Source organism: Pseudomonas fluorescens (assembly GCF_003732425.1).
Classification (GTDB): Bacteria; Pseudomonadota; Gammaproteobacteria; order Pseudomonadales; family Pseudomonadaceae; genus Aquipseudomonas; species Aquipseudomonas fluorescens_BE.
This window is the reverse complement of the sequence record NZ_MOBX01000002.1, coordinates 115343-309256: the sequence shown is the minus strand read 5'-3', so window position 1 is coordinate 309256 and position 193914 is coordinate 115343. Positions and strand designations below refer to the sequence as shown.

General features: G+C 60.4%; 159 protein-coding genes, 2 tRNA genes and 1 pseudogene (1 of these 162 running past the window's edge). 94 read left to right on the top strand and 68 right to left on the bottom strand.

Features of this window, described 5'->3' with window-relative positions:
- Positions 1-262: 262 nt before the first annotated feature.
- Positions 263-1756, bottom strand: coding sequence for a CoA-acylating methylmalonate-semialdehyde dehydrogenase (locus BK670_RS02835; protein ID WP_123448520.1), 1494 nt, complete (start codon positions 1754-1756; stop codon positions 263-265).
- Between the two features lie 76 nt (positions 1757-1832).
- A complete protein-coding gene (gene aptA / locus BK670_RS02830; RefSeq protein WP_123448519.1) occupies positions 1833-3182 on the bottom strand; it encodes an omega-aminotransferase AptA in 1350 nt (449 codons plus the stop codon).
- Between the two features lie 138 nt (positions 3183-3320).
- Between aptA and BK670_RS02825 the strand changes: the two genes are divergently transcribed.
- The 7 genes from BK670_RS02825 to BK670_RS02795 all read left to right on the top strand — a co-directional run bounded on the left by BK670_RS02825 (position 3321) and on the right by BK670_RS02795 (position 11280).
- Positions 3321-4241, top strand: coding sequence for a LysR family transcriptional regulator (locus BK670_RS02825; protein ID WP_007914725.1), 921 nt, complete (start codon positions 3321-3323; stop codon positions 4239-4241).
- A gap of 131 nt (positions 4242-4372) precedes the next feature.
- Positions 4373-5761 carry a uracil-xanthine permease family protein gene (locus BK670_RS02820; protein ID WP_123448518.1) on the top strand — a complete coding sequence of 463 codons (1389 nt, stop codon included), beginning with the start codon at positions 4373-4375 and terminating at the stop codon, positions 5759-5761.
- Between the two features lie 88 nt (positions 5762-5849).
- Complete coding sequence (locus BK670_RS02815) at positions 5850-6500, top strand: TetR/AcrR family transcriptional regulator (protein WP_123448517.1); 651 nt, start codon at positions 5850-5852, stop codon at positions 6498-6500.
- 7 nt (positions 6501-6507) lie between these two features.
- Positions 6508-7089, top strand: coding sequence for an IMPACT family protein (locus BK670_RS02810; RefSeq protein WP_123448516.1), 582 nt, complete (start codon positions 6508-6510; stop codon positions 7087-7089).
- A gap of 597 nt (positions 7090-7686) precedes the next feature.
- Complete coding sequence (locus tag BK670_RS02805; RefSeq protein ID WP_123448515.1) at positions 7687-9234, top strand: ABC transporter ATP-binding protein; 1548 nt, start codon at positions 7687-7689, stop codon at positions 9232-9234.
- A 13-nt stretch (positions 9235-9247) separates the two neighbouring features.
- Complete coding sequence (locus BK670_RS02800) at positions 9248-10354, top strand: ABC transporter permease (RefSeq protein WP_123448514.1); 1107 nt, start codon at positions 9248-9250, stop codon at positions 10352-10354.
- Positions 10354-11280, top strand: coding sequence for an ABC transporter permease (locus tag BK670_RS02795; RefSeq protein ID WP_099757921.1), 927 nt, complete (start codon positions 10354-10356; stop codon positions 11278-11280). The genes BK670_RS02800 and BK670_RS02795 overlap by 1 nt, the downstream gene beginning before the upstream one ends.
- A gap of 9 nt (positions 11281-11289) precedes the next feature.
- On the opposite strand, the gene BK670_RS02790 is transcribed toward BK670_RS02795, so the two are convergent.
- Positions 11290-11742 carry a hypothetical protein gene (locus tag BK670_RS02790; RefSeq protein ID WP_259697516.1) on the bottom strand — a complete coding sequence of 151 codons (453 nt, stop codon included), beginning with the start codon at positions 11740-11742 and terminating at the stop codon, positions 11290-11292.
- An 84-nt stretch (positions 11743-11826) separates the two neighbouring features.
- Here BK670_RS02790 and BK670_RS02785 point away from each other — a divergent pair, with 84 nt between their 5' ends.
- The 3 genes from BK670_RS02785 to BK670_RS02775 all read left to right on the top strand — a co-directional run bounded on the left by BK670_RS02785 (position 11827) and on the right by BK670_RS02775 (position 14497).
- Positions 11827-12177 (top strand): MerR family transcriptional regulator, encoded by a 351-nt coding sequence (locus BK670_RS02785; protein WP_123448513.1) that lies wholly within the window; start codon positions 11827-11829, stop codon positions 12175-12177.
- A gap of 22 nt (positions 12178-12199) precedes the next feature.
- A complete protein-coding gene (locus tag BK670_RS02780; RefSeq protein ID WP_123448512.1) occupies positions 12200-12886 on the top strand; it encodes an SDR family oxidoreductase in 687 nt (228 codons plus the stop codon).
- A gap of 252 nt (positions 12887-13138) precedes the next feature.
- Positions 13139-14497, top strand: a complete 1359-nt coding sequence (locus BK670_RS02775; protein ID WP_123448511.1) for an 8-oxoguanine deaminase — start codon at positions 13139-13141, stop codon at positions 14495-14497.
- 116 nt (positions 14498-14613) lie between these two features.
- Here the strand turns inward: BK670_RS02775 and BK670_RS02770 are convergent, their stop codons facing one another.
- Entirely contained in the window at positions 14614-15705 is a 1092-nt protein-coding gene (locus tag BK670_RS02770; protein WP_077570869.1) for a calcium:cation antiporter, read from the bottom strand.
- A 276-nt stretch (positions 15706-15981) separates the two neighbouring features.
- On the opposite strand from BK670_RS02770, the gene BK670_RS02765 reads away from it, so the two are divergent.
- The 3 genes from BK670_RS02765 to BK670_RS02755 all read left to right on the top strand — a co-directional run bounded on the left by BK670_RS02765 (position 15982) and on the right by BK670_RS02755 (position 19200).
- Positions 15982-17055: a BMP family ABC transporter substrate-binding protein gene (locus BK670_RS02765; RefSeq protein ID WP_123448510.1), complete on the top strand. Its 1074-nt coding sequence runs from the start codon at positions 15982-15984 to the stop codon at positions 17053-17055.
- Positions 17056-17200: 145 nt separating this feature from the next.
- Positions 17201-18166 carry a 2-oxoglutarate and iron-dependent oxygenase domain-containing protein gene (locus BK670_RS02760; protein ID WP_123448509.1) on the top strand — a complete coding sequence of 322 codons (966 nt, stop codon included), beginning with the start codon at positions 17201-17203 and terminating at the stop codon, positions 18164-18166.
- 80 nt (positions 18167-18246) lie between these two features.
- Positions 18247-19200 (top strand): adenosine deaminase, encoded by a 954-nt coding sequence (locus BK670_RS02755; RefSeq protein WP_095047396.1) that lies wholly within the window; start codon positions 18247-18249, stop codon positions 19198-19200.
- A gap of 121 nt (positions 19201-19321) precedes the next feature.
- Here the strand turns inward: BK670_RS02755 and BK670_RS02745 are convergent, their stop codons facing one another.
- The 3 genes from BK670_RS02745 to BK670_RS02735 form a co-directional block, all read right to left on the bottom strand.
- Complete coding sequence (locus tag BK670_RS02745) at positions 19322-20704, bottom strand: MFS transporter (protein ID WP_123448508.1); 1383 nt, start codon at positions 20702-20704, stop codon at positions 19322-19324.
- Between the two features lie 138 nt (positions 20705-20842).
- On the bottom strand, positions 20843-21574 hold the full coding sequence (locus BK670_RS02740) for an ArsR/SmtB family transcription factor (protein WP_123448507.1): 732 nt from the start codon (positions 21572-21574) through the stop codon (positions 20843-20845).
- A 316-nt stretch (positions 21575-21890) separates the two neighbouring features.
- Complete coding sequence (locus BK670_RS02735) at positions 21891-22820, bottom strand: LysR family transcriptional regulator (protein ID WP_123448506.1); 930 nt, start codon at positions 22818-22820, stop codon at positions 21891-21893.
- Positions 22821-22939: 119 nt separating this feature from the next.
- Here BK670_RS02735 and BK670_RS02730 point away from each other — a divergent pair, with 119 nt between their 5' ends.
- The 3 genes from BK670_RS02730 (at position 22940) to BK670_RS29540 (ending at position 24613) form a co-directional block, all read left to right on the top strand.
- Entirely contained in the window at positions 22940-23233 is a 294-nt protein-coding gene (locus BK670_RS02730; RefSeq protein WP_123448505.1) for a putative quinol monooxygenase, read from the top strand.
- Between the two features lie 32 nt (positions 23234-23265).
- The gene (locus BK670_RS02725) at positions 23266-24279 is read left to right on the top strand and encodes a zinc-binding alcohol dehydrogenase family protein (RefSeq protein ID WP_123448504.1); all 1014 of its coding nucleotides are present in this window, start codon (positions 23266-23268) and stop codon (positions 24277-24279) included.
- Between the two features lie 160 nt (positions 24280-24439).
- Positions 24440-24613: a hypothetical protein gene (locus tag BK670_RS29540; protein WP_007914687.1), complete on the top strand. Its 174-nt coding sequence runs from the start codon at positions 24440-24442 to the stop codon at positions 24611-24613.
- A gap of 6 nt (positions 24614-24619) precedes the next feature.
- Here the strand turns inward: BK670_RS29540 and BK670_RS02720 are convergent, their stop codons facing one another.
- Together BK670_RS02720 and BK670_RS02715 are read right to left on the bottom strand one after the other, a co-directional pair.
- On the bottom strand, positions 24620-25822 hold the full coding sequence (locus BK670_RS02720) for a multidrug effflux MFS transporter (RefSeq protein ID WP_123448503.1): 1203 nt from the start codon (positions 25820-25822) through the stop codon (positions 24620-24622).
- 210 nt (positions 25823-26032) lie between these two features.
- On the bottom strand, positions 26033-26230 hold the full coding sequence (locus BK670_RS02715; RefSeq protein ID WP_123448502.1) for a cation transporter: 198 nt from the start codon (positions 26228-26230) through the stop codon (positions 26033-26035).
- Positions 26231-26377: 147 nt separating this feature from the next.
- Here BK670_RS02715 and BK670_RS02710 point away from each other — a divergent pair, with 147 nt between their 5' ends.
- The 3 genes from BK670_RS02710 (at position 26378) to cueR (ending at position 29727) form a co-directional block, all read left to right on the top strand.
- Positions 26378-26761: a hypothetical protein gene (locus tag BK670_RS02710; RefSeq protein WP_123448501.1), complete on the top strand. Its 384-nt coding sequence runs from the start codon at positions 26378-26380 to the stop codon at positions 26759-26761.
- A 162-nt stretch (positions 26762-26923) separates the two neighbouring features.
- Positions 26924-29317 carry a heavy metal translocating P-type ATPase gene (locus tag BK670_RS02705; protein ID WP_123448500.1) on the top strand — a complete coding sequence of 798 codons (2394 nt, stop codon included), beginning with the start codon at positions 26924-26926 and terminating at the stop codon, positions 29315-29317.
- Positions 29314-29727: a Cu(I)-responsive transcriptional regulator gene (gene cueR / locus BK670_RS02700; RefSeq protein WP_123448499.1), complete on the top strand. Its 414-nt coding sequence runs from the start codon at positions 29314-29316 to the stop codon at positions 29725-29727. The genes BK670_RS02705 and cueR overlap by 4 nt, the downstream gene beginning before the upstream one ends.
- On the opposite strand, the gene BK670_RS02695 is transcribed toward cueR, so the two are convergent.
- Both BK670_RS02695 and BK670_RS02690 read right to left on the bottom strand, forming a co-directional pair.
- Positions 29681-30889, bottom strand: coding sequence for an MFS transporter (locus BK670_RS02695; protein ID WP_123448498.1), 1209 nt, complete (start codon positions 30887-30889; stop codon positions 29681-29683). The two genes, cueR and BK670_RS02695, sit on opposite strands and share 47 nt — an antisense overlap.
- A gap of 232 nt (positions 30890-31121) precedes the next feature.
- Positions 31122-32018, bottom strand: coding sequence for a PA4780 family RIO1-like protein kinase (locus BK670_RS02690; protein WP_090281144.1), 897 nt, complete (start codon positions 32016-32018; stop codon positions 31122-31124).
- Between the two features lie 447 nt (positions 32019-32465).
- On the opposite strand from BK670_RS02690, the pseudogene BK670_RS30135 reads away from it, so the two are divergent.
- Both BK670_RS30135 and BK670_RS30130 read left to right on the top strand, forming a co-directional pair.
- A pseudogene (locus BK670_RS30135) lies at positions 32466-33554 on the top strand (cache domain-containing protein); the annotation flags it as partial.
- Positions 33555-33644: 90 nt separating this feature from the next.
- Positions 33645-34412 (top strand): methyl-accepting chemotaxis protein, encoded by a 768-nt coding sequence (locus BK670_RS30130; RefSeq protein ID WP_404942464.1) that lies wholly within the window; start codon positions 33645-33647, stop codon positions 34410-34412.
- A 75-nt stretch (positions 34413-34487) separates the two neighbouring features.
- On the opposite strand, the gene BK670_RS02680 is transcribed toward BK670_RS30130, so the two are convergent.
- Positions 34488-35765 (bottom strand): acetyl-CoA C-acetyltransferase, encoded by a 1278-nt coding sequence (locus BK670_RS02680; protein WP_123448496.1) that lies wholly within the window; start codon positions 35763-35765, stop codon positions 34488-34490.
- Between the two features lie 283 nt (positions 35766-36048).
- Between BK670_RS02680 and BK670_RS02675 the strand changes: the two genes are divergently transcribed.
- The 4 genes from BK670_RS02675 (at position 36049) to BK670_RS02660 (ending at position 41910) form a co-directional block, all read left to right on the top strand.
- On the top strand, positions 36049-37401 hold the full coding sequence (locus BK670_RS02675; protein ID WP_123448495.1) for a 3-oxoacyl-ACP reductase: 1353 nt from the start codon (positions 36049-36051) through the stop codon (positions 37399-37401).
- Positions 37402-37403: 2 nt separating this feature from the next.
- Positions 37404-38258 carry a MaoC family dehydratase gene (locus BK670_RS02670; protein ID WP_123448494.1) on the top strand — a complete coding sequence of 285 codons (855 nt, stop codon included), beginning with the start codon at positions 37404-37406 and terminating at the stop codon, positions 38256-38258.
- 299 nt (positions 38259-38557) lie between these two features.
- A complete protein-coding gene (locus tag BK670_RS02665; protein ID WP_123448493.1) occupies positions 38558-40105 on the top strand; it encodes a collagen-like triple helix repeat-containing protein in 1548 nt (515 codons plus the stop codon).
- Between the two features lie 134 nt (positions 40106-40239).
- On the top strand, positions 40240-41910 hold the full coding sequence (locus BK670_RS02660; RefSeq protein ID WP_123448492.1) for a ShlB/FhaC/HecB family hemolysin secretion/activation protein: 1671 nt from the start codon (positions 40240-40242) through the stop codon (positions 41908-41910).
- A 767-nt stretch (positions 41911-42677) separates the two neighbouring features.
- On the opposite strand, the gene BK670_RS02655 is transcribed toward BK670_RS02660, so the two are convergent.
- The 3 genes from BK670_RS02655 to BK670_RS02645 all read right to left on the bottom strand — a co-directional run bounded on the left by BK670_RS02655 (position 42678) and on the right by BK670_RS02645 (position 43605).
- Complete coding sequence (locus BK670_RS02655) at positions 42678-43088, bottom strand: response regulator (protein ID WP_123448491.1); 411 nt, start codon at positions 43086-43088, stop codon at positions 42678-42680.
- Between the two features lie 73 nt (positions 43089-43161).
- A complete protein-coding gene (locus BK670_RS02650) occupies positions 43162-43377 on the bottom strand; it encodes a Flp family type IVb pilin (protein WP_123448490.1) in 216 nt (71 codons plus the stop codon).
- A gap of 18 nt (positions 43378-43395) precedes the next feature.
- Positions 43396-43605 (bottom strand): Flp family type IVb pilin, encoded by a 210-nt coding sequence (locus BK670_RS02645; RefSeq protein ID WP_259697515.1) that lies wholly within the window; start codon positions 43603-43605, stop codon positions 43396-43398.
- Positions 43606-43936: 331 nt separating this feature from the next.
- Here BK670_RS02645 and cpaB point away from each other — a divergent pair, with 331 nt between their 5' ends.
- From cpaB to BK670_RS02605, 8 genes are read left to right on the top strand one after another with little or no spacing between them, the layout of a single operon-like run.
- Positions 43937-44878 carry a Flp pilus assembly protein CpaB gene (gene cpaB / locus BK670_RS02640; protein ID WP_123448489.1) on the top strand — a complete coding sequence of 314 codons (942 nt, stop codon included), beginning with the start codon at positions 43937-43939 and terminating at the stop codon, positions 44876-44878.
- A gap of 20 nt (positions 44879-44898) precedes the next feature.
- Positions 44899-46116 carry a type II and III secretion system protein family protein gene (locus BK670_RS02635; RefSeq protein ID WP_123448488.1) on the top strand — a complete coding sequence of 406 codons (1218 nt, stop codon included), beginning with the start codon at positions 44899-44901 and terminating at the stop codon, positions 46114-46116.
- Complete coding sequence (locus BK670_RS02630; protein WP_123448487.1) at positions 46113-47303, top strand: CpaE/TadZ family protein; 1191 nt, start codon at positions 46113-46115, stop codon at positions 47301-47303. The genes BK670_RS02635 and BK670_RS02630 overlap by 4 nt, the downstream gene beginning before the upstream one ends.
- On the top strand, positions 47300-48568 hold the full coding sequence (locus tag BK670_RS02625) for a TadA family conjugal transfer-associated ATPase (RefSeq protein WP_123448486.1): 1269 nt from the start codon (positions 47300-47302) through the stop codon (positions 48566-48568). The genes BK670_RS02630 and BK670_RS02625 overlap by 4 nt, the downstream gene beginning before the upstream one ends.
- Before the next feature lie 18 nt (positions 48569-48586).
- Positions 48587-49471, top strand: a complete 885-nt coding sequence (locus BK670_RS02620) for a type II secretion system F family protein (RefSeq protein ID WP_123448485.1) — start codon at positions 48587-48589, stop codon at positions 49469-49471.
- 1 nt (position 49472) lies between these two features.
- Positions 49473-50357 (top strand): type II secretion system F family protein, encoded by an 885-nt coding sequence (locus tag BK670_RS02615; RefSeq protein ID WP_123448484.1) that lies wholly within the window; start codon positions 49473-49475, stop codon positions 50355-50357.
- Between the two features lie 22 nt (positions 50358-50379).
- Positions 50380-51102 carry a tetratricopeptide repeat protein gene (locus BK670_RS02610; RefSeq protein WP_123448483.1) on the top strand — a complete coding sequence of 241 codons (723 nt, stop codon included), beginning with the start codon at positions 50380-50382 and terminating at the stop codon, positions 51100-51102.
- Between the two features lie 10 nt (positions 51103-51112).
- Complete coding sequence (locus BK670_RS02605) at positions 51113-51385, top strand: DUF3613 domain-containing protein (protein WP_123448482.1); 273 nt, start codon at positions 51113-51115, stop codon at positions 51383-51385.
- Positions 51386-51502: 117 nt separating this feature from the next.
- Here BK670_RS02605 and BK670_RS02600 read toward each other — a convergent pair whose 3' ends face one another.
- From BK670_RS02600 to BK670_RS02590, 3 genes are all read right to left on the bottom strand, one after another.
- On the bottom strand, positions 51503-51865 hold the full coding sequence (locus BK670_RS02600; RefSeq protein WP_123448481.1) for a DUF6124 family protein: 363 nt from the start codon (positions 51863-51865) through the stop codon (positions 51503-51505).
- 988 nt (positions 51866-52853) lie between these two features.
- On the bottom strand, positions 52854-53642 hold the full coding sequence (locus BK670_RS02595) for a response regulator transcription factor (protein ID WP_123448480.1): 789 nt from the start codon (positions 53640-53642) through the stop codon (positions 52854-52856).
- A 126-nt stretch (positions 53643-53768) separates the two neighbouring features.
- Positions 53769-54239: an A24 family peptidase gene (locus tag BK670_RS02590; protein ID WP_185036717.1), complete on the bottom strand. Its 471-nt coding sequence runs from the start codon at positions 54237-54239 to the stop codon at positions 53769-53771.
- A 75-nt stretch (positions 54240-54314) separates the two neighbouring features.
- Here BK670_RS02590 and BK670_RS02585 point away from each other — a divergent pair, with 75 nt between their 5' ends.
- Together BK670_RS02585 and BK670_RS02580 are read left to right on the top strand one after the other, a co-directional pair.
- Positions 54315-54758, top strand: coding sequence for a TadE/TadG family type IV pilus assembly protein (locus tag BK670_RS02585; RefSeq protein ID WP_123448478.1), 444 nt, complete (start codon positions 54315-54317; stop codon positions 54756-54758).
- Positions 54755-57508 (top strand): PAS domain-containing sensor histidine kinase, encoded by a 2754-nt coding sequence (locus BK670_RS02580; RefSeq protein ID WP_123448477.1) that lies wholly within the window; start codon positions 54755-54757, stop codon positions 57506-57508. The genes BK670_RS02585 and BK670_RS02580 overlap by 4 nt, the downstream gene beginning before the upstream one ends.
- Here BK670_RS02580 and BK670_RS02575 read toward each other — a convergent pair.
- The 5 genes from BK670_RS02575 to BK670_RS02555 form a co-directional block, all read right to left on the bottom strand.
- Positions 57505-59502 carry a pilus assembly protein TadG-related protein gene (locus tag BK670_RS02575; protein WP_123448476.1) on the bottom strand — a complete coding sequence of 666 codons (1998 nt, stop codon included), beginning with the start codon at positions 59500-59502 and terminating at the stop codon, positions 57505-57507. The genes BK670_RS02580 and BK670_RS02575 overlap by 4 nt on opposite strands.
- A gap of 204 nt (positions 59503-59706) precedes the next feature.
- Positions 59707-60264 (bottom strand): DUF4136 domain-containing protein, encoded by a 558-nt coding sequence (locus BK670_RS02570; RefSeq protein ID WP_123448475.1) that lies wholly within the window; start codon positions 60262-60264, stop codon positions 59707-59709.
- Between the two features lie 54 nt (positions 60265-60318).
- A complete protein-coding gene (locus BK670_RS02565) occupies positions 60319-60933 on the bottom strand; it encodes a DUF4136 domain-containing protein (protein WP_123448474.1) in 615 nt (204 codons plus the stop codon).
- 12 nt (positions 60934-60945) lie between these two features.
- On the bottom strand, positions 60946-61695 hold the full coding sequence (locus BK670_RS02560) for a methyltransferase (protein WP_123448473.1): 750 nt from the start codon (positions 61693-61695) through the stop codon (positions 60946-60948).
- On the bottom strand, positions 61695-61997 hold the full coding sequence (locus tag BK670_RS02555) for a MazG-like family protein (protein WP_016771852.1): 303 nt from the start codon (positions 61995-61997) through the stop codon (positions 61695-61697). The genes BK670_RS02560 and BK670_RS02555 overlap by 1 nt, the downstream gene beginning before the upstream one ends.
- Positions 61998-62242: 245 nt before the next feature.
- Between BK670_RS02555 and BK670_RS02550 the strand changes: the two genes are divergently transcribed.
- Both BK670_RS02550 and BK670_RS02545 read left to right on the top strand, forming a co-directional pair.
- Complete coding sequence (locus tag BK670_RS02550) at positions 62243-62536, top strand: hypothetical protein (RefSeq protein WP_122599647.1); 294 nt, start codon at positions 62243-62245, stop codon at positions 62534-62536.
- 148 nt (positions 62537-62684) lie between these two features.
- Positions 62685-64034 (top strand): MATE family efflux transporter, encoded by a 1350-nt coding sequence (locus BK670_RS02545; protein ID WP_123448472.1) that lies wholly within the window; start codon positions 62685-62687, stop codon positions 64032-64034.
- Here BK670_RS02545 and BK670_RS02540 read toward each other — a convergent pair.
- The 7 genes from BK670_RS02540 to BK670_RS02510 all read right to left on the bottom strand — a co-directional run bounded on the left by BK670_RS02540 (position 64028) and on the right by BK670_RS02510 (position 71773).
- Entirely contained in the window at positions 64028-64903 is an 876-nt protein-coding gene (locus tag BK670_RS02540; protein ID WP_123448471.1) for an alpha/beta hydrolase, read from the bottom strand. The genes BK670_RS02545 and BK670_RS02540 overlap by 7 nt on opposite strands.
- A gap of 17 nt (positions 64904-64920) precedes the next feature.
- Positions 64921-65715 carry a DUF4123 domain-containing protein gene (locus tag BK670_RS02535; RefSeq protein WP_123448470.1) on the bottom strand — a complete coding sequence of 265 codons (795 nt, stop codon included), beginning with the start codon at positions 65713-65715 and terminating at the stop codon, positions 64921-64923.
- Positions 65712-67067: a type VI secretion system Vgr family protein gene (locus BK670_RS02530; protein ID WP_123448469.1), complete on the bottom strand. Its 1356-nt coding sequence runs from the start codon at positions 67065-67067 to the stop codon at positions 65712-65714. Before BK670_RS02530 ends, BK670_RS02535 begins: the two co-directional genes overlap by 4 nt.
- Before the next feature lie 234 nt (positions 67068-67301).
- Positions 67302-69215, bottom strand: coding sequence for an arginine decarboxylase (gene speA, locus BK670_RS02525; RefSeq protein ID WP_093430253.1), 1914 nt, complete (start codon positions 69213-69215; stop codon positions 67302-67304).
- 219 nt (positions 69216-69434) lie between these two features.
- Positions 69435-69806: a translation initiation factor Sui1 gene (locus BK670_RS02520; RefSeq protein ID WP_123448468.1), complete on the bottom strand. Its 372-nt coding sequence runs from the start codon at positions 69804-69806 to the stop codon at positions 69435-69437.
- A gap of 338 nt (positions 69807-70144) precedes the next feature.
- Positions 70145-70702 carry an NUDIX hydrolase gene (locus tag BK670_RS02515; protein ID WP_123448467.1) on the bottom strand — a complete coding sequence of 186 codons (558 nt, stop codon included), beginning with the start codon at positions 70700-70702 and terminating at the stop codon, positions 70145-70147.
- A 3-nt stretch (positions 70703-70705) separates the two neighbouring features.
- Entirely contained in the window at positions 70706-71773 is a 1068-nt protein-coding gene (locus tag BK670_RS02510) for a DUF2333 family protein (RefSeq protein WP_123448466.1), read from the bottom strand.
- Between the two features lie 425 nt (positions 71774-72198).
- On the opposite strand from BK670_RS02510, the gene gcbA reads away from it, so the two are divergent.
- The 13 genes from gcbA to BK670_RS02445 all read left to right on the top strand — a co-directional run bounded on the left by gcbA (position 72199) and on the right by BK670_RS02445 (position 89053).
- Positions 72199-73869 (top strand): diguanylate cyclase GcbA, encoded by a 1671-nt coding sequence (gcbA, locus tag BK670_RS02505; RefSeq protein ID WP_123448465.1) that lies wholly within the window; start codon positions 72199-72201, stop codon positions 73867-73869.
- Between the two features lie 51 nt (positions 73870-73920).
- The gene (locus BK670_RS02500) at positions 73921-75867 is read left to right on the top strand and encodes a methyl-accepting chemotaxis protein (RefSeq protein WP_123448464.1); all 1947 of its coding nucleotides are present in this window, start codon (positions 73921-73923) and stop codon (positions 75865-75867) included.
- Between the two features lie 241 nt (positions 75868-76108).
- Positions 76109-76561, top strand: coding sequence for a type II 3-dehydroquinate dehydratase (gene aroQ, locus BK670_RS02495; RefSeq protein ID WP_093430249.1), 453 nt, complete (start codon positions 76109-76111; stop codon positions 76559-76561).
- Positions 76562-76609: 48 nt separating this feature from the next.
- The gene (gene accB, locus BK670_RS02490) at positions 76610-77074 is read left to right on the top strand and encodes an acetyl-CoA carboxylase biotin carboxyl carrier protein (protein WP_096819740.1); all 465 of its coding nucleotides are present in this window, start codon (positions 76610-76612) and stop codon (positions 77072-77074) included.
- 17 nt (positions 77075-77091) lie between these two features.
- Positions 77092-78450 carry an acetyl-CoA carboxylase biotin carboxylase subunit gene (gene accC / locus BK670_RS02485; protein WP_100846379.1) on the top strand — a complete coding sequence of 453 codons (1359 nt, stop codon included), beginning with the start codon at positions 77092-77094 and terminating at the stop codon, positions 78448-78450.
- 237 nt (positions 78451-78687) lie between these two features.
- Entirely contained in the window at positions 78688-79566 is an 879-nt protein-coding gene (gene prmA / locus BK670_RS02480; protein WP_123448463.1) for a 50S ribosomal protein L11 methyltransferase, read from the top strand.
- A gap of 30 nt (positions 79567-79596) precedes the next feature.
- Complete coding sequence (locus tag BK670_RS02475) at positions 79597-80865, top strand: DUF3426 domain-containing protein (protein ID WP_123448462.1); 1269 nt, start codon at positions 79597-79599, stop codon at positions 80863-80865.
- Between the two features lie 185 nt (positions 80866-81050).
- Entirely contained in the window at positions 81051-82061 is a 1011-nt protein-coding gene (gene dusB / locus BK670_RS02470; protein WP_123448461.1) for a tRNA dihydrouridine synthase DusB, read from the top strand.
- A complete protein-coding gene (fis, locus tag BK670_RS02465) occupies positions 82058-82378 on the top strand; it encodes a DNA-binding transcriptional regulator Fis (RefSeq protein ID WP_002555375.1) in 321 nt (106 codons plus the stop codon). The genes dusB and fis overlap by 4 nt, the downstream gene beginning before the upstream one ends.
- A gap of 83 nt (positions 82379-82461) precedes the next feature.
- Entirely contained in the window at positions 82462-84069 is a 1608-nt protein-coding gene (gene purH, locus BK670_RS02460; RefSeq protein WP_123448460.1) for a bifunctional phosphoribosylaminoimidazolecarboxamide formyltransferase/IMP cyclohydrolase, read from the top strand.
- 149 nt (positions 84070-84218) lie between these two features.
- Positions 84219-85514 (top strand): phosphoribosylamine--glycine ligase, encoded by a 1296-nt coding sequence (purD, locus tag BK670_RS02455; protein ID WP_038360544.1) that lies wholly within the window; start codon positions 84219-84221, stop codon positions 85512-85514.
- Positions 85515-85613: 99 nt separating this feature from the next.
- Positions 85614-88391 carry a hybrid sensor histidine kinase/response regulator gene (locus BK670_RS02450; RefSeq protein WP_123448459.1) on the top strand — a complete coding sequence of 926 codons (2778 nt, stop codon included), beginning with the start codon at positions 85614-85616 and terminating at the stop codon, positions 88389-88391.
- Between the two features lie 65 nt (positions 88392-88456).
- On the top strand, positions 88457-89053 hold the full coding sequence (locus BK670_RS02445) for a MarC family protein (protein WP_123448458.1): 597 nt from the start codon (positions 88457-88459) through the stop codon (positions 89051-89053).
- 77 nt (positions 89054-89130) lie between these two features.
- On the opposite strand, the gene BK670_RS02440 is transcribed toward BK670_RS02445, so the two are convergent.
- From BK670_RS02440 to cobG, 6 genes are all read right to left on the bottom strand, one after another.
- Complete coding sequence (locus BK670_RS02440) at positions 89131-96195, bottom strand: TcdA/TcdB pore-forming domain-containing protein (RefSeq protein WP_123448457.1); 7065 nt, start codon at positions 96193-96195, stop codon at positions 89131-89133.
- A gap of 274 nt (positions 96196-96469) precedes the next feature.
- Positions 96470-103567 carry a TcdA/TcdB pore-forming domain-containing protein gene (locus BK670_RS02435; RefSeq protein ID WP_123448456.1) on the bottom strand — a complete coding sequence of 2366 codons (7098 nt, stop codon included), beginning with the start codon at positions 103565-103567 and terminating at the stop codon, positions 96470-96472.
- A gap of 306 nt (positions 103568-103873) precedes the next feature.
- On the bottom strand, positions 103874-105574 hold the full coding sequence (cobJ, locus tag BK670_RS02430; RefSeq protein WP_123448455.1) for a precorrin-3B C(17)-methyltransferase: 1701 nt from the start codon (positions 105572-105574) through the stop codon (positions 103874-103876).
- Positions 105574-106308, bottom strand: a complete 735-nt coding sequence (locus BK670_RS02425; RefSeq protein WP_404942462.1) for a precorrin-2 C(20)-methyltransferase — start codon at positions 106306-106308, stop codon at positions 105574-105576. The genes cobJ and BK670_RS02425 overlap by 1 nt, the downstream gene beginning before the upstream one ends.
- A complete protein-coding gene (locus BK670_RS02420; protein ID WP_123448454.1) occupies positions 106305-106931 on the bottom strand; it encodes a precorrin-8X methylmutase in 627 nt (208 codons plus the stop codon). The genes BK670_RS02425 and BK670_RS02420 overlap by 4 nt, the downstream gene beginning before the upstream one ends.
- Complete coding sequence (cobG, locus tag BK670_RS02415; RefSeq protein ID WP_311197013.1) at positions 106924-108219, bottom strand: precorrin-3B synthase; 1296 nt, start codon at positions 108217-108219, stop codon at positions 106924-106926. The genes BK670_RS02420 and cobG overlap by 8 nt, the downstream gene beginning before the upstream one ends.
- A gap of 132 nt (positions 108220-108351) precedes the next feature.
- On the opposite strand from cobG, the gene cbiE reads away from it, so the two are divergent.
- The 21 genes from cbiE (at position 108352) to ureC (ending at position 128247) form a co-directional block, all read left to right on the top strand.
- Positions 108352-109563 (top strand): precorrin-6y C5,15-methyltransferase (decarboxylating) subunit CbiE, encoded by a 1212-nt coding sequence (gene cbiE, locus BK670_RS02410; protein WP_123448452.1) that lies wholly within the window; start codon positions 108352-108354, stop codon positions 109561-109563.
- Entirely contained in the window at positions 109556-110653 is a 1098-nt protein-coding gene (locus BK670_RS02405) for a cobalt-precorrin-5B (C(1))-methyltransferase (protein WP_123448451.1), read from the top strand. The genes cbiE and BK670_RS02405 overlap by 8 nt, the downstream gene beginning before the upstream one ends.
- Complete coding sequence (locus BK670_RS02400; protein ID WP_123448450.1) at positions 110650-111378, top strand: cobalt-precorrin-6A reductase; 729 nt, start codon at positions 110650-110652, stop codon at positions 111376-111378. Before BK670_RS02405 ends, BK670_RS02400 begins: the two co-directional genes overlap by 4 nt.
- Before the next feature lie 340 nt (positions 111379-111718).
- Positions 111719-112009, top strand: coding sequence for an addiction module antidote protein (locus BK670_RS02395; protein ID WP_077570750.1), 291 nt, complete (start codon positions 111719-111721; stop codon positions 112007-112009).
- A 97-nt stretch (positions 112010-112106) separates the two neighbouring features.
- A complete protein-coding gene (locus BK670_RS02390) occupies positions 112107-112505 on the top strand; it encodes a DUF2946 domain-containing protein (RefSeq protein ID WP_123448449.1) in 399 nt (132 codons plus the stop codon).
- 48 nt (positions 112506-112553) lie between these two features.
- Positions 112554-113033 carry a copper chaperone PCu(A)C gene (locus BK670_RS02385; RefSeq protein WP_123448448.1) on the top strand — a complete coding sequence of 160 codons (480 nt, stop codon included), beginning with the start codon at positions 112554-112556 and terminating at the stop codon, positions 113031-113033.
- A 21-nt stretch (positions 113034-113054) separates the two neighbouring features.
- On the top strand, positions 113055-113501 hold the full coding sequence (locus BK670_RS02380) for a DUF2946 domain-containing protein (protein WP_123448447.1): 447 nt from the start codon (positions 113055-113057) through the stop codon (positions 113499-113501).
- 85 nt (positions 113502-113586) lie between these two features.
- Positions 113587-115707 (top strand): TonB-dependent copper receptor, encoded by a 2121-nt coding sequence (locus tag BK670_RS02375; protein WP_123448446.1) that lies wholly within the window; start codon positions 113587-113589, stop codon positions 115705-115707.
- Between the two features lie 195 nt (positions 115708-115902).
- Entirely contained in the window at positions 115903-117282 is a 1380-nt protein-coding gene (locus BK670_RS02370; RefSeq protein ID WP_123448445.1) for a PepSY-associated TM helix domain-containing protein, read from the top strand.
- Positions 117283-117371: 89 nt separating this feature from the next.
- Positions 117372-117671 (top strand): 7(1) septoil knot domain-containing protein, encoded by a 300-nt coding sequence (locus BK670_RS02365; protein WP_123448444.1) that lies wholly within the window; start codon positions 117372-117374, stop codon positions 117669-117671.
- A gap of 223 nt (positions 117672-117894) precedes the next feature.
- Positions 117895-119160 (top strand): urea ABC transporter substrate-binding protein, encoded by a 1266-nt coding sequence (gene urtA / locus BK670_RS02360; RefSeq protein WP_122842924.1) that lies wholly within the window; start codon positions 117895-117897, stop codon positions 119158-119160.
- 237 nt (positions 119161-119397) lie between these two features.
- Entirely contained in the window at positions 119398-120900 is a 1503-nt protein-coding gene (gene urtB / locus BK670_RS02355; RefSeq protein WP_123448443.1) for an urea ABC transporter permease subunit UrtB, read from the top strand.
- Positions 120900-121979 carry an urea ABC transporter permease subunit UrtC gene (gene urtC, locus BK670_RS02350; protein ID WP_123448442.1) on the top strand — a complete coding sequence of 360 codons (1080 nt, stop codon included), beginning with the start codon at positions 120900-120902 and terminating at the stop codon, positions 121977-121979. The genes urtB and urtC overlap by 1 nt, the downstream gene beginning before the upstream one ends.
- Positions 121976-122845, top strand: a complete 870-nt coding sequence (urtD, locus tag BK670_RS02345; RefSeq protein ID WP_095047336.1) for an urea ABC transporter ATP-binding protein UrtD — start codon at positions 121976-121978, stop codon at positions 122843-122845. The genes urtC and urtD overlap by 4 nt, the downstream gene beginning before the upstream one ends.
- A 121-nt stretch (positions 122846-122966) precedes the next feature.
- A complete protein-coding gene (gene urtE / locus BK670_RS02335) occupies positions 122967-123665 on the top strand; it encodes an urea ABC transporter ATP-binding subunit UrtE (protein ID WP_053116875.1) in 699 nt (232 codons plus the stop codon).
- Between the two features lie 43 nt (positions 123666-123708).
- The gene (locus BK670_RS02330) at positions 123709-124548 is read left to right on the top strand and encodes an urease accessory protein UreD (RefSeq protein WP_123448441.1); all 840 of its coding nucleotides are present in this window, start codon (positions 123709-123711) and stop codon (positions 124546-124548) included.
- 146 nt (positions 124549-124694) lie between these two features.
- Entirely contained in the window at positions 124695-124997 is a 303-nt protein-coding gene (gene ureA / locus BK670_RS02320; protein WP_007915951.1) for an urease subunit gamma, read from the top strand.
- 8 nt (positions 124998-125005) lie between these two features.
- Positions 125006-125539, top strand: coding sequence for a GNAT family N-acetyltransferase (locus BK670_RS02315; RefSeq protein ID WP_123448440.1), 534 nt, complete (start codon positions 125006-125008; stop codon positions 125537-125539).
- Positions 125540-125544: 5 nt separating this feature from the next.
- Positions 125545-126078 (top strand): GNAT family N-acetyltransferase, encoded by a 534-nt coding sequence (locus BK670_RS02310; RefSeq protein ID WP_123448439.1) that lies wholly within the window; start codon positions 125545-125547, stop codon positions 126076-126078.
- Positions 126078-126386, top strand: coding sequence for an urease subunit beta (locus BK670_RS02305; RefSeq protein ID WP_123448438.1), 309 nt, complete (start codon positions 126078-126080; stop codon positions 126384-126386). The genes BK670_RS02310 and BK670_RS02305 overlap by 1 nt, the downstream gene beginning before the upstream one ends.
- Before the next feature lie 160 nt (positions 126387-126546).
- Positions 126547-128247: an urease subunit alpha gene (gene ureC / locus BK670_RS02300; protein WP_123448437.1), complete on the top strand. Its 1701-nt coding sequence runs from the start codon at positions 126547-126549 to the stop codon at positions 128245-128247.
- A gap of 83 nt (positions 128248-128330) precedes the next feature.
- Here ureC and BK670_RS02295 read toward each other — a convergent pair whose 3' ends face one another.
- Entirely contained in the window at positions 128331-129752 is a 1422-nt protein-coding gene (locus tag BK670_RS02295; protein WP_185036716.1) for an SET domain-containing protein, read from the bottom strand.
- A 325-nt stretch (positions 129753-130077) separates the two neighbouring features.
- Here BK670_RS02295 and BK670_RS02285 point away from each other — a divergent pair, with 325 nt between their 5' ends.
- Positions 130078-131205: a sensor histidine kinase gene (locus BK670_RS02285; RefSeq protein WP_123448434.1), complete on the top strand. Its 1128-nt coding sequence runs from the start codon at positions 130078-130080 to the stop codon at positions 131203-131205.
- Between the two features lie 112 nt (positions 131206-131317).
- Here BK670_RS02285 and BK670_RS02280 read toward each other — a convergent pair whose 3' ends face one another.
- Entirely contained in the window at positions 131318-131623 is a 306-nt protein-coding gene (locus BK670_RS02280; protein ID WP_016984795.1) for a chaperone modulator CbpM, read from the bottom strand.
- Between the two features lie 23 nt (positions 131624-131646).
- Positions 131647-132597, bottom strand: coding sequence for a DnaJ C-terminal domain-containing protein (locus BK670_RS02275; protein ID WP_123448522.1), 951 nt, complete (start codon positions 132595-132597; stop codon positions 131647-131649).
- Positions 132598-132889: 292 nt separating this feature from the next.
- Between BK670_RS02275 and BK670_RS02270 the strand changes: the two genes are divergently transcribed.
- On the top strand, positions 132890-134164 hold the full coding sequence (locus BK670_RS02270) for an Hsp70 family protein (protein WP_123448433.1): 1275 nt from the start codon (positions 132890-132892) through the stop codon (positions 134162-134164).
- Between the two features lie 135 nt (positions 134165-134299).
- On the opposite strand, the gene BK670_RS02265 is transcribed toward BK670_RS02270, so the two are convergent.
- The 3 genes from BK670_RS02265 to BK670_RS02255 form a co-directional block, all read right to left on the bottom strand.
- Positions 134300-135313, bottom strand: coding sequence for an AI-2E family transporter (locus BK670_RS02265; protein WP_123448432.1), 1014 nt, complete (start codon positions 135311-135313; stop codon positions 134300-134302).
- 204 nt (positions 135314-135517) lie between these two features.
- Complete coding sequence (locus tag BK670_RS02260) at positions 135518-135823, bottom strand: PsiF family protein (RefSeq protein WP_123448431.1); 306 nt, start codon at positions 135821-135823, stop codon at positions 135518-135520.
- Positions 135824-135886: 63 nt separating this feature from the next.
- Entirely contained in the window at positions 135887-136681 is a 795-nt protein-coding gene (locus tag BK670_RS02255) for an AraC family transcriptional regulator (protein ID WP_093430359.1), read from the bottom strand.
- Between the two features lie 96 nt (positions 136682-136777).
- Here BK670_RS02255 and BK670_RS02250 point away from each other — a divergent pair, with 96 nt between their 5' ends.
- Complete coding sequence (locus tag BK670_RS02250) at positions 136778-137665, top strand: DMT family transporter (RefSeq protein ID WP_123448430.1); 888 nt, start codon at positions 136778-136780, stop codon at positions 137663-137665.
- Between the two features lie 117 nt (positions 137666-137782).
- Here BK670_RS02250 and BK670_RS02245 read toward each other — a convergent pair whose 3' ends face one another.
- The 3 genes from BK670_RS02245 to BK670_RS02235 all read right to left on the bottom strand — a co-directional run bounded on the left by BK670_RS02245 (position 137783) and on the right by BK670_RS02235 (position 139697).
- Positions 137783-138661, bottom strand: coding sequence for an esterase/lipase family protein (locus tag BK670_RS02245; protein ID WP_123448429.1), 879 nt, complete (start codon positions 138659-138661; stop codon positions 137783-137785).
- A 91-nt stretch (positions 138662-138752) separates the two neighbouring features.
- Positions 138753-139058 carry a DMT family transporter gene (locus BK670_RS02240; protein ID WP_123448428.1) on the bottom strand — a complete coding sequence of 102 codons (306 nt, stop codon included), beginning with the start codon at positions 139056-139058 and terminating at the stop codon, positions 138753-138755.
- Positions 139059-139697 (bottom strand): FMN-dependent NADH-azoreductase, encoded by a 639-nt coding sequence (locus tag BK670_RS02235; RefSeq protein WP_123448427.1) that lies wholly within the window; start codon positions 139695-139697, stop codon positions 139059-139061.
- 110 nt (positions 139698-139807) lie between these two features.
- On the opposite strand from BK670_RS02235, the gene BK670_RS02230 reads away from it, so the two are divergent.
- Together BK670_RS02230 and BK670_RS02225 are read left to right on the top strand one after the other, a co-directional pair.
- Positions 139808-140737, top strand: a complete 930-nt coding sequence (locus BK670_RS02230; RefSeq protein WP_185036715.1) for a LysR substrate-binding domain-containing protein — start codon at positions 139808-139810, stop codon at positions 140735-140737.
- A gap of 90 nt (positions 140738-140827) precedes the next feature.
- Entirely contained in the window at positions 140828-141361 is a 534-nt protein-coding gene (locus BK670_RS02225) for a ferritin-like domain-containing protein (protein ID WP_123448425.1), read from the top strand.
- A 117-nt stretch (positions 141362-141478) separates the two neighbouring features.
- On the opposite strand, the gene BK670_RS02220 is transcribed toward BK670_RS02225, so the two are convergent.
- A complete protein-coding gene (locus tag BK670_RS02220; RefSeq protein ID WP_123448424.1) occupies positions 141479-143554 on the bottom strand; it encodes an AsmA family protein in 2076 nt (691 codons plus the stop codon).
- Positions 143555-143939: 385 nt separating this feature from the next.
- Between BK670_RS02220 and BK670_RS02215 the strand changes: the two genes are divergently transcribed.
- From BK670_RS02215 to BK670_RS02185, 7 genes are all read left to right on the top strand, one after another.
- Complete coding sequence (locus BK670_RS02215; protein WP_123448423.1) at positions 143940-144362, top strand: hypothetical protein; 423 nt, start codon at positions 143940-143942, stop codon at positions 144360-144362.
- 171 nt (positions 144363-144533) lie between these two features.
- The gene (locus tag BK670_RS02210; RefSeq protein WP_123448422.1) at positions 144534-145166 is read left to right on the top strand and encodes a TetR family transcriptional regulator; all 633 of its coding nucleotides are present in this window, start codon (positions 144534-144536) and stop codon (positions 145164-145166) included.
- Positions 145167-145483: 317 nt separating this feature from the next.
- Positions 145484-145984: an urease accessory protein UreE gene (gene ureE / locus BK670_RS02205; protein WP_064117220.1), complete on the top strand. Its 501-nt coding sequence runs from the start codon at positions 145484-145486 to the stop codon at positions 145982-145984.
- Positions 145981-146655: an urease accessory protein UreF gene (locus BK670_RS02200; RefSeq protein ID WP_123448421.1), complete on the top strand. Its 675-nt coding sequence runs from the start codon at positions 145981-145983 to the stop codon at positions 146653-146655. Before ureE ends, BK670_RS02200 begins: the two co-directional genes overlap by 4 nt.
- A gap of 11 nt (positions 146656-146666) precedes the next feature.
- Positions 146667-147281, top strand: coding sequence for an urease accessory protein UreG (gene ureG, locus BK670_RS02195; RefSeq protein WP_123448420.1), 615 nt, complete (start codon positions 146667-146669; stop codon positions 147279-147281).
- A 27-nt stretch (positions 147282-147308) separates the two neighbouring features.
- Positions 147309-147881, top strand: coding sequence for a HupE/UreJ family protein (locus BK670_RS02190; protein ID WP_064379124.1), 573 nt, complete (start codon positions 147309-147311; stop codon positions 147879-147881).
- 182 nt (positions 147882-148063) lie between these two features.
- Entirely contained in the window at positions 148064-149200 is a 1137-nt protein-coding gene (locus BK670_RS02185) for an AGE family epimerase/isomerase (protein ID WP_123448419.1), read from the top strand.
- Positions 149201-149315: 115 nt separating this feature from the next.
- On the opposite strand, the gene BK670_RS02180 is transcribed toward BK670_RS02185, so the two are convergent.
- The 9 genes from BK670_RS02180 to amaB form a co-directional block, all read right to left on the bottom strand.
- Positions 149316-150221, bottom strand: a complete 906-nt coding sequence (locus BK670_RS02180; RefSeq protein WP_123448418.1) for a cation diffusion facilitator family transporter — start codon at positions 150219-150221, stop codon at positions 149316-149318.
- Positions 150222-150430: 209 nt separating this feature from the next.
- Positions 150431-151195: an SDR family oxidoreductase gene (locus tag BK670_RS02175; protein ID WP_123448417.1), complete on the bottom strand. Its 765-nt coding sequence runs from the start codon at positions 151193-151195 to the stop codon at positions 150431-150433.
- Positions 151196-152036: 841 nt separating this feature from the next.
- Positions 152037-152753 carry an ABC transporter ATP-binding protein gene (locus BK670_RS02165; RefSeq protein ID WP_007950655.1) on the bottom strand — a complete coding sequence of 239 codons (717 nt, stop codon included), beginning with the start codon at positions 152751-152753 and terminating at the stop codon, positions 152037-152039.
- On the bottom strand, positions 152750-153622 hold the full coding sequence (locus BK670_RS02160) for an ABC transporter ATP-binding protein (RefSeq protein ID WP_123448416.1): 873 nt from the start codon (positions 153620-153622) through the stop codon (positions 152750-152752). The genes BK670_RS02165 and BK670_RS02160 overlap by 4 nt, the downstream gene beginning before the upstream one ends.
- Complete coding sequence (livM, locus tag BK670_RS02155; protein WP_123448415.1) at positions 153619-154920, bottom strand: high-affinity branched-chain amino acid ABC transporter permease LivM; 1302 nt, start codon at positions 154918-154920, stop codon at positions 153619-153621. Before livM ends, BK670_RS02160 begins: the two co-directional genes overlap by 4 nt.
- Before the next feature lie 3 nt (positions 154921-154923).
- Complete coding sequence (locus BK670_RS02150) at positions 154924-155838, bottom strand: ABC transporter permease subunit (protein ID WP_034151619.1); 915 nt, start codon at positions 155836-155838, stop codon at positions 154924-154926.
- 240 nt (positions 155839-156078) lie between these two features.
- Positions 156079-157212, bottom strand: coding sequence for an ABC transporter substrate-binding protein (locus BK670_RS02145; RefSeq protein WP_123448414.1), 1134 nt, complete (start codon positions 157210-157212; stop codon positions 156079-156081).
- A gap of 368 nt (positions 157213-157580) precedes the next feature.
- Positions 157581-158864 carry an L-pipecolate oxidase gene (amaA, locus tag BK670_RS02140; RefSeq protein WP_123448413.1) on the bottom strand — a complete coding sequence of 428 codons (1284 nt, stop codon included), beginning with the start codon at positions 158862-158864 and terminating at the stop codon, positions 157581-157583.
- A gap of 146 nt (positions 158865-159010) precedes the next feature.
- Positions 159011-160501 (bottom strand): L-piperidine-6-carboxylate dehydrogenase, encoded by a 1491-nt coding sequence (amaB, locus tag BK670_RS02135; RefSeq protein WP_123448412.1) that lies wholly within the window; start codon positions 160499-160501, stop codon positions 159011-159013.
- A 163-nt stretch (positions 160502-160664) separates the two neighbouring features.
- On the opposite strand from amaB, the gene BK670_RS02130 reads away from it, so the two are divergent.
- The 3 genes from BK670_RS02130 (at position 160665) to nadE (ending at position 163836) form a co-directional block, all read left to right on the top strand.
- Positions 160665-161567, top strand: coding sequence for a LysR family transcriptional regulator (locus BK670_RS02130; RefSeq protein WP_123448411.1), 903 nt, complete (start codon positions 160665-160667; stop codon positions 161565-161567).
- 213 nt (positions 161568-161780) lie between these two features.
- Entirely contained in the window at positions 161781-163004 is a 1224-nt protein-coding gene (gene pncB, locus BK670_RS02120) for a nicotinate phosphoribosyltransferase (RefSeq protein WP_123448410.1), read from the top strand.
- 4 nt (positions 163005-163008) lie between these two features.
- Positions 163009-163836, top strand: coding sequence for an ammonia-dependent NAD(+) synthetase (gene nadE, locus BK670_RS02115; RefSeq protein ID WP_123448409.1), 828 nt, complete (start codon positions 163009-163011; stop codon positions 163834-163836).
- A 199-nt stretch (positions 163837-164035) separates the two neighbouring features.
- On the opposite strand, the gene azu is transcribed toward nadE, so the two are convergent.
- On the bottom strand, positions 164036-164482 hold the full coding sequence (azu, locus tag BK670_RS02110) for an azurin (RefSeq protein ID WP_123448408.1): 447 nt from the start codon (positions 164480-164482) through the stop codon (positions 164036-164038).
- Positions 164483-164822: 340 nt separating this feature from the next.
- Here azu and BK670_RS02105 point away from each other — a divergent pair, with 340 nt between their 5' ends.
- A complete protein-coding gene (locus tag BK670_RS02105; RefSeq protein ID WP_123448407.1) occupies positions 164823-165410 on the top strand; it encodes an LOG family protein in 588 nt (195 codons plus the stop codon).
- A gap of 68 nt (positions 165411-165478) precedes the next feature.
- A complete protein-coding gene (locus tag BK670_RS02100; protein ID WP_122606585.1) occupies positions 165479-165667 on the top strand; it encodes a hypothetical protein in 189 nt (62 codons plus the stop codon).
- Between the two features lie 148 nt (positions 165668-165815).
- Here BK670_RS02100 and BK670_RS02095 read toward each other — a convergent pair whose 3' ends face one another.
- The 4 genes from BK670_RS02095 to BK670_RS02080 form a co-directional block, all read right to left on the bottom strand.
- Complete coding sequence (locus tag BK670_RS02095) at positions 165816-166706, bottom strand: transglutaminase family protein (RefSeq protein ID WP_123448406.1); 891 nt, start codon at positions 166704-166706, stop codon at positions 165816-165818.
- On the bottom strand, positions 166706-169192 hold the full coding sequence (locus BK670_RS02090) for a circularly permuted type 2 ATP-grasp protein (RefSeq protein ID WP_123448405.1): 2487 nt from the start codon (positions 169190-169192) through the stop codon (positions 166706-166708). Before BK670_RS02090 ends, BK670_RS02095 begins: the two co-directional genes overlap by 1 nt.
- Positions 169193-169280: 88 nt before the next feature.
- Positions 169281-172556, bottom strand: a complete 3276-nt coding sequence (locus BK670_RS02085; RefSeq protein ID WP_123448404.1) for a transglutaminase family protein — start codon at positions 172554-172556, stop codon at positions 169281-169283.
- 299 nt (positions 172557-172855) lie between these two features.
- Positions 172856-175168 (bottom strand): YgiQ family radical SAM protein, encoded by a 2313-nt coding sequence (locus tag BK670_RS02080; RefSeq protein WP_123448403.1) that lies wholly within the window; start codon positions 175166-175168, stop codon positions 172856-172858.
- Between the two features lie 226 nt (positions 175169-175394).
- Here BK670_RS02080 and BK670_RS02075 point away from each other — a divergent pair, with 226 nt between their 5' ends.
- Complete coding sequence (locus tag BK670_RS02075) at positions 175395-178007, top strand: hypothetical protein (RefSeq protein ID WP_123448402.1); 2613 nt, start codon at positions 175395-175397, stop codon at positions 178005-178007.
- Positions 178008-178124: 117 nt separating this feature from the next.
- Positions 178125-182489: an NEL-type E3 ubiquitin ligase domain-containing protein gene (locus BK670_RS02070; protein ID WP_259697513.1), complete on the top strand. Its 4365-nt coding sequence runs from the start codon at positions 178125-178127 to the stop codon at positions 182487-182489.
- A 44-nt stretch (positions 182490-182533) separates the two neighbouring features.
- Here BK670_RS02070 and dnaB read toward each other — a convergent pair whose 3' ends face one another.
- The 7 genes from dnaB to rnr all read right to left on the bottom strand — a co-directional run bounded on the left by dnaB (position 182534) and on the right by rnr (position 189831).
- Positions 182534-183931: a replicative DNA helicase gene (dnaB, locus tag BK670_RS02065; protein WP_008016882.1), complete on the bottom strand. Its 1398-nt coding sequence runs from the start codon at positions 183929-183931 to the stop codon at positions 182534-182536.
- A gap of 121 nt (positions 183932-184052) precedes the next feature.
- Positions 184053-184499 carry a 50S ribosomal protein L9 gene (rplI, locus tag BK670_RS02060; protein WP_003221136.1) on the bottom strand — a complete coding sequence of 149 codons (447 nt, stop codon included), beginning with the start codon at positions 184497-184499 and terminating at the stop codon, positions 184053-184055.
- Positions 184500-184518: 19 nt separating this feature from the next.
- Positions 184519-185412 carry a hypothetical protein gene (locus BK670_RS02055; RefSeq protein ID WP_016983782.1) on the bottom strand — a complete coding sequence of 298 codons (894 nt, stop codon included), beginning with the start codon at positions 185410-185412 and terminating at the stop codon, positions 184519-184521.
- 36 nt (positions 185413-185448) lie between these two features.
- Positions 185449-185679, bottom strand: a complete 231-nt coding sequence (rpsR, locus tag BK670_RS02050; protein ID WP_002551829.1) for a 30S ribosomal protein S18 — start codon at positions 185677-185679, stop codon at positions 185449-185451.
- 28 nt (positions 185680-185707) lie between these two features.
- Entirely contained in the window at positions 185708-186130 is a 423-nt protein-coding gene (gene rpsF, locus BK670_RS02045; protein ID WP_025111846.1) for a 30S ribosomal protein S6, read from the bottom strand.
- 306 nt (positions 186131-186436) lie between these two features.
- Entirely contained in the window at positions 186437-187204 is a 768-nt protein-coding gene (gene rlmB, locus BK670_RS02040) for a 23S rRNA (guanosine(2251)-2'-O)-methyltransferase RlmB (RefSeq protein ID WP_095180954.1), read from the bottom strand.
- The gene (gene rnr / locus BK670_RS02035) at positions 187201-189831 is read right to left on the bottom strand and encodes a ribonuclease R (RefSeq protein WP_123448400.1); all 2631 of its coding nucleotides are present in this window, start codon (positions 189829-189831) and stop codon (positions 187201-187203) included. The genes rlmB and rnr overlap by 4 nt, the downstream gene beginning before the upstream one ends.
- 226 nt (positions 189832-190057) lie before the next feature.
- On the opposite strand from rnr, the gene BK670_RS02030 reads away from it, so the two are divergent.
- The 4 genes from BK670_RS02030 (at position 190058) to BK670_RS02015 (ending at position 193264) form a co-directional block, all read left to right on the top strand.
- Positions 190058-190144 (top strand) — tRNA-Leu (locus tag BK670_RS02030).
- 180 nt (positions 190145-190324) lie between these two features.
- A tRNA-Leu gene (locus tag BK670_RS02025) sits at positions 190325-190411 on the top strand.
- Between the two features lie 277 nt (positions 190412-190688).
- Complete coding sequence (locus BK670_RS02020) at positions 190689-191699, top strand: extracellular solute-binding protein (RefSeq protein ID WP_123448399.1); 1011 nt, start codon at positions 190689-190691, stop codon at positions 191697-191699.
- The gene (locus BK670_RS02015; protein WP_123448398.1) at positions 191699-193264 is read left to right on the top strand and encodes an ABC transporter permease; all 1566 of its coding nucleotides are present in this window, start codon (positions 191699-191701) and stop codon (positions 193262-193264) included. Before BK670_RS02020 ends, BK670_RS02015 begins: the two co-directional genes overlap by 1 nt.
- A gap of 109 nt (positions 193265-193373) precedes the next feature.
- Here the strand turns inward: BK670_RS02015 and BK670_RS02010 are convergent, their stop codons facing one another.
- A protein-coding gene (locus tag BK670_RS02010) for a methyl-accepting chemotaxis protein (RefSeq protein WP_123448521.1) crosses the window boundary here: on the bottom strand, positions 193374-193914 show its 3' end. Its footprint extends 1394 nt past the window's final position; the window shows 541 of its 1935 coding nt (coding positions 1395-1935); its start codon lies off the right edge, out of view — the gene reads right to left on this strand; it ends in the stop codon at positions 193374-193376.

The window sequence follows — 193914 nt, the reverse complement described above, 5'->3', positions numbered from 1 at the left end:
AGCGTTACACGCTGCTGTCAACACCTCTTTTTCAACTTCTTTCTGGCTTCGATGAACTGAAGCAACTCACTGCCGAAACCTACATAACTCATTGAATCTCAAGGAGTTTTCCGTTTCGACTGCGCCGGAAGTGGGGCGAATTATAGACATCTGAAATCTGCCGTCAACACCTATTTTCATAATTCTGTCACATTGGTCAAAAACCCCCGAAAACACGAAGGCCGACCTCAAGGGGTCGGCCTTCGCTGCACCACCCTTCTATTTACAAGCTAGGGAATGCGAACTGCGACGCTTCGTGGCTCGCCCGCTGCGGCCAGCGCTGGGTGATCGCCTTGCGCCGTGTGTAGAAGCGCACACCATCCGGACCATAGGCATGCAGGTCGCCGAACAGCGAACGCTTCCAGCCGCCGAAGCTGTGGTAAGCCACCGGTACCGGCAGCGGCACGTTGACGCCAACCATGCCGACTTCGATCTCGTCGCAGAACAGACGCGCCGCTTCACCGTCACGGGTGAAGATGCAGGTGCCGTTGCCGTATTCGTGATCGTTGATCAGTTGCATCGCCTCTTCCAGGCTGTTCACACGAACGATGCACAGCACCGGCCCGAAGATCTCTTCTTTATAGATGCGCATCTCTGGGGTGACGTGGTCGAACAGGCAGCCACCGAGGAAGAAGCCTTCTTCATGACCGGCCACGCTGAAACCACGACCGTCGACCACCAGGGTCGCGCCCGCTGCCACGCCGTCATCAACGTAACCGCTGACTTTATCCCGAGCCTGACCGGTCACCAATGGGCCCATGTCCAGACCGCACGAAGTGCCCGCGCCAATTTTCAGTGCCTTGATCTGTGGAACCAGTTTGGCCACCAGTGCATCCGCCACCTGATCACCCACACACACAGCTACCGAAATCGCCATGCAGCGCTCGCCGCAAGAACCGTAAGCCGCGCCCATCAGTGCGCTGACCGCGTTGTCCAGATCGGCATCCGGCATCAACACTGCGTGGTTCTTCGCGCCGCCCAATGCCTGCACGCGCTTGCCGCGCTTGGTGCCTTCGGCATAGATGTATTCAGCAATCGGCGTCGAACCGACGAAGCTCAGCGCTTTGACTTCCGGCGCTTCGATCAATGCGTCTACTGCAGTCTTGTCACCGTGAACCACGCTCATCACGCCTTTCGGCAGACCGGCTTCCAGCAGCAGTTGAGCGATCAACAGTGTCGAGCTTGGATCACGCTCGGACGGCTTGAGGATGAAGCAGTTGCCGCAGACGATCGCCAACGGGTACATCCACAGCGGCACCATGGCCGGGAAGTTGAACGGGGTGATACCGGCCACAATGCCCAGCGGCTGGAAGTCCGACCATGCGTCGATGTTCGGGCCGACATTGCGGCTGTATTCGCCCTTGAGGATTTCTGGAGCTGCGCAGGCGAACTCGACGTTCTCGATACCGCGCTTCAATTCACCGGCAGCGTCTTCCAGAGTCTTGCCATGTTCTTCGCTGATCAGTTGCGAGATGCGTGCTTCGTTCTGCTCCAGCAGTTGCTTGAAGCGGAACATCACCTGGGCGCGTTTGGCCGGTGGCGTGTTGCGCCATGCCGGGAACGCAGCCTTGGCGGCGTCGATGGCTTTCTGGATGGTCGCCTGACTGGCCAGTGGCAGTTTGTGGATTGCCTGACCGGTGGACGGGTTGAACACATCAACCGCGCGACCGTTCTCGGTCACCAGTTCGCCATTGATCAAATGCGGGATAACGCTCATCGAAAACTCCTGAATTCTTGTCCACAGGCAGCCGTTAAGGCTTGCCCGTTTTTGTAGGTATATATAGAAGGAAAAATCAGTCGAGCTTGTTCAGCACTTCGCCGACCGCGTCGAACAGACGATCGAGGTCTTGCGGCTTGCTATTGAAGGTTGGGCCGAACTGCAGGGTGTCGCCGCCGAAGCGTACGTAGAACCCGGCTTTCCACAGGGCCATGCCGGCTTCGAACGGACGCACGATGGCGTCGCCGTCACGCGGAGCAATCTGGATCGCACCGGCCAGGCCGAAGTTACGGATGTCGATAACGTTTTTCGAACCTTTCAGACCGTGCAGCGCGTTCTCAAAATGCGGAGCGACTTCTGCAACGCTCTGGACCAGATTTTCCTTTTGCAGCAGGTCGAGTGCTGCCAGGCCTGCGGCGCAGGCCACCGGGTGTGCCGAATAGGTGTAGCCGTGCGGAAATTCCACAGCGTATTCCGGCGTCGGCTGATTCATGAACGTCTGATAGATCTCGGAGCTGGCAATCACCGCGCCCATCGGGATCGCGCCGTTGGTGACTTGCTTGGCGATGCACATCAGGTCAGGGGTGACGCCAAAGGTGTCGGCACCGAACATGTTGCCGGTACGGCCGAAACCGGTGATCACTTCGTCGAACACCAGCAGGATGCTGTGCTGATCGCAGATTTCGCGCAGACGCTTCAGGTAGCCCTGCGGCGGCACCAGTACGCCGGCGGAACCGGCCATAGGTTCTACGAATACGGCGGCGATGTTCGACGCATCGTGCAATTCGATCAGCTTCAACAGCTCATCGGCCAGTGCAATACCGCCCTGCTCCGGCATGCCACGGGAAAATGCGTTGCTGGCCAGCAGCGTGTGCGGCAGGTGATCGACGTCCATCATCGCCTGACCGAACAGTTTGCGGTTGCCATTGACGCCGCCGAGGCTGGTGCCGGCAATGTTCACGCCGTGATAACCACGGGCACGGCCGATCATTTTGGTCTTGGTCGCCTGACCCTTCAGGCGCCAGTAGGCACGAACCATTTTCACCGCGGTGTCGGCGCACTCGGAACCGGAGTCGGTGAAGAACACATGGTTGAGGTTGCCCGGGGTCAGCTCGGTGATCTTCTCGGCCAGCTGGAACGACAGTGGATGGCCGTACTGGAAGCCCGGCGAGTAATCGAGGGTGCCCAACTGTTTGGAGACGGCTTCCTGAATTTCCTTGCGGGTGTGCCCGGCGCCGCAGGTCCAAAGACCGGACAGCGAATCGTAGATCTTGCGGCCCTTGTCATCGAACAGCCAGCTACCTTCGGCACCGACGATCAAACGCGGATCGCGCTGGAAGTTGCGGTTGGCGGTGTACGGCATCCAGTGCGCGTCCAGCTTCAGTTGGCTGGCCAGTGGCGACGGCGCGTTTTCAGGCATGTTCATCGGGCAAAACCTCGCAGGGCATAAGCTTCAGAGAGATAGAAAGCGTTGTTGCAGCTAAATTGCCACGGCGATAAAGTCGGTGAAATCCAACTCTTCTAACCTTCAGTTAGAACATTGCTAAACAATGAGAACAACAAGATGAGCAGCCGCCGCCCCGATCCGCTGGCCCAGGTCAGTGATTTTGATATCCGCTTGTTGCGGATTTTCCGCAGCGTGGTGGAGTGCGGCGGCTTCTCGGCAGCGGAAACCGTGCTCGGCATCGGCCGTTCGGCGATCAGCCAACAGATGAGCGATCTGGAACAGCGCCTCGGTTTGCGTCTGTGCCAGCGCGGTCGCGCCGGGTTTTCGCTGACCGAAGAAGGCCGCGAGGTGTATCAGTCGGCACTGCAACTGTTAAGTGCGCTGGAAAGTTTTCGCACCGAGGTCAACGGCCTGCACCAGCATTTGCGCGGTGAGTTGATCATCGGCCTTACCGACAACCTCGTCACCCTCCCCCACATGCGCATCACCCACGCCCTCGCTCAGTTGAAGGAGCGCGGGCCGGATGTGCAGATCCAGATTCGCATGATTGCGCCCAATGAAGTCGAGCAAGGTGTGCTCGATGGGCGTTTGCATGTCGGCGTGGTACCGCAGGCCAGTGCCTTGTCGGGGCTGGAGTATCAGCCGTTGTACAGCGAGCGTTCGCTGCTTTATTGCGCTGTTGGCCACCCGCTGTTTTATGTCGATGACAAGCAACTGGATGACGAACGCCTTAACAGTCAGGACGCGATCGCACCGACCTTTCGTTTGCCGGCGGAGATTCAGGCGCATTACCAGGCGCTCAATTGCACAGCGAGTGCTTCCGACCGTGAGGGCATGGCGTTTTTGATTTTGACCGGGCGTTACATCGGCTATTTGCCGGATCATTACGCCAGTCTTTGGGTGCAGCAAGGTCGCTTGCGTGCGTTGAAATCGCAAACCCGTTTTTATGACCTGAGCCTCGCATCGGTCACGCGCAAGGGCCGGCGCCCTCATTTGGTGCTGGAAAGCTTTTTGGAGAGTCTGGCGGCGACACGTTGAAAGCAAGATCAAAAGATCGCAGCCTTCGGCAGCTCCTACATTTGGGGGTTATTCGCCGATAAAGCTGAGCAAGTGGACAGCTTTTTGCAAAGCAGGATCAACCCCGATCCTTCAACAAGAAGCCTTAAGCCATGCAGCCAGATTCCGCACAGTCCAGCGACCTGATCTACGGCCTCAACGACCGCCCCAAACCCGCCGCCGCCATTCTTGCCGCGCTGCAACACGTGCTCGCCAGTTTCGTCGGCATCATCACCCCGCCGCTGGTGATTGGCTCAGCGCTCGGGTTGACCGCATATTTGCCTTACTTGATCAGCATGGCGTTGATGGTTTCGGGCGTCGGCACCTTTATTCAGGCGCGGCGACCGTTCGGCATCGGCGCGGGGATGATTTGTCTGCAAGGCACCAGCTTCGCCTTTCTCGGTGCGGTGCTCTCCGCTGGTTTTCTGGTCAAGCAACGTGGCGGCAGCCCGGAAGACATTCTGGCGATGATCTTCGGTGTGTGCTTTTTCGGCGCAATCGTGCAAATCGTCCTCAGCCGTTTCATCGGCCAATTGCGTCGCGTGGTGACACCGCTGGTGACCGGCATCGTCATCACCCTGATCGGCATCAGCCTGATCAAGGTCGGCATCACTGATCTCGGCGGTGGTTTCAACGCGCCGGACTTCGGTGCGCCGGGCAATCTGGCGCTGGGCGTGTTTGTGTTGCTGACGATCATTCTGCTCAACCGCTCGAATACACCGTGGGTGCGCTTGTCCGCAATCATCATCGGACTGGTGCTGGGCAGTCTGGCCGCCTGGTTCAGTGGGAAACTGCTGCCGCAGCCGTTGCCTGACTTGCCGCTGGTGAGTTTTCCTACGCCGTTCAGGTTTGGCTTCAGCTTCGACTGGACAGCTTTCCTGCCGGTCGCGCTGATTTATCTGATCAGCACCATCGAAACCGTCGGTGACCTTACCGCCAATTGCATGCTCGCTCGTCAGCCGATCAGCGGCCCTTCTTATATAAACCGCCTGCGCGGTGGCGTACTCGGCGATGGCGTCAGTTGCATGATCGCCGCGACCTTCAGCGCTTTCCCCAACACCACGTTTGCGCAGAACAACGGCGTGATCCAGTTGACCGGGGTTGCCAGTCGCTATGTCGGGTTGTACATCGGCGCGATTCTGTTTTGCCTCGGTCTGTTTCCAATGATCGGCGCGGTGCTGCAACAGATTCCGAAACCGGTACTGGGCGGCGCAACCCTGGTGATGTTCGGTGCGGTGGCCGCTGCCGGTGTGCGCATTCTCGCGCAGTCACCGCTGGATCGGCGCAGCATGTTGATCATCGCCACCTCGTTCGGCGTCGGCCTGGGCATTGCCGCGCAACCGAACCTGCTGCATCTGCTGCCGAAACTGGTGCAGAACCTGTTCGACTCGGCGATCACCAGCGGTGGTTTGACGGCAATCGCCTTGTGCATGCTGCTGCCAGAGTCGAAAACCGAGGCCGCTGAAGCGCATGCGCCGCTGAACAAGATCGAACAGGCGTAACGGTTTTATCGCACAAGGACTTGTCGGATGCCTGTGGGTGCGCTATCAACGCAACTGGTTGCACCCACAGACAAACCCGGAAGTGCCTATGACCTTTGAAGTCCCAGCCCATGGCGGCAAACCCGCCAGCCGCATTCGTCAGAAGAACGAAGAGACCATCCTCAAAGCCGCCGAAGACGAGTTCGCCCGTCACGGGTACAAAGGCACCAGCATGAACACCATCGCCCAGAATGCCGGGTTGCCCAAAGCGAACCTGCATTACTACTTCACCAACAAGCTTGGCTTGTACGTGGCGGTGCTGAGCAACATCATCGAGTTGTGGGACAGCACCTTCAACACCCTCACCGCCGAGGACGATCCGGCTGAAGCGCTGACCCGCTACATCCGCGCCAAGATGGAATTCTCCCGTCGTCAGCCACAGGCTTCGCGGATTTTTGCGATGGAAGTGATCAGCGGTGGCGAATGCCTGAGCGAATATTTCAATCAGGATTATCGCGCCTGGTTCACTGGCCGCGCGGCGGTGTTTCAGGCGTGGATCGATGCGGGCAAAATGGACCCGGTCGACCCGGTGCACCTGATCTTCCTGTTGTGGGGCAGCACCCAGCATTACGCTGACTTCGCCACGCAGATCTGCCGCGTCAGCGGTCGCAGCAAACTGACCAAGCAGGACATGGAAGACGCCGGCGACAACCTGATCCGCATCATTCTCAAAGGCTGCGGCCTCACTCCTCCTCTATAAGACGTTTATGCCTTTCACCCTCAGCGGTTTTTGCGAGTACCGCGAAGAGATTCGCAAAAGCCGCTTTATCACTTTCGCCACGCCGATCGGCAGTCCTGCCGAGGCGCAGGCGTTTTTCGAGCAGTACAGCGATCTGAACGCCTCGCACAACTGCTGGGCATGGAAACTCGGCGATCAATATCGCAGCAATGACGACGGCGAACCCGGCGGCACGGCCGGGCGACCGATTCTGGCGGCGATTGAAGCGCAGGATTGCGATCAGGTCGCGGTGTTGGTGATCCGTTGGTACGGCGGCATTCAACTCGGCACTGGCGGTTTGGCCCGGGCTTATGGCGGTGGGGCAAACAAGTGCCTGCAGACGGCGGCGAAGATTGAGTTGATCAGCCGGGTACCGTTGAGTTGCGCCTGCGGGTTTGCCGAGTTGCCGCTGGTGAAGTTGCGGGTCGCGGATCTGGGTGGGTTGGTAGTGGAGGAGAACTTTACCGCCAATGGTGTGGAGTTGAAGTTGGCAGTGAGTGAGGCGCAGATCGATGTCTTGCAAACCCAGCTAGCTGATTTGAGCCGTGGGCGGATTCTTTTGCAGCGGTGAAACAAGCTCAAAAGATCGCAGCGTTCCGCAGCTTCTACTTGAAATACGTTCCCCTACCGAAGGCTGCGATCTTTTGGGGCGATCCCGAATTTTGTTATTCCACAGACTTGCCCACATCTGCTGTGCACCCGACTGTGGATAACCTGAGTACATTCCGCTGTAACCCTTCTGTCACGTGGCTTTGCGCGGTTTGTTCACTTTTCGTTCAAATCACCCGACAAAACGAAAATTTCAAACAGAAACAGTCAGTTAGCGGTGTTTATCACCATTAGAAGAAAGCACTGCAGTGCTTATGCCCGGGTTTACAGCTTGCGCACAATAACTGTGGAACAAGCTGTGGATAACCCGTTCATGGCTGGCGCAGTCGCTGGATCCATCTAGTCCCCAAGGGATTGCTCGTTTTTTGATCAGATCGCGACGGGCAAAACTGGCGCCCGATCAACGGCTTTGCTCTGAATTGGTGCCGTCGTCATGCGTGAATCAGCCCTGAATGCTCTACGCCAAGTGCTCGCACACGCGGCCCGCTCGCGTTCCTGACTCAATGGCCAGGAAATTGCTTTATCCACAGGCACAACTCCAAAGCAAGTCGAGCCTGTCATGCCAATCGCCCCTCCCATCGCGCGCCTGCAATTGCGCCATATCAGCAAACGCTACCCCGGTTGTCTGGCCAATGACGCCATCGACCTGAGCATCGCGCCGGGGGAAATCCACGCCCTGCTTGGTGAAAACGGCGCGGGCAAAAGTACCTTGATGAAGATTATCTACGGCGTCACCCACGCTGATGCCGGGGAGATGCTCTGGCAAGGTCAGCCAGTGAATATCCGCAACCCAGCCCAGGCGCGGCAGTTGGGCATCGGCATGGTGTTCCAGCATTTCTCGCTGTTCGAAACCCTTAGCGTGGCGCAGAACATTGCTTTGGCGATGGGCGCAACAGCCGGCACGCCGAAACAACTGGAACCGAAGATCCGCGAAGTGTCGCGCCGCTACGGCATGGCACTGGAGCCGGAGCGACTTGTCCACAGCCTGTCGATCGGCGAACGGCAACGGGTGGAGATCGTTCGCTGCCTGATGCAGGACATTCGCCTGCTGATTCTCGATGAGCCAACCTCGGTGCTGACGCCGCAAGAGGCCGACGAATTATTCATCACCCTGCGCCGTCTCGCCGCCGAGGGCTGCAGCATTCTGTTTATCAGCCACAAACTCGCTGAAGTACGCGCGTTGTGTCATAGCGCGACGGTTCTGCGCGGCGGACGCGTGGCCGGGCATTGCCGGCCAGCGGAGTGCTCGGATCAGCAATTGGCGCAATTGATGGTGGGTGAAGCAGCGGCGTTGATTGGCGACTATCCGAAGGTCAGCGGCGACGCGGCATTTTTGCAGGTGAACGGATTGAGTTGGCACAACCCGGATCCGTTCGGCTGCTCGCTGACGGACATCGCTCTGGAAGTGCGCAGCGGTGAAATCGTCGGCATCGCCGGGGTCGCGGGCAATGGTCAGGATGAATTGCTCGCCCTGCTCAGCGGCGAACATACCCTGCCGCGGGCCGAAGCCGCGACCATCCGATTCTCTGCGCAGAACGTTGCCGACTTGCGCCCGGATGCCCGGCGCAAACTGGGCCTGGCTTTCGTGCCCGCCGAACGCCTCGGTCACGGCGCGGTGCCGGAATTGAGTCTGGCGGACAACGCCCTCCTCACCGCTTTCCAGCAAGGTTTGGTCAGCCACGGTTTGATCGAGCGCGGCAAAGTCGAAGCACTCGCCCGACAGATCATCCAGCGCTTCGGCGTGAAAACCCCGGACACGCAAACCGCCGCGCGCAGTCTGTCGGGCGGCAATCTGCAGAAATTCATCCTCGGCCGGGAAATCCTTCAGCAACCGAAACTGCTGATCGCCGCGCACCCGACTTGGGGCGTCGACGTCGGCGCCGCTGCGACCATCCACCGCGCACTGATTGCGTTGCGCGATGCCGGCGCGGCGATTCTGGTGATCTCCGAAGACCTCGATGAACTGTTCCAGATCAGCGACCGCCTCGGCGCATTGTGCGGCGGGCGTCTGTCGGCACTGCAAGACACCAGCGCGACCCAACTCAGCGACGTTGGCGGCTGGATGGCCGGCCAGTTCGACCACACACCCTCAGCCGCCACGGTTTAACGGAGTTATACACATGCTGCTTTCCCTCGAACCCCGTGGCCAGCAATCGCGCCTGATGCTGTGGTGCTCGCCGTTATTGGCGGCGGCGCTGACGCTCGGCTGCGGCTCGCTGCTGTTCATCGCCCTCGGCCACGATCCGCTGCAAACCTTGCACACGCTGTTGATCGCACCGGTCAGCGACTTGTATGGCGTCTCCGAACTGCTGGTCAAAGCGCTGCCGATTCTGCTCTGCGCACTCGGTCTGGCGGTGGCGTATCAGGCGCGAATCTGGAACATCGGCGCCGAAGGTCAACTGCTCCTCGGCGCACTCGCCGGCAGTGCCTTGGCGGTAAACATTATCGATATGCAAAGCCGTTGGGCGCTGGTGTTGATCCTGCTCACCGGCACCCTCGCCGGCGCGGCGTGGGCCGGGCTGACGGCGTGGTTGCGCACGCGCTTCAACGCCAACGAAATCCTTACCAGCATCATGCTCAATTACATCGCCCTGAACTTGCTGCTGTTCTGCGTCCACGGGCCGTTGAAGGACCCGGCCGGGTTCAACTTTCCCGAGTCGGCGATGTTCGGCGACGCCAGCCGTTTGCCGTTGTTGATGGAGGATGGCCGCGTGCATGCCGGGGTGTATTTCGCCCTGCTCGCACTGGTCGCGGTGTGGGTGTTGTTGCAGAAAAGCTTTGTCGGTTTCCAGATCAAAGTGCTTGGGCTGGACAAGCGCGCGGCGGGATTTGTCGGCTTTCGCGAGAAGCGTTTGATCTGGCTTGCGCTATTGATCAGCGGCGGGCTGGCCGGACTGGCCGGCGTTTGCGAAGTCACCGGGCCGATAGGCCAGTTGGTGCCGCAGGTGTCACCGGGTTACGGCTATGCGGCAATCACCGTGGCTTTTCTTGGGCGACTGAATCCGATCGGGATTCTGTTTTCCAGTCTGCTGATGGCGTTGCTGTATATCGGTGGCGAGAGCGCGCAAATGACCCTGAATCTGCCGCAAGCGATCACCCAGTTGTTTCAGGGAATGATGCTGTTTTTTCTGCTCGCCTGTGACGTGTTGATCCTCTATCGGCCTCGCCTGAATCTGCGCTGGGTAAAGCGCACGTCGACCACTGCCGTAACCGCCGGAGCGCTGTGATGGATATCGATCTGTTGAGCAATATTTTCTACGCCATGGTGCGTTGCGGCACGCCGCTGTTGCTGGTGGCGTTGGGTGAACTGATCTGCGAAAAGAGCGGTGTGCTCAACCTCGGGCAGGAAGGGATGATGCTGTTTGGCGCGGTGATCGGTTTTATCGTCGCGCTCAACAGCGGCAACCTCTGGCTTGGCGTGTTGTTGGCGATGCTGGCCGGGATGTTGTTGTCGTCGCTGTTTGCCTTGGTGGCGTTGGTGTTCAACGCCAATCAGGTGGCGACCGGGTTGGCGCTGACGATTTTTGGTGTCGGGCTGTCGACCTTTGTCGGGGCGGCTTGGGTCGGTAAACCACTGGCCGGGTTTGAGCCGTTGGCGATTCCTTACTTGAGCGAGATTCCGCTGATCGGGCGGATGCTGTTTGCTCAGGATCTGCTGGTGTATCTGTCATTCGCGCTGTTTGCGCTGGTGGCGTGGGTGATCATCAAAAGTCGTGTCGGCTTGATCATTCAAGCGGTTGGCGAGAACCCGGATGCGGCCAGTGCGATGGGTTTGCCGGTGTTGACCGTGCGCACGCTGGCGGTGCTGTTTGGCGGGGCGATGGCCGGGTTGGCCGGGGCGTATCTATCGCTGGCGTACACGCCGATGTGGGCCGAGAACATGACTGCCGGACGTGGCTGGATCGCGTTGGCGCTGGTGGTGTTTGCCAGTTGGCGAGTGTGGCGGTTGTTGCTTGGGGCTTACTTGTTTGGACTCGCCAGCATCCTGCACCTGGTGGCGCAGGGGTTGGGGCTGGCGATTCCGTCGAGTTTGCTGGCGATGCTGCCGTATGTCGCGACGATTGTGGTGCTGGTGTTGTTGTCGCGCGATGCGCTGCGGACGCGGTTGTATGCGCCGGTTTCGCTTGGGCAGCCTTGGCAGTCAGGGCATTAGGAGGCGAATTCACTGGCCTCTTCGCGAGCAGGCTCGCTCCCACATTTGACCGAGTTCACTCAGATTCCCTGCTCGCGAAGACTTACTCACAGGCAACACCTGAGCAATGCCCCACGCCAGTTCGAAGACCAGGAAAACAATCAGAATCGAACTGGCGCCGTGCAGCAAGGCATACGCCTGCCAAGCCGCAAACAGAAACCGCCCCACCGCGTCATACCGTCCATAAAGCGCCTGCGGATCACGAATCCGCAGCACCGCCCACACGCACACCACCGAGCCCAGCAGATTCGCCATCAACAGGTGCACAGGCTCAAACGCCGGCAGTTCACCGGGCAAATTCAGCGCGGTCAAAAATCCATGCAAAGCGGCAAAACTCCAAGGCGTGGCAAATGCCACCGTGACGATCAGGTCATACCAGGCACTGCCAAGCACCACATTGCGATACTGCGTTGAAGTCCACATCATCCATGCTCCGCAAAATTCAGGGAGCAAGCACGGTAAAGCCTGGAGTATGCTCCAGGGTCAATATCCTTTTTGAGAGCCCGCATGCGAATCGGTGAACTAGCCCAAGCCTGCGCCGTCAGCCGTGACACCCTGCGCTTCTACGAGCAGCGCGGGTTGATTGCGGCGCAACGCAGTGCCAACGGTTACCGCGACTATCCGCCAGACATGGTGCAACTGGTGCTCTATATCAAAACGGCGCAACGCCTGGGATTTACCCTTGGCGAGATCAGTGACAGCGTTGCCGCGCTGTGGAATGCCCCCAATCCAGACAACGCCGTGGCGCAGTTGCTGCGCGACAAGCTGCAACTGATCGAAACCCGTATGCGCGAACTCGACACGCTGCGGCAAGAGTTGCAACTTCGCCTCGGTCAGGCCTGTCCATTGAACCCATGATCCTCATTCATCAAGGAAGCCCATCATGTCTGCAAAAAACGCACTGATCATCGGCGCCTCCCGGGGCCTTGGCCTCGGTCTGGTGAAAACCCTGCTGGCCGACGGCTGGCAAGTCACCGCCACCGTGCGCAATCCTGCCAATGCTCAAGCGCTAGAAGCGCTGGGCAAGGTGCGGATCGAGAAGCTCGACATGGACGATCAGCAAGCGGTGATCGCCCTGAATCAGCAGCTCAAGGGCGAAACGTTTGACCTGCTGTTCGTCAATGCCGGGGTCAAAGGTCCGGCAGATCAGACGCCCGGCGGCGCGACACTGGCTGAGGTCGGTCAATTGTTTTTCACCAACGCGGTGGCGCCGATCAATCTGGCCCAGCGTTTTGTCGGGCAGATTCGTGACGGCAGCGGCGTGCTGGCGTTCATGAGTTCCGGGCTGGGCAGCGTGACGGTGCCGGACGCGCCGGAGTTGGCACTGTACAAGGCGAGCAAGGCTGCGCTGAACTCGATGACCAACAGTTTTGTCACGCAATTGGGTGAGCAGAAGATGACGGTGTTGTCGCTGCATCCGGGCTGGGTGAAGACCGACATGGGCGGTGAAGGGGCTGACCTTGACGTGGAAACCAGCACCCGTGGGCTGGTTGATCAGGTGAATGCGTACACCGGCAAGGGTGGGCATCACTTCATCAACTACAAGGGTGAAACCATTCCCTGGTAACCCCGCCCCCCCTGTAGGAGCTGCCGAAGGCTGCGATCTTTTGATCTTAAAAACAAAATCAAAAGATCGCAGCCTTCGGCAGCTCCTACAGGAGTTGTGTATTTTGGCGTTGTTGTCCGGTCGGGTTGGGCTTGCCCGGCGTGGCAATTTGTTTGAAACTGCGCACCTCGTCCCCCGCGGCGACCCTGGATCAGCAGACAGGGCATCACTGAGCTGGCAACCCTGAACCCCATTTTCAGAGGAGCCGGCAACATGCCCGCGACCCGTACCTGGTTAAAAAATCCCCTCGCCATTTTCACCTCCAACGAGCTCGATGCCCGTGGCGGTCTTGTCGTGCAAGACGGTGTCATCGTCGAAGTTCTTGCTGCCGGCCAACAGCCGTCGGCGCCGTGCAATGCAGTGTTCGACGCCCGCGAGCATGTAATCCTGCCGGGCCTGATCAACACCCACCACCACTTCTATCAGACCCTGACTCGCGCCTGGGCGCCGGTGGTCAATCAGCCGTTGTTCCCGTGGCTGAAAACCCTGTACCCGGTGTGGGCGCGCCTGACGCCTGAAAAACTCGCGCTCGCCACCAAAGTCGCTTTGGCCGAACTGTTGCTGTCGGGTTGCACTACGGCGGCAGACCATCACTACCTGTTCCCGGACGGTCTGGAAAACGCCATCGACGTGCAAGTCGAAACCGTGCGTGAACTGGGCATGCGCGCCATGCTGACCCGTGGCTCGATGAGCCTCGGCGAGAAGGACGGCGGCCTGCCACCGCAGCAGACCGTGCAGGAAGGTCAGGTGATTCTCGACGACAGTCAGCGCCTGATTCACGAGTACCACGAGCGTGGCGATGGTGCGCAGATCCAGATCGCCCTGGCACCGTGCTCGCCATTCTCGGTGACCCCGGAAATCATGTCGGCCAGTGCTGAGCTGGCGAACAAACTCGACGTGCGTCTGCACACGCACCTGGCCGAGACCCTCGATGAAGAAGATTTCTGCCTGCAGCGTTTCGGCCTGCGCACCGTCGATTATCTGGACAGCGTCGGTTGGCTCGGCCCACGCACCTGGCTGGCCCACGGCATCCACTTCAACCCGGACGAAATCGCTCGCCTCGGTCAGGCGGGAACCGGCATCTGCCATTGCCCGAGTTCGAACATGCGCCTGGCCTCCGGCATCTGCCCGAGTATCGATCTGACTGATGCCGGCGCGCTGTTTGGTCTGGGCGTGGACGGTTCGGCGTCGAACGATGCGTCGAACATGATTCTGGAAGCGCGTCAGGCGCTGTACATCCAGCGTCTGCGTTACGGCGCCGAGAAGATCACCCCGGAACGCGTGCTGGGCTGGGCGACCAAGGGCTCGGCGAGCTTGTTGGGCCGTAGCGATATCGGCGAACTGGCGGTCGGCAAGCAGGCGGATCTAGCGTTGTTCAAGCTCGATGAGCTGCGCTTCTCGGGTAGCCATGATCCGATTTCGGCACTGTTGTTGTGCGGTGCGGATCGCGCAGACCGGGTGATGATTGGTGGCAAGTGGCGCGTGGTCGATGGCCAGGTTGAGGGGCTGGATCTGAAAGGCCTGATTGCCGATCACAGCCAGGCTGCTCGCCAGTTGATCGCCGGTACCTGATCCAACACCCCCCCTGTAGGAGCTGCCGAAGGCTGCGATCTTTTGATTCTGTTTTGAAAAACAAGATCAAAAGATCGCAGCCTTCGGCAGCTCCTACAGGGGGATTTTTTGGCCTTTTAGAGGCCCAGCAGGGACAGCATGATAAAAGTCGCAAACAGCACGAAGTGCGTCATGCCTTCGATGGCATTGGTCTCGCCGTCATTGAGGTTGATCGCGCTGACGATCAGCGTGATGAAGATCATCACCGTCTGCACCGGCGTCATCGCCATCTGAAACGGCTGGCCGGTGTACAGCGCCATCGCCTCCATCACCGGCACGGTCAGAATCACCGTCGACAATGACGCGCCCATCGCAATGTTCACCACCGACTGCATGCGGTTGGCCAGTGCCGCGCGCAATGCGGTGAGAATCTCTGGTGCTGCAGAAATTGCCGCCACCAGAATCGCCGTGATCACCGGCGGCGCGCCCGTGCCTTCCAGGCCCAGATCGAGGGTCTTGGACATCACCTCGGCCAATGCGCCGATCACCACAATGCCAAACACTAGTATGCCGATCGACAGGCCGATGCTCGGTGCTTTCGCCTGCGCGTCCTGCGGCTCTTTCTTGCGACGTTTGTCCGGGTAGCTGTAGCTGAAAAAGTAACTGTGCGGGCCGACCTGCATGCGCAGGAACAGCGCGTAAAGCACCACCATTGCACCGATTGTGAACGCCGAGTAAATCTTCCAGTTGGCCTCGGGAATGAACTCCGGCACCACCATCGACACGCCCATCGCGGTGAGGATCATTACGCTGTAGCTGCGCGCCGAATCGTCGTTGTAGGACTGCTCGCCATGCTTGATCCCGCCCATCAGCGCAGCGAGGCCGAGGATGCCGTTGATGTCGAGCATCACTGCCGAATAAATCGTGTCGCGCACCAGCGTGGGCGACGCTTCGTTGCTCATCATGATCGCCAGAATCACCACCTCCACCAGCACGGCGGCCAGTGTGAGGATCATCGTGCCGTAAGGGTCGCCGACCTTTTCGGCGAGCAATTCGGCGTGATGGGCGACGCGCATCGACGCGGCGACGATGAAGGCGATCAGCACCAGACCGGCAGTCAGCGCGACGATCTGGCCGCTGTGCAGCATCCAGTGTTCCAGCGGATAGGCGACGCACGCGGCGATGACTGCCAGCAGCAGAAAGCTTTCTTGCTTGAGGATTGTGAACATGGCGGGCCTTTTACCGAAGAGTGCGAATGAGCTACTGACTGCGGGGCGGCGCTAACGTTTCGTTACACCTTAGCGCACCAGCCGATGGCGTGAATTCGCCGAGTTGCACTGCGTTGGTTCCTGCTCCGAAAAGATCGCAGCCTTCGGCAGCTCCTACAGTGAGTACGCCGATCCAATGTAGGAGCTGCCGAAGGCTGCGATCTTTTGCTTTTTTGTCCTGTTGGTCAGCAATTTGCATTGCCCCTGATCACACACAACAAAATGGAGTTCGAGTTCATGCAAATACGTCCGCTGCACAAACTGCTGTGCGCCGCCCTCGGTCTGGGGATCAGTCTGAGCGCCAGCGCTGCCGATCCGCTGAAGGTCGGTTTCGTCTACATTGGCCCGATCGGTGACCACGGCTGGACGTATCAGCATGAACAGGGGCGCAAGGCACTCGCGGAAAAATTCGGCAACCAGATCACCACCAACTACGTGGAGAACGTCGCCGAAGGCGCCGACGCCGAGCGGGTGATCCGCAACATGGCCAAGGACAAGTACGACCTGATCTTCACCACCTCCTTCGGCTATATGAACCCCACCGTCAAAGTCGCCAAGCAGTTTCCCAAGGTGACCTTCGAGCACGCCACCGGCTACAAACAGGACAAGAACCTCGGCACCTATCTGGCGCGCACGTACGAGGGGCGTTACGTCGGCGGTTTCCTCGCGGCGAAGATGACCAAGACCAAGAAGATCGGCTATGTCGCTTCGTTCCCGATTCCGGAAGTGATCCGCGACATCAACGCCATCCAGCTGGCCCTGAACAAGTACAACCCCGGCACCGAGATCAAAGTGGTGTGGGTCAACTCCTGGTTCGATCCGGGCAAGGAAGCCGATGCGGCCAACGCGCTGATCGATCAGGGCGTCGACGTGGTGTTCCAGCACACCGACAGCCCGGCGCCGATTCAAGCCGCCGAACGTCGTGGCGTGTACGCGGTGGGTTACGCCTCGGACATGGCCCACTTCGGACCGAAAGCGGTGCTGACCTCGATCGTCAACGACTGGGCGCCGCACTACATTCAGGCGACGCAGAGCGTGATCGATCACAGCTGGAAACCTCAGGACTACTGGGGCGGCTTGAAGGAAGGCACGGTTGAACTGCCGATCAGCGACCTGGTGCCGGCGCCGGTAAAAGCCGAGGCCGAGCAGATCATTGCCGACATCAAAAGCGGTGCGTTCCAGCCGTTCACCGGGCCGATCAAGGATCAGGCCGGGGTCGAGAAAATCCCCGCAGGCGTAAGCGCGACCAATGCGCAACTGGCGTCGATGAACTATTACGTGGAAGGCATGAAGGCTGAGATGCCGAAGTAATCCCCCGATTCACCACACAGAACCCTGTGGGAGCGAGCCTGCTCGCGAAAGCGGTGTGTCATTAAACAAAAATGTTGTCTGACACTCCCTCTTCGCGAGCAGGCTCGCTCCCACATTGGAAACACAGCGTATTCAAGGATTGTGTATGGATCAGCTTCCGATCATCGACATCAGCCCGCTCTACGCCGACGACGAAAATGCCTGGCCCGACGTGGCCGGGCAAATCGACCACGCCTGCCGCGAGTGGGGCTTCTTCTACATCAAGGGTCACTCGATTTCCGCGCAACGCATCGACGCGGTGCTCGACCATACCCGGCGTTTCTTCGCCCTGCCCACCGCCGAAAAGCTCAAGATCGACATCACCCAGACCCGCCATCACCGTGGCTACGGCGCGATTGCCACCGAGCAACTCGACCCGAGCAAGCCCAGCGATCTGAAAGAGACCTTCGACATGGGCCTGCACCTGCCGGCCCACCATCCCGACGTGCTCGCCGAAAAACCGCTGCGCGGGCCGAACCGTCATCCAGCGCAAACCGGATGGGCTGAGTTGATGGAGCAGCACTACCTCGACATGCAGGCCCTTGCGCAGACCCTGCTGCGGGCGATGACCCTTGCGCTGAACATCGAACGCGACTTCTTCGACAGCCGTTTCACTGATCCGGTCAGCGTCCTGCGCATGATCCATTACCCACCGCGTCACACCGCCAGCTCTGCCGAGCAGCAAGGCGCCGGCGCGCACACCGATTATGGCTGCATCACCCTGCTCTATCAGGACAGCGCCGGGGGCTTGCAGGTCAAGAACGTGCGAGGCGAATGGATCGACGCGCCGCCCATCGACGGCACCTTCGTGGTCAACCTCGGCGACATGATGGCGCGCTGGAGCAACGACCGTTATCGCTCGACCCCACACCGGGTGATCAGCCCGCTCGGCGTGGATCGCTACTCGATGCCGTTCTTCGCCGAACCGCACCCGGACACGCGTATCGAGTGTCTGCCGGGTTGTCAGGACGCACAGCACCCGGCGAAATATCCGACGACCACGTGCGCCGAATTCCTGCTGTCGCGCTTCGCCGATACCTACGCCTATCGCCGCGAGCAGGAGGCCGTGTGATGGATCGCTTGGTCAGGTTTTGCCAATTGTTTCGGCGAGCATCTGTAGAATGCCGTCATTGCACCTGATGAGAAAAGACTATGTACGACTGGCTCAACGCCTTGCCCAAGGCTGAACTGCACCTGCACCTGGAGGGCTCGCTGGAGCCTGAGCTGCTGTTCGCCCTGGCCGAGCGCAACAAGATCGCCCTGCCGTGGAGCGACGTGGAAACCCTGCGCAAGGCTTACGCCTTCAACAACCTGCAGGAATTCCTCGACCTGTATTACCAGGGCGCCGACGTGCTGCGCACTTCGCAGGATTTCTACGACCTGACCTGGGCCTACCTGTTGCGCTGCAAAGCGCAGAACGTGATTCACACCGAACCGTTCTTCGATCCGCAGACCCACACCGACCGGGGCATCCCGTTCGAAGTGGTGCTCAACGGCATCGCCGCGGCACTGAAGGATGGCGAGCAGCAACTGGGCATCACCAGCGGTTTGATCCTCAGCTTCCTGCGCCACCTCAGCGAAGAAGAAGCCGAAAAAACCCTCGATCAGGCGCTACCGTTCCGTGATGCGTTTGTTGCTGTCGGCCTCGACAGCTCAGAGATGGGCCACCCGCCGAGCAAGTTCCAGCGCGTGTTTGATCGTGCCCGTCACGAAGGCTTCCTGACCGTGGCCCACGCCGGCGAAGAAGGCCCGCCGGAGTACATCTGGGAAGCCATCGACCTGCTGAAAATCCAGCGCATCGACCATGGCGTGCGCGCCATCGAAGACGAGCGCCTGATGCAGCGCATTATCGACGAGCAGATCCCGCTGACCGTGTGCCCGCTGTCGAACACCAAACTTTGCGTGTTCGATCACATGTCCCAGCACAACATTCTCGACATGCTCGAGCGTGGCGTGAAGGTCACCGTGAACTCCGATGACCCGGCGTACTTTGGTGGATACGTGACCGAGAACTTCTACGCACTGCATGAGCATTTGGGTATGACCCAGGATCAGGCCAAGCGCCTGGCGCAGAACAGCCTGGATGCGCGCCTGGTAAAACCGTAAGCAACACCGAAGTCCCCATGTGGGAGCGAGCCTGCTCGCGAAGAGGGCGTGTCAGTTAACATTTTCGGTTAATGACACTCCGCTTTCGCGAGCAGGCTCGCTCCCACAGTGGGTTCTTTGTTTAGCCTGGGATTCGGGCTTCGGTCAGCTCTTCCAGGGTTTTACCCCGCGTCTCCATCCCGAACAGCCACACCACCCCCGCCGCGATCGCAAAGCACGCCGCGCCCAGGGCAAACACCCCGCCCTGCCCGGTAATCGGGAATACCAGTCCGGTCACCAACGGCCCGAGCAGCGAACCCACGCGGCCAATCGCCGAGGCGAAGCCCGAGCCGGTTGCCCGTGCCGACGTTGGATACAGCTCCGGTGTATAGGTGTAGAGCACTGCCCACATGCCGAACAGGAAAAACTGCATCAGCAACCCGGTGCCGATCAGCAGCGCCACGTTGCCGCCAAACACTGCGCTCTGGCCGTAGAGAAACGCCATCACCCCACCACCGAGCAAGGTGACGATGCACACCGGTTTACGCCCCCAGCGCTCGACCAGCCACGCGGCCATCAAAAATCCCGGAATCCCGCCCAGGGAAATCAGCACCGTGTAATACACCGACTGCGTCACGGCGAAACCCGACTGTTGCAGCAATGCGCTGAGCCACGACGTCAGCCCGTAAAAGCCGAGCAATGCGAAGAACCACAGACTCCAGAGCATCGTCGTACGCTGGCGATATTGCGGCGACCAGATCTGCTTGAGTGCCGCAAAGAAATTGCCCGGCGGCGTGACGGTGCGCGGCAAGCGCAGCGGCTCAGGTAGCGCGGCACCGCCCAGTGAGGAACGCACCCGCGCCTCGATACCGTTCAACACCTTGTCTGCCGCCTCATGCTTTCCGGCCTGCTCCAGCCAGCGCGGAGACTCGGGAATGAAGAACCTGATTGCCAGCACAAACACTGCCGGCACCGCCAACACCAGAAAGATGTCGCGCCAGCCAATCAGCGGCAGCAGGAAATAAGACAGCACGCCGGCCGCAACGAAGCCGAGCGGCCAGAAGCCGTCCATCAACGCGATGTAACGACCGCGACGTTGCGCCGGAATCAGTTCCGAGAGCATCGATTGGGCAATCGGAAACTCCATGCCCATGCCAATCCCCAACAGGATGCGAAACAGCGTCAGCGTCTCGACGGTTTGCGCCGTCGAGCACAGATAACTGGCCACGCCCCACAGCACGATGCTCCACTGAAACACCGGTTTGCGCCCGAAGCGATCGGCAAGCAGGCCCGACAGCGACGCCCCCAGCACCATGCCGAAAAAGCTCGAACTGGCGAGCAAACCCGCTTGCGCACTGCTCAGGCCGAACTCGGCTTTGATCGAACCGAGCAGGAACGTCATCATCGCCAGGTCCATGGAGTCGAAGAAAAACGCCAGGGCGATGATGATGAAAATGATCCGGTGATAACCGCTGATCGGCAGTCGTTCCAGGCGTTCTGCCGCGCTGTAGCCTTGATTATCCATGCCGCGTCCCCATCCGAAATGTCCCCGGATCAGTGTGCGTGATAGCGACATGGCGTTCGTGCTGGATGCGACCTGTTCGCACTCATGGGCGACGCCAGCAAGAATGCTGCCGTGGCAGGTACTGATTACGCGGCGCTACTACGCCGTCTCCAGTTCGGTTTCCTTGGCGAATCGATGCAGTTCACGCTGCCCGGTCGCTGTCAGTTGCAGCGCCCTCGAGTCATTGGGCAAAGTCAGCCAGCCTGACTGCATGAACAACTGCAGCAACGCTGCGCCGAGGGTACCGCCCATGTGCGGACGGCGCTCGCTCCAGTCCGGGCAGGCACAGGCCACCTGTACATTGCGGTGGGCCAGCGCCTGAATGAACACGCCCCGACCGGCCAGTTGTTTCGCACCTTTGAGGGTTACCACCACGCGCTGTTCAACCTGTTCGATCCAGCCGGCATCGAGCAGTCGTTGATAAAGGTCGGCCGCCAGCGTGCCCCCCAGATGATCATCGCAAAAGCGTGCGCGCAACAGCGAAGAGGGGGCCGCCTGGGGCTTGGCCATAGGGGTGCTGCGTTTGAAAACCTCGGCGACTTCACGCGGCGCGCTGGCGATGGTGGCACTGGCCAGCGCCTCTATCGCCGCGCCCACCTCAGGTGCCGAGAGGCGGAAAAACCGTTTGCGACCACGGACTTCGACCTTCAACAGACCACCAGAGGCCAGTCGTGCCAGGTGCGCACTGGCCGACGACGGCGACAGACCGGCCAGTAACGCAAGCTCCTCGGTCTGCCGGGCCGAGCCATCCATCAGCGCCCACATCATCGCGCTGCGCTTGGGGTCGGCCAGCAACGTGGCGATCTGGCTGATGCAAGGTGCATGTTCCATGTATTCACTCCCTGTGGAATCGTATCGTCTACTGCTCGCAGACATCTTGACCAGTAATGAGTCGGCGGCCAAGACGCGAAAATCGCCCTGAGCCGGGGCAAGGCAGGCCATTGGCGCAATATCTCCCGGCGCAGAAACCATCCTCGCTGAACAATCCTGAACCAGACAGGAGCAGTACAGCGGGAAGGCGTTCGAGCCGGGTTCAGGTACTGGCATGAGGCGGGCGCTAGTATAAGCGGGATGCAAGCTGCGTCCCGCGCCGCAGCCTGCACGGGTGGTGATTGTTCCTGACAGAAATTTCTCTATTTAGCTGCGACTAATGATCAACTTTCGAGAAAACGGGAAATTGGCTACTCAAATAAGCGCATCGGCTGGCGAGCATTTCCCTCAGAAGGTTCACCGGCTTACTTAATTGGGCGCGATGAGCGCACAACAGATTCAGCGGGGCGCGCTCACACAGCAGCTCCGGCAGCAGCAGTTTGAGGCGCCCGGCGAGCACATCGGCGCCCACGTCCAGCCAGGATTTATAGGCTATTCCCGCGCCAGCCAGCGCCCACAGACGTACAACGTCAGCGTCATCGCTGAAACGATCGCCACTGACGGTCAGGCTGACTTCGCGTTTGCCGTCGTGAAAACTCCAGTGGTCATGCACCCGACTGCCTAGCATGTACAACAGGCAATTGTGCTGCGCCAGTTGTTCGAGCTGGCGCGGTTCGCCGTGCCGGGCCAGATACGCCGGGGAAGCGCACAGCACTCGACGGTTTTGCGGGGCGATGGGCAAGGCGATCAGGCTGGAATCTTCCGGCTCGCCATAACGCAAAGCGATGTCCACAGGTTGGCGGAACAGGTCGGCGATGCGGTCGCCGAGCAGCAAGCGCACGGTCAGCTTCGGGTGCTCGCGCTGGAACTCGTCGAGCCAAGGCAACAACAGGTTGCGGCCAAAGTCCGAAGGCGCCGACAACTGCAAGACCCCACTGACCTGATCCTGGCCGCTGGCCAGCAAGCGCCGGCCTTCATCCAGATTGCTCAGCGCCGCCCGTGCGTATTCGAGAAAACCTTCGCCTTCGGCCGTCAGGCGCAAGCTGCGGGTTGAACGCGCGAGCAAACGCGCGCCGAGTTGCTGTTCGATCCGTTTCAACGCCGCACTGGCCACGGCCGCGGACATGTCCATCACCCGCGCAGCCGCCGACAGACTGCCCAGATCCGCCGCCCGGACAAATAACTGCAAATCATCGAAACGCAGCATGCTCAGCCTCGATTATCAAAAAAATATTGAAAGAGACTGCTCTTTTAGCCGGTTTTATCTCGCAGAGAAATAGCCAATCATCTCTCCATCGAATTCGTCCCGCTTCTCTGGAGCCGAGCATGTCCCAGCCCTTCACCGCTATCGCCACCCTGATCGCCAAACCCGGCCAACAGGATCTTCTCGAACAGGGCCTGCGCGCACTGGTTGAACCGAGCCGCGCCGAAGACGGTTGCAGCCAGTACGACTTGCACCATGATCTCGCCGACCCGCAGGTTTTCTATGTGATCGAGCACTGGGTCAGCGAAGCTACTCTTGAGGCGCACAACGCCAGCGCGCACTTCCAGCAGTTCCAGGCCAGCGCCGGCCACGCCATCGAACACTTCCAGCTCAAGCGCCTCGGCGCGATTGCCTGATTCCCTCTTCTATTACCTGTACGGAGCCACTCATGAAAGCCATCGCCTATTACGCTTCCCTGCCGATCAACGACGCCAAATCCCTGCAAGACATCGAACTGCCGGAACCGGTCGCCGGCCCGCGCGACGTGCTGGTGGAAGTCAAAGCCATCTCGGTCAACCCGGTCGACACCAAAGTGCGGCAGAACATGGCACCGGAAAACGGCGCGGCGAAAGTGCTGGGCTGGGACGTTGCCGGTGTGGTCAAGGCCGTTGGCAGCGACGTGACGTTGTTCAAGGCCGGCGACAAAGTCTTCTACGCCGGCTCCATCGCCCGTGCCGGCGGCAACAGTGAGCTGCACGTGGTTGATGAGCGCATCGTCGGCCATATGCCGAAGTCCCTCGGTTTTGCCGAAGCCGCCGCACTGCCGCTAACCGCGATCACCGCATGGGAATTGCTGTTCGAACGCCTGCAAATCCGCGAAGGCAAAACCAAAGAAGATCAGAGCCTGCTGATCGTCGGCGCGGCCGGCGGTGTGGGTTCGATCCTGACGCAATTGGCCAAGCAACTGACCGGCCTGAAGGTCATCGGCACCGCATCCCGCGAGCAGACCCGTGATTGGGTCAAAGAGTTGGGCGCCGATCTGGTCATCGATCACAGCCAACCGCTGAGCGAAGAACTCAAGCGCGCCGGAATCGACAGCGTGACCCACGTTGCCAGCCTGACGCAGACCGACCAGCACCTGGATCAACTGGTCGAAGCGCTGGCGCCGCAAGGCAAACTGGCGTTGATCGACGATCCGAAGTCGCTCGACGTGAGCAAGCTCAAGCGCAAGAGCCTGTCGCTGCACTGGGAGTTCATGTACACCCGCTCGCTGTTCGAGACGCCGGACATGATCGAGCAACACAAACTGCTCAACCGCGTGGCGGATCTGATTGATGCCGGGACGTTGAAGACCACGGTGGGCGAGCATTTCGGCACGATCAATGCGGCGAACCTGCGTCGCGCCCATGAGCTGCTGGAAAGCGGCAAAGCCAAGGGGAAAATTGTTTTAGAAGGTTTCTAAAAAACCGCACATCGCAGCCTTCGCCGAACCTAGAGCTGTTGGCGGGGCTGCGCTGTTTTTTGCCGTCAGTCCGATGCTTGACCGTTGTCACAATTGCGATCGTATTCAGGTCTACAATCGAAGCCTCTGCGATACATCTTTTACGCAAGGGAGGTCAGCAATGAAGATCCTGATAAAAGAAGTGGCAAAGTCTCAATGGCAGGTTCGTCTGGACCAACACGCCGTGACATTCCGCAGTGAAGCCGAAGCCTTGGCCTTCACCCGCACCCTCGAAGCGCGACTTTGCGCGCCCCATCAGATTCCCGACCGCAGCCAGCAGCGCGCCGCCGGCTGAGGTGGCTTACGCCTCGGTCTGAGCTTGTGCCAGTGCCCGGGCATTCTGCAGACGGCGGGTGAGCAGCGCCACGCACACCACCAGCAAACCGCACAGGCTGATGACTATTGCCATCGGCACGGCGGTGCCGTCGTGCAACACGCCCACCAGCGCCGATGCCCCGGCAGCGACGCTGAATTGCATACAGCCGAGCAGCGCCGAGGCACTGCCGGCCCGTGCGCCCTGCCCGTTCATCGCGCAAGCGGCGGCGTTCGGGCTGATGCAACCCAGGCTCGACACGCAGATGAACAGCGGAATCAGCAGCGGCCACAAGGATTCGGTGTGCATTGCGCTGACCGCGAGCAGCGTCAGCCCGGCGGCGAAATACACCCACACCGCCCGCGACAGCAGGAAGGCCGGGCCACGCTTGGCCAACAAGCGCGCGTTGACCTGCGCGACCAGAATGAACCCCGCCGCGTTGGTGCCGAACAGCCAGCCGAAGTGCTCGGCCGGCACGCCATACATTTTGATGAAGATAAACGGCGAGCCAGCGATATAAGCGAACATCCCGGCGATGGCGATGCCACCAGTCAGCGCATGGCCGAGATACACCCGGTCCTTGAGCAAGCGCCCGTACTGACGCAGTGCGCCGGACAACGGCTGACGCGGCATATGTGCCGGCATACTTTCCGGCAAGCCCAGCGCCACGGCCAATCCGGCCAGGGCACTAAACCCGGTCAGCACCAGGAATATCGACTGCCAGCCCGTGGTGTTGACCAGCAGACCGCCGAGCATCGGCGCCAGAATCGGTGCCAGGCCCATCACCAGCATCAATTGCGAAAAGACTTTCGCCGAGCCCACCGCGTCGCACTTGTCGCTGACCACCGCCCGGGAAATCACCATCCCTGCACAGCCGCCCAACGCCTGGACGAAACGCGCACCGATCAGCCATTCCAGGTTTGGCGCATAAGCGCAGGCCAGAGAGGCCAAGGTGAACAGCGTGAGTCCGACGAGCAGCGGAATGCGTCGACCGAAGCGATCCGCCACCGGGCCATAAGCCAGTTGGCCGATGGACAGGCCGGCGAAATACGCCGCCAGTGTCATCTGCACGTGCTTCTCGTCGGTGCCGAAGGCCAGCGCCATCGAGGGAAAGGCAGGTAAATAGAAGTCGATCGCCAAGGGCCCGAAGGCGGTCAAGGCACCGAGAATCAGAATGGTACGGAAGTTCATCAGGCATCCAGGTTGGCAAGTCGGCAGCCCGACAGTCTAGCCGCGCCCGAACGCCTTGAACATTCCGATAGCTCGCTAACGATAAAAACCACACATCACCTGTGGCGAGGGAGCTTGCTCCCGCTGGACTGCGCAGCAGGCCCAAAAAGAAAAAGGGCCGCTTCGCGCCTCAGCGGCAGCCAGCTCCCTCGCCACAGTGAATTGTGCTTATCAAGCGAGTTTGACGGCGTAGCCTTCTTCGCTGATGACTGCGATCACTTGTTCGGCGCTCAGCGCACTTTCCACGCCGACTTCTTTCGCCGCCAGATCGACGCGCACGCTGGCCGCCGGATCTTTGGCCTGCACGGCGTTGGTGATGGCTTTGACGCAGTGACCGCAGGACATGCCTTGAACGTTGAACACTTGCATGGAATGACTCCTTTGAGTGAGGTTGCCGCCACTTTCGAGCTTGCCACGATGGCAAGGTCAAGTTCTTGAATAAACTGCCGGGCTGGCAATCGGCGCCGCGCTCGGCCAAGCTGCGTACATCAATGACTCGACTCAGGAGATTCAGCCATGCGCTGGTCAGCTTTCAGCCTGTTTGGCTTTCTCAGCCTCTTTGCCGCCGTTCCTCAAGTACAAGCTGTCGGCGAGGATTACGGCGTTCTGATCATTTCCCGCGAGCGCCTGGAAGTGGCAACCTCCTGCGAAATCGGTGTGTATATCCAGGATCAGCTGTCGGCACGCCTGTTTCAGGAACAGAGCACGTCTTTCAACTTGCCACCGGGCACTGTATCGCTGCGTCTGAAACTGCTGCCGGGGCAAGTACCGGGTTGCAATCCAGGCTTGCTCGCACCGGGCTCGCAGGAAATAAAACTGCAAGCGGGCGATGTGCAGAAGTACCGGATCGCGATGACACAGGAAGGCATGTACCTGAAGCGCGCCGATCTCGGCTATTGAGCGCTAGCCAAAAGATCGCAGCCTTCGGCAGCTCCTACAGGGATTGCATTCCAATGTAGGAGCTGCCGAAGGCTGCGATCTTTTGCTTTTGAGATTGGCGCTTGACCTTGCCCGCATGGCAAGGTTGATCCTTGTAGGCATCTACTACAGGGAGTACGACCGATGTCCGATTCCATCACGTTCGATCTGCCGATTACCGGCATGACCTGCGCCAGTTGCGCCGGCCGTGTCGAGCGGGCGTTGAGCAAAGTCAGCGGCGCCAGTGCGGTCAGCGTCAACCTCGCCACCGAGCAGGCCCGCGTACAGGCGCCGGGCGACAGCCTGCCGGCCTTGATGGAGGCGGTTGAACGCGCCGGTTACAGCGTCCCGCAGCAGACCCTCGAGCTGAACATTGACGGCATGACCTGCGCCTCCTGCGTCGGTCGCGTCGAACGTGCGTTGAACAAAGTTCGCGGTGTGAAAAGCGTCAGCGTCAACCTGGCCAACGAACGCGCGCACCTCGAATTGCTCGGTCAGGTCGATCCGCAAAGCCTGCTCGAGGCCGTGAGCAAGGCCGGTTATTCCGCCAGTGTCTGGCAAGCCGAACAGCCACAAACCGATCACCAGCAGCAGAAACTCAAGCATGAACGCTGGGCGTTGATTTGCGCGATTGCCCTCGCCTTGCCGCTGGTGGCGCCGATGTTGCTGCAACCGTTCGGCATTCACTGGATGCTGCCGGCCTGGGCGCAATTCGCCCTTGCCACACCCGTGCAGTTCATTTTCGGTGCACGCTTTTATGTGGCGGCGTGGAAAGCTGTGCGCGCTGGCGCCGGCAACATGGACTTGCTGGTCGCCCTCGGCACCAGCGCCGGCTACGGCTTGAGTCTTTACGAATGGGCCACCGCTGCCGGGCGCATGCCGCATCTGTATTTCGAAGCGTCGGCGGTGGTCATTGCCTTGGTACTGCTCGGCAAATACCTGGAGAGCCGCGCCAAACGCCAGACCGCCAGCGCCATCCGCGCGCTGGAAGCGTTGCGTCCGGAGCGGGCGATTCAAGTGATCGACGGCCGCGAGCAGGATGTCGCCATCAGCGCCTTGCGCCTCAACGATCGGGTGTTGGTCAAACCCGGCGAACGCTTCCCGGTCGACGGCGAAGTCATCGAAGGCCAGAGCCACGCCGATGAGGCGCTGATCAGCGGCGAGAGCCTGCCGGTGCCGAAACAACCGGGGGACAAAGTCACCGGCGGCGCGATCAATGGCGAAGGTCGCTTGCTGGTGCTGACTCAGGCGCTCGGCGCCGAGACTGTACTGGCGCGAATTATTCGTCTGGTGGAAGACGCTCAGGCCGCCAAGGCCCCGATCCAGAAACTGGTGGATAAAGTCAGCCAGATCTTCGTGCCAACGGTGTTGCTGATCGCGTTGGCGACACTGATCGGCTGGTGGCTCTACGGCGCGCCCATGGAGACCGCGCTGATCAACGCCGTCGCGGTGCTGGTCATCGCTTGCCCGTGTGCGCTGGGCCTTGCCACGCCAACGGCGATCATGGCCGGTACCGGCGTGGCCGCACGTCACGGCATTCTGATCAAGGACGCCGAAGCCCTGGAGCGCGCCCATGAAGTCAGCAGCGTGGTGTTCGACAAGACCGGCACGCTGACCTCCGGCACGCCGCGCATCGCCCATGTCAGTGCGGTCGACGGTAATGAAGAAGCGCTGCTGAAACTGGCCGGCGCGCTGCAACGGGGCAGTGAACATCCCTTGGCCAAAGCGGTGCTGGACGCAGCCGCCGAACGAGGCCTGAACGTGCCGGATGTCAGCGACAGCCAATCGCTGACCGGTCGCGGTATTGCCGGCAATCTCGACGGCCGGCGCCTGGCGCTGGGCAATCGGCGGATGCTCGAAGAAAGTGGTTTGAGCGCGGGCAACCTGAGCGAATCTGCCCAGGCATGGGAGGCCGAGGGCCGCACCCTGTCGTGGTTAATCGAACAAAGTCCGGAACCGAAAGTGCTCGGTTTGTTCGCCTTCGGCGACACCTTGAAACCCGGTGCACTGGAAGCGGTGCAACAACTCGCCGCGCGGAATATCCACAGCCATCTGCTGACCGGCGACAACCGTGGCAGTGCGCGCGTGGTCGCCGAAGCCCTGGGCATCAGCAATGTTCACGCCGAAGTGCTGCCGGCGAACAAAGCCGCGACCATCACCGAGCTGAAAAAAACCGGCGTGGTCGCCATGGTCGGTGACGGCATCAATGACGCCCCGGCCCTCGCCGCAGCCGACATTGGCATCGCCATGGGTGGCGGCACCGACGTGGCCATGCACGCGGCGGGCATCACCCTGATGCGCGGCGACCCACGGCTGGTGCCGGCGGCGCTGGAGATCAGCCGCAAGACCTACGCGAAGATCCGTCAGAACCTGTTCTGGGCCTTCGTCTACAACCTGATCGGTATTCCGCTGGCGGCGTTCGGCTTCCTCAACCCGGTGCTGGCCGGCGCGGCGATGGCGCTGTCGAGCGTCAGCGTGGTGAGCAATGCGCTACTGTTGAAAACCTGGAAACCCAAGGACCTGGAGGAACACCGATGAACATCGGTCAAGCGGCCAGACACAGTGGCCTGAGCGCGAAAATGATCCGCTATTACGAGTCGATCGGCCTGCTTAAAGCGGCCCATCGCACCGACAGCGGTTACCGGGTCTATGGCGACGATGACCTGCACACGCTGGCCTTTATCAAGCGCTCGCGGGACCTGGGCTTTTCGCTGGAGGAAGTCGGCAAACTGCTGACCCTCTGGCAGGATCGCCAACGGGCCAGCGCCGATGTCAAAGCCTTGGCCCGCCAGCACATCGACGAGTTGAATCAGAAGATCCGCGAACTCGGCGAATTGCGCGACACCCTGCAAGACCTCGTCGAGCACTGCAACGGCGACCACCGCCCCGACTGCCCGATCCTCAAGGAACTGGCGTCGGGCTGCTGCGTGCAACCCGCCCGCGCTTGAGCGCGAGCACTTTCACCAGCAGCAACGTACTGAGCGGAATGCCGTGGAACAGCATGACCACGGCACCCGGCGCCCACCACGCGTAGAACGGCGCGGCAACCAGCATGCCGATGCCGAACCCGGTCATTTGCAGCAACGTCAGCACGCTGAAAATCGGCAGACGCAATTGCTCGGGTTCACGTTGCAGACGCGACATCAGACCCACTTCGGAAAAGCCGTCGCCCAATCCCGCCGGCAAGGAAAACAGCAGCAGACCGTAGAGGCTGTGTTGCTGGAACATCAGGATAAAGCCGCAGGACATCAGCGCCACGCCGAAGAAAAATCGTCGTTCGAGGTGGATGTTGTCCGAGCCTTTGAGACGGCTGGCGATGCGTGCGCCCAGCAGTTTGCCGCTGGCCCACACTGCGAGCATCAGCCCCAACGTGGTGCTCGCCGACTCCGGCGTAAGCAGTTTGGAGATGATCGGAAAGCCGACGTTGTGCGCGGCGCTGCCCAAGGTGTCGGCCATCGTCACCGCAAGCATCGCAGCAATCACAGGCGTAGCACGCAAACCCTGCTTGAGCGCTGACCATTCGCCGCGTCCGGTTTCCTCGTTGGCTGTTGCAGGTTCGAACCGCAGCGGCACAATCAATAATGCCGCCAGCAAATAGGTCAGTGCATTCAGGGCGAACACCGTTTCAAAGCCAAATCCCGCCACCAGCAAACCTGAAACCAGACTGCCACCGACCATCGCGGCAGATGACGCTGAGGTTATCCAGGCATTGGCCTTGAGCAATTGATTAGCGGGGATCAAACGCGGCAACTGGCTGTTGAGGCCGATGGCAAACATCGAATTGCCCAGGCCCAGACCGAAGGCGATCACCGGTAGCAGCAGGGCCTGCTGGCTGACGGGCACCACCAGCAGCAAACCGAGCACGCTGGCCCGCAGCAGGTCGAACGCGATCAGCGGTGCGCGGCCACTGCAGCGGCGGTAAAACGCGGTGCCGATCAGACTGGCAAAAATCCCCCCGCCTACACGGCTGGCGAGAAAAATCCCCACGCTCATGGCGCTGTTGCTCAGCAGGTAGACGTAGGTGGCCAGCGCAACCATGTTGAGGAAAGCGCCGAAATCGGAGATCAGTCGAGCGGTGACGATCAGGTGGGTGTTGCGCGGGGTGGTCACATTCAGTCCTTGAGTGTGCGGAGGCCGGTCAGATTCCCACACAATTTTCAGCAACACCACCCATCCCCTGTGGGAGCGAGCCTGCTCGCGAATGCGTTGTGTCAGTCAATGATGATGGTGGCTGATATGCCCCCTTCGCGAGCAAGCTCGCTCCCACAGGGGGATGGGTGATGTCTGGTGGAATGGTGCGAGCACAAAAAACCCGGCCGAAGCCGGGTTTCTGGTCAAGCGATCACTGCATCCACGGAGGTGGCGGCGGCTCCTCGGACTTGCCTTTCGGCTCGTCGTCCGCCGCGCGGATGGCCTGCTTGCGCTCCTCGTCGAGGCGCGCCGCTTCGATCTCGCGCAACACCCCGCCAACGTCGGCCAGGTCTTCCGGATCATCGAACTCACCGGTCAGCACACTGTTCGGGTGCAGGGTGCCGGCTTCGTACAACGCCCACATTTCCTTGGCGTACTTGGTCTTCTTCAACTCCGGGGCAAAGCGCCCGAAGTACGAAGCCATGTTGCCGACATCGCGCTCCAGCATGCTGAAAGCGTGGTTGTTGCCGGCAGCGTCGACGGCTTGCGGCAGGTCGATGATGACCGGACCGGTCGGCGTCAACAGCACGTTGAACTCCGAAAGGTCACCGTGCACCAGACCGGTACACAACATCAGCACGATCTGCGAAATCAGGAACGCGTGATATTCGCGTGCCTGATCCGGCTCCAGCACCACGTCGTTGAGACGCGGCGCGGCGTCGCCGAACTCGTCCGCCACCAGTTCCATCAACAGCACGCCGTCGAGGAAGTCGTAGGGTTTGGGCACCCGCACACCGGCGCCGGCCAGACGGAACAGCGCCGCCACTTCGGCGTTCTGCCAGGCATCTTCGGTCTCTTTGCGACCGAACTTGGAGCCTTTCGCCATCGCGCGAGCCTGTCGGCTGTTGCGCACCTTGCGGCCTTCCTGATACTCGGCCGCCTGGCGGAAACTGCGTTTGTTCGCCTCCTTGTAGACCTTTGCGCAACGTAACTGATTGCCGCAGCGCACCACATAAACAGCTGCTTCTTTGCCACTCATCAGTGGGCGCAGCACTTCGTCGACCAGACCGTCCTCGATCAGGGGTTCAATGCGTTTTGGAGTCTTCATCAGCTTTTATTGTGGGTCCTTTATTACCAAACACGCGAATGTCACTCGTTATACGGCAATCCTCGCATCACGGGGAGGGGTTGCCGACCTGTGAACGTTGAGAATGCACACACTGTGCCGGATTAAACAGGGCCAACTCTGCGCTCGCGCATCGACCGAGGGGAATCATAGCCGAGGCCGTTGCACTTGTTGGTACAGGTCTTCAAGGGCATTTGCGACAGAATCTGACATCCGCGTGATGACCCTTCGGAAGTTTTTTGCAAAGTCGCCTCAATTTCCCTGTTGCGCAGCCGAAGCCCTCAATGACAGAGGGACTTGTCCGACAATCGTTCCACAACAATCAGCGATGCCGCACTCAGGGAAACGGGTGATCCACAACGTTTTCGGCTGCCAATAAACCACAAGTCATCTGCACTGCGTGGGCCTACAAGAAAATCTGGAGCGCGGATGAACATCAAACAGAAATTGACGTGGGCGTTTGCAATCATCGCCTGCTTGCCGGTGGTGCTGGTCGCAACGCTGGTGGTGATGAACCTGCGCAGCGATGCCCGGGACAGTTTTGTCGACGGCAGCGGTCGCGAGATTCGTCAGGTCAGCAATGCCATGCAGCTGTTTTTTGATGGCATCAGCCAGAACGTCGATTACCTGGCGTCGCAACCGCTGATCAAAAACACCGACGACAGCCTCAAGACCTACATGAGCGCCAACGCCGAATCCATCCCGCAGGGCGAGATGGACAAAAAGGTCTTCGCGTTCCTGCAGGATCTGGGCAACGCCCACCCGGCTTACGCCTACGCCATCGTCGGCACCGCCGCCGGTGGTTATGTGTCGTGGCCGGACGACCCCAGACTCAACAACTACGACCCGCGCCAGCGGCCGTGGTACAAGGCCGCCCAGGCCAAACCGGGCAAGCCGTTGCGTACCGCCGCTTACTACTGGGCGCAGGACGATGCGACCTACGTCAGCACCGTGCGCACCATCGATAACAAACTCGGCAGCAACGGCGGCGTGGTCAGCATCGACGTAACGCTCAAGCAGCTCACCGAGATCGTCAAACAGATCAAGCTGGGCGAAACCGGCTACCTGATGCTTTTGGAAAACAGCGGCACGGTGCTGGTCGATCCGAAACAGCCGGAACACAACTTCAAGCCGCTGGACAGCCTCGGCGAAGGCTATGCGCAACTGGCCAAGGCCGGCAAAGGCCTGGTCGAAGTCGAGCTTAACGGCGAACGCTACATGGCCAACGTCTGGCCGTCGGAGCAATTGGGCTGGACCTTCGTCGGCCTGATCAAGCAGAGCGATGTGATGAGCTCCGCCACACAACTGACCTGGCTGATCGCGATCATCGCCGCCGTACTGGCCGTGCTCTTCGCCGTGGTCGGCGCCAGTTTCGCCACCCTCATCGTGCGGCCGATCCGCAGCGTCGCCAGTGGTCTGGAAGGTATCGCCCAAGGCGAAGGCGACCTGACCAAAAACCTCGACATCCGTGGCAACGACGAAACCGCGCAATTGGCCAACTGGTTCAATCAGTTCCTCACCGCGATCCGCAGCCTGATTCAGCACATCGGTGGCGCCGCCGGGAAAATCCTTGCGACCTCGCAGAGTTCGACCCGCGTCTCAAGCGACATGGCCGAAGCCGCCGGACGTCAGCGTGAAGCTGTCGACATGGTCTCGACCGCATTCCACGAAATGGTCGCCACCGCCAACGAAGTCGCGCGCTCGTGCAGTCAGGCAGCGGACTCCGCCGACAGCGGCCAGCGTCAGGCCCGCCAAGGTCAGCAGCAGATTGATGCGGCGGTGCACAGCGTCGATCAACTGAGCCAGGAGCTGGAGCAATCGGCGCAGTCAATGCAGCAACTGGAGCGCGACAGCAACGATATCCAGTCGATCCTCGGCACCATCCGTTCCATCGCCGAGCAGACCAACCTGCTGGCACTCAACGCCGCCATCGAAGCGGCGCGCGCCGGTGAGCAGGGCCGCGGTTTTGCCGTGGTCGCCGATGAGGTGCGTGCACTGGCCAAACGCACGGCAGATTCAACGGCAGAGATCGATGGTCTGCTCGGCAATCTGGCCAAGCGCACCAGTCAGGTCACGCAACAGATGCACGCCAGCCTTGAGGTATCGCAGCAGTCAGTGACGCGTATCGGCGAGGCGCGGGAAAGCTTCGGGCAGATCAGCGAGTCGGTGGACGTGATCCGCGACATGAACACGCAGATCGCCACCGCTGCTGAAGAACAGCATCAAGTGGCTGAGGACATCAATCGGCACATCAGCCAGATTCACGGGGACGCGCAGTTGGTGGCGGAACTGGCCAACTCGGCGCGCCTGGATTCGCAGAGTCTGGCGGGGTTGTCGAATGAGCTGGATGGGTTGGTCAGAAGGTTCCGTACCTGAAAAATCAAAAGATCGCAGCCTGCGGCAGCCCTACAAGGATCGTGTTTTGCAGGAGCTGCCGCAGGCTGCGGTCTTTTAGCGCTCGATAATGGCGGTCACACCCTGCCCGCCCGCCGCGCAGATCGAGATCAGGCCGCGGCCCTTGCCCGCTGCGTCCAGCAACTTCGCCAGGTTCGCGACGATGCGCCCACCGGTGGCGGCAAACGGATGCCCGGCCGCCAGCGAACTGCCCTTCACATTGAGCCGGCTGCGATCAATCGAACCCAACGGCGCGTCCAGGCCCAGACGGGTTTTGCAGTAGTCGGGATCTTCCCAGGCCTTCAGGGTGCACAGCACTTGCGCCGCGAACGCTTCATGAATTTCGTAATAATCGAAGTCCTGCAAAGTCAGCCCGTTGCGCGCCAGCAACCGCGGCACCGCATACACCGGCGCCATCAGCAGCCCTTCGGCGCCGTTGACGAAATCCACCGCCGCCGCTTCGCCATCGCGCAGATAAGCGAGGATCGGCAAACCGCGCTCTTTGGCCCACTCTTCACTGCCGAGCAGCACCACAGATGCGCCATCGGTCAGCGGCGTGGAGTTGCCTGCCGTCAACGTGCCTTGCGCGCTTTTTTCGAAGGCCGGTTTCAGCGTCGCGAGTTTTTCCAGGGTCAGGTCCGGGCGCAAGTTGTTGTCGCGGGTCAGGCCAAGGAACGGTGTCATCAAGTCGTTGTGCCAGCCCTCGCTGTAGGACGCGGCGAGTTTGTGGTGGCTTTCAAGGGCCAGTTGATCCTGATCCTCACGCGGGATCTGCCAGGTCTGCGCCATCAGCTCGCAGTGCTGGCCCATCGACAGGCCGGTGCGTGGTTCGCCATTGCGTGGAAATTCCGGGATCAGGTGTTGCGGCCGTAGTTGCAGAAAGGTTTTCAACTTGTCGCCAGTGGTCTTGGCGCGGTTGGCTTGCAGGAGAATTTTGCGCAGGCCTTCGCTGACGCCGATCGGCGCGTCCGACGTGGTGTCGACGCCACCAGCGATGCCGCTCTCGATCTGGCCGAGGGCAATCTTGTTTGCCACCAGGATCGCCGCTTCCAGTCCGGTGCCGCAGGCTTGCTGAATGTCATAAGCGGGCGTGGCCGGCGACAGACGCGAGCCGAGCACGCATTCGCGGGTCAGGCTCATATCTCGTGACAATTTCAGCACCGCGCCCGCCACCACTTCACCGATGCGCTGGCCGTGCAGGTTGTAGCGCTCGATCAGCCCTTCAAGGGCGGCGGTGAGCATCGCCTGATTGCTGGCCGTGGCGTACGGCCCGTTGGAACGGGCGAAAGGGATACGGTTACCGCCGATGATCGCGACGCGGCGCAGCTGACTCATGAATAACTCCTTTTCGAAAAGCTTGAATTCACGCCAATCCCTTGTAGGAGTGAGCCTGCTCGCGATAGCGGTGTATCAGTCTAGAAATCTTTTCTGACACACCGATATCGCGAGCAGGCTCACGCCTACAGGGGTTCAGCTGTGTTTCTGAATGTGGGTTCGCCAACAAAACCGCCGGGGGCAAACTACTCTGCTGTTCTAGCGTAGGCCTTATTGCGTGGATCGAACGATTGTTTGTCATCGGTAGTCCACACTTTGAACCCCAACTTCTGGAGAGCGTTCCATGTCTGACCGCTATATCGACTTCGCCAACTCGTCCATCGGCCATCGTCTGGTCGGGGCGCTGGGCCTGCCGTCGCCGGTGCGGCTGGAACGCTGGCAGGCCGGGCGCCTGCGGCCCGTGGAGGGTGCGCTGCTGATCGGCGGCGGCCCGCTGGCCGAGCGCGTCAGTGTCTTCGCCAATCGCTTGACCGAGAGCATCTACCGCTACGGCGAGCAACCGGCAACCGCCACCGAATGGATTCCCGGCCACGGCCCGAAGCTCAAAGCCGTGGTGTTCGACGCCAGCGACTTGTTGCACACCGACCAGCTCAAGCAACTGCGCGAATTTTTCCAGCCGTTGATGAAGAACCTTGAGCACAGCGCCCATCTGGTGATTCTTGGCCGTGCGCCGGAAACTCTCGGTGATCCCTTTGCCGCCAGTGCGCAACGAGCGCTGGAAGGGTTTTCCCGTTCGCTGGCCAAGGAACTGCGCAGCGGCGGCACGCTGCAATTGATCTACGTCGGTGAAGGCGCCGAAGATCAACTGGAAGGCCCGCTGCGGTTTTTCCTCTCGCCGAAAAGTGCGTTCGTGTCCGGCCAGGTGATTCGCCTTACAGCTTGTGCGACGCAGGTGACGGACTGGACGCGCCCACTGGCCGGACGCAAGGCGCTGGTCACCGGCGCGGCTCGCGGTATCGGCGCATCGATTGCCGAAACCCTGGCTCGCGACGGCGCCGAGGTGATCCTGCTCGACGTGCCGCCGGCGAAGACCGATCTGGACGCCCTCGCCGCCCGCCTCGGCGGCCGCGCGATTACCCTGGATATCTGCGCCGCCGACGCCGCCACGCAACTGATCGAACAACTGCCTGACGGCCTCGATATTCTGGTGCACAACGCCGGTATCACCCGCGACAAAACCCTGGCCAACATGACCCCGGAATTCTGGGATGCCGTGCTCGCGGTCAATCTCAACGCGCCGCAAGTGCTGACCCAGGCACTGCTCGACAGCGGCACGCTGCACGACAACGCGCGGGTGATTCTGCTGGCCTCGATCAGCGGCATTGCCGGTAACCGCGGGCAAACCAACTATGCCGCGAGCAAGGCCGGGTTGATCGGGCTGGCGCAGGCATGGGCGCCCGTGCTGCTGGAGCGCGGTATCAGCATCAACGCCGTCGCGCCCGGCTTTATCGAGACGCAGATGACTGCACACATTCCGTTCGGCCTGCGCGAGGCTGGCCGGCGCATGAGTTCGCTCGGTCAGGGCGGCTTGCCGCAAGACGTCGCCGAAGCCGTTGCATGGCTGGCGCAACCGGGCTCCGGCGCATTCACCGGGCAGGCGCTGCGGGTCTGTGGACAAAGTGTTCTGGGGGCTTAGGCATGAGCATCGAATGGCATACGCTGGATCGCGAACCGAGTCTGCCCGGGCTGTACGCACGGGCGGCGGTGCGACGCAAAATCACCGGCACGCAATTGCCCGACAGCGGTTTGCGCTGTTGGGTCGATGTCGATGGCCAACGTCTGGCGGCCTATCGCAAGGTCTGCGGATTTGTCGATGACGGTCTGCTGCCACCGACGTATCCGCACATCCTCGCCTTCGCCCTGCAGATGCAATTGCTCACCGCCAAAGCATTTCCGTTCCCACTGTTGGGGCTGATTCATCTGAGTAACCGCATTCGCGTGTTACGCCCAATGGGCGGGATCGCCCGGGCGCAGGTGAGCGTACGCGTGACCAATCTGCAAGCGCATCCCAAAGGTGCGACGTTCGATCTGCTGACCACCCTGGATGATCAGCTCGGGCCGTTGTGGGAAGCCGAAAGCCAGATGCTCTGTCGCGGCGTGAAGCTTGCGGGTGAGCCAGTCGAGCGTACCTGGGAACCATCACAGTCATTGGAGGACGTGGCGCGCTGGAAAGCCCCGGCCGATATCGGTCGGCAATACGCCAAAGTGTCCGGAGACTACAACCCGATTCACCTGAGCGCCGCCAGCGCCAAGCTGTTCGGTTTTCCAACGGCCATTGCCCATGGGTTGTGGAACAAGGCGCGGACACTCGCAGCCCTGAGCGATCATTTGCCCAAGGCCAACCTCGAGATCGCCGTGCACTTTCGCAAACCGGTGCGCCTGCCCAGTGAGGTGACGTTGCTGGCGAGCGCGGCAGGCTCGAGTGGTGAGCTGCGACTGATCGGTGCGCAAGACCTGGAACATATGGTCGGGCAGTGGCAACCCATTGCCTGAGCACTTGGGACATCGTTAATTGTGTGTATATAACTTAAGTTTTCGCCGTCCTTGCTCCTTCCGCCGAAAAAACCAGGGCCTTGATTATCAAGGCCTTTTTTTGTGCGGCTATATCCTGGGTATTAGTCCTTAGGCGCTGAACTTCACCTTATATATAAAGGCGTTAATACCAACTTGAGAATGGTGCGAAACCTGCCCCCGGACTGAGATTGAGCACAACGGGCGAAGGCATCACCGACAACAGATCGGCGAGCCATCGAAGACAACGAACGTTGTAACAGGTGCAAGGAATCTCAATCATGAAAACTCAAGGCATGTGGTGCAAATCGGCAATCGCTCTGGCATTGATTCTCTCCCTTGGCCTCACCGGCTGCAGCAGCGGTGGTGGCGGTCATAAAAGCAGTTCCGGCAGTTCTTCGGCGGACGGTACTGCTGGCACTGGCGGCACCTCGGGTACTGGCGGTACGGGTGGCAGCGGTGATACTGCGGGAACTGGCGGAACCGGTGGTACAGGTGGCACCGATCCGACCAATCCAACCAACCCGACAGATCCAACGGATCCTACCAATCCGACCAATCCAACCCCTACTCCCTTGGTGACCACCACACTGGTGCAGGATGTCGGTAAGACCGTTGCGGGTGTCGGCGATGGCGTTGGCCAGATCGGCGACTCGCTGAGCACCGTACCTGTGGTCGGTGGCGTAGTGCAGAGTGCGGCTAACACCGCCGGCAATGTTGTCAGCACCTTGGGTGACGGAGTGGCCAATGGCATTGGCAAACTGGCCACCGACCCTAACGGCCTGACTACCACCGTTGCTTCGGTCGGCGGTGTAGTAACTGATGTCGGCAACGGCGTGTCCGACCTCAGCGCCAAACTGTCCACTGCGACGGGCAGCGTGCCGGTAGTAGGCGGCGTGGTGACCAAAGTCGCGCCACTGCTCGACGGCGTCGGCGAGAAAGTCACCATGCTCGGCAATACCCTCGACACCACGCTGACCAGCGGCCCGACCAGCCAACTGACGAACAAACTCGGCGGTAGTCTGGTGCCGGTGATTGCGATGGTTGAAAGCACCACTGACAAAGTTGGCGATGCGACCGGTCTGGGCGCCCCGCTCAAAGGCGTGGTTGCGCAAGTCGGCGGCGCGGTGAACACCCTGGGCGGCAAGGTCACCGATGCGGGTAACGGCAATGCCCTGACCAATACACTCGGCGGCGCGTTGAGCGATACCGGCACCACGGTCGGCAAGGCCGGTGGTCTGGTATCCAGCGGCACTGGTTCGGGTACTGGTGGAGTGGGTGGTGGTTTGGGCGGTGGCCTCGGCGGCACCGGTTTGCTGCAAACCGTTGGCGGCGCGGTGGTCAACGTCGGCGCAGGCCTGAATGCCGGTAATACCAATGGCGTGGTCAGCGCAGGCGGCGTGACCGCTGTCGGCCTGGGTAATACCGTTGCTTCGCTCAACACCGTGCTTGGCGGATCGGGCACCCCGATCACCGCGACAACCTCACCTCTGGCCACGGTTGGCGGAGCATTGGGTGCAGGTCTGAACCCGGTCACCAGTGGCGTCACCAACGTGACTCAGCAACTTGGCGCAGCGACCGGTATCGGCTCACCCGTTGCAGGTCTCACTGGCCAGGTGGGCGGTGCGGTCAGCAGTATCGGCGGCAGCATTGCTGCGACCAACAACCCGGTCACCACTGCGGTCGGTGGTCTGGTCAGCAACGTCGGCGGCACCGTCGCTGCCGTCGGTGGACTGGTCAACGGCGGTACCAGCGGGGGTACCACCGGTGGCGGTCTGGGCGGAGTACTCGGTGGTCTGACTGGCACCCTGGGAGGCAACAATCGCTAAATTGCACCTGGCCGATTCGACGGCCTCACCTACAGCGCCTACGCTTGGTTGAGGGCGGAAGATTCCCACGAGTCTTCCGCCTTTTTTCTTAGAAAAATTCAGCCCAGTGCCGTGATCTGACCATGGAGTGTCCTATGCGCGTAATGGCATCCCTGCTGTTCCTCAGTCTCAGTTCCGCCGCCCTCGCCGACACCCTGCCCAGTTTTCTCAACAGCAACGAAACCATCCGCAATCTGCCGGTGCCGAACCTGCCGGCCGACGCCTATCGCCCGAGCGCCACGCCCGTGCAGGTGCCGGACGCCGGTGCCGCCGCTGCGCAACCGCTGTTGATGGACACCAAAATCAATCTGCAAACCGTGCAGATCGAAGGCGGAACCCTCTACCCGCTCAACGAACTCGCCGAAATCTATAAGCCCCTGATCGGCCGGCAAGCCACGCTCGCCGAGCTGATCGAAGCCACGCGCAACATCACTCGACGCTATCAGCAGGACGGTTACTTGCTGTCCTACGCGTTCTTGCCCCAGCAGAATTTCAATGACGGCGTCGCGCGCGTGGTGCTCGTGGAAGGTTACGTGCGCGACATCCAGATCCAGGGCGATGTCGGCCGGGTAAAAGTCCTGCTCGACAAACTGGCGGCGAAGATCCAGGCCGAGCGGCCGCTGACCCGCAAGACCTTCGAGCGCTACACCACGCTGATGACGCGCATTCCCGGCGTGACGATCCAGGCCCAGGTGCCACCGCCCGGCACCACCGACGGCGCCACCACCCTGGTCGCCCAAGCCAGTCGCAAACCGTTCACCAGCACGCTGAGCACCACCGAAGACAACCGCAACGGCACCCAGGCCCTGCTCGGCGTCAGCAGCAATTCGCAAACCGCGATGGGCGAGCAACTGACCCTCAGCGGCCTGTTTCCACCGGGAGACGATCACGAGCATTACTACCGCCTCGACTACAACCAGTTCATCAATGACGAGGGCGCACAACTGGCGCTGTCGGCTTCACGCTACCGCGCAGACCCCGGCACCAATGTCCTGCTCGACAATGGTCTGCAACTCAAACCGCACCGCGAAAACGACCGCTACTCGATCGGTTTCAGCTTGCCGCTGATTGCCGCCTCCAACGAATTGCTGACGGCCGGCTCAAGGCTTTACGCGGTCAACGACAAGACCCGCTACAACGTGGTCGGCTTCCCGCTGAGTGTCGAACAACGCACCGACATCCGCGCCCTCGCCTTCGAGAGCGACTGGCGCAAGGCCGATGCCCGCCAACTGCGGATCCTCAGCGGCGGCGTGTATCAGGGCCTCGACAGCATGGGCGCAAAAACCAACAACAACGCCATCGACCTCGACTTCTTCCGCCTGCGCCTGTCCGGCGTGCAGAGCGACAAGTTCTTCGACAACTGGCAAGGGGTGCTGTCGGCCGCGCTGTACTGGAGCGACGACACCCTGCCCGACAGCGAGCGCGCGGTGTTCGGCGGGCAGAACTTCGGACGCGGTTATCCCGACGATCAAGCGTCTGGCGACAAGGGTTGGGGCGTGGCGTACGAGGTCAACTACAGCTTTAACCGCGACGGCAACTGGGTGCGCATCCTGCAACCGTATGTTGTGCTCGATCGCTCGCGCAGCTGGTTCAACGAATTGCCGGTACAGGCCAACAACCTGTCGTCAGCGGCAATCGGGCTGCGGTTTGGCGATGCCAAGTACTACAACATCGCACTGGAGGCGGCGAAGGCGATGTCGGATGAAGCGCTGGACACGTTCAATCGCCGGACGCGGTACAGCATCAGTTTCAGTTATCAGTTGTAAGCCGAAACACCCAGGAGGCTTCGGCAGCGGCGGGTGGCGTGTACAACCGGCAGAAATGGGTCGGATTTCAGGCCGCCTTCGCTAGCAGGCTAGCTCCCACAGTTGGACTGGGTGCATCCAGAGAGAGTGATCGGCTGTCGGGGCGACATCGCTAGCAGGCTAGCTCCCACAGTTGGACTGGGTGCATCCAGAGAGAGATTGATCGGCTGTCGGGGCGACTTCGCTAGCAGGCTAGCTCCCACAGTTGGATTGGGTGCATCCAGAGAGAGATTGATCGGCTGTCGGGGCGCCATCGCTAGCAGGCTAGCTCCCACAGTTGAATTGGGTGCATCCAGAGAGAGAGTGATCGGCTGTCGGGGCGCCATCGCTGGCAAGCTGGCTCCCACAGAAAAGCAAAATCAAGATCAAAAGATCGCAGCCTTCGGCAGCTCCTACACAGGATGAGCGTTAGCTCGGCTGCAGCTTTTGATCGGTAAGGCGACGTCGGAAGGCTGAGTGGAGGAATTGATCCGGGGGTGGGAGCGCAGCGACCGTTTGGCGCAGCCAAATGCATCGAGAGGAGGTGCAGCGAAGCAAACCGTAGGCGCTGCGCCCGGATCGATCCCGGAGCGAAGGAACCCCGAGCCCCAGCGAGCGGGCCGCACGTAGGAGCAAGCGTTTTTGGTTACTTTTGGCTAGGCCGGCATTCCGGGTGTTTGTCAAAAGTGACCCGCCGTAAGGGCGGAACCCTAAGTGGCCGTTACCGCAGCAACGGATATACCCCCCAATCACCCAGCAACATTACTCCGAGGTTTGGGAAACAAATTCTCCAGAGTCTCCAAAAGCCTCACGTGATAAATCGGCTTGCGAAAAAGATCCAGCACCTGCAACCGCAGCATATCGCTGACATCCTCCATATCCGCATGCCCCGACGTCACAATCACCGGCAGATGCTGGCGCGACGTATGTTCACGCAAGCGCTTGATCAACGACATGCCGGACTCCTCCGGCATGCGCAAATCAGTAATCACCAACGCGATATCCGGAAAGCGAGTCAGATGATGCAACGCCAGCTTCACCGACGTCGCCGTATGACAGACAAACCCCTCCCCCTCCAGCAACTCCGCCAGCTCCAGCAACGCGTCCTCTTCATCGTCAACCAGAAGCAACTGTTGCCGGGGCAGCGAGGGAGAATTCATGGGCAGTCCCTGAAAACTGAAAGTGAACCCGAGTGTAGCCCGACATCAGCCGGGCATTGAGCTTCGTTTCAGCTCAGGGGGACGGCGCAGGCGTCGTCGACACGGCCGTTCCACCCAGCGCCACCAGCAAGTTGTTGAACATGACCACCACACGGCCACCCACTGGCGTAACAAACACGATGACCACCACCGCGACCATCGCCACCACAATCGCATACTCGATGGCCGATGCAGCGTCATCATCGGCCAGGAAACTGCGAGCACGAATCATCAGGTATTCAAAGAGCATCGCCGTTCTCCTTGATCGTCAGGGCCTGGTCACGGCAGTGCCGCCCAGCCCGGTCAATATGTTGTTGAAGTAGAACAACACCCGATTACCGAGGGGGGTCACAAATGCCACAACCACAACGGCCACCATCGCCACTACGATCGCGTACTCGATAGCCGATGCAGCCTCCTCGTTTTTGAACAACAGACGCACTCTAGCCATCAAGTAATCAAGAATCATCTGGAACATACATCCACTCCTTCGCGCCTATGGCGCCGATGTCGCACTACAGCGGCAAGGTTCCACCGTGCCATTTGAGCATTGTCAACAAACCCCCGCCCAACAACTGTAAGAACGGATTAATCAGAAAGTATTAATCCAATCGTGTTTTTGCCATTGCCTGCTGTTAATTGGCCAAGACTCATACTTTCGTAAGTTATTTTCCTGTCAGTAATGGCGTTTTGGCTTGGATCAGCTAGCGTGGAAATAGCGAAATAGTTGCATGTTCATAGCTGCCAGATTGGGAACTTCTCTCGTTAGCAATAGCAGTGGGTAGTGCAGCAGGAAAGGGAGAGCCGTCATGAACAGTCGCGTCACCATGGGCCTTGCAGCCATCCTGTTATTGGGAGCCATTTTTGTCGGTTACTGGGGACTGGTACTCAGTCGTCAACCAGCGCCAGTCGCCGCCGCCCCCGTCGCCCCAACTGTCACTGTTGAAAAAACTGTCGCGATCGCCGAAGACCAGACCCGCCAACCCGTGGTGGTGCTGCTGCACGACGTGCCACCTTTCACTGCGCTGACCGCCGCCGATGTGGCGGTGGAAAAACTGCGCAGTGCACCGGCCGGCAGCTTGAGCACTGTCGATCAGGCCATTGGCCGCACACCTTGGCGGCACCTCAGCGCCGGCACTTGGCTGAACGATGAAAGCTTCACTGCGGGCGGCTCACTGGCACGCATGATTCACAGTGATGAACGCGCGCTCACCGTGGCCGTCGACGAAGTGATCGGTGCCGCCGGGCAACTGATTCCTGGCGATTACGTCGATGTCTTGCTCTACCTGCGCCAGGATTCCAGCAACCTCGAACAGTCGGCGCAGATCGTTTTGCCGGCCATGCGCGTGCTTGGGGTGGGTGACCAGTACGGCCTGACCAACGACGGCCAACCGGCCTCGCCGGCCCTGAGTGCAGACGAAAAACTCAAACAGGATCAACGCCGCATCGCCGCGCGCACCGTGGTGCTGGCGGTACCGGAACAACTGCTCAGTCGCCTGATGCTCGCCACCCAGGCCGGCACCTTGCGCCTGGCCGTACGCAGCAGTGAAGAACAACGCCTGGCCAAATACTGGGCCGGCGAAAAACAGTCCACGGCCCATCTCGACACCGCCAACCGACAACTCTTCCAGTTCACCCAACTGGCAATGGGCACCGCACCGAAAGCACCGTCCAGCGGTGGTTCCGGTGGTGCCGCACGGCCTGCCGTGGAAATTATTCGCGGCAACCAGATCACCCAACAAAACCCATGACTGCGCAAGGATCCAAGGGCATGCAGAGTCGTTTCAGGCCGACATTCAAACCCGTGCTGCGCGCCCTGTTACTGATGGGCCTGTCGATGGACGCCGCGTTCGCGGCAGTTGGCAATTGTTCGGCACTGGGGCGCATGCCGCCAGTGATCGAAATCGGCGAAGGATTTCAGCAGGACGTGCAGTCCCCCGTGGCGATCACGCGTCTGGCCATCGGCGACCCGAAAATCGCCGACGTCCACGCCAACGGCAGCTCGTCCTTTCTGCTCACCGGTATTGCGCCCGGCGCCACCAGCCTGATGGTCTGGACGTCGTGTTCCAGCGAGCCGCGCCAGAGCATGGTGTTCGTACAGGGCGCCGCCACCGCCGCGCTGAACAGCAGCCTGCCGTCGGATGATCCGAACCTGCCGTCGCAAGTGCAGACCGACATTCGTTTCGTCGAAGTCAGCCGCACCAAACTCAAGGAAGCCACCGCCTCGCTGATCGGCACGCGCGGCAACTTTCTGTTCGGTTCGCCCGGCACCCTGCCGCCGATTGACGGGGTGCCGCAGCCACGTCTACCGGTGGACAACTCACTGTTCAACTTCTCGTGGATCGGCGGCAAGACCATGGCGATCATCAACGCGCTGGAAACCAGCGGCTTCGCCTACACCCTCGCGCGGCCGAGCCTGGTGGCGCTCAACGGGCAGAGCGCAAGCTTTCTGGCCGGCGGTGAGATCCCGATTCCGGTGCCCAGTTCCGGCAGCGACAGCGTGTCGATCGAGTACAAGGAATTCGGCATCCGCCTGACCCTCACGCCCACCATTATCGGCCGCGATCGCATCGCGTTGAAGGTCGCCCCGGAAGTCAGCGAACTGGACTTCAGTAACGCCGTACAGATCGCCGGCACCACTGTGCCGGCGCTGACTATCCGCCGCACCGACACCAGCGTGTCGCTGGGCGATGGCGAGAGTTTCGTCATCAGTGGCTTGATCAGCACCACCAACAGCTCGCAAGTGAACAAGTTTCCCGGCCTCGGTGACATCCCGGTACTCGGCGCATTTTTCAAAGGCTCGCAGATCAAGCGCGAAGAGCGCGAACTATTGATGATCGTGACGCCGCATCTAGTGCAGCCATTGGCCGCCGATGCCCAGTTGCCGTCGTTACCCGGGGAAAAACTGCGCAATTACGATCCGAACTTCTATCGCATGTTTTTCCTTGAAAACGGCAACTTCGACAAGCGCAGCGGGTTATCCCAATGAGCCAGAATCTGAGCCAGACCTTTCTCGCCATTACCCGCAACAGCACCGATCTGGAGTGGCTGCAGGGCGCGCTCGCGCCGCTCGGCCAAGTGGTCAGCGCCGGTGGCGGCAGTCTCGACGAACTGCTCGCGCTGGTCGACGTCACTTTCGCCAGCCTGGTGTTCGTCGGCCTTGATCGCGAACACGTGGTCGCCCAGAGCGCGTTGATCGAAGGCGCGCTGGAGGCCAAACCGATGCTGGCGATCGTTGCCCTCGGCGACGGCATGGACAATCAACTGGTGCTCAATGCGATGCGCGCCGGCGCCCGCGACTTTGTTGCCTACGGTTCGCGCTCCAGCGAAGTCGCCGGCCTGGTGCGGCGTTTGAGCAAACGCCTGCCGCCCGTGGCGCCGAGCACACAACTGGGCGGCCTCACGGTCATGTATGGCGTGCAGAGCAGTTCCGACGGCGCGCTGCTGGCCAACCACATGGCCCTGGTCGTGCAAAAGAGCGGTCAGCAAACCTTGCTGCTCGATCTCGGGTTGCCGCGCGGTGATAGCCTCGCCTTGCTCGGGCTGGAGAGTTCGTTCCACTTCGGCGATGCCTTGCGCCACTTGCGCCGGCTCGACGCCACGCTGATCGACAGCGCCTTCACCAGCACCGAAGCCGGCCTTCGCATTCTCGCCTACGCCAGCAACGATGAGCCGCTGGAAAACACCAGCGCCGCCGAGCTGTACATGTTGCTCAGCGCCCTGCGTCAGCACTTCCAGCACATCGTCGTGAACCTCACCGGGCAGACCGACAGCGAGGCGTTGCGCACTTTCGTCAGCCATTGCGACAAGTTGCTGTGGTACACCGACCAGAACGTACTCAACTGCCGACGCAACCTCGCCGTGCTCAATCTGTGGCGTGAGAAAGGCATGAAGCTCGACCACGGGCGGCTGCTGATCGATCGCTACTTGAGCAACGTTGCGCCCAATTCGGAAACCCTCGGCAAGACGTTCAATCTGGAAGTGATCGCCACGCTGGCCCTCACTCCCGAAGTGCGCCTGAATGCCAAAAACCAGGGCGTCAGCCTGTTCGAACTGGCCCCGCGAGAAAAACTCACCCAGAGCCTGCGTACACTCGGTGAACGTCTGGCCAAACGTTCCGAGGGTCTGACCAAGCCTAAAGTGACCTGGTTCGACCGCTTGCGAGGCACCTCATGAGCGCAGAAAAACTCTTCGGCGCGGCGCCCCGCAGTGCAGCCGGCAATAGCGATCACGAAGGCCTGAAACTGGTGTTGCATCGCTACATCATCGACGCCCTCGAAGAGTCGGGCAAAAACTTGCTGGAAGGCTCACGCCAGCAACTCGCACAGTTCGTCACCGACAAAGTCGCCGAGTACATCGCCCGTTTGCACCTGGCGATTTCCCGCTACGAGATGGAGCGGCTGGCCGAAGAGATCGTCGACGAACTCACCGGTTTCGGCCCGCTGGAAGTATTGCTGCGCGATCAGTCGGTGACCGAAATTCTGGTCAACGGCCCGCACCGGGTGTTCATCGAACGCGACGGTGTGCTGCACCAGAGTGACCTGCGGTTTATCGATGCCCATCACGTCGAACGCGTGATGCAGCGCATCCTCGCACCGCTCGGGCGGCGCCTCGACGAATCCTCACCGATGGTCGACGCACGCCTGCCGGATGGCAGCCGGGTCAATGCGATCATTCCGCCGATTGCCCTCGACGGCCCGTGCCTGTCGATCCGCAAATTCCGCAAGGACATGCTTAAAAGCAGCGACCTGATCGCCATGCAAACCGTCGACCTGCCGATCTTCGAGTTTTTCCAGAATGCCGTCGGCAAGCGCTGCAACATCCTGATCAGCGGCGGCACCGGCACCGGCAAGACCACGCTGCTGAACATTCTCAGCCAGTTGATCAACCCGAACGAACGTCTGGTGACCATCGAAGACGTCGCTGAATTGCAGCTCGGCCACCCCCACGTGGTGCGCCTGGAAACCCGTCCGCCGAATGCCGAAGGCCACGGTGAAGTGAAGGCCAGCGACCTGATTCGCAACGCCCTGCGGATGCGCCCCGACCGGATCATCCTCGGCGAGATCCGCGGCGTCGAAGTGGTCGACGTACTCACCGCGATGAACACCGGCCATGACGGTTCGATGAGCACCGTGCACGCCAACAACGCGCAGGATGCGCTGCTGCGCCTGGAAACGCTGGTCGGTCTGACGGGCCGCTCCATCGCCGAACGCACATTACGGCAGATGATCTGCGCAGCCCTCGACGTGATCATCCAGTTGACGCGCATGCCCGACGGGCGCCGTTGCGTCAGCGAGGTCGTGGAAGTGGTCGGCATTCGCGAAGACGTCTACGTCACCAACACCCTGTTCCGCCTCGACCGCCGCAGCGGTTTCGGCTTCCTGCGCGAAGCCGTCAATCCGGCTGGCGACAAGCTGCGTCACGAGGCGTATCTGGGCTGACGGCAAGGAGCACCGAGCATGCTGGGACCGATCATTCTCATCGTTATCTGCCTGACGCTGCTGGGGCTGTCGATTCGCCTGTTTTTGCAGGGTCTGCGCAAGACCGCCACGGAAAAAGTGCTCAATCGACTCGCCGCCGGACAGCCGCAACTGGCGCCAGAAAAACCTGTGTGGGTCGGACTTGAACGGATGTTTCTGCGCGCCGGACTGGGCCGCCCGACCGAGCGTTTCGGCCTGTGGCTAGGTCTGTGGGCGCTGGCGATGGCGCTGGGCTTTTTGCTCGCCGACTGGATCGGACTGCTGCTGATGATCTTTATTCCGCCACTGGCGTTGCGGCTGTACATCGCCGTGCTCTACCAGCGCCGGATCAAACGCATGATCGAGCAACTGCCGCAGTTGCTCGATCACACCGTACGCAGCCTGAAGTCCGGGCGCACCCTGAGCGACGCGGTCATGGGCGGTATTGAAGCCAACGAAGATCCGCTGAAAAAAGCCATGGGCCGGGTGCAGCGCAACGTGCAACTGGGCGTCAATCTGCCCGACGCGGTCAGCGATTTCGCCGAGCTGTATGAACAGGACGAACTGCGCATGTTCGCCCTCGGCCTGAAGGTCAATCATCGTTACGGCGGCAACGCCAGCGAGCTGCTGGAGAACCTGATCAAACTGATCCGCGAACGCGACCAGGGCGCCCGCCAACTGCGCGCCCTCACCGGCGAAACGCGGATGACTGCCTGGGTGCTCGGTTCGCTGCCGTTGCTGCTGGTGAGTTACTTCATGCTGACCAACCCCGGCTACATGCTGGGGATGTGGAACGACGCCAGTGGTCAGCACATGTTGATCAGCGCCGCCGTGTTGCAAGTGATCGGCAGCCTCGCGCTGTGGCGCATGTTACGGAGCGTCTGACATGGTCTGGCTCGCGGCTCTTATGTTGCTGCTCGGTGCCTTGATGCTGGTGATCAATCACCTGCTGATGGAGCGCCGCCGGGTACGTCAGATCAATCAGCGCCTGCAAGGACAACTGGTGCGTGAGAACCGCTTCGGGAGCTGGTTGCGTGCGCTGGGCAGCAGCAAGTTCGGTCAGCGCTCGGTGAGCATCGACAGCGAAACCCAGACCCTGCTCAACCGTATCGGTTGGCGCCGCGCCAACGAACGGGCGCTGTACGCGGCATGCCAGGTGGGTACACCGTTGTTGACGCTGGGCCTGGCGATCTTTCTGCAAGAGGTGTTCTTCCCCCAGGCCGACAACCGCTGGCTGGTGCCGATGCTCGCCACCGGCGGTGGTTACCTGCTGCCCAAACGCGTGCTGGCCTACGCGGCGGCACACCGGCAGAAAATCATTGCCGTGGAGGTGTCGACGTTCATTCCGCTGCTGCGCATCCTCTTCGAGTCCGGCATGGCAGTGGAACAAGCCCTGCGGGTGCTCAGTATTGAAGCGCAAAAACTGTTGCCGGAACTGACCAGCGAACTGCGCCTGATCCTTGGCCGTGTCGACTCCGGCCTGGAACTCGGCCAGGAGTTGAACAAAGCCGCGGTGATGCTCGCCGTGGACGAATTCAGCGACACCTGCGTGATCCTCCAGCAACTGATTCAACAGGGCGGCGGCGCGATGAAATCGCTGCTGGCGCTCAAGCAGCTGCTGGATGACCGACGCCTGACCCGCCTGCAGGAATACATCTCGAAAATGTCCGCGAAGATGTCGGTGGTGATGATGCTGTTTCTGTTTCCGGCACTGCTGATCGTCCTCGCCGGCCCGGGCTTCACCGCGATAGCCCGGGCATTCGCAAACTGACCCTGCTCATGGAGAGCGTTTGATGAAAGTACTGATAGTCATGGCAAGTCTGTTACTGCTCGGCGGTTGCGCCACCGACGGCCAGGCACCCTGGACAGCGCTGCTGTCACCGACCAGTTGCAGCAAAATGACTCAGGAGCAGGAACTGGCCCTGAACCTTGCGGATGACCTGGCCAACGACGGCAAACTGCACGCCAGCCTGGCCAACCTGCAAAGCCTGCCGGACAACATCAGCGAAGTGCGCCTGCGCAAAGCCAAGGTCTACCGCCTGCTCGGCCGCAGCGAAGCCGAACCGTTGTACCGCGGCCTGCTCGGCGGCTGCCTGACCGCCGAAGCCGAACATGGCCTCGGTCAGCTCTACGCGGCTCGCGGCGACAACGGCCAGGCCCAGGCCCACCTGCAACGCGCCGCCCGCCTGGCCCCGACCGACGAAAAAATCCGCAACGACCTCGGCGTGGTCTACCTCAACCAACTGCGCCTGAACGACGCGCGCTTCGAGTTCCTCACCGCCATCGAACTCAAGCAGAACAATCAACTGGCGACACTGAACATGGTCACCCTGCTGCTGTACCAGAACGACTGGCCACAAGCCGCCGAAATCGTCAGCCGCGCCAAACTGACCCCGGAACAATTCACCGAAGCCCAGCAACGCGCGGAAAAACTCAAAGTCCCGGTCAAGGCCAAACCCGCCAGCGGCGATCAAGTCGCAGTCGTCGCCGATCCGCTGCCGTCATCGATCAAATAAGGAGACAGCCATGAATCCCCGCAAAGGCCTGTGCTACCTGACCCTGCTCAGCCTGCCCCTCAGCGCCGCCGCCATCGACGCCGGCCCCGCCTCGGCGCAACAACAGGAAACCGAAGGCTGGCTGGTCCTGCAAAGCCGCAACAAAGCCGCCTCACCCAAACCCCAGACGGCGACCGCGACCGAGCGCGACCTGGCGATGCAACGCTGGCTGAAGAAGTACAAATATGAGATTCCGGATTTTTATGATCCGGATGTGGGTGGGAAGATCGAGAGCAAGAATTAGTGATGTGGTGACCTTGCGAGCGCTTTCGCGAGCAGGCTCGCTCCCACAGGTGGATTGCATTTCAAAATGTGGGATCGTGCCGCTGGCGATGAACGATGACGCGGTGTGCCTGCCGGATCAGGCCTGCGGATCCACCCGATCCAATGCCCGGTTTACCGCCAGCTCAGCCAGCATGATGATCTGCTGAATCGCCAGCGCCGTATTGCGCTCGGGCCGGCCGAGCTGATCGGCAAAGTTACCCGCCAGGGTGTTGGCCGACGCCAGGGATTCGCAGGCATGGGCGAGCAGGCTTTCGGTATCGATTTTCGGATGAATGAGGAACATCGTACTGGGTTGGCGAGGTTTTGCAGGTTCGGGGCAGAGGTAGAAATCAAGCGCGCGTTTGATGGCCTCGCGGTTCTTGACGAGGTCGTCGGCGCGGATGGCTTCTTCGAGGGGGGTGAGGGGTTCGTGGGGTGGGTCGGGGATCAGTTTGTCCATAACAACTCCTACTTGGCTGAGGAGCCAACCTTTGTCGTTTCCACACGACAAAAGGTGGCAGCTGTACGCAGGGTGGAAAACCGATAAGTAGGCAACCGGCCAGACCGAAGCCTGCCCGCGCACAGCCGCCGCGACACAGTTTGCAGACGAAAGAAGACGCCGACAATCATTGCGGTAGCGATGCAACGCATCTACTTGAAATTCAGGTTTCCACACCCGGTCGCTGAATTGGCAGCGACAGCCAGAGACTAGATCGCGCACGTCCGACGGACAACCTGAAAACAGTGTGGGAAGGTTCCTGTTAATGGCCACAGAATTAAACAAATTCAAACTATCGAGGCACTGGGCCGGCCTCATCGCCAGCAGGCTGGCTCCCACAATTTAACCGAGTACATCAGGTAGAAACTGGTCGGCTGTCAGGCCGCCATCGCGAGCAGGCTCGCTCCTACCATTGGACTGAGTACATCAGGTAGAAACTGGTCGGCTATCAGGCCGCCATCGCGAGCAGGCTCGCTCCTACAATTGGATTGAATACATCAGGTAGAAACTGGTCGGCTGTCAGGCCGCCATCGCGAGCAGGCTCGCTCCCACAAAAAAGCAAAGCCCCCCACGCTGTGCTTCACCACCACTCAACAGGATGAGCGTTAGCTCGGCTGCAGCTTTTGATCTTGATTCACCGGCCGCGTCGGCAGGCTGAGTGGAGGGATTGATCCGGGGGTAGGCGCGCAGCGCCGTTCGACGAAGTCGAACACATCGAAAGGAGGTGCAGCGAAGCAAACCGGAAGCGATGCCCCCGGATCGATCCCGGAGCGAAGGAACCCCGAGCCCCAGCGAGCGGGCCGAACGTCAGGGCGCAGACCTTTTGGTTACTTTTGGGGCGTTTGCCAAAAGTGACCCGCTGTAAGAGCGGAACCGTCAGCAGCAACACCCGCAGAAACGGATATTCACCCAAAACCCCAAGAACCTGGTCGGCCCACAGGCCGCCAAGTCAATGCGCCGTCACCCTCTGCCGCAAAGCAGAAGCACTCGGCGACAGAGCCAAAGCCAACTGCGTCCGATTATGCATATGCGTCAACCGCAACACCTGCGAAACATAAAGCTTCACCGTGTTCTCAGTAATCCCCAACTCACAGGCAATCTGATAATTGGTCTGCCCTTTGCCCACCAATCGCGCCACATCCAATTGCCGCGGCGACAACTGATTGAAAATCTCCGGCATCTCCTGCGCATCAACCTCGACAGGCTCCCCCCCCAACACATCGCGGACTACCGCCGAAGGGCTACGCCGCACCTTGTCCAGATCCTGATAAAGGTCATCAATCGACTCAGACAGATACTGCAACTTCTGATTCAAGTGCCCCAATTGCAGATTTTTCTGCCGTTCCTGCAGCGCCGCCTCCTGACGCCGCACCCCGTCGAGCAACTCATCGAGATCAATCGGCTTCTGATAATAATCGGCAATCCCGGCACGCAACGCCTTGATCACATCCTGCTTGTCGGCACGCCCAGTCAGCATGATCGCCTCGAACACCCGATGCTTGCCCGCCAGCCGCTGCAATGCCTGAATCAACTGAATGCCGTCCATGTCCGGCATGTGCAGATCACTCAGCACCAGACCGATTTCCGCGTCCTCATTGAAACGCTCAATCGCCTGCAGACTGGATTCGCACGGCACACAGCGATAACCATTGCTTTCAAGAAATTCGCACAGCTCCTCCACGATCAACGACTGGTCGTCGACCACGAGGACTTTTACCGCAGACGTAAGCTTGTTCACGTGCTACTCCATGTCCCAGGCCAAAGCTGACCATTCCTGTACTGCCAGCCTTTGGCTGTATAACCCGTTCATTTGAAAGTAGACGCACTTTCCGACTATGTACATAGAACTAGTAGCGCTTGCTGACTAATGGATCCAAAGCACTACGAGCACTGCTCCGACCCACACGAACGGTGCAAATGGCAGCTTTTTTGACACGCCCGGCGCCAGATATCGCAGACGTTCTCTAAGCCCTTGACTCATATGAAGCCAGACTCTTGGCGCCAGCAGCATCCAGATCAGGCTGGCGACACCTGCGCCGATAAACACGCCAAGAATGAACAGACCGTCCGTCGCAAGGCCAAGGGCTGTCATTAATTTCACATCGCCGGCGCCCATGCGGCCCATGAAATAACCCGGCAGAGTCAACGCCAGCGCGATCAGGCAGGCCCAACCGCCCTGCCCCGCCTCAGCGCCCAGCCAAGTGTTGCCGGTCCACAACAGATAGATCAGCGCGAGCACCGCCGCACCGAGGGTCAGCCCATTGGCAATGCGTCGCTGGCGAGCGTCTTGCGCCGCGCACAGCCCCAGCCAGATCAGGAGGAGAAAACTGTACATCCGGTAAAAACCGTCCATTTTTGCGGAATGATTCTATGCTGATACTACGCAGTGACAGTCAGGGTAGACGCACTCATGAAAACCGGCTTTCGGAAGTCGCAAAAAGGTGCGGTGGCGATTGAGTTCGCCTTGGTGTTCATCATCTTTTTCGCCGTGTTTTACGGTCTGATCAGTTACAGCCTGCCCTTGGTGATGATGCAATCGTTCAACCAGGCCACCTCCGAAGCGGTGCGCCGCAGTGTCGCGGTCGATCCCAACACGCCCAACTATTCAACCGTGGTGATCAACACCGCAAATGCCACGCTGACCCAGCAATTGTCCTGGATCCGTCCGACCTTCAACCTGGTGGTCGGCGTTGACACCAGTGTCGAATACAGCGCGACGGGCCTGCTGACGGTGCAAGTGAATTACCCGGTCAGCAAGCTCAATCAGGTCATGCCGTTTCTGGTTCTGCCGGGCATCGGCACGGTACCCAGCCTGCCCACCTACCTGACCGCCAAGTCGAGTCTGCAATTTTGACGTCGGGAGACAAACTTTTCGGGCGTTTGCTCAAACGCACACCGCCCGCCGCCCATGAGTTGCCCGACCCACTCGGTTCACCCGCAACAGGCTTGCACCTGTACCTGAACGACGACGGTGACGTGCTGCAAATGGCCGGGCCGCTGCGGCATCTGCTAGCGCAGTTCAAGCCTCACGATCACCCCCTACCGCTGAGCGCCTATCTACTGCCGCACAGCACACTGACCATCGAAGGTCGACCAAGGGAGTGGCAGGGGCTTTTGCTGGATCTCGACTTCTGCGGTCTGGGCGAGCAGACCGTGCACCTGCGTGGCTGGGTTCAACCGCTTGGCGATGGTTGGCTGATGCAGTTAATCGACATCGCCGACTTGTTGCTCGAACGCCACCAATCGCGCCAGCGTGATGCCTGCCAATTGCTGGCCGGGCAGATCAGCGAACAGTTGCGCGCGTGCAGCCAGGCACGTTTGCCGGCGATCGTCAGCGAACAATTGCAAATGGTCGCCCAGCGCTGGCACATCCCTTGTCTGGCGCTGGCCTTGCTCGATGATGAGCAACAGGGTTGGCAGATCTATCGCCAGTATCGCGCCCACGATGCGCCGAATCTGTGGCAAGACCAGCAGCGTCTGGGCACGCCGCTGGACAGCCTGAACGGTGCCGCGCCGCAACGTGTCGGCACGCATCAGGGCCTGGATGAACATTCGCGGGTGCAGGTTCTGTTTGGCAGTGCCGAAGGTTTCGCAGTGCCGTATAGCGATGAACGCGGAGTGGTGGCCTGGCTGCTTTGCGGGTTTTATCCCGTGGACAGCGCCGCACCGTACCTGACCGAGCGCGACTGGATGGCACTGCTCGGTGCACTGGCCGGACCGTTACTCGGGCGCCTGCGCGAACAGCAGCATCACCTGCAACTGGAACGCATCGAATCGCTGCAAACCCTGCTCGGCACCGGCTGGTGGGAGATCCTTGCAGGCGACGACAACATTCAACTGGCGCCCGCGCTGGCGGCGGCCCTGAACGTGAACCCGGACGGATTACCGCTGGAAGACTGGCTGACGCAAATCCATCCCGCCGACCGCGACGAGTTGCGCAGCCGTCTGCAAGCTTTGCAACAACACGGTGAAGCCTTGACGCTCTCGGTGCGTCTGCACGGCGGCAATCCCGCGCAAGCGCCCACGTGGTATCGCGTACAGGGCCAATTGATTGGCAGCGGCGAGCACCGTCGGCTGGTCGGTTTCATGCTCGACATCAACGACATCCAGAACCAGCAACAACGGGCTGCCGCCGCGCATGCACGGCTGGACAACCTGATCGCCAGTTCGCCCGCGGTAATTTACGTCCAGCAATACTACGAAGGTGCGCTGATCCCGGCGTTCTTCAGTGCCAGCCTGCAACCCTTGCTGGGTTGGAGCCTTGAGGATTGTGGCGACGGCGCATTGGTCGAGATGATCCATCCCGAGGATCGCGACGTGTATTTCTCCCGCAGCCGCCAGTTGCTGCGCGAAGGTTCAGTGCGCAGCCGTTATCGTCTGCGCGACCGTCGCGGTGAGTATCACTGGCTGCTCGATGAAGCCCGTCTGCTGCGCAATGACCTCGGCCTGCCGGTGGAAGCGGTCGGTTTGTGGCTGGACGTCACCGAGGCGACCCTGGCGGCCGAACAGGTGAAAAAGAGTGAAGAGCGCTATCGGATTCTGGTGGAGGACTCGCCGGCAATGATCTGTCGCTATCGCCCGGATCTGATTCTGACCTTTGGCAACCGGCCGCTGGCGAAGTATCTGGAGTGCACGCCGGAGGAGCTGCCGGGGGTCGATCTGGGCAGCTGGATGTCCGAGGAACAACGTACGGCGTTCATCCAGCGCCTCGCTTCACTGACCGTGGAGCAACCGGTGAGCACCGCGGAAATCAGCCTGCAACTGCCCGGCAGAGAACATGCCTGGTGGGTGTGGTCCGATCGCGGCGTGTTCGATGAGCACGGCCAGTTGATCGAAGTGCAAGCGGTGGGCCGCGACAACACCGAGGTGCGCCGCTCGCAGCAGCAACTCACACAAAGCGCGAAAATGGCCACCCTTGGCGAAATGGCCACCGGCCTCGCCCATGAAATCAATCAGCCGCTGAACGTGATGCGCATGGCCATCGTCAACGTGCTCAAGCGCCTGGGCAACGGCGATGTGCAGGTCGACTACCTGACCGACAAGCTCAACCGCATCGATGCGCAGGTGCAGCGTGCGGCGAAAGTAGTCGATCACATGCGCGTATTCGGCCGACGTTCGGAGGTCGAACAGCAACTGTTCAACCCCGCCTCGGCCATCGAAGGCACGCTGTCGCTGCTGGCCGAAGGCATGCGCGGCAAAGGGGTGGACTTGCGCATCAGCGAGACCGGGTTCGAGGTCCAGGTACGTGGCTACGTCGATCAGCTTGAACAGGTGTTGATCAATCTGATGGTCAACGCGCGGGATGCGTTACTGAGCAAACGCGAGAAGGACTCAAGCTTCAAACCGTGGATTTCGATCTATGCCGAACGCGATGAGCAGCACGTGCGGCTCTGGGTCGAGGACAACGGTGGCGGCATCGATCCGCGTTTGCTGGAGCGGATTTTCGAGCCGTTTTTCACCACCAAACCCATCGGCGTCGGCACCGGGCTGGGGCTGTCGGTGAGCTACGGCATCATCGACAACATGGGCGGCCGGTTGAGCGTGCGCAACTCGGTGGAGGGTGCGCGGTTCTGCATCGAGTTGCCGGTTGCCGTGGACGCCTAGATCACCAGATAGGCCTTGCCGGTCTGGCCGCAGGTCATGTTGGCACCGACGTCGACATCCATCAGGTTAATGCCCAGACCTTTGAGCAGGTTGTTCAGCAGCGGGTCGAGCAACGGGCTGACCAGGTTGGTCACCACCGGCAGCAATTTGCTGGTGACATCGCTGATCAACGAGGCGACGCCGGTAACGATGGCCCCCAATGGATTGCTGCCCTGCGGTTTGTAGACGATCAGGTTGATCCCCGCGAGGGTGTTCGACAGGCTGCCGACGATGTTGTTGGTCGGCACGGCGGGCAGCACGCTCGGTGGTAGTTTGAGGTTGGCCGGGGTGGCGAACGGTGTGCCGCTGGAGAACACCAGATCCTGAGTGTTTTGCGCAACGCTGGTGTCGAGTTTGATCGCAATGCCGCCTGCGCCGTATTGCACGTGAGTATCGGGGTCGCAACTACCGATGCCGAGAATTTTGTGGCAGGTGACGATGCCGAGATCGACCAGCGGCAATGGCGCGACCGTGGGTTCGGCAGAAGAGGAGAATGCGTTGGTCGGATCGATCTTGCCTAGTTTGAGGTCGGCGATTGAGGTGATGGTGTGTGCCGTCAGACTTTTGCTGCCCGTGCTCCCGGTCGGACAACTGTAATCGGTGACATAACTCTTGGCGCCGCCGGCATCCAGAGCGATGTCGATTTGCGGCGACGGCAGCAGTTTAGGATCGAGCTGCTCGCACCCTGCCCCCAACAAACAGCCAATCGAGTTGAGTGTGTCTACCAGATTCAGGCTCAGCAGCGCATTGAGCGTCGGGGTCAACGCGCCGACCAATCCCAACACCGCATTGGTCAGCCCCGTGACCCCGGACAGCACCGGCAGACTCACCGACAACATCGTGCGCACCTGCGCCGTACGCACATAAATCCGGTCCGGCCCGGTCGGGTTGACCTTGGCCCGGGCCGGATCGCCAATGGCGGAAAACTGCGGCGGCTCGATCACTTTCACCCGCACCGTGACATTCGCCAGCCCCAGCACACTGACCGGCAACGTCGCCGCCACCGCACTCTTGCTGTTGGCCAGTTGCACCACGCCCTGAATCAGTTGCAGCAGTTGCAGATTGGCGTCCAGCCCGGCCGCAGTGGTACCGGTCTGCAGTTGCAGGATATCGCCGAGCTTGACCGGCGCCGCGTTGATTGCCGCGACCTGCAATTGGCCCAATGCGGTGATGACCTGGGCGGTCGCGCCATTGAGTTGCACCACCGTCGCTGCGGCCTGAATCAGTTGCGTCACCGTGGCCTGGGTATTGAGCAACTGCGTGTAGTTGCCGGCCGCGACGTTGAGATTGATCGCCAGTTGATCAAGGTATTTCAGCAAGTTGATGTCGGTGTTCAGCAGGCCATCCCAGCCTAGCGCAGTGAGATTGACGTTACCGCCGAGCAGCCCGGAAAACAGCGGATTGAGGATGTTCGACTGGGCGGTATCGATGCTCGTCAGCGCGCTGCGAATATTCAGTTGGGCGACCGTTGGCTGCGGTTTGGCGGCAACCGCCGAGGCGTTCAGCGTGGTATTGAGACTGACCGGTGTGCCGCTGAACAAGGCCTGTACACCGCCGGCGAAACTGGTGATCACCGTACGACTGGCGACAACTTTGACCGCAGCCATTTGCGTGGCATCCACGGCGAATGTGCGCAAACCGCTGGCGGCGGTCACCAGGGTGCCGCACGTGGTGGCGAGAGTGTTGCTGGCGTCGACAACATAGCCGTTGCGCACGGCGCTTTGTCCGGCGTAACTGGCGGCGCTCAGGCCCGGTTGGCAATCGCCGCCACGACTGACGGCTTCGAGGGCGGCGTTGTCCACCACCCGCTGCAATTTGCGTTGTTCCATGTACAAGCGGCCGGTGTCGACCACCAACAGCAGCATCACCACCGCCAGACTGAGGGTGGCCGCCGCCATCAAGCCAATCGCCCCGCGCTGCCGGGCCGGGCTGTTGAATCGCGAACGAGGCGACATGGCGCACTCCTTTGCCGCTAGCTCCATTGGTGCAACTGAGTGTAGACGCGCAATCCCCCGTAGGAGCTGCCGAAGGCTGCGATCTTTTGATCTTGGCCTCGAAAAAGCAAAATCAAAAGATCGCAGCCTTCGACAGCGCCTACAGGGGGGCGTCGCAGGGCCAAAAAATGGGAGCTCAAGGGCTCCCGTTTTTCCTGAACAGATTCAGCGCGGTGGATAGTTGGCCAGAATCCGCCCGACAGTCTCGCGGATGGCATTGCTGCGATCCTGCGGATTCGGCCTGCTGGCGAGCATTTGCTCATCGCTGCCGCGCCACACCAGTTTGCCGTCCTTGCCGTCGAGCAAATCGACCTGAATGGTCGCGACTTTGTAGGTGATGTTGCGCGTCTCGTTGTACATCGGCGCGCCCCAGTAACCATTCCACGGGCCACCCCAACCGCCGCCGTAATTGGTCGTCACTTGCTGCTGACGATCTTCGACGATCAGGTAGGTCTGCACATTCAGGTCAGCCTTGGCCCCCGCCGCTGCCGGGCGCAAGCCACGCTGATCGAGCTGGTCGGCAACGGCCTGGCGGATACGTTGCTCGGTCAGGTCGCTTTTGATTCGTGGATCATCGGGGCGATATTGCAGGGCGGGGTCTTTCCAGCTCCAGCTGCGATAGGCGGCAAAGTCGCGGCTAGCATCGAAGTCGTGGTTGACCTGGTTGGCCGCGCAGGCGCTGAGCAGCGCGGCCATGGCCAGTAAAGCGAGACGGCGGAACATGGTTTTTCTCCGGTTGAAGACATGAACCTGCGGCAGCTTCCCGTTGGCAGAAAGCTAACTCGGAGGATACGCCGACAGGGCCTTTTCCACAGCTTCGCGGATCGAATCGGTGCGATCGATTTCGCTGCCCTTGTTCGCGGTTTCGGCACTGGCACTCCAGACCGGTTGCCCGCTGCCGGCGTCGAACAGATTGACCTGCACCACCACAACCTGCTCGGAATAAGTACGCACGATCGGCACCGTGTTGTACATGCCATAACCGCGACCGTAGCGATCATAGCCGCCGTATCCACCGCCGTAGTAACCATAGTCGTCCTGGACCTGACGCAGACGGGTTTCCAGACGCAGATTGGCGCTGACCAACAGGTCGGCCGGGCGGTTGTCATGCAACGGGCGCAAACCGCGCTGATCAAGGGCATTGCTCACCGCTTCGGCGACTTGCGCCGAGTCCGCCCAGGCCGTGCCCGGCGGCAGTTGCCCGTTGAGCCAGGCCCAGCTGCGATAGCGCCCGTAATCACGCGGCGGCGCCGGGTACGCGCTGCGGTCAAACGTAGTGGCGGCTTGCGCTGGCGCCGGCGGCAAGGGCCGCGATTGCGCCACGTACGGGTTGCTGCTCTGGCAAGCAGCCAACCCCAGACAGATCAGCAGTAACCCGGATTGTGCTTTCATGTCGCGCTCCGATCAGATCGGCCGGCAGATCCAGTGCAAGTAGCGCCCAAGCCCGGCGAAGCTTGGGTGACGGCGGTGAGCGAGCTCCATCTCGAGCAAATCCGCGAGTTCGGCGCGGGCCTGGAATTCCACCGGCATGTAGTCATGAAAAACCCGGATCCCGCTCTGGGTTTCGACCCGCCACAAGCCTTCGAGTTGCGTTGCCAGTTCCCGTGGATCAAGGGGTTGCTGCGGGGTCAGGCTCTGCTTTTCCCCGGCCATGCTGTTCTTGCGCATTTTCTTGAAATGGCCTTTGAGCAGGTTGCGGTAAATCAGCGCATCGCGGTTGTAGAACGCCAGCGACAACCAGCCGTCGGGCTTGGTGAGTTGATGCAGCACCGGCAGGATTGCGTGGGGTTCGGCGAGCCATTCCAGCACGGCGTGGCAGATCACCAGATCGTACGGTTCAGTGAGCTGCCCGAGCAGTTCCTGCCACGATGCCTGGATGAACGTCGCCGTTTGCCCCGCGTCGGCGAAGCGCTGGCGCGCGCCTTCAAGCATCGGTGCGGCCGGCTCGGTGAAGGTCACCTCGTGACCGCGCTCGGCCAGCCACAGCGACATGTGGCCGAGACCGCCGCCAATGTCGAGCACCCGCAACGGGCGATCCGGCAGTGCCTCGATAAGGTCGGCCTGCAACACCGCGAGGCGAATCGCACCTTTGGCGCCGCCATAGATTTTTTCGGCGAACCGCGTCGCCAACTGATCGAAATGCCGGTCGCTCATCAGCTGAACCGCCGTTCGCTGTCGGCGAGCTTGGCGCGCACCACTTCATTCATGTCCAGCCCCAACTCGCTGCACAGCAGCAACAGGTACAGCACGATATCGCCGACTTCCTGCCCGGCGTGGGCGAGTTTATCGGCGGGCAACTGGCGCGACTGGTCTTCCGTCAGCCACTGGAAGATTTCCACCAGTTCGGCCATCTCGACACTGGCGGCCATGGCGAGGTTTTTCGGGCTGTGAAATTGCCGCCAGTCATTGCGGTCGCGAATGGCGTGCAGGCGTTCGGTCAGTTCAACAAGGTTCATCGGGCTCTCCTGAAGGCGTATAGCTTCGGGGGGATACGACCTGAAGGCAAGCAGCGCAGATGATCTATTGTGGGAGCGAGCCTGCTCGCGAAAGCGGTGTGTCATTCAACCCATCAGTTATCTGATCCACCGTATTCGCGAGCAGGCTCGCTCCCACACGGGATTGGTGCAAACCTTCTATCATGCAGGGAACTCGGCCACCCGCGTTGTGGCCCAAGGCTCAGCTCTTTCATCAGGATGCACACATGCAGGTAGAAAGCTTTTTCGAATGGCTTGGTCAGGCACTCGGCTCAATCATCCGTTTTATCGTCGATGGCCTCAGTGGCTTGTTCAACATTTTGAGCAATGCCGGTGGCAACTTTGTCGACGGGCTGGCCAGAACCCTGGGCATGGATACTTCGATCATCAGCATCATCGCCCTGATTGTCGGGCTGATGTTGTTATGGTCGGCGATTCGCGCGTTCATGAATGCGTCGATCATTGCCGGGATCATCTGGTTGTTGCTGGGGTTGTGGCTGCTTAGCTGGATTATTCACTGACACCACCGCCCTCTGTGGGAACGAGCCTGCTTGCGAATGGCCAGCACACCCGAAATCTGCGCCGACGGACACTTAGGCTTCGCGAGCAGGCTCGCTCCCACCTGGATCGCATGAATCGCTACAATCCCCGCTCCCCCAAGGAGCCCGCATGTCCAACCTGATCGCCGACTGGCGCGACCGCCCGACGCACCGCAAGGTCTGGGCACTCGCCGCGCCCATGATTCTTTCCAATATTTCCGTACCGCTGGTGGCGCTGGTCGACAGCACCGTCATCGGTCACTTGCCCCACGCCCATCAACTGGGCGCAGTGGCAGTCGGCGCCAGCCTCTATACCTTTCTTGCCTGGGCCATGGGCTTTCTGCGCATGGGCACCACCGGGTTTGCCGCGCAGGCCGCCGGACGCAGTGACGGTGCGGCATTGCGGCAGATTCTGTTGCAGGGCTTGCTGCTGGCGATGGGACTGGCGCTGGTGCTCGGCACGCTGGGCGTACCGCTGAGCGGCGTTGCACTGCACTTCATGCAACCGTCGGCGGAACTGGGTCAGCTCACCCGGGATTTCTTCCACACGCGGCTGTTCGGCCTGCCCGCCGCGCTGGCCAGTTATGCGCTGGTCGGCTGGTTCCTCGGCACGCAAAACGCCCGGGCGCCGCTGGCGATTCTGCTGACCACCAATCTGATCAACATCGTCCTCAACCTGTGGTTCGTCATCGGCCTGGACTGGGGCGTGGTGGGTTCGGCGCGGGCCTCGGTGATTGCCGAATGGAGCGGCGCCCTGCTCGGCCTGCTGCTGACTCGCAAGGCGCTGCGCGCGTACCCGGGGCACATCGTTTGGGCAGCGCTGAGAATCTGGCAGAGCTGGCGCCCCTTGCTGGCAGTCAATCGCGATATCTTCATCCGCAGCCTGGCGTTGCAATCGGTGTTTTTCCTGATCACCGTGCAAGGCGCGCGATTGGGCGATTCGACGGTAGCCGCCAACGCGCTGCTGCTCAATGGCTTGCTGCTGACCGCGCATGCGCTGGACGGTCTGGCCCATGCCGTCGAAGCCTTGTGCGGACACGCCATCGGCGCCCGTGATCGCCTGGCCCTGCGTCGCTCGCTGGTGGTCGCGGGCGGCTGGTCACTGATCGCCAGCCTCGGCTTTGCCCTGCTGTTTCTGTTGGCCGGGCACCTGTTCATCGAGATGCAGACCGACATCCAGAGCGTGCGCGACACCGCGTTCGTCTATCTGCCCTACCTTGCCGTGCTGCCACTGATTGCGGTCTGGAGCTACCTGCTCGACGGCCTGTTCATCGGCGCCACCCGCGCGCGGGAAATGCGCAACGGCATGCTAATCACCGTGGTGCTGTTATTGCCGTTCGCCTGGGCGCTGCAAGGTCTGGGCAACCATGGGTTGTGGATAACTTTTCTGCTGTTCATGGTGCTGCGCAGCCTGACCCTCGGCGCGCAAGCCTGGTGGCTCAAGCGCAACGATGGCTGGTTCAATGGCGGAGTTCACTGAGTCGGCGTATGCGCGATAAACCCGACCACCTGATCGAGCACTGGCGCCAGGTGCCGCAACGGCCGCGACAGAGTCGCCACCAAGGTTATGTGATTGGGCCGCGAGTAATACAAATCCTGCGCCGGCACACCGGCTTCGCGCAGCTTGCTGGCGAGACCGCCAGTGTTGCGCGTCGGGTTGACCAGATCATCCTCGCTCGCCGCTATCAGCAGGGCCGGTGGTGCGCCGCGCGTGACATGGTTGATCGGCTGCGATTGCGGCGGTGAGTCCGGCCAGAAAAACACCGGACGCACGTCAGGATTCTCGATCGGCAGAAAATCATACGGCCCGGCCAGACCGATCCAGCCCCGCACATCCCTGGTCGACATGCCTACCGCCTCAAGCCACTCGCCATCCAGCGCGAGCATCGCAGCATTGTATCCACCGGAACTGTGGCCCATCAGATACAAGCGCTGCGGGTTGCCGGAGAACTCGTGGATATGCGCTTTGGTCCACGCCAACGCCCGCGCACCGTCCTGCAGAAACAGCGGATAACGCACCTGCGGGTATAACCGGTAATCCGCCACGACTGCGACAATCCCCCGCGAGGCCAGCGCCTCGCCAACAAAGGTGTAGTCGTCACGCGCCCCGCTGTTCCAGCTGCCACCGTAAAAAAACACCACCACCGGCGCATCGGCCAGTGCGTGACGCGGTACATAGACATCAAGCTTTTGCCGGGGATCATCGCCATAAGCGATACCCGCCGTCTTGTCGTATGTGCGATTCGGGGTCAGCGCGTTGAGTACCTTCACGGGCGAGCAGGCGCTCAGCGCCAACAGTAAAAGGGCAACGGACATCACGCCGAGCCCATTGCGGAAAAAACCTGCCATAGGCGTTGAACCTCAACTCAAATTTGATCATCACGCCACTGGCGTCGCACATGCTCAAGCCGCTCTTGCTGAGTGAGGCCCTCCGGTGGCGGCACCAGCACGGCTCGCGGATGCAACAAGCGTAGCCATAACCAGGCGTCGAGCACTGTGCGATCGCTGAATCCCAGCGCCAGGCCTTGTTGAACATGGGAGGCCATCGTCGTGTAGTCGGTTCCCAGTGATTGACACCAACGCCAGATATGCTGCTCCAACAGGCAGGTTTGCAGACGTTCGCGCTGACGCCGAGTGAGGCTTTCCTCGACACTCAGTGGCTCGACAGCCAGCCCGGGGTTACGCAACTGCTGCCAGCCCTCACTGCCGATCGCGCGATCGGCCCACGTGCCGCCGAACCAGCGCAACTGGCGGATCGGCCCAAGCCAGCGGCTCAATTCAGCGGCATCGCAGGCGTCGAAAAAATAGCTCGCGGTCTGGCGGTTGTAATAGCTGAGCAAAGCCCGATGAGTCAGTCCGAACGAGACAGTGAGCATGCGCTGCAAATGACTCAGCAGCTCCTGCGCCGACGCTTCACTGGCGAGCAATAACCCGCGCCAGGTGTCCGGATCGCTATAACACAACGACATCAGTGCCGGGCAATTGCGCAAGTCGACCAACACCGGGCCGTATTCACACACCGGTTCAAACTCCGTGCCGTCGAACAGCCAGAAGCGCCGCTCATTGGCGAACCCCTGGCGTAAAATCGTCAATGCCCGCGCCGCATCCGGGCCATCCAGCAGCAACCACTGCGCCATTGGCTCAAGCGCCGCGCCACTCATGTTGCGCCGCGCTCATCAAGCGCGGTCACCAGCCGACAACTGCATACGGCTTGCGAGCAGTGGCTGAAACTGCCGCCGCCGGGGATCAGGCACAACAGCAACAACGGTGCGCCAGACGTCAGCAGTTGCTGCAAGCCTTGACTCACCAGCGTGTCCGGCAACGGTAACGGTGGCTCATCGGTTCTGTCCGCCATAGCGAGCGACGGCTGTAACACGCCGCTGATCATTGGCTGATCCGGGTCGCCTTCAAAGAAACTCACCACCACTTCGACACCCTCGCCCAGGACGGCCAGAGGCGCGTCGGCCAAGGCTGGCGCAAGTGGCAGCCAACAATGACTCGGCGCCGCCCCTTCGCCCTGATAAAGCCAGTCGAACTGCACCGCCACGGGTCTGAAACTGTCAGGCTGTGGCTCGTCCACCGTCACGACCCAGGCCCGTTGCAGGCTGTGCATACGCAGTCGCGACGGCGCAGTGGCCGCCAAGCTTGAAGGCAGTTGCAGCGCTGCAAACAGTCGGTTGCCATAAGGAAGGTCGAGCGATGGATCAGCGCTGTGCTCGATACGGGTCAGCAACCACTGGCGATTGCACTCGGCGAAAGGGTGCCCGGCCAATCGAAGCCAATGACCGCTGCGTAACGCCGCGAGATGACTGCGACCTTCGGCACTTTGTACCGGCCTTGAGTGTTGCAGCGCGGATTGCAAGGTTTCCTGAAATTGCCAATGACGCACGCCGGGCGACACGCTGTGAATATCAGGGGCGTTCCGATACAGCTCGGTGCCAGCCAATGGCAGTTGCGTCGGATCATCACCGAACACCAGGCAATGCCGGTCGGGCTCGTGTTCGAAAAAGTAGTGAATCCGCGCCTGTGCGCACAAGCGCTGGAGCAGTTGCAGATCGGATTCGCGGTATTGCGTGCAGAACGTGCGGACGGGGTAATCGCCGTGCAATTCGAAGCGTCGCTGGGCACCGACAATTCCGTGTTCCCTGAGCACCTGATCGATGATCTGTGGCACCGAACGGCCACTGAAGATGCGCTGGCTGATACGCAGGTCGAGACAGCCTAGTTTCGGCCCCAGACGGATCCGGCACAACCTTGAGCCGTGCCCGTGTTCGTGCTGGACAAGGCTTTGCAATTGCCCGTGCACACCCTCCCCCGCCGCCCCGAAACACAGGAACGCCGAACGGTAAAGCAGGTCAGCCAGGTCGAGTTGCGCATCCTCGATCAACACATCGATCTCGAATGAAAAAGGCTCGCTGAGGGCTTCGCTACCGGTGAAGGCCAGGACTTCGAAAGGATCGGACAGGCCCGCTACATCGAGACGAAACGAGAACTCGTTGGCTTGATCGAACATAGGCGGATCTCTACAGGAGGGGCGGTCGGGGATTCTCGCCGAGAGCCATGGCCGAGTAGAGTGCCGAAGTACAACTTAGGAAATGACCTACGCGAAAAGCAGACCGGATGACTTTGCTGGCCAGGATCGGCAAGCATTTCGCGAAGATTTTGGGATATCTCCCACCGAGTCATCTGAATTTTCCACAGTTGGTGGGAACATTTCAGACAACCCGGGGGAGATCGCCCCCTGACGTCAGGAAGACAGGTAGGAGGAGCGGGTCAGGCCCAGACGCAAGGCATCGAGAAATTGCGTGCGCTCGCTGGCACTGATGCGGGCACTGGCGCACTTGTCGCGGTAGTGGGTCATCAGTTCTTCCGGCGACAAGTGCACGTAACGCAGCATGTCTTCGATGGTGTCGTGGGTTTCGATGCCGGCGTGGTACACGCTGCCATCGGCGTTCTGGTAGATGTTCACCGAGTCGGTATCACCGAACAGGTTGTGCATGTCGCCAAGGATTTCCTGATAGGCACCGACCAGAAACACACCCAGCAGGTAGTCTTCGCCTTCATTCAAACCGTGCACCGGCAGGCTGGTTTCGATGCTCTGCTCGTCGACGTACTGATTGATCTTGCCGTCGGAGTCGCAGGTCAGGTCTTGCAGCACCGCGCGGCGCAGCGGCTCTTCATCGAGACGGTGCAGCGGGATGATCGGCAAGACCTGATCGATCGCCCAGGTGTCCGGCAGGCTCTGGAAAACCGAGAAGTTGCAGATGTACTTGTCGGCCAGCTTGTCGTTGAGCTCGTCGAGCACCTGACGGTGCGAACGCTGACGGGCTTTCAGCGAGTTGTGCAGGCGACGGCATACGGCGAAGTAGCACTGCTCGGCCAAAGCTTTTTCGGCCAGGGTCAATTTACCGTCGGCGTACTGGGCAGCAACGTCGCTCATGTAGTGAGTGGCACGCCAGTAGGTTTCGGTGACCATTTCAATGTCGGTCGGGCCGAGCAGGTCCACCAGCCACTGCACGGTTTCCGGCAGGTTTTCCTTGTTTTCGATCAGCGGGATTTCGTCGTTGTGCTTCTCGACGTCGGTCACCTGCACCACCAGCATGGCGTGGTGCGCGGTCAGCGAGCGGCCGCTTTCGGAGAAGATGTGCGGATGCGGCAGGCTCTGCGCATCGCAGAATTCCTTGAGCATGCCGACCACGACACCGGCGTAATCGTCCATGTCGTAGTTGATCGAGCTGGCGTTGCGCGAGTGCGTGCCGTCGTAGTCGACACCCAGACCGCCGCCGACGTCGATGTGATCGACCGGCAGACCGAGATTGCGCAGCTCGCCGTAGTAACGGATCGCTTCCTTGAAGCCGTGCTGATAGTCAGCGAGGTTGGCGATCTGCGAACCCATATGGAAGTGCAGCAGACGGATGCCCTGATCCAGGCCGGCCGCGCGGAAACGCTCGACCACCGACAGCAGTTGCGCCGCCGACAGACCGAATTTGGATTTCTCGCCACCGGTGTCCGCCCACTTCGACGAGGCCAGCGACGACAGGCGCACGCGCAGGCCGACCTGTGGCTTGACCTTGAGCGAGGCGGCTTCTTCGATCACCAGACCGACTTCGGATTCTTTCTCGATCACGATGAAGACATTGTGGCCGAGCTTCTGGCCCATCAGCGCCAGACGGATGAACTCGCGGTCCTTGTAACCGTTACAGACGATGGTGCCGCCCTTCGGCGCCAGTGCCAGCACGGCCAGCAGCTCAGGCTTGGAGCCGGCTTCCAGACCGATGGAAACGTCCTGGGTGGCGATGATGTTCTCGATCACCGCTTCTTGCTGGTTGACCTTGATCGGGTACAACGCGGTGTATTTGCTCTGGTATTCCAGGCGCTCAATGTTCGAGTCGAAAGCACCGGTCAGCTGACGAACACGGTCTTGCAGGATATCGGGGAAGCGAACCAGCAGCGGCAAGGACAAACCGCTTTTGCGCAGTTGGTCGACTTGTTCGAACAGGTCGATAGGCGAGCTGCTCGGGCCGTTCGGACGAACTTCGACGCGACCGGCGTCATTGATCGCGAAATACCCGGCCCCCCAATGGCGGATCCCGTAAACACTGCGGCTGTCCGCAACTGTCCATTGGCTGCCATCGTCTTTGCGTGTGCGTCGTACGGACATCGAAGTCCCCTATAAAGAAGTCATAGTGCGTCGCCTGATCTCAGGCCGGCGCAGTCTAAAGAATGAAAATGACGGTTCGTCAGCGCGGCGGTAGACCGCACTGACTGCGTGGAGTTTAGAAACCGGTCATGAACAGGCTCTGTGAAAACCATGGAGACGACACCGGATCTGAACTGCTTCAGCGCCGGATCAAGCCGCAGATGGATTTCACAGAGGCTGCTAGCCGCCGGATTTCTTCGCTTTGAAACCGTGCTTGATCAGCTCAGCCAAGAGTAGCTCGACATGATCGCCCTGGATTTCGATGATCCCGTCTTTCAACGCCCCACCGGTGCCGCAACGTTTCTTCAACGTTGTCGCCAGCTCCTTGAGCGCGTCTTCAGCCAGCGGCACGCCGGTGATGGTGGTCACCGTCTTGCCGCCACGGCCCTTGCTCTCGCGGCGCACGCGGGCAATGCCGTCACCGGCGGGAATCGCGGTTTGTTTGCAGATACAGGCGTCCACCGGCTTACTGCATTCCGGGCAATGACGACCTGCGTCGGTGGAAAATACCAGACCGCCCAGGGCGGCGAAGGATGCGGCTTTTTTGGCCACCGGCAATCCTCTTGGGAGGACAAAGACTGATCGCAACCTTGGGCAAGGTCAGCGACCGCGAAGCCCCACTCAGGCAGGGGCAGCGCTACTGCACCGATACAGATTCGTACGGAACTGTCGAACTTCACGACTATTCAATGTAGGAGCTGCCGAAGGCTGCGATCTTTTGATTCTGCTCTTGATAAAAGCAAGATCAAAAGATCGCAGCCTTCGGCAGCTCCTACAGGCTCACGTCGTGACGGCCAACAGGCCCACATCAAACCGTACCGGTGCAGCTTGAAAAGGTCGCGCAGTGTAACGGCAAAAATCCCGATTGCTAAGTGCCAATCGGCGCCAATTTATGTGTTCTTTGCGACGTCGCTTTGCTGCGCCTTCAGATAGCGCTTCAACGCGGCCAGAGAGTCCGGGCAATAAGGCTTCTGCTGGATTTCCCGCAGCACCTGCTCGACCGGAATAAAGCGCGCTTCCAGCACCTCTTCAGGTTGCAGTGTCAACGGCCCGTCCCACACGGCAGAAAACGCCGAACACCACAGGCGATTGCCGGTGTCCTCGAAGTAGAAATGGTCATGGGCCGTCAGCTCGACACCGCTGACGCCCAATTCCTCTTCCAGCTCGCGGGCCGCCGACTCGGCGTAAGTCTCGTCCGCCTGCACCATGCCACCCGCCGCGACGTCCCAATACCCGGGATAAATCGCCTTGCTCAACGTGCGCCGGTGCACGCAAAGCTCACCGGCGGAATTGAACAGCATGATGTAGGTGCCACGCCCGATCAGCCCGCGCTCGCGCAAATCGGCGCGGACAAGAGCGCCGAGCAGGTTGTCCTGCTCGTCGACCCAAGCGATCTGTTCGGCATCCGAGGCGGCGCGGTGGGCCGCCTCTTTCGCGCTATCGACCATGACTCAGCCCTGATTGAGCAGTTGACGCAAATCGATCACCGCGGCGTTGGCCCGGGAAATATAGTTGGCCATGACCAGCGAGTGGTTAGCCAGCACGCCGAAGCCGCTGCCGTTAAGAATCATAGGACTCCAGACCGGCTCCTGCGAAGCTTCCAGCTCACGGATGATCTGGCGCACGCTGACCGTGGCGTTTTTCTTCGCCAGCACATCGGCGAAGTCGACTTCGATGGCGCGCAGCAGGTGCGACAACGCCCAGGCTTGGCCGCGTGCTTCGTAGAACACGTTGTCGATCTGCATCCACGGGGTCTCGACGACTTCCTCGTCAACTTGCGGCACTTCACCGATGGCTGGCACTTCGGTTTTCAGCGCGGTGTTGAGTTTGACCCGGCCAACGCTGGCCGACAGGCGTTGCGACAGCGAACCGAGACGGGTGCCGACATCGCCCAGCCAGTTGTTCAGGTTGTCGGTGCGGGCATAGAACAGTGCGTTTTTCTGGGTTGGATCGGACAGGCGCGCCTGATAACGACTCAGCGAGTTGATGCCTTCCTGATACTCCGACTCACTCGACGGCAGGATCCAGCTCTTGTTGTCGAAGTTGAAACGCGGCTCGGCCTTGGCCAGATCGGCATCTTCCGCCGACTGCGACTGCGAACGGGCAAAGTCTTTGCGCAAGGCACGGGTCAGGTCACGCACCTGCACCAGCACGCCGTATTCCCAGCTTGGCGTGTTGTCCATCCACAGGCCCGGCGGGAAGCGGTCGTTGGAAATGTAGCCGCCCGGCTTGTTGAGCAAAGTGCCGGCAACGGTCTTCAGGGTTTCGACGGTGGTGTAGCCGATCACCATCTGCTTGCCTTCTTTCTCGGCCGCCACTTGAGCGTTTTGCGCGACCGGAAACAGCGCCGGCTCCTGGCTCCAGTACCAGCCGAGGCCAATGGTCACCAGCAGGTAGATGCCGATCAGCGTGGCCAATGCACGGCTGAACAGCAATCCGCCAACATAGCTGCGGGTGGCCGACTTGGGCTCGGCGGCACGTTCAGGCGCGCTGCCCGCGCGGTTTTTCCAGTCCAGCATGGCGATATCCTTTCAATCACTTGGGTTCAACGGTTCGACCACAACCATACAACAACGTGCCAAGGCCGGGCACCCGCACGTAAAGATAAGCCGCAATTCGTATGGGCGAATGACGCTTCGACGATGACTAAGGGAATCCCCGATGCCCGCGCCTCAGCCAAACAGATGCCAGGCCCGTGAAACCCCTTTGCGATCTCACGCACCGCGCGGTTAAAAGCACGCATCCCGCCCCTCGTACTTTCTGCCGAAACACCCGAATGATGGGGAGTTGAACGATGACGAGGTCAAAAACAAAACCGCCCGGTCAGAAACTGAATAGTGACGCACTGCAGATTATTGACGTACGACACTCGTGTAAGGGAAAAGAGGTGCTAGCATAGAGCCACCAGTCGATCTCAGCATGCAGCCTAACTAGTAGTCAGGATATGACCGAGCCAGAAGACCCCAGCCGTGAGCGTCTCAAGCACCACTTTGCCCAGCGGGTAATTCATCAGGCACGTCAGATTCTTGAGATATGGCAGCGCCTGCAACGCAGTGAGTGGTCCACGGTCGACCTCGCCGAACTGAGCGAGGCCAACTTGCGCCTGCTGCGTTTTGCCGAGCGTTTCGAGCAACCGGAGCACACTCAGCTCGCGCGCCATATCGGTCAGTCCCTGGAAGCGGTGGACGCCAATCGCGGCCGCCTCAGCAGTGGCCTGATCACTGACCTCAATCGTTTGATGCAGCGTTTGTCGCGCACCGGCCTGCGCCATGGCGATCAACTTGACCAGACTTTCCTGCCGCCGCTGCGCAAACCCATCTACGTGATGCTGCAGGATCACGACCGCGCCGAACGCCTGGCCAAACAGCTGGAATTCTTTGGCTTAAGCGCGCAAGCGCTGGACAGTGTTTCGGCCTTTCGCTCATCAATGGTCGAGCGCCTGCCTGCGGCGATCGTCATGGACGTGGACTTCAGCGGCGCCGGCATCGGCCTGAAGCTCGCCGCCGAAGCTCAGATCGGCCTGGAAGAGCCGCTGCCACTGCTGTTTTTCAGCCTGCACGAAACCGACACGCCCACTCGTCTCGCCGCCGTACGCGCCGGTGGCCAGGAATTTCTCACCGGCACCCTCGAAGCCTCGAGCCTGCTGGAGAAAATCGAAGTCCTTACCTGCGTCGCCCAGTACGAACCTTATAAAGTGCTGATCATCGACGACTCACGCGCGCAGGCCTTGCACACCGAGCGCCTGCTCAACAGCGCCGGGATCGTCACCCGCACCTTGATCGAACCGATTCAGGCGATGGCCGAACTGGCCGATTTCCAGCCCGACCTGATCATCCTCGACATGTACATGCCAGCCTGCACTGGCACCGAACTGGCCAAGGTGATCCGCCACAACGATCGCTATGTCAGCGTGCCGATCATCTACCTGTCAGCCGAAGACGATCTGGACAAGCAGCTCGACGCCATGAGTGAGGGCGGCGATGACTTCCTGACCAAACCGATCAAGCCGCGCCACCTGATCACCACCGTGCGCAACCGCGCCGCCCGCGCGCGCAACCTCAAAGCACGGATGGTCCGCGACAGCCTCACCGGTTTGTACAACCACACGCATATTCTGCAATTGCTTGAAGACTGCTCGTTCCGTGCTCGCCGCGAAAACAAGCCGTTGAGCTTTGCCATGCTCGACATCGACCACTTCAAACGGGTCAACGACAGCCATGGCCACCCGATGGGTGACCGGGTGATCAAGAGCCTCGCGCTGTTCCTCAAGCAGCGTTTGCGCAAAACCGATTTCATCGGCCGTTATGGCGGCGAAGAATTCGCCATCGTCATGCCCGACACCGATATAGAAGCCGCGCATAAAGTGCTCGACGAAATCCGCCAGCGCTTTGCCGAAATCCATTACCCGGCACAACCGCAGGACTTGTGGTGCACCTTCAGCGCCGGCGTGGTGGAAATGCACGATGACTGCGACAGCCTGATGATGGCCAGTCAGGCCGACGAAGCGCTGTACCGCGCCAAGGGTGCCGGACGCAATCGGGTGCAGACCGCGCGCGAATCAAAGCAAAGTGCCACTTTTTCATCGGATTCCACTGATTCGGTCATAACCCTGTAACAGAACCGCAATAAATTCAGGCGCTTACCATTTCTGCCGTTGGTAGCCGTCATGCGCCTGAAGTTGCTCACCAATCTCAATACGCTGCTGCTGGTCGCCGTGTGCCTCGCACTCGGCGCCACGCTGTGGTGGTCGCAAAAAGCCCTCGAACGCCCTTATCTGTTGATGGAGCGTTATCTTGGGCTGTCGCAACAATTTCAGAACGAGGTGGCGCGCAACGTCGAGGACTACCTCGCCAGCGGCGACGCTTTGCGCCTGAGCAGCGCCAGCCAGGCTATCGACGGTTTGCAGAAGGAACTCGGCGAATTGCCGCCGGCGCTGGCCGACACCCTCCGCCCGAGCCTGTCGGGCCTTGATGAGTTCAGCAAAACCGACCTGCTCGCCGCGGGCAAACTGGCCGGTGACCCGCAGGCGCTGCTGTTGCAGGCCGAACGCGAATTGAGCGCCAGCCTCGACCAGCTCAGCACGTACGCCAATGGTAATGCGGCTTATCTGACGCCATTGCTCGCCGCGTCGCAGCACGTGGGCAAACTCTCGCTGGCACGGGACAAACTGGTCAGCAGCGGGCGCAGTGAACTGGCCGCCGATGTTGAGCGCGAAGTCAGCAACATCCGGGCTCAGGCTCAGGCGATCGATGCCCTGCCCTTGCTCGGCGTGGTCGCCAAAAACGAATCGGGCAGCGACGACTTCGCGGCGATGATGGGCATCGAAAACACCGAAAAAACCGTCGCCGAGGATGCCGGCGTCGGCCTCAAGCGCGAACTTAACAGCTTGCTCGGACGTTATCCGGCGGAGCTTGAGCGCACCCGCGATCAGATTCAGAAACGCACGGAGTTGAGTGCCGCCACTCACCAGAAAATCACCGCGGTACAGCAAGCCATCGCAGGTCTGGAACCGGTGGTCCGCGCCCAGCACGGCCAGATCCAGGGCGAAGTGCGCTTGATGCAAGGCGTGATGATCGGTTTGATACTGCTGATTGCCCTGCTGATTGATACCTTGCAACGCCGACTTTCACGCACCCTGACCAATCTCGCGCCAGCCCTGTCGACCTGGGCCGAAGGTGACTTCAGTAGCGATATTCATCTGGGCAAGACCAACCGCGAGTTGCACGACATTGAAGCCTCGCTGAACCGCTTGCGCGCGTATCTGGTGGATCTGGTCGGCACCATTCGCGGCAATGCCGAACAAGTGGCGGGCAGCAGTCGCACCCTCGCCGAACTGAGCAACGATTTGCACAGCGGTGCCGAACATCAGGCCGGCGATACCGCGCTGATCCGCGATTCCCTCGGCGAGCTGGAGGCCACCATTCAGCAGGTGGCCGGCGATGCGCAGCAGGCAGCGGATGCCAGCCGTCACGCCGGACTGGCGGTCGAACATGGCCAGGCCGTGATTGGCCAGAGCCTGACCGGATTGCATGCATTGGTCGGCGAAGTGCAGGGCAATGCGCAGATGATCGAGCATCTGGCTGAAGAGTCGGCGACCATCGGCGGCGTGTTGACCGTGATTCGCTCGATCGCCGACCAGACCAACCTGCTGGCCCTGAACGCGGCGATTGAAGCGGCACGCGCCGGGGAAATGGGTCGCGGGTTTGCCGTGGTCGCCGAGGAAGTCCGCTCATTGGCACAACGCACCGCAGGCGCAACCGCCGAGATTCAAACGCTGATCGCCGGCCTGCAAACCGCCGCCCGCCAATCGGTGGAAGGCATGCGCGCGCAGGTCGAACACGCCGAAGCCACGGCCAATCAGGCGCAAGCGGCGGATGGCGCGCTGGATAAAATCGTCGGTGCGATCCAGACCATTTCCGACACGGCGATCCGCATTGCCGATGTCACCGCGCAGCAAAGCGGCGCGGTCAGCGAGATTCGCGATCACAGTGAGCGGATTCATCAACTGGGTGGGGATAATCTGGTGCGCATCGGTCGCGGACGCGAACAGGGCGAAAATCTGCTGGTATTGGGCGGGCAATTGCATACAGCTGTTCAGGCATTTCGCGTCTGATAGACCGCCTTCGCGAGCAGGCTCGCTCCCACATTGGAATGCATACCCCTGTGGGAGCGAGCCTGCTCGCGAAGGCGTCAGTCCAGACACCACAAGTGACCGGATCAAATCACTTGGTCACATATTTCGCGCAAACATCGGCCATCGTGCTGGCTATTGCATAGAACTGGACAGTCACAAAGTCTTTGCGGCATAGTCGCCGGGTTCTGACGATTGCTCATTCATAACAAGGACTACGCAGATGGCGACCCTACTGGTGCTGCACGGCCCCAACCTGAACCTGCTCGGCACCCGCGAACCCGGCACTTACGGTTCAACGACTCTGGCGCAGATCAATCAGGATCTGGAACGCCGCGCCCGTGAAGCCGGCCATCATCTGCTCTATCTGCAAAGCAATGCCGAGTACGAATTGATCGACCGCATCCACGCCGCGCGCGGCGAAGGTGTCGATTTCATTCTGATCAATCCAGCAGCTTTTACGCACACAAGTGTCGCATTACGTGACGCGTTGCTGGGAGTGAGCATCCCATTCATCGAAGTGCATTTGTCCAACGTGCACAAACGCGAACCTTTCCGCCATCACTCTTACTTCTCCGACGTAGCGGTGGGAGTGATCTGCGGCCTTGGCGCCAGCGGTTACCGACTGGCCCTGGAGGCTGCGCTAGAACAGCTTGAAACACAGGCAACGGCTTGAACTACAAGCGTTAAACGCCCCTGACCGACCCTTGGGAGTTGATGATTCATGGATATCCGTAAAGTTAAGAAACTGATCGAATTGCTGGAAGAGTCCGGCATCGACGAGCTCGAGATCAAGGAAGGCGAAGAGTCCGTACGCATCAGCCGCCACAGCAAGACCCCGGCTCAGCAGTACTACGCGCCGGCTCCGATGCAGGCTCCGGCTGCCGCACCTGTTGCTGCCGCTGCTCCGGTTGCGGCCGCAGCCCCGGCTGCCGCTGCTGCGCCAGCGCTGAACGGCACTGTTGCCCGTTCGCCGATGGTCGGCACCTTCTACCGCAAATCTTCGCCAACCTCGCCATCCTTCGTTGAAGTCGGCCAGACCGTGAAGAAAGGCGACACTCTGTGCATCGTTGAAGCCATGAAGATGATGAACCACATCGAAGCTGAAACCAGCGGTGTGATCGAGTCCATCCTCGTCGAAGACGGCCAGCCGGTTGAGTACGACCAACCGCTGTTCACCATCGTTTGAACTGCGGAGAGCCTTTGATGACTGCGAAGTTGGAAAAAGTTCTGATCGCGAACCGCGGTGAGATCGCCCTGCGGATTCTGCGTGCCTGCAAAGAGATGGGCATCAAGACCGTCGCCGTTTACTCCAAGGCCGACAAAGAGCTGATGCACCTGGGTCTGGCAGACGAATCCGTCTGCATCGGCCCGGCGTCTGCTGCTCAGTCCTACCTGCACATCCCGGCCATCATCGCTGCCGCTGAAGTGACTGGCGCTACCGCCATTCACCCAGGCTACGGCTTCCTCGCGGAAAACGCCGATTTTGCCGAGCAGGTCGAGAACTCCGGCTTCGCTTTCATCGGCCCGAAAGCCGACACCATTCGCCTGATGGGCGACAAGGTATCGGCCAAGCACGCGATGATCGAAGCAGGCGTGCCAACCGTTCCAGGCTCCGACGGTCCGCTGCCGGAAGACGAAGAAACGGCATTGCGCATCGGTCGTGAAGTCGGCTACCCGGTGATCATCAAAGCCGCTGGCGGCGGTGGTGGTCGCGGCATGCGCGTAGTGCACAAGGAAGAAGACCTGATCGCCTCGGCGAAACTGACCCGCTCTGAAGCAGGCGCGGCGTTCGGCAACCCGATGGTCTATCTGGAAAAATTCCTGACCAACCCGCGTCACGTCGAAGTACAAGTGCTGTCCGACGGCCAGGGCCACGCAATCCATCTGGGTGACCGCGATTGCTCGCTGCAACGTCGTCACCAGAAGGTTCTCGAAGAAGCGCCGGCACCGGGCATCGACGAGCAGGCTCGCCAGGAAGTACTGGCTCGCTGCGTCAAAGCGTGCATCGACATCGGCTACCGCGGTGCGGGTACTTTCGAGTTCCTGTACGAGAACGGTCGTTTCTACTTCATCGAAATGAACACCCGTGTTCAGGTGGAGCACCCGGTTTCGGAAATGGTCACCGGCATCGACATCGTCAAGGAGATGCTCAGCATCGCCGCTGGCAACAAGCTGTCGTTCACTCAGGATGACGTGGTGATTCGCGGTCACTCGCTGGAGTGCCGGATCAACGCTGAAGACCCGAAAACCTTCATGCCGAGCCCGGGTACGGTCAAGCATTTCCACGCTCCAGGCGGCAACGGCGTTCGCGTCGATTCGCACCTGTACAGCGGTTATGCCGTTCCGCCGAACTACGACTCGCTGATCGGCAAGCTGATCACCTACGGCGCCACCCGCGACGAAGCCATGGCACGCATGCGCAATGCCCTGGACGAAATCGTGGTTGACGGGATCAAGACCAATATCCCGCTGCACCGTGATCTGGTTCGTGACGAAGGCTTCTGCAAAGGGGGCGTGAACATTCACTACCTCGAGCACAAGCTGGCTGGCGAGAAGCACTAAGCTTCAACCCGCACCAGACAAAGCCGCCTTCGGGCGGCTTTGTTGTTTCTGGGGCAGATCAAAAGATCGCAGCCTGCGGCAGCTCCTACAGCGGAACACATTCCAATTGTAGGAGCTGCCGCAGGCTGCGATCTTTTGATCTTCGGCCATGGTCGTGTTCTGCCGCGCGCTCGCGTAAACTTGCGCGCTTCTCGCCGGCCGCTAGGCTGCAATCAATATTTTTCAAAGGTGCCCGCCATGCCTTGGCTGCAAGTACGTCTCGCCATCAGCCCGGAACAAGCCGAAACCTACGAAGACGCTTTCCTTGAAGTGGGCGCCGTGTCGGTGACCTTCATGGACGCCGAAGATCAGCCGATCTTCGAGCCGGAACTCAACACCACCCCGCTGTGGGCGCATACGCACCTGCTCGCGCTGTTCGAGGGCGGCACCGAACCTGCACCGGTGCTGGCCCATCTGGAACTGCTGACCGGCAGCCCGTTGCCCGAGCACCACAGCGAAGTCATTGAAGATCAGGACTGGGAACGCAGCTGGATGGACGGTTTCCAGCCGATGCGTTTCGGCCAGCGCCTGTGGATCGTGCCGAGCTGGCACGCCGCGCCGGAACCTGACGCAGTCAACCTGCTGCTCGATCCGGGCCTGGCCTTCGGCACCGGCACCCACCCGACCACCGCACTGTGCCTGGAATGGCTCGACGGTCAGGACCTGAAAGACTGCAACGTGCTCGACTTCGGTTGCGGCTCGGGGATCCTCGCGATCGCCGCCCTGCTGCTCGGCGCGAAAGAAGCCGTCGGTACCGACATCGACGTGCAGGCGCTGGAAGCCTCGCGCGACAACGCCGGGCGCAACAACATCGCCGACGAACTGTTCCCGCTGTACCTGCCGGAAGATCTGCCGCAGGTTCAAGCCGACGTGCTGGTCGCCAACATTCTCGCCGGCCCGCTGGTTTCGCTGGCGCCGCAACTGTCCACACTGGTCAAGTCCGGTGGACGTCTGGCGCTGTCGGGCATTCTCGCCGAGCAAGGTGAGGAAGTCGCCGCAGCTTATGCGCAGGACTTCGACCTCGACCCGATCGCCAATCGCGATGGCTGGGTGCGCATCACTGGCCGTCGGCGCTAATATGACCGCCTGCATAATCCGGATCGCCGCATGACCGACAGTTTCGTCACCCAGTGCCCGCATTGCCAAACCAGTTTCCGCGTCAGCCATGCTCAATTGAGCGTGGCCCGCGGGGTGGTTCGCTGCGGCTCCTGCCTGCAAGTGTTCAACGCCGCCAAACAGCTGCTGGAACAACACGCCGGCAAGGACGTGGTGACGCCGGCTGCGCCGCTCATTGCCGCGTTGCCTGACGAAGTGCCGCCGGCCGTTGAGCCGCCGCCCATCGTCGAGCAACCCGAGCCGCGCGCCATCAGCCAAAAGCAGTGGAGCGCCTCGGCGCTTGATCTCGACAGCCTTGATCTGGACGAAGAACTCGCCCGCCTCGAACAACGGGAAATCCAGCCAGCCACCGAACTCGGCCGGGTGCGCGAAGACACCCTGAGTGCCCGTCGCGACAGCCCGGAGCCGGAAGACGCCGCATGGCCAGGCAGCCTGTTCAGCGAACCCGCCGATGAGCGGATGCCTGAGCCGGAGGACGAGCCGCTGATTGACGAAATTGAACCGGTCAAATCCGAGCGCACCGAACCTTCGCTGTCGCTGGAACCGGTGGACCTGGATGACGAGCCGGCAATCCCGCATCTGCGCCTGCACGACCCGATCGACCCGAACGCCCGCCGCGAGCGCTTGTCGACCAGCGACGAGGTCGATGACGACGATTTGCCATCGATCGAGCCGCTGCGCAAAAAGCGCGAACGTGCAGAGCCGGGTGTGCGCGCCGAAGTCCTGCAAGACCTGACCGACGACCCGCTGCAACTGGACTGGCAGAAACGCCGCTCGCCGTGGGGACGCCGCTTGCTCTGGCTGCTGTTGGTGCTGCTGGCGGCAGGCGGACTGGCTGCCCAATACATCGCCTATCATTTCGATGAACTGGCCCGCCAGGATCAATACCGCCCGTGGTTCCAGCAAATCTGCCCGCAGATTGGCTGCACGGTGCCGTCCAAGGTCGACATCGCCCGGATCAAGAGCAGCAACCTGGTGGTGCGCAGTCATCCGGAGTTCAATGGCGCACTGGTGGTCGACGCGATCATTTATAACCGCGCGACGTTCTCTCAGCCCTTTCCATTACTGGAACTGCGCTTTGCCGATCTCAACGGCCACCTGATCGCCAGTCGTCGCTTCAAACCCGGCGAGTACCTCAGAGGGGATCTTGAGGGTCTGGCGGAGATGCCGCCGCAGACGCCGATCCACATTGCGCTGGATATCCTCGATCCAGGCCCGAAAGCGGTGAATTACAGCCTGAGTTTCCACTCTCCCGAGTGAATCCCTGCGTCGCTTTGCAATTGACGGCGGTTTTCTGACTTTGCCACGCACAACCAAACCCGTGGCGATAACAGAATAACTGTTCAGATTTTGTTCAATTCAGCCTTTATCCAGTCATCGAGAGCGGGTATCATGCCAACCCTTTTTCGAACTCTCATGATCCGGCCCCACCTCAGGGAAGTCCTATGTCGGCGGTACGCATCGGCCCATACACATTGCAGAACGGCTTGATTCTCGCCCCGATGGCGGGAGTCACCGACCAGCCCTTTCGTCAGCTGTGCAAGCGTCTGGGCGCAGGGCTTGTAGTCTCGGAAATGGTCACCAGTGACATGAGCCTGTGGAACACCCGCAAGTCGCGCATGCGCATGATCCACGAAGGCGATCCCGAGCCGCGCTCGGTGCAGATTGCCGGTGGCGATGCGCAGATGCTGGCGGATGCGGCCCGGGCCAACGTCGAGCTGGGCGCACAGATTATTGATATCAACATGGGTTGCCCGGCAAAGAAGGTCTGCAACAAGGCCGCCGGTTCCGCGTTGTTGAAGGACGAAGCATTGGTGACCGAGATCCTGCAGGCCGTTGTGGCCGCGGTTGATGTGCCGGTCACCTTGAAGATCCGCACTGGCTGGGATCGCGACAACAAGAACGGCCTGACCGTGGCGAAGATCGCCGAGCAGGCCGGGATCACCGCGCTAGCAGTGCATGGCCGCACTCGCGCCGATCTGTACACCGGTGAAGCCGAATACGACACGATTGCCGCGATCAAGCAGGCCGTGTCGATGCCGGTGTTTGCCAATGGCGATATCGATTCGCCGGAAAAGGCCCGTTACGTGCTCGACGCGACCGGTGCCGATGGCCTGTTGGTTGGCCGTGCCGCTCAGGGGCGGCCGTGGATTTTTCGCGAGATCGATCACTTCCTGCGTACCGGCGAGAAATTGCCGGCACCGAAGCTGATCGAGGTGGAACGCATTCTGCTAGAGCATCTGGCCGCACTTCACGCTTTCTATGGGGACGTGATGGGCGTGCGCATTGCGCGCAAGCATGTGGGCTGGTATCTCGCAACCTTGCCGGGCGCCAGGGAGTTTCGCGCCCGTTTCAATCGTTTGGATGGTACGGAAACACAATGCGCCAATGTTCGGGAGTTCTTCGCCGAGCATTACAAGAGCCTGACAGGGGACGATGAAGGGGTGGCCGCATGACGATGATGACCGAGACTTTAGTGAGTGGAACAACACCCGTGAGCGACAACGTGAATTTGAAACAGCACCTCAACACCCCGAGCGAAGAAGGCCAGACCCTTCGCGGGAGTGTCGAGAAGGCGCTGCACAATTATTTCGCCCACCTTGAGGGCGCGTCCGTCACGGATGTGTACAACCTGGTGCTCTCCGAAGTCGAGGCTCCCCTGCTCGAAAGCGTGATGAACTACGTCAAGGGCAACCAGACCAAGGCCAGTGAGCTGCTCGGACTTAACCGCGGCACGCTGCGCAAGAAACTCAAGCAGTACGATCTGCTGTAAGCATTCAATCAAACCAGAAAGGCGCCCGCGTAAAAAACGGTCGCCTTTTTTGCTGACTTCCTTTGCTTTTGATGGAAATTGAGATGACCGACCAGACTACCCGCCTGCCGATCCGCCGCGCCTTGATCAGCGTTTCCGACAAGACCGGGATCCTCGAATTCGCCAAGGAGCTTGAGGCTCTGGGCGTCGAGATCCTCTCCACCGGCGGGACGTTCAAGCTGCTGCGCGACAACGGTGTTGCCGCAGTGGAAGTCGCGGATTACACCGGTTTCGCCGAGATGATGGACGGCCGGGTGAAAACCCTGCACCCGAAAATCCACGGCGGCATCCTCGGTCGTCGCGGTATCGACGACGCCATCATGAGCGAGCACGGTATCAAGCCGATCGACCTGGTTGCGGTCAACCTGTACCCGTTCGAAGCCACCATCAACAAGCCAGGCTGCGACCTGCCGACCGCGATCGAGAACATCGACATCGGCGGCCCGACCATGGTCCGTTCGGCAGCGAAAAACCATAAAGACGTAGCGATCGTGGTGAATGCCAGCGATTACGCCAGCGTCCTCGAAGGCCTGAAGGCCGGTGGCCTGACCTACGCTCAGCGTTTCGACCTGATGCTCAAGGCCTTCGAACACACCGCCGCCTACGACGGCATGATCGCCAACTACATGGGCACTGTGAATCAGGCCGCTGAAACCCTGAGCACCGAAGACCGCAGCGAATTCCCGCGCACCTTCAACAGCCAGTTCATCAAGGCCCAGGAAATGCGCTACGGCGAGAACCCGCACCAGAGCGCGGCGTTCTACGTGGAAGCCAAGCCTGCCGAAGTCGGCATCGCCACCGCAACCCAACTGCAAGGCAAAGAGCTGTCGTACAACAACGTGGCCGACACCGACGCCGCACTGGAATGCGTGAAGAGCTTCGTCAAGCCAGCCTGCGTGATCGTCAAGCACGCCAACCCGTGCGGCGTGGCGGTCAGCCCGGACGCTGAAGGCGGCATCCGTCAGGCTTACGAACTGGCTTACGCGACTGACACCGAATCGGCATTCGGCGGCATCATCGCGTTCAACCGTGAACTGGATGCGGAGACCGCTAAAGCGATCGTCGACCGTCAGTTCGTGGAAGTGATCATCGCCCCAAGCGTCAGCGCAGAAGCCCGCGCCATCGTTGCGGCCAAAGCCAACGTGCGCCTGCTGGCCTGCGGCGAGTGGTCGGCCGACCGCGCAGCCGCGTGGGACTACAAGCGCGTCAACGGTGGCCTGCTGGTGCAGAGCCGCGACATCGGCATGATCAGCGCCGATGACCTGAAGGTCGTGACCAAACGTGCCCCGACCGAACAGGAAATCCACGACCTGATCTTCGCCTGGAAAGTGGCCAAGTACGTTAAATCCAACGCCATCGTCTACGCCAAGAACCGTCAGACCATCGGTGTCGGCGCTGGCCAGATGAGCCGCGTAAACTCGGCACGTATCGCTGCGATCAAGGCTGAGCACGCGGGTCTGCAAGTGGCCGGCTCGGTGATGGCCTCGGACGCGTTCTTCCCGTTCCGCGACGGTCTGGACAACGCGGCCAAGGTCGGTATCACTGCAGTGATCCAGCCGGGCGGCTCGATGCGTGACGCTGAAGTGATTGCCGCTGCTGATGAGGCTGGCATCGCCATGGTCTTCACCGGCATGCGCCACTTCCGTCACTGATACACCGCTCCCTCTGTGTAGGAGCTGCCGCAGGCTGCGATCTTTTGATCTTGCTGTTGAAAGAGCAAAAGATCGCAGCCTTCGGCAGCTCCTACAGGTTCAGTCCGCAGAGGTTTGGAAGCGCCCCACAGAATTTTGAGGTTTTTGAAATGAATGTTTTGATCATTGGCAGCGGTGGCCGTGAACACGCCCTGGCCTGGAAAGTGGCTCAGGATCCGCGCGTGCAGAAGGTGTTCGTCGCGCCGGGCAACGCCGGTACGGCAATTGAAGCCAAGTGCGAAAACGTCGCCATCGACGTGCTGGCCCTTGAGCAACTGGCCGACTTTGCCGAGAAAAACGTTTCTCTGACCATCGTCGGCCCGGAAGTGCCGCTGGTCGCTGGCGTCGTTGATCTGTTCCGCTCCCGTGGCCTGGACTGCTTCGGTCCGACCGCCGGTGCCGCGCAGCTGGAAGGTTCGAAAGCCTTCACCAAGGACTTCCTCGCGCGCCACAAGATTCCGACCGCCGACTACCAGAACTTCACCGAGATCGAGCCGGCCCTGGCTTATCTGCGTGAAAAAGGCGCGCCGATCGTGATCAAGGCCGACGGCCTGGCCGCCGGTAAAGGCGTGATCGTCGCCATGACCCTGGCTGAAGCCGAAGACGCCGTGCGCGACATGCTCGCTGGCAACGCGTTCGGCGACGCCGGTTCGCGCGTCGTCATCGAAGAGTTCCTCGACGGCGAAGAAGCTTCGTTCATCGTCATGGTCGACGGCAAAAACGTTTTGCCAATGGCCACCAGCCAGGACCACAAACGCGTTGGCGACGGCGACAGCGGCCCGAACACGGGCGGCATGGGGGCCTACTCCCCTGCCCCGGTAGTGACCGCCGACGTGCACAAGCGCGTGATGGATCTGGTGATCTGGCCGACCGTGCGCGGCATGGCTGAAGAAGGCAACGTCTACACCGGCTTCCTCTACGCCGGTCTGATGATCGACAAGGCTGGTAATCCAAAGGTTATCGAGTTCAACTGCCGCTTCGGCGATCCGGAAACCCAACCGGTGATGCTGCGTCTGCAATCGAGCCTGGTGCTGTTGGTTGAAGCTGCTCTGGCGCAAGCGCTGGACAAGGTTGAAGCGCAGTGGGATCCACGCCCGAGCGTCGGCATCGTGCTGGCCGCAGGCGGCTACCCGGGCGACTACGCCAAGGGCGCGGCGATCAACGGTCTGGATGCTGCCGCCAGCCTGGAAGGCAAAGTCTTCCACGCCGGTACCGCGCTGAAGGATGGTCAGGTCGTAACTGCCGGTGGTCGCGTACTCTGCGCCACTGCCATGGGCGCAAGCGTCGGCGAAGCTCAGCAGCAAGCCTACAAGCTGGCGGCGGCCATCGACTGGGAAGGCTGCTTCTACCGCAAGGACATTGGCTACCGCGCCATTGCCCGTGAACGTGGCGAAACCCAGGAATAAGCTGTTCATCAAGTCCGGCGAGGGCTACCGTTCCTCGCCGGGCTGTTCCGCCGCCGCGCATCGTTATATTCTGGCATCAACCTACGAAGGGATTTCGCCGTGCGCTGGCTCAGGATTGCCATAAGCTTCACCGTCACGTTGCTGACCTTGCTCTGCATGCTCCCGGCCCAGGCCGCGCAAGGCAGTGGCTGGTCGGTATTGCTTGATGATCAGGGCAATCTGCAACTGAGCGATATCCGCTCCGCTCGCTACACCAATCAATTCAGCCCCATCGACCTTGACCGCCTCACTGCGTCCGAGCCCAATGGCGCCATGTGGCTGCGTTTCAAACTGGCGCCGGGCAAGCACGAACAAGTGCTGCGCATTTTTGCCCCCGACCTGTCACAGCTCAATCTCTACGTGCTCGACGGTGACAAGCTGATCGAGCAACGCAACACCGGCACCGATCAGCCACAGGCTGAACGACCGTTGCCGAGCAGCGACTTCATGTTGCCGCTGCCGCAAAGCGACAAACCCCTCGAGGTCTATCTGCGCCTGGTCTCCGACCACCAGTTGCGCCCGCACGTCACCCTGCAATCGGCGGTGATGAGCGCGGCCAACCACAATCAGACGCTGGTCTTCGGCTTGCTGTTCGGCTGTCTCGGCATGCTGCTGTTGCACAACCTTGTGCGCTACGCCTACTCCCGCTCGCGCAGCAGCCTGTGGCTGGCAGTCTGCGAAGGCCTGTTGGGCCTCAGCCTGTTGCTGCTGCTCAACCTCGCCGGCCCGTGGCTGCCGAACTGGCACGCGGTGCAGACCCCTGGCGCCTATCTGGCGTTGCTGCTGACCGCACCGGCCGGGCTGATGTTCGCCTATCGCTTCTTCGCTCCGCTCGGCCCGCACCCGCTGAACAAACTGTTGCTGGGCGATATCTTGTTTATCGTGACCTGCAGCCTGTTGCTGCTGTTCGTCAACACCCTGCCGCTGAACATCATTACCTATGCCTTGGTGGCCCTGGCCGGCCTGAGCATGCTGTTTGTCGCCGTCTATCACTGGCAGAAGGGTTACCGTCCGGCACGTTTGTTCGTCGCCGCAATGGTGGTGTTCAACATCGGCACCTTGATCATTCTTCCCGCGTTGCTGGGGCTGACACTGGTGTCGCCGCAGGGCCTGATCATGACCCTGATGGCGTTCATCTGTATCAGCGGCCTGCTGATGAGCATCGCCCTCGGCGAGCGTCAGCGCAGCATCACCGAAAGCCGTTTCAGCGTCAGCCGCGACCTCGCCGCGAGCAATGCCGAGATCAACGCCAAGGCCGAGTTCCTCGCCAAGATCAGCCACGAAATCCGCACGCCGATGAACGGTGTGCTGGGCATGACCGAACTGCTGCTGGGCACGCCGCTGTCGGTCAAGCAACGCGACTACGTGCAGACCATCCATAGTGCCGGCAACGAATTGCTGACGCTGATCAATGAGATCCTCGACATCTCCAAACTCGAATCGGGGCAGATCGAACTGGACGACGTGCAGTTCGACCTCAATGCCTTGATCGATGACTGCCTGAGCATCTATCGCGCCAAGGCCGAACAGCAGAACGTCGAACTGATCAGCTTCATCCAGCCGCAAGTACCGCGGGTGATCAGCGGTGACCCGACCCGCCTGCGCCAGACGCTGCTGAGCCTGCTGGAAAATGCCCTGAAGAAAACCGATGAAGGTGAAGTGCTGATCGTCGTCGCCCTCGACGAGCGCAGCAGCAAACCCCGTCTGCGCATTGCCGTGCAGGACAGCGGTGAACCGATGGAGCAGGAAGAACGCGACGCGCTGATGCACGCCGAATTGCACAGCAAGCACTTCCTCTCGGCCAACCGTCTGGGCGGTAACCTCGGTCTGGTCATCGCCCGCCAACTGATCCGCTTGATGCATGGCGAGTTCGGTATCAAGAGCGGCACCAATCAGGGCAGCACCTTGTGGCTGACCCTGCCGCTGGATCCCGACCGCCTCGAACACCCGACCTCCGATCTCGACAGTCCGCTGCAGGGCGCACGGGTCCTGGTGGTCGACGACAACGACACCTGCCGCAAGGTGCTGGTCCAGCAATGCAGTGCGTGGGGGCTGAATGTCAGCGCCGTGCCGTCCGGCAAGGAAGCGTTAGCCTTGCTGCGGACCAAGGCGCACCTGCGTGATTACTTTGATGTGGTATTGCTCGATCAGAACATGCCGGGCATGACCGGCATGCAGCTCGCGGCCAAGATCAAGGAAGACCCGAGCCTGAATCACGACATCCTGCTGATCATGCTCACCGGCATCAGCAATGCACCAAGCAAGATCATCGCGCGTAATTCGGGGATCAAACGCATCCTTGCCAAACCGGTGGCCGGCTACACGCTCAAGACCACCCTGGCCGACGAACTCAATCAGCGCAACAAAGGCCAGGTGGTGTTCCAGCCGCAAGTGGTTAGCCCGGCCACGGCGGCCAAAGTACCGAGCGACTTCCGTATCCTCGTCGCCGAAGACAACACGATTTCGACCAAAGTGATTCGCGGCATGCTCGGCAAACTCAACCTGCAACCGGACACCGCCGCCAACGGCGAAGAAGCGCTGCAAGCGATGAAAGCGCAGCGTTACGACCTGGTGCTGATGGACTGCGAAATGCCGATCCTCGATGGCTTCTCCGCGACCCAGCAACTGCGCGCCTGGGAAGTCAGCAACCAACGTATTCGCACGCCGATCGTAGCGCTGACGGCGCACATTCTCGCCGAACACAAGGAGCGCGCGCGTCAGGCCGGTATGGATGGGCACATGTCCAAGCCGGTCGAGTTGTCGCAGTTGCGCGAGCTGATCGAACACTGGGTGGCTCAGCGTGACCAGCAGAACCGTGCCACGACGCCCACCTCCTGAGCCGACAGACCCCGTAGCGCCTGATAGACTCCCCCCACGACTTCCCTCGCCAGTGAGCTTGCACCATGCTCCACGTGTTGTTCAGCGTTTACCTGAAGATGCTGGTGCTTTATAGCCCGTTCTTCGTGTTGTCCTGCTTTATCAGCCTGACCCGTGGTTATTCGCGCAAGGAGCAACGGCGCCTGGCCTGGAAAGTGGCGATCGCCACACTGGTGTCCAGTGTGTTGCTGTATTTGTTCGGGCGGGTGATATTCGATGTGTTCGGCATTACGGTCGACGCCTTCCGCATCGGTGCTGGCAGCGTGCTGTTCATTTCGGCGCTGGGCATGGCGCAAGGCAAGTCCGTGGTACAAACCGACAACGTGCAGCAGGACGTGACCATCGTGCCGCTGACCATCCCGTTGACCGTGGGCCCCGGCACCATCGGTGCCTTGTTGGTGATGGGCGTCAGCCAGCCACACTGGGACGACAAACTCACGGCAATCATAAGTATCGCGCTCGCCAGTTTTACCGTCGGCGTGGTGCTCTATCTGTCCAACCGCATCGAGCGGATTCTCGGCGATCAGGGTTTGCAGATCGTCAGTCGTCTGATGGGATTGTTTGTCTGCGCACTGGCGGCGCAGATCATCTTCACTGGCATCAAAGGCTATCTGGTGCCCTGAACCAGGGCCTGGAACCATCAGTGGACAGCAGAACGCCGCGAACAGCCTTGTCCGCGGCGTTTTGTCGTGATGCGAGCTTAGCCAGCGATAGCCGACTCGGCGGCCAGTGCCCGGAATGTCACGCTGCCAGTGCGCCCTTTGCTGGTCTGCAGCCGGCGCACCCAAGCGGAGATCGGCATGGACTGCCGGGCTTTGAAGGCGAGGAATACTTCCCCGCGCAATGACGGATCGGGTGAGCCTACATCACGGAATATCAGCGCGTGCTCGTTGACTGGATCAACGATGACCAGATGCTCCTGCACGATCTCGAACAACAGGTTGTCCGGCGTGTCGAAGTCCCAGATCAACTTGCCCGGTACCGCCGGCGCCTGCCCCAGTGCATGGCGACAGTCGACGATGACCGCGTCCAGTCTCGACCAGGCGGCTTTCGACAAATGACAGGTCACACCGCCCTGCCCCAATCGCACGACCAGCGTGCTGACATCGTCGGCAATCAGCGGTAGCAGATCATCTATTGTGTCGTGGCCTTGAAGGGTCATGACCTGTGCGTCGCGCTGAAGATAGTCGAACGGCCCGAAGCTGTGCATACCTGGATAAGCCTGCACCGTGCCCTGCCGACGCTCGTGCAGTAATACATTGACCTGATTGCGGGTGCCCAGCATGACGACGTCATCAGACACGCGGTCGGCGGCAACGCTCACCAGCCGAGCGCTGTGCACGTCGTACCACTGCAAATGGCCGGGCGCGCACGCCACTGACACAAACGCCCCATGGTCAACCCTGGCCAACAAGGCTTGCATGTGCTCGATCAGATGCTCGCCTTGTGCCGCCACCCAACGACGGTCGACAGCGGTGACCAAGGCTGTCTGCTGATGCCCCAGTTGCAGCGTTACGCCGTCAACGGTTGTGCCGCGCAACCCGGAGCCATCCACGGCGACGTCGCTAAACCGCCAGTCACGCCACGCCCGCTCGGGAACTGGCAGAACGTCGCTGTGCAGCAGTTGCGCCCCTTCTCCAAATGCCCGGACAAGCTGCTGTGGTTCAACGAACCCCTGTGTCCAGATTTCACCTGTGGAAATATTGAACAGCCAGGCCGCCCGATTATCGGAGGCCATGCCCAGCAAGCGCACTGGAACGTCGCGTCCCGGATCGCACAAGAGCAGGCGGCCGTTCACACACCAGGCACTCAGGTTGCCGTCTCCGGCCAGGTTGCGTAGACCAACGATCGCAAAACTGTCCACCGGATAACGCTTGGCAAGCGGCTCCAGCGCCAGCCACCATTGCGCATGATCCTTCAGCCACTGCTCGCCGACGCCGTACAGGGGCAACTCGCCTTGCGCAGTCAGATTAAAGAGTCGTCCCTCGTCGTCCAGTATCAGATAGCCGTTCTCGACCGCGACGATTTGCTTGAGCCCTGGCGGCTGCACCCAGCGATCCGACCACTGCTCGACGCCCTGTACCACCACCCGCTGCCGATGACAAAGGGTCTGGTCCAGACGGTTGTAAATGAAACACACCGCGTTGTTTCTCGCCAACGGCATCAGCACCAGGTCCGTCAGATTCTTGATCGAGTCTGGCCAGCCATGGATGTCCGGTGCCAAGGACGGCGGATGAATCAACAAGCGATCAGGACTGCGAATCCACACGATATCGCGCTTGTCCGTGTCGAATAGCCAACTGACCGAAACGTACGTCGCCGGTTGCCAGTCGACGGTCATTTCAACGTCCCGCTCAGCGACGGGACGATGCACTGTGTGCTTGCCCAGCACCGAAGACCAGTCGGCCAGGGTCGAGCTGGCGAACAGGGTCGTCTGCAGCTCCCGCGCCGTCTCATGGGTCACCGAGCTCAGCAGCAATTGCTGCCGATGGATCAGGTAATTGAACCGACGCGGGCCATGGGCGCCGGTGACAGTCTGCACGACGTGAATCACGCCATGGGCATCCATCTCGACAGGGCCAATCACGCTTTCACCCTCTGCCACGATCAACCGATAGCGATACCTGAGCAGTCCGCTGACGGCATCGACCTGCCAGATGTCATAGCTGTCCGGCAGATAGAAATACGCATACCCATCGGCCACCAAGGCCAGTTGTGCATCCTCGGTATCGGCGATGTCTTCGTTGCGAATATAGAGGAAGCGATCTTCCCGGGCGTCATACCAGGCCGTGGTGGAGCGCGGTGCCTGCGGCGATTCGAACGGGATCAGCCAGTCATGCACCGGCGTATAGGGCAGTACCAGGCGATGCTCGCGGGCCAGCGTTCTGAAATGCGTCAGCAACGCTTGCTCATCCAGCCCCACTGGTGCGCTTTGCTGGATGACATCCAGTTGACGCTTGCCACGGTCAACGCTGAACAATTGGTGATCGCCCGTGCGAATCAGTATCGAATGACGTCCATGGCCGGTCACTTTCACGTGAACTTTACCGATGTACAGATCGCCCAGACGCTCGATCCGCACATCACCTTCGCGCGCCCAGCCGGCCTCCAGTACCCAGGTACAAAAATGCAGACTGTTCGAGACGAGCTCGATATGAGCGTCCGGATTAAGTGCGAGGGTGCAATGCGCCCCACTGCCGAAAATTTTGTACGACACCTGGTTTTTCCAGGCATGGGGCAGCGACGGTACGACCAGGGTGCGTTTGGCTTCGTCGAGCAGAACTTCGATGACGGTTTCGCGATACTGGGGAAGCAGGCGGCTGACGATGTAGTGCGAAGGAAATGAGTAGAACGAAAACAGAAACAGCCACTTGCCGTCTGCTTGCCGTTTTTCCAGACGGCGGGCGATGTCGAAACCGCGGTCGTGCCGCGAGGAAGCAAACGGCAGCGCCTTGTATTCATAGCCATAACAGGTGTCGGGGGTGCACGGCAGGACGATGGCTTGTCCCTCGGCCGGTGCAAACGCGAGCTGTCCGGGCAAGCCCAGGTGCTGGCGCACATTGATCGCCCGGGAGTAGTCGGCTTCGAAATCCGGCACACCGAAGTGGTCGCGTAACGGGTAAAGCCTGGGGCTGTCGAGGATCAGCGCAGTAGCTGCCAGATCGATTCTCTTGACCACCAACGCTGGCGCCACAACCCATGCGTTCAGGGCATCATCGAAGTGATAACCGACGCCGCGATGGGCCTCTTGCAGATCCGCAAAAAACCTCCCGACTTCCTGGGCGTCGCGCGCGATGGCGGCAAACCCTTGCGCCAGCGCCGCCACCCCCACGGCCAACCCGCCCAGGATAACCCCGGCGCCCCCCAGCACCGCAGCGGCAGTCGACGCGCCAGCCACCGCCGCCCCGACTCCACCGGCCGTCAATGCCAGGCTGGCGGAGTCGAATGCCAATTGCGTGCCGAACTGCGCTTTTTCAACGTCGTTTCCGGCGGTCACCAGCTGATAAATATCAAACCCGACGTTGGCCAGTCCCAGTACGGCCCCGACACCTTCATTGGCTGCATGCCCCAACGCCTCTGAGACCACCGACGCACAAGTGCGGGCGATGATCTTTTCCTCTCCCAGCGCGGTTTTGACCAGTTGAACCAGCCCGAGCACATCCACGACATTGCCATGCAGCAACTGTGCGTAATTGAGGTAAGCGTGCAAACGTACGGCGGTGGTCAGCGTGCGGCCTTCACCTTCACGTCCGCGCAAGGCGTTCATCAGCGCCTGGATCGCGAAACCGGCATTGAGGGTATGCACGCTGCCGGCCTCGGTCGGATCCAGCACCGTCGTGGGTGCGGACGGTTTACGGGCCAGCGTTGAAAACTGCTCGGACAACCAGTTTTTGATCCGCAACAGTCGGTGATCGTCGCTGACAATCTGCACCACCCGTTCCGGTTGCGCCGGGTCGATCAGATTCAATCGGTACTGGCCCTCGGGAGTGACCTCAAGGGTTTCGAACAACGGCACCAGCGGTGTGACCGACGTATGAAGGTCTTGCAGCGCCGCCGTCGCACTGGCGATCTGCTGTCCCCACCAATGACTGTCCAGCCCGAGCAGGCTGGCCCCCAGGTGAGAATTTTCGACCAGGGAGCGACCATGGGCGCTGTTCAGACGCTGGCGCAGCTTGCCTGCCGGCTGTCCGGGCAACGGCTCGCCCTTGAGCATTTTTGCCACTTCGAACCCGGCGGACAATGGCAAGGCTGCCACCCGCTCGCCCTGCAACTCGATCAGGTCGAACGTCGGCCGGATCTCGGCACCGTAGGCCGCATAATATTTGGCCATGCCCATCTTCAGGAAAAAGTGCTCTAGCGCCCGCTTGAGCATCGCGGCACTCTCGAATTCGAACACGCCGAAGTTGGGATCGTAAAAATGATAAAGGACCTTTTCACCCTCCACGGTTTTCGCCACCAGCATCGAGTGATTGTCCGAGTTGAGCATCAGCGTTCGAGTGCCCGTATGGTTCTCCAGTGCCGTGGTGACCTGACCCAGATCAGCCCGCGAGAGCGTCGTGCCCACTTCACTCAGCCGGGTTCCTCGCAGTTCCTCCAGCGCTTGCACAAAAACAATCGAATCATTCTGTTGTGGCTCAAGAACGGCCAGGTAAAAACGCTCGCGAAGATGATGGGAGGCCGTTTCACCCGTCGCAAAAGCAGCGGCCATCATCAAGGCCAGTGGATAGCAGCGCCCACCAATCGTTTCGCCAACGCCATCAAGCAATAGATCCTGCGGCACGGGCTTCACGCCGCTGACTTCGATTTGGCTGAAGACCTGATCCATCTGCTGAGCAATCTGCAAACGATGTTCAAGGGTCGCCACTTGTTGGATCTGTGCAACGTAGCGTCCCCACTGTTGCAGGGTTTGCGCCTTTATCAGCGCAGCTTTTTTCAGATCCAGCGCGCTGACCGATGCTGCCGATTCAGTGATATCGCCGGCCAGAGCGCTCAGGAACGCTGCATCTTTGCGGGTATACAAATGTCGTTCAATGACGGCATAGCGACTCGAAGCACCCAGCTCACGAACACTGTTGGCCAGGTTATCCAATTCACCGCTGTACGCATCAAAGCGCTGGCTGTGCAGCGAATCGATGCCCAGCAACACGCCCAACGCCAGGCGCTGCAGTGGCGTTGTCTCGGCCAGTGTCAGCTCACCATGGGCCATGGCGCTCAGCACTTCATCCAGCCCCAGACTCAGGAATCGCCTGTCTGGCGGAAAAGCCGCAGCTCGCGCTGTGAGCGGCTGATTCTTGATGAGCTGACGATCGGCAAAACTCAGGGGCAACGTTTCCTCGAAAGCCATCGTCCCGTCGAACCCCTGACGCATGGCCTCGACAAAGCGATCGCCGAGCCCGTCGACCAGACGCTGCAAGATATCGGTCAGCAGCACCGCACGCCCTTCAATCAACGGCCAGCCCTGCTCGAATTCAATGGTCGAACCTTTGAGCAATTGCGCGACATCGCCCTTGTAGCGGGTTTTGTAATGGCCTTGCTTCCAGCGCGCCTGCTCATCCTCGACCCATTTCACCGGATCGGTCGCGTTGTCTTTCCAGGAGTGATCCAGCTCTTCTTCGGTGGCACGGTTGACCGAGGCGTAGCGTGCAATGGCGGCCTCGGTGCGAATCTCCCTGGCTTGCTCCGGAGTGAGATGCACTCTGGCGTAATCGGTTATGGCATCGCGTATCGCACCCGGGCCGGTCAAATAGATGGTGCCTTCGCTCTGGCGTCGGATGCCGTCACTGAAGTAGCTCGCGGCCGCACTGGCGAGAAAGCCTGCGAGGATTTCTTCCTGGTTTGGCAATTCGCGGAGCGGGCCGTAGGTCTGTTCAAGAAGCGTCTGTGCCAGCGGCAATACACTTTCAAAGTCAGTCAGTGCGACACCGCGCCGGGCTGCAAGGCGTAGCGTGTCGTCGACCAACTGATAGTTGAAACGGATACGCTCGATCACCGCTTGCAGCGTCGCCGATCCGGCATGGGCCATCAGGAATGCATTGGTCATCGAACTGCCTTCGGTGACTGCTCGCAACATGAAGGGGCGCGCCAGCAAATCGGTCGGTGCCTGGAACACCTGGCTCAGTGCCGGACGGCTCTGAGCGAAAGCTTCAATCGTCGCACGATGCTCCGCCGGAATGCTTTTGGCATAGCTGTTGGAGGGCTGCCGGCCCGGCATCCAGTCGGGATTGTGGTTGAGCAGCAACTGCAAAATCCCCAAGCGGGCGTCGACATTCAGAACCTCAAGATCGACCCCCGCCAGCTTCGCCACCAGCGGCGGCAAATTATCGACATCGGCATAGCTGCCGCTCTCGCGATACAGCACTTCGACCCGCACGATATCCGACGCTGCAGCCAGATTGCCGCGCAAACGCATTTCCTGCTCATAGAGGTTCTGAAGCTGCAAGGGAACAGACGCAGCGTCGAGGTCGCGCAACTGCAGATCGCCTCCAGCCATGTCTTGCAGGGTGCGACGGTTCTGCTCGCGCAGTGCCTGCAATGACGCGGCGTCCTGGTCATAGGCGCGGACCAGCAGATCGATCCGTGCGTCATCGGCGGATTGCCCTTTGGCCACAGCCTCATTGAGGTGTGCCTGCATCTGCCGCTTGAGAACAATGGCACGCTCTTCGTAAAGGTCAGCCAGCGCATTTTCATCGACAGGTTTATCGCCGACGCGGGCCAAAGCGTCAGCCTTGGCAGCCTCAACCATCAGTTTGTTGGTCTGATAAGCCAGCAGCGCATCGCTGTCGTACCAGAGGTTGAGCGTGTATCCCTGCCCGGCGAGCACCTGTTTCCAGACATTGAGGTAATCACGCTGAATCTCGCCAAGCCCGCCCCCCAGCCAGACGAAGTGCAGTGTTTTTGCGACCTGTGTCGGTGCGGCTTTGAGCAGCTCGACCCCTACATGCACCCGCGACTCGAAGGCCTCGACCCGCTCATAAATCCGCGCCAGATCCGAGGCGGACGCTTGCTCGGTTGGCACCGGCGGTTCCAGCTCGCGTCTCACCCGACTCGACCCCAGCAAAGGCTCCAGCGTCTGACGTAACAGCCTCAAGGGCTCAATCAGCTGTTGTGAATCCTTGGCGTCGACACAGGCAGCGTAATAGCGCAGCAGCGCGTCGTAGTGTTTGTTGTTTTGATGCAGTAGTAACGCCTGTTCAAAATCACCACGCGTAAAAAGCGCCGCAAAGTTTACAAAAGTCTCGCCAACTGCAACTTCAATATCTCGCATATTGCCCTCAAAATCTTTCGAAAGAATAGTAACGGGCACTACGCTAATCATGAAATCGGCAAATCTCAAACAAGAACAAACTCAATTATTTTCAGAAATAATGCGCAACTTAAAATACCTGCCTCACAATCAGAACAATCGCTTTCCATATATTTCCGAGTAGCGCAAACACCTTTAAAACCTGGACAAACCAAAACAAATAAAAACAATTAAACGTAAAAGGGTCGTGAACTCGCGCTCACGACCCCTTTACCTTTTAGTTTGGCGGTATATTTCAGAACAGCTGTTTAACTAGCTTTTCCAGTGTCGCAATCTCTGCATCTGAACTTACGAGTGCCAGCGCGCCAAGCCACTGTTCGACACCCCGCTGGTAGTCCACCGCGCCGAGCCTGATGTTTATCTGCAGTGGCCTGTCTGACTCCTCACCTTCCGGCGTGACGTTACGCACGATCAGACTGTGGGCCGTATCCGGGTCCGAGAACACCAACTGCCCGTCGACCAACGACACCAACAGGCGCTCGGCAGCTTCCACGTCCAGCACCAAAGTACAGCTACGCGTATCGGCTGCATCTAGCGGACGCACGCGATCGACTACGATGCAGTCCAGCCGTTGCCAGGCTTGCTCCGACACCCGATAGCTCAATGCCTTGGCACCAAAAGTGAGAATCAGTTTTTCGACCCCGTCAGGCAGCATTGCCATGATATCGGTGACCTCACCACTCACATCGAGCGCCAGGAGCTCGCCTTCGCGCCGGGCGTAACTGTCTTGTACCCTGATGCCACCTGCCGAACCCCGACTGTAGATCACGTTGTCAATCGGGTCGAACAGCATGGCCACCGAAGTGTCGCGTGCGCCAAGAAACACCGACCACTGACCATCGGCCCGCCCCGAAATATCGAAGAGTCGATCCAGTTCCGGCACAAAATACGTGTAGCGACCCATGGCGTCTTCGACGTGCATAACCGGTGCATGGGATTGTCCGCTCAACAATCCGTTCAGACGGTCCTGCAATTGCCCGGCGGTTTGCCCGGCGATGAACGACCATTGTTTTTCGACGCCAACGATACGTGCCGGCTGTTGATCGAGCAGTTCCAGGTTAACGCCTTGGCGAGTACGCCCGAGCAACCCTTGCCCCTGCGTCAGCACCTCGGCGAATGACCATTGCCCCCAGACTTTTTCCGCCACTGGCAGCACCGTGTGATCGAGTAACCGCGAACCATTGGCAAACGCTGCGCGCAACGTCTGGATCTGCACCAGCGCCTGGCGATAAAGCTGCCCCGCCGAAACGTCGAGCAGCCAGGCGGCCTGCTTGTCGGGCGTCAGCCCAAGCAGCGCCAGCTCCTTACCTTCACCGACATCGGCGAGCAATACCTTCGCGCCGATACACCACGCCGCCACTGAGTGCTGACCGGAAACATTGCTCAACCCGATAATCGAAAACGGCGCATCCCGGTAAGCATCGGCCAGCGCCGGTAACGCGGCGAGCCAGTCGGCATGGCTGCGCAACCAGTGGGCGCCGATCCCAACGAAGTGCAGCCCGCCTTGCCTGTCGACCTCAAACAGGCGTCCGTCTGCCCGGGTTGCGATGTAGCGCTCAGCGAATGGACTGACATCGATGACATCCTCGGCGATGACTTGCCCACCCTCCGATCCAGCTCCACGACGCAGCAATCGGGCCTGTTTGCTGTAGAACAGCGGCAGGTCGTCCACGCCGTCATTCCAGGTCAGCAGGATCGTGTCCAGCTTGAGCCCGGTGCTGTGGGCCAACTGGAAATACAGCCGGTCAGCCAGACGGATCCAGCCCAGATCTCGCAGCGTTTCCTTCTCATGGCTGCGGATCTGCACGAACCCGGCAGGCCCCCAGGTGCTCAGGCTCGACGCCATGCCAGACGTGCCATCGGCATAGGTCCGTGGCGTGTTGAAGCTACCCACCAATGAATGCCAGTAATCGGCCGGGCGCCTCGGCGTGTAATCACTCCAGGCGGCTGATGTATGGATGCCGGTAAGCACTACGGAATACTCAGACAGCCGGTATTCGAATACGGTTTCTACCCCACCGTTGACTTCAAGCATTTTTTGCCTGAGGTGCAAGCCGTTGGCAGTTTGTTCACAGCCGATGATTCTTGCACCACGGGCGGGGTTCATCAGTCGGTAGCGATGCTTGACCGTGCCGGTGATCGCATCGACCCGCCAGACCGTCGCGTGCTCGGGGTGATAAAACCATGCCTGCCCGGCGTTGGCTGCAGCCAATACAACGCCGTCATTGACCTCCTCTGGCAGGTTGCGCGCATACAGCAGCCGGCCACGCGCAACGTCGTAATAGGCCGTGACCAGGACGGGCCGCAGCACAGCGTCCATGGGCACCCGGAATTTGTGTAACGGCACAAAAGCCGCTGCAACGCGTCGCTCCGCCACTCGCGTTCGAACGCGGGCCAGCAGCGCAGCCTGCGAATCCTGTTGCTCCTGGGTGACCGACACCAGCAGCAGACGCTGGTTTTCCCAGTCGAGACTGAACATCTCGCCATTGATCAGCTGGATGAAGTCCACCTGACCTTCAATCCGTATTCCATCGACACTGAGAAACGACTCCTCAAATCGCACCTTGGTTTCGCTGACCCATGGCGCATGAAGTACCCACTGGGTCGCCGCGTAATTGCGCAGGTAAACGGCAACCAGACCGGGAGTCAACCAGAGCTGGCGAGCCCCGGGTGAACGGCTGAAGATCTCGTAGGAAATGCATTGTTTCCATTCGGCCGGCAGTGTCGGCACCAGCAACTGGCGCACCTGTTCGTCCAGCGTCACAACAATTCGTGTGGGCTGGTTGAACGGGTAGAGCTTGTAGAGGATGTGCGGGAACGGTGTGTTGGCGAAGAAATAGAAACGCTGGTTGCCGTGCTCGTCGTACTCCAGCTTGTTGACGGTGCTGTTGCGCAGGCTCGGATACCAGGTTTGCATGTGTGGCTGATGGAGGTCATCAACCAGGCCGCCAAATGGCACAAAAGTACCGAGGAAGCTCGGTGAGGCCTGTTCGCTTGCTTGCCGGGGCTCACGCGCCAACTCGCCAGGCTGTGGCTCATAGGCATAGCCGGACGTTCCGACCTGGTACTCATAACCGAAGTAACACTGCGGTGTACACGGTAGTACCACCGTCTGTACGTCACCGGGCGCCGGCCGGATGAGACTGACCACCTGCGGCAGTCCGAGTGTCTCGCGGATATCGATAGCCTGGTGCAGTCGCGACGGGTGATTGTTGAACTGCGGCAGCTCAAGTCCACCGCGATCCATGGGGTAAAACTTCTGACTGTCGAAGTGGATCCGGTTGCCTTGCAAGTCCAGCTCGGTGATGACGGCTTCGGGTTCAAAACTCAGCACACCGTCCTTGCGCGTGTAAACGCCAGGGCCGTAGGCGTCCTGGATCTTGCGCAAGTGCGCGCCGACACCTTTGGCCTTGTCGCTGATCTGTCCCAGGTTGCTGGCGATCGCCGTCACACCAATGCCCACGCCGAGCAGTGGCACCGACAGAATTGCCGCAGCACCGCCCACCGCTCCACCAACCGCCAACGCGGTGATATCCAGCGCCAGGGCCGCCACATTGAACACCAGTTGCGTGGCAAACCGTGAACGCTGTTCCTGATTGGTCGCCACTGCCAGGGCGTAGAGGTCAAAACCTATGTTAACGGCGGAGAAGACAATCCCGGCCGCCACGGAGGCCCGGCCCAGCAGCCGGCCGGACAGCGATGACTGGCGCAACGCCAATGCCTGCTCACTGGCTGCCACTTGACGAACGAGACTGACAATCTGTGCCGCATCGTTCAGCACGCCATAACCCAACTGGGCATAACTGACATAGACCTGCACCTGCAGCGCGATCGACAACGCCGGCACCTGCTCAGCCCCAGCCTGGTATTCGCGATGGCGCATCTCGGTAATCAGCGTCTGAATCGCAAAGGCGAAACTCAGCCGACTGCCGCCGTCGGCCTCACCCGCTGCAGTACTTTTGCCGGCCAGGGACTGCACCAGACGCTGGATGTGCTGTTGGACCTTACTGAAGCGCGCGTCAGTGGTGGTGACGATTCGGGTATTTTGCGGATCGCGCGCGTCCACCAGCGTCATGCGATAACCGGCGTCAGGGTGCTCCTGCAGCGTTTCCAGCAGCGGCAGAAACTCACCGCCCAACTTGTTTTCGGCACGTAGCTGACCGGTGGCCTGCTCGAATGCCTGCGCCCAGTAACGCGCATCCAGTTGCGTCAGGCTGGCGCCCATCCGGGCGTTTTCACCCAGCGATCGCTGGCGTCCTACGGCTTGTTTTTGCCAGACCGAAGCGCTCCCTGGATCGACAATCGAAGCGTTTTGCAAAAAGCTGCCCAGCGGTGTGTTCGACAAAAGTGTCCGGCCCATGAGCGCCGTGGTATCGACTTCGACAACATTGAACCGCGCACGGTCGCCCTCCGCGAGGCCGTATAACCGGGCCATTGCACCTTGATCTCTGCTCAGGTAACGCTGCACGCCCTCTTTAAGTTGCTCTACCCGCGTAAATCCATAGATCGCAAAATTCGGCTCGTAAAACCGATAAACCGTCTGGCTGCCCTCCACTGTTTTCGCCACCAGCAGCGCATGATTGCCGGTGTCGAGCAGCATGACCGTCGAAGCGGTTTTCGCCTCCAGTATTTGTGCGATGGAGTCCAGACCATGAAGGCCGTGTGGCTCGCCCACGGTTGTCAGCGGTAGCGCCTGCAATTCGTCCAGCGCTGATAGTAAAGCCCGCGAGTCGGCGTCCTCTGGAGCATGGCTGACGTTCGCCACCCGGCCGATCAGGGCACGCTCAGCCACCTCACCACCAGTCAACGCTGCGGCCATCATCAGTGCCAGCGGATAGCATCGACGCCCAGGATCGCCCGGCGTGGACATGAGCAGGTCCTGCGGTACTTTCCTGGCAGACATGGCGCCAGCCTTAAACAGTTCAGTCCGAACCGCCTCACCGTTGCGCAGAATCTGCGCGTGATATTCACGACGCGCCGTGCTGTCGATCCTGGCGATACGTTCGCCCCACTGACGCAACGTCAATGGCTCGCTCAAGGCATGCACCTTGAGTTCGCGGGCCGTGTACGTGGCGGAGGGTTCAGCGCTTGCCAGGCCAGCCTTGAAGGCCGGCGTCGCGTGTTCGCGCAAGGCACTTTCGATCGCGTTGAAGCGGGCAAACAGCCCATCTTCAGCGGTTTGCGCAGCGAGGCTGGAAAGGTCCTTCCACGCACCGGCAAAACCGTCGACATCCAGGCTCGCCGCGCCGAACATCCCGCCCAGCATCACGCGCAGTAACGGGCTGAGTTGTTCGACAGCAAGCGAGCCGCGGGCAACCCGGACCAACAGTTCGTTCAGGTTACTGGTGGATTCCGCACCGTGAGACGGCGGCAGTTCAAGGGCAGGCTGGGCGAGAATTTGCTGGCGGGCATCGAAACCGATGGCAAAAGCTTCGTAGAACGTAACATCGCCACTCAACTTGTCTTTCATTGCGCGAATGAACGGTTCGCCCAAGTCATCCATCAGCTGATGCAGCACCGAGGTCAACAGCACCGGTTTGCCTTCGATCACCGGCCAGCCTTGTTTAAAGGTCAGGGTCTGCGGCCTCAGCAGATCCGCCAACCGACCGGCATAACGTGACTTGAGTTTGCCGTTGCGCCATTTGTCCTGCTCTTTCTCAAGCCACTGGTTTTCATCGCCATTCACTGTCCAGCCGGAGATCCGTTCCTCTTCCGTGGAAACGTTATAGCCCTCAACCAATTTCAGTCGATTGCGAACCTCATCAATATGATCGGATTGCAGACGCTGTTCGATGTATTTGCTAAGTCCTGCCGCCGCCGCACCCGGCCCGGTAAGGGCAATGGTGCCACGTGCATCGACCCGAATACCGTCCTGATAATACGTGCGAATGGCATCGATCAGCTTGGCTGACGAATAGTGAGTTTTTGAATGCGGAAACTTGCCCTCGGCTGCCGTTTCATTGACCACATTTTGAATGATGGGCAACGCCCGTCCCTCATCCGCAATATCAATGCCGGCAGCGAGCAAGCGACGCTCCACCTCTAGCAAGCAGTCATAATTGGCTCGAATCATCTGCATGTAAGACAGGGTCATGGCACCGCCCGGATGGGCGATGAAATGCGCATTCATTTCCCCGGTACTCGCACTGCCATGGGCGGTTCCCAAGCGAAGGGCATCCTGTGGCACAAGGTGGTCCTGTGGTGCAGCGAAAATCTGCTGAACCCCGGGTTCACCGCGCGCAAAAGTGGTTAGTGCCTCTTTATGCCGAGCGGGAATTTCACCGGTTATCTCTGTATAGCGGTCTGGATCCCGTCCTGGCATCAGCGCTTGATTGTGATCCAGTAGAAGTTTCAGGACCGCGAGTCGCTGATTGCCATCAAACCCACTGATATCCACGCCACCCAACGTCTCGGCCAGCGGCGGCAAGTAATCCATGTCGCTGTAACGTCCCCCTTCCATGTACTCGGCCTGCAGCCGCACGACATCGCTCGCTGCGGCAAAATTGCCACGCATGGCCACTTCGCGCTGATAGACATCCTGTAGAAAGTGCCCCGCAAATTCGTGGCGGACGTCACGCAATTGCAAGTCTGTTCCGGCCATGGCCTGATGCGTCTCCAGGCACCGCTGTCGGAAAGCCTCGAGCGTCGCGTGATCCTTGCCGTAAGCGCGAACCATCAGATCAATACGTGCCTCGTCCGCCCGGCCAGCCCATTGCGGCTGGTTCAGGTAGTCGAACATCTGATGTTTCAATACCCGCGCGCGGTCTTCAATCATCTGCGACAACTGGTTGGGCCTGCTGACCTTGTCACCGCCCGAGGCCATCGCATCCGCTCTTGCGCTGTCGAGAATCACCCGATTCATCTCAAAGGCGAGCAGAGCATCACTGTCATACCAGAGATTGAACCGATACCCCTGCGGCTCCAGCACCTTGCGCCAGATGTTCATGTAATCGCGCTGGTTGTCGCCGACCTCACTGCCACCGACCCAGACGAAGTGCATGATGTTCGGCACGGGCCGGGCGACGCCGTTGAGCATGTCTACCGTTGCTGACAATCTCGCCACATAGCGATTCAACCGGGTTCGAATCCGATGAATGTCCATAGGCGCCGGCGTCGACTTGCGATCCAGCAAGGCCTCGAGTCGTTCTTGAAACAGTTTCGCCGGCAGCAGTTTTTCGACCGCTTCGAAGGTCTTGCTGGCAACTTCATGAGCCTCGGCCAGCGCTGCGTATTCGCCTGAGTCGGCAAACTCGCTCAATGCCCCTTGAAGGGTCGAATACTCTGCAGCCGAAGTAAATGCAAGTTCGCCTGTATTGTTTCCCGTAATACTCATCCGTGTTCTTCCTTGATTCAATAGTTCTAAGTCGGACAAAACTATTGACTAACCACGGGGCACTCAAACTTGAAGAAGCTCAAATAATGTCGAAGGAAACATCGACCAACATTCAAATGCGACAACGGTATGATTCAGCAACAACTGCGCCTGTTATTTCTTTTGTCATCAGCAACGAAAAGGCCACGTCCCCCGGAAAGGGCGTGGCCTTGTCTTACTTTTGATAATCAACTTCGCAAGTGTTGACCTGATGTCACAACGAGAGAAGTTATTTACAACTTCCCCCGGCGATCAATAACAGCAAACTCAGGAAATCGGCTTTTCACCGTACCAACGTGGCGTGTAGACCCAATGCCCACCACTCGCGCGGGCGAACGTGCACGTGGTCGAAGAACCGATCAAGACCATCGTGCGCATGTCCACCTGGTCCGCGGTCAACGCGCCCAACGTCGTGGTACGCAGGGTCTGGCCCGGGCGACCGATGTCACGGCCAAGTACAACCGGGGTTTCAGGCGTGCGGTGCTGTGCGACGATTTCCAGTGCCCGGCCCAGTTGCCACGGGCGGGCACGGGAGATCGGGTTGTAGAACGCCAGCGCCAGATCCGCCTCGGCGGCCAGGTCCAGACGTTTCTCGATGATCGACCACGGCTTGAGGTTGTCCGACAGCGACATCACACAGAAGTCATGGCCCAGCGGTGCACCGGCCTGCGCGGCGGTGGCCAGTGAAGCAGAGACACCCGGCAGGATTTCCAGATCAACGCTGTGCCAGGCCGGATCATCGGACTCGTGTAAGGCTTCAAGCACGGCCGCCGCCATGGCGAACACGCCCGGATCACCCGACGACACCACAATCACCGAACGGCCTTCGGCCGCCAGCCGGAAAGCGTGACGGGCGCGCTGCATTTCTTCGCGGTTATCGGTGCAGTGCTGGATCTGATCGTCACGGAACGGGCCGGCCATGCGCACGTAGGTTTCGTAGCCGAGCACGTCGGTGGCGCGGGCCAGTTCGGCTTTTACCGCCGGCACCATCAATTCGGCGGCGCCGGGGCCGAGGCCGATGACGGCAAGTCGACCGCGTGGCCGGCCAATGTTCGAAACATCCAACGGCTGCTCGGCGACAGCGATTGCCATGCCGTGGCCGGCAACGACTGTCGCCTCTGGCATTGCGACACGCGCCAGGGTTTCGATGTCGCTTTGCACCGCGACAAAGCGCAGCGGCACACCCAGGTCGAGCGCCGCCTCGCGCAAAAGTGGCGAAGCCATCTCCGTCTCGCTGGCCAACACACAGGCCAGCGATTGCCCCGCGATTTGCGCCTGTTGCAATGCGCTGCGAACGGCATTCGCCAGGTCAGCTGTTTCGGCACTCACCGCCACCGCCACACTGCGTGGATAGATCAGTAACTCACTGGCACTCACTTCACGCGCGGCACTGCCGACATGAATCGAGCGCTGCGCCTGCGGATCTTCCAGCAGTTGCGCCTGATCCAGCCACGGCGCCGCGCCTTCGATGCGCACGCTGTGACCGGCCAACAGATCGGAGACAAAGCGCTTGCCCAGTTCCAGATCACCCAATGCGTAGCCGCTTGGCGGGTTGAGCAGGCACGTGCCAAAACGCAACTCGCCGCTGGTGGTGATCGCGGCTGCGACTTGCAGCCCGGCAGCGATCTCTCGCGCCATGACATTCACCCCGCCGAGGCCACCCAACAGCGGCACCACGGCGCTGCCGTCTTCGGCCACGGCGAGCACTGCTGGCTCGGCGCCCTTTTCCAGCAACAGCGGCGCCAGCGTGCGGATGACGATGCCGGCCGCGCACAGGGCAATGATCGGCGTGTCCTGCTGATACAACGCGCGCAGGGTCGCGCCGAACTCCTGATAGGTGCAATCGGCACCTTCGACGCGCCCGGCGAGGCCGTGGATCTGCGCCGCCGGATAGACCTGCTGAATGCGCCGCGCGGTGGCCAGGCTGCCCTGACCGAGAATGACGATGGCTGGCGTGGATTGAGTCATCAGCCTTGCCACCGTTCGCCCGGCACGATGATCAGCGAGAAATACGGCGACGACATCGGCTCGACCTGATCCATCGGCACGATCTTCTGATTGGCCATGGTCGCGCGTTCGACATACAGCGCGCGCTCGGCCAGCCCGAGTTCTTCCAACACCTGACGCACTTTCGGGAAGTTGCGCCCCAGCTTCATGATCACCGCCGCGTCGGCATCGGACAGACGCCGCTTCAGCTCTTCATGGGGCAACACGCCCGAGAGCACCGACAGGCTCTGATTGCGATACACCAGCGGCGCGCCGAGCACCGAAGCGCCGCCCAGCATCGAGCACACGCCCGGCACTACTTGGGCTTCATAACGAGTGGCGAGGCGATCGTGCAGGTACATGTAGGAGCCGTAGAAGAACGGATCACCTTCACAGATCACCGCCACATCGCGACCGGCATCCAGATGTGCCGCGATGGTTTCGGCAGCCTCATCGTAGAAATCGCTGATGACCTGTTCATACGAGAGCGGAGCCGGCAGCACTTCGGTGGTCACCGGGTACACCAACGGCAGCAGATTCTGTGCGTCTTGCAGGTGCGCTTCGATGATGCCGAACGCGTTGCCCTTTTTGCCCTTGGCGACGAAGTACGCCACCACCGGCGATTCGCGCAGCAGGCGCAAGGCTTTGACGGTAATCAGTTCCGGATCACCCGGGCCGACGCCCAGGCCAAGCAAACGTCCTTTGGCCTGCATCATTCGATCTCCGTAGCGAGGGCATTGACGGCGGCGGCGGCCATGGCGCTGCCACCGAGACGGCCTTGCATGATCACGAACGGCACGCCACGGCTGTCGGCGGCCAGGGCGGCTTTCGACTCGGCGGCACCGACGAAGCCGACCGGGAAGCCGAGGATCAGTGCCGGTTTCGGGGCGCCAGCGTCGAGCATTTCCAGCAGATAGAACAGCGCGGTCGGCGCGTTGCCGATCACCACCACGCTGCCTTCCAGGTGCGGGCGCCACAGCTCCAGCGCGACGGCGGAACGGGTATTGCCCAGCTCACGGGCCAGTTCCGGCACGCTGTCGTCGCGCAAGGTGCAGATCACTTCGTTGTTGGCTGGCAGGCGCGCACGGGTTACGCCTTCGGAGACCATCCGCGCATCGCAAAGGATCGGTGCACCGGCGGCCAGTGCATTACGCCCGGCCTTGCCCGCGCCTTCGGAGAACTGCAAACCGTCGACCGCTTCGACCATGCCGCAGGCGTGAATCACCCGCACCGCGAGTTTTTCCAGATCGGCCGGAATGCGTGCCAGATTGGCCTCGCGGCGAATGATCGCGAAGGAGTTGCGATAAATCTCCTGACCGTCGCGGATGTAATCAAGCATCAATGGGGCTCCGAGAGCGGGCGGCGAGCAGGGTCGCGGCCGCTTCAATAGTAAGGTTGCGTGCGTGCAGCGCGCCGAAACCCGGCAGCGTCGCATCGCGAAAATAGAGGTCGTAATGACCCGGATTGACGGCCAGCAACGTCACCGGGGCACAGTGGGCTGCGGCGCACGAGCGCGGGCAGCCACTGAGGTGAACGTTGAGGGCCGAGGGCAGCAACGTCGCCAGATGGCGGGCGTCCTGCTTGGTGTCGGCCAGGCCTTTGCCGCAGCCACTGGCACCGGTGCAAGCGATCAGGCGTGAGAGGGGTTCGGCAGCGCGGGTCAACAGGTTCAGTTGCTCAAGACCTTCCAGTAATTGCGCCGCATCGCTTGCTTTGACGTCCGGCACCAGCAGGCTTTGCCAAGGTGTGAAGCGCAGGCTGCCATTGCCGAACTGGCGGGCCAATTGCGCAGCCCCGCGCAACATCGCCGGATCGAGACGGCCCAGCGCTGGCACCGCGCCGACATACACCTGACCCGCATTGTTTTGCGGATGAACGCCGATGTGCAGATCGTCCGCCACGGCGGTGCGCTGCCAATCGCTGATCGGCTTGATCGGCAAGCGCGTGCTCAGTTGTTGAAGAAACGCCGGCATCGACAATTCGTCGAGCAAATGGCGCATGCGTGTCTGCTCGGGACGCGCCAAGGCCAGAAATAGCTCCAGCACCGCCACCACCAGCGCATGGCCGTGTTCCAGCGCTACGGCGCCGACCGCGCGATCCGTCAGGCATCCGGCCAGGCCGAACGCCAGCCAGGTTTCACCGTCACGCGCGAACGCCGACAACCACAGGTCGTGGGGATGTTCGAGCATCGCCAGCGCTTCACCGCCATCGAGTTGCACGGCGAACTTGGCGCTCAGCTCGTGGAACCGTGGATGGCGTTGCAAGGTGTCGAGGATCTGCTCGGCGAGGTCGCGCGTGTCGACCTGCATCTGCCGATCGATCCCGGCCGCGGGGCTGAGCATCAGATTGCGCACATCGTCACCGGCCGCCGTGCGCGGGCCGAGACCGGCGGCAAGCAAGCGCTCGATCAGAGCCGCAGATTGCTGGCCGATCCCACGGATTTGCAGATTGGCGCGGTTGGTCGCCTCGATAGCGCCGCCGAACTGTTCCGCAGCTTCGGCCACCGCGTCAGCCTGATCGGCGCTGATCGAACCGCCATTGAGCTTGATCCGGCAGATGCCGCCGTCCAGTGCCTGGACGATACGCAGCAACCCCGGGCAAGCCGAGGGGCGTAAAGCGGTAGACATCGGGCGTTCGTTCAAGGGGCTGACCGGCTGCGTGGGAAAGGCGCTTCGCGGACGAAGGCGCGGTATTATGCCTGCTTTGTCCGCTGGCATGAAAAGACTGCCCGTCGGAACGGCGTGTTTAGAGGAATATAGATGTCACCCTGGCTGACGGTAGTGGGAATCGGTGAAGACGGCTTCAAGGGCCTGGGCAAAAACGCCCGGCGTGCCCTGCTGGGCGCCTCGCGGATCGTCGGTGGCCAGCGTCAACTGGATTTGCTGCCGGTGTGTATTCGCGGCGAACGCCAGTTGTGGCCCAGCCCGTTTTCCCTCGCGCCCGTGATCGAGCAGCGCGGCGAAGCAGTTTGCGTATTGGCCAGCGGTGACCCGATGTTCTACGGCGTCGGTGCCAGCCTCGCCCGCCAATTGCCAAGTGAGGAAATGCTGATCCTGCCCGCCCCGTCGTCCTGTTCGCTGGCCGCTGCCCGCCTCGGCTGGCCGTTGCAGGACGTCGTGACGCTGTCGCTGGTGGCCCGACCGCTGGCGGCGCTCAATGCGCAATTGTTCAGCGGCGTGCGTCTGTTGTTGCTGAGCAACGACGGCCAGAGCCCGGCAGCGGTGGCGCAATTGCTCTGCGAGCGCGGCTTCGGTTCGAGTCGCATGAGCGTGCTTGAGCATCTTGGCGGTGACGCCGAACGGCGCATCGACAGCACCGCTAATGCCTGGAATGCCGCGTCGGTGGCCGACCTCAATGTCATCGCCATCGAATGTCTGGCCGACGCACAGGCCCCGCGCCTTTCGCGTCTCGCCGGATTGCCGGATTCGGCTTTCCAGCATGACGGCCAGTTGACCAAACGCGACGTGCGCGCCATCACCCTCGCCCGCCTCGCCCCGACCCCCGGCGAACTGCTCTGGGATGTCGGTGCCGGCAGCGGCTCGATCGGCATTGAGTGGATGCGTGCGCACCCGAGTTGCCGCGCCTTGGCCATCGAAGCCGACAACGGCCGTCAGCAATTGATCGAGCACAACCGCGATGCACTGGGCGTGCCCGGCCTGCAACTGATTCGCGGCAAGGCACCGCAGGCCCTGGCCGGGCTGGAGCGCCCGGACGCCATCTTCATCGGCGGCGGCGTGACCCGTGAGGGCGTGTTCGAAACCTGCTGGGAATACCTCAAACCCGGTGGCCGTCTGGTCGCCAACGCGGTGACGCTGCAGAGCGAAGTGGCCCTGATGAACTGGCGCGAACGCTTCGGCGGCGAGCTGACGCGCATCCATGTCGCCCAAGCGCAACCGCTCGGCGAGTTCGACACTTGGCGCCAAGCGCTGCCGATCACCCTGCTCGATCTGGTCAAACCCCTCGATGCGTGACGAAACCGCCGAACAACCCGCGCCCCTGCGCAGTGGCCTGACTACCGGCAGCTGCGCCACCGCGACCAGCCTCGCTGCCGCGCGTTTGTTGCTCGGCGGGCAGTCCGCCGATGCGGTGCAGATCGTTTTGCCCAAAGGCAAACAGGTGCAGATGCGTCTGGAGTTCTGCCGTTTGACCGATGACGGCGCCGAGGCCGGGACGATCAAGGATGCTGGCGACGACCCCGACGTGACCCACGGCGCCCTGCTTTATTCGCACGTGCGGCTGCTGAGTGAACCGGGGATTCGTTTCAATGCTGGTGCCGGCGTGGGCACGGTAACGCGGCCGGGGCTAGTGCTGAGTGTCGGCGAGCCGGCGATCAACCCGGTGCCACGCAAAATGATCAGCGATCACCTGACACTGCTCGCCGCCGAAACCGGTTACGGCGGCGGCTTCGACGTCACGGTCAGCGTCGAGGGTGGCGAAGCGCTGGCGCTGAAAACCATGAATCCACGCTTGGGCATTCTTGGCGGGCTGTCGATCCTCGGCACCAGCGGCATTGTCCGACCGTTTTCCTGCGCGGCGTACATTGCCTCGATCCATCAGGGCATCGATGTGGCGAAAACCAACGGTTATCTGCACATCGCCGCCTGCACCGGCAACGCCAGCGAAGACACCATGCGCCGGGTCTACGATCTGCCGGAAATCGCCCTGATCGAAATGGGCGATTTCGTCGGCGCGGTGCTCAAGCATCTGCGCAAAGTGCCTGTGGATAAACTCAGCCTGTGCGGCGGCTTCGGCAAGATCAGTAAACTGGCGGCCGGGCACATGGACCTGCACTCGCGGCATTCAAGTATCGACTTGCCACAACTGGCTGAGTGGGCCGCGGCGATTGGCGCCGATGCGGCGTTGCAGCAAAGTATTCGCGAGGCCAATACCAGTCAGCAGGCGCTGGCCATGGCCAGTGCGGCGGGGGTTGCCCTCGGTGATGAGGTCTGCCGCCATGCGTTGAATTTCGCCCGCAGCGTGGTGCCCGCGCAGGTGCAGGTCGAGGTGTTTGCAATTGATCGTCAGGGCGGGATTGTCGGGCATGCCGGAGGTTTTGCATGAAGCGGATTTTGCTGCTCGGCGGCGTCACTGAGGCCCTGGCGATTGCCCGCACGCTGGGGCCAGAACATATCTACAGCCTCGCCGGTGTTGGTCGGGTGCCGACAGATCTGACCTGTCAGGTCCGCGTCGGTGGTTACGGTGGCGCTGAGGGTCTGGCGCAATTCATTCGTGACGAAGGCATCGAGCTGTTGCTCGACGCCACGCATCCCTATGCCGCACAGATCAGCCAGAACGCCGCGACCGCCGCGCGACTGACCGACATCCCCTGCTGGGCCTTGCGCCGCCCGGCATGGCAACCGCAGCCCGGTGATGACTGGCGTGAAGTCAGCGACTGGGCCGAGCTGATCACCGCCCTCAAACCGTTTCGTCGACCGCTGTTCACCCTCGGCCGCGAACCGCTGCAACACCTCGATGAAATCCCTGCCGACCAGTTCTGGACCCTGCGCGCCCTCGACGTCTATCCCGGCAACGAACGCTGCGAAGTGATCGGCGCGCGTGGGCCGTTTCTGCTTGAGGATGAACGCGCGCTGTTCGAGCGGCGGCAGATCGATGTGTTGATCAGCAAGAACAGCGGCAGCACCGCCACCGAGCCGAAGTTGGAAGTCGCGCGCGAGCGTGGGGTGCCGGTGCTGGTGTTGAAGCGTCCGGGGTTGCCGGGGGTTGATCGCGAGTTTGCCTCGGTCGACGCAATCCTGATGGCCCTCGCAACCTTTAACCTTATCTAAAAACAAGCGCAGTTCTCACGGACGCCTTCGCGGGCAAGTCGAATCGTCGCACCGCCGCTTCCACTGGGTTCGCGGGGTAAACAGGCTATGTGGTCGCCACCGACCACTGTGGGAGCGAGCCTGCTCGCGAAGACGTCGGCAAAGTCTGCACATCATTGCCTGACCCACCGCTTTCGCGAGCAGGCTCGCTCCCACAATGTCACGGGCTCGGCCGGATATCTGACTTGAATCCTACAAACGCGCCGGACACTGCCCACAACAACCTAACGAATCACTGACTATCGGCAGTCGCGTCCACCTCTACGCTCAACGTCTTTGATTCCAAGGGCGTACACATCCAATGTCAGAAGAATTCGCCCGTTTTGACGCCGCCGAGTACCTCAAGACTCCCGAGGATATGGCGGCATATCTGGATGCCTGTTTTGACGACGATGAAGGCGATGGCGTTCTGATTCGTGCAGCACTCAATGACATCGCCCGAGCTCAAGGCATGACACAAGTGGCGCGGGATGCAGGTTTGGGCCGCGAAAGTCTTTATAAAGCGCTCAGTAGCACTGGCAATCCCGAATTCGCAACTATCATGAAAGTCATGAAGGCTCTGGGTTTGCGATTGCATGCCGTAACACTGTGAAGGCGCTGCGACACCAAACCGCACGACGCTTTTTTACTTATCGGCCCTGATCAGGCTAAATAGCCGCGCCTGATCGCCCACCCAATGGATCTGCCCCATGAACCGACACCGGCTAGCAATTGCCTGGATCGCCTGCTTCGCAGTGCTGTTCAACATGCTCGCCATGCCGATGACCGGGGCGATGGCGCAGGCGGCCAGTTCACCCGCCGAACAATTGCTCTGGAGCAGTTTCTGCACCGGCAGCGGGACCAAAATGGTGGCGATCAATATTGGCACCACCGATCAAAAAGCCCCGACCAACGACACTCATTCGAACATGCAGCATTGCTGGTGTTGCTCAGGCTCGGCGCCGTTGGTGGCGTTGCCGGGGCATTCGCCGCAGCTGTATTTCGCCCGCTATGAAAGCAATCGCAGCGTGGCGCCCGCCTCACTGCAAACACCCACGCCGCGCCAGCAATGGCCGAGTCTCAATCCCCGCGCCTCCCCTCTGGTTTGATTTGTTCGCGCAATTGACCTGCGTTTCAAATCGTTCTGGAGAACTGCCATGTTGAACAAACTCATCGTCGTCGCTGCGCTGCTGTTGCCGGCGTGCTTTGCCCATGCTCACGAATACAAGGCGGGCGAGCTGGAAATCGCCCATCCGTGGTCGCAGGAACTGCCGCCGAATGCGCCGACGGTCGCCGCCTATTTCATCATTCACAATGCGGGCAAGACGGACGATCGCCTGCTCAGCGTCGACTCGCCCATCGCTCCCGAAGCGCAACTGCACGAACACGTGATGCAGGGCGATCTGATGAAGATGCAGCAAGTGAAGAGCGTGGCGATTCCGGCCGGCGGCAACGTGACCTTCGCGCCGATGGCCTATCACGTGATGCTGCTCAATCCGACCGATCGCAGCCTGCTCAGCGACGGCAAGCGCTTCCCGCTGACGATGCATTTCGAGAAGGCCGGTGACGTCACCGTCGAAGTCTCGGTGCAGAAGAAGCCACCGGAAACCACGCAGGCCCACGCGCACGCTCAGTAAGCCTTTCGGCAGACTCCGCCCATGCGCCCGCTGAGCGCCAGGCCCTCGCGGCAACGCCGTCAGACTCAACACCTGACTCGCGGCAGCTGGATCGCCCTGTTCGCCATGTTGATGATCTTCATCGGCCCACTGATTTCTCAGTCGATGCCGATGGATCAACACGCCTCGACATCGATGCCAATGAGCATGGACATGTCGATGGACATGCCGGGCATGGACCACAGCGGCCATGCTGCAAAACCCAGCGCCGAACACTGCCCACCGCAATCCTCGCACCACGTGCTGTGGGAAAAGTGTGGTTACTGCAGCCTGCTGTTCAATTGCCCGGCGCTGACTGGGGGCGGTGATTTTGTCGCCTTCAACATCCCGCCGCTGAACACCTTCACCCCGCCCTATCCACGTCTGGGCCATGCCCGGCAGACCTTCTTCCCCGGCGCCCGCACCCGCGCCCCGCCCGTCGCAGCGTAAATACCGCACCTCTGATTGCACACGGTTGAGAAGACAGCTTCAGGCTGCCGGCCGTGTCGTTTACGACTGTTTGATGGAAATTGTCATGTCCAGGTTTGCTGCTGTTCCACGCTCGGGCTGTGCCCCGGCGTCCTTCGCTTTGAACGAATCGCGGATTCGTTTCAGGCACGCTACCGCCGTCCTTTGCGGCGTTCTGCTGTCACCGCTGGTACTGGCCGATGATCACACCGGCCACCAGAAAGAACTGAGCCCGACGGTGATTACCGCGATCGCGCCGAGCTCGCCGCTGACCATCGTCACCGACCCCAAGGATCCGCGCCAACCGGTGCCGGCCAGTGACGGCGGCGATTACCTGAAGACCATTCCGGGTTTTGCGCTAGTACGCAATGGCGGCACCAACGGCGATCCGGTGCTGCGCGGCATGTTCGGCTCACGCCTGAACATCCTCACCAACGGCAGCATGATGCTCGGCGCCTGCCCCGGCCGGATGGATGCTCCGACCTCGTACATCTCGCCGGAAACCTACGACAAACTCACCGTGATCAAAGGCCCGCAGACCGTGCTTTACGGCCCGGGTGCATCGGCCGGTACGGTGTTGTTCGACCGTGAACCGGAGAACTTCGGCGAACTCGGCACGCGGGTGAATGCGAGCATTCTGGCCGGCTCCCACGGCCGCTTCGACAAAGTCGTCGATGCCGCCGCCGGTGGCCCATTGGGCTACGTGCGCGTGATCGGCAACACCGCGCATTCCGACGATTACCGCGATGGCAACAACGACATCGTCGCCTCGCGCTACGACAAGTGGAACGGCGATATCGCCGTCGGCTGGACCCCGGACGCCGACACCCTGATCGAACTCACCGCCGGCAAGGGCGATGGCGAAGCGCGCTACGCCGGGCGCGGCATGGACGGCTCGCAGTTCCTGCGTGAAAGCCTCGGTCTGCGTTTCGAAAAATCCAACATCACTGACGTGCTGGAGAAACTCGAAGCGCAGGTCTACTACAACTACGCCGACCACGTGATGGACAACTACACCCTGCGCACGCCGTCCGGCACCGGCATGATGGCAGGTCCCATGGCGTCCAACGTCGACCGCCGCACCCTCGGCGCACGGATCAAGGCCACCTGGCGCTGGGCTGATATTCAGTTGATCACCGGCCTCGATGCGCAGACCAACGAACACCGTCAGCGCAGCGGCATGGGTATTGATACCTACAAGGATCAGCCCTACACCAAAGACGCCGATTTCCATAACTACGGCGTGTTCAGCGAAATGACCTGGTACGCCGCCGACCGTGATCGGCTGATCACCGGTGCCCGCGTCGACCGCGCTTCGGCCAAGGATTATCGGCAGACCACCGGTTCGGGAATGATGTCCCGCCCCAACCCGACCGCCGACAACACCCGCGCCGACACCCTGCCCAGCGGTTTCGTACGTTACGAGCATGACCTCGCCGACAGCCCGACCACGCTGTATGCCGGCCTCGGCCACGCGCAACGCTTCCCGGATTACTGGGAGCTGTTTTCGCCCAAGTCCGGCCCGGCGGGATCGGTCAATGCGTTCGATTCGATCAAACCGGAAAAGACCACCCAGTTCGACTTCGGTGTGAACTACAAGAGCGCCGACCTCGAAGCCTGGGCCTCGGGTTATATCGGCGTAGTGCGCGATTACATCCTCTTCGACTACACCCCGGCAATGATGGGCATGAGCACCTCGCGCGCCGAGAACATCGACGCGCGAATCATGGGCGGTGAACTCGGTGCAGCGTACAAACTCACCGACCACTGGAAAGCCGATGCGACCCTGGCCTACGCCTGGGGCAAGAACAGCAGCGATGGCAAGGCGCTGCCGCAAATGCCGCCGCTGGATGCACGCTTCGGTCTCACTTACAGCGAAGACAACTGGAGTGCCGGCGCACTGTGGAGGGTGGTTGCCGAGCAAAACCGTATCGATCAGAACAAGGGCAACGTGGTCGGCAAGGATTACGACAAGAGTTCGGGCTTCGGCGTGTTCTCACTCAACGGTGCCTACCGGATCAACAAGAACTGGAAGGTCAGCAGCGGCGTCGACAACCTGTTCGGCAAGGCTTACGCCGAACACCTGAACCTGGCGGGCAACGCCGGGTTCGGCTACCCGGCCAACGACCCGCAAGCGATCAATGAACCGGGGCGCACGCTCTGGACCAAGGTCGACATGAGTTTCTAAACCACCGCGAGAAATTCCCGGTGTGAACACTGCCTTTGTGGCGAGGGAGCTTGCTCCCGCTGGGGCGCGCAGCGCCCCCCGCTCTTAAACACAAGAGCAAGGCCTGCTTCGCAGGCCAGCGGGAGCAAGCTCCCTCGCCACGATGTGCAGTTCAGACAGACAACTAGAAGATCCAAGCCAAGCGGAGCACACGTGATGAAACAGCCCAAACCGAATTTCTACAACCTGGCCTGGCGTTGGCATTTTTACGCCGGCCTGTTCGTCGCCCCATTTATGGTGATGCTGGCCTTGACCGGCATCATCTACCTGTTCAAACCGCAGCTCGACTCACTGATGTACAGCAGCTTGCTCAACGTCCCCGCCGGTCATCACAGCGTCCCGGCCGATGACCTGCTGCAACGGGTAAAAAGCGCTTATCCACAAGGCCAGATCACCCAATATCTGCCGCCAGTGAATGCCGAGCGCAGCGCACAATTCGTGGTGAAAAACGCCGGCCACGAACTCAACGTGTTCGTCGATCCGTACCACGGCGACATCCTCGGCGAGCAGGATGCCAAGCAGAATCTGCAAGCCATCGCCCGCGCCATCCACGGCGAATTGATGATCGGCACCGTTGGTGATCGGCTCATCGAAATGGCCGCCGGCTGGGGCGTGGTGCTGGTGGTGTCCGGCCTGTTCCTGTGGTGGCCGCGCGGTCAGGCGGCGGGCATTTTGTGGCCACGGCTAAACAGTCGCGGCCGCGTGTTGTGGCGTGATCTGCACGCGGTCACCGGGTTCTGGGGCGCGACTTTGCTGCTGGTGATGTTGCTCAGCGGCATGACCTGGACCGGTTTCTGGGGCAAGCAATACGCCCAGGTGTGGAACGTGTTCCCGGCGGCGATGTGGGACAACGTGCCGACCTCCGACGTCGAGGCGCGAACCCTCAACACCGCCACCCGCCAGACCGTGCCCTGGGCGATGGAAAACACACCGATGCCGATGTCCGGCGACCACGCTGAACACATGAACCACGGCGCCAGCAACGCTGGCCCCGCAGCACCCGTCATCAGCCTGCAAGACGTGCAAAACATAGCGACCCAGCGCAAGGTCGAGCCGGGTTACAGCATCACCCTGCCGACCACCGCCACCGGTGTGTTCACCATCGCCGTGTTCGCCGATGACCCGCGTAACGACGCGACCCTGCATGTCGACCAGTACACCGGCACGGTCCTCGCCGATGTGCGCTTCGAGCAATACGGCACCGTCGCCCGCGCCACTGAGATCGGCGTGATGCTCCACGAGGGCAAGATGTTCGGCACCTTCAACCAGATTGTCGTGCTGCTGATCTGCCTGATGATCCTGCTCAGCGCCGTCAGCGGCGTGGTGATCTGGTGGAAGCGTCGGCCACAAGGCAAATTCGGAGTACCGCCGCTGCGCCATGATTTACCGAAATGGAAAACCGGCGTGGTGATCATGTTGGCGCTGGCGGTGGTGTTTCCGCTGGTAGGGGCTTCGCTGGTGGTGGTGTGGTTGCTGGATCGACTGTTGTTGTCACGACTGGGTGGGCAAACCAAACCGGCCTCGACTTCATCCTGAATCAGCCCGCTCCTGCATCGGAGCGGCGCCTCCCGCAACACATGCTCCCTGCATTAGACTGCACACCTTCCAATCTCAGGATGAGTGTCATGTTCAAAGCAGTTGCACTGTCGTTGTTGATGTTGGCTAGCGGTGCGGCGCTGGCCGATACCAACGTCGACGTCTCGCGGATTTACGGCAATATCAAATTTGTCGACAGCTTCCCCGATTACAAGGTGAAGGTCGTCAATTCGTTTCCAGACTTGAAGGTGAAAAAGGTCGACTCGTTTCCGGATTCGGCAGGCAAATGGAAAACGGTCGACAGCTTCCCGGATTATAAAATCCAGATCGTCGACTCCTTCCCTGACTTCACCATCCAGTACGTCGACTCATTCCCCGGCGTGAACTGATTCTGCACGATATCGCTGCCGCTGCGCGGCAGCACCACAATGAAGCACTTCCTCGCACCACCCCCCATCACACGTCCCCTCATGGTGCGCAGACTCTGCGTACAAGCGCTCTAACACGACATTTTCTTGCCAAAACCCGACCGGGCACAGCCCTTGCAAAACACCCTTCAGTCGTCCGCATCTGCCAACCAAAAAAACTTCAAACGTTCATGGAGATCGCACAATGAAGCGTCGCAGTTTGATCAAGGCTTTCACACTCTCGGCATCCATTGCCGCGATGGGCATGACCTGGACTGTCCAGGCCGCCGAGACCATCAAGGTCGGGATTCTGCATTCGTTGTCCGGCACCATGGCGATCTCCGAAACGTCGCTCAAAGACATGGCGCTGATGACCATCGACGAGATCAACGCCAAGGGCGGCGTCAACGGCAAGATGCTGGAACCGGTGGTGGTTGACCCTGCATCCAACTGGCCACTGTTCGCCGAAAAGGGCCGGCAGTTACTGACCCAGGACAAGGTCGCCGTGGTGTTCGGCTGCTGGACTTCGGTGTCGCGTAAATCGGTGTTGCCGGTGTTCGAAGAGCTCAACGGTCTGCTGTTCTACCCGGTGCAATACGAAGGCGAAGAAATGTCGCCGAACGTCTTCTACACCGGCGCCGCGCCGAACCAGCAAGCAATCCCGGCGGTTGAATATTTGATGAGTGAAGAAGGCGGCAGCGCCAAGCGCTACTTCCTGCTCGGCACCGACTACGTCTACCCGCGCACCACCAACAAGATCCTGCGTTCGTTCCTGCACTCCAAAGGTGTGGCCGACAAGGACATCGAAGAGGTCTACACGCCGTTCGGTCACAGCGACTATCAAACCATCGTCGCCAACATCAAAAAATTCTCGGCGGGCGGCAAGACTGCTGTCATCTCGACGGTCAACGGTGACTCCAACGTGCCGTTCTACAAAGAGCTGGCCAACCAGGGCCTGAAAGCCACCGACGTACCGGTTGTGGCGTTCTCGGTCGGCGAAGAAGAACTGCGTGGCATCGACACCAAACCGCTGGTGGGCAACCTGGCAGCGTGGAACTACTTCGAGTCGGTAGAGAACCCGCAGAACAAGAAATTCGTCGCTGACTGGAAGGCCTACGCGAAGAAACACAACCTGCCGGGCGCGGACAAAGCCGTGACCAACGACCCGATGGAAGCCACTTACGTCGGCATCCACATGTGGGCGCAAGCGGTTGAGAAAGCCAAATCCACTGACGTCGACAAAGTCCGCGAAGCCCTCGCCGGCCAGACCTTTGCCGCGCCGTCGGGTTACACCCTGACCATGGACAAGACCAACCACCACCTGCACAAACCGGTGATGATCGGCGAGATCCAGAGCGACGGTCAGTTCAACGTCGTGTGGCAGACCGAAGGGCCGATCCGCGCGCAGCCTTGGAGCCCGTTCATTCAGGGCAACGACAAGAAGCCGGATTATGCGGTGAAGAGCAACTGAGTCACTGGATGCCGGGCTGACGAGGATTATCGGCCCGACACAATCCCCCGTGGGAGTGAGTTTTTGTGGTGAGGGGATTTATCCCCGATCGGCTGCGAAGCAGTCGCGAAATCAGTCGACGCGATCAATCTGATACACCGCGACTGCTGGACTAGGGGCTGCTTCGCAACCCATCGGGGATAAATCCCCTCGCCACAAAAGCTCGATCCGACAATGTCCGCGTCAAGGCGACTGACTATGCCCACTGCTCTCTACCGCTTTATCTGTGCCATCGCACTGTTGCTGCCGATGCTCGCCCACGCCGGCGATGCCGAAGACTTCGTCGCGGCCAATCCCATGCAACAGGCCAAACTCCTGGAAACCTGGGCCGCGCAGCCCGATCCGGCCCGTATCGAACTGATCAACGCCCTGCAACAAGGCGAGTTGACCATCGACGGCCAAGCGAAAACCCTGCGCCTGAACAATCGCCTGCGGGGTCTGATCGACACCGCCATGGCCAGCCACCAATTGCTCGCCGCCGACGCCAAAATCCGTCTGAGTGCCGCGCAGCAATTGCAGAAAAGCGCGAAACCCGCGCAGCTGAAATTCCTCGACCAGCAACTGGCTGGCGAAAAAGACGAAAGCGTCCACGCCGCCCTCAGCCTGGCGCTGGCCAATCTGCAACTGGTCGATACCGACCCGGCCGTGCGCCTCGCGGCAGTACGCCTGCTCGGCGAAACCGGCGACCCACTGGCACGCACACGCCTTGAAGGTTTGCTCGAACCCGGCGTCGAAAGCGATGCCGGCGTACGTACCGCCGCCGAAACCAGCCTCGCCCAGGTCAAACGCAAACTGTTGATCGGCGAAGTGCTCGGTCAGGCGTTCAGTGGCATGTCGCTCGGTTCGATTCTGCTGTTGGCAGCGCTCGGTCTGGCAATCACCTTCGGCCTGCTCGGCGTGATCAACATGGCCCACGGCGAGATGCTGATGCTCGGCGCCTACTCGACGTACGTGGTGCAGTTGATGTTCCAGCGCTACGCACCGCAGGCCATCGAGTTCTATCCGCTGATCGCCCTGCCAGTGGCGTTTTTTGTCACGGCGGCGATCGGCATGGCCCTGGAACGTACGGTGATTCGCCACCTCTACGGCCGACCTCTGGAAACCCTGCTCGCCACCTGGGGCATCAGCCTGATGCTGATTCAACTGGTGCGCCTGTTGTTCGGCGCGCAGAACGTTGAAGTCGCCAACCCGGCGTGGCTGTCGGGTGGTATTCAGGTGCTGCCGAATCTGGTGCTGCCGTACAACCGCATCGTCATCATTGCCTTCGCCCTGTTCGTGGTGGTGCTGACCTGGCTGCTGCTGAACAAAACCCGCCTCGGCCTCAACGTTCGCGCCGTCACCCAGAACCGCAACATGGCGGCCTGCTGCGGCGTGCCGACCGGGCGCGTCGATATGCTCGCTTTCGGCCTCGGTTCGGGCATCGCCGGATTGGGCGGCGTGGCGCTGAGCCAGATCGGCAACGTCGGCCCGGACCTCGGCCAGAGCTACATCATCGACTCGTTCCTGGTGGTGGTGCTCGGCGGCGTCGGCCAGTTGGCCGGTAGCGTGCTCGCGGCCTTCGGCCTGGGCATCGCCAACAAGATTCTCGAACCGCAGATCGGTGCGGTGCTCGGCAAAATCCTGATCCTCGCGCTGATCATTCTGTTTATCCAGAAACGTCCGCAAGGCCTCTTCGCACTGAAAGGACGGGTGATCGACTGATGAACCAGCCTCTGTTAGTCACGGCCACACAAAAGGCCGGGCCGAAAGTCACCATCGCGGTTGGCGCGGTGATTCTTGCGCTGCTGATTGCTCTGCCGCTGCTGTCACTGTTGCCAGCGGACAATGCGCTGTCGGTCTCGGCCTACACGCTGACGCTGGTCGGCAAAATCCTCTGCTACGCAATCGTCGCCTTGGCGCTCGATCTGGTCTGGGGTTACGCCGGTCTGCTGTCGCTGGGCCACGGTCTGTTCTTCGCCCTCGGCGGTTATGCGATGGGCATGTACCTGATGCGTCAGGCCGCCGGTGATGGCTTGCCGGCGTTCATGACCTTCCTGTCGTGGAGCGAATTGCCGTGGTACTGGACTGGCACCAGCAGCTTCATCTGGGCGATGTGTCTGGTGGTGTTAGCGCCGGGGTTGCTGGCGCTGGTGTTCGGCTTCTTCGCCTTCCGTTCGCGGATCAAAGGCGTGTATTTCTCGATCATGACCCAGGCCCTGACCTTCGCCGGCATGCTCCTGTTTTTCCGCAACGAGACCGGGTTTGGCGGTAATAACGGCTTTACCAATTTCCGCACGATTCTCGGTTTCGGCATCACTGAACCGGGCACCCGTGCGGTGCTGTTTCTGGCCACGGTGTTGTTGCTGGTGGCGAGTCTGTTCATCGGCTGGCGCCTGGCGCAGAGCAAGTTCGGTCGCGTGCTCACGGCGTTGCGCGATGCCGAGAACCGTTTGATGTTCTGCGGCTACGACCCGCGCGGTTTCAAGTTGTTTGTGTGGGTGTTGAGTGCGGTGTTGTGTGGCCTGGCCGGTGCGTTGTACGTGCCGCAAGTGGGCATCATCAACCCCAGCGAAATGTCGCCGACCAACTCCATCGAAGCGGCGGTGTGGGTAGCGCTCGGCGGTCGCGGCACGCTGATCGGCCCGCTGCTCGGCGCCGGTGTGGTCAACGGCATGAAGAGCTGGTTCACCGTGGCTTTCCCCGAATACTGGCTGTTCTTCCTCGGCGCGCTGTTCATCGTCGTGACGCTGTACTTGCCCAAAGGCGTGATCGGTCTGCTGAAGAAACGAGGTGAACAATGAGAGTCACGGCGAGCGCTGAATTCATGTTGGAACCGGCCTTTTTTCCCGTGGAACCGAACAAGGACGAAGGCACCAGTCGCGATTCCATCGGCCTCGGCCAGCGGGTCGGCCCGGGGCTGGATACCCGCCACGGCACGATCCTCACACTGGAAGACATCAGCGTCAGCTTCGATGGCTTTCGCGCACTGAACAATCTCAACCTATACATCGGCGTTGGTGAATTGCGCTGCATCATCGGCCCCAACGGCGCGGGCAAAACCACGCTGATGGACGTGATCACCGGCAAGACCCGGCCCAGTCATGGCAAGGCCTGGTTCGGTGAAACCCTCGACCTGACGCAGATGAGCGAAGTGCAAATCGCTCAGGCCGGCATCGGTCGCAAGTTTCAGAAGCCGACGGTGTTCGAAGCGCTGAGCGTGTTTGAAAACCTGGAACTGGCGCAGAAAACCGACAAGTCGGTGTGGGCCAGTTTGCGTGCGCGCCTCAGTGGCGAGCAGAAAGACCGGATCAGCGAAGTGCTGGAGACGATTCGCCTGACCACCTCGGTCAATCGTCAGGCCGGGCTGCTCTCGCATGGTCAGAAGCAGTTTCTCGAGATCGGCATGTTGCTGATGCAGGACCCGCAACTGCTGCTGCTCGATGAGCCGGTGGCGGGCATGACCGATGCGGAAACCGAGTTCACGGCTGAACTGTTCAAGAGCCTGGCAGGCAAGCATTCGTTGATGGTGGTCGAGCATGACATGGGCTTTGTCGGCTCGATTGCCGACCACGTGACTGTGCTGCACCAGGGTAGCGTTTTGGCGGAAGGCTCGCTTGAGCAGGTGCAGGAAAACGAGCGCGTGATCGAGGTCTACCTCGGCCGCTGAAGATTTTGTCCTGTGTAGGAGCTGCCGAAGGCTGCGATCTTTTGATCTTGCTCTTCAAAAAGAAGATCAAAAGATCGCAGCCTTCGGCAGCTCCTACAGAGGATTTCGGGAGATTTTGAACATGCTGCAAGTCGACAAGCTGCACCAGTACTACGGCGGTAGCCACATCCTCCGAGGCCTGTCTTTCGATGTGAAGGTCGGCGAAGTCACCTGCCTGCTCGGCCGTAACGGCGTGGGCAAGACCACCCTGCTCAAATGCCTGATGGGCCTGCTGCCGGCCAAAGAAGGTGCGGTGAACTGGGAGGGTAAACCGATCACCACCTTCAAGCCGCACCAGCGCGTTCACGCCGGGATCGCCTACGTGCCGCAAGGCCGGGAAATCTTCGGACGGCTGACCGTGGAAGAAAACCTGTTGATGGGTCTGTCGCGGTTTCCCGGCAGTGAAGCCAAAGAAGTCCCAAGTTTCATCTACGAATTGTTCCCGGTGCTGCTACAAATGAAGCAGCGTCGCGGCGGTGACCTCTCTGGCGGTCAGCAACAGCAGTTGGCAATTGGCCGCGCCTTGGCCAGCCGCCCACGTTTACTGATCCTCGACGAACCCACCGAAGGCATTCAACCCTCGGTGATCAAAGAGATCGGCGCGGTCATCAAGAAACTTGCGGCGCGCGGTGACATGGCGATTTTGCTGGTGGAGCAGTTCTACGATTTCGCTGCGGAGCTGGCCGATCAATACCTGGTGATGTCCCGGGGCGAGATCGTCCAGCAGGGGCGCGGTGAAAATATGGAGGCCGAGGGTGTACGCGGGCTGGTAACGATCTAGTACAACGAACTAATCTGTAGCTTCCTAACGATAATTACACACCATGAATTCAACTGTTTCACCTGCCCTGTTTACCCCGAGCTGGCACGCCGAGCTGGAGCTCGCTTACGCCCGTTTCGGCGACTGCACGCGCCCGGTCATGCGCCGCCACCTCGGCCCGCTGCGCGTACAAAAACACCTGTACGCCGAAGGCCCCGAGGTCTGCCAGCACATCATCGTCCACCCGCCGGGCGGGATTGCCGGCGGTGATCGGCTGGACATCAGCGCCCGCGTCGAACACGGCGCGTGGGCGCAGATCACCAGTCCCGGCGCAGCCAAATGGTATCGCGCGGCCGGGCCGGCTTATCAGAAGCTCGACTTGAAAGTGGCGGCCGGGGCGACGCTGGAATGGCTGCCGCAGGAAACCATCGTCTACAGCGCCGCGCAGGCTGAGCTGACGACTGCGATTGATCTTGAAGGCGATGCGCGGCTGTTCTACTGGGATGTGGTGGCGTTGGGTCGCCCCGCCAGCGGCGAGCGTTTCGACCGCGGGTATTTCCAGGCGCATCTGGATATTCGCCGTGATGGTCGATTGCTCTGGCATGAGCGCCAGCGCATTGTCGGCGGTGACGGTTTACTTGATTCGCCAATCGGGCTGGATGGCAATCCGGTGTTTGCGACGTTGTTGGTCACCGGTGAAATCGATGCTGAATTGCTCGAGCGTTGCCGCTCGCTGGGCCACGAAGTGCGTGGGGATCTGACGCAGTTGCCGGGGCTTTTGGTGGCTCGGTGTCTGGCCAGTGAAGCATTGCTCGCCCGGGCCTGGCTCATCGATTTATGGCGCTTGCTGCGGCCGGTGCTGCTAGATCGCGAAGCCCAGCCCCCACGAATCTGGAACACCTGAAATGCATTCCCCTACAGGAGCTGCCGAAGGCTGCGATCTTTTGATCTTGCTTCAAAAAATCAACATCAAAAGATCGCAGCCTTCGGCAGCTCCTGCAGGTGGCGACCGACTTAATAACTTTTAACTGCCGATATTGGATTCCCACAATGGACCTGACCCCACGCGAAAAAGACAAGCTGCTGATCTTCACCGCCGGCCTCGTCGCCGAGCGGCGTCTGGCCCGCGGCGTGAAACTCAACTACCCGGAAGCCATGGCCTACATCTCCGCCGCGCTGCTCGAAGGCGCCCGTGACGGTCAGACCGTGGCCGAGCTGATGCACTTCGGCACCACCCTGCTTTCGCGCGAACAAGTGATGGAAGGCATCCCGGAAATGATCCCGGAGATCCAGGTCGAAGCGACGTTTCCCGACGGCACCAAACTGGTCACCGTCCACCAGCCGATCGTCTGAGGCGCGCCATGACCTACTCCATTCGCGATGCCGTCCACGCCGACCTGCCGGCGATCCGCGACATCTACAACGACGCGGTGCTCAACACCACGGCGATCTGGAACGAACAAGCCGTCGACCTGGGCAACCGTCAGGCCTGGTTCAGCGCCCGTCAGGCCCAGGCCTATCCGATTCTGGTAATCGTCGACGGCGACAACGGCGTACTCGGCTACGCTTCGTTCGGTGACTGGCGGCCGTTCGACGGCTTTCGCCACACCGTCGAGCACTCGGTTTATGTACGCAACGACCAGCGCGGCAATGGCCTCGGCCCGCAACTGATGAGCGCACTGATCGAACGCGCCAGGACCTGCGGCAAACACGTCATGGTCGCCGCCATCGAAAGCGGTAACGCCGCCTCGATTCGTCTGCATGAGCGCGCCGGTTTCAGCATCACCGGGCAGATGCCGCAAGTCGGCACCAAATTCGGCCGCTGGCTCGACCTGACCTTCATGCAACTGACTCTCAACCCTGGCGCGGAGCCGCCTGACGCCAACAAGGAGTGACACCGATGAACGCCGCCCAACTGCGCCGCGTCAATGCTGAAAGTTTTGCGCATTACCGTCAGGGCCTGATCGACCTGCTGCTCGATGCCGTGGGTTACGGCGCCAGCGTCGGCTTCATGGCCGACCTTGATGCGGCGCAGGCGCGTGCCTACTTCGATGAGGTGCAGGACAACATCAACAAAGGCAGCGTGCTGCTTTGGGTGGTGGTCAAGGACGAGCAGGTGCTGGCCAGTGTTCAGTTGGGCTTGTGCCAGAAGGCCAACGGCCTCAACCGCGCCGAGGTGCAGAAACTGCTGGTGCGCGAACACGCACGGCGTCGCGGCCTCGGCCAGCAATTGATGAGTGCGCTGGAACTCGAAGCGCCGAAACACAAGCGCGGCATGCTGTACCTCGACACCGAGGCCGGCTCCCCCGCCGAAGATTTCTACAAGGCGTTGGGTTACACCCGCGCCGGTCAGATTCCCGATTACGCCTGCGACCCGAACGGCACCTATCGGCCGACCGCCCTCTATTACAAGATTCTGCAAGGAGCCCAGTGATGATTCCTGGCGAGTACCAGATCCAGCCCGGCGACATCGAACTCAACGTCGGTCGCCGCACCGTCAGCCTGAAAGTCGCCAACAGCGGCGACCGGCCGATCCAGGTCGGTTCGCACTATCACTTTTTTGAAACCAACGACGCGCTGACCTTTAATCGTGCGGCGAGCCGTGGCATGCGCCTGAACATTCCGGCCGGCACCGCCGTGCGCTTCGAACCGGGGCAGAGCCGCGAGGTCGAGCTGGTGGATTACGCCGGGCAGCGGCGGGTGTTCGGCTTTGCCGGACGGATCATGGGCAACCTCGACTGAGATCGGTGCGAACCCAAAAAGATCGCAGCCTTCGGCAGCGCCTACAAATGCTCTGCGGTCTCGAGCCGAGCACTGACTGTAGGAGCTGTCGAGCGCAGCGAGGCTGCGAAAGCGAGCTATGCGAGCGGTCTCAAATCCAATTGAATCCCAAGGCAAGCACATGAAGATTTCTAGAAACGCCTACGCCGACATGTTCGGCCCCACTGTCGGCGACAAGGTGCGCCTGGCCGACACCGAGCTGTGGATCGAAGTCGAAAAAGACTTCACCACCTACGGCGAAGAAGTGAAATTCGGTGGCGGCAAAGTCATCCGCGACGGCCAGGGCCAGAGCCAGTTGCTGGCTGCCGAAGTGGTCGACACGCTGATCACCAACGTGCTGATCATCGACCACTGGGGCATCGTCAAAGCCGACGTCGGCCTCAAGGACGGGCGCATCGCCGCGATCGGCAAGGCCGGCAACCCGGACGTGCAACCCGACGTGACCATCGCCATCGGCGCCGGCACCGAAGTGATTGCCGGCGAAGGCATGATCCTCACCGCTGGCGGCATCGACACCCACATCCATTTCATCTGCCCGCAGCAGATCGAAGAAGCGCTGATGAGCGGCGTCACCACCATGATCGGCGGCGGCACCGGCCCGGCCACTGGCACCAACGCCACCACTTGCACCTCCGGGCCGTGGCACCTGGCGCGCATGCTCCAGGCCGCTGACGCGTTCCCGATGAACATCGGCCTCACCGGCAAAGGCAACGCCAGCCTGCCGGAGCCGTTGATCGAGCAGGTCAAGGCCGGCGCCATCGGCCTCAAGTTGCACGAAGACTGGGGCACCACGCCGGCGAGCATCGACAACTGCCTGAACGTCGCCGATCAGTTCGATGTGCAGGTGGCGATCCACACCGACACCCTCAACGAATCGGGTTTCGTCGAAACCACCCTCGGCGCGTTCAAGGGCCGCACCATCCACACCTATCACACCGAAGGTGCCGGTGGCGGTCACGCACCGGACATCATCAAGGCCTGCGGTTTCCCTAACGTGCTGCCGAGTTCGACCAACCCGACCCGACCGTTCACGCGCAACACCATCGACGAACACCTCGACATGCTGATGGTCTGCCATCACCTCGACCCGAGCATTGCCGAAGACGTCGCGTTCGCTGAAAGCCGTATCCGCCGCGAAACGATTGCCGCCGAAGACATTCTTCACGACCTCGGCGCGTTCTCGATGATCAGCTCCGACAGTCAGGCCATGGGCCGCGTCGGCGAAGTCATCACACGCACCTGGCAGACCGCCGACAAAATGAAAAAGCAGCGCGGCCCGCTGCCGCAGGACGGCGCAGGCAACGACAACTTCCGCGCCAAACGCTACATCGCCAAGTACACGATCAACCCGGCCATCACCCATGGCATCAGCCACGAAGTCGGTTCGATCGAAGTCGGCAAGTGGGCCGATCTGGTGCTCTGGCGCCCGGCATTCTTTGGCGTGAAACCGACGCTGATTCTCAAGGGTGGCGCGATCGCCGCGAGCCTGATGGGCGATGCCAACGCCTCGATCCCGACACCGCAACCGGTGCACTACCGCCCGATGTTCGCCAGCTACGGCGGCTCGCTGCACGCCACCAGCCTGACTTTTATCAGTCAGGCAGCGCAGGAAGCCGGGTTGCCTGAAGCACTGGGCTTGAAGAAGAAAATCGGCGTGGTCAAAGGTTGCCGTGATGTGCAGAAAACCGATCTGATCCACAACGACTATCTGCCGACCATCGATGTCGATCCGCAGACCTATCAGGTCAAGGCTGACGGCGTGTTGCTCTGGTGTGAACCGGCGGAAACGTTGCCGATGGCGCAGCGGTATTTCCTGTTTTAACGGTCACATTCACGAATACGGGTGCAACGCCCGTATTCGTGACCGACGTACCGTGGGACCAGCGTCGAATGGCCAGATCGGCATTATGGAAACAGCATTCTCATATGCTCGTCGGTGTAGTTGTAATTCCATCGCAGTTCGGTGCCTGCCGGAATGTCCTCAACCGCGAACGCCACATTGAGCAGATAGGGTTTGAGGTCCTTGATATCGTGTCCCGGCAATTGCGCATCGACGTTAAAGTCGATCAGTTTGACGTTGTAGCCATCAAGAGCCTGTTTTACAGGCTTGCCCGTGGCGTCATAGATAAAGTGAGTGTTCATTCTGGAGATTATGTTGTCCCCGACGATGGCGATTGCCCCCGGTCCCAGTTGCCCTGACCGCAAGCCCACTTCCATGCCGATGATCATCGTGTAAATCTGCTCGGTTGGGTGCAGGAACCTTGCCGAGCGGATCGTCCCTCCATACACACCCACGACTTCGCCCTTGGCGATCCGCCTGTTCGCCACCACCATCGACTGACCGATCAAGGCGCGTTCACCGGGTACTTTCACATCCGCTTCAGTGAACTGGCGCAGTTGCAGTTTTTCTTCATAAAGCCTGGCGACCGCTTCGTAACCCTCGAATTTTATATAGGGCTTTATCTGCTCGGAAGTGTAGTGCTCCGCAGGTTTGAGTGGCGATTCGGGTTCCAGCGTCACCCTGCTCTCGAGAAAACGAATACGCACAGGTCTGCCAAGGCTGTCCCTCATCGGGTACTTGCCATTGTTGGCGCGGTTATAGGAACCCAGTTGGTTATTCAGCGATGTGTAGCGGACCTCCTGCCTCATGACGGCGAGTTCCTGCGCGGTATAGGGTTCGAACGGCATGGATTCGGACGCCATTTCGAACACGTCATCCACCGCTTGTGACCTGTCCGGCAATGACTCCATGGCCAGCTCGAACTCATCGTCGGACGAGTCCGTCTCGCGCGAACTCTTTCGACGGGTGGAGCGCAGGACGGGCAACCCGGACTCATCCAGCAGCTGCCAGAGGTGCTTGTCTGGATCCCACACGAGTGCGGGGCCCGTGGGCTCGCGCTCGCTCAGCAGTTTGGCCCGCCATTGGCCTGTTTGAGGATCCTCCCCGACATGCACTGCGCCTTCAGGCACCTCGGCGTAACGACGCCCCTTTAATGTGCGCAGCCCCTGACTGTCGGCAGGCGGTAAATGCCTGATCGACACGCTGCTCAGATAATGCGTGATCGACCGTTGTTCCGGCAGGGCAGGCATGCTCAGGGACGATGAGAGTTCGTGCACCGAAACAGCGGGCGCAGGCGACGATGCCTGCGTGTCGATGTGCAGCGCTGCCCTGCCCGGCGCACCGGGTGATCGCGGCAGCGATGTAGAGAATCCGAAGTCGACTCGTGGCGGGGCTTCGGGGGACGGTGTTTGCCCATCGGACGCGAGGGTCGGACGAGGATTCGCATTAGCGGTGACGGAGCCTTTGGAAGGCGGTTTCAATGGCATGTTCTTCATCCTTGAAGGGTTAAAGGCTCTTTGGCCCCTGTTATGACTTTGAAATTTGATACCGGTAATTTTTTACCGGCGTCTGACAAGTACAGTTCCTTTTGTCCCTATCAGGCCCCCGCAGACTATTCACTTGAAGCGGAAAGTTAAAATTCAAAATACTGTTGATAACGATGCGTCAGACCGCCTCAAGCATGGGTTTCAAAAGCAGGAAAACCGATAGAACAACGCCTCCACCCAGCCTTGCAAAGGCCTCACTCAACGGTAGTATTTACCGGCGAGCAAAGGGGCTAATATCCCGAAACAATCCAGAAAGGAACCGGCCATGCGCCTACCCCTATTCATCAGGCAAAACGTGGACCGTATCGTCGATGAATGGGAGGAGTTCGCCAGCACCATCACCCCCGCCGCTGAACACCTGGACAGCAAGGCTTTGCGCGATCACGCCAGCGCGATCCTCTTGGCCGCTGCCCGCGATATGGAAAAGCCGCAGACGGTAAAAGAGCAGGCGGCCAAAGCCAAGGGTGAAGGCCTGGACAAAACTCCGAGCCTGGACGAGGCCGGCGCCAGCCACGGTGAGTTGCGTCACACTGTCGGTTTTGATCTGGTGCAGATGACCAGCGAGTTCCGTCACTTGCGCGCCTGCGTGATCCGCCGCTGGGTCGAGAGTCTGGAGTCACCGGACTCGGCCTACTTGCAGGACATGATCCGCTTCAACGAAGCCATCGACGAGGCCCTGGCCGAATCGACCGCCGCCTACGCCGAGCAGGTCAACCATTCACGCGACATTTTCCTTGCCATCCTTGGCCATGACCTTCGCGCCCCGCTGCAAGCGGTGAGCATGTCCACCGAATTGCTGTTGCGCAAAACCCGCCTTGAAGGCGATGCCCTGACGTGCGCCCTCAATATCAAGCGTGGTGCGCGCCACATGGCGGCCATGGTCAGCGACTTGCTGGAACTGGTTCGCAGTCGGCTGGGCAAGAGCTTGCCGATCGAGCCGGTGCCGATGGACTTGGCCGACGCGGTGCGGACGGCGATTGCCGAGGCCTGCGCGGGCAATCCGGAGTGCGATCCAACGCTCAATGTCAGCGGCGACACGCGCGGCACCTGGGATGGCGGGCGACTCGATCAACTGCTGCAAAACCTGATCGGCAATGCGTTGCAACATGGCTCGAACAAGCGCGACGTGACGCTCACCCTCATTGGCGACGGCGATACCGTGCACCTGACCGTACATAACTACGGCACACCGATTCCCGAAGAGGTCATCGGCACGATCTTCGACCCACTGGTGCGCAGCGCCAATGAAAAACTGGGGCAACCCTCGACCAGCCTGGGTCTGGGATTGTTTATCGTCAGGGAAGTGGTCATCGCCCACGGCGGGACAATCGAAGTCAGCTCGAACGAGACTGACGGCACGCTGTTCAGTGTGGTGTTGCCCAGAAAACCTTGAGGTCGCAAGACCGCGTTATCGTTCTTCGCGAGCAGGCTCGCTCCCACAGAAGACCGCGATCAACTGTGGGAGCGAGCCTGCTCGCGAAGAGGCCGGACCAGACCAGCGAAAACTACTCGACTACCAAGCGCCCCAAGCGCTGGCGCAACATACGGTTCTCGGCCCGCAATTCACGCACTTCTTCAAGCAGATCCAGCGCCAGCGCGACGCCTTCCCACTCCAGCTCGAGATCACGGCGCAACTTCGCCGCACGCTTGGCCAGGGCCAATTCGTAATCGGTGAAACGCCATTCCCGGGGTTGTGCGCCCTGAGGTTCGAGGATGCCGTGTTCGACGATTTCGATCACGTAGACGTCCGACAAATCGGCCGCCTCACAGAATTCTGCCAGGTCCAGTTGAACGATCAGGGGGCTGCTCATGATGGGCTACTCCGTCGTCGGGTTCAGAAGTTCTCTCGCGGATTGAAGGCGGCTTTCTTCGCCAGTTCCTGCCACAGCGCCTTGACCTCGTCGTCGGCGGCTTTCGGCATCACGGCCTTGAGCTGGACGAACAGGTAACCGCGCTCGCCGGCCTTGTTTTTCAGGCCATGGCCTTTGGCGCGCATGCGCTGGCCGTTCTGGCTGCCGGCCGGCACCTTGAGGTTGATCTTGCCGGTCAGGGTCGGCACCGCCACTTCGGCGCCCAGCGCCAGCTCCCACGGCGCCAGCGGCAAGGTGATGATGAGGTTTTCACCTTCCACATCAAATTTCGGGTGTGGCGCAAAACGAATGCTCAGGTACAGATCGCCATTCGCCCCGCCACCGACGCCCGGTGCGCCCTGGCCCTTGAGTCGGATGCGCTCGCCATCGGTCACGCCGGCCGGAATCTTCACGTTCAGACTCTTGCTGGTGTTGCTGACGTGCTGGCCGTTGGCGTTGTATTGCGGCACCTGGAAGGTGACTTTCTTCGACTCGTTCGAGAGCGTTTCTTCGAGGAAGATCGGCAGTTCCATTTCCACGTCTTGTCCCCGGCGCCCTGCATTGCGTGATTGCCGGCCCTCGCCGCCACCGAAACCGGGGCCGCGATTGCCGAAGATCGAACTGAAGAAGTCCGAGAAGTCGCCGGTGTCGCCACCGCCGCCGCCAAAACCGCCACGGCTCTGCCAGCCCGGTGGTCCCTGGAACGGCTGACCGTGCTGACCATAACGACGCAGCTCGTCGTATTCGGCGCGTTTGTCGGCGCTTTTCAACGCTTCATAGGCTTCCGAGGCGTCTTTGAATTTGGCCTCGGCGTCCTTTTCCTTGCTGACATCGGGGTGGTATTTGCGCGCCAGCTTGCGATAGGCAGCCTTGATTGCCTTGTCGTCCGCTGTCGGTTCCACACCGAGTATCTTGTAATAGTCTTTGAAGTCCATCGAAGGAATCACCATCCGTTATCGATTTCGCGCCGAGACCAGCATGCGCTCATTCGCGCGTGCCGGGTTGACCGATCTCAAGTTTGTGACCGGGTGGCGCAGCAGAAGTTTATCGGCAGTGGACGGCGGTTCTTGTGACCGCCGGTGGTTCTGCCGGCCCATGCCAGCAAGTTTGGGGCGAAGTCGAAGCTTTCAAGGCAGTTTAGTCGCGAAATAGCAGATGACCGGCCTTCGATTCTGGCGCGCACTGACATACACTGCGCGGCCGTTTTTTTGACCGGAACCGAAAGACATGAAAGACGCCTCTCCAGCCCGTGCCTGCGGCATCGACTTCGGCACGTCCAACTCCACCGTCGGCTGGCTGCGCCCCGGCATGGAAACGATGATCGCGCTGGAAGACGACAAGATCACCCTGCCGTCGGTGGTCTTCTTCAATATCGAGGAGCGCCGCCCGGTGTACGGTCGTCTGGCGCTGCACGAGTACCTGGAAGGCTACGAAGGCCGGCTGATGCGCTCGCTGAAAAGCCTGCTCGGTTCCAAGTTGATCAAGCACGACACCAGCGTTCTCGGCACCGCAATGCCGTTCAAGGACTTGCTCGGCCTGTTCATCGGCCAACTGAAGAGCCGTGCTGAAACCGCCGCCGGTCGGGAGTTCGAACAAGTGGTGCTCGGGCGTCCAGTGTTCTTCGTCGATGACGATCCGCTGGCTGACCAGGAAGCCGAAGACACTTTGGTCGAAGTGGCGCGCAAGATCGGCTTCAAAGATGTGTCGTTCCAGTACGAACCGATTGCGGCGGCTTTCGACTACGAGTCGACCATCGAGAAAGAAGAACTGGTGCTGATCGTCGACATCGGCGGTGGTACCTCCGACTTCTCGCTGGTGCGCCTGTCGCCTGAGCGTCGTGGTCTGGATAACCGTCACGACGACATCCTCGCCACCGGCGGCGTGCACATCGGCGGTACCGACTTCGACAAACAGTTGAGCCTGCAAGGCCTGATGCCGCTGTTCGGCTACGGTAGCCGGATGAAGAGCGGCGCCTACATGCCGACCAGCCACCACATGAACCTGGCGACCTGGCACACCATCAACTCGGTGTACTCGCAGAAATCCAGCCTGGCGCTGGGCAGCATGCGCTACGACATCGAAGACACTGGCGGCATTGATCGCCTGTTCAAGTTGATCGAACAGCGCGCCGGCCACTGGCTGGCGATGGAAGTCGAAGAAACCAAAATCCAGCTGACCCACACCGACAGCCGCCATGTGCCGCTGGACCGCATCGAAGCCGGACTGAGTGTGGAATTGACGCGCGCGCTGTTCGAATCGGCGATCGATGCATTGCTCGAGCGGGTGCGTGGCAGCGTTACGCAGCTGCTGAACGATGCCGGTGTGGCAGTGGAGCAGGTCGATACGGTGTTCTTCACCGGTGGTTCGAGCGGCATTCCGGCGCTGCGCAATAGCGTATCGGCGATGCTGCCGAATGCGCGGCATGTGGAAGGCAATATCTTCGGCAGCATTGGCAGCGGTTTGGCGATTGAAGCGATGAAGCGCTACGGCGCAATGGCCTGACCCAGAATCGGTGGCGCGCCCTTCGCGAGCAGGCTCGCTCCCACAGTGGATCGCATTTCAACTGAAGGAATGCACTCAAAATGTGGGAGCGAGCCTGCTCGCGAAGAGGCCCGCTCAAACACTACAAATTCTGAATCAAACCATCCCGCCCAGCTTCAACTCACTCTTCAGGTACGCGTAATAAATCGGCCCCGCCACTACTCCCGGCAGGCCGAACGCGGCTTCGAACACCAACATCGCCAGCAGCAACTCCCACGACTTGGCACTGATCTGTCCGCCGACGATGCGCGCGTTGAGGAAGTACTCGAGCTTGTGGATAACAATCAGATAACCCAGCGCCGCCACCGCGACCCAGATCGACAGCGACAGACCGACGATGGTGATCAGCGTGTTCGACATCAGGTTGCCGATCACCGGCAGCAGGCCGAGCAGGAAGGTCAGCACGATCAGGGTTTTGGTCAGCGGCAGCTTGATGCCGAACATCGGCAGGATCACCGCGAGGAAGATCCCGGTGAACACGGTGTTGAGCAGGGAAATCTTGATTTGCGCGAAGACGATGTTGCGAAACGCCTGCACCAGCAAGTGCAAACGGTCGAACAACGCAGCGGCCAGCGGTTTACGTTTGGTGACGTCAGGGATGCGCTGCAAGGCGATGATCGCGCCGAGCACCATGCCGATCAGCAGCGTGACGAACATGTGTGCCGCGTCTTTGCCGACCAGTTGCAGGTCAGACAGGTGCTTGCTCGCCCATTCGCCAATTGCTACGCGAAACTCCGCAGCACTGGCCGGTAGATAGGCGTCGATGAACGGCGGCAACTGACCGCGTGCGCGATCGACCACGCCCATGAATTTGTCGAGGGAAGCGCCGGGGTTTTCCGCTTCATGCAGGAGAAAACTGATCGCGCCGGCGAAGATCAACGCCAGTACGCTGACGACCAGCGTGCCCAGCAATGCCACCGCCAGCCAACGCGCGCGCCGGCCTTCGATCAGCCGTTGCAGTTGCGGGGTGAGCATGTTGACCAGTTCGAATACCAATAACCCGGCCAGCAGGCTCGGTAACAAGCGCAGCGGCAGCACCAACAGCAAACCGCCGAAAATGATGATGCAACTGACCCAGAACACTACATGACGCTCAGAAAACGTTGGCATACAGCCTCAAAACGAACGGCGTAAAAGGATTGGCAGTCTGCCAGCGTTCCGGGGGCAGCACTAGGGATATGCAGGGGCGGAGAGTGTTGTCGCGCTCAATGGCCCCTTCGCGAGCAGGCTCGCTCCCACAAGGGGGACGCATTTCAATGTGGGAGCGAGCCTGCTCGCGAAGAGGCCGGCCCGTTCACCACAAATACTTACTGATTATTTTTTCTTCAGGCATTCACTCATGAACGCCTTGCGCGCATCGCCGGTCAGCGCTTTGGTTTTCGCATCGGCGTTGCAGGTGGTCATTTTTTGCTGCTGCGGGGTCAGGGCCTTGGCATCGTTGGCCGCAGGCGTTGCCTTGAGGCAGGTGCTCATGAAGGCTTTGCGCTCGTCGCCTTTCAGACTCTTGGCGGTCGCATCGGCATTGCAGGTGGTCATTTTGTTCTGTTGCGCCGTGGCGGCGAAACCCTGGGAACACAGGAGCAAACCAATCATCAACAACGGCACACGCAACATCTTCATGGAGTTTTCTCCTTGTCGCCGCACCGATGGGCGCGGCCTCTGCTGCAGTGTAGCCAAATCTTGTTACACCTTCCTGCCTTCCAGGTGGCTACGGCGATACTGCTCCGGCGTGCACCCGGCTTGCCGCGCGAACATGGCAATGAATGCCGAGCCGCTGCTGTAACCAAGATCGAAGGCGATTTCCTGCACGCTGCGCGAAGTCTCCAGGGCCTCGATCGCGGCGAGATAGCGCAGACGCTGGCGCCACTCGCCGAAACTCATCCCCAGCTCACGGACGAATTGCCGGGCCAGCGTGCGTTCGCTGACATGCACTTGCAGCGCCCAATGCGCCAGCGGCTGATTGTTACCCGGCTCGGCCTGCAAGGTTTCGAGGATCGCCAGCAATCCCGGACTGCTCGCGTACGGCAGATAACATTCGTGCACCGGCGCCTGTTGCAGTTGATCAACCAACACCTGCGCCAGACGCTGATCGGCATCGAGTTCGGGAATCTTCACGTCGCGGGCGGCGAAGTCTTTGAGAATCGCCTTGAGAATGTCGCTGATCGCCAGGGTACAGGCGCGCTTGGGCAGTTCGGCGCAGACCTTGGGGTCGAGGCACACCGCGCGATAGTTGACCGGTTGATGGCTATAGAAACTGTGCTCGACCTGCGGCGGCACCCACACTGCGTACTGCGGCGGCGACATGAAGCGGCTGCCGTCGACATCCATGTGCAGCACGCCGTGAGCGGCGTACTCCAGCGTGCCCCACGGATGACGGTGCGGCGCGGCGAACTCGTGGGCATTGAAATCGGCGTAGCGGAAGTACACCGCCGATGGCAGTTCGCTGAAATCCAGCAGATCGATGTGTTTGCTGTTCATGCTGTCCGGTTTCAGAGGCAGGTTGTCCGGTTCGCAGTATAGGCCTGCATCCAGACAAGGGATAATTGCCCTTCATCAACGTAATGGTTTCAACTCATGCAATACGCGTTTCCGCTGCTGGCGATTTTTATCTGGGCCGGCAATACCGTGATCAACAAACTGGCAGTCGGGGCGATTTTCCCCGCCGAGATCGGTTTCTACCGCTGGCTGCTCGCCGGTTTGCTGTTCACCCCGTTCATGCTCAAAGCGGTGATCGCGCACTGGCCGCAGATCCGTCCGAACCTGGGCAGGATTTTCATCCTCGGCGTGCTCGGCATGGCGGTGTATCAGAGCCTCGCCTACTTCGCCGCAACCCTGACGACCGCCACCAACATGGGCATCATCCTGTCGCTGATGCCGTTGATGTCGCTGGCCATGGCGATCATCAGCCTCGGTCAGCGCCTGACCGCTGGCGCGCTGGTCGGTGCCGTGTTGTCGTTTGCCGGTGTGCTGGTGGTGGTGTCGTCCGGCAGCCTCGCTGCGTTGCTGCAACACGGGGTGAACATGGGTGATGCGATGATGCTGATCGCCACCCTGGCCTATGCGATCTACAGCACCCTGCTGAAGAAATGGCAGCTGCGCCTGCCACCGCTGGTGTTGCTGTATTTGCAGGTGCTGGTGGCGATTGTCGTGTTGTTTCCGCTGTATGCCGCTTCGCCGAAGAACGGTTTGACCCTGCAGAACATTCCGCTGGTGCTGTATGCGTGCCTGCTGGCGTCGATGCTCGCGCCGCTGGCGTGGATGCAGGCTGTGCAGCGCCTGGGGCCGAGCCGGACGACGTTGTTCTTCAACTTGCTGCCGTTGATTACCGCGCTGATTGCGGCAGTGGTGCTGAAGGAGCAGTTGGCGATGTATCACCTGGTGGGTGGATTGCTGACCTTGGGCGGGGTGATTCTGTCCGAGCGCTGGACCACCGTGCTAGGCCGCCGGGTCAGTGTTGCCTGACAAATTCCTGTGGCGAGGGAGCTTGCTCCCGCTGGGGCGCGAAGCCGCCCCTCTTTTTAAAAGCCGGGGCCTGCTGCGCAGTCCGGCGGGAGCAAGCTCCCTCGCCACAAAAGCAGGTTAAAGGCCTGCAGCCTTGAGCCGCGCCGCATGCTCGACAAACAGCCGTACCGGATCCGCGCCCTTGCCGACCAGCCCCAGCGACTGGTTAACGATGTCGAAATGATCCAGCGGATAGTCATCGCCAATCACCGTGCCCAGATGCGAGCTGTAGCGCCCGACCATCCCGTCGCACTGCCCAGGCTCACGCACGAAGGTTTTCGCAAACAAGCGACAGCTGCGATTGGTCCCGTCGAACAGATTGCCACCGCGATCGGTCTTGCCCGGCTGCAACGTTCCCGACCATGAGTAATAACGCACGCCGTTAACCTCTTCCGGCCCGTGCCCACCCCAGGTTTCCGGCAAGCCCTGTGGATAACGCTGATTGAACAGCGCCACACCGTCAGTCGTCAGCGATTGGTGCGAGGCGTGAATATCCACCGGCAGCTTCGGCCCGTGGTAACCGGTTTCCAGCAGCGCCATCAGCCAGCCGACAAGACGCAGTAATACCTCAAGCAGACGGCCCTTGGCGCTGTCTGCGGGGTAGTGTTTTTGCAGATAGTCGGCCAGTTCCGAACCATGATTCGGTCCGGCCACCGACGTCACCGAGGCCACCAGATCCGGCCGTTTCGCCGCCGCATAGCGCGCCGTCAGCGAACCCTGACTGTGGCCGAACAGGTTGACCTTGTGCGCCCCGGTCTCGCGCAAGATCTCATCGATCCGCGCCAGTAACTGCTCGCCGCGCACCTCCGTCGAATGCAGCGGCGACACCTGAACCGCAATCACCGTCGCACCACCACGGCGCAGCGCTTTGATGATGCCGTACCAGTACGGATAGAGCACCAGCCGGATAAACCCGAGCATGCCGGGCACCAGCACCAATGGATAACGCGTCGACATGGGCAAACATCCTTGTGGTCGGTGAGTGGATGCAAGGCGTGCAAAACGCCCGCCAAGCATCCTCCTTGATGATGACAACTCAACGACCAGCCTACTTCAGGCCCACCACCCCCGCCACAATCAGTCCTACCGAAACCAGTTTGACCAGGGTCAGGCTCTCCCCCAGCAGGGCAAAGCCGAGGAACACCGTGCCGAGCGAGCCGATCGCCGTCCAGACCGGATAGGCGATGCTCACCGGCAGTTCACGCATCGCCAGGGTCAGGAAATAAATCCCGCCGACCGCCGCGACCACGGTGATCAGCGAGGGCCAGAGCCGGGTGAAACCTTCGGCATACTTCATGCCCATGGCGAAGGTCACTTCAAATCCGGCGGCGATCAGCAGGCACAGCCAGGCCACCTAGAACTCCCGGGCAAGGCTGAGCAGACGCTGCTCCGCCTCGGCCAGCGACACCGTGAAGGTGCGTTCGGCGGATTCTTCGCCCTCGGCCGCGACCACGGTGACGTCGTTGATGCCGATGAAACCCAGCGCCGTGCGCAACCACGGATCAGCATGGTTCAAGGCTTCCAGCTCACCACCCGGACCGAATCCGAAACCACCGCGACTGGTGACGATCAGCGCCTTCTTGCCCTGCAACAGCGGGGTGTACTGGGCGACGCCGTTGTCCAGCGTGTGATCGAAGGTCAGGCCAAGCCGCACGATTTGATCGACCCAGGCCTTGAGGCCACTGGGTACGCTGAAGTTGTACATCGGCGTGGAAATCAGTAGCAGGTCGTGGTCGAACAACTCGCCGACCAGTTGATCGCTCAGGGCCAGATCGGCCTGCATCGACAATGGACGCGCTTCAGGCTGTGGATAAAATGCGGCGGCGACAAAGGCTTCATTGACGGCCGGAATCAGCGCTCGACCGACTTCACGCCGAGTCACCTGCGCCTGTGGATGACGCACCTGCCAGGCACTGAGAAAAACTTCCGCCAACCGCCGCGAGTGCGAACGGTCGCCCCGTGGGCTGGCATGAATCGCAAGAATCCTGCTCATCTGTAAATCCTCCGGACTAGAATCGAACTTGCTTGTGGCTTGCAGCTTGAAGCTCGCCACCGTTTCTCTACAAATGAGCAAAAATCAGTCAGGATGAATTCATTTCACCCATGGAGCTTTCAATGTTCGCCTCGCTACCGCTGACCGCCCTGCGCGCCTTTGAATCGGCCTCACGGTTGCTGAGTTTCAAGGCTGCCGCCGAAGAGCTGTCGGTCACGCCCACCGCGATTTCTCATCAGATCCGTTCGCTGGAAGACTGGCTCGGCGTCGCCCTGTTCGAACGTCTGCCACGCCAAGTGCGCCTGACCGAAGGCGGCGAACGCCTGTTCCGCAGCCTGCACGGCGCACTGCTGGAGGTGGCGCAAAGCGTCGACACTCTGCGTCCGCAACGCAGCGGCAGCACGCTGACGCTATCGACCACCGCCGCGTTTGCTGCGCTATGGCTGGTGCCGCGCCTCGGGCGCTTTTATGCGCAGCATCCGAACATCAACGTGCGCCTCGATACTCACTGCGAGGTCATCGATCTGCATCAGGACGCCAGTGTCGATCTGGTCCTGCGCTACAGCCTCGACGATTACCCCAACCTGTATGGCCTGTGCCTGTTCGATGAATCGTTCGGTGTGTACGGCTCGCCCGAGCAAGTGGCGCTGGCGGCACGGCGCACGCCGACATTGATCAGCGTGCACTGGCACAACTCGAAGCTGTATGCCCATGGCTGGGAAGCGTGGTGCGCCGAGGCCGGCGTAAACTGGTTGAACCAGCAACCGGCCATCCGCGAATACGATGAAGAGCATTACGCCCTGCAAGCGGCGATCGCCGGGCAAGGACTGGTGCTGGCGAGCAATATTCTGGTGTCGGAGAGTGTCGCCAGCGGATTGCTGGTGCCGTTCATGGGCCAGGTTCAGGTCGATGGCGCCGGGTACAGCGCGTTGTGTGTACCGGGGCGCGAGCGGCACCCGCCAGTGCGGGCGTTTTTTGCCTGGTTGCGCGAAGAAGCGCAGCGCTCGGGACTGGCACCCAGGTCGCAGCAAATCGGGTAAAACTTTTTGCAACGCTGATGACTCACAGCTTAGGCAACGACCGCGTCCATAGAACGTGGCGACAATCGGATTAGCCTCCAGGAGATCGAAATGAGCGACGACCTGCATCTGTCAGATGTTCAAACCTTGCGCGACCGTGCGCGCCAAAACGTCGAGAACGGCGCCGTCACCGAGGGCTACAGCGCCGACCGTGAAGAGGTGCTGCGCTTGCTCAATGAATCGCTGGCCACAGAACTGGTCTGCGTGTTGCGCTACAAGCGCCACTACTTCATGGCCAATGGCGTGAAAGCCCATGTGGCCGCCGAAGAGTTTCTCGAGCACGCCACCCAGGAAGCCCAGCACGCCGACCGTCTGGCCGAGCGCATTGTGCAATTGGGCGGCGAGCCTGAGTTTAACCCCGACATGCTGTCGAAGATGTCCCACGCGCAATACGTGGCCGGGACAACGTTGAAAGAAATGGTCTACGAAGACCTCGTTGCCGAGCGGATCGCCATCGACAGCTACCGCGAGATCATCCAGTACATCGGCGAGAAAGACCCGACTACGCGGCGTATCTTCGAAGATATTCTGGCGCAGGAAGAAGAGCATGCCGATGACATGGCTGACATCCTGAACGACCTGTAACCCTTCCAAACCGCCTTCGCGAGCAGGCTCGCTCCCACACTCGACCGCATCCATCTGAAGGAATGCGGTCCCCTGTGGGAGCGAGCCTGCTCGCGAAGGGGCCCTTACGGGCACCGACTATTTGGTGGGTTTTACGGTGACAGGCGCCTTGCCCGCCTTCATCTGCTCCAGCAACGGCGCACACTGATTCGGCTCACCGCCACTCGGTGCCACCAGCGCCAACAGCCCCGCCGCCGGCGCGGCGATCACACCCAGTGCAACCATCCCCGCCCCGCGCAACATCAATGGCACGGCCTTCACGCCGGCATCCGGCTTGATGAACTTGCCGCGCACATACAGCGGCGAACGCAGGGAAATCAAACGCCAGCCCTTGGATTCCGGGGTCACGGTCAGATCCAGTTGCTCGGTGGCCATGTTCGCCGTGCCGTCGATGTAGATGATCGCGTTCTCGGTATCGAAGACAAACAACTGCGTGGTGGCCAGACCGGTCTTGATGTCGAAGTCCGCCGCCGCGCAGTTGATCTTCACTTCCTTGTCGCCAAAGATCTTGCCGACCACATAGTTGCCGACGTTAAGTCCGGCCAGTTCCATCAGCTCACGGCTGATCGCGCCGTCGTTGATCAACATCTTCAACTTGCCGTTGGCCCCGCCCAGCAGCTTGGCCACCGAGTTGCCGCGACCAGTGATATCGGCGTCACCGTTGAGTTCACCGAAACTGGTTTTCATCGGTTCGAAGGTCGGGAACAGCTCCTTGAGCTTGAACTTTCGCGCAGTCAGTTTCGCCCGACCTTCCAGCGGCTCGGTGCGGCCATTGAGGCGAATCTGGGCATCGAGATCACCGCCAGCGACGCCAAAGCGCAGTGGCTCCAGGCTGAGTTCGCCGTCATTGAGTTTCAGGTGGGTATAGAGGTCGTTGAACGGCAGTTTCTCGCTGTGAACGATGCGCTTGCCGGTGAACTCGACGTCGGCATCCATCGCGCGCCAGCGATCAGTCTTGAACTCTTCCACCGGCAGCACTTTATCGGCCGGCTGTTTGCTTTCGCCGCCGCGCGCCTTTTGCTTGTCATTGGAATCGGCGCCGATCAGCGGTGCGAGGTCAGCGAACAACAGTTGATTGGAGAGCAACGCGCCGCTGAGTTTCGGCCGTGGCTGGCTGGCGACGTAGGTCAGGTCGCCATGAATATCACTGCTGCCGATCTTGCCGTTGAACTGCTCGTAGGTGAACTTCGCGCCCGCCTCGTCATGCAGTTTGGCGATCAAATGGCCGTCGGTGGAGTACGGCGGGGTGTCCGGCAGGGTCACGCCAGTCAGCGGATAAAGATTGCCAAGACTGGCGCCGGCCAGTTTCAGGCGCAGATCGAGGGCGCCCAGGTTCAACGGATCGGTCAGCGTGCCGGCCAGTTCGATGCGGGTGTCGCCGATCTTCGCCTGCGCCTGCAGCGGGAACGGCTTGCGCGCGTCCTGCAAGGCGAGCAGCCCGCCGATCTTGCCTTGGCCGGTGAGGTTCTGACCGTGGTATTGGCCTTTGACCTTCAAGGCAAATGCATAATCCTGCGGCGCACCGCCCTTGTCCTGCGCAGTCTTTGCCGCTTTGGCACCGACGATGTCGCTGTAAGGGATCGGCTTGCCCAGCGGGTCGATCAGTACATCAAGATTGGTCTTCAGGGTCTGATCGTTCAGTGTGACATGACCCTTGTCGAATCCGATGGCACCGATGTCGACCACCCAATTGGAGGGTTCTGCATTCGGATCTTTCGGGTCGAACTTGAACGTCCAGTTGGCACGGCCGTCGGCCAGACGCTGCAACTCGGCGTTGGGTTCGGTCAGATCAATGCGCGGAATCACCACGCGTTGTACCAGCAGCGCCAGCGGCGAGATTCGCAGCTCAACGCGTTTGAGCGTGACCATCTGCGGTTGTTTCGACCAGTCCGGGTTGCCCAGGCTCAAATCCTCGGCGACCACGTGTGGCCACGGCACCCAGGCGCGCCAGCCACCTTCGTCCGGCTCGCGCTGCCAGATCACCGCGAGGTTGCCATTGATGGCAAACGGTCGGTGCAGTTCTTCCGAGACTTTGGCGTTAAGCGGCGGTTTGATCCGGTTCCAGTCGAAGAACACGATGATCAACACCAGCACGGCCAATAGCAGCACGAGGGTGGCGAAGGTCCAGCTGAAGATTTTTCCAGTGCGCGTCATGCACAAAACTCCTGATCACGACCGCACGCAAAGACTGCGGCGTACGGCTGAAACGGCGGGCCAAAGCGGCCCTCATGAAATCTACGACTGGCAAACGAGCCGCAGGTTTAATCGAAAGGCCGATGACCGCGCAAAAAGTCGCGCGAAATCTGACCGTTCAGTCGAACAGCGTTACCGCGACCCGCACTTTTGCGAGGCGCGAGTGAGTCGAAAATACCCACCCCGGTGCAAAACCGTCGCCCGGAAAGCCGCGATCTAGAGCCTTCCGGCAGAACAATCAATTCTGTTGATTATTACCATTGCGTTTATGAACTTTTATATCGACTTATCGAGAGTAGCATTGCCTTCGTACCCACTTTATCGCCCTCCCAAGGAGCAACCCATCATGAAACGCCAATTACTGCTAAGTCTTACCCTCTCGATGCTGGCCAGCACTGCTTTTGCCTTGCCGGCCGCCGATCAGGCTACTCCGCAAGTAAAAGACAGCCACTCGGTGTTCAGCCAAACCCTCGCCGAAGACGGCTATGACAAAACTCCACAAGGTCAGACCCTGGCTGAAGATGGCTTCGACAAAACCCCACAAGGTCAGTCGGTAGCAGAAAACGGTCGCAATCGCCTGGAAGAAAAAGGTCTGGTTGAAGACGGCTACGACAAAACCCCACAAGGCCAGGCAGTTGCTGAAAACGGTCGCAATCGTCTGGAAGAAAAAGGTCTGGTTGAAGACGGCTACGACAAAACCCCACAAGGCCAAGCCGTTGCCGAAGGTGGTGGTGACCGCGTTATCGAACGCAACAGCGCTGTGAGCTAAGCCCATGGCGGCCCTGAAAAAAAGCCCAATCACCGGATTGGGCTTTTGCCTTTTGCGCCGCAGCTATAAATGAGAGCTCCATTCCCCGCTGCTTTCCCCCCTGCCGTTCGACGCCGATAAAGCTGATTTGCTAGAGTGCGGCGCTTGTCCTACCAAAGAACACACCCTGCGATGCTGCCCCGCGCCGAACAGAAACAACAGACCCGCAACGCCTTGATGGACGCTGCCCGCCACCTGATGGAAAGCGGCCGAGGATTCGGCAGCCTGAGTCTGCGCGAAGTGACCAAGACCGCCGGGATCGTGCCCACCGGTTTCTACCGACATTTTGCCGATATGGATGAGCTGGGCCTGGTGCTGGTCAGTGAAGTCGGCCAGACCTTTCGCGAAACCATTCGTTTGGTGCGTCACAACGAATTCGTTATGGGCGGCATCATCGATGCCTCGGTGCGAATTTTCCTCGACGTGGTCAGCGCCAACCGCTCGCAATTTCTGTTTCTGGCGCGTGAACAGTACGGCGGTTCGCTGCCGGTGCGTCAGGCGATCGGGCGATTGCGCGAGAACATCAGCTCCGATCTGGCAGCCGACCTGACGATGATGCCCAAGCTTCAACATCTGGACGCTGCCGGTTTGAGCGTGATGGCTGACCTGATCGTCAAATCGGTATTCGCCACCCTGCCGGACATCATCGACCCGCCCGCTGACGCGCTACCGGAGCATCTGACGCCGCAGGCGAAGATTACTCAGCAACTGCGCTTTATCTTTATCGGCCTCAAGCACTGGCAAGGGCTGGGCAGTACCGAATAACTGCCCCTCACTTTCAGCCTCAACAAATCCCCCTGGGGGAGCGAGCCTGCTCGCGAAAGCGTCGCTTCAGCTACATTTATATGGCTGACACACCGCCTTCGCGAGCAGGTCGAATCGTCGCACCGTCGCTCCCACAATTGGTTCATGTGTCGCGGCTCTGATTTGGTGCATAAAAAAATCTTCACGCACCAAAACCTTCCATAATTCCGCAACATCCTGAAACATCCACTACGCTCCGACGGGGATTTCCTACATCCCGTCCGATTGGCAAGGCCCTTGCTCTAACCTGAGTATTGTCCATAGCTGGAAGTTTTCCGATGCTGGTGATTCACCGCAGAATCGACCCTCAACCCGTCTGGGCCGCCGAGTTGCACCTGACCTTCGAAGCACGGAGCAAAAGCCGTTTGCGCTGTTTCAGTGCCGAGGGCGAAGACGTCGGGTTGTTTTTGGAGCGCGGTCAGTCGCCGCTGTATGACGGCGAATGCCTACAGGCTGAAGACGGGCGCATCGTCCGCGTCTGCGCCCGCCCCGAACAGTTGCTGCACGTCACCTGCGCCAATGCCTTCGAACTGACCCGCGCCGCTTATCACCTGGGCAATCGTCACGTTGCCTTACAGGTTGGCGATGGCTGGCTGCGTCTGCTCGACGATTACGTGCTCAAGGCCATGCTCGAACAACTGGGCGCGCAGGTCGAAGCGATCGAAGCGCCATTCCAGCCTGAGCACGGCGCCTATGGCGGCGGCCATCACCATTCACGCCACGGCGACGAAGACTTCAACTACGCGCCGAAACTCCATCAGTTCGGCGTACGCCTGTGAATCCCGCCTGGGCGCTGCTGCGCCTGGCCAGTCCGCAATTGCCGATTGGCGGTTACAGCTATTCGCAAGGTCTGGAAATGGCGGTGGATAACGGCCGCGTGAACAGCCCGGACAGTGCTCGACGCTGGATCAGCGATCAGTTGTTGCTCAACCTCGCCCGCTTCGAAGCGCCATTGCTGCTCGCGCATTGCCAAGCGGCGGCGGATGAACAATGGGCCGAGCTGCAGATTCTGTGCGAAAGCCATCGCGCCAGCCGCGAGACGCGCGAGCTGCATCTGGAAAGCCGGCAGATGGGCTATTCGTTGCAGCAATTGCTCAATGGTTTGCCGGAACTCGACGCGCCGGCCCGCGACTTTCTCGACCAATGCCCCGAACCGCATCTGGCCCTGTGCTGGGCGCTGGCCGCGCGCGCCTGGGGCATCAGCCCGCAAGACGCCCTCGCCGCGTGGCTGTGGAGCTGGCTGGAAAACCAGCTCGCCGTCCTGATGAAAACCCTGCCGCTGGGCCAGCAAGCCGCCCAGCGCCTGACCAGCGAACTGCTGCCGCTGCTGCAACAAGCGCAGCAGGACGCCAGCCGAATCAATCCCGACCACATGGGCAGCGCCGCGTTCGGTCTGTCCCTGGCGTGCATGGCCCACGAGCGCCAGTACAGCCGCCTCTTCCGTTCTTAGGAGAAACAACCATGAACACACAACCTCTGCGCGTCGGCATCGGCGGCCCGGTCGGTTCCGGCAAAACCGCATTGACCCTGGCCCTGTGCCTGGCCCTGCGCGAGCGCTACAACCTCGCCGTGGTCACCAACGACATCTACACCCGCGAAGACGCCGATTTCCTGGTGCGCAACGAAGCCTTGGCGCCGGAGCGGATCATCGGCGTGGAAACCGGTGGCTGCCCGCACACGGCGATCCGCGAGGACGCCTCGATCAACCTGGAAGCGGTGGATCAACTGAACAAGCGCTTTCCGGGGCTGGATCTGATTCTGGTGGAGTCTGGCGGCGACAACCTGTCGGCGACCTTCAGCCCGGAACTGTCCGACCTGACCATCTACGTGATCGACGTCTCGGCCGGCGACAAGCTGCCGCGCAAGGGCGGGCCGGGGATCTGCAAATCCGATCTGCTGGTGATCAACAAGATCGACCTGGCGCCGCTGGTGGGCGCCTCGCTGGAGATGATGGACAGCGACACAAAACGCATGCGCAACGGCAAGCCGTTCGTCTTCAGCAACCAGAAAACCGGTCAGGGCCTTGAGCAAATCATCGCCTTCATCGAACGCCAGGGCCTGCTGACCGCAGCCTGATTCACTGCTCAACAAGGAAGCTTATCCATGACACTCAAACGTATTCTTGGCGCCGTGGCGCTGCTGCTGACACCTGCACTGGCCTTCGCTCACCCGGGGCATGGCGACAGCGGTCTGGTCGCCGGCATCAGCCACCCGATTGGCGGCCTCGACCATCTGCTGGCGATGGTGGCGGTTGGCTTGTGGGCCGCGCAGCAGCAAGGCGCGGCGCGCTGGGCGCTGCCGTGCACCTTTGTTGGAACCATGCTGATCGGCGGCCTGCTCGGGTTTGAAGGGCTGGAGTTGCCAGCGCTGGAAAGCGGGATTGCCGCGTCGGTGCTGGCGTTGGGGCTGGCGGTGGCGCTGGCGGTGCGTCCGCCGTTGGTCATGGCAGTGGCGGCAACGGCGCTGTTTGCCTTGTTCCATGGCGTGGCGCATGGCTTGGAACTGCCGGACATGAGCAGTCCTTGGGCGTATGCGGCAGGTTTCGTAGTCGCAACGGCTGCACTGCATGCGGCGGGTTACGCCGTGGTGCGGTTCCTGCCTCAAGCTGCTGCACCATTGGTGCGGTTGGCAGGAGCGGCTTCGGCGGTGACTGGCGCCTGGTTGCTGGCCGGTTGATTTTTTAGCGCTTGAACGGCCCTCATCGCCAGCAGGCTGGCTCCCACAAGTTTTGTGTACGCTGCAAATCAATTGTGGGAGCCAGCCTGCTGGCGATAGCGGTCTGACAGACACCGCGTCTCTAAAGCCTGCCGCTCTGCTACCATGTCGCGCAATCGCCCCAGCCGTGACGACGTCCGCCCATGCCCCACGCTTCTCGCTCCACCTCCCTGCCCGAATTGACCGCCCTGTTCGGCGCTGTGCAACAGCACTTCGTCAACGTCATCGTGCCGCTTTGGCAAGGTCCGGGCTGGAACGCCGACATGGCATTGCCCTACGAGGCGCTGGACGCCACGCATCAACCGCTGCCACCGCAACGCTACCGGGCGATGGCCTGTGCACGGCAGTTGTATCTGTTTTCCAGTCTGATCGGGGTTGTGGATAACGCTGACGTACGCGCGGCAGCGCTGTTTCGCTCGCTGCAACGGCACTTCCATGATGCCGAGCATGGCGGCTGGTTCTACAGCATCGACGCCCAGGGCAAACCGCTGGATCAGCGCAAGGATCTCTACACCCACGCCTTTATCCTGTTTGCCTGCGCGCATTACTGGGACAAGTCCGGCGATCCGCTGGTCGAGTCGACGCTGAATGCGGCGCTGGAAATCATTGGCCGGCGCTTTGCGACAGGCGACGGTTTGTACGAAGCCTGTCTGGAACGCGACTGGATCACCCTGCAAACCGGTCCACTGCAGAACCCGTTGATGCACCTGGCCGAAGCATTTCTTGCCACCCTCGCCGTGCGCGAAGATGCCCAGACGCAGAAAGCGTTGCTGGAGTTATGCACTGCCATGCACAAGCACTTCGTCGACCCGCAGCATGGCGTGTTGATGGAGAAACCGCTCGGCGCTGTGGATAACTGGTACGAGCCGGGGCATCAGTTCGAGTGGTATTTCCTGCTCGAATCGTCAGAGCTGTTGCGTGGATCGAAACTGCATGGGGCGCTGGATCGAGCATTTGCGTTCACCGAGCAATACGGTGTGGTGCAGCCATCCGGCGCGGTGCGGGCGATGCTCGATCTGGAAACGAATGGACGCCCGCGAGACTCGACCCAGCGGATCTGGGCGCAGGCGGAATATCTGCGCGCGCTGACCTTGCGGCAGGGCAGTGAAGCGGTGGTGCTGCGTCAGTTGCAGGCGTTGCAGCAGCGGTTTCTGCATGCCGGTGGCTGGCATGAGTGCCGGGATGAGCAAGGGGAAGTCAGTCGCAAGGACATGCCGTCGACGACGCCGTATCACCTCGCGACCTGCTATCACGGCCTCACCGAATATTTGCAACCCTAACCTGTAGCGAGGGAGCTTGCTCCCGCTTGAGTGCGCAGCGCTCACAAAATCTTGGGGCCGCTGCGCAACCCAGCGCGAGCAAGCTCGCTCGCCACAGCAACCCATCAGCGATGGATCAGGCGATCCACTTCTTGTCCCCGGTAAAGCTGATGGTCAGCCACCGCGCCGCATCCGGCTTGCCCAGCTTCGCGGAAATCTCCTCGCGTAACGCATCCAGCTGTCCGACATTGCTCAGCGCATAGTCCGCCGGCAACACCACATGAATCTCGATAAACCGCGCCCGGCCGTGCTTCTGCACGTACGACACGTAATCGTCGAAACCATGCTCGGTTTTCGCCGCGTCCATCACCTGGCGCACCTGATCATCCAGCGTGTCCGGGGCAATCCCCAAGACATCGCGCAGCGCCGGGCCAAGAATCTTGAACGCCGGCGGCAACATGGTCAGCGCCAGCACGATCAGGATCAGCGGGTCGACATACACCGCCCACTGGCCATAGCCCTGAGCCTTGAGCAGCAGCGCCGCGAGGAAACTGATCAGCAGGCCCACAGACAGCATCGCATCCACCAGCCAACTGATGTTGTCGAACTGGATCAGACTGGATTTGAGCTTGCGGTTACGGTGCCGCACGTAGAAGAAGTAGGCGAACTCGACAACGGTGAACACCGCCGCATAAATGATCACCAGCCCCAACTCGATATCGCGGCCACCATTGATGATGCCGAACACGCCGTTGAGAAACGCGTAGATCGCGATCAGCATCAGGAAACTGCCTTCGATCAGCAGCACCATCGGCTCCAGATGCCAGAAACCGAACTGGAAGCGGTGGTTGCTTTCCTTGGCGATCAGCTTGGCAGTGATCAGCATCAGGACTTTGATGAAGGTTGCGATCAGCGAGAAAAAACCATCAAACAGGATGGATTGGGAACCTGAAACAAAACCGGTGACGATCCCGGCAATCGCCACCGCCAACATCAGAATGGTCGATTGTTTGAGCAGTGCCTGCTCACCTCGGTTACTCACTTTGACTCCTCGAAAAACCTTGAAAACCGCAGAGTGCGGTTGGGTTGTTGCGAGGGGAGTTTACCTTATCAGCGGTTTTCGCCCGGTTTTGTGGCGAGGGAGCTTGCTCCCGCTGGACTGCGCAGCAGGCCCCTGCTTGTTTTGAGCTGAAGAGCAGGGGGCGCTTCGCACCCCAGCGGGAGCAAGCTCCCTCGCCACAGGCTTTGGTGTCAGGCCTTGTTCCGCTCGATGGCAAAACCCGCCCAGGTCTGGCTCACCGGCATCAATTCCAGGCTGTTGATGTTGATGTGCGCCGGCGCATTCATCACCCAGAAAATCGTCTCGGCGATGTCCTGTGGCTGGATCGGCTCGGCACCGGCGTAGGTCGCGTTGTAGCGTTCCTGATCGCCGGCAAAACGCACCAGCGAGAACTCGCTTTCGCACAGCCCAGGCTCGATGTTGCTGACCCGCACGCCCGTGCCCTGCAAGTCGCAGCGCAGGTTCAGCGAGAACTGTTTAACGAACGCCTTGGTTGCGCCATACACATGGCTGCCCGGGTACGGATAGTTGCCGGCGATGGAGCCAAGGTTGACGATACCGGCGCCACGGCCATGGGCGATCAGGCGTGGCAGCAGCAAACGCGTGGCGTACATCAGGCCTTTGACGTTGGTGTCGACCATGGTGTCCCAATCGTCCAGATCGCACTTCGGCGCCGGGTCCACGCCCAGGGCCAGACCTGCGTTGTTGATCAGGCCACGCAGTTTGGCGAACGACGGCGGCAGGTTGGCGATCGCCGCTTCCATCGCCTGGCGATCACGCACATCAAGCACCAGACCGTGCACTTCGGTCTGCTTCGACAATTCAGCACACAGCGCGGTCAGGCGTTCTTCACGACGGCCGGTCAGCACCAGTTTCCAGCCAGCCTCGGCGAAACGGCGGGCACAGGCTTCACCAAATCCGGACGTCGCGCCGGTGATAAACAGGGTGTTGGACATCGTGTTCTCCTTGCTTCGGCCACCGGGGCAGCCCTTGGAATAGAAAATCAGCAGGCAGCATGCCCGCCCGCGCTTTCACGGGCAACACCCACAAGCGGTACAAAAAACAACCAACTCTGTCGACGCCATAGCCACCGTGGCCTGTAGCCATGTGCACGCATGTTATCCACAGTCCCTTCCACAGTTTCCGGGGGCAACTGAAAACGCGCAAAGCCGCGCCACACAAGGCTTTGCGAGGGAAATAGAAAGTTTTTTGCTTGACCCTGAAGCGACAGATGTGCGGGAGATGGCACTTTGCACGACCGACTGGTCGCCGCTGTGATTGCGCGGGGCCAGTAATTACGCTGCTTAGCGGAGTCTTTCCAGAGTTTAGTCACAGACTTATCCACAGGCTTGTTCACATGGAATGGCCGCTGCGGCACCACCCAGAAAAAGGTTGACAACGACGTCTTCCGCTCCCTTAAAAACGCCTGATCAAAAAACAACCACATCCTTACAAGCCACGGTTTACAAGGCTTGCAGCCATATACACCCACGTTATTCACAGCCAGCTCCACAGTAACCGGGGACAAGTCAAAACTGTGGAAAAACAGCCATTTGCAGCGTCTATATGTCGCGCTTTGGCAGCTTGGGGAATTTGTTTTCCACAATTCCACACAGGACTTGAAATTACCGATCAATTCCCTGTAGGAGCTGCCGAAGGCTGCGATCTTTTGATGTTGTCTTTAAGATCAAAAGATCGCAGCCTTCGGCAGCTCCTGCACAGGCGTGCGATATCTTTGGGGGATGTAAAAAAGCCCCGGGACTTTCGTCGCCGGGGCTATGCATAACGCGGAAAGAATCAGTGCCCGCCCAGATAAGCGTTACGCACCTCCTCATTCACCAGCAACTCTTTACCCGTGCCCGTCAGTCGAATCTCGCCGTTGACCATCACATACGCGCGATCAGACAGCTTCAGCGCATGGTTGGCGTTCTGCTCGACCAGGAAAATGGTCATGCCGGTTTTTGCCAGTTCGCGCAGGGTGGCGAAGATCTGCTTCACCACAATCGGCGCCAGGCCGAGACTAGGCTCATCGAGCAGCAACAGCTTCGGCCGGCTCATCAACGCACGGGCAATGGCGAGCATTTGCTGCTCACCGCCAGACATCGTCATCGCCCGCTGGGTGCGCCGCTCCTCAAGCCGTGGAAACAGCTCGAACATGCGCTGCATGTCCTCTTTGGCGTACTTGTCGCCAATCGGGATGGTGCCCATCAGCAGGTTCTCCTCGACGGTCATGTCAGGGAACACCCGCCGCCCTTCCGGCGATTGCGCAATGCCGTTGGAGGCGATGTAGTGCGAAGACTTATGGGTGATGTCGACGCCTTGATACAGGATCTGCCCGCCCGCCGCCCGTGGCTGGCCGAAGATCGACATCAGCAACGTCGATTTACCCGCACCGTTGGAGCCGATCAGGCTGACGGTTTCCCCTTCATTGATTTGCAGCGAAACACCTTTGAGGGCCTGAATCGGGCCGTAGAAGACGTCGAGGTCTTTGAGTTCGAGGATCGGTTGGGTCATGCCACTTCCTCTTCATCGGCGCCCAGATAGGCCGCGATCACTTTCGGATCATTGCGGATCGCTTCAGGCCCGCCTTCAGCGATGACGACGCCGTGGTCCAGCACCACGATGTGGTCGGAAATACTCATCACCATGCCCATGTCGTGTTCGATCAGCACCACGGTCAGATCGTGCTCGTCGCGCAGCAGCCGGATCATCGCGCTGAGCGCTTCGGTTTCCTGAGGGTTAAGGCCGGCGGCCGGTTCGTCGAGGCAGATGATCTGCGGCCGCGTGCACATGGCTCGGGCAATCTCCAGACGACGCTGTTGACCGTACGAGAGCTCACCGGCGAGACGGTTGGCGCAGTCCACCAGATCGACCACTTCCAGCCAGTAGAACGCGCAGTCCAGCGCGTCGCTTTCGGCCTTGCGATAGCCTTTGGTGTTGAGGATGCCGGCGAGCATGTTGCGGTTGACCCACATGTGCTGGGCCACCAGCAGGTTTTCCAGCACCGACATTTCCTTGAACAAACGAATGTTCTGGAAGGTTCGCGCCAGGCCTGCACGGTTTACCAGGTGCGTACCGCCGAACATCTTGTAGTACATGCGGCTGAGGAAGGATTTCGGCGAGACGAAATCCGTCGGTTTGAACGACTCGCCCAGCAACTGGATGACGTTGGTCTGCTGGCCGCGCACATTGAGTTCGATCTTGCCGCCGGTGGCTTTGTAGAACCCGGTCAGGCAGTTGAACACCGTGGTCTTGCCGGCGCCGTTGGGGCCAATCAAGGCGAAGATCGAGTTGCGTTTGACCTTCAGGCTGACATCGCTCAAGGCCTTGATGCCACCGAAATGCATCATCAGTTTTTCAACAGAGAGTACGACTTCACTCATGGCGCAGTCCTCTCATAGTGAATGGCACCTTTGCGTGGAGTGACCCCGGTACGGCTGATGCGAATCAGCCCGCGTGGTCGCCAGATCATCATCAACACCATCAGGATGCCGAACAGCAGCACGCGATATTCGGCGAAGCCGCGCAGCAATTCCGGAGCAACCGTCAGCACGAATGCGGCGATCACCACACCGATGGTCGAACCCATGCCGCCGAGCACGACGATGGCGAGGATCAACGCCGATTCGAAGAAGGTGAAAGAAGTCGGGTTGACGAAGCCTTGGTAAGTCGCGAAGAACACACCGGCCAGACCTGCGGTCGACGCACCGATGGTGAACGCCGAGAGTTTGACCAGCACGTGGTTGAGGCCCATCGAACGGCAGGCAATTTCATCTTCCCGCAAGGCTTCCCAGGCGCGACCGACCGGCATTTTCACCAGCCGATGCTTGATGTACAGCACGGCCAAGACCACGAGGAACAACACCGCGTAGATGAAGTAGTACTTCACATCCGGGTTATAGGCGATGCCGAAGAACTCGTGAAACGGCACCCCGCCATCCTTCGCCCGCTTACCGAACTCCAGACCGAAGAACGTCGGCAGTGGCGCCGGCATGCCGTTCGGGCCGCCGGTCAGTGACAACCAGTTGTTGAGGATCAGGCGAATGATTTCACCGAAGCCCAGGGTCACGATCGCCAGGTAGTCGCCATGCAGACGCAACACCGGGAAACCGAGGATGCAACCGGCCAGCCCGGCAGTGATCGCCGCCAGCGGCAGTACCGTCCAGAAGCCCAGGCCGAGGTATTGATAACCCAGCGCCAGACCGTAGGCGCCGATGGCGTAGAACGCCACGTAACCGAGGTCGAGCAGACCGGCCAGACCGACCACGATGTTCAGCCCCAGCCCCAGCAGCACGTAGATCAACCCGAGGATGACCACGCCCAGCAGATAGGAATTGGAGACAAACGGCACGATGACGGCCAGCACAATCAGCAGCGGGATGATCCAGCGCAGCGAGGATTTGTGATCGGCAGGCAGCACGTGCACACCAGAGCCAGTACTCTCGAATCCGTCGAGAATTTTCAGGCCCTTGGGCGTTTGCAGGAACAGGCTGAGGGCAAAGCGACCGACCATGACAATGCCGATGATCCAGGCCACGCGAGTCGGTTCGAGGTTGAAGCTGTAACCTTCGAGCACGACGCCGACAATCGGACCAAAAACGATCAGGGCAATCAGGCCGGCAAGAATCGCCTCAACCAGGCTTTTTTTGATATCAATGCTTTTTTGAGTGGTTGAAGACATCGCTTACACCTTCGACACAAGAGGACGGCCCAACAGGCCCTGCGGCCGGAAGACCAGAACAAGTACGAGCAGCGAGAAGCTGAACACGTCTTTGTAGTCGGAGTTGACCAGGCCGGAGAACAGCGACTCGGAGATGCCGAGGATGATCCCGCCGAGCATCGCACCAGGCAATGAACCGATCCCGCCGAGTACCGCTGCGGTAAACGCCTTGATGCCGATAATGAAGCCGGCATAGAAGTCGAAAGTGCCGTAGTTCATGGTGATCAGCACGCCGGCCAGCGCCGCCATGGCTGCACCGATGATGAACACGTAGGAAATGACCCGATCGGTGTTGATGCCGAGGATCGAAGCCATCTTGCGGTCTTGCTGGGTCGCACGGCACATACGTCCGAGCTTGGTGTACTTGATCACGTAGGTCAGCAGCCCCATGCCGACGAATGCGGCCACCAGAATGAAGACTTTGGTGTAGGTCAGTTGCACGAAGCCAGTACCGACTTCAACACGCCACGCCCCGCTCAGCAGGGTAGGCACGCCCTGTTGTTTGGCGCCTTGGGCGATCTGTGCGTAGTTTTGCAGGATCAGGGAGATACCGATGGCGCTGATCAACGGTGCCAGTCGGGTGGAGTTGCGCAGGGGTTTGTAAGCGACACGCTCAATGACCCAGCCATACACCGCCGTGATCACGATGGTGAAAATCAGTGTGCCGAGCATCAGGAGCGGGAAGGATTCAATACCGAAGTAAGCCAGCAGAGCCAGACTGATTGCCGCCAGGTAAGCGGAAATCATGTAAACCTCGCCGTGGGCGAAGTTAATCATGCCGATGATGCCGTAGACCATTGTGTAGCCGATGGCGATCAGGCCATAGACCGACCCGAGGGTCAGGCCGTTGACCAGTTGCTGCAGGAAAATACCATCCATAACGCAATCTCACGCAGTGAGAACCTGCACACCTGTGATGCGCGGTTCTTCTAGGAAAAATACAGATTTACGTCGGAGCAATGTCAGCCACGATCCGCCCGTCCCACACCGCTCCTGTGGGAGCGAGCCTGCTCGCGAAAGCGGTCGATCATTCAACACATGTGTTGGCAGTCATTCCGTCTTCGCGAGCAGGCTCGCTCCCACATTGGATTGGTGGGGCTCAACTGATCGCGTCAGCCCTTACTTCTGTTTTTCCAGCTGGTGATATTTGCCGTCCTTGTCCCACTGGTAAACCACGTAGTCGGAGACTTTCAGGTCGCCCTTGGAGTCCCAGGTTTTTTCGCCCATCACGGTCTTCACCGGATTTTTCTTCAGCCAGGCCGCAGCCTCTTCGCCCTTGTTGGACTTCGCGCCGTTGAACGCAGCAGCCAGGGTCTGCACCGAAGCGTAGGCGTACAGGGTGTAGCCCTCAGGTTCAGTACCGGCTTTGCGGAAAGCGTCTACCACGGTCTTGCTGTCTGGCAGCAGGCGTGGGTCGGCGCCAAAGGTCATCAGCACGCCGTCGACGAATTGCGGGCCACCGGCGGTGGTCACCAGTTCGTCGGTCACAATGCCGTCATCGGACATGAACTTGACGTCTTTCAGACCTTGTTCACGCAGTTGGCGAACCAGCGGGCCGGCTTCCGGGTGCAGGCCGCCGAAGTAGACGACGTCGGCGCCAGCGCCACGAATCTTGGTGACGATGGTGCTGAAGTCTTTTTCGCCACGGGTCAGGCCTTCGTACAACACAGGCGTCACGCCGCGTTTGACCAGTTGTGCCTTGGTGGCATCCGCCAGGCCTTGGCCGTAGGTGTCTTTGTCGTGCAGCACGACGACTTTCTTGCCCTTGAGCACATCAACGATGTAATCGCCGGCAACAATGCCCTGTTGGTCGTCACGCCCGCACATACGGAACATGGCGCTGAGGCCACGCTCGGTGACTTGTGGGTTGGTCGAACCCGGGGTGATCGCGATGATCCCGGCTTCGTCGTAGATTTCCGAGGCTGGAATGGTCGAAGAGGAGCAGAAGTGACCGACTACACCGGCGACTTTCTGGTTGGTGAGGTCCTTGGCGACCGTCACGGCCTGCTTCGGTTCGCAGGCGTCATCGCCCTTGACCAGTACGATTTTCTCCCCGTTGACGCCGCCTGCTGCGTTGACTGCGTCAGCCGCCGCCTGTGCACCCTTCATGTACTGCTCGCCAAATGCCGCGTTGGCGCCCGTCATTGGACCCGCTACACCGATTTTCACATCAGCTTGAGCACACGCAGAAACACCCAACGCAGTAGCCACTGCGAGGGCCAGAAAGCCTTTCTTGTAAAACGTCTGGGACATGAGGTGGTGCTCCAAGGTTTTTTTTAGTTGGCACTGCGACTTCACTTCACTGAATGCTCTGAGCAAGGGCCGTGCCATCGGTTTTTTATTCTTCAAAAAGTCGCTGCTTTCTTGTTATTTCGACTGTTTCGTTCCCATTTTCATTGGGCGTGCAACCGTCTAAACCGCGGAAGGTGAAACCATTTATTTTTTCAGGCGCAACCCGCACGCGCCATCATTGCAACCGCGGCGCCAAACGACGTGCAACCAGCCTGTAACAGCCCGCGTCACCGAACTGCACACTGCTGGTGCGGGACTGCTACAACCCGCACCATTACAGGCTAGTCGCTACGTGAAAAAGCGCCGCGTCCGGCAACATATTTCAACACTCAAATCACAATGCGCAGGCACTGGCCCGCGTGATACAGCGAGAACCCGGCCTCGTACAGGCAACTGCGCAAGCCCACACCGGTCAGGGGCTGCATCGGTGCGAAGGGAATCGGCAGGGCTTGAGGATTTCCGTTACACAGGTAATCAGCGAAAGCCTTGCCGACCACGGTGCCGGTGGTGACGCCACGGCCGTTGTAACCGGTGACGGCCACCAGCCCCGGCGCCGGCTCGAACAGGCGCATGAGGTGATCAGGCGTGAACGCGATGCGTCCGGTCCAGGTGCATTCCCACTCGACGGGTTTCAGATGGGGGAAGTAATGCTGCTGCACGCGATCGGCCCAGGCTTTGAGAAACCAGGTCGGTTTCTGATTGCCGTTGCCGAGGCTGCCGAGCAATAACCGCCCGTCTTTGTCACGGCGGATGCTGCTCAGCACCTGCCGCGTATCCCACGAGCCCTGCCCGCCCGGAAGAATTTCCTGGGCGGCGTCTCCGCTCAGCGGCACCGAAGCGACCTGATAGTAATAACCGGGGAAGAAGTTGCGCTTGAGTTCGGTCCAGTCGCCTTCGGTATAAGCGTTGGAAGCGATGACCACTTGCTCGGCCAGTACCGAACCGTGTTCGGTCTGCACCGACCATTTCGCGCCCTGACGCTCAAGCCGAGTGACCGGAGAATGATCGAACATCTGCCCACCGAGACCACTCACGGCGTTGGCCAGCCCGGTGACATAAGCCATCGGGTTGAGCGTACCGGCGCGGCGATCAAGCAATGCAGCAGCGATCTTTTGCGTGCCGGTGGCTTGCTCGCAGGCCTTGCCGGTCAGCAGTTCGACCGGCGCACCACGGCGCTTCCATTGCTGTTCACGACTGCGCAGATCCGCCTCGCCCTTGGCGTTGTGCGCCATGTGCAGGGTGCCTTCGCGGCGCAACTGGCAATCGATGTTGTACTTATCCACAAGGCTGAACACCAGCGCCGGCGCTGCCCCGAGCATGCGGTTGAGCTGACTGCCAACCGCTTCGCCGAAACCGCCCTCGATCTCGTCCGGCGGGATCCACATGCCGGCGTTGACCAGCCCGACGTTGCGCCCGGAACCGCCGTGACCGGCACGATGAGCCTCAAGCACGCAGACGCTTTTGCCTTTCTCCAACAGATGCAGCGCCGCCGACAACCCGGTGAACCCGGCGCCGATCACGCAGACATCGACCTTTACTTCGCCCCTGAGCGCGGTGTTATCCGGCCTCTGCGGCGTGAGCTTTTCCCACAGACATTCTTCGCGTAACGGCATTGCCAGACTCCAACAGAAACCTAACCAAATGCGTATGTGGGCCTGCCAAAAGATCGCAGCCTTCGGCAGCTCCTACAAAACCGAAGCCAACCGCAGCCCTGTAGGAGCTGCCGAAGGCTGCGATCTTTTGAGCTTTTCCTCGATCCTCAGTCGAACGTAATGCCCTGCGCCAACGGCAACTCCAGCGAGTAGTTCACGGTGTTGGTCTGGCGGCGCATGTAACCGCGCCAGGCATCGGAGCCGGACTCACGACCGCCACCGGTCTCTTTCTCGCCACCAAACGCGCCGCCAATTTCGGCACCGCTCGGGCCGATGTTGACGTTGGCGATGCCGCAGTCGCTGCCGACGGCCGACATGAACTGCTCGGCCTCGCGCACATCCGTGGTGAAGATGCACGACGACAAGCCTTGTGGCACCGCGTTGTTCAGGCGCAGCGCTTCCTGGAAGTCGCTGTAGCCGACCACATAGAGGATCGGCGCGAAGGTTTCGCTGCAGACCACATCGCTCTGTTCGGGCATTTCAACAATCGCCGGCGACACGTAGTAAGCGTTGGGGAATTGATCTTCGAGCTGACGCTTGCCGCCGAACACCCGACCGCCCTCGCTCAGTGCCTGTTCCAGCGCGTCCTGCATGTTTTCGAAGCTGTGCTTGTCGATCAGCGGGCCGACCAGATTGCCTTCCAGCGGATTCCCGATGCGCACTTTCGAGTACGCAGCTTTGAGGCGAGTAACGATTTCTTCCTTCACCGACTCATGGGCAATCAGTCGACGCAGGGTGGTGCAACGCTGCCCGGCAGTACCAACGGCGCTGAACAGAATCGCCCGTACCGCCATGTCCAGATCGGCGCTCGGGCCGAGGATCATTGCGTTGTTACCGCCCAGTTCGAGAATACTGCGAGCAAAACGTGCGGCGACTTTCGGCGCCACTTCGCGGCCCATGCGCGTGCTGCCGGTGGCGCTGATCAACGCGACACGCGGGTCATCGACCAGCGCTTCACCGGCATCGCGGCCGCCGATGATCACTTGGCACAGGTTTGCCGGGGCATCGGTGAAATTCTTCACCACACGATCAAACAGTGCCTGGCAGGCCAGTGCGGTCAGCGGGGTTTTCTCCGACGGTTTCCACACCACCGGGTTGCCGCAGACCAGCGCCAGCGTGGTGTTCCACGCCCACACTGCAACCGGGAAGTTGAACGCGCTGATCACCCCGACCACGCCCAGTGGATGCCAGGTTTCACGCATGTGGTGGCCCGGGCGCTCGGAAGCGATGGTCAAACCGTACAACTGGCGGGACAGGCCGACGGCGAAATCGCAGATGTCGATCATCTCCTGCACTTCACCCAAGCCTTCCTGAGTGATCTTGCCCGCCTCCCAGGAAACCAGTTCACCGAGATCAGCCTTGTATTCACGCAGCACTTCACCGAATTGACGCACCAGTTCGCCGCGACGCGGGGCCGGCACCTTGCGCCATGCCTCGAACGCATGATCTGCGCGACTGATGTGCTGCTCGACTTCGGCCGGGCCTTCCCAGTTCACGGCGGCAATGCGGCTGCCGTCGATCGGCGAGTGCACCGGCACTTTGCCGTTCTGATAAAGGGCCGGGTTCACACCAAGACGATCAAGCAATGCGGCAACCATGGGTCACTCCTCAAGCAAAAAACTGAATGTGTGCGGACGCTTTTTCGCGACCGGGCAGGCCTTTAGTTGTAGCGTCACAATGGCGAGGCAACAAACGACCTTTACGCGAGATATCATTCCGTTTATTCATGCTGCGCATAGAAAGACAAGAAAAGGATCGGCCATGCTGAACAAACGCCACTTGCCCTCGATCACCGCCCTGCAGTGCTTCGAGGCCGTGACCCGGCACTTGAGCTTCACCCGCGCCGCCGAGGAGCTGAACCTGACCCAGAGTGCGGTGAGCAAACAGGTCGCGCAGCTTGAAGAGCTGTTGCAGCATTTGTTGTTTCGTCGCGTGCGCCGGCGTTTGCAGATGACCCCGGCCGGTGATTTGTACTTGGTTGAAGTACGAAAAATCCTCACACAAGTGGAGATGTCGACGCATTACCTGCGTTCCTACGGCGGTGAGACTGAAGTCCTGCGCGTCTCGACGCCCTCGACCTTCGGCGCGCGCTGGCTGGTGCCGCGCCTCAAAGGCTGGCGGCTGCGCCATCCGTCGATCCATCTGGATCTGTGCAATGAGCAGGAAGCGGATGATCTGCTGCAAGGGCGCAGCGACCTGGCGTTCTATTTCGGTCAGGGCTCACGGCCCGGTACTGAATGCCTGAAGCTGTTCGGCGAAGAGCTGGTGCCGGTGTGCGCGCCGGGCAGCCTGCCGGACAAGCCATTCACTGATCCGACGCAACTCACCGATCTGGTCCTGCTGCAAAATGCCTCGCGCCCGCAGGCCTGGCACGACTGGTTCGACAGTCAGGGTTACCAGACCGAGCACAGCTACCACGGGCCGCGTTTCGAAACCTTTTATATGTGCATTCGTGCCGCGCAGGTTGGCTGCGGTGTGGCGCTGTTGCCGCGATTTCTGGTGGAAGAGGAATTGGTCGACGGCAAACTGGTCATTCCCTGGCCGCATGCAATGCCCAGCTCCGACGCCTATTACCTGGCGTACCCGGAACACGCGGCGGAAGTGCCGAAGGTGAGGGATTTTGTGAAGTGGATGCTGGAGCAGATTGACAATCCTGGAGACTGACTCGATTGAAGAATGTGGGAGCGAGCCTGCTCGCGAAGAGGCCGGCAAATTCAATATCAATGCAGGCCACAATGACGCCTTCGCGAGCAGGCTCGCTCCCACAAGGGTTCTGCGGTGATTTAAAAAATTGCTGGCAATCTTCGTCACTGATATGCGCCACTAGCGCCATCGAATGAGACCGCGCACAGGCGCGGCGCACCTGGAGACCCCGTTATGAGCGAGAGTGTGTTTGCCGATCGCATCGTGCAGAACCTGCTCGACACCGACTTCTACAAACTGACGATGATGCAGGCGGTGCTGCACAACTACCCCAACGTCGAAGTCGAATGGGAGTTCCGTTGCCGTAACAGCGAGGATCTGCGCCCGTACCTGGCCGAGATCCGTTTTCAAATCGAGCGGCTGGCCGAACTGAGCCTGAGCGCCGATCAACTGAGTTTTCTTGAACGCATCAGCTTCCTCAAACCGGACTTCCTGCGCTTCCTCGGCCTGTTCCGCTTTAACCTGCGTTATCTGCACACCGGCATCGAAAACGGTGAGCTGTTCATCCGTCTGCGCGGGCCGTGGCTGCATGTGATTCTTTACGAAGTGCCGTTGCTGGCGATCGTCAGTGAAGTGCGCAACCGCTATCGCTACCGTGAAACCGTGCTTGAGCAGGCGCGCGAACAGCTCTATCGCAAGTTCGACTGGCTGACCGCCAACGCTTCGGCCGACGAATTGTCGCAACTGCAGGTCGCCGATTTCGGCACCCGCCGGCGTTTTTCATTCGGCGTGCAGGCCGAAGTGGTGAATGTGCTCAAGCACGACTTCCCCGGACGTTTCGTCGGCACCAGCAACGTGCACCTGTCCCGCGAACTGGACATGAAGCCGCTGGGCACCATGGCCCACGAATGGATCATGGCCCACCAGCAACTCGGCCCGCGCCTGATCGACAGCCAGATCGCCGCGCTCGATTGCTGGGTTCGCGAATACCGCGGCCTGCTCGGGATCGCGCTCACCGATTGCATCACCACCGATGCCTTCCTCGGCGACTTCGACCTGTTCTTCGCCAAGCTGTTTGACGGTCTGCGCCATGACTCCGGCGATCCGGTGGCGTGGGGCGAAAAATGCATCGCGCACTATCACAAGCTCGGCATCGATCCGATGAGCAAGACCCTGGTGTTCTCCGACAGCCTGACCCTGCCCAAGTCGCTGGAGATCTTCCGCGCGCTGCACGGGCGGATCAACGTCAGCTTCGGCATCGGTACCAACCTCACCTGTGACATTCCGGGTGTCGAACCGATGAGCATCGTGCTTAAAATGACCGCCTGCAACGGCCAACCGGTGGCGAAGATCTCCGACGAGCCAGGCAAGACCCACTGTAAAGACCCGAATTTTGTCGCCTATTTGCGACACGTTTTCCAGGTTCCTGCCGATTCCAGTCTATCTAGCAAGGAGTGAATTCATGCAAGCCGTACAGCGTGAGATTGCTGAACAGCTCAAGGTGCAACCGCCGTTCGCCGACCAAAAGGCCCTGCAGGCCGAAGTCGCCCGGCGTATTACCTTTATTCAGGATTGCCTGGTCAATTCCGGGCTTAAGACGCTGGTGTTGGGTATCAGCGGCGGCGTCGATTCGTTGACCGCCGGCCTGCTCGCCCAGCGGGCGATGCGCGAGTTGCGTGACCAGACCGGCGACAACAGCTACAAATTCATCGCCGTGCGTTTGCCTTACGAAACCCAGTTTGACGAACACGACGCCCAGGCCTCGGTGGATTTCATCGCGCCGGACGAACGCCACACGGTCAACATCGGCCCGGCGGTGAAGTCGCTGGCCAGTGAAGTGGCGGCGTTTGAAGGCAAGCACGCGGTATCGGTGGACTTCGTGCTGGGCAACACCAAGGCCCGGATGCGCATGGTCGCTCAGTACACCATCGCCGGCGCGGCTCACGGCCTGGTGATCGGCACCGACCATGCAGCGGAAGCGGTGATGGGCTTCTTCACCAAGTTCGGTGACGGCGCCTGCGATCTGGCACCGCTCAGCGGTCTGGTGAAAAATCAGGTCCGGGCGATTGCACGCAGCTTTGGCGCGCCGGAGTCGTTGGTTGAAAAAGTCCCGACGGCGGACCTTGAGGATTTGTCGCCGGGGAAACCGGATGAAGCGTCCCACGGCGTGACGTATGCCGAGATCGATGCGTTCCTGCACGGCGAATCGGTGCGTCAGGAAGCGTTCGATATCATCGTCGCGACTTACAACAAAACCCATCACAAGCGCGTGATGCCATTTGCGCCGTAATCGGTGATGGAATGAAAAAGCCCGCTGAGGAGCGATCCTCAGCGGGCTTTTCTTTGGCCGGCAATTCTAGCGCTGCTGATGGCCCCTTCGCGGGCAAGCCCGCTCCCACAGGGATCGTGTTGTCCACAAAATTTGTGACCGACACAGTTGCCTGTGGGAGCGAGCCTGCTCGCGAAGAACGATGACGCGGTGGCGCGGATTACTTAACAGTAATGGTGCCTTTCATCATCGAGATGTGGCCTGGGAACGAGCAGAAGAAGCCGTATTTTTCAGCGGCGTCCAGCTTCGACACGTCGAAAGTCAACGAATCGGTTTCTTTCGCGCCGATGATTTTGGTGTGCGCAATCACGCGAGCGTCGCCATCTTTCAAGTAGTTCTTGTCGATACCGGCAGCCAGGCCATCGGTAGCGATAGGCTGCATATCAGCTTCTTTGCTGATCACCAGGTTATGGCCCATGACGTTCTTCGGCAGGCTGCCGGAGTGGGTCAGTTCGACGGTGAAAGTCTTGCAGCTCTTGTCGATCACGATTTCCTTGGTGTTGAAGGACATCTGATCGGTGGAATCAACGGTGGTTTTGCACTCGGCAGCCATCAATTGGCTGCTGGCCAGCGCCAGCAGGGATACCGCAACAACTTTGGAAAACATGGTGAATCTCCAAGGCAGGGTTAACAAAAACACTAATGGTGGAAAGACTGCCTGAAATCTTCGCAAGTTCCTATGACTTGAGTCAAAAATTGTATACAACTTTCAGGCTATGACCCTCATCGAGACAATCTAACGGCCAGATTCCCCGGCCGGACCTATGATCGGTCCATCTACTGAGACGGAGTGCCTGTCATGTTCTTTAACGGTCTGTTGTGCAGTTTGCTCGCCGCTTACGCCTGTGGCGCCAGCGGTACCTTTGAATCGCCGGAACGCGAAGTCTAGTCCTTGGATCAAGGCGTGCCAGCCATTACCCTGTGACGGATTGACCCAGGAGGAAGGCATGTCTCTGAAATCCGTTTGTGTATTTTGCGGTGCCAACGCCGGCACCGTCCCGGCTTACACCGAAGCCGCCATCGCCCTTGGCCGAGCATTGGCCGAACGAAAACTGACCTTGGTCTACGGCGGTGGCGCCGTGGGTTTGATGGGCATTGTCGCCGACGCTGCGCTGGCCGCTGGCGGTGAAGTGATCGGCATCATCCCGCAGAGCCTGATGGACAAGGAAATCGGCCACAAAAGTCTGACGCGCCTGGAAGTGGTCGACGGCATGCACGCGCGCAAGGCGCGCATGGCCGAGCTGAGCGACGCCTTCATCGCCCTGCCCGGCGGCCTCGGCACGCTGGAAGAGCTGTTCGAAGTCTGGACCTGGGGCCAGCTCGGTTACCACGGCAAGCCGCTGGGTCTGCTGGAAGTGAACGGTTTCTACAGCAAACTCACTGCATTTCTCGACCATATCGTCGGCGAAGGCTTCGTTCGCGCGCCACACCGTGACATGCTGCAAGTGAGCGAATCGCCGCAAGCACTGCTCGATGCCCTGGATAACTGGAAGCCGACCGTCTCACCAAAATGGGTCGACCAAAAACCCGGCTAACCACGGGACACCGATACAGGGCAGAATATGCGCCGCTCAACCTCACCTTCGACCCAAGAGGATCGCCCATGGCCAAACCCAATTACTCCTTCGCCAAACGTCAACGAGACCTGGCAAAGGAACAGAAGAAAGAGGAAAAGCTTCAGCGCAAGAAACAAACCGCTGAAGAGGCGGCACTGAACCCTGACGGTGAAGTGGCGACGGATGACGATGTTGATGCAACCGAAGCACCGAAAGATCAGGCGCCTGACGCCTGAGCCCCACCGGGTTTGATCATCGAATCAGACCCTGCGGATTTGTGACGGGGCTGGCGGTTTCACCGCCGGCCCTCACAGCCTTCCATCCCCAAGTACACCCAATTCCCATGTGGGAGCGAGCTGGCTCACTCCTACAGTTTAATCGGCGTTAATCCAGTGGCATCACGGTGACGCGTACCTCCGGATCATGGTTGCCGCCGCCCAGAATCACCCCGCGTAACGGCGAAACATCGGAAAAATCCCGCCCCCATGCCAAGGTGATGTGTTCCAGAGCCGGCTGCACATTGTTGGTCGGATCAAAATCCACCCAGCCCAGCACCGGACAAAACACCGAGACCCAGGCATGCGACGCATCAGCGCCGATCAGGCGTGGTTGCCCCGGCGGTGGCTGAGTCAGCAGATAGCCGCTGATATAACGCGCTGCCAGCCCTCGCGAGCGCACGCACGCAAGCATCAAGTGCGCGAAGTCCTGACAGACCCCACGCCGCCGTTCCAGCACTTCCACCAGCGGTGTCGCCACCTGGGTCGCCTCGGCATCAAAAGTGAATTCGCTGAAGATCTTTTGCATCAAGTCCCGCACGCCCAACAGCAACGGCCTGCCCGGCGGAAAACAACTTTGCGAAAACTCGACGAAGCTGCTTTTCAAATGCACGTACGGTGACTGGAAGCGGTAGCGGCAAGCTTCGAGCAACTCAGCGGACAACGGCTGACTGCCATAGGTCAGTGCATCGCGGGTCAGCTCCCAGGCGGGCGACTGATTGAAGTCCAGCGCCGGCCGCTCCAGCACCTCAACGGTGAGCCGGGCATTGACCTGTAATTCATCGTGAGGACGCTCGAAGGCCAGCCGGGTCAGCGGATTGCCAAACACGTCCAGCTCGTCGCGTCGTGCTGTCGGATCCGGGCTGATCAGCAACTGCTGCTCGGTGCAGCGCTGCCAGGCGCATTCACGCGGCCACAAGTGCGCCAGTTGCTGCGCCAGGGACACCGGGCTGTCGTAGTGGTAACAGGTGTCGTGGAGGATCTGGTAGCGAGCATTCATCAGACGGACACCGTGCGCTGGCTGACATCATCGACATGGGCGAAATGGCGCAGGGCCAGACGATCCGACACTTGCCCGCTAGCCTCGGCAATCTCTTGCAGCAAATCCGCCAGCCCATTCAGAGCGGCTCGCACGCTGGACTCACCGAACAATGGATTCTCCAGACAGCCGAGATCAAACCGCGCCAGACGTTCGACCAGTTGCGGCAGCCCGGCCTCCCGCGGCGCAGCGAAATCATCGTTCAAACGTTTCAACGTGCGGGTCACCAGTTTCAACTGGAACAACACCGCGTGCGGGTTCTGCTCATCAAGCAACAACAGATCGAGCACCGGAATCAATTGCGCCACGGCCAGATAACGTGAGCGATAGGTGATGCTGCTGTTGCCCAGTTCCAGCAGCCATTCGAGGCCCGCTTGATCGAACGCCCCAGCGCCGCGCAGAAACGCCGCCAGACTGCTGCTGAGAAATTGCAGCCGCTCAATGCGCCGGCCGATCATCAGAAAGCGCCAGCCTTCGTCGCGGGTCATGTCGTCCAGGGCAAACCCGGACAATGCCGCCAGCGACATCACCAGCCGGTTAAGGAAATCCAGCAGTTCGCCAAAGTCGGGTTCGTCGGTGTCCAGTTCCATCGCTTCGCGCTGCAACTCTACCAATGCCTGCCAGTTTTCCCGCGAGAGCTTGCCGCGCACTTGCGAGGCCGCCCACTGCAAACGTTGCAGGTTGGAACGCAGGCTGAATGACCAGTCCTCGCCCAGCAGCGCCGCGAGCAGACGCTCCGGCAGTTCACCTTCGTCCGGCAACAACGTCAGCCGCTCACCGAGGTCGACGGCGGCCTGCAACGCTTGCGGGTCGTCGCCGTCGACATACCGCGCGAGCATGATGCGCAGCAACCGCGCACTGTCATCACAACGCTCGCAGTAACGACCGAACCAGAACAGGTTCTCCACCACCCGTGATGGCAGATACGGATCGCGCCGCACCAAATCATGGACCCCGACGCTGCGCTGACTCTTCCACTGCTCGCCACTGGGTGGGCGATCGCCCAGTACCCAAGTGTCTTTGCTCGCCCCACCACGCTGCATCGACACCACTTCGGCATCGGCCTCGGCCGCCACCCGGGTCAAACCACCGGGCAGCACGCGATAACCATCAGCACCGGCCACGGCGTACATGCGCATGCCGATCGCCCGTGGTTGCAGTTGGCCGTTTTCCGCCTGCCAGATCGGCGCCTGGGACAGCTGAGCCAATTCTTGCGCCACATAGGCATAAGGGCGCGCCTGCATGCGCTCGGCAAGCGCCTGACGCTGTTTCTCACTCAGGTCACGGCCAAAGACCGGCGCGAAGCTCTGCGAAGGAAACGCTGGTTTGATCAGCAGCTCGGGCAGTTTTTCCAGGGCTTGGGCCAACACCGGCGCCTCACCGCACCACCACGTCGCGATCGACGGCAAAATCAGCTCTTCGCCGAACAGGTATTGGTTGATCTTTGGCAGAAAACCCAGCAATCCCGGCGACTCCAGCACGCCGCTACCCAACGCGTTGGCGACCAGCACCCGGCCCTGACGCACCGCCTCAAGCAATCCGGGAACGCCGAGTGCCGAGTCCGTGCGCAGCTCCAGCGGGTCGCAGAAATCATCATCGAGCCGGCGCATGATCGCGTGCACCCGACGCAAACCACTGAGGGTTTTCAGGTAGACCGTGGCGTCGCGCACCGTCAGGTCACCGCCCTCGACCAGCGGATAACCGAGCTGCCGAGCCAGATACAAATGTTCGAAATAGCTTTCATTGAAGCGCCCCGGCGTGAGCAGCACCACCAGCGGCGCGTCATCGTCACTGGGCGCCTGTCGCGCGAGGGTTTCCTGCAAGGTGCAGAAGAAGCCGGCCAGATGCTGCACCTTCAGATCCCGGTACAACTCGGGAAAGGCGCGCGACACGATCGTGCGGTTTTCCAGAGCATAGCCGGCGCCCGATGGCGCTTGCGTACGATCGGCGGTGACCCACCAACGCCCGTCCGGTGTGCGCGCCAGATCCACGGCGTACAGGTGCAGAAACGTCGCTTCCGGCGGCGCGACATGCTGACACGGCCAGAGAAAATTGTTGTGGCCGAACACCAGCTCTGCCGGCAACAAGCCTTCGCTGATCAGCCGTTGCGGCCCGTACAAATCGGCCAGCACCGCATTGAGCAGTCGCGCACGTTGGGCTATACCTGCCGACAGTTGCTGCCATTCGTCCGCAGCAATCACATGGGGCAGCAGATCCAGTTCCCACGGCCGATCAGCGCCCTTGGGATCGGCATAGACGTTATAGGTAACGCCGTTTTCCTGAATCTGCCGCGCCAGCAATGCCTGCCGCTGCACCAGTTGCGCCGGGGTGCTGCGCTGCAACTGATCGAACAGTCGCCGCCAGTGCGGGCGCACCGCGCCACTGCCATCGAGCAGTTCGTGATAAGTGCCCGCCGTGAGCGGGTAGCGGTCTAGCAGGTCAGGCATGGAAAGCTCGGCAGACAGCAAGGAACGGTCAGACTAACGCAGGCACATGACATGCGGATAGACGAAAAATCCGCATGTCGCGTGCGATCTAGAAACGTCGCAAATCGATTGTCATTGGTAGCTCGTCACTGATTTCCACGTTGGGTATAGGAAGTTTCCCCGGCGTGTGTCCGACACGGAAAAACCGCGCCATCCGCCGGCTCTCCGCTTCGTTGGCATTGACCGGCAACGTCTCGTAATTGCGCCCGCCCGGATGCGCGACGTGGTACTGACAACCGCCCAGCGAGCGGCCCATCCAGGTGTCGAGCAGGTCGAACACCAGCGGTGCGTGCACGGTTATGGTCGGCTGCAAGCAGTTGGCCGGTTGCCACGCGCGGTAACGCACACCCGCGACAAACTCGCCAACCCGCCCGGTCGGATGCAACGGTACCGCGACGCCATTACAGGTCAGCAGATAGCGCTGCGGCGGCAGCCCTTTGAGCTTGACCTGCAAACGCTCCAGCGATGAATCGACGTAACGCACTGTGCCGCCAGCCGCGCCCTCCTCGCCCAGGACATGCCACGGTTCCAGCGCCTGACGCAGCTCCAGCTCGATGCCGTTGACGGCGTAATCGCCGACTTTGGGGAAACGAAATTCCAGGTGCGCGGCAAACCATTCCGCCCGCAACGGGTAACCGGCGTTGTTGAGTTCGACGATGACGTCAGCGAAATCCTGTTCAATAAAGTGCGGCAGGAGGAAACGGTCGTGCAGTTCGGTGCCCCAGCGCGCCAGCTTCGGCGGCGCATAAGGTTCGCGCCAAAACCGCGCAACCAGCGCCCGCAACAACAACTGCTGTGCCAGGCTCATGCGCGCATGGGGCGGCATTTCAAAGGCACGCAGCTCAAGCAAGCCGAGACGCCCGGTGGCGCCGTCCGGCGAGTACAGTTTATCGATGCAGAACTCAGCACGGTGCGTGTTGCCGGTGACGTCGATCAGCAAATTGCGCAGCAGCCGATCGACCAGCCACGGTGCGCATTCCTCACCCGGCGCCGGCATCTGCGCGAAGGCGATTTCCAGTTCGTACAGCGAATCATTGCGCGCCTCGTCAACCCGTGGCGCCTGCGATGTCGGGCCGATGAACAATCCGGAGAACAGATACGACAATGACGGATGGTTATGCCAGTAGCTAATCAGGCTGCGCAGCAGATCGGGACGGCGCAGAAACGGTGAATCCGCCGGCGTCGCCCCCCCGAGGACGAAATGGTTACCGCCGCCGGTGCCGGTGTGTCGGCCGTCGATCATGAATTTCTCGGTGGTCAGGCGAGTTTGCCGCGCCTCTTCATAGAGAAACTCGGTGCGTTCGACCAATTCGTCCCAGGTCGCCGACGGCTGCACATTGACCTCGATCACACCGGGATCCGGGGTGATACGGAAATTGCTCAGACGCGGATCGCTCGGCGGTTCATAGCCTTCCAGCAGCACCGGGCAATGCAGTTCTTCGGCGGTGGCTTCGATGGCGGCGACCAGCTCCAGATAGTCCTCGACCCGCTCCAGCGGCGGCATGAACAGGTACAAACGCCCCTCACGCGCCTCAGCGCAGAACGCGGTGCGGGTCAGCCAGTCGGCGGACTCGTCGATTTTTGGCACACGTTCGTCAGTCGCGGCAGGTTCGCCATGACTGTTGAGCTGCGCGGTTTCCGGCAGCTCAGGGAAGTTCTGATTCGGATCCTGTGGATGGATAAACGGATACTCGGCCGCCTTCACCCACGGCTGCGAACCCAGCGGCAAGCGATAGCCCAGCGGCGAATCGCCCGGCACTAAACGGCAATGTTCGTCGCGCAGATACCAGCGCCCGCTCTGCCATTGATCGCCCTTGGCGGTACGCGCCAGCGGCAGCACCTGGCCGATCACCTTGTTCAGGCCCTGACTGAAGACTTTGCGCAGTCGCGCGCGCTCCAGCGGTTCCTCAAGACGTGAATCTTCGGCGCTGACATTGCTAGGCAACGTGCCCTCGCGCCAGAGGTAGTAGAAATTGTCCTCGTAGGCCGGGAAGACAAAACGAGTAGGCAATTTCAGCCGTTCGGCGACACTCGCCAAAAAGCGCCCGGCCAGCTCGCCATTGGCACCGTAATCCTGCTGCTCGTCAGCGATCAATGCGTTGTTGTGCCAGATCGGCACACCGTCGCGACGCCAGTAGCAATTGAGCGACCAGCGCGGCAGTTGCTCACCGGGATACCACTTGCCCTGGCCGAAATGCACCAGGCCCTGCGGCGCGTAATGCTTGCGCATGCGCTGGAACAGTTCGGCGGAGAGCTGACGCTTGGCCGGCCCCAGCGCGGCGGTGTTCCACTCGGCGCCATCCGGATCGTCGATGGAGACGAAGGTCGGTTCACCGCCCATGGTCAGGCGCACGTCATCCGCCAACAGGTCAGCATCGATCTGCCGCCCGAGCGCCTGAATCGCCAGCCACTGCTCGTCGGTGTAGGGCTTGGTGACGCGCGGCGCCTCCCAGATGCGTTCCACCGACATTTCATGGCTGAATTCACACTCGCACGGCTCCACCAAGCCGCTGATCGGTGCCGCCGAAGACGGATCGGGACTGCAGGCCAACGGAATGTGTCCTTCACCGGCGAACAGCCCGGACGTGGCATCCAGGCCGATCCAGCCGGCACCCGGCAAATACACCTCGCACCAGGCGTGCAGGTCGGTGAAGTCGACTTCAGTGCCGGACGGGCCGTCGAGGCTTTTCACGTCGGCGGTCAGTTGAATCAGATAACCGGAGACAAACCGCGCGGCCAACCCGAGGTTGCGCAGCAACTGCACCAGCAGCCACGCCGAATCACGGCAGGAACCGGAGGCATGTTCGAGGGTATGCTCCGGCGTCTGCACGCCTGGCTCCATGCGAATCAGGTAGCCGATGTCTTCGCTCAAGCGCTGGTTGAGCGCCACAAGGAAGTCCACCGCCGGCAGCGGCGTGCGATCGATGGCGTCCAGATAGGCTTTGAATTTTGGCGTCAGCGGCAGGGTTTCGAGGTACGGCGCCAGCTCCTTGCGCTCATCGGCGGCGTAGGCGAAGGGGATTTTCTCGGCGTAGGGTTCGAGGAAGAAGTCGAACGGGTTGAACACGGCCATTTCGGCGAGCAGATCGACTTCAATGCGCAGCTCATTGGTCTTCTCGGGGAATACCAATCGGGCGAGGTAGTTGCCCTGCGGATCCTGCTGCCAGTTGATGAAATGCTGCTCGGGCGAGACTTTCAGCGCATACGACAGAATCCGCGTGCGGCTGTGGGCAGCCGGACGCAGGCGAACGATCTGCGGACCGAGTTCGACAGCGCGGTCGTAGCGGTAATGCGTGACGTGATGCAATGCGACATGAATCGACACGGCGTGCCTCCTGCGAGCCTAAGCGTATTCGAAAGCGCGCAAAACTTATGCCATGCAGAGGCTTGGGCGCTTTCCCGGAATGCTTAGGGCAGTACAGCACCAAAACCGGGCGATGCGGGGAAATGGTTTGGCGAAGTTGCACCCAAATGTGGCGAAGATCAAAAGATCGCAACCTTCGGCAGCTCCTACAGAAAATGCATATCCCATGTAGGAGCTGCCGAAGGCTGCGATCCTTTGATCTTCTGCCACAATGCAAAACGCCAACCCGAAGATTGGCGTTCTGTTGAGCTAAAAACGGCTTAGCGTGGCACCACCGGCTTGCGCGCCGGCTTCGGCCCTTTGCCTTTCGCCGCGTCCTTGCGTTCCTTGGCCGCCTGCTGGTTGCGGGCAAACGCCGCCGCCTTGGCCTGTTCACGCTTGTCCCAAGGATTACCGCCATCACTGGCACGCGGCGGCAGGCCGGTATGCTGAGTGAGGATCTTGGTGGTCTTCTCTTTGCCTTCCTTGGCCACTTTATGGCTGCCGGCTGGCGTCGAGTTCTTGCGACGGGCGCTCTGGTAACTGTCGGTAGACGGTTGGTGCGTCGGAATCAATTGATCCTTGCCCGAACCGATCAGATCAGCGCGGCCCATGCGGATCAGTGCTTCACGCAGCATCGGCCAGCCTTTCGGGTCGTGATAACGCAAGAACGCCTTGTGCAGGCGACGCTGCTCTTCGCTCTTGACGATGGTCACGCCGTCGCTCTTATAGGTGACTTTGCGCAGCGGGTTCTTGCCCGAGTGGTACATCGCGGTGGCGGTGGCCATCGGCGACGGGTAGAACGCCTGCACCTGGTCGGCGCGGAAGCCGTTGCCCTTGAGCCACAGGGCCAGGTTCATCATGTCTTCGTCGGTGGTGCCCGGGTGGGCGGCGATGAAGTACGGAATCAGGTACTGCTCTTTGCCCGCTTCCTTGGTGTACTTCTCGAACATGCGCTTGAACTTGTCATAGCTGCCGATACCCGGTTTCATCATCTGGTTGAGCGGACCTTCCTCGGTGTGTTCCGGGGCGATCTTCAGGTAACCACCGACGTGGTGGGTCACCAGCTCTTTGACGTACTCCGGCGACTCGACCGCGAGGTCGTAACGCAGGCCGGAGGCAATCAGGATCTTCTTCACACCCGGCAAGGCACGGGCGCTGCGGTACAGCTGAATCAGCGACGAATGGTCGGTGTTCAGGTTCGGGCAGATGCCCGGGAACACGCAGGACGGCTTGCGGCACGCGGATTCGATTTCCGGCGTCTTGCAGGCGATGCGGTACATGTTCGCGGTCGGGCCACCGAGGTCGGAAATGACGCCAGTGAAGCCTGGCACCTTGTCACGGATCTCTTCGATTTCGCGAATGATCGACTCTTCGGAACGGTTCTGGATGATCCGGCCTTCGTGCTCGGTGATCGAGCAGAAGGTGCAGCCACCGAAGCAGCCGCGCATGATGTTCACCGAGAAACGGATCATGTCGTAGGCCGGGATTTTCTCCTTGCCGTACGCCGGGTGCGGAACACGTGCGTAAGGCATGCCGAACACGTAGTCCATTTCTTCAGTGGTCATCGGAATCGGTGGCGGGTTGAACCACACGTCGATCTCGCCGTGCTTCTGCACCAGCGCACGGGCGTTGCCCGGGTTGGTTTCCAGGTGCAGCACGCGGTTGGCGTGGGCGTACAGAACCGGGTCGTTACGCACCTTTTCCATCGACGGCAGGCGGATCACGGTCTTGTCGCGGGTCATGCGCGGGCTGGCCAGGATCTGTACGACCTTGGCTTCCTGCGGATCCTCGACCGGGCCCTTTTCCTGCTCGATGGCACAGGCCTGGGTGTCTTGCGTGTTGACGTACGGGTTGATGATCTTGTCGACCTTGCCCGGACGGTCGATGCGCGTCGAGTCAACTTCGTACCAGCCCTGCGGCGTGTCACGACGGATGAACGCGGTGCCGCGCACATCGGTGATGTCTTCGATCTTGTGGCCGTAGGACAGACGCTGGGCGACTTCGACAATCGCGCGTTCGGCGTTGCCGTACAGCAGGATATCGGCGCAGGCGTCGATCAGGATCGAGTTACGCACGCGATCCTGCCAGTAGTCGTAGTGCGCAATGCGGCGCAGGGACGCTTCGATGCCGCCGAGCACGATCGGCACGTGCTTGTAGGCTTCCTTGCAGCGCTGGCTGTAGACCAGGCTCGCGCGATCCGGACGCTTGCCGGCCATGCCGCCGGGCGTGTAGGCGTCGTCGGAACGGATTTTCTTGTCCGCGGTGTAGCGGTTGATCATCGAGTCCATGTTGCCCGCCGCAACCCCGAAGAACAGGTTCGGCTCGCCGAGCTTCATGAAGTCGTCTTTGGACTGCCAGTTCGGCTGGGCAATGATCCCGACGCGAAAGCCCTGGGACTCCAGCAGCCGGCCAATGATCGCCATGCCGAACGACGGGTGATCGACGTAGGCATCTCCCGTAACAATGATGATGTCACAGGAATCCCAGCCAAGCTGATCCATCTCCTCCCTGCTCATTGGCAGGAATGGCGCTGGCCCGAAACATTCGGCCCAATATTTTGGATAGTCAAATAACGGCTTGGCTGCTTGCATGTCGACGACCGGTGTTGAGATGAAAAATCGCGGGCGCGGAATATAGCACAAAATTTGACCAATTCCGACGGCAATGGTCGGTTTCTAACGACAACCTGCTCTACGCGCCTCCAGCAGAAAATCTCCGGTGACTTTCAACCAGCCACACAGCGGCAATGACGCTGAACACCTTGCGGAACTCAATGATCGGGTTCTGCAATCGCCACTTTTTCAAGGATGAAGAACCATGGCAGTAAAACCTCCTCGCAATGGCAGCATCTATGTGGACGCGGATGTCCATATCCGCTCGAATCGACCGGTGGACGGCCAATCAAAGACGCCTGATACGCCGGGCCGCAAAAACATCGATCCATGGCTCCTTGGCGAAAAGCCGCAACCGGGGCCCCCGCCACCCCGGGCGGCAGACCCCGATGCGATTTCGCCAGCACCGACTATCCTGATTCGCCCGACACCAGCCCCTGTTGAAATCCGCCGCTTCACGGATCAGTCGTTAAGGCGCTACTGGATCAGCCCCCCGGCAAAACTGCCGCCCGCCGACAACGAAGGAATCAGGACGTACAACAAACGGCGGTACGTCGACGTACCCGATGGCGGCATCGTCCCGGTCGGGGTAGAGCCGGACACTGGATTGTACCGGGCCCGGCTATCAAGCGAACTGCATCCCTCAGGGCCGCTGCTGTTGCGCGACGTCGACAGCGGACTCTGGCACCCACTCAATGATGTTGACGCTGGCAACGTGCCGCTGACCGACGCGAGCCTTCAACCGTTTCGCACCGAGCTGGATTTCAGCACAGTCGAACCCGGCAGCGATGGCCTGTTTCGCCACGACGGCAAGCTCTACGCGGTCATCCACAACCACGCGCTCCAAGTGATGCAAGATCTCGACGCGTCGAGCCCGGCGCACAAGGTGTGGCGCATTGTTAACCCCAAGGATCCGGTCGCCACAGACAGCGCAAACATCTATCGGGCCAGTCGCAGCGGCGAAACCCGGGCCATCACTCGCAACGAGGCTAACGCCTGGGTTTCTGTACTTACGGGGCTGAGGGGGGGCATGCCGCGCAATGACTCAACACAGGCCAAAATGGCCCTCCTTATGCAACGTTATGAACCCTTCCAGAATGCCCACACCGCTCTGATCGAATCGTCCACGCAGTACGACAGCCTCTGGAGTCAGGCTCGACAACAGGCGCAGGGCCCCGCCAAGACTGCAGCCCTGGTCGCCGTTGAGGTGCATTTGCTCAAACACATCAGAAAACAGACGGCTTTCGTTCAGTCGCTCGTCGACAACAAGGACTGGATGACCCTCCTCAAGGCAGGCGGGCTATTCAAGGAGGAACTGCACACTTTCCGGATCGAACGCGTCGAATACCTCAACAGGCTCATGGCCGTCATGGACCTCAGGACCAGGCCTGAGGCGACAAACATGAGTGCCGACAACTGCAGGAAAATCATCACCCACCTGGACAAGAAGCTGAAGATTCTCGACGAGCGTCAGGTGGTGATGGATCAGATCAGAAAAGCCTCCCCCGGAGCGGCCCCACAGCTGACGGAGCTCAGTCAACAAGTACCGGCAGCGGAGCGCATCAACTTCAACAAGCTGACGCTCTATGTTCACCTGTTTGCAGGCACCCCCGACCAGCCGCCAGACACAACCATGCCCTCACTGTCAGCCATCGACCTGATCACCGGGGATCTGAGCAATGTTCCAGAACGAGAGCACCCTATGGCGCTCCTGCTGGCCCTTGATCAGATCAGAGGTGACAGGAATCGCTTCGAAGTGCTGCTGAGCTCACAAAGCCCCAAGGCCCAATACCTTGAGGAAATCATGGCCCTGATCGAACCGATCGAGAGGAAAATTGAAAGCACACTGACTGAAATCCTTGACGTTTCAATGCGCCAGGCCGATCTGCCGAGCCTCGACCAGGACATTGATTTCGACTTCATTCCGGCGCCCCCCGTCTACGCCGAAACCAGTCGTCCCGTCCTCGCCAAGAAAATGTTCCGAACCCGCCAGCACGGCACCTACAGAGTACTGGTCGGGGAGACCGAGACCGCCCCGGACGGGAACATCATCATCAAGGTTCCCGACCCGTTGCGACCCGATTCGCCGCCCCGGCGCTACGAAAAAAGACAAGACGAATGGCTCCCGGTGCTCCCACCGATCGTCCGCGCACCGCGCTCGCAACTGATCGACGAGGCAATCCGGTTACTGGCCAGCCATGAGAATCACATGCTCGATGCGAACGCCCGGGAAGCCAGAAAAGCCAACCCGACAGAGATTATCGAAAGTCTGGGCAAGGAAAGCGATTTGCTCAACGAGCAGGCCAGACGACTGGAGAGTCACGCAAGCGAGGGCGAAGATAGAGGGATCATGGATTTGGCCTCTCGCCTGCGAGCCGCAGCCGTTTCATTGACGACCCAAGGGCAAGAGATTCTGGTGCGGATGTACAAGAACAAAGACGTGCTGGACATCATGCGCCTGAATTATCTGCTGGATCGCGCCGAGCTCAAAGCGCACAAGAGTGTTGAGCGCAAGCCACTGGGCAAAGGCAAGGACAAGTCATTTCTGGACGTTTATTCCATTAGCGATGGCGCTGACGATGCGCCGTTGTGGGAAGCCCACTTTCACTATGACAAGCAGGACAGCCACCCGCTGAACTTCACCATCAGGGGCAGTCATCTGAAAACCCTTGAACAGAGCAAACGCGGGGCCGAGTCTCAGCGCCGCGATGAGCTGGCCGGTCGGGCGCATGTAGCGATCTGGCGGGAGCGGTTCGACGGCAAGACAGCGCAAAAAATATTCACTTTGGCGGACAAAACCGCTGCGCTGTCCGAGTAAATGGCCACGCCCGGACAACGGGCTCGCGCCTCCTGTGACAACCAACAGGCAATGACGCCGAACGCTGTCGGCGCCCGTTCGCGGGCGCCTGATGAGCAAACCTGCAAGGAAGAAAAAATGTCACCACGACTGCCCTTCAAAGGAAGCGTTGAACACTCCACGCGACCGACCCGGCAAGGATCGGAAACAGTAAGGCCCGAGACGCCGCCGCGTGTCGAATTCGGTCCGTCGACCTCACCGCGAACACTGCACCCTGAGGGGCTCGGCAGACCTGCAAGCGACGCCAGCCTGGATACCATCCCGCCGATACCGGCGGTAACGATTCGTGACTCAGCGCCCACTGGCGCCGCGCTCACGCGTGAGCAATGGCCACTGGAACGTTACTGGATCACCGTCCCCCCTGATTTGCCAGGTCCAGACGCCGAGGGTTTCCGGGTCCACAGGGGGCGACGTTACGTCGATGTTCCCAACGGTGGCACGGTGCTCTTGGGAGTCGACACGCTTACCCGTCAGTATCGAGCCCGATTATCAACCGATCTCGAAGCCTTCGGCCCGGTGCTGCTGCGTGATACCGAAAGCGGGCTCTGGCATCCACAGGAAGCCCCCAAACCAGCACCGTCTGCGGCGACCGATCCAGGCACAAGTGGATTGCCTCGGCCCGGCGGCGGGCACGCGCGCCCGGTTCATCGGCAAGTGGCAGACCGGGTTGCCGCCATCATCAATCGATTGCGCAATCCTCACGCTCGGGCAAAGAGGCTGTTTCCGTCCATGAGTGAGGAGCAGATTGGCGCATACATCCGCTCGCTGGGTAGCGACGTCGAAGCCGGGCTGAGTCGACGCGAAACCGAATACAAAATGCTCAAGCAGCAACTGACGCTCTGGAGCAAAGAGTTGTCTTCGACGCCAGGAGCAGCAAAAGACTGGGCAGAACACGTCACCCACGAAGTAAAACGCTGCTTTCGCCGAGAGACCGGGACATCGTTGAAGCTTGAACCTGGCAGCGGCACCCTGCCGGTATTGGAGGCTGATTTCAGCCATGTCCGGGAGCTGTTTTTGGACGCCGTCACGTGGACGCCCGCAGCCGACGCTTTTCTCGCCGGATTCCCGCAGCTGGAGCAATTGACGATCACCCGCGCCACACTGGATACACTGCCTGCAGCCATTGCGCAGATGGGCGACCTGAGAACACTGGATCTGAGTGCAAACCGGATCCGGCTGGACACACAAGCCGCCGTGACACTCACTGCGCTCAGCAACCTTGAAAACATCAACCTGTCGCACAATCCGCTGAACATGACGCCCGACTTCAGCGCACTGAGCGGTTTGAAGGTGTTGAATCTGAGCGATACGCAGCTCGATCAGTGGCCAACAGGTTTGCGCAACCAGACCGGCCTGCAAATCGTCGATTTGCGCAATAACCGATTGCAGGAAGTACCGCAGACGCTGCTCGATCCCCCCGCCGCACAACTCGACGCCACCGTCAGACTTAACGGCGTCACCCTCATTGAGGGCAACGCCTTTGCTCCCGGCTATTGGAAAACCCTGGAACTGTACTGGCGCCGCCTCGCTGCGGATCACCCGGCGCTGCCCGGCCCTGCTCATCCACAGGGGCTCAGGCTGGCCACTGACATTCTCGAAGTGGCGATGGTGCAGCGGATGTACCCGAACAAGGATGCCCAGGCAGCCAAGGATTTTGTGCTACATCTGGGTGATGAAGCACTGACCCGACGCCTGCAAGATTTCGACCTGCTTGAATCGCAACTTAACAAGTACGTAGCCGACAATCACAACGGTGGAGCGGTAGATGTAGACACCCTGAGCCTGAAACTCTGGGCACCGCAACGCCTCGCCAGAATCATCAAGGCCTGCTGGCTGCAAGAGTCGGGGGCAATATTGAGGCTGCCGCCCGGCAACGGGCCATTGCCGGCACTGACGGCGGATTTCAGCCATGTCCGCTTGCTCAACCTTGAGGACGTGCACTGGTCGGACGCTGGCGAGACATTCCTCGCCAACTTCACCCAACTGGAAACGCTCTCCATCAACCACTCCAATCTGCGCAAATTACCTGCCTGCGTAGGCGATATGGACAAACTGATCAACCTGGATCTGAGCTCGAACAGCCTTGAACTGGATGAGCCAGGCGCTGCGAAACTGAGCGCACTTAGCCGGCTGAAGGTCGTCAATCTGTCACAGAACCCACTGAAAAACGCCCCCGATTTCAGCGCCATGTCCGACCTGACAAGCCTTGACTTGCATAGCACGGGGATCGACCAGTGGCCCGCAGGCCTGCTGGGCAAAATAGCGCTGACGACCCTTGATTTGCGCAACAACCATTTGACTGAAGTACCACAGGCCAACATTAACCCCGAGCCCAAACAATTAGCCTCGATCACCAAAATCAACGGCGCCACATTACTGGGGGGCAATGACTTTCCTTCCGACTATTGGAAAACGTTTGATCGTTACTGGCGACGCGTGCACGCAGCACACCCGGAACTGATGAATTCGGCGCATTCCGCTGCGTTTGATAGCGATAACTCCAGGGCACAGCGATATCGGCGTCTGTATCCGGGCGAAAGTATCAAGTCCTGCAGGGAATACATCTGGAGCCTGGAGAAAGGTACCGCCGGTACGAGACTGGCGAGTCTCGAGCTGGAATTCAACACGCTAAAAACTCAATTGGACGCCTGGATTTTCTCTGGAGGCGGGAACCGCCAAGGGTATATCCGCGCGAACCAGTTGTTGATCAACGCCGAAACCCGCAATGACCGAACCGCGGCAAGTCAGCGGATCATCAGTTGCTGGCGACGTGAAACATCGCAGAAACTGGCGAATGACAGGACACCCATCGGCCTGGAACTGGATCTCAGTGGACTGAGGTTGCAAAGCTTGCCGGACATCGATGCGGACTTCAGTCACGTCGGCTCACTCAAACTGAGCAATATGGGCCTGAGCACCTCGCCGGAAGGTTTTCTGACCCGGTTCCGCCATGTGCGCTGGCTGGATCTTTCGCTTAATCAACTGCGCGAGTTGCCCCCCGCCGTTAGCGAGATGAACGGCCTGACCCGACTGTTTCTGCAGAGTAACCAGATTGCCCTGACGGAGGACACTGCCCGCGTTCTGTCAGCGCGCATCACGCTGCGGGCATTGTGGTTGCAGGACAATCCACAATTGGCCATCGCCCCGGATTTCAGCCAGATATTCGACATGCGCTCAATCAATCTGGCCAATACAGGCATCGACACCTTTCCTGCCGGCATTGCCGATCAACCCTTATTGGATACCGTCAACCTGAGCAACAACCGTATCGAGGAAATCCCCGATTCCGTCATTGCGCCGCCGGACGAACGTCTTGCGCATACGGCTCGCGTCAACAATGTGACCAACATCACCCACAATCCGTTGTCGGCAGAGACACTTACCCGGCTGAACCATTACAACGATCGACTGATTGAGGCAGAGATGCCGCTGACCGGCCGCAACAATCTGGTCGACACGGCACGCGGCATCGCGCCCGTGACCCACCGACCTGCAGTGGGCGACCCGATGGTCCGCTGGACAGCCGGGATGTCCGCCGAGCAAATCCCCGCAAGACGCGTTCAATGGCAAACACTGCGTGATCAGCACGGCTCCGATGGTTTGTTCAATACCCTCGAACGCTTGCTGGATGTCCCTGCCGGCCACAACGAGCTTCAGCGGCGGGTCTGGAAGCTGATCGACAGCATTACCGAAAACAATCCGGACTCCGAACGTCTTCGCAGTGAGCTGTTAGAGCGGGCGGGCGAGGCTGCCTGCTGTGATCGGGCAGCCTTCACCTTTGCCAATCTGGAAACCCGGGTGATGATGCATAGCGCTCGCACCCAAGCGCGTGATCAAGCACAAGGCCCGCAATTGTCGGCGCTATCCAGAGCATTGTTTCGCCTGCATGAGGTCGACAAAGTCGCATCGGCAGACATTGCACAGCGAGAGGCCAGCATTATTGAGTCGAGGCGGGGCCAGGGCGCCGGAGTCCTTCCGGCGCCGCATGTTTCTGAAGAAGTCGAGATCAGGCTTTTCTATCGCCACGGTCTGAAGGATCGCCTGCAACTCCCGGGACAACCCGACCGAATGGGATTTGCTCATCTGGTCAATGTGTCAAAAGCGCAGCTGGATGCCGCATACGAAAAAATCATCGCACTGGATAACTCGCCCGAAGAATTTCAGGCTCTGTTATCGAGGGAGTTCTGGCAGGAATTCATCATCCACAAATACCAGTCGAAGTTCGAAGCCCAGCGTCAGCCGTTTCAGGAGCGGCAGGCGATTCTCGACGAATCGTATGCCGCCAACACACTTTCGTTCGACGATTACGATGCACAATCCAGAGCGCTGCAAGCACCGCTCGCGATCGAGGAAGCCGCGTTGATCGAAACACTGAGCCGGCAGGAACTGGCCGGGCATGCGACCCTCGGCACCGCCGAGGAAGCCGCGGGCGAAAACACATAACGCAGCTTAAGAGGACGTGTTGGCCGAATGATGTCGGCCCACACTCACTCGTCGTCGTCGAAGTTGTAACTGCCAGGCGCGAGGTTTTCGAAGCGCGTGTATTTGCCGATAAATGCCAGGCGGATAAAACCGATCGGGCCGTTACGCTGTTTGCCGATGATGATTTCGGCAATGCCCTTGTGCTCGGTTTCCGGGTGATACACCTCGTCGCGGTACACGAACATGATCACGTCGGCGTCCTGCTCGATCGCTCCGGATTCGCGCAAGTCGGAGTTCACCGGACGCTTGTTGGGACGCTGTTCGAGGGAACGGTTGAGCTGCGACAGCGCCACCACCGGGCAGTTGAATTCCTTGGCCAGGGCTTTCAGGGATCGCGAGATCTCGGAAATTTCGTTGGTACGGTTGTCACCGCTGGAACCCGGGATCTGCATCAGCTGCAGGTAGTCGATCATGATCAGGCCAACGTCGCCATGTTCACGCACCAGACGCCGGGTCCGCGCACGCATTTCCGACGGGCTGATGCCTGCGGTGTCATCGATGAACAGCTTGCGGTCGTTGAGCAGGTTGACCGCTGAGGTCAGGCGTGGCCAGTCATCGTCCTCCAGTTGACCGGAACGCACCTTGGTCTGGTCGATGCGACCCAGCGAGGAGAGCATACGCATGATCAGCGATTCGCCTGGCATCTCGAGGGAGTACACCAGAACCGCCTTCTCGCTGCGCAACACGGCGTTTTCCACCAGGTTCATCGCAAAGGTGGTTTTACCCATCGATGGACGGCCGGCGACGATGATCAAGTCGGCTGGTTGCAGGCCGCTGGTCTTCTCGTCAAGGTCGGTGTAACCGGTGGACAGGCCGGTAATGGCGTTGTCGGTGTTGAACAGGGTGTCGATGCGGTCGATGGCTTTGGTCAACAGCTCGTTGACGCCGACCGGGCCACCGGTCTTCGGCCGGGCTTCGGCGATCTGGAAGATCTGCCGTTCGGCCTCATCGAGGATTTCTTCAGCGGTACGGCCTTCAGGGTTGAAGGCGCTGTCGGCGATTTCGGTGCTGATGCCGATCAGTTGGCGCAACGTTGCACGCTGGCGGACGATCTGCGCATAGGCCTTGATGTTGGCGACGGACGGCGTGTTTTTCGCCAGCTCACCGAGGTAACCGAGGCCGCCGACCTGCGAGGTCTGCCCTTCCTTGTCCAGTTGCTCGGACAGGGTCACGACGTCGATCGGCATGTTCTGATCGGCCAGCTTGGCGATCGCACGGAAGATCAGACGGTGGTCATGTCGATAGAAATCGCCGTCGGAGACTTGATCGAGCACGCGTTCCCAGGCGTTGTTGTCCAGCATCAGACCACCGAGTACAGCCTGTTCGGCCTCGATGGAATGCGGCGGCACCTTCAGGGCAGCGGTTTGCAGATCGTATTGCTCGGGAGCGGAGATATCGTTCATGGCCACTTGTGTTTGTTTGGAAAAACAGGGAGTTCAGAAAGACAAAGGGCACGACCTGTAAACAGGATCGTGCCCGATGTTAACCGTCTGACGGGCAAGCCGCCAGCCGATCAGGTATTACTTAAGCTGCTACCACGACAACGCGTACGGTGGCTTCAACTTCGGCGTGCAGGTGCACAGCCACGTCGAATTCACCCACGTTGCGGATGGTGCCGTTCGGCAGACGAACTTCGCTCTTCTGCACTTCAACGCCGGAAGCGGTCAGTGCGTCAGCGATGTCGTGAGTACCGATCGAACCGAACAGCTTGCCTTCGTCGCCAGCGGTGGCAGTGATGGTCACTTCCAGCTCGGCCAGTTGGGCAGCACGGCTTTCAGCCGATGCTTTACGGTCTGCGGCAGCTTTTTCCAGCTCAGCACGACGCTCTTCAAACGCAGCCAGGTTGGCAGCAGTTGCAGCGGTAGCTTTGCCGAAAGGCAGCAGGTAGTTACGGCCGTAACCGGCCTTAACGTTTACTTTGTCGCCCAGGTTGCCCAGGTTGGCGATTTTTTCCAGAAGGATCAGTTGCATGTGGAAATCCTCTTAACTTTTAACCTTCACCGTTCGCGTTATCGGTGTCTTTCGACACGTGACGACCGCGAAAATCAATCAGGCTGTCGACAATGGCCAGGACCACGAGCAACGGATAGATCAGCTGCATGAACAACAGCAGTGTGACGTACAACCCCACCAGCCAGAAACCGGCCAGTCGCTTCTGCCCGACCAGCCCGTGAATCAGGGCCAGTCCGGCGAACACCAGCGGTACACTGCACAACGGCGTCAACATGGCCATCTGTGCACCGAGATTCGGGCCCAGAAGCATCAACGCCAGCAGCAACATCGCCGGCCCCAGCGGGATCCGGATGGCGCGAAACTCGCGACCAAAACCACCCGGGTTGTACAACAACGCCTGCCAATGCCGCCCGACAATCAGGCTCAGCACGCTGACGATCTGCAACAGCGCCGCAATCAGTCCGGTCAGGACCGGTGCAATCAGGGACGCGAAACGCGCTTGCTCATCGACCGACAATTGCTTGTAAGTCTCACCGAGAAGCGCCGGCATGACCTTTATCAAGGCCTGCGCGAGCATCTCGATCTGGGCCGCAAACGCTGCCCCGAGCACCACCGAAAACACCACTCCAATCACTACGCTGACCAGCAGCGTACGGACCCAGGACTCACTTGCGCGCAAAACCAACGCAAGTCCCGAAGACCCCAGCAGCACCAGAAGTGCCCGTGGGTCATCGGCATACAACCACCAGATCAACGCCGGCAGCAGCCCCAGAGACAGAACACCCAGGGCGTCCGTCAGTCCGCGCCGCAGCAGCACAAGGCTCCCCGCGGCAGCACCCAACCAATACAACAACGGCAATGTTGCACATCCGGCCACCACGAGAGTGGCCTGCATACGGCCTCGCATGATGAACTCAGCTAAGGCACGCATGCATTCAATCCTTTGCTACTTGTCGACTGCCCGGTCTCAGCGGCCGTGGCTGTCGGTGTAGGCCAGCAGGGCCAGGAAGCGGGCGCGCTTGATAGCGGTGGCCAGCTGACGCTGATAACGAGCTTTGGTACCGGTGATGCGGCTTGGAACGATTTTGCCGGTCTCGGATACGTAGGCTTTCAGAGTGTTGAGATCTTTGTAATCGATCTCTTTCACGTCTTCAGCGGTGAAGCGGCAGAATTTACGACGACGGAAGAAACGTGCCATTTGATAGGCTCCTTAAAAGGTCCGTGGATTACTCGTCAGCGTTATCGCTGTTGTCGCTGTCATCACTATCAACGCTATCAGCGCCTTCGTGCTCAGGACGGTCGCGACGCTCACGGCGCTCACTGCGGTTTTCTTCAGCCTTGAGCATCTCGGACTGGCCAGTAACGGCTTCGTCGCGACGGATGACCAGGTTACGGATCACTGCATCGTTGTAGCGGAAGTTGTCTTCCAGCTCGGCCAGGGCCTTGCCAGTGCACTCAACGTTCAGCATCACGTAGTGAGCCTTGTGAACATTGTTGATTGCGTAGGCCAGTTGACGACGGCCCCAATCTTCCAGACGGTGGATTTTGCCGCCGTCTTCTTCGATCAGCTTGGTGTAACGCTCAACCATGCCGCCGACTTGCTCGCTTTGATCCGGGTGGACCAAAAAGATGATTTCGTAATGACGCATGAATGCTCCTTACGGGTTGTAGCCTGCCGCTCAAAAACGGTCAGACAAGGAGTGAATGACACTTATGGACTTGCTGGCGCGGGGCACATGCGTGCCTGCCGTCACAGCAAGGGGCGCAATTGTAGAGAAGGGACAGGAGAGGTGCAAGGCAATTGGTGAATATTTGAACAATCACCGATCTTCGCCTTCCCACAAAACAATGTAGGAGTGAGCCTGCTCGCGATGAGGGGACAACATTCAACTTTGATGCTGAATGTTGCACCGCTATCGCGAGCAGGCTCACTCCTACAAGGGATTTACAGCAGATCAGGATTTCTTGGCAGTAGCCTTGGCTTTTGCACCGCGCTGACGCTGGGCTTCGAACAGGCAGACGCCGGTCGCTACCGAGACGTTGAGGCTGCTGACGCTACCGGCCATCGGCAGGTTCACCAGATAGTCGCAGTGCTCGCGGGTCAGGCGACGCATGCCTTTGCCTTCGGCGCCCATGATCAGAATGGTCGGGCCAGTCAGGTCCTGGTCATAGATGCTGACCTCGGCCTCACCCGCTGTGCCGACAACCCACAGACCGCGCTGCTGGAGCTTTTCCAGCGTACGGGCAAGGTTGGTCACCGCCACCAGCGGAATCACTTCCGCCGCGCCGCAAGCGACTTTACGCACCACTGGCGTCAAGGTCGCCGACTTGTCTTTCGGCACGATCACCGCCAGCGCACCGGCCGCATCGGCCGAACGCAGACAGGCACCGAGGTTGTGCGGGTCGGTCACGCCGTCGAGCACCAGTAACAACGGCGCGCCTTCCGTACGATCGAGCAGTTCGTCGAGCATGGCTTCGCCCCAGACCTGGCTCGGGCTTACTTCCGCGACCACGCCCTGGTGCACACCCTCAACCCAGGCATCCATTTCGCGACGCTCGGCCTGGCCGACCTGAACACGGTTTTCGTTGGCCAGCTCAACCAGAGTTTGCACGCGCGGATCGTTGCGGCTTTCCGCCAGCCAGATCTGTTTGACGCGTTTCGGGTGGTGACGCAGCAACGCTTCTACCGCGTGAACGCCGTAGATTTTTTCCAACTGACTCATGACTTCGCCTTCGGTTTACGTGCCCCGCCACTTTTGGCTGGAGCGGAACCCGCTTTTGGCGGGCCCTTACGGTGTTTGCTCGGTTTGGCTGGCTTGCCGCCGGAGGCCTTTTCAGGCGCCGACCGCCCGGTCTTTCCCCCGGACGCCGCTTTACCACCGTTTTTGGCATCGGCCAGCAAGGCCTTCTTCATTTCACGGCTTTTGCGCAGTTCGGCGTTTTTCGCCACGGCATCGCTAGGACGATAGGCTTCTGCCGCTTTTTCCTTGGCCGGACGACGGCTGGCGGATTTTGCCGGAGCCTTTTCTTCCGCAACCTTGGCCGCCGGAGCAGCGGTTTCAGCGCCACGTTTTTTGCGACCGATCGGCGCACTGATGGTTTTTTCCGCCATCTCGAAGTCGATCTTGCGTTCGTCGAGGTCGACGCGCATGACCCGCACTTCAACGGTATCGCCGAGACGGAAGCTGCGCCCGGTGCGCTCGCCCGCCAGGCGGTGATGCACAGGATCGAAGTGGTAGTAATCGCCCGGCAGCGCCGTGACGTGGACCAGACCTTCGACGTAGATGTCGGTCAGCTCGACGAACAGGCCGAAACCGGTGACCGCAGTGACCACACCCGGGAACGACTCGCCCACGCGATCCTTCATGAACTCGCACTTGAGCCAGTTCACCACGTCGCGGGTCGCTTCGTCGGCACGGCGCTCGCTCATCGAGCACTGCTCGCCGAGTTGCTCCAGCGCAGCCTCGTCATACGGATAGATGCGTGCCTTCGGAATGGTCATCGCACCGGCACGGCGAACGTGCGGGGTGTCCTGTTTCGAATGGATCACGCTGCGGATCGCGCGGTGCGTCAGCAGGTCCGGGTAACGACGGATCGGCGAAGTGAAGTGGGTATAGGCTTCATAATTCAGGCCGAAGTGGCCGTCGTTTTCAGCGCTGTATACCGCCTGGCTCAGCGAGCGCAGCATGACGGTCTGGATCAGGTGGAAATCCGGACGATCCTTGATGCTCGCCAGCAGTGCCTGATAGTCCTTCGGCGACGGGCCATCCTTGCCTTTGTGCAGGGACAGGCCGAGCTCGCCAAGGAACGCGCGCAGTTTTTCCAGACGCTCCGGCGGCGGACCGGCATGAACGCGGTACAACGCAGGAATTTCGTGCTTCTTGAGGAATTCGGCAGTGGCCACGTTGGCCGCCAGCATGCACTCCTCGATCAGCTTGTGTGCATCGTTGCGGACGGTCGGACGGATTTCGGCAATCTTGCGCTCGGAACCGAAGATGATCCGGGTTTCCTGGGTTTCGAAATCGATCGCGCCACGCACGTGACGGGCCGCCAACAGCACTTTGTACAACGAATAAAGCTGTTTGAGGTGGGGCACGACGTCGGTGTATTCACCACGCAGTTTGCGCGCTTCGGCCACTTTCGGCGTTTCCAGCATCGCGCTGACTTTGTTGTAAGTCAGACGTGCATGGGAATGGATCACCGCTTCATAGAAGCAGTAGTCGGTCATTTCGCCGGACTTGGAGATGGTCATCTCGCAAACCATGGCCAGACGATCGACGTGCGGGTTCAGCGAGCACAGGCCGTTGGACAGCTGCTCAGGCAGCATTGGCACCACGCGCTCGGGGAAGTACACCGAGTTGCCGCGCACCTGGGCTTCGTTGTCCAGCGCCGAGCCGATCTTCACGTAGCTGGAAACGTCGGCAATCGCCACGTACAACTTCCAGCCGCCGGAGAACAGGCGCAGCTTGCCCGGTTTGGCTTCGCAATAAACTGCGTCGTCGAAGTCGCGCGCATCTTCGCCGTCGATGGTGACGAACGGCAGATGGCGCAGGTCGACGCGCTTCTCTTTGTCCTTTTCTTCGACTTCCGGCTTGAGCTTGGCCGCTTCTTTCAGAACGGCCTCAGGCCAGACGTGCGGAATGTCGTAAGTGCGCAGAGCCACATCGATTTCCATGCCCGGCGCCATGTAGTTGCCGACCACTTCAACCACGTCGCCTTGCGGCTGGAAGCGCGGCGTTGGCCAGTGGGTGATTTTCACCTCGACGAACTGACCGATCTGCGCGTTGGCGTTGCGGCCCGGAGTGACCAGCACTTCCTGCTGGATTTTCGGGTTGTCCGCAACGACGAAGCCGATACCGCCTTCTTCAAAGTAGCGGCCGACGATGGTTTCGTGCGCACGGGACACCACTTCGACGATCACGCCTTCACGGCGACCGCGACGGTCGAGACCGGACACACGTGCCAACGCACGGTCGCCATCGAATACCAGACGCATTTGCGCCGGGCTCATGAACAGATCGTCGCTGCCATCGTCCGGCACCAGGAAACCGAAACCGTCACGGTGACCGCTGATGCGACCGAGGATCAGGTCGAGCTTGTCGACCGGCGCGTAAGTGCCACGGCGGGTGTAGATCAGTTGAGCGTCGCGCTCCATGGCGCGCAGACGGCGGCGCAGGGCTTCGATCTGGTCTTCTGTGGTCAGACCAAACTCTTCCACCAACTGCTCGCGGGCAGCAGGCGAACCCCGATCGGCGAGGTGCGCCAGGATCAGTTCGCGGCTAGGAATAGGGTTTTCATATTTTTCCGCTTCACGAGCGGCCTCGGGATCGAGGGACTGCCAATCGGCCATTAGAGAGTTTTCACCTTGTCTATATACGGGTTAGTTTGGCATAGGCGCCATGAAACGGGAAATTTCCCACTCTATAAGCCCCAACAGAGGCCCTGTAGCGACGCTTGAAAGCCCTTTTGAACACCGCTGGTAAAAAAAATCATGTTTTTTGCTGACAGGGGTTTACAGTTAAAAAGACGCTCCGTATAGTGCGCGCCATCGACGACGCACAAGCGCTGCCGATACTGCCCAGATGGTGAAATTGGTAGACACGCCAGCTTCAGGTGCTGGTGACCTTACGGTCGTGGAAGTTCGAGTCTTCTTCTGGGCACCAATTTCGAGTTTGAGACTAGATCAGTTTCAGCACTCACACAAAACCCGCGAAAGCGGGTTTTTTGCATTCTAAGCCCGGGTTTTCTTAAAACTGATTTATTAAAATTAAATCAGGGGTTTACAGATCAAAACGCGCTCCGTATAGTGCGCCACATCAACAGCGGCAACGCTCGCGATGATTGCCCAGATGGTGAAATTGGTAGACACGCCAGCTTCAGGTGCTGGTGACCTTACGGTCGTGGAAGTTCGAGTCTTCTTCTGGGCACCAATTCAAATTCAAGGTTACGGCCTTGGATTTCACAGAAACCCGCGAAAGCGGGTTTTTGCGTTTCTGCCTTCCAGAAATAGTTTATCGCCCCTCATCTGTAGGAGCTGAGGAGTGAACCGAGGCTGCGAGCTTTTGATCTGAAACAAACAAGATCAAAAGATCGCAGCCTCCGGCAGCTCCTACAGGAACGCACACCCTCTCGCAAGGCGCACTTGAGAAACAATATCGTTTATCATTGTTGCAAGTTTTTGCAATGCGACAGTGAGGAACCCTGCGAATGACGTTTCGAAATACCCTGCGCCGAGGCTTGACCTTCACCCTCCTCGGCCTGGCGCTCGCCACTCCCCTCACCCAGGCTGCCGATGCGGTTTCCCTGACTCTCTACAACGGCCAGCACAAGGAAGTCGGCGACGCGATCGCCAAAGCCTTCGAAGCCAAGACCGGCATTCACGTCAACGTGCGCAAAGGCAGCAGCAATCAGCTCGCCAGCCAGATCATCGAAGAAGGCGACCGCTCCCCTGCCGATGTCATCTACACCGAAGAATCGCCGCCGCTGAACAATCTAGGCGAACAAGGCCTGCTGGCCAAGGCCGATGACGCCACCCTGGCCGTACTGCCGGAAAAATACGTCGCAGCTAACGGCACCTGGATCGGCGTGACTGCCCGGGTTCGCGTCGTCGCCTTCAACCCTAAGCTGATCGATGAAAAAGACCTGCCGAAATCAGTGTTGGAGTTCTCCGAACCGCAGTGGCAAGGCAAAGTCGGCTTCGTCCCGACCAGCGGCGCGTTCCAGGAACAGGCCGTGGCGATCATCAAGATGCACGGTCGCGACGCCGCCGAAGAATGGCTGACCGGCCTGCGCGCTTTCGGCAAGACCTACAGCAACAACATGGTTGCGCTCAAAGCCGTGGAAAACGGCGAAGTCGCCACCGTGCTGGTGAACAACTACTACTGGTTCGCCCTGCAGCGCGAGAAAGGCAAACTCGACTCGAAACTGCATTACTTCACCGGCGGTGACGTCGGCGGCTTGATTACCGTGTCCAGCGCTGCCGTGCTGAAGTCCAGCAAACATCCAAAAGAAGCCCAGCAATTCCTTGCCTACATGGCCAGCGAAGAAGGTCAGCGCGTGATCACTCAGACCACCGCCGAATACCCGCTGCATAAAGGCATGGAATCGGATCGCGGACTCAAGCCGTTCAGCGAACTGGAAGCACCGAACGTGACGCCAGCCGATCTGGGCAATGCTGAAGAAGCGCTGGAGCTGGAACGCGAAGTTGGCTTGAACTGATGGCCGCATCGTTATCCGCCCCCGCCATGCGCGGGGGTTACGTGCCAAAACGCAAACGGCCGTCAATCTGGCTGGTACTGCCGGTGTTGTTGCTGGTGGTGCTGAGTCTGTTGCCGCTGGCCTACGTCGGACTCAAAGCCTGGCAGGCCGGGTGGGCCGAAGCGCTGCATTTGTTGTGGCGCCCGTATGTATTCGGCCTGCTGCGTAACACCCTGGCGTTGATGGTTGGCGTGACGATCACCTGCGGCGTGATTGGCCTGTCACTGGCCTGGTTGCTGGAGCGCAGCAATTTGCCGGGGCGACGTCTGTGGGGCGTGGTTCTGTGCCTGCCGTTCGCGGTGCCGGCGTTTGTCAGCAGCTTCACCTGGGTCTCTTTGAGCGCGCAGTTCGAAGGGCTTGGCGGGGCGATTCTGGTGATGAGCCTGTCCAAGTATCCGCTGATCTTCCTGCCGGTGGCGGCGACGCTGCGCAATCTCGACCCCTCCCTCGAAGAATCGGCCCGCACCCTTGGGCAGAATCGCTGGGGCGTGTTTTTCCGCGTCACCTTGCCGCTGCTCTGGCCGTCGCTATTGGCCGGTTCGCTGCTGATTGCCTTGCACATGCTAGTGGAATTCGGCGCACTGTCGATCATTGGCCTGCAAACCTTCACCACGGCGATCTATCAGCAATTCGAACTGGAATTCAGCAACGCCAACGCAGCAATGTTGTCGGCCGTCTTGCTGGCGCTGTGTCTGGTGCTGTTGTGGCTGGAACTGCGCGTACGCGGCAAAGGCCGACATGTGCGCACCGGGCAAGGCGCGGCGCGTCAGGCTGAACAGGTTCGACTGGGGCCTTGGACAGCGGTCGGTCAGTTGTATTGCCTGCTGCTGGCGGTCGTCGGTAGCGGAATTCCGCTGGGGATGTTGGCGTATTGGCTGGCGGTTGGATCGTCGGCAGCGTTCCCGGTCGCAGCGATCACTGAAGCGCTGTTTTCTTCTTTGGCGCTGTCTCTTGGCGGCGCCGCATTGTGCCTGGTGCTGGCCGTGCCGGTGGGATTGCTGGTGGTGCGTTACAAAGGTCGACTGGCGATCTGGGCCGAGCGCTTGCCGTATCTGCTGCACGCACTGCCGGGCCTGGTGATTGCGCTGACGCTGGTGTATTTCGCCCTGCATTACGTGCCGGCGCTCTACCAGACCTCAGGGCTGCTGCTGATCGCTTATGCGCTGCTGTTTCTGCCACTGGCGCAGGCACCGATTCGCACGGCGCTGAACAAGGCTGCGCCACAGCTGGAAGAGGCTGCACGCACGCTGGGCGCGTCTTCGTTCACGGCGTTCTGTCGGGTGACATTACCGATTATCTTCCCGGCTTTGGGTGCAGCGTTTGCGTTGGTGTTTCTGGATGCGATGAAGGAATTGACGGCGACGTTACTGTTGAGTCCGACCGGGCTGAACACCTTGGCGACCGAGGTCTGGGCGCATACCGCGAACGTCGAATTTGCGGCGGCGGCGCCTTATGCGGCGTTGTTGATTGTGGTTTCCGGACTACCGGTTTATCTGCTGACGACCCGGATGTATCTGAGCCGCTGACACCGCTTTCGCGAGCAGGCTCGCTCCCACATTTTGACCGAGTCCCATCAGAGGAATGCGATCTAATGTGGGAGCGAGCCTGCTCGCGAAGAGGCCCGCCCAGACAGCCTCAAGCCCTGAACTGCCCCAGACTCGCCTTCAGCTGCGCCGCCAAACCATCCAGCACCTTGCCACTGGCCGTGGTCTCCACCACCGCCTGCGCTGCTTTCTCGGCTTGCGCATGAATCGTCTCGACGCGCCCACGCACAGCCTGCGCACCTTGCGCCTGATGTGCAGCCGCTTGTGTCGCCAGGCCAATCGCCGCATGCACTTGCTCGACCGACGCCTGCACTGACTGCTGCAACCGCGCACTGTCGCGCAACACCAACAAACCTTCGCTGGCCTGACGCCCGGCCTGACCGATCGCCTCGACCGCCTCGCGGGCGCCCTGCTGCAACGCGACGATGTGCGCCTGAATATCGCCCGTGGAGCTTTGTGTCTTGCTCGCCAACGCTCGTACTTCATCGGCCACCACGGCAAAGCCACGCCCGGTCTCACCGGCACGCGCCGCTTCGATAGCCGCGTTAAGCGCCAGCAGGTTGGTCTGCTCGGCAATCCCGTGAATCACCGTCAATACCACTTCAATCTGCTCGCTCTGCTGCGCCAGGCGC

Coding starts and splice junctions, on each gene's coding strand:
- BK670_RS02835 (WP_123448520.1), bottom strand. CDS start 1,756: ATGAGCGTTATCCCGCATTTGATCAATGGCGAACTGGTGACCGAGAAC.
- aptA (WP_123448519.1), bottom strand. CDS start 3,182: ATGAACATGCCTGAAAACGCGCCGTCGCCACTGGCCAGCCAACTGAAG.
- BK670_RS02825 (WP_007914725.1), top strand. CDS start 3,321: ATGAGCAGCCGCCGCCCCGATCCGCTGGCCCAGGTCAGTGATTTTGAT.
- BK670_RS02820 (WP_123448518.1), top strand. CDS start 4,373: ATGCAGCCAGATTCCGCACAGTCCAGCGACCTGATCTACGGCCTCAAC.
- BK670_RS02815 (WP_123448517.1), top strand. CDS start 5,850: ATGACCTTTGAAGTCCCAGCCCATGGCGGCAAACCCGCCAGCCGCATT.
- BK670_RS02810 (WP_123448516.1), top strand. CDS start 6,508: ATGCCTTTCACCCTCAGCGGTTTTTGCGAGTACCGCGAAGAGATTCGC.
- BK670_RS02805 (WP_123448515.1), top strand. CDS start 7,687: ATGCCAATCGCCCCTCCCATCGCGCGCCTGCAATTGCGCCATATCAGC.
- BK670_RS02800 (WP_123448514.1), top strand. CDS start 9,248: ATGCTGCTTTCCCTCGAACCCCGTGGCCAGCAATCGCGCCTGATGCTG.
- BK670_RS02795 (WP_099757921.1), top strand. CDS start 10,354: ATGGATATCGATCTGTTGAGCAATATTTTCTACGCCATGGTGCGTTGC.
- BK670_RS02790 (WP_259697516.1), bottom strand. CDS start 11,742: ATGTGGACTTCAACGCAGTATCGCAATGTGGTGCTTGGCAGTGCCTGG.
- BK670_RS02785 (WP_123448513.1), top strand. CDS start 11,827: ATGCGAATCGGTGAACTAGCCCAAGCCTGCGCCGTCAGCCGTGACACC.
- BK670_RS02775 (WP_123448511.1), top strand. CDS start 13,139: ATGCCCGCGACCCGTACCTGGTTAAAAAATCCCCTCGCCATTTTCACC.
- BK670_RS02770 (WP_077570869.1), bottom strand. CDS start 15,705: ATGTTCACAATCCTCAAGCAAGAAAGCTTTCTGCTGCTGGCAGTCATC.
- BK670_RS02765 (WP_123448510.1), top strand. CDS start 15,982: ATGCAAATACGTCCGCTGCACAAACTGCTGTGCGCCGCCCTCGGTCTG.
- BK670_RS02760 (WP_123448509.1), top strand. CDS start 17,201: ATGGATCAGCTTCCGATCATCGACATCAGCCCGCTCTACGCCGACGAC.
- BK670_RS02755 (WP_095047396.1), top strand. CDS start 18,247: ATGTACGACTGGCTCAACGCCTTGCCCAAGGCTGAACTGCACCTGCAC.
- BK670_RS02745 (WP_123448508.1), bottom strand. CDS start 20,704: ATGGATAATCAAGGCTACAGCGCGGCAGAACGCCTGGAACGACTGCCG.
- BK670_RS02740 (WP_123448507.1), bottom strand. CDS start 21,574: ATGGAACATGCACCTTGCATCAGCCAGATCGCCACGTTGCTGGCCGAC.
- BK670_RS02735 (WP_123448506.1), bottom strand. CDS start 22,820: ATGCTGCGTTTCGATGATTTGCAGTTATTTGTCCGGGCGGCGGATCTG.
- BK670_RS02730 (WP_123448505.1), top strand. CDS start 22,940: ATGTCCCAGCCCTTCACCGCTATCGCCACCCTGATCGCCAAACCCGGC.
- BK670_RS02725 (WP_123448504.1), top strand. CDS start 23,266: ATGAAAGCCATCGCCTATTACGCTTCCCTGCCGATCAACGACGCCAAA.
- BK670_RS29540 (WP_007914687.1), top strand. CDS start 24,440: ATGAAGATCCTGATAAAAGAAGTGGCAAAGTCTCAATGGCAGGTTCGT.
- BK670_RS02720 (WP_123448503.1), bottom strand. CDS start 25,822: ATGAACTTCCGTACCATTCTGATTCTCGGTGCCTTGACCGCCTTCGGG.
- BK670_RS02715 (WP_123448502.1), bottom strand. CDS start 26,230: ATGCAAGTGTTCAACGTTCAAGGCATGTCCTGCGGTCACTGCGTCAAA.
- BK670_RS02710 (WP_123448501.1), top strand. CDS start 26,378: ATGCGCTGGTCAGCTTTCAGCCTGTTTGGCTTTCTCAGCCTCTTTGCC.
- BK670_RS02705 (WP_123448500.1), top strand. CDS start 26,924: ATGTCCGATTCCATCACGTTCGATCTGCCGATTACCGGCATGACCTGC.
- cueR (WP_123448499.1), top strand. CDS start 29,314: ATGAACATCGGTCAAGCGGCCAGACACAGTGGCCTGAGCGCGAAAATG.
- BK670_RS02690 (WP_090281144.1), bottom strand. CDS start 32,018: ATGAAGACTCCAAAACGCATTGAACCCCTGATCGAGGACGGTCTGGTC.
- BK670_RS30130 (WP_404942464.1), top strand. CDS start 33,645: ATGGCCGAAGCCGCCGGACGTCAGCGTGAAGCTGTCGACATGGTCTCG.
- BK670_RS02680 (WP_123448496.1), bottom strand. CDS start 35,765: ATGAGTCAGCTGCGCCGCGTCGCGATCATCGGCGGTAACCGTATCCCT.
- BK670_RS02675 (WP_123448495.1), top strand. CDS start 36,049: ATGTCTGACCGCTATATCGACTTCGCCAACTCGTCCATCGGCCATCGT.
- BK670_RS02670 (WP_123448494.1), top strand. CDS start 37,404: ATGAGCATCGAATGGCATACGCTGGATCGCGAACCGAGTCTGCCCGGG.
- BK670_RS02665 (WP_123448493.1), top strand. CDS start 38,558: ATGAAAACTCAAGGCATGTGGTGCAAATCGGCAATCGCTCTGGCATTG.
- BK670_RS02660 (WP_123448492.1), top strand. CDS start 40,240: ATGCGCGTAATGGCATCCCTGCTGTTCCTCAGTCTCAGTTCCGCCGCC.
- BK670_RS02655 (WP_123448491.1), bottom strand. CDS start 43,088: ATGAATTCTCCCTCGCTGCCCCGGCAACAGTTGCTTCTGGTTGACGAT.
- BK670_RS02650 (WP_123448490.1), bottom strand. CDS start 43,377: ATGCTCTTTGAATACCTGATGATTCGTGCTCGCAGTTTCCTGGCCGAT.
- BK670_RS02645 (WP_259697515.1), bottom strand. CDS start 43,605: ATGTTCCAGATGATTCTTGATTACTTGATGGCTAGAGTGCGTCTGTTG.
- cpaB (WP_123448489.1), top strand. CDS start 43,937: ATGAACAGTCGCGTCACCATGGGCCTTGCAGCCATCCTGTTATTGGGA.
- BK670_RS02635 (WP_123448488.1), top strand. CDS start 44,899: ATGCAGAGTCGTTTCAGGCCGACATTCAAACCCGTGCTGCGCGCCCTG.
- BK670_RS02630 (WP_123448487.1), top strand. CDS start 46,113: ATGAGCCAGAATCTGAGCCAGACCTTTCTCGCCATTACCCGCAACAGC.
- BK670_RS02625 (WP_123448486.1), top strand. CDS start 47,300: ATGAGCGCAGAAAAACTCTTCGGCGCGGCGCCCCGCAGTGCAGCCGGC.
- BK670_RS02620 (WP_123448485.1), top strand. CDS start 48,587: ATGCTGGGACCGATCATTCTCATCGTTATCTGCCTGACGCTGCTGGGG.
- BK670_RS02615 (WP_123448484.1), top strand. CDS start 49,473: ATGGTCTGGCTCGCGGCTCTTATGTTGCTGCTCGGTGCCTTGATGCTG.
- BK670_RS02610 (WP_123448483.1), top strand. CDS start 50,380: ATGAAAGTACTGATAGTCATGGCAAGTCTGTTACTGCTCGGCGGTTGC.
- BK670_RS02605 (WP_123448482.1), top strand. CDS start 51,113: ATGAATCCCCGCAAAGGCCTGTGCTACCTGACCCTGCTCAGCCTGCCC.
- BK670_RS02600 (WP_123448481.1), bottom strand. CDS start 51,865: ATGGACAAACTGATCCCCGACCCACCCCACGAACCCCTCACCCCCCTC.
- BK670_RS02590 (WP_185036717.1), bottom strand. CDS start 54,239: ATGTACAGTTTTCTCCTCCTGATCTGGCTGGGGCTGTGCGCGGCGCAA.
- BK670_RS02585 (WP_123448478.1), top strand. CDS start 54,315: ATGAAAACCGGCTTTCGGAAGTCGCAAAAAGGTGCGGTGGCGATTGAG.
- BK670_RS02575 (WP_123448476.1), bottom strand. CDS start 59,502: ATGTCGCCTCGTTCGCGATTCAACAGCCCGGCCCGGCAGCGCGGGGCG.
- BK670_RS02570 (WP_123448475.1), bottom strand. CDS start 60,264: ATGTTCCGCCGTCTCGCTTTACTGGCCATGGCCGCGCTGCTCAGCGCC.
- BK670_RS02565 (WP_123448474.1), bottom strand. CDS start 60,933: ATGAAAGCACAATCCGGGTTACTGCTGATCTGTCTGGGGTTGGCTGCT.
- BK670_RS02560 (WP_123448473.1), bottom strand. CDS start 61,695: ATGAGCGACCGGCATTTCGATCAGTTGGCGACGCGGTTCGCCGAAAAA.
- BK670_RS02555 (WP_016771852.1), bottom strand. CDS start 61,997: ATGAACCTTGTTGAACTGACCGAACGCCTGCACGCCATTCGCGACCGC.
- BK670_RS02550 (WP_122599647.1), top strand. CDS start 62,243: ATGCAGGTAGAAAGCTTTTTCGAATGGCTTGGTCAGGCACTCGGCTCA.
- BK670_RS02545 (WP_123448472.1), top strand. CDS start 62,685: ATGTCCAACCTGATCGCCGACTGGCGCGACCGCCCGACGCACCGCAAG.
- BK670_RS02540 (WP_123448471.1), bottom strand. CDS start 64,903: ATGGCAGGTTTTTTCCGCAATGGGCTCGGCGTGATGTCCGTTGCCCTT.
- BK670_RS02535 (WP_123448470.1), bottom strand. CDS start 65,715: ATGAGTGGCGCGGCGCTTGAGCCAATGGCGCAGTGGTTGCTGCTGGAT.
- BK670_RS02530 (WP_123448469.1), bottom strand. CDS start 67,067: ATGTTCGATCAAGCCAACGAGTTCTCGTTTCGTCTCGATGTAGCGGGC.
- speA (WP_093430253.1), bottom strand. CDS start 69,215: ATGTCCGTACGACGCACACGCAAAGACGATGGCAGCCAATGGACAGTT.
- BK670_RS02515 (WP_123448467.1), bottom strand. CDS start 70,702: ATGGTCGATAGCGCGAAAGAGGCGGCCCACCGCGCCGCCTCGGATGCC.
- BK670_RS02510 (WP_123448466.1), bottom strand. CDS start 71,773: ATGCTGGACTGGAAAAACCGCGCGGGCAGCGCGCCTGAACGTGCCGCC.
- gcbA (WP_123448465.1), top strand. CDS start 72,199: ATGACCGAGCCAGAAGACCCCAGCCGTGAGCGTCTCAAGCACCACTTT.
- BK670_RS02500 (WP_123448464.1), top strand. CDS start 73,921: ATGCGCCTGAAGTTGCTCACCAATCTCAATACGCTGCTGCTGGTCGCC.
- aroQ (WP_093430249.1), top strand. CDS start 76,109: ATGGCGACCCTACTGGTGCTGCACGGCCCCAACCTGAACCTGCTCGGC.
- accB (WP_096819740.1), top strand. CDS start 76,610: ATGGATATCCGTAAAGTTAAGAAACTGATCGAATTGCTGGAAGAGTCC.
- accC (WP_100846379.1), top strand. CDS start 77,092: ATGACTGCGAAGTTGGAAAAAGTTCTGATCGCGAACCGCGGTGAGATC.
- prmA (WP_123448463.1), top strand. CDS start 78,688: ATGCCTTGGCTGCAAGTACGTCTCGCCATCAGCCCGGAACAAGCCGAA.
- BK670_RS02475 (WP_123448462.1), top strand. CDS start 79,597: ATGACCGACAGTTTCGTCACCCAGTGCCCGCATTGCCAAACCAGTTTC.
- dusB (WP_123448461.1), top strand. CDS start 81,051: ATGTCGGCGGTACGCATCGGCCCATACACATTGCAGAACGGCTTGATT.
- fis (WP_002555375.1), top strand. CDS start 82,058: ATGACGATGATGACCGAGACTTTAGTGAGTGGAACAACACCCGTGAGC.
- purH (WP_123448460.1), top strand. CDS start 82,462: ATGACCGACCAGACTACCCGCCTGCCGATCCGCCGCGCCTTGATCAGC.
- purD (WP_038360544.1), top strand. CDS start 84,219: ATGAATGTTTTGATCATTGGCAGCGGTGGCCGTGAACACGCCCTGGCC.
- BK670_RS02445 (WP_123448458.1), top strand. CDS start 88,457: ATGCTCCACGTGTTGTTCAGCGTTTACCTGAAGATGCTGGTGCTTTAT.
- BK670_RS02440 (WP_123448457.1), bottom strand. CDS start 96,195: ATGCGAGATATTGAAGTTGCAGTTGGCGAGACTTTTGTAAACTTTGCG.
- BK670_RS02435 (WP_123448456.1), bottom strand. CDS start 103,567: ATGAGTATTACGGGAAACAATACAGGCGAACTTGCATTTACTTCGGCT.
- cobJ (WP_123448455.1), bottom strand. CDS start 105,574: ATGACTCAATCCACGCCAGCCATCGTCATTCTCGGTCAGGGCAGCCTG.
- BK670_RS02425 (WP_404942462.1), bottom strand. CDS start 106,308: ATGATGCAGGCCAAAGGACGTTTGCTTGGCCTGGGCGTCGGCCCGGGT.
- BK670_RS02420 (WP_123448454.1), bottom strand. CDS start 106,931: ATGCTTGATTACATCCGCGACGGTCAGGAGATTTATCGCAACTCCTTC.
- cobG (WP_311197013.1), bottom strand. CDS start 108,219: ATGTCTACCGCTTTACGCCCCTCGGCTTGCCCGGGGTTGCTGCGTATC.
- cbiE (WP_123448452.1), top strand. CDS start 108,352: ATGTCACCCTGGCTGACGGTAGTGGGAATCGGTGAAGACGGCTTCAAG.
- BK670_RS02405 (WP_123448451.1), top strand. CDS start 109,556: ATGCGTGACGAAACCGCCGAACAACCCGCGCCCCTGCGCAGTGGCCTG.
- BK670_RS02400 (WP_123448450.1), top strand. CDS start 110,650: ATGAAGCGGATTTTGCTGCTCGGCGGCGTCACTGAGGCCCTGGCGATT.
- BK670_RS02395 (WP_077570750.1), top strand. CDS start 111,719: ATGTCAGAAGAATTCGCCCGTTTTGACGCCGCCGAGTACCTCAAGACT.
- BK670_RS02390 (WP_123448449.1), top strand. CDS start 112,107: ATGAACCGACACCGGCTAGCAATTGCCTGGATCGCCTGCTTCGCAGTG.
- BK670_RS02385 (WP_123448448.1), top strand. CDS start 112,554: ATGTTGAACAAACTCATCGTCGTCGCTGCGCTGCTGTTGCCGGCGTGC.
- BK670_RS02380 (WP_123448447.1), top strand. CDS start 113,055: ATGCGCCCGCTGAGCGCCAGGCCCTCGCGGCAACGCCGTCAGACTCAA.
- BK670_RS02375 (WP_123448446.1), top strand. CDS start 113,587: ATGTCCAGGTTTGCTGCTGTTCCACGCTCGGGCTGTGCCCCGGCGTCC.
- BK670_RS02370 (WP_123448445.1), top strand. CDS start 115,903: ATGAAACAGCCCAAACCGAATTTCTACAACCTGGCCTGGCGTTGGCAT.
- BK670_RS02365 (WP_123448444.1), top strand. CDS start 117,372: ATGTTCAAAGCAGTTGCACTGTCGTTGTTGATGTTGGCTAGCGGTGCG.
- urtA (WP_122842924.1), top strand. CDS start 117,895: ATGAAGCGTCGCAGTTTGATCAAGGCTTTCACACTCTCGGCATCCATT.
- urtB (WP_123448443.1), top strand. CDS start 119,398: ATGCCCACTGCTCTCTACCGCTTTATCTGTGCCATCGCACTGTTGCTG.
- urtC (WP_123448442.1), top strand. CDS start 120,900: ATGAACCAGCCTCTGTTAGTCACGGCCACACAAAAGGCCGGGCCGAAA.
- urtD (WP_095047336.1), top strand. CDS start 121,976: ATGAGAGTCACGGCGAGCGCTGAATTCATGTTGGAACCGGCCTTTTTT.
- urtE (WP_053116875.1), top strand. CDS start 122,967: ATGCTGCAAGTCGACAAGCTGCACCAGTACTACGGCGGTAGCCACATC.
- BK670_RS02330 (WP_123448441.1), top strand. CDS start 123,709: ATGAATTCAACTGTTTCACCTGCCCTGTTTACCCCGAGCTGGCACGCC.
- ureA (WP_007915951.1), top strand. CDS start 124,695: ATGGACCTGACCCCACGCGAAAAAGACAAGCTGCTGATCTTCACCGCC.
- BK670_RS02315 (WP_123448440.1), top strand. CDS start 125,006: ATGACCTACTCCATTCGCGATGCCGTCCACGCCGACCTGCCGGCGATC.
- BK670_RS02310 (WP_123448439.1), top strand. CDS start 125,545: ATGAACGCCGCCCAACTGCGCCGCGTCAATGCTGAAAGTTTTGCGCAT.
- BK670_RS02305 (WP_123448438.1), top strand. CDS start 126,078: ATGATTCCTGGCGAGTACCAGATCCAGCCCGGCGACATCGAACTCAAC.
- ureC (WP_123448437.1), top strand. CDS start 126,547: ATGAAGATTTCTAGAAACGCCTACGCCGACATGTTCGGCCCCACTGTC.
- BK670_RS02295 (WP_185036716.1), bottom strand. CDS start 129,752: ATGCCATTGAAACCGCCTTCCAAAGGCTCCGTCACCGCTAATGCGAAT.
- BK670_RS02285 (WP_123448434.1), top strand. CDS start 130,078: ATGCGCCTACCCCTATTCATCAGGCAAAACGTGGACCGTATCGTCGAT.
- BK670_RS02280 (WP_016984795.1), bottom strand. CDS start 131,623: ATGAGCAGCCCCCTGATCGTTCAACTGGACCTGGCAGAATTCTGTGAG.
- BK670_RS02275 (WP_123448522.1), bottom strand. CDS start 132,597: ATGGACTTCAAAGACTATTACAAGATACTCGGTGTGGAACCGACAGCG.
- BK670_RS02270 (WP_123448433.1), top strand. CDS start 132,890: ATGAAAGACGCCTCTCCAGCCCGTGCCTGCGGCATCGACTTCGGCACG.
- BK670_RS02265 (WP_123448432.1), bottom strand. CDS start 135,313: ATGCCAACGTTTTCTGAGCGTCATGTAGTGTTCTGGGTCAGTTGCATC.
- BK670_RS02260 (WP_123448431.1), bottom strand. CDS start 135,823: ATGAAGATGTTGCGTGTGCCGTTGTTGATGATTGGTTTGCTCCTGTGT.
- BK670_RS02255 (WP_093430359.1), bottom strand. CDS start 136,681: ATGAACAGCAAACACATCGATCTGCTGGATTTCAGCGAACTGCCATCG.
- BK670_RS02250 (WP_123448430.1), top strand. CDS start 136,778: ATGCAATACGCGTTTCCGCTGCTGGCGATTTTTATCTGGGCCGGCAAT.
- BK670_RS02245 (WP_123448429.1), bottom strand. CDS start 138,661: ATGTCGACGCGTTATCCATTGGTGCTGGTGCCCGGCATGCTCGGGTTT.
- BK670_RS02235 (WP_123448427.1), bottom strand. CDS start 139,697: ATGAGCAGGATTCTTGCGATTCATGCCAGCCCACGGGGCGACCGTTCG.
- BK670_RS02230 (WP_185036715.1), top strand. CDS start 139,808: ATGGAGCTTTCAATGTTCGCCTCGCTACCGCTGACCGCCCTGCGCGCC.
- BK670_RS02225 (WP_123448425.1), top strand. CDS start 140,828: ATGAGCGACGACCTGCATCTGTCAGATGTTCAAACCTTGCGCGACCGT.
- BK670_RS02220 (WP_123448424.1), bottom strand. CDS start 143,554: ATGACGCGCACTGGAAAAATCTTCAGCTGGACCTTCGCCACCCTCGTG.
- BK670_RS02215 (WP_123448423.1), top strand. CDS start 143,940: ATGAAACGCCAATTACTGCTAAGTCTTACCCTCTCGATGCTGGCCAGC.
- BK670_RS02210 (WP_123448422.1), top strand. CDS start 144,534: ATGCTGCCCCGCGCCGAACAGAAACAACAGACCCGCAACGCCTTGATG.
- ureE (WP_064117220.1), top strand. CDS start 145,484: ATGCTGGTGATTCACCGCAGAATCGACCCTCAACCCGTCTGGGCCGCC.
- ureG (WP_123448420.1), top strand. CDS start 146,667: ATGAACACACAACCTCTGCGCGTCGGCATCGGCGGCCCGGTCGGTTCC.
- BK670_RS02190 (WP_064379124.1), top strand. CDS start 147,309: ATGACACTCAAACGTATTCTTGGCGCCGTGGCGCTGCTGCTGACACCT.
- BK670_RS02185 (WP_123448419.1), top strand. CDS start 148,064: ATGCCCCACGCTTCTCGCTCCACCTCCCTGCCCGAATTGACCGCCCTG.
- BK670_RS02175 (WP_123448417.1), bottom strand. CDS start 151,195: ATGTCCAACACCCTGTTTATCACCGGCGCGACGTCCGGATTTGGTGAA.
- BK670_RS02165 (WP_007950655.1), bottom strand. CDS start 152,753: ATGACCCAACCGATCCTCGAACTCAAAGACCTCGACGTCTTCTACGGC.
- BK670_RS02160 (WP_123448416.1), bottom strand. CDS start 153,622: ATGAGTGAAGTCGTACTCTCTGTTGAAAAACTGATGATGCATTTCGGT.
- livM (WP_123448415.1), bottom strand. CDS start 154,920: ATGTCTTCAACCACTCAAAAAAGCATTGATATCAAAAAAAGCCTGGTT.
- BK670_RS02150 (WP_034151619.1), bottom strand. CDS start 155,838: ATGGATGGTATTTTCCTGCAGCAACTGGTCAACGGCCTGACCCTCGGG.
- BK670_RS02145 (WP_123448414.1), bottom strand. CDS start 157,212: ATGTCCCAGACGTTTTACAAGAAAGGCTTTCTGGCCCTCGCAGTGGCT.
- amaA (WP_123448413.1), bottom strand. CDS start 158,864: ATGCCGTTACGCGAAGAATGTCTGTGGGAAAAGCTCACGCCGCAGAGG.
- amaB (WP_123448412.1), bottom strand. CDS start 160,501: ATGGTTGCCGCATTGCTTGATCGTCTTGGTGTGAACCCGGCCCTTTAT.
- BK670_RS02130 (WP_123448411.1), top strand. CDS start 160,665: ATGCTGAACAAACGCCACTTGCCCTCGATCACCGCCCTGCAGTGCTTC.
- pncB (WP_123448410.1), top strand. CDS start 161,781: ATGAGCGAGAGTGTGTTTGCCGATCGCATCGTGCAGAACCTGCTCGAC.
- nadE (WP_123448409.1), top strand. CDS start 163,009: ATGCAAGCCGTACAGCGTGAGATTGCTGAACAGCTCAAGGTGCAACCG.
- azu (WP_123448408.1), bottom strand. CDS start 164,482: ATGTTTTCCAAAGTTGTTGCGGTATCCCTGCTGGCGCTGGCCAGCAGC.
- BK670_RS02105 (WP_123448407.1), top strand. CDS start 164,823: ATGTCTCTGAAATCCGTTTGTGTATTTTGCGGTGCCAACGCCGGCACC.
- BK670_RS02100 (WP_122606585.1), top strand. CDS start 165,479: ATGGCCAAACCCAATTACTCCTTCGCCAAACGTCAACGAGACCTGGCA.
- BK670_RS02095 (WP_123448406.1), bottom strand. CDS start 166,706: ATGAATGCTCGCTACCAGATCCTCCACGACACCTGTTACCACTACGAC.
- BK670_RS02090 (WP_123448405.1), bottom strand. CDS start 169,192: ATGCCTGACCTGCTAGACCGCTACCCGCTCACGGCGGGCACTTATCAC.
- BK670_RS02080 (WP_123448403.1), bottom strand. CDS start 175,168: ATGCAAGCAGCCAAGCCGTTATTTGACTATCCAAAATATTGGGCCGAA.
- BK670_RS02075 (WP_123448402.1), top strand. CDS start 175,395: ATGGCAGTAAAACCTCCTCGCAATGGCAGCATCTATGTGGACGCGGAT.
- BK670_RS02070 (WP_259697513.1), top strand. CDS start 178,125: ATGTCACCACGACTGCCCTTCAAAGGAAGCGTTGAACACTCCACGCGA.
- dnaB (WP_008016882.1), bottom strand. CDS start 183,931: ATGAACGATATCTCCGCTCCCGAGCAATACGATCTGCAAACCGCTGCC.
- rplI (WP_003221136.1), bottom strand. CDS start 184,499: ATGCAACTGATCCTTCTGGAAAAAATCGCCAACCTGGGCAACCTGGGC.
- BK670_RS02055 (WP_016983782.1), bottom strand. CDS start 185,412: ATGCGTGCCTTAGCTGAGTTCATCATGCGAGGCCGTATGCAGGCCACT.
- rpsR (WP_002551829.1), bottom strand. CDS start 185,679: ATGGCACGTTTCTTCCGTCGTCGTAAATTCTGCCGCTTCACCGCTGAA.
- rpsF (WP_025111846.1), bottom strand. CDS start 186,130: ATGCGTCATTACGAAATCATCTTTTTGGTCCACCCGGATCAAAGCGAG.
- rlmB (WP_095180954.1), bottom strand. CDS start 187,204: ATGAGTCAGTTGGAAAAAATCTACGGCGTTCACGCGGTAGAAGCGTTG.
- rnr (WP_123448400.1), bottom strand. CDS start 189,831: ATGGCCGATTGGCAGTCCCTCGATCCCGAGGCCGCTCGTGAAGCGGAA.
- BK670_RS02020 (WP_123448399.1), top strand. CDS start 190,689: ATGACGTTTCGAAATACCCTGCGCCGAGGCTTGACCTTCACCCTCCTC.
- BK670_RS02015 (WP_123448398.1), top strand. CDS start 191,699: ATGGCCGCATCGTTATCCGCCCCCGCCATGCGCGGGGGTTACGTGCCA.